General features: G+C 53.4%; 234 protein-coding genes, 1 tRNA gene and 1 riboswitch (2 of these 236 cut by a window edge). Of the genes, 30 read left to right on the forward strand and 205 right to left on the reverse strand.

Features of this window, described 5'->3' with window-relative positions; translation table 11 throughout:
• The 93 genes from F556_RS0101975 to sucC form a co-directional block, all read right to left on the reverse strand.
• On the reverse strand, positions 1-3 hold the start of the coding sequence (locus F556_RS0101975) for a stage V sporulation protein S (protein WP_020615207.1). Its footprint begins 258 nt before the window's first position; 3 of the gene's 261 nt are visible here — the first part of the coding sequence; its start codon is at positions 1-3; its stop codon lies beyond the left edge, outside the window.
• 165 nt (positions 4-168) lie between these two features.
• On the reverse strand, positions 169-966 hold the full coding sequence (locus F556_RS0101980; RefSeq protein ID WP_020615208.1) for a TIGR00282 family metallophosphoesterase: 798 nt from the start codon (positions 964-966) through the stop codon (positions 169-171).
• 132 nt (positions 967-1,098) lie between these two features.
• Complete coding sequence (gene rny / locus F556_RS0101985; protein ID WP_020615209.1) at positions 1,099-2,643, reverse strand: ribonuclease Y; 1,545 nt, start codon at positions 2,641-2,643, stop codon at positions 1,099-1,101.
• 176 nt (positions 2,644-2,819) lie between these two features.
• A complete protein-coding gene (locus F556_RS0101990; protein ID WP_020615210.1) occupies positions 2,820-3,524 on the reverse strand; it encodes a RecX family transcriptional regulator in 705 nt (234 codons plus the stop codon).
• Between the two features lie 63 nt (positions 3,525-3,587).
• The gene (recA, locus tag F556_RS0101995) at positions 3,588-4,664 is read right to left on the reverse strand and encodes a recombinase RecA (RefSeq protein WP_245583001.1); all 1,077 of its coding nucleotides are present in this window, start codon (positions 4,662-4,664) and stop codon (positions 3,588-3,590) included.
• 245 nt (positions 4,665-4,909) lie between these two features.
• Entirely contained in the window at positions 4,910-6,205 is a 1,296-nt protein-coding gene (locus F556_RS0102000; protein ID WP_020615212.1) for a competence/damage-inducible protein A, read from the reverse strand.
• An 83-nt stretch (positions 6,206-6,288) separates the two neighbouring features.
• A complete protein-coding gene (pgsA, locus tag F556_RS0102005; protein ID WP_020615213.1) occupies positions 6,289-6,867 on the reverse strand; it encodes a CDP-diacylglycerol--glycerol-3-phosphate 3-phosphatidyltransferase in 579 nt (192 codons plus the stop codon).
• Positions 6,864-8,192 (reverse strand): 30S ribosomal protein S12 methylthiotransferase RimO, encoded by a 1,329-nt coding sequence (rimO, locus tag F556_RS0102010; protein WP_020615214.1) that lies wholly within the window; start codon positions 8,190-8,192, stop codon positions 6,864-6,866. Before rimO ends, pgsA begins: the two co-directional genes overlap by 4 nt.
• Before the next feature lie 101 nt (positions 8,193-8,293).
• Complete coding sequence (locus tag F556_RS0102015; RefSeq protein ID WP_020615215.1) at positions 8,294-8,785, reverse strand: YajQ family cyclic di-GMP-binding protein; 492 nt, start codon at positions 8,783-8,785, stop codon at positions 8,294-8,296.
• Between the two features lie 98 nt (positions 8,786-8,883).
• Entirely contained in the window at positions 8,884-9,813 is a 930-nt protein-coding gene (locus F556_RS33105) for a helix-turn-helix domain-containing protein (protein WP_020615216.1), read from the reverse strand.
• Between the two features lie 15 nt (positions 9,814-9,828).
• Positions 9,829-10,593, reverse strand: coding sequence for a DUF3388 domain-containing protein (locus F556_RS0102025; protein ID WP_020615217.1), 765 nt, complete (start codon positions 10,591-10,593; stop codon positions 9,829-9,831).
• Between the two features lie 159 nt (positions 10,594-10,752).
• On the reverse strand, positions 10,753-11,004 hold the full coding sequence (locus F556_RS0102030; protein ID WP_020615218.1) for a DUF3243 domain-containing protein: 252 nt from the start codon (positions 11,002-11,004) through the stop codon (positions 10,753-10,755).
• A gap of 125 nt (positions 11,005-11,129) precedes the next feature.
• Positions 11,130-11,858 (reverse strand): elongation factor P 5-aminopentanone reductase, encoded by a 729-nt coding sequence (gene ymfI, locus F556_RS0102035; RefSeq protein ID WP_020615219.1) that lies wholly within the window; start codon positions 11,856-11,858, stop codon positions 11,130-11,132.
• A 14-nt stretch (positions 11,859-11,872) separates the two neighbouring features.
• A complete protein-coding gene (yfmH, locus tag F556_RS0102040) occupies positions 11,873-13,159 on the reverse strand; it encodes an EF-P 5-aminopentanol modification-associated protein YfmH (RefSeq protein ID WP_020615220.1) in 1,287 nt (428 codons plus the stop codon).
• Positions 13,156-14,442, reverse strand: coding sequence for an EF-P 5-aminopentanol modification-associated protein YfmF (gene yfmF / locus F556_RS0102045; RefSeq protein ID WP_020615221.1), 1,287 nt, complete (start codon positions 14,440-14,442; stop codon positions 13,156-13,158). Before yfmF ends, yfmH begins: the two co-directional genes overlap by 4 nt.
• A 157-nt stretch (positions 14,443-14,599) precedes the next feature.
• Positions 14,600-15,394: a spore cortex-lytic enzyme gene (sleB, locus tag F556_RS0102050; protein WP_020615222.1), complete on the reverse strand. Its 795-nt coding sequence runs from the start codon at positions 15,392-15,394 to the stop codon at positions 14,600-14,602.
• A 103-nt stretch (positions 15,395-15,497) separates the two neighbouring features.
• Positions 15,498-18,068, reverse strand: a complete 2,571-nt coding sequence (locus F556_RS0102055; RefSeq protein ID WP_020615223.1) for an FtsK/SpoIIIE family DNA translocase — start codon at positions 18,066-18,068, stop codon at positions 15,498-15,500.
• Positions 18,069-18,155: 87 nt separating this feature from the next.
• Positions 18,156-18,392, reverse strand: coding sequence for a YlzJ-like family protein (locus F556_RS0102060; RefSeq protein WP_020615224.1), 237 nt, complete (start codon positions 18,390-18,392; stop codon positions 18,156-18,158).
• Complete coding sequence (locus tag F556_RS0102065) at positions 18,389-19,084, reverse strand: ClpP family protease (RefSeq protein ID WP_245583025.1); 696 nt, start codon at positions 19,082-19,084, stop codon at positions 18,389-18,391. Before F556_RS0102065 ends, F556_RS0102060 begins: the two co-directional genes overlap by 4 nt.
• A 351-nt stretch (positions 19,085-19,435) precedes the next feature.
• On the reverse strand, positions 19,436-21,115 hold the full coding sequence (locus F556_RS0102075) for a ribonuclease J (protein ID WP_020615227.1): 1,680 nt from the start codon (positions 21,113-21,115) through the stop codon (positions 19,436-19,438).
• Between the two features lie 231 nt (positions 21,116-21,346).
• A complete protein-coding gene (gene dapA / locus F556_RS0102080) occupies positions 21,347-22,219 on the reverse strand; it encodes a 4-hydroxy-tetrahydrodipicolinate synthase (RefSeq protein ID WP_020615228.1) in 873 nt (290 codons plus the stop codon).
• A 94-nt stretch (positions 22,220-22,313) separates the two neighbouring features.
• Positions 22,314-23,519: an aspartate kinase gene (gene dapG / locus F556_RS0102085; RefSeq protein WP_020615229.1), complete on the reverse strand. Its 1,206-nt coding sequence runs from the start codon at positions 23,517-23,519 to the stop codon at positions 22,314-22,316.
• A 16-nt stretch (positions 23,520-23,535) separates the two neighbouring features.
• Positions 23,536-24,135 (reverse strand): dipicolinate synthase subunit B, encoded by a 600-nt coding sequence (locus F556_RS0102090; protein ID WP_020615230.1) that lies wholly within the window; start codon positions 24,133-24,135, stop codon positions 23,536-23,538.
• Positions 24,132-25,031: a dipicolinate synthase subunit DpsA gene (dpsA, locus tag F556_RS0102095; RefSeq protein WP_020615231.1), complete on the reverse strand. Its 900-nt coding sequence runs from the start codon at positions 25,029-25,031 to the stop codon at positions 24,132-24,134. The genes F556_RS0102090 and dpsA overlap by 4 nt, the downstream gene beginning before the upstream one ends.
• Positions 25,032-25,179: 148 nt before the next feature.
• Positions 25,180-25,623: a dUTP diphosphatase gene (gene dut, locus F556_RS0102100; RefSeq protein WP_020615232.1), complete on the reverse strand. Its 444-nt coding sequence runs from the start codon at positions 25,621-25,623 to the stop codon at positions 25,180-25,182.
• Complete coding sequence (locus F556_RS0102105; RefSeq protein WP_020615233.1) at positions 25,604-26,869, reverse strand: M16 family metallopeptidase; 1,266 nt, start codon at positions 26,867-26,869, stop codon at positions 25,604-25,606. The genes dut and F556_RS0102105 overlap by 20 nt, the downstream gene beginning before the upstream one ends.
• A 43-nt stretch (positions 26,870-26,912) precedes the next feature.
• A complete protein-coding gene (locus F556_RS0102110; protein WP_020615234.1) occupies positions 26,913-27,890 on the reverse strand; it encodes a polysaccharide deacetylase family protein in 978 nt (325 codons plus the stop codon).
• A 165-nt stretch (positions 27,891-28,055) separates the two neighbouring features.
• Positions 28,056-30,161: a polyribonucleotide nucleotidyltransferase gene (gene pnp, locus F556_RS0102115; protein WP_020615235.1), complete on the reverse strand. Its 2,106-nt coding sequence runs from the start codon at positions 30,159-30,161 to the stop codon at positions 28,056-28,058.
• A gap of 172 nt (positions 30,162-30,333) precedes the next feature.
• Complete coding sequence (rpsO, locus tag F556_RS0102120; protein ID WP_020615236.1) at positions 30,334-30,603, reverse strand: 30S ribosomal protein S15; 270 nt, start codon at positions 30,601-30,603, stop codon at positions 30,334-30,336.
• A gap of 139 nt (positions 30,604-30,742) precedes the next feature.
• Positions 30,743-31,696, reverse strand: a complete 954-nt coding sequence (locus F556_RS0102125) for a bifunctional riboflavin kinase/FAD synthetase (protein WP_020615237.1) — start codon at positions 31,694-31,696, stop codon at positions 30,743-30,745.
• A gap of 41 nt (positions 31,697-31,737) precedes the next feature.
• On the reverse strand, positions 31,738-32,640 hold the full coding sequence (gene truB / locus F556_RS0102130; protein ID WP_020615238.1) for a tRNA pseudouridine(55) synthase TruB: 903 nt from the start codon (positions 32,638-32,640) through the stop codon (positions 31,738-31,740).
• A 1-nt stretch (position 32,641) separates the two neighbouring features.
• Complete coding sequence (locus F556_RS0102135) at positions 32,642-33,634, reverse strand: DHH family phosphoesterase (protein WP_020615239.1); 993 nt, start codon at positions 33,632-33,634, stop codon at positions 32,642-32,644.
• A complete protein-coding gene (gene rbfA, locus F556_RS0102140; RefSeq protein ID WP_020615240.1) occupies positions 33,631-33,987 on the reverse strand; it encodes a 30S ribosome-binding factor RbfA in 357 nt (118 codons plus the stop codon). The genes F556_RS0102135 and rbfA overlap by 4 nt, the downstream gene beginning before the upstream one ends.
• A 7-nt stretch (positions 33,988-33,994) precedes the next feature.
• Complete coding sequence (gene infB / locus F556_RS0102145) at positions 33,995-36,691, reverse strand: translation initiation factor IF-2 (protein ID WP_020615241.1); 2,697 nt, start codon at positions 36,689-36,691, stop codon at positions 33,995-33,997.
• On the reverse strand, positions 36,684-37,013 hold the full coding sequence (locus F556_RS0102150) for a L7Ae/L30e/S12e/Gadd45 family ribosomal protein (protein ID WP_020615242.1): 330 nt from the start codon (positions 37,011-37,013) through the stop codon (positions 36,684-36,686). Before F556_RS0102150 ends, infB begins: the two co-directional genes overlap by 8 nt.
• Complete coding sequence (rnpM, locus tag F556_RS0102155) at positions 37,000-37,311, reverse strand: RNase P modulator RnpM (protein WP_020615243.1); 312 nt, start codon at positions 37,309-37,311, stop codon at positions 37,000-37,002. Before rnpM ends, F556_RS0102150 begins: the two co-directional genes overlap by 14 nt.
• Before the next feature lie 53 nt (positions 37,312-37,364).
• The gene (gene nusA, locus F556_RS0102160) at positions 37,365-38,462 is read right to left on the reverse strand and encodes a transcription termination factor NusA (protein ID WP_020615244.1); all 1,098 of its coding nucleotides are present in this window, start codon (positions 38,460-38,462) and stop codon (positions 37,365-37,367) included.
• 27 nt (positions 38,463-38,489) lie between these two features.
• Positions 38,490-38,951, reverse strand: a complete 462-nt coding sequence (gene rimP / locus F556_RS0102165; RefSeq protein ID WP_020615245.1) for a ribosome maturation factor RimP — start codon at positions 38,949-38,951, stop codon at positions 38,490-38,492.
• Positions 38,952-39,117: 166 nt separating this feature from the next.
• Positions 39,118-43,428, reverse strand: coding sequence for a PolC-type DNA polymerase III (locus F556_RS0102170; protein ID WP_020615246.1), 4,311 nt, complete (start codon positions 43,426-43,428; stop codon positions 39,118-39,120).
• A 198-nt stretch (positions 43,429-43,626) separates the two neighbouring features.
• A complete protein-coding gene (proS, locus tag F556_RS0102175) occupies positions 43,627-45,075 on the reverse strand; it encodes a proline--tRNA ligase (protein WP_020615247.1) in 1,449 nt (482 codons plus the stop codon).
• Positions 45,076-45,161: 86 nt separating this feature from the next.
• Positions 45,162-46,436 carry an RIP metalloprotease RseP gene (gene rseP / locus F556_RS0102180; protein WP_020615248.1) on the reverse strand — a complete coding sequence of 425 codons (1,275 nt, stop codon included), beginning with the start codon at positions 46,434-46,436 and terminating at the stop codon, positions 45,162-45,164.
• A 73-nt stretch (positions 46,437-46,509) separates the two neighbouring features.
• On the reverse strand, positions 46,510-47,652 hold the full coding sequence (locus tag F556_RS0102185; RefSeq protein ID WP_020615249.1) for a 1-deoxy-D-xylulose-5-phosphate reductoisomerase: 1,143 nt from the start codon (positions 47,650-47,652) through the stop codon (positions 46,510-46,512).
• 42 nt (positions 47,653-47,694) lie between these two features.
• A complete protein-coding gene (locus F556_RS0102190; RefSeq protein WP_026297053.1) occupies positions 47,695-48,483 on the reverse strand; it encodes a phosphatidate cytidylyltransferase in 789 nt (262 codons plus the stop codon).
• A 23-nt stretch (positions 48,484-48,506) separates the two neighbouring features.
• Positions 48,507-49,271, reverse strand: a complete 765-nt coding sequence (locus F556_RS0102195; RefSeq protein ID WP_020615251.1) for an undecaprenyl pyrophosphate synthase — start codon at positions 49,269-49,271, stop codon at positions 48,507-48,509.
• Between the two features lie 118 nt (positions 49,272-49,389).
• Complete coding sequence (gene frr / locus F556_RS0102200; RefSeq protein ID WP_020615252.1) at positions 49,390-49,944, reverse strand: ribosome recycling factor; 555 nt, start codon at positions 49,942-49,944, stop codon at positions 49,390-49,392.
• A 1-nt stretch (position 49,945) separates the two neighbouring features.
• Positions 49,946-50,674: a UMP kinase gene (gene pyrH / locus F556_RS0102205; protein WP_020615253.1), complete on the reverse strand. Its 729-nt coding sequence runs from the start codon at positions 50,672-50,674 to the stop codon at positions 49,946-49,948.
• A gap of 81 nt (positions 50,675-50,755) precedes the next feature.
• A complete protein-coding gene (gene tsf, locus F556_RS0102210; RefSeq protein WP_020615254.1) occupies positions 50,756-51,406 on the reverse strand; it encodes a translation elongation factor Ts in 651 nt (216 codons plus the stop codon).
• A gap of 147 nt (positions 51,407-51,553) precedes the next feature.
• A complete protein-coding gene (rpsB, locus tag F556_RS0102215; RefSeq protein WP_020615255.1) occupies positions 51,554-52,252 on the reverse strand; it encodes a 30S ribosomal protein S2 in 699 nt (232 codons plus the stop codon).
• A gap of 194 nt (positions 52,253-52,446) precedes the next feature.
• The gene (locus F556_RS0102220) at positions 52,447-52,950 is read right to left on the reverse strand and encodes a hypothetical protein (protein WP_020615256.1); all 504 of its coding nucleotides are present in this window, start codon (positions 52,948-52,950) and stop codon (positions 52,447-52,449) included.
• Entirely contained in the window at positions 52,943-53,500 is a 558-nt protein-coding gene (locus F556_RS0102225; protein WP_157272585.1) for a hypothetical protein, read from the reverse strand. Before F556_RS0102225 ends, F556_RS0102220 begins: the two co-directional genes overlap by 8 nt.
• Before the next feature lie 6 nt (positions 53,501-53,506).
• The gene (locus F556_RS0102230; protein WP_026297054.1) at positions 53,507-53,821 is read right to left on the reverse strand and encodes a hypothetical protein; all 315 of its coding nucleotides are present in this window, start codon (positions 53,819-53,821) and stop codon (positions 53,507-53,509) included.
• A gap of 32 nt (positions 53,822-53,853) precedes the next feature.
• The gene (locus F556_RS0102235) at positions 53,854-55,266 is read right to left on the reverse strand and encodes a flagellar assembly protein A (RefSeq protein WP_020615259.1); all 1,413 of its coding nucleotides are present in this window, start codon (positions 55,264-55,266) and stop codon (positions 53,854-53,856) included.
• A gap of 14 nt (positions 55,267-55,280) precedes the next feature.
• Entirely contained in the window at positions 55,281-56,072 is a 792-nt protein-coding gene (locus F556_RS0102240; protein WP_020615260.1) for a FliA/WhiG family RNA polymerase sigma factor, read from the reverse strand.
• Between the two features lie 85 nt (positions 56,073-56,157).
• A complete protein-coding gene (locus tag F556_RS0102245) occupies positions 56,158-56,598 on the reverse strand; it encodes a hypothetical protein (protein WP_020615261.1) in 441 nt (146 codons plus the stop codon).
• 2 nt (positions 56,599-56,600) lie between these two features.
• Positions 56,601-57,098: a chemotaxis protein CheD gene (locus F556_RS0102250; protein WP_020615262.1), complete on the reverse strand. Its 498-nt coding sequence runs from the start codon at positions 57,096-57,098 to the stop codon at positions 56,601-56,603.
• On the reverse strand, positions 57,095-57,715 hold the full coding sequence (locus F556_RS0102255) for a chemotaxis protein CheC (protein WP_026297056.1): 621 nt from the start codon (positions 57,713-57,715) through the stop codon (positions 57,095-57,097). Before F556_RS0102255 ends, F556_RS0102250 begins: the two co-directional genes overlap by 4 nt.
• 3 nt (positions 57,716-57,718) lie before the next feature.
• Positions 57,719-58,180: a chemotaxis protein CheW gene (locus F556_RS0102260; RefSeq protein WP_020615264.1), complete on the reverse strand. Its 462-nt coding sequence runs from the start codon at positions 58,178-58,180 to the stop codon at positions 57,719-57,721.
• A 12-nt stretch (positions 58,181-58,192) separates the two neighbouring features.
• Positions 58,193-60,238, reverse strand: a complete 2,046-nt coding sequence (locus F556_RS0102265) for a chemotaxis protein CheA (RefSeq protein ID WP_020615265.1) — start codon at positions 60,236-60,238, stop codon at positions 58,193-58,195.
• A 54-nt stretch (positions 60,239-60,292) separates the two neighbouring features.
• On the reverse strand, positions 60,293-61,471 hold the full coding sequence (locus F556_RS0102270) for a protein-glutamate methylesterase/protein-glutamine glutaminase (RefSeq protein ID WP_020615266.1): 1,179 nt from the start codon (positions 61,469-61,471) through the stop codon (positions 60,293-60,295).
• A gap of 30 nt (positions 61,472-61,501) precedes the next feature.
• A complete protein-coding gene (locus tag F556_RS0102275; protein WP_020615267.1) occupies positions 61,502-62,383 on the reverse strand; it encodes a MinD/ParA family protein in 882 nt (293 codons plus the stop codon).
• Complete coding sequence (flhF, locus tag F556_RS0102280; protein WP_020615268.1) at positions 62,376-63,668, reverse strand: flagellar biosynthesis GTPase FlhF; 1,293 nt, start codon at positions 63,666-63,668, stop codon at positions 62,376-62,378. Before flhF ends, F556_RS0102275 begins: the two co-directional genes overlap by 8 nt.
• Positions 63,665-65,698 (reverse strand): flagellar biosynthesis protein FlhA, encoded by a 2,034-nt coding sequence (gene flhA / locus F556_RS0102285; RefSeq protein WP_020615269.1) that lies wholly within the window; start codon positions 65,696-65,698, stop codon positions 63,665-63,667. Before flhA ends, flhF begins: the two co-directional genes overlap by 4 nt.
• A gap of 33 nt (positions 65,699-65,731) precedes the next feature.
• The gene (gene flhB / locus F556_RS0102290) at positions 65,732-66,823 is read right to left on the reverse strand and encodes a flagellar biosynthesis protein FlhB (RefSeq protein ID WP_020615270.1); all 1,092 of its coding nucleotides are present in this window, start codon (positions 66,821-66,823) and stop codon (positions 65,732-65,734) included.
• Between the two features lie 10 nt (positions 66,824-66,833).
• Entirely contained in the window at positions 66,834-67,625 is a 792-nt protein-coding gene (fliR, locus tag F556_RS0102295) for a flagellar biosynthetic protein FliR (protein ID WP_020615271.1), read from the reverse strand.
• An 11-nt stretch (positions 67,626-67,636) separates the two neighbouring features.
• Positions 67,637-67,906, reverse strand: a complete 270-nt coding sequence (fliQ, locus tag F556_RS0102300) for a flagellar biosynthesis protein FliQ (protein ID WP_020615272.1) — start codon at positions 67,904-67,906, stop codon at positions 67,637-67,639.
• A gap of 27 nt (positions 67,907-67,933) precedes the next feature.
• Entirely contained in the window at positions 67,934-68,686 is a 753-nt protein-coding gene (gene fliP / locus F556_RS0102305) for a flagellar type III secretion system pore protein FliP (RefSeq protein ID WP_020615273.1), read from the reverse strand.
• Positions 68,683-69,345, reverse strand: coding sequence for a flagellar biosynthetic protein FliO (locus F556_RS0102310; protein WP_169447539.1), 663 nt, complete (start codon positions 69,343-69,345; stop codon positions 68,683-68,685). Before F556_RS0102310 ends, fliP begins: the two co-directional genes overlap by 4 nt.
• Complete coding sequence (locus F556_RS0102315; protein ID WP_020615275.1) at positions 69,314-69,679, reverse strand: response regulator; 366 nt, start codon at positions 69,677-69,679, stop codon at positions 69,314-69,316. The genes F556_RS0102310 and F556_RS0102315 overlap by 32 nt, the downstream gene beginning before the upstream one ends.
• A gap of 21 nt (positions 69,680-69,700) precedes the next feature.
• Positions 69,701-70,963 carry a flagellar motor switch phosphatase FliY gene (gene fliY, locus F556_RS0102320; protein ID WP_020615276.1) on the reverse strand — a complete coding sequence of 421 codons (1,263 nt, stop codon included), beginning with the start codon at positions 70,961-70,963 and terminating at the stop codon, positions 69,701-69,703.
• Positions 70,953-71,954 (reverse strand): flagellar motor switch protein FliM, encoded by a 1,002-nt coding sequence (fliM, locus tag F556_RS0102325; protein ID WP_020615277.1) that lies wholly within the window; start codon positions 71,952-71,954, stop codon positions 70,953-70,955. The genes fliY and fliM overlap by 11 nt, the downstream gene beginning before the upstream one ends.
• A 63-nt stretch (positions 71,955-72,017) precedes the next feature.
• The gene (locus F556_RS0102330; RefSeq protein WP_020615278.1) at positions 72,018-72,500 is read right to left on the reverse strand and encodes a flagellar basal body-associated FliL family protein; all 483 of its coding nucleotides are present in this window, start codon (positions 72,498-72,500) and stop codon (positions 72,018-72,020) included.
• A gap of 5 nt (positions 72,501-72,505) precedes the next feature.
• Positions 72,506-72,724 (reverse strand): flagellar FlbD family protein, encoded by a 219-nt coding sequence (locus F556_RS0102335; RefSeq protein ID WP_020615279.1) that lies wholly within the window; start codon positions 72,722-72,724, stop codon positions 72,506-72,508.
• 79 nt (positions 72,725-72,803) lie between these two features.
• Positions 72,804-73,625, reverse strand: a complete 822-nt coding sequence (gene flgG / locus F556_RS0102340) for a flagellar basal body rod protein FlgG (protein ID WP_020615280.1) — start codon at positions 73,623-73,625, stop codon at positions 72,804-72,806.
• Between the two features lie 105 nt (positions 73,626-73,730).
• Positions 73,731-74,102, reverse strand: coding sequence for a TIGR02530 family flagellar biosynthesis protein (locus F556_RS0102345; RefSeq protein ID WP_020615281.1), 372 nt, complete (start codon positions 74,100-74,102; stop codon positions 73,731-73,733).
• Positions 74,095-74,571, reverse strand: a complete 477-nt coding sequence (flgD, locus tag F556_RS0102350; RefSeq protein WP_342663281.1) for a flagellar hook assembly protein FlgD — start codon at positions 74,569-74,571, stop codon at positions 74,095-74,097. The genes F556_RS0102345 and flgD overlap by 8 nt, the downstream gene beginning before the upstream one ends.
• 7 nt (positions 74,572-74,578) lie before the next feature.
• Entirely contained in the window at positions 74,579-75,928 is a 1,350-nt protein-coding gene (locus F556_RS0102355; protein ID WP_020615283.1) for a flagellar hook-length control protein FliK, read from the reverse strand.
• 47 nt (positions 75,929-75,975) lie between these two features.
• A complete protein-coding gene (locus F556_RS0102360; RefSeq protein ID WP_020615284.1) occupies positions 75,976-76,884 on the reverse strand; it encodes a MotE family protein in 909 nt (302 codons plus the stop codon).
• A gap of 46 nt (positions 76,885-76,930) precedes the next feature.
• Positions 76,931-77,380 (reverse strand): flagellar export protein FliJ, encoded by a 450-nt coding sequence (fliJ, locus tag F556_RS0102365; RefSeq protein WP_020615285.1) that lies wholly within the window; start codon positions 77,378-77,380, stop codon positions 76,931-76,933.
• Positions 77,381-77,386: 6 nt separating this feature from the next.
• On the reverse strand, positions 77,387-78,715 hold the full coding sequence (gene fliI, locus F556_RS0102370; RefSeq protein WP_020615286.1) for a flagellar protein export ATPase FliI: 1,329 nt from the start codon (positions 78,713-78,715) through the stop codon (positions 77,387-77,389).
• On the reverse strand, positions 78,693-79,529 hold the full coding sequence (locus F556_RS0102375) for a FliH/SctL family protein (protein WP_020615287.1): 837 nt from the start codon (positions 79,527-79,529) through the stop codon (positions 78,693-78,695). Before F556_RS0102375 ends, fliI begins: the two co-directional genes overlap by 23 nt.
• Positions 79,522-80,535: a flagellar motor switch protein FliG gene (fliG, locus tag F556_RS0102380; protein ID WP_020615288.1), complete on the reverse strand. Its 1,014-nt coding sequence runs from the start codon at positions 80,533-80,535 to the stop codon at positions 79,522-79,524. The genes F556_RS0102375 and fliG overlap by 8 nt, the downstream gene beginning before the upstream one ends.
• 11 nt (positions 80,536-80,546) lie before the next feature.
• Entirely contained in the window at positions 80,547-82,133 is a 1,587-nt protein-coding gene (fliF, locus tag F556_RS0102385) for a flagellar basal-body MS-ring/collar protein FliF (RefSeq protein ID WP_026297058.1), read from the reverse strand.
• 33 nt (positions 82,134-82,166) lie between these two features.
• Positions 82,167-82,472 (reverse strand): flagellar hook-basal body complex protein FliE, encoded by a 306-nt coding sequence (gene fliE / locus F556_RS0102390; RefSeq protein WP_020615290.1) that lies wholly within the window; start codon positions 82,470-82,472, stop codon positions 82,167-82,169.
• A 23-nt stretch (positions 82,473-82,495) separates the two neighbouring features.
• A complete protein-coding gene (gene flgC, locus F556_RS0102395; RefSeq protein WP_020615291.1) occupies positions 82,496-82,948 on the reverse strand; it encodes a flagellar basal body rod protein FlgC in 453 nt (150 codons plus the stop codon).
• Between the two features lie 3 nt (positions 82,949-82,951).
• A complete protein-coding gene (flgB, locus tag F556_RS0102400) occupies positions 82,952-83,365 on the reverse strand; it encodes a flagellar basal body rod protein FlgB (RefSeq protein ID WP_020615292.1) in 414 nt (137 codons plus the stop codon).
• Positions 83,366-83,752: 387 nt separating this feature from the next.
• Positions 83,753-84,520 carry a GTP-sensing pleiotropic transcriptional regulator CodY gene (gene codY, locus F556_RS0102410; protein WP_020615294.1) on the reverse strand — a complete coding sequence of 256 codons (768 nt, stop codon included), beginning with the start codon at positions 84,518-84,520 and terminating at the stop codon, positions 83,753-83,755.
• 227 nt (positions 84,521-84,747) lie between these two features.
• The gene (gene hslU, locus F556_RS0102415; protein ID WP_020615295.1) at positions 84,748-86,145 is read right to left on the reverse strand and encodes an ATP-dependent protease ATPase subunit HslU; all 1,398 of its coding nucleotides are present in this window, start codon (positions 86,143-86,145) and stop codon (positions 84,748-84,750) included.
• 61 nt (positions 86,146-86,206) lie between these two features.
• Positions 86,207-86,749, reverse strand: a complete 543-nt coding sequence (gene hslV, locus F556_RS0102420; protein WP_020615296.1) for an ATP-dependent protease subunit HslV — start codon at positions 86,747-86,749, stop codon at positions 86,207-86,209.
• Positions 86,750-86,762: 13 nt separating this feature from the next.
• Entirely contained in the window at positions 86,763-88,079 is a 1,317-nt protein-coding gene (gene trmFO, locus F556_RS0102425; protein WP_020615297.1) for an FADH(2)-oxidizing methylenetetrahydrofolate--tRNA-(uracil(54)-C(5))-methyltransferase TrmFO, read from the reverse strand.
• A gap of 43 nt (positions 88,080-88,122) precedes the next feature.
• A complete protein-coding gene (topA, locus tag F556_RS0102430; protein WP_020615298.1) occupies positions 88,123-90,216 on the reverse strand; it encodes a type I DNA topoisomerase in 2,094 nt (697 codons plus the stop codon).
• Positions 90,217-90,245: 29 nt separating this feature from the next.
• Positions 90,246-91,313 carry a DNA-processing protein DprA gene (gene dprA, locus F556_RS0102435; protein ID WP_040715724.1) on the reverse strand — a complete coding sequence of 356 codons (1,068 nt, stop codon included), beginning with the start codon at positions 91,311-91,313 and terminating at the stop codon, positions 90,246-90,248.
• Positions 91,314-91,531: 218 nt separating this feature from the next.
• Positions 91,532-92,467: a succinate--CoA ligase subunit alpha gene (sucD, locus tag F556_RS0102440; protein WP_020615300.1), complete on the reverse strand. Its 936-nt coding sequence runs from the start codon at positions 92,465-92,467 to the stop codon at positions 91,532-91,534.
• A 45-nt stretch (positions 92,468-92,512) separates the two neighbouring features.
• On the reverse strand, positions 92,513-93,673 hold the full coding sequence (gene sucC, locus F556_RS0102445; protein ID WP_020615301.1) for an ADP-forming succinate--CoA ligase subunit beta: 1,161 nt from the start codon (positions 93,671-93,673) through the stop codon (positions 92,513-92,515).
• A gap of 263 nt (positions 93,674-93,936) precedes the next feature.
• Between sucC and F556_RS0102450 the strand changes: the two genes are divergently transcribed.
• Both F556_RS0102450 and F556_RS0102455 read left to right on the forward strand, forming a co-directional pair.
• Positions 93,937-94,659, forward strand: a complete 723-nt coding sequence (locus tag F556_RS0102450; RefSeq protein WP_020615302.1) for an anthrax toxin lethal factor-related metalloendopeptidase — start codon at positions 93,937-93,939, stop codon at positions 94,657-94,659.
• A gap of 126 nt (positions 94,660-94,785) precedes the next feature.
• On the forward strand, positions 94,786-96,336 hold the full coding sequence (locus F556_RS0102455; protein ID WP_020615303.1) for a YifB family Mg chelatase-like AAA ATPase: 1,551 nt from the start codon (positions 94,786-94,788) through the stop codon (positions 96,334-96,336).
• A 36-nt stretch (positions 96,337-96,372) separates the two neighbouring features.
• Here F556_RS0102455 and F556_RS0102460 read toward each other — a convergent pair whose 3' ends face one another.
• From F556_RS0102460 to F556_RS0102595, 27 genes are all read right to left on the reverse strand, one after another.
• Positions 96,373-97,731: an FtsW/RodA/SpoVE family cell cycle protein gene (locus F556_RS0102460; protein WP_020615304.1), complete on the reverse strand. Its 1,359-nt coding sequence runs from the start codon at positions 97,729-97,731 to the stop codon at positions 96,373-96,375.
• Positions 97,728-98,060 (reverse strand): PadR family transcriptional regulator, encoded by a 333-nt coding sequence (locus F556_RS0102465; RefSeq protein ID WP_020615305.1) that lies wholly within the window; start codon positions 98,058-98,060, stop codon positions 97,728-97,730. The genes F556_RS0102460 and F556_RS0102465 overlap by 4 nt, the downstream gene beginning before the upstream one ends.
• Before the next feature lie 531 nt (positions 98,061-98,591).
• On the reverse strand, positions 98,592-98,960 hold the full coding sequence (locus F556_RS0102475; protein ID WP_020615307.1) for a YraN family protein: 369 nt from the start codon (positions 98,958-98,960) through the stop codon (positions 98,592-98,594).
• A gap of 4 nt (positions 98,961-98,964) precedes the next feature.
• Positions 98,965-99,267, reverse strand: a complete 303-nt coding sequence (locus F556_RS0102480; RefSeq protein WP_020615308.1) for an EscU/YscU/HrcU family type III secretion system export apparatus switch protein — start codon at positions 99,265-99,267, stop codon at positions 98,965-98,967.
• Positions 99,264-101,195, reverse strand: coding sequence for a hypothetical protein (locus tag F556_RS33110; protein ID WP_063824344.1), 1,932 nt, complete (start codon positions 101,193-101,195; stop codon positions 99,264-99,266). The genes F556_RS0102480 and F556_RS33110 overlap by 4 nt, the downstream gene beginning before the upstream one ends.
• Before the next feature lie 185 nt (positions 101,196-101,380).
• Complete coding sequence (locus F556_RS33115; protein WP_020615310.1) at positions 101,381-102,001, reverse strand: ribonuclease HII; 621 nt, start codon at positions 101,999-102,001, stop codon at positions 101,381-101,383.
• Positions 101,994-102,866 carry a ribosome biogenesis GTPase YlqF gene (gene ylqF / locus F556_RS0102495; protein WP_020615311.1) on the reverse strand — a complete coding sequence of 291 codons (873 nt, stop codon included), beginning with the start codon at positions 102,864-102,866 and terminating at the stop codon, positions 101,994-101,996. Before ylqF ends, F556_RS33115 begins: the two co-directional genes overlap by 8 nt.
• A gap of 7 nt (positions 102,867-102,873) precedes the next feature.
• Complete coding sequence (gene lepB / locus F556_RS0102500; RefSeq protein WP_020615312.1) at positions 102,874-103,557, reverse strand: signal peptidase I; 684 nt, start codon at positions 103,555-103,557, stop codon at positions 102,874-102,876.
• A 95-nt stretch (positions 103,558-103,652) separates the two neighbouring features.
• Positions 103,653-103,994 carry a 50S ribosomal protein L19 gene (gene rplS, locus F556_RS0102505; protein WP_020615313.1) on the reverse strand — a complete coding sequence of 114 codons (342 nt, stop codon included), beginning with the start codon at positions 103,992-103,994 and terminating at the stop codon, positions 103,653-103,655.
• Between the two features lie 192 nt (positions 103,995-104,186).
• On the reverse strand, positions 104,187-104,930 hold the full coding sequence (gene trmD, locus F556_RS0102510; RefSeq protein WP_020615314.1) for a tRNA (guanosine(37)-N1)-methyltransferase TrmD: 744 nt from the start codon (positions 104,928-104,930) through the stop codon (positions 104,187-104,189).
• 2 nt (positions 104,931-104,932) lie between these two features.
• Positions 104,933-105,451, reverse strand: a complete 519-nt coding sequence (gene rimM / locus F556_RS0102515) for a ribosome maturation factor RimM (RefSeq protein WP_020615315.1) — start codon at positions 105,449-105,451, stop codon at positions 104,933-104,935.
• A 104-nt stretch (positions 105,452-105,555) separates the two neighbouring features.
• Positions 105,556-105,786 (reverse strand): KH domain-containing protein, encoded by a 231-nt coding sequence (locus tag F556_RS0102520; protein WP_020615316.1) that lies wholly within the window; start codon positions 105,784-105,786, stop codon positions 105,556-105,558.
• Between the two features lie 73 nt (positions 105,787-105,859).
• Positions 105,860-106,132, reverse strand: coding sequence for a 30S ribosomal protein S16 (rpsP, locus tag F556_RS0102525; RefSeq protein ID WP_020615317.1), 273 nt, complete (start codon positions 106,130-106,132; stop codon positions 105,860-105,862).
• Between the two features lie 301 nt (positions 106,133-106,433).
• Positions 106,434-107,810, reverse strand: coding sequence for a signal recognition particle protein (gene ffh / locus F556_RS0102530; protein WP_020615318.1), 1,377 nt, complete (start codon positions 107,808-107,810; stop codon positions 106,434-106,436).
• A 32-nt stretch (positions 107,811-107,842) separates the two neighbouring features.
• Positions 107,843-108,241: a YlxM family DNA-binding protein gene (gene ylxM / locus F556_RS0102535; RefSeq protein WP_020615319.1), complete on the reverse strand. Its 399-nt coding sequence runs from the start codon at positions 108,239-108,241 to the stop codon at positions 107,843-107,845.
• A 72-nt stretch (positions 108,242-108,313) separates the two neighbouring features.
• A complete protein-coding gene (gene ftsY / locus F556_RS0102540) occupies positions 108,314-109,309 on the reverse strand; it encodes a signal recognition particle-docking protein FtsY (protein WP_020615320.1) in 996 nt (331 codons plus the stop codon).
• A gap of 77 nt (positions 109,310-109,386) precedes the next feature.
• Complete coding sequence (gene smc / locus F556_RS0102545) at positions 109,387-112,962, reverse strand: chromosome segregation protein SMC (protein WP_020615321.1); 3,576 nt, start codon at positions 112,960-112,962, stop codon at positions 109,387-109,389.
• A gap of 144 nt (positions 112,963-113,106) precedes the next feature.
• Positions 113,107-113,811, reverse strand: a complete 705-nt coding sequence (gene rnc, locus F556_RS0102550) for a ribonuclease III (RefSeq protein WP_020615322.1) — start codon at positions 113,809-113,811, stop codon at positions 113,107-113,109.
• Positions 113,801-115,042 carry a beta-ketoacyl-ACP synthase II gene (gene fabF, locus F556_RS0102555; protein WP_026297061.1) on the reverse strand — a complete coding sequence of 414 codons (1,242 nt, stop codon included), beginning with the start codon at positions 115,040-115,042 and terminating at the stop codon, positions 113,801-113,803. Before fabF ends, rnc begins: the two co-directional genes overlap by 11 nt.
• Before the next feature lie 211 nt (positions 115,043-115,253).
• Positions 115,254-115,487, reverse strand: coding sequence for an acyl carrier protein (gene acpP / locus F556_RS0102560; RefSeq protein WP_020615324.1), 234 nt, complete (start codon positions 115,485-115,487; stop codon positions 115,254-115,256).
• Between the two features lie 92 nt (positions 115,488-115,579).
• Positions 115,580-116,332: a 3-oxoacyl-[acyl-carrier-protein] reductase gene (fabG, locus tag F556_RS0102565; RefSeq protein WP_020615325.1), complete on the reverse strand. Its 753-nt coding sequence runs from the start codon at positions 116,330-116,332 to the stop codon at positions 115,580-115,582.
• A 20-nt stretch (positions 116,333-116,352) separates the two neighbouring features.
• Complete coding sequence (gene fabD / locus F556_RS0102570; protein WP_020615326.1) at positions 116,353-117,282, reverse strand: ACP S-malonyltransferase; 930 nt, start codon at positions 117,280-117,282, stop codon at positions 116,353-116,355.
• A 23-nt stretch (positions 117,283-117,305) separates the two neighbouring features.
• The gene (locus F556_RS0102575; protein ID WP_020615327.1) at positions 117,306-118,292 is read right to left on the reverse strand and encodes a beta-ketoacyl-ACP synthase III; all 987 of its coding nucleotides are present in this window, start codon (positions 118,290-118,292) and stop codon (positions 117,306-117,308) included.
• A 4-nt stretch (positions 118,293-118,296) separates the two neighbouring features.
• Positions 118,297-119,289 (reverse strand): phosphate acyltransferase PlsX, encoded by a 993-nt coding sequence (gene plsX, locus F556_RS0102580; protein WP_026297062.1) that lies wholly within the window; start codon positions 119,287-119,289, stop codon positions 118,297-118,299.
• A 16-nt stretch (positions 119,290-119,305) separates the two neighbouring features.
• Positions 119,306-119,863, reverse strand: coding sequence for a transcription factor FapR (gene fapR, locus F556_RS0102585; RefSeq protein WP_026297063.1), 558 nt, complete (start codon positions 119,861-119,863; stop codon positions 119,306-119,308).
• A 207-nt stretch (positions 119,864-120,070) separates the two neighbouring features.
• Positions 120,071-120,244 carry a 50S ribosomal protein L32 gene (gene rpmF, locus F556_RS0102590; protein WP_020615330.1) on the reverse strand — a complete coding sequence of 58 codons (174 nt, stop codon included), beginning with the start codon at positions 120,242-120,244 and terminating at the stop codon, positions 120,071-120,073.
• Positions 120,245-120,287: 43 nt separating this feature from the next.
• Complete coding sequence (locus F556_RS0102595; protein ID WP_020615331.1) at positions 120,288-120,794, reverse strand: YceD family protein; 507 nt, start codon at positions 120,792-120,794, stop codon at positions 120,288-120,290.
• Between the two features lie 141 nt (positions 120,795-120,935).
• Between F556_RS0102595 and F556_RS0102600 the strand changes: the two genes are divergently transcribed.
• Positions 120,936-122,177 carry a nucleotidyltransferase gene (locus tag F556_RS0102600; protein ID WP_020615332.1) on the forward strand — a complete coding sequence of 414 codons (1,242 nt, stop codon included), beginning with the start codon at positions 120,936-120,938 and terminating at the stop codon, positions 122,175-122,177.
• Positions 122,178-122,182: 5 nt separating this feature from the next.
• On the opposite strand, the gene F556_RS0102605 is transcribed toward F556_RS0102600, so the two are convergent.
• On the reverse strand, positions 122,183-123,214 hold the full coding sequence (locus F556_RS0102605; protein ID WP_020615333.1) for a YlbL family protein: 1,032 nt from the start codon (positions 123,212-123,214) through the stop codon (positions 122,183-122,185).
• Between the two features lie 97 nt (positions 123,215-123,311).
• On the opposite strand from F556_RS0102605, the gene F556_RS33120 reads away from it, so the two are divergent.
• Positions 123,312-124,493, forward strand: a complete 1,182-nt coding sequence (locus F556_RS33120) for a nucleoside recognition domain-containing protein (RefSeq protein ID WP_020615334.1) — start codon at positions 123,312-123,314, stop codon at positions 124,491-124,493.
• On the opposite strand, the gene coaD is transcribed toward F556_RS33120, so the two are convergent.
• The 3 genes from coaD to F556_RS0102625 all read right to left on the reverse strand — a co-directional run bounded on the left by coaD (position 124,472) and on the right by F556_RS0102625 (position 126,517).
• Positions 124,472-124,996, reverse strand: a complete 525-nt coding sequence (coaD, locus tag F556_RS0102615) for a pantetheine-phosphate adenylyltransferase (RefSeq protein WP_020615335.1) — start codon at positions 124,994-124,996, stop codon at positions 124,472-124,474. The genes F556_RS33120 and coaD overlap by 22 nt on opposite strands.
• Positions 124,974-125,576: a 16S rRNA (guanine(966)-N(2))-methyltransferase RsmD gene (gene rsmD, locus F556_RS0102620; RefSeq protein WP_020615336.1), complete on the reverse strand. Its 603-nt coding sequence runs from the start codon at positions 125,574-125,576 to the stop codon at positions 124,974-124,976. The genes coaD and rsmD overlap by 23 nt, the downstream gene beginning before the upstream one ends.
• A 338-nt stretch (positions 125,577-125,914) precedes the next feature.
• The gene (locus tag F556_RS0102625) at positions 125,915-126,517 is read right to left on the reverse strand and encodes a YitT family protein (RefSeq protein ID WP_020615337.1); all 603 of its coding nucleotides are present in this window, start codon (positions 126,515-126,517) and stop codon (positions 125,915-125,917) included.
• Between the two features lie 76 nt (positions 126,518-126,593).
• Between F556_RS0102625 and F556_RS0102630 the strand changes: the two genes are divergently transcribed.
• Both F556_RS0102630 and F556_RS37565 read left to right on the forward strand, forming a co-directional pair.
• Complete coding sequence (locus tag F556_RS0102630; protein WP_020615338.1) at positions 126,594-126,908, forward strand: hypothetical protein; 315 nt, start codon at positions 126,594-126,596, stop codon at positions 126,906-126,908.
• Between the two features lie 58 nt (positions 126,909-126,966).
• Positions 126,967-127,137, forward strand: a complete 171-nt coding sequence (locus F556_RS37565; RefSeq protein ID WP_020615339.1) for a hypothetical protein — start codon at positions 126,967-126,969, stop codon at positions 127,135-127,137.
• A gap of 84 nt (positions 127,138-127,221) precedes the next feature.
• Here F556_RS37565 and F556_RS39020 read toward each other — a convergent pair whose 3' ends face one another.
• The 8 genes from F556_RS39020 to F556_RS0102675 form a co-directional block, all read right to left on the reverse strand.
• On the reverse strand, positions 127,222-127,350 hold the full coding sequence (locus tag F556_RS39020) for a hypothetical protein (RefSeq protein ID WP_020615340.1): 129 nt from the start codon (positions 127,348-127,350) through the stop codon (positions 127,222-127,224).
• An 84-nt stretch (positions 127,351-127,434) separates the two neighbouring features.
• Positions 127,435-128,241: a TatD family hydrolase gene (locus tag F556_RS0102645; protein ID WP_020615341.1), complete on the reverse strand. Its 807-nt coding sequence runs from the start codon at positions 128,239-128,241 to the stop codon at positions 127,435-127,437.
• A 1-nt stretch (position 128,242) separates the two neighbouring features.
• Positions 128,243-129,034: an ABC transporter ATP-binding protein gene (locus tag F556_RS33125; RefSeq protein WP_020615342.1), complete on the reverse strand. Its 792-nt coding sequence runs from the start codon at positions 129,032-129,034 to the stop codon at positions 128,243-128,245.
• Position 129,035: 1 nt separating this feature from the next.
• Positions 129,036-129,800 (reverse strand): ABC transporter permease, encoded by a 765-nt coding sequence (locus F556_RS0102655; protein ID WP_020615343.1) that lies wholly within the window; start codon positions 129,798-129,800, stop codon positions 129,036-129,038.
• Complete coding sequence (locus tag F556_RS0102660) at positions 129,790-130,092, reverse strand: thiamine-binding protein (RefSeq protein WP_020615344.1); 303 nt, start codon at positions 130,090-130,092, stop codon at positions 129,790-129,792. Before F556_RS0102660 ends, F556_RS0102655 begins: the two co-directional genes overlap by 11 nt.
• Before the next feature lie 28 nt (positions 130,093-130,120).
• Positions 130,121-131,128 carry an ABC transporter substrate-binding protein gene (locus F556_RS0102665; protein WP_020615345.1) on the reverse strand — a complete coding sequence of 336 codons (1,008 nt, stop codon included), beginning with the start codon at positions 131,126-131,128 and terminating at the stop codon, positions 130,121-130,123.
• A gap of 137 nt (positions 131,129-131,265) precedes the next feature.
• Positions 131,266-131,375, reverse strand: a riboswitch (TPP riboswitch).
• A gap of 65 nt (positions 131,376-131,440) precedes the next feature.
• Entirely contained in the window at positions 131,441-131,839 is a 399-nt protein-coding gene (locus tag F556_RS0102670; RefSeq protein ID WP_020615346.1) for a YhjD family protein, read from the reverse strand.
• A gap of 116 nt (positions 131,840-131,955) precedes the next feature.
• Entirely contained in the window at positions 131,956-133,242 is a 1,287-nt protein-coding gene (locus tag F556_RS0102675) for a DUF2515 family protein (RefSeq protein WP_020615347.1), read from the reverse strand.
• A gap of 158 nt (positions 133,243-133,400) precedes the next feature.
• On the opposite strand from F556_RS0102675, the gene F556_RS0102680 reads away from it, so the two are divergent.
• Positions 133,401-134,069 carry an SOS response-associated peptidase gene (locus F556_RS0102680; protein WP_020615348.1) on the forward strand — a complete coding sequence of 223 codons (669 nt, stop codon included), beginning with the start codon at positions 133,401-133,403 and terminating at the stop codon, positions 134,067-134,069.
• A 201-nt stretch (positions 134,070-134,270) separates the two neighbouring features.
• On the opposite strand, the gene F556_RS0102685 is transcribed toward F556_RS0102680, so the two are convergent.
• The 5 genes from F556_RS0102685 to F556_RS0102705 all read right to left on the reverse strand — a co-directional run bounded on the left by F556_RS0102685 (position 134,271) and on the right by F556_RS0102705 (position 139,798).
• On the reverse strand, positions 134,271-134,558 hold the full coding sequence (locus F556_RS0102685) for a stage VI sporulation protein F (protein ID WP_020615350.1): 288 nt from the start codon (positions 134,556-134,558) through the stop codon (positions 134,271-134,273).
• Between the two features lie 98 nt (positions 134,559-134,656).
• Complete coding sequence (gene recG / locus F556_RS0102690) at positions 134,657-136,705, reverse strand: ATP-dependent DNA helicase RecG (RefSeq protein ID WP_020615351.1); 2,049 nt, start codon at positions 136,703-136,705, stop codon at positions 134,657-134,659.
• Positions 136,706-136,714: 9 nt separating this feature from the next.
• Positions 136,715-137,572, reverse strand: a complete 858-nt coding sequence (locus F556_RS0102695) for a DegV family protein (RefSeq protein ID WP_020615352.1) — start codon at positions 137,570-137,572, stop codon at positions 136,715-136,717.
• Between the two features lie 38 nt (positions 137,573-137,610).
• On the reverse strand, positions 137,611-139,389 hold the full coding sequence (locus tag F556_RS0102700; protein ID WP_020615353.1) for a DAK2 domain-containing protein: 1,779 nt from the start codon (positions 139,387-139,389) through the stop codon (positions 137,611-137,613).
• Between the two features lie 52 nt (positions 139,390-139,441).
• Positions 139,442-139,798, reverse strand: coding sequence for an Asp23/Gls24 family envelope stress response protein (locus tag F556_RS0102705; RefSeq protein WP_020615354.1), 357 nt, complete (start codon positions 139,796-139,798; stop codon positions 139,442-139,444).
• A gap of 258 nt (positions 139,799-140,056) precedes the next feature.
• Between F556_RS0102705 and rpmB the strand changes: the two genes are divergently transcribed.
• Positions 140,057-140,245 carry a 50S ribosomal protein L28 gene (gene rpmB / locus F556_RS0102710; RefSeq protein WP_020615355.1) on the forward strand — a complete coding sequence of 63 codons (189 nt, stop codon included), beginning with the start codon at positions 140,057-140,059 and terminating at the stop codon, positions 140,243-140,245.
• 145 nt (positions 140,246-140,390) lie between these two features.
• On the opposite strand, the gene spoVM is transcribed toward rpmB, so the two are convergent.
• From spoVM to F556_RS0102800, 18 genes are all read right to left on the reverse strand, one after another.
• A complete protein-coding gene (gene spoVM, locus F556_RS33130; protein ID WP_020615356.1) occupies positions 140,391-140,471 on the reverse strand; it encodes a stage V sporulation protein SpoVM in 81 nt (26 codons plus the stop codon).
• Between the two features lie 159 nt (positions 140,472-140,630).
• On the reverse strand, positions 140,631-140,906 hold the full coding sequence (locus F556_RS0102720; RefSeq protein WP_020615357.1) for a hypothetical protein: 276 nt from the start codon (positions 140,904-140,906) through the stop codon (positions 140,631-140,633).
• A complete protein-coding gene (gene rpe, locus F556_RS0102725) occupies positions 140,903-141,562 on the reverse strand; it encodes a ribulose-phosphate 3-epimerase (protein ID WP_020615358.1) in 660 nt (219 codons plus the stop codon). The genes F556_RS0102720 and rpe overlap by 4 nt, the downstream gene beginning before the upstream one ends.
• Positions 141,563-141,565: 3 nt before the next feature.
• Positions 141,566-142,489: a ribosome small subunit-dependent GTPase A gene (gene rsgA / locus F556_RS0102730; protein ID WP_020615359.1), complete on the reverse strand. Its 924-nt coding sequence runs from the start codon at positions 142,487-142,489 to the stop codon at positions 141,566-141,568.
• Positions 142,479-144,644, reverse strand: coding sequence for a Stk1 family PASTA domain-containing Ser/Thr kinase (gene pknB, locus F556_RS0102735; RefSeq protein ID WP_020615360.1), 2,166 nt, complete (start codon positions 144,642-144,644; stop codon positions 142,479-142,481). The genes rsgA and pknB overlap by 11 nt, the downstream gene beginning before the upstream one ends.
• Positions 144,645-144,652: 8 nt before the next feature.
• Positions 144,653-145,411: a Stp1/IreP family PP2C-type Ser/Thr phosphatase gene (locus F556_RS0102740; RefSeq protein WP_020615361.1), complete on the reverse strand. Its 759-nt coding sequence runs from the start codon at positions 145,409-145,411 to the stop codon at positions 144,653-144,655.
• A 6-nt stretch (positions 145,412-145,417) separates the two neighbouring features.
• A complete protein-coding gene (gene rlmN, locus F556_RS0102745; protein WP_020615362.1) occupies positions 145,418-146,464 on the reverse strand; it encodes a dual-specificity RNA methyltransferase RlmN in 1,047 nt (348 codons plus the stop codon).
• 107 nt (positions 146,465-146,571) lie between these two features.
• Positions 146,572-147,954: a 16S rRNA (cytosine(967)-C(5))-methyltransferase RsmB gene (rsmB, locus tag F556_RS0102750; RefSeq protein ID WP_020615363.1), complete on the reverse strand. Its 1,383-nt coding sequence runs from the start codon at positions 147,952-147,954 to the stop codon at positions 146,572-146,574.
• Positions 147,951-148,898: a methionyl-tRNA formyltransferase gene (gene fmt / locus F556_RS0102755; RefSeq protein ID WP_020615364.1), complete on the reverse strand. Its 948-nt coding sequence runs from the start codon at positions 148,896-148,898 to the stop codon at positions 147,951-147,953. Before fmt ends, rsmB begins: the two co-directional genes overlap by 4 nt.
• Positions 148,895-149,389, reverse strand: a complete 495-nt coding sequence (gene def / locus F556_RS0102760; protein ID WP_020615365.1) for a peptide deformylase — start codon at positions 149,387-149,389, stop codon at positions 148,895-148,897. Before def ends, fmt begins: the two co-directional genes overlap by 4 nt.
• Positions 149,390-149,458: 69 nt before the next feature.
• On the reverse strand, positions 149,459-151,966 hold the full coding sequence (gene priA / locus F556_RS0102765) for a primosomal protein N' (protein WP_020615366.1): 2,508 nt from the start codon (positions 151,964-151,966) through the stop codon (positions 149,459-149,461).
• Positions 151,963-153,180 carry a bifunctional phosphopantothenoylcysteine decarboxylase/phosphopantothenate--cysteine ligase CoaBC gene (gene coaBC / locus F556_RS0102770; protein ID WP_020615367.1) on the reverse strand — a complete coding sequence of 406 codons (1,218 nt, stop codon included), beginning with the start codon at positions 153,178-153,180 and terminating at the stop codon, positions 151,963-151,965. The genes priA and coaBC overlap by 4 nt, the downstream gene beginning before the upstream one ends.
• Before the next feature lie 78 nt (positions 153,181-153,258).
• A complete protein-coding gene (gene rpoZ, locus F556_RS0102775) occupies positions 153,259-153,468 on the reverse strand; it encodes a DNA-directed RNA polymerase subunit omega (protein ID WP_020615368.1) in 210 nt (69 codons plus the stop codon).
• A gap of 7 nt (positions 153,469-153,475) precedes the next feature.
• The gene (gmk, locus tag F556_RS0102780; protein ID WP_020615369.1) at positions 153,476-154,099 is read right to left on the reverse strand and encodes a guanylate kinase; all 624 of its coding nucleotides are present in this window, start codon (positions 154,097-154,099) and stop codon (positions 153,476-153,478) included.
• 21 nt (positions 154,100-154,120) lie between these two features.
• A complete protein-coding gene (remA, locus tag F556_RS0102785) occupies positions 154,121-154,381 on the reverse strand; it encodes an extracellular matrix/biofilm regulator RemA (protein ID WP_020615370.1) in 261 nt (86 codons plus the stop codon).
• Positions 154,382-154,634: 253 nt separating this feature from the next.
• Positions 154,635-156,521, reverse strand: coding sequence for a bifunctional homocysteine S-methyltransferase/methylenetetrahydrofolate reductase (locus tag F556_RS0102790; RefSeq protein ID WP_020615371.1), 1,887 nt, complete (start codon positions 156,519-156,521; stop codon positions 154,635-154,637).
• A gap of 112 nt (positions 156,522-156,633) precedes the next feature.
• On the reverse strand, positions 156,634-157,464 hold the full coding sequence (gene dapF / locus F556_RS0102795) for a diaminopimelate epimerase (RefSeq protein ID WP_020615372.1): 831 nt from the start codon (positions 157,462-157,464) through the stop codon (positions 156,634-156,636).
• A 90-nt stretch (positions 157,465-157,554) separates the two neighbouring features.
• Positions 157,555-160,338 (reverse strand): calcium-translocating P-type ATPase, SERCA-type, encoded by a 2,784-nt coding sequence (locus tag F556_RS0102800; protein WP_020615373.1) that lies wholly within the window; start codon positions 160,336-160,338, stop codon positions 157,555-157,557.
• Positions 160,339-160,498: 160 nt separating this feature from the next.
• Here F556_RS0102800 and F556_RS0102805 point away from each other — a divergent pair, with 160 nt between their 5' ends.
• Positions 160,499-162,259 (forward strand): Rqc2 family fibronectin-binding protein, encoded by a 1,761-nt coding sequence (locus F556_RS0102805; protein ID WP_020615374.1) that lies wholly within the window; start codon positions 160,499-160,501, stop codon positions 162,257-162,259.
• 6 nt (positions 162,260-162,265) lie between these two features.
• Here F556_RS0102805 and F556_RS0102810 read toward each other — a convergent pair whose 3' ends face one another.
• From F556_RS0102810 to F556_RS0102850, 9 genes are all read right to left on the reverse strand, one after another.
• Positions 162,266-163,234 carry a MerR family transcriptional regulator gene (locus F556_RS0102810; protein ID WP_020615375.1) on the reverse strand — a complete coding sequence of 323 codons (969 nt, stop codon included), beginning with the start codon at positions 163,232-163,234 and terminating at the stop codon, positions 162,266-162,268.
• Positions 163,231-164,082: a PHP domain-containing protein gene (locus tag F556_RS0102815; RefSeq protein ID WP_020615376.1), complete on the reverse strand. Its 852-nt coding sequence runs from the start codon at positions 164,080-164,082 to the stop codon at positions 163,231-163,233. The genes F556_RS0102810 and F556_RS0102815 overlap by 4 nt, the downstream gene beginning before the upstream one ends.
• Entirely contained in the window at positions 164,073-164,984 is a 912-nt protein-coding gene (locus tag F556_RS0102820) for a selenium metabolism-associated LysR family transcriptional regulator (RefSeq protein ID WP_020615377.1), read from the reverse strand. Before F556_RS0102820 ends, F556_RS0102815 begins: the two co-directional genes overlap by 10 nt.
• A 157-nt stretch (positions 164,985-165,141) precedes the next feature.
• Positions 165,142-165,579: a hypothetical protein gene (locus F556_RS0102825; RefSeq protein ID WP_020615378.1), complete on the reverse strand. Its 438-nt coding sequence runs from the start codon at positions 165,577-165,579 to the stop codon at positions 165,142-165,144.
• Positions 165,580-165,688: 109 nt separating this feature from the next.
• Positions 165,689-165,952, reverse strand: coding sequence for a YlbG family protein (locus tag F556_RS0102830; RefSeq protein WP_020615379.1), 264 nt, complete (start codon positions 165,950-165,952; stop codon positions 165,689-165,691).
• Positions 165,953-166,010: 58 nt separating this feature from the next.
• Positions 166,011-166,505: a YlbF/YmcA family competence regulator gene (locus F556_RS0102835; RefSeq protein ID WP_020615380.1), complete on the reverse strand. Its 495-nt coding sequence runs from the start codon at positions 166,503-166,505 to the stop codon at positions 166,011-166,013.
• Positions 166,506-166,588: 83 nt separating this feature from the next.
• Positions 166,589-168,313 carry a hypothetical protein gene (locus F556_RS0102840; RefSeq protein WP_020615381.1) on the reverse strand — a complete coding sequence of 575 codons (1,725 nt, stop codon included), beginning with the start codon at positions 168,311-168,313 and terminating at the stop codon, positions 166,589-166,591.
• Positions 168,310-170,028 (reverse strand): DNA repair helicase XPB, encoded by a 1,719-nt coding sequence (locus F556_RS0102845; RefSeq protein ID WP_020615382.1) that lies wholly within the window; start codon positions 170,026-170,028, stop codon positions 168,310-168,312. The genes F556_RS0102840 and F556_RS0102845 overlap by 4 nt, the downstream gene beginning before the upstream one ends.
• 127 nt (positions 170,029-170,155) lie before the next feature.
• Entirely contained in the window at positions 170,156-171,346 is a 1,191-nt protein-coding gene (locus tag F556_RS0102850; RefSeq protein WP_020615383.1) for a M20 metallopeptidase family protein, read from the reverse strand.
• Positions 171,347-171,559: 213 nt separating this feature from the next.
• On the opposite strand from F556_RS0102850, the gene F556_RS0102855 reads away from it, so the two are divergent.
• Entirely contained in the window at positions 171,560-171,904 is a 345-nt protein-coding gene (locus F556_RS0102855; protein WP_020615384.1) for a YugN family protein, read from the forward strand.
• 28 nt (positions 171,905-171,932) lie between these two features.
• Positions 171,933-173,162, forward strand: coding sequence for a putative lipid II flippase FtsW (gene ftsW, locus F556_RS33135; RefSeq protein ID WP_020615385.1), 1,230 nt, complete (start codon positions 171,933-171,935; stop codon positions 173,160-173,162).
• Between the two features lie 78 nt (positions 173,163-173,240).
• On the opposite strand, the gene F556_RS0102865 is transcribed toward ftsW, so the two are convergent.
• Positions 173,241-173,618, reverse strand: a complete 378-nt coding sequence (locus F556_RS0102865) for an Asp23/Gls24 family envelope stress response protein (RefSeq protein ID WP_020615386.1) — start codon at positions 173,616-173,618, stop codon at positions 173,241-173,243.
• 179 nt (positions 173,619-173,797) lie between these two features.
• On the opposite strand from F556_RS0102865, the gene cax reads away from it, so the two are divergent.
• Entirely contained in the window at positions 173,798-174,856 is a 1,059-nt protein-coding gene (cax, locus tag F556_RS0102870; RefSeq protein WP_020615387.1) for a calcium/proton exchanger, read from the forward strand.
• A 51-nt stretch (positions 174,857-174,907) separates the two neighbouring features.
• Here cax and F556_RS0102875 read toward each other — a convergent pair whose 3' ends face one another.
• The 4 genes from F556_RS0102875 to F556_RS0102890 form a co-directional block, all read right to left on the reverse strand.
• Positions 174,908-175,195 (reverse strand): Fpa/YlaN family protein, encoded by a 288-nt coding sequence (locus tag F556_RS0102875; protein ID WP_020615388.1) that lies wholly within the window; start codon positions 175,193-175,195, stop codon positions 174,908-174,910.
• A 144-nt stretch (positions 175,196-175,339) separates the two neighbouring features.
• Positions 175,340-175,582 carry an HPr family phosphocarrier protein gene (locus F556_RS0102880; RefSeq protein WP_020615389.1) on the reverse strand — a complete coding sequence of 81 codons (243 nt, stop codon included), beginning with the start codon at positions 175,580-175,582 and terminating at the stop codon, positions 175,340-175,342.
• 122 nt (positions 175,583-175,704) lie between these two features.
• On the reverse strand, positions 175,705-176,820 hold the full coding sequence (locus tag F556_RS0102885; protein ID WP_020615390.1) for an aminopeptidase: 1,116 nt from the start codon (positions 176,818-176,820) through the stop codon (positions 175,705-175,707).
• Positions 176,821-176,965: 145 nt separating this feature from the next.
• On the reverse strand, positions 176,966-178,927 hold the full coding sequence (locus F556_RS0102890) for a sensor domain-containing diguanylate cyclase (protein WP_020615391.1): 1,962 nt from the start codon (positions 178,925-178,927) through the stop codon (positions 176,966-176,968).
• Positions 178,928-179,366: 439 nt separating this feature from the next.
• Between F556_RS0102890 and rpsD the strand changes: the two genes are divergently transcribed.
• Positions 179,367-179,966 carry a 30S ribosomal protein S4 gene (gene rpsD, locus F556_RS0102895; RefSeq protein WP_020615392.1) on the forward strand — a complete coding sequence of 200 codons (600 nt, stop codon included), beginning with the start codon at positions 179,367-179,369 and terminating at the stop codon, positions 179,964-179,966.
• Positions 179,967-180,169: 203 nt separating this feature from the next.
• Here the strand turns inward: rpsD and F556_RS0102900 are convergent, their stop codons facing one another.
• Both F556_RS0102900 and F556_RS0102905 read right to left on the reverse strand, forming a co-directional pair.
• Positions 180,170-181,729, reverse strand: coding sequence for a flotillin lipid rafts scaffold protein FloT (locus F556_RS0102900; protein ID WP_020615393.1), 1,560 nt, complete (start codon positions 181,727-181,729; stop codon positions 180,170-180,172).
• 49 nt (positions 181,730-181,778) lie between these two features.
• The gene (locus F556_RS0102905) at positions 181,779-182,309 is read right to left on the reverse strand and encodes an NfeD family membrane protein (protein WP_020615394.1); all 531 of its coding nucleotides are present in this window, start codon (positions 182,307-182,309) and stop codon (positions 181,779-181,781) included.
• A 340-nt stretch (positions 182,310-182,649) separates the two neighbouring features.
• On the opposite strand from F556_RS0102905, the gene F556_RS0102910 reads away from it, so the two are divergent.
• Positions 182,650-185,793, forward strand: a complete 3,144-nt coding sequence (locus F556_RS0102910) for a transglycosylase domain-containing protein (RefSeq protein WP_020615395.1) — start codon at positions 182,650-182,652, stop codon at positions 185,791-185,793.
• A 69-nt stretch (positions 185,794-185,862) separates the two neighbouring features.
• Here the strand turns inward: F556_RS0102910 and acsA are convergent, their stop codons facing one another.
• Complete coding sequence (gene acsA, locus F556_RS0102915; RefSeq protein ID WP_020615396.1) at positions 185,863-187,590, reverse strand: acetate--CoA ligase; 1,728 nt, start codon at positions 187,588-187,590, stop codon at positions 185,863-185,865.
• A gap of 207 nt (positions 187,591-187,797) precedes the next feature.
• Here acsA and F556_RS0102920 point away from each other — a divergent pair, with 207 nt between their 5' ends.
• Positions 187,798-188,430: a GNAT family N-acetyltransferase gene (locus F556_RS0102920; RefSeq protein ID WP_020615397.1), complete on the forward strand. Its 633-nt coding sequence runs from the start codon at positions 187,798-187,800 to the stop codon at positions 188,428-188,430.
• Positions 188,431-188,482: 52 nt separating this feature from the next.
• Positions 188,483-189,664: an acetoin utilization protein AcuC gene (locus F556_RS0102925; protein ID WP_020615398.1), complete on the forward strand. Its 1,182-nt coding sequence runs from the start codon at positions 188,483-188,485 to the stop codon at positions 189,662-189,664.
• 78 nt (positions 189,665-189,742) lie between these two features.
• Here F556_RS0102925 and F556_RS0102930 read toward each other — a convergent pair whose 3' ends face one another.
• The 4 genes from F556_RS0102930 to F556_RS0102945 form a co-directional block, all read right to left on the reverse strand.
• Positions 189,743-190,432, reverse strand: coding sequence for a 5'-methylthioadenosine/adenosylhomocysteine nucleosidase (locus F556_RS0102930; RefSeq protein WP_020615399.1), 690 nt, complete (start codon positions 190,430-190,432; stop codon positions 189,743-189,745).
• Positions 190,433-190,605: 173 nt separating this feature from the next.
• The gene (gene ccpA, locus F556_RS0102935; RefSeq protein ID WP_020615400.1) at positions 190,606-191,610 is read right to left on the reverse strand and encodes a catabolite control protein A; all 1,005 of its coding nucleotides are present in this window, start codon (positions 191,608-191,610) and stop codon (positions 190,606-190,608) included.
• A gap of 214 nt (positions 191,611-191,824) precedes the next feature.
• On the reverse strand, positions 191,825-192,238 hold the full coding sequence (locus tag F556_RS0102940) for a hypothetical protein (protein ID WP_020615401.1): 414 nt from the start codon (positions 192,236-192,238) through the stop codon (positions 191,825-191,827).
• Between the two features lie 106 nt (positions 192,239-192,344).
• A complete protein-coding gene (locus tag F556_RS0102945; protein ID WP_020615402.1) occupies positions 192,345-192,770 on the reverse strand; it encodes a VanZ family protein in 426 nt (141 codons plus the stop codon).
• A 63-nt stretch (positions 192,771-192,833) separates the two neighbouring features.
• Here F556_RS0102945 and F556_RS0102950 point away from each other — a divergent pair, with 63 nt between their 5' ends.
• Positions 192,834-193,358, forward strand: coding sequence for a type 1 glutamine amidotransferase domain-containing protein (locus F556_RS0102950; protein ID WP_020615403.1), 525 nt, complete (start codon positions 192,834-192,836; stop codon positions 193,356-193,358).
• Here the strand turns inward: F556_RS0102950 and ptsP are convergent.
• The 6 genes from ptsP to F556_RS33140 form a co-directional block, all read right to left on the reverse strand.
• Positions 193,355-195,124, reverse strand: coding sequence for a phosphoenolpyruvate--protein phosphotransferase (ptsP, locus tag F556_RS0102955; protein ID WP_040715758.1), 1,770 nt, complete (start codon positions 195,122-195,124; stop codon positions 193,355-193,357). The genes F556_RS0102950 and ptsP overlap by 4 nt on opposite strands.
• Before the next feature lie 2 nt (positions 195,125-195,126).
• Positions 195,127-197,007, reverse strand: a complete 1,881-nt coding sequence (locus tag F556_RS0102960) for a glucose PTS transporter subunit IIA (RefSeq protein WP_026297071.1) — start codon at positions 197,005-197,007, stop codon at positions 195,127-195,129.
• A gap of 128 nt (positions 197,008-197,135) precedes the next feature.
• On the reverse strand, positions 197,136-197,798 hold the full coding sequence (locus F556_RS0102965; protein ID WP_020615406.1) for a hypothetical protein: 663 nt from the start codon (positions 197,796-197,798) through the stop codon (positions 197,136-197,138).
• A gap of 85 nt (positions 197,799-197,883) precedes the next feature.
• Positions 197,884-198,330, reverse strand: coding sequence for a CoA-binding protein (locus F556_RS0102970; protein WP_020615407.1), 447 nt, complete (start codon positions 198,328-198,330; stop codon positions 197,884-197,886).
• A gap of 27 nt (positions 198,331-198,357) precedes the next feature.
• Positions 198,358-199,653 carry a 3-phosphoshikimate 1-carboxyvinyltransferase gene (gene aroA, locus F556_RS0102975; protein WP_020615408.1) on the reverse strand — a complete coding sequence of 432 codons (1,296 nt, stop codon included), beginning with the start codon at positions 199,651-199,653 and terminating at the stop codon, positions 198,358-198,360.
• Between the two features lie 18 nt (positions 199,654-199,671).
• Positions 199,672-200,232, reverse strand: coding sequence for a shikimate kinase (locus F556_RS33140; RefSeq protein WP_020615409.1), 561 nt, complete (start codon positions 200,230-200,232; stop codon positions 199,672-199,674).
• Positions 200,233-200,405: 173 nt separating this feature from the next.
• Here F556_RS33140 and F556_RS33145 point away from each other — a divergent pair, with 173 nt between their 5' ends.
• Positions 200,406-200,744, forward strand: a complete 339-nt coding sequence (locus tag F556_RS33145; protein WP_020615410.1) for a hypothetical protein — start codon at positions 200,406-200,408, stop codon at positions 200,742-200,744.
• Here F556_RS33145 and gndA read toward each other — a convergent pair.
• Both gndA and F556_RS0102995 read right to left on the reverse strand, forming a co-directional pair.
• Positions 200,728-202,137 (reverse strand): NADP-dependent phosphogluconate dehydrogenase, encoded by a 1,410-nt coding sequence (gene gndA, locus F556_RS0102990; RefSeq protein WP_020615411.1) that lies wholly within the window; start codon positions 202,135-202,137, stop codon positions 200,728-200,730. The genes F556_RS33145 and gndA overlap by 17 nt on opposite strands.
• A 283-nt stretch (positions 202,138-202,420) precedes the next feature.
• A complete protein-coding gene (locus F556_RS0102995) occupies positions 202,421-203,017 on the reverse strand; it encodes a hypothetical protein (RefSeq protein WP_020615412.1) in 597 nt (198 codons plus the stop codon).
• A 382-nt stretch (positions 203,018-203,399) separates the two neighbouring features.
• Here F556_RS0102995 and F556_RS0103000 point away from each other — a divergent pair, with 382 nt between their 5' ends.
• Positions 203,400-204,041, forward strand: a complete 642-nt coding sequence (locus tag F556_RS0103000) for a YktB family protein (RefSeq protein WP_020615413.1) — start codon at positions 203,400-203,402, stop codon at positions 204,039-204,041.
• A gap of 1,408 nt (positions 204,042-205,449) precedes the next feature.
• On the opposite strand, the gene F556_RS0103005 is transcribed toward F556_RS0103000, so the two are convergent.
• Positions 205,450-206,634, reverse strand: a complete 1,185-nt coding sequence (locus F556_RS0103005; protein ID WP_020615414.1) for a tetracycline resistance MFS efflux pump — start codon at positions 206,632-206,634, stop codon at positions 205,450-205,452.
• A gap of 171 nt (positions 206,635-206,805) precedes the next feature.
• Between F556_RS0103005 and F556_RS0103010 the strand changes: the two genes are divergently transcribed.
• Positions 206,806-208,275: an aminotransferase class I/II-fold pyridoxal phosphate-dependent enzyme gene (locus tag F556_RS0103010; protein ID WP_020615415.1), complete on the forward strand. Its 1,470-nt coding sequence runs from the start codon at positions 206,806-206,808 to the stop codon at positions 208,273-208,275.
• 61 nt (positions 208,276-208,336) lie between these two features.
• Here F556_RS0103010 and F556_RS0103015 read toward each other — a convergent pair whose 3' ends face one another.
• From F556_RS0103015 to F556_RS36975, 3 genes are all read right to left on the reverse strand, one after another.
• The gene (locus F556_RS0103015; protein ID WP_020615416.1) at positions 208,337-208,636 is read right to left on the reverse strand and encodes a DUF1292 domain-containing protein; all 300 of its coding nucleotides are present in this window, start codon (positions 208,634-208,636) and stop codon (positions 208,337-208,339) included.
• A 120-nt stretch (positions 208,637-208,756) separates the two neighbouring features.
• On the reverse strand, positions 208,757-209,320 hold the full coding sequence (locus F556_RS0103020; RefSeq protein ID WP_020615417.1) for a stalk domain-containing protein: 564 nt from the start codon (positions 209,318-209,320) through the stop codon (positions 208,757-208,759).
• Positions 209,321-209,472: 152 nt separating this feature from the next.
• Positions 209,473-209,673 carry a hypothetical protein gene (locus F556_RS36975; RefSeq protein WP_245583004.1) on the reverse strand — a complete coding sequence of 67 codons (201 nt, stop codon included), beginning with the start codon at positions 209,671-209,673 and terminating at the stop codon, positions 209,473-209,475.
• 167 nt (positions 209,674-209,840) lie between these two features.
• Between F556_RS36975 and F556_RS0103025 the strand changes: the two genes are divergently transcribed.
• The gene (locus F556_RS0103025) at positions 209,841-210,593 is read left to right on the forward strand and encodes an MBL fold metallo-hydrolase (protein WP_020615418.1); all 753 of its coding nucleotides are present in this window, start codon (positions 209,841-209,843) and stop codon (positions 210,591-210,593) included.
• A gap of 105 nt (positions 210,594-210,698) precedes the next feature.
• Here the strand turns inward: F556_RS0103025 and F556_RS0103030 are convergent, their stop codons facing one another.
• Together F556_RS0103030 and F556_RS0103035 are read right to left on the reverse strand one after the other, a co-directional pair.
• Positions 210,699-210,959, reverse strand: a complete 261-nt coding sequence (locus tag F556_RS0103030; protein ID WP_020615419.1) for a DUF3892 domain-containing protein — start codon at positions 210,957-210,959, stop codon at positions 210,699-210,701.
• 115 nt (positions 210,960-211,074) lie between these two features.
• Positions 211,075-211,296, reverse strand: a complete 222-nt coding sequence (locus F556_RS0103035; protein WP_020615420.1) for a hypothetical protein — start codon at positions 211,294-211,296, stop codon at positions 211,075-211,077.
• Between the two features lie 163 nt (positions 211,297-211,459).
• On the opposite strand from F556_RS0103035, the gene F556_RS0103045 reads away from it, so the two are divergent.
• The 4 genes from F556_RS0103045 to F556_RS0103060 all read left to right on the forward strand — a co-directional run bounded on the left by F556_RS0103045 (position 211,460) and on the right by F556_RS0103060 (position 213,588).
• Positions 211,460-211,765, forward strand: a complete 306-nt coding sequence (locus F556_RS0103045; RefSeq protein WP_020615422.1) for a hypothetical protein — start codon at positions 211,460-211,462, stop codon at positions 211,763-211,765.
• A gap of 313 nt (positions 211,766-212,078) precedes the next feature.
• A complete protein-coding gene (locus F556_RS0103050) occupies positions 212,079-212,456 on the forward strand; it encodes a nuclear transport factor 2 family protein (RefSeq protein WP_020615423.1) in 378 nt (125 codons plus the stop codon).
• Positions 212,457-212,584: 128 nt separating this feature from the next.
• Positions 212,585-212,845 (forward strand): hypothetical protein, encoded by a 261-nt coding sequence (locus tag F556_RS0103055; RefSeq protein WP_020615424.1) that lies wholly within the window; start codon positions 212,585-212,587, stop codon positions 212,843-212,845.
• A 263-nt stretch (positions 212,846-213,108) separates the two neighbouring features.
• Positions 213,109-213,588, forward strand: coding sequence for a PLAT/LH2 domain-containing protein (locus tag F556_RS0103060; RefSeq protein WP_020615425.1), 480 nt, complete (start codon positions 213,109-213,111; stop codon positions 213,586-213,588).
• Positions 213,589-213,878: 290 nt separating this feature from the next.
• Here F556_RS0103060 and F556_RS0103065 read toward each other — a convergent pair.
• From F556_RS0103065 to F556_RS0103095, 6 genes are all read right to left on the reverse strand, one after another.
• Positions 213,879-213,951, reverse strand: a tRNA-Val gene (locus tag F556_RS0103065).
• 713 nt (positions 213,952-214,664) lie between these two features.
• On the reverse strand, positions 214,665-214,826 hold the full coding sequence (locus tag F556_RS38260) for a hypothetical protein (protein ID WP_020615427.1): 162 nt from the start codon (positions 214,824-214,826) through the stop codon (positions 214,665-214,667).
• Between the two features lie 92 nt (positions 214,827-214,918).
• Positions 214,919-215,254, reverse strand: a complete 336-nt coding sequence (locus F556_RS0103080; protein ID WP_020615428.1) for a YolD-like family protein — start codon at positions 215,252-215,254, stop codon at positions 214,919-214,921.
• Positions 215,251-216,519, reverse strand: coding sequence for a DNA polymerase IV (locus tag F556_RS0103085; RefSeq protein ID WP_020615429.1), 1,269 nt, complete (start codon positions 216,517-216,519; stop codon positions 215,251-215,253). Before F556_RS0103085 ends, F556_RS0103080 begins: the two co-directional genes overlap by 4 nt.
• Complete coding sequence (locus F556_RS33150; RefSeq protein ID WP_020615430.1) at positions 216,509-216,757, reverse strand: hypothetical protein; 249 nt, start codon at positions 216,755-216,757, stop codon at positions 216,509-216,511. Before F556_RS33150 ends, F556_RS0103085 begins: the two co-directional genes overlap by 11 nt.
• A 161-nt stretch (positions 216,758-216,918) precedes the next feature.
• Positions 216,919-217,215: a hypothetical protein gene (locus tag F556_RS0103095; RefSeq protein WP_020615431.1), complete on the reverse strand. Its 297-nt coding sequence runs from the start codon at positions 217,213-217,215 to the stop codon at positions 216,919-216,921.
• 193 nt (positions 217,216-217,408) lie between these two features.
• On the opposite strand from F556_RS0103095, the gene F556_RS37575 reads away from it, so the two are divergent.
• The 4 genes from F556_RS37575 to F556_RS0103115 all read left to right on the forward strand — a co-directional run bounded on the left by F556_RS37575 (position 217,409) and on the right by F556_RS0103115 (position 219,949).
• On the forward strand, positions 217,409-217,576 hold the full coding sequence (locus tag F556_RS37575; RefSeq protein WP_020615432.1) for a hypothetical protein: 168 nt from the start codon (positions 217,409-217,411) through the stop codon (positions 217,574-217,576).
• 66 nt (positions 217,577-217,642) lie between these two features.
• A complete protein-coding gene (locus tag F556_RS0103105; RefSeq protein WP_020615433.1) occupies positions 217,643-217,981 on the forward strand; it encodes a L,D-transpeptidase in 339 nt (112 codons plus the stop codon).
• A gap of 175 nt (positions 217,982-218,156) precedes the next feature.
• Positions 218,157-219,116 carry an S-layer homology domain-containing protein gene (locus tag F556_RS0103110; RefSeq protein WP_020615434.1) on the forward strand — a complete coding sequence of 320 codons (960 nt, stop codon included), beginning with the start codon at positions 218,157-218,159 and terminating at the stop codon, positions 219,114-219,116.
• A 140-nt stretch (positions 219,117-219,256) separates the two neighbouring features.
• On the forward strand, positions 219,257-219,949 hold the full coding sequence (locus F556_RS0103115) for a PspA/IM30 family protein (protein WP_020615435.1): 693 nt from the start codon (positions 219,257-219,259) through the stop codon (positions 219,947-219,949).
• 91 nt (positions 219,950-220,040) lie between these two features.
• Here the strand turns inward: F556_RS0103115 and F556_RS0103120 are convergent, their stop codons facing one another.
• The gene (locus F556_RS0103120) at positions 220,041-220,778 is read right to left on the reverse strand and encodes a uracil-DNA glycosylase (protein ID WP_020615436.1); all 738 of its coding nucleotides are present in this window, start codon (positions 220,776-220,778) and stop codon (positions 220,041-220,043) included.
• 162 nt (positions 220,779-220,940) lie between these two features.
• On the opposite strand from F556_RS0103120, the gene F556_RS0103125 reads away from it, so the two are divergent.
• Complete coding sequence (locus F556_RS0103125; RefSeq protein WP_020615437.1) at positions 220,941-221,201, forward strand: hypothetical protein; 261 nt, start codon at positions 220,941-220,943, stop codon at positions 221,199-221,201.
• A gap of 112 nt (positions 221,202-221,313) precedes the next feature.
• Here F556_RS0103125 and F556_RS0103135 read toward each other — a convergent pair whose 3' ends face one another.
• The 8 genes in view from F556_RS0103135 to F556_RS0103170 are tightly spaced (at most 42 nt apart) and all read right to left on the reverse strand, a layout consistent with a single transcriptional unit that may run on beyond the window.
• Positions 221,314-222,309 (reverse strand): glycoside hydrolase family 113, encoded by a 996-nt coding sequence (locus tag F556_RS0103135; RefSeq protein WP_020615439.1) that lies wholly within the window; start codon positions 222,307-222,309, stop codon positions 221,314-221,316.
• Positions 222,310-222,351: 42 nt separating this feature from the next.
• A complete protein-coding gene (locus F556_RS0103140; protein ID WP_020615440.1) occupies positions 222,352-223,356 on the reverse strand; it encodes a carbohydrate ABC transporter permease in 1,005 nt (334 codons plus the stop codon).
• Positions 223,357-223,375: 19 nt separating this feature from the next.
• Entirely contained in the window at positions 223,376-224,278 is a 903-nt protein-coding gene (locus F556_RS0103145; protein ID WP_020615441.1) for a carbohydrate ABC transporter permease, read from the reverse strand.
• Positions 224,275-226,848 (reverse strand): DUF5696 domain-containing protein, encoded by a 2,574-nt coding sequence (locus tag F556_RS0103150; protein WP_020615442.1) that lies wholly within the window; start codon positions 226,846-226,848, stop codon positions 224,275-224,277. The genes F556_RS0103145 and F556_RS0103150 overlap by 4 nt, the downstream gene beginning before the upstream one ends.
• Positions 226,849-226,862: 14 nt before the next feature.
• Entirely contained in the window at positions 226,863-227,483 is a 621-nt protein-coding gene (locus F556_RS0103155; protein ID WP_020615443.1) for a Yip1 family protein, read from the reverse strand.
• Positions 227,464-228,927, reverse strand: a complete 1,464-nt coding sequence (locus tag F556_RS0103160; RefSeq protein WP_020615444.1) for an NHL repeat-containing protein — start codon at positions 228,925-228,927, stop codon at positions 227,464-227,466. The genes F556_RS0103155 and F556_RS0103160 overlap by 20 nt, the downstream gene beginning before the upstream one ends.
• Before the next feature lie 13 nt (positions 228,928-228,940).
• On the reverse strand, positions 228,941-229,816 hold the full coding sequence (locus F556_RS0103165; protein ID WP_020615445.1) for a carbohydrate ABC transporter permease: 876 nt from the start codon (positions 229,814-229,816) through the stop codon (positions 228,941-228,943).
• A protein-coding gene (locus tag F556_RS0103170; protein WP_020615446.1) for a carbohydrate ABC transporter permease crosses the window boundary here: on the reverse strand, positions 229,813-230,686 show its 3' portion. The gene runs 98 nt beyond the window's last position; the window shows 874 of its 972 coding nt (coding positions 99-972); the start codon falls outside the window, past its right edge; the stop codon is at positions 229,813-229,815. The genes F556_RS0103165 and F556_RS0103170 overlap by 4 nt, the downstream gene beginning before the upstream one ends.

Raw genomic sequence — 230,686 nt, forward strand, 5'->3', positions numbered from 1 at the left:
CATGAATGGTTACCTCCTCGGGAATGATGAAAAATCCACTACTAATACCTATTCGAGAGAGGTGAAAAAATTCCTTCTTTTCAAGCCTTGACTTTACAAACGATTCTGATTTATTTGAATATTTATAATTTCGGTTCAATTGTTCCACAAAAAAACTGGCGATGGCAGCTAAGCCATCAGCCAGTCTTCCTCAATCCAACGAATTTTCTGGATGGAACGTGCGCTCCCCGTCGTCTCATCAATATCAACGACGATGGCATGAAAATGCCACTTGCCCTCATCTACTGTGAACCGTGCCGGCATACCAGTCAAGAACCGGTATTCCACGGCTTGTCTCTGCATGCCCAGGACGCCTTCCTTGGAGCCTACCATTCCGACATCGGTAATGTATGCTGTCTCTTGGGGAAGCAGTTGATCATCATTGGTCTGGACATGCGTATGGGTACCGAGGACGATTGAAGCTCGCCCGTCAAGATACCAGCCCATGGCCAGCTTTTCCGAAGTTGCTTCGGCATGGAAATCCACCAGTACAGGACGTTTTTTACGATCTCCATACTCTTCCAGCAGACGGTCGGCTGTACGGAATGGACAATCAATGGGCGGCAGGAAGGTTCGGCCTTGAAGATTCATAATCGTCAGTTCCTTACCGGCTGCTTTGATAACCGCTGCCCCGTATCCCGGCGCCTCCGGTGCATAGTTGGCAGGGCGAACCATGCGTTCCTCATCATCGATCCATTCAAAGATGTCTTTGTTATCCCAGGTGTGATTGCCCATCGTAATGCCATGGATCCCCCAGCTGAAAAACTCTTTGGCGATGCTTGCCGTGATTCCGCGGCCCGCTGCCGAATTCTCGCCATTGGCGATAATAATATGCGGCTGATACTTACTCTTGAGTGCAGGCAGTACCTGTTTGACCGCTTGACGGCCCACTTGACCAACGATGTCACCGATAAACAATACCTTCATCTTATAACATACCCTCGTTTCGTTGCTGTGCAGCCTCTATAACCCGGCTAAGCCGACCATCTGGCTTTTGCAGAAAATATAGAAAAGTGGCTGACCAGCAGCCACTTTTCGTTGCCTCCCCGTAGGGGGAGTTTATTTGGCGTATTCGACCGCCCGTGTCTCTCGGATAACCGTAACCTTGATATGACCCGGGTAGTCGAGCTCGCTCTCGATCTTCTTCGTAATATCACGCGCCAATCGGAACGACTCGGCATCGTCGATTTTTTCCGGCTGCACCATAACCCGTACTTCGCGGCCGGCTTGAATCGCATAACACTTCTCTACGCCGTCAAACGATTCAGAGATTGCCTCCAGCTTCTCCAACCGTTTAATATACGTTTCCAGTGTTTCTCTGCGTGCTCCTGGACGTGCAGCGGACAATGCGTCTGCCGCGCCGACGAGCATCGCGATAACGGAGGTTGCTTCGCAATCGCCGTGATGGGATGCGATACTGTTGATAACGACCGGATGCTCTTTGTATTTCTTGGCGAGCTCCACGCCGATCTCCACATGAGAACCTTCCACTTCGTGGTCTAGCGCCTTGCCAATATCGTGCAGCAGGCCCGCACGCTTGGCCAGTGTAATATCTTCTCCCAGCTCTGCTGCCATTAAACCTGTCAAATATGCGACTTCCATCGAATGCTTCAACACGTTTTGACCATAGCTTGTACGATATTTGAGACGTCCTAGGATCTTGATCAGATCCGGATGCAAGCCATGCACGCCAACCTCAAAGGTTGCTTGCTCGCCGTATTCGCGGATACGCTCGTCCACTTCACGACGCGACTTGTCGACCATTTCCTCGATCCGTGCCGGATGAATTCTGCCATCGGCCACGAGCTTCTCCAGCGACGTCCGCGCAATCTCGCGGCGAATCGGGTCAAAGCCGGACAGGATAACAGCTTCCGGTGTATCATCGATAATCAAGTCAATACCGGTAAGTGTCTCAAGTGCTCGGATATTACGGCCTTCGCGGCCAATGATCCGGCCCTTCATCTCCTCATTCGGCAAGGAGACTACGGATACTGTCGTTTCTGCTACATGATCTGCAGCACAACGCTGGATCGCAAGCGAGATAATATCCCGCGCTTTTTTGTCTGCTTCTTCTTTGGCTTGCTGTTCGATGTCTTTGATCAGCTGCGCCGTTTCATGCCTTACCTCTTGTTCTACATTAGAGAGAATGATCTGCTTGGCATCTTCCATAGTCAGATTGGAGATTCTCTCAAGTTCGGATACTTGCTGCTTGTAGATCGAATCAATCTGCTGCTGCGTTTCTTCGATTCGTTTCTCCTTGTTGGACACTTGCTCTTCTTTGCGTTCCAGCGCTTCTATCTTCTTATCCAGTGACTCCTCTTTCTGCAGAAGTCTTCTTTCCAGACGCTGATTTTCGTTACGGCGATCCCGGATATCCTTTTCTGCTTCGGAACGGAGCTTGTGGACTTCGTCTTTTGCTTCGAGGACCGTTTCTTTCTTTTGCGCCTCCGCTTCTTTCTTCGCATTTTCTACGATTTGAACGGCGGCTTGTTCAGCGCTTGAAATCTTGGCCTCGGCAATCGACTTTCGAATAAAATAACCACCCAGAAACCCTAAGAATGCCGTGCCAACAGCGAGTAGAATCGTGAGCCAGATATTATCCATCTCTCTCACCTCCTCGTTGCGCACATCAAGGCAACCGCCCGGATATTTAGTTTTTTTAGCCGGCTTCCATACCGTTCATCAACAAACTAGGTAAAAATAAGTTTTTGAACCCGATTTTGGGAGGAAAATCGTTTCAAATTGGGAGGAATACAAGTTCATTTTAGCTTTTGATAAATTCAATTGTCAAGCATTTGACTGTCATCGTCCTCGATTACTTCCTGTGTAACGTTCGTCATTGCTTGCTTGACGATGGGATGAGGGTAGCCGCGCCTGAGCAGAAACATCATCAGTTTGCGCTTGCGTTCGCGATCCTCCCCCTTCAGGTATGGCCATTTCTTGGCTGCTACCCGAACAGCCGCTTGCAGCTCGGCCTCTTCATCAAGACTATCGACCGCAGCAGCCGCTACCCTTTTAGCGACGCCTCGCTGAATCAACTCCTGCTTGATGCGGCGGCTGCCCTTGTTCTGCAGCCGCAGCCGTGTCCCGGCAAATCGCATGGCGTAGTCTTGATCATCGATGAAATGGTCATTTTCCAGCCGCTCCACGACTTGAGCAATCAGTTCGGGTTGTACTTCCTTGCGGAGCAGATATCGTTCGATTTCCTTGGCCGTTCTCGCCCTTGCTCCCAGATACGCTACGGCGAGCATATAAGCCTGATGACGCTCACTTGCCACCTGGACATCCTCTATCGCCGCCTCACTCAATACAGTGCCCTTGAGCAGCTTGTAGCGGACTACGATATCCTCATGCAGGGTGAGCGCTGCGTCCTCCGCATGATCCAGGTAGATCAGGTAATATCCGCGCTTGCGGAGGACCTGCTCCACAGACGTGATGGTCCCTCCTTCAATCGGTAGATTCGAATGCTCCTGCTCGTCTGTCACCGTATCCCTCCTTCCTATAACAAAGCAGGCGCCTTGTAACAAGGCGCCTGCTGCCGGTTAATATTAAACGAGTTCGAACTCTTCGTCTTCGTCTTCTTCCTGACCAGCAGCCAGGGAGGACGTGGCGACAGCTGTAGTGGACAGATTGCTCGCTTGACGCACCTCGCGTTCAATCACATCGGATACATCTGGGTGATCCTTCAGGTACTGCTTGGCGTTCTCGCGGCCTTGGCCCAGGCGCTCGCCGTTGTAAGAGAACCAGGCGCCGCTCTTCTGAACGATGTCCATTTCGACCCCGATATCGACAAGGCTGCCTTCCTTGGAGATGCCTTCACCATACATAATATCGATCTCCGCTTGCTTGAACGGTGGGGCTACCTTGTTCTTGACGACCTTGATCCGTGTACGGTTACCGACCATATCGTTACCCTGCTTCAGCGTTTCGATACGACGAACCTCAAGACGTACGCTGGAGTAGAATTTCAATGCGCGGCCACCCGGTGTAACCTCAGGATTGCCGAACATGACGCCAACCTTCTCACGAAGCTGGTTGATAAAGATTGCAATGGTCTTGGACTTGCTGATCGAGCCCGACAGCTTGCGGAGTGCCTGGGACATCAGACGGGCTTGGAGGCCGACGTGCGAATCCCCCATCTCGCCCTCGATCTCTGCCTTCGGTACGAGAGCCGCTACGGAGTCAATGACAATGATGTCAACCGCACCGCTACGTACGAGCGCCTCTGCGATCTCAAGAGCCTGCTCCCCGGTATCCGGCTGGGATAGCAGCAGTTCATCAATATTAACGCCAAGCTTGCTAGCATACAGCGGATCCAGCGCGTGCTCCGCGTCGATGAAGGCGGCTTGTCCACCGATTTTCTGAACCTCAGCGATTGCGTGGAGCGCAACCGTCGTCTTACCGGAGGATTCCGGTCCATAGACCTCGATGACCCGACCTCTCGGCAAACCCCCGATCCCCAAAGCTATATCTAAAGCCAGCGACCCGCTCGGTACGATTTCAACCTGCATGCCGGCATTTTCGCCTAATTTCATAATGGAGCCTTTGCCGAATTGTTTCTCAATCTGGCGCAATGCCATGTCAAGTGCTGCGCGACGGTCTGACAATACACTCACATCCTTCATAAGTTATAGAAGCTTGATCACTTTCTTATAAACTAATGATACCTTGTTTTTCATGCCTTGCCAAGCATTTTTTCGAACATACATTCGTTTTTTTTCGCAGAGGGCGATACACTGCCTTACTAAACAGGATGAGAATCATCATGCCCCAAACACAAAAAACCGCAGCAAAGTAGTCTTCGCCACGGTTCTTCCGTTAACTGGTTCCTATTATACGTCAGCGCTTAACACTTGGCAAGCCCTGTTCGTTACTGGGATTGGTTGGTACCATTCAGAGGCATCCCTGTGCGTCCAGCGTTCTCGTTAAGCTGCTGCCAGAGACGATAGAATGCCGCCTTGACTGCCCGCAGCCGGATGACGCCTCGGTTGCCACGCAGTTGCAGCGTATGCACCTCCGTGGGCTTGCCTAGCTGTGCGATACCGACATAGACAAGCCCCACAGGCTTGCCTTCGCATTCAGCAGGACCGGCAACCCCCGTGATCGACACGCCAAAATCGGTCTCGGACCGTTCCCGGATCCGCTCAGCCATCATCGCGGCCGTTGACTCACTTACTGCGCCAGGCGCACCTGCACCCTCCAACTGCGTCATCGGGATACCAAGCAATCGATGCTTCATCTCATTCGTATAGGTGACCACCCCGCCCTTGAATTCACTGCTGCTGCCAGGAATGCTGGTGATTGCCTGAGCCAGCAGTCCGCCGCTGCAGCTCTCTGCCGCAGCAAGCGTGCGCATTGAATTCCGCAGGAGCCGGATGACCGCTTCTTCAATCGGAATGTCATCTTGAGCATACATGAACTGTCCCAGGCGCTCACTGATTTGAGCAACTGTTACATCAATCCGTTCATGTGCTTCGGCAGCATTCTTCGCCTTGGTGGAGATACGAAGGGCAACCTCGCCTTCTTTGGCATACGGGGCAATGGTTGGATCCGACTGCCCTTCAATGAGATCGATGATTGCCGCCTCCAGGCTGGATTCACCGATTCCTGCGAATCTGAGCTGTCTGCTGAACAGCGGCATTTCTTCTCCCATCAGACTACGCAGCCAGGCTGTTGCCGGCCCATCAAACATCGGCTTCATCTCGCGAGGAGGTCCGGGCAGCAGGATATAATGGGTTCCGTCCTCGGTTATAGCATTACCCACAGCAAGCCCGGTTTCATTGGCTAACGGGTCGGATCCCTCAATCATTAACGCCTGACGGCGGTTGCTCTCGACCATTTCAGTACCTCTGCTGGAGAATAGCTCCTCGATCTTGGCCATGGACGGCTCATGTATGTGAAGTGCTCTGCCGAGATCTGCGGCAAGCGCATCCTTGGTCAGATCATCCTGGGTAGGGCCCAGGCCGCCTGTGAACAAGATCAGATCAGCTCGTCCTCGAGCCGTATGAATGGCCTGGGTCAGACGCGTTGTATTGTCACCGACTACTGTTTGAAAATATACATCGATGCCCAAATCAGCCAGTCCCTTGGACAAATACTGAGCATTTGTATTGACAATTTGACCCAGCAACAATTCTGTTCCAACCGCAATGATCTCTGCCTTCATCGATAACAGTCCTCCCTATGATACCTTTCAAATAAGGACATCATCCCATGAAGGGATGATGTCCTGTCCGGCAAACCTGTAATTCATTCGGATACGGGGATTAAATCTTTATTTTTGATGAAATAATCAACGCCCGAATATAATGTAATGAGAGCCGCCAGCCAGCTGGAAATGAGATCAAAGCGGACATCAATAAACGCGAATGGAAAATTGTTAAGCAGCAGTGCAATAATCATCGTAATCTGCACACCGGTTTTCCATTTCCCCCAGTTGCTCGCGGCAACGACCTTGCCATCCAGGAGTGCAACCTGACGCAGACCAGTTACAGCAAACTCACGGCTGATGATTATAATGGCAATGACTGCATCCAGCTTGTTCATCTGGACGAGCGAGATCAGCACGGCTGCTACGAGCAGCTTATCTGCGAGCGGATCAAGCAGCTTGCCCAGATTGGTGACTTGCTTGTTCTTGCGGGCAATGTATCCATCAAGCCCATCTGTACTCGCTGCAATGATAAAGATCAATGCAGCGATGATCTGATTGTAGGTAATCTGAAAATCTCCAAAAACGATCGGTTCAATATCCAGTCTGACCAACAGAAAAAAGACGATGATCGGCACCAGGAAAATTCTCGCCAATGTGATGCGATTGGCCAGATTCATGCAATTCCCTCCCCGGAAAGATCGAACTCGTAAGCATGCGTAACTCTGACCTTCTGTATCTCTCCGATAGCTGTGTTAGCCTTAGAAATAAACACTTCTCCGTCAATCTCCGGCGCATCGTACTGTGAACGCCCGATGTAGACATCGCTGCGACCGTCGTACCGCTCGACCAGGACATCAATTTCACGACCAATATACTTGCTGCCATTGTCCTTAGACACTTCCCGTTGAATTTCCATCAACGTATTGGCGCGCCATTCCTTCACATCATCCGGAACATGGTCCGGTAACCGGACGGCTGGTGTATCCTCTTCACTCGAATACGTGAACACCCCGAGCCGGTCAAATTTAACTTCACGGACAAAATCGCAGAGACGCTCAAAATCTTCATCTGTCTCGCCCGGGAAACCAACGATGATTGATGTGCGCAGCGCAGCTTCCGGCATACGTTTGCGGATCTTGGCAACCAACTCCCTTACATCGCGCTGGCGACCCGGTCTGCGCATCCGCTTAAGGATGCGGTCCTCGCTATGCTGGAGCGGCATGTCAATATAGTTGCAGATCTTCGGATTGGTCGCCATCGTCTCCAGCAGCTCATCTGTGAAAAAGCCAGGATACGCATAGTGCAGACGCACCCATACGATACCAGGCACCTCGCTTACCCGGTTTAACAGCTCCGGCAGCATAAATCGGTCATAAAGATCCGTACCGTAATTGGTAGAATCCTGAGCGATGAGGCTGACCTCTTTGACGCCCTGGCTTGCAAGCAAGCGGACTTCCTCAACGACCGATTCAATCGAACGGCTGCGGAACTTGCCGCGCATAATTGGAATGCTGCAGAAGGTACATGCATTGTCGCAGCCTTCGGCGATTTTTACAAAAGCAGTATATCTCGGTGTAGCTACCTTGCGTGGCAGTGCCTGTTCATAATTGAACACCGGATTGCCCACATAGACAGGACGCTTGCCGCGCAACGCCTCATCGACAATACCATTAATATTGTGAAAATCACCAGTTCCGACGATACCGTCGATCTCCGGCATTTCCTCCATCAGCTGTTGCTTATAACGCTGGGTAAGACAACCGGATACAATAAGCGCCTTCAGGCGGCCGGTTTGCTTCAGTTCAGCCATATCCAGAATCGTGTTGACGGACTCTTCCTTGGCGGCATCGATGAACCCGCAGGTGTTGACAATGATAACAGTCGCATCGTCCGCCTGCTCTACCAGCTCGAATCCGCGCTGATCAATGAGACCTGACATAATCTCGGAATCGACCAGGTTTTTTTCACATCCGAGCGTTACTACTTTTACACGTTCAGTCATGTTCAGAAACTCCTCCAACTCAGTGCCTCAAACTATTTTATCAAGTATAAACGATCTTGCTTGGCGGTGTCAAAAGAGTTGCAGCTCTGCCAGTCGTCCCGTTATTTATAATTGACGAATTGCAAATCCACCGTCAGATCGGCTCCACGAAGCAATTGAATGACCGACTGCAGGTCGTCTCTGCTTTTACCGGTTACACGAATCTGGTCCCCTTGAATTTGCGATTTGACTTTGAGTTTGGCGTCCCGAATCAGAATGTTGATCTTCTTGGCGTTCTCCTGATCAATACCCGATTTTAGCTTGATCCGCTGTCTTACCGTGCTCCCAGAAGCTGGCTCCACTTTTCCGTAATCCAGATTTTTAATTGGTACACCCCGCTTGATCATTTTCGAAAGTAATATATCAAGCACGCCTTTCAGTTTGAACTCATCATCTGAAGCAACAACGAGTTCACCATTATCCATTTCAATGCTGCTCTTGCTGCCTTTAAAATCAAAGCGGGTACTAATCTCACGTTCCGCCTGCTGAATGGCATTGGACATCTCCTGCATATCAACCTTGGATACAATATCAAATGAACTTTCTGAAGCCATAAAATTCACTCCTTAATTTGTTTTGAGCCCTCATATCGTCTTCTCAGCAAAAGACATCCTTGCTCGTAAACCCAAGGATGTCTTTGGCATGACTGCAATTATTGCGCACCCTCGTTGGTCGAAGGAGAATCAACGGGAGTGATAAAGTAACGCTTATCTGTTCCGGCCTCACCGCCGTTATACAGTACCTCACCATTGACTTTAATTTCAACACTTGGTGCAAAACCTAAACGGATGTAGACTGGTTCTGACAGTTCAAACGTTCGAGTTGTATTGGATAGGGTCTCAAATACCAGGCGCTCTTCGGTTTTTTCATTGCGGAACTCCACCCAACTTTCCCCATCTACAATAATCTCGTACGTATTTATACCGATTGGCGAAATCTCATAATTCGCGGTTCTGCTGGTGATATCGCCAACAGGCGTTAACGTCCCTTCACCAGAAGTCGGCTGTTCCGGCTCTTCTTCCTCGTTGCCGTCATTGCCAGGCGTCGGGTCTGTAACAGGAGGCTGTTCTCCCTCTGTCTCGCCACCGTCATTGCCAGGTGCATCAGTGCCCCCCGGTTGCTCTTCATTGTCCGTAGGGGTATCTGTCGCATCCGTCAAATTCGTCTCGTCTACAACCCGCGGAGGATCATTGGGGTTGTTAATGACGAACATGTATACAATAACGGCAATCAATGCCAGGAAACACCACAGCAGAAGGCCAAAGCCCCACTTGCTCCAGCGGTCCGAGGCCCTTGCCGAGGCGCGTCGCGGTTTCATCATCGGTTCCGCCGCAGGCTCAGTCGGCAATGCCGGCACTTCATTCTGATGCTGTTGCAAAAGCTCGTCCGCATCCAATCCAACTGCTTCTGCATAGTTCTTAATAAATGCCCGGGCGTAAAAAGAGCCAGGCAATACATTATAGTCGCCTGCTTCAATAGCCTCGAGATAGCGCACCCGGATTTTGGTCATTTCTTGTACATCGTCCAGGGTATAGCCTTTCTTCTGACGGGCTTCCTTCAGCAGTACGCCCAATTCTGACATATCTTCACCCCCTTGCTAAAATTCATTGAGATCATTTGTGAAGGTCTCGTACGATATTTCTTCATCTGGTGTACTACGGAGTTCAATAATACAATCATAAATGCTATGGTCATAATGCGATTCCTTGACAAAAATATCAGGATGCTCAATGACCTTGGTGGAAGGCATCGCCATAATTTCTTGCAGCAAACTGTAGTGCTTTTCATTGGAGCGGACCGTACTGACGATACCGTCTATAATGAAGATATTCCCCGGATCCATCTCTTCCTCGGATAGCTGACTGCGAACCGTCTGCCGCAGCATGGTTGAGGAAACAAAGGCCCAGCGCTTGCTTGCACATACACTGCCTGCAATAATCGACTCCGTCTTGCCCACTCGCGGCATCCCGCGAAGACCAATCACCTGGTTGCCTTCCCGCTTAAAAATCTCGCCCAGAAAATCAACCAATAATCCTAACTCATCCCTTGTGAAACGAAACGTTTTTTTGTCATCCGAATCCCGTTCAATATATCGACCATGCCTCACGGCTAGAATATCAACCAGCTTGGGTGGACGCAATGCATTAATCGTAATATTGTCCACTTTTTTTAGCATTTTACCGAGCAGTTCAATTTTCTCGTCATCGTCGGTTTGCAGCAGCATGCCGCGCGTTCGATTCTCGACACCATTAATCGTAATGATATTGACTTCAAGCATCCCCAGAAGAGATGCAATATCGCCGAGCAGTCCGGGACGGTTCTTATGTATCTTGTACTCCATGTACCATTGTTTGTATTCCATAGTTCTCCTTCCCATGCTGTACGGACTTGTATAAAAGGTTCAAAAAATATAATTCTACAATTTTCGTCAAACTCCTGCAACTGTATTTAAGTGCAGGCTCAAAAAGATCGGTTTTCAGAACAGAAAGGCCCCCAAAAGGAGGCCAGTCTGCAAAGCCTATTACGAGTTCTGGACAAGCTTAACCATGAGACGCGCGATAGTCTTACGCTCGTTCTCATCGCCGACATCCCAAATCTCTTTCAGCGCACGCTGCTCGTCGTTTTTTGGATCCACACGTTCGTCCAAAAAGCTGCCGATTTCGTATGCCAGATTTGAGATTGCTTCTTCACTTAACCCGATTTTCTTGGCCTGCTCCACCCGATCCGCCAAAAAGTGCTTCCACGTATCAAAGTTGTTCAGGACAGTTGACATATCTCTTCGCCTCCTGTAGTGGTTGAAGAAAAGGATGTACAACAGTCCTATTGTTTGCTGCTGTCCTGTTAATTATTCGACGTTAACGGAACGGCAGAAGTTTCATGTTTTGTGTAATCTTCTATTCAGGTCACCCAGCCGCCATTGGGACTGATGACTTGCCCTGTAATATATCCGGACTCCGGCAAAGCCAAAAAATACACAAGGGAGGCAATTTCATCAGGCTGTGCAAGCCTTCCGACTGGAATTTCCTCTGCTAGCGCGGCCTGCTCCTGCTCGTCCAGATGCTGATTCATCGCCGTGTCTACAGCCCCAGGCGCAACCGCATTGACGGTCACACCAGAGGGCGCCAGTTCCTTGGCCAGAGCTTTGGTAAAAGCATTCATTCCGCCCTTGGTTGTGGAATATAACACCTCACAGGAGGCTCCAGACAACCCCCACACCGAAGAAACATTAATAATGCGGCCGAATCTGCGGTTGATCATGGGCCCCATGAACAATTGTGTACAGAGGTACATGCCTCTTAAATTAACCGCCATGACATCATCCCAAACCTCATCAGTCACATCTGCCAACATCCCATAATGGGCGATGCCTGCATTGTTGACGACGATGTCCGGACTCATGCCGTTGTCCTCGAGCTTCTCTTTCATCCGGATCAGTTGCTCGCGTGAGCGAAGGTCCGCGCTGGCCGTCATGACCTGTCCGCCAAGCCGCATGCATTGACGGGCCGTTTCATTGGCAGCCTCATGAGAATGATTATAATGAATGACCACATTCATCCCCTCGGTGGCGAAGCGCCGGGCAATGGCGGCTCCAATTCCCCGGCTTCCACCTGTTACGAGAACGGTCATGTCACTTAATGGCTTCACGAGGTTGGCCTGTCTACGATGGATACGGCCATTTGATCCCAATTGAAATGGTCGCGCATTCGTTCATTCACTTGCTCCAGTGACACGGATTCATAGAGCGGAAGCAAGTCAAACAGATCGCTGCCGCGGAATTTGTATCGGGTAAACTCATTGGCGATCGCTTCAGGAGAGTTCAGCATCCGCAGATAGCTGCCAATACGCTTACGGCGAATGCGTTCAAAATCTTCTGCGTTTAGCCCTTCTTCAAGTGCTGCCTCCAGTGAAGAACGGATTGCCGACAGCAGGGCTTCGGGGTCCTTGGTATCTCCCCCAATCAGCGAGAAACCGTAACTACCGCTGCTATTGTACTCATAACCGAATGAATCGGAGATGAGATCATCATCGTAAAGCTGTTGATAGAGCCGCGAACTCGGACCTAGCAGAGCCTCCAGCATCAATTTGCTGCTGACCTCTTTCTCTAATAGCTCTTTGCTATCAGCTGGCAGAACAGTCTCTTTGAACCCGAACAGCACCTTCGGCAAGCTTACAGCCAACTCACTGCGCTTAACTTCCAGCTTGACTTGTTCCGGTTCTGTTTCTACGGTACGTGTTATGTTAGGCGACTCGCCAAACGTTTTCCCTTCCTGGTTGCGCCGCACCAGCTCCATTATTTCATCCGGGTTTACACCACCAACGACGAAGAGGAGCATATTCGAAGGGTGATAGAAGGTACGGTAACACTGATACAGACTTTCTTTGGTAATTCTCCGGATTGACTCGACTGAACCCGCAATATCAATGTGAACCGGATGCTTATGGTAGAGTGCATCAATAAGCCCAGTGTACACGCGCCAGTCCGGGTTATCCTTATACATGTTAATCTCCTGCTCAATAATGCCTTTTTCCTTCTCTACATTTTCATCCGTAAAGTAAGGATTCTGAACAAAATCAAGCAGCGTCGTCAGGTTCGCTGGTATTTGCTCGGTTGCGGAGAACAAATAGGCGGTCCGGTCAAAGCTGGTGAACGCGTTGGCCGATGCTCCCTGCGAAGCAAACGTGGCAAATATATCGCCGTGCGGCTCCTCAAACATTTTGTGCTCCAGAAAATGCGCAATGCCATCTTCAACCCGAACCGGCTGTTCTCCATCGAGGGCAAAGGTATTGTCTACCGAGCCAAACCGGGTGGTAAATGTCGCGTAGGTCTTTTGGAAGCCCTTCTTGGGCAGAATGTATACCGACAGCCCATTCGGCAACACCTCATGATACAGCGTTTCCTGCACAAGCGGATAATTTAGCGTCTTCATGCCTGCTGCGCCTCCTTTCCGCGCAAGAAATAGATCGTGTCCAGTTCAACCTTCTCTGCTACACGCACAATGTCTTCCACACCGGCAGACTCGATCGAAGTAATCAACTCATCTGCGGTACGCGTCTTGCCTGAGAGAATAGCATTAAAATCGAAAGCAATCATCTCAAACGCAGAATCTTGCATTTCACGCAGCTGATTGCCAATCATGGCACGGGTCTGACTCAGCTCCAGCTCCGTTATTTGTCCTGCACGCATACTTTCCAACTGCTCCAGAATAATCTTCTTGGCCTGATCAAAGTTGGCGACTTCGATTCCAGATTGAATCGTGCAGATGCCCTTGTGACCATCCAGCCTGGATGCAGCGTAATAAGCTAAGCTGGCTTTTTCTCGAACATTCAGGAAGAGCTTGGAATGCGGATAACCGCCCAATATTCCGTTATACATTAATAGCGCAGGGTAGCCATCGTCTGCATAGCCAATATTGGTACGCAGACCCATGTTGAGCTTGCCCTGGCTGACATCTAGCGTCTCTGTAACCGTCCTCGGCTCGTTAACGGGCTGCGAGATCTCCGGCTTGGTGTAAGCAGTGCCGTCGCCTGGCGGCAATCGAAACGTCTTGGATGCCAGCTGCTGTACTTCCTCCAGGCTGGTATCACCAGCTACATATAGATCTAGCTCAGCCTGACCCAGCCAGCTCTCATATGCTGTATATAAAGAGGATGGCGTAATCTCTGGCAAATCTTCCAAACGGCCAAGCGCATGTAGGCGATAAGGCTCGTTGCGGCACATCTCGGCAAGACACCGTTCCGCGGCATAACGAATCTTATCGTTAATAATGGCTTCCAGGCGTTTTTGGAGAGTCACCTTCTCAGCTGCTACGTATTTACTTCGGAACACGCTCGATTCCAGTGCCGGATCGGTAACGACCTCGCCCAACAGCTGCAGAGCAGCCGCGAGCAATGATGTGCTCGAAGAGACGAATTGGTCGTTAATGACATCCAGACGAAACTGTACAATCTGCGAGTCGCCCCGCTTATAAATATCAAATCCAAACCCTGCCCCATATAGATTATCCAGCCGCTCCCGAAAAGCCAGCGTCTCGGGGGTGGATTGTGTCCCTCTTCTCAGAACAAAGGGGGTCAGAGCCGTATTCGTAACCGTAGATTCAGCAAGCGGGATGCCTGCATACAAAGATATGGCAAAGGTCTTGAAGCGCTTGGTAGGCATGACATGAAGCCGCATGCGACCGGTTTGCGACCGTTCAAAGGGAGTTGCCGTCACGATAGTCATTGCTCCTTCCATCTGTGCGTCCAATTCTAATCATATATATCACCGTAATGTATTCGATCTTTGTGAACTCTATACCATTCTAACCCATTGGAAATGGAAGAAGCAACCCGCGCTCCTGACAACGGAGCGGGGTTGCCTCCGCTTGCATTTACATACAGAAAATATGTTTGCCGATCGTCATAACCTGGGGTCTGGACCAGATCCATTTGGACGTTGCAGTCACCGGGTTAAAGTAATATGTGCACCCTTTTGTAGGATCCCATCCCTTAACTGCAGCCTCTACGGCTTGACGTGCCCTGTCATTTGGTTCCAGCCAGATCTGGCCGTCAGCTACGGCGGTGAACGCCAGTGGTTCGAAAATGACACCGGAGACGGAATCTGGGAAGTTCTCATCCCTTACCCGGTTTAGAATGACAGCAGCAACCGCCACTTGTCCTTCATACGGTTCGCCGCGTGCTTCGCCGTATACGGCATTAGCCATCAGCTTCAAATCATTTTCGGACAATCCGAGACGACTGGACTGGGCGAGGTTGCTGCCGCTGCCTCCGCCCGAATTTGACCCGCCACCGCTGCCACTTCCGCCCCCTGATGAACCGCCAGGCACTTCATCTGCACCGGGACGCCAATCCTTGGTGGCTTCCCACAGTTTCAACTTCGTTTTGGCTCCGACAACCCCGTCGGACTTCAGACCGAATTTCCATTGAAACCAGGTGACTGCGTTTTGCGTTTTGGGTCCGAATTGACCATCGACCTTGCCGTCATAGTAGCCAAGCTTCTTGAGTCGACCCTGCAGCTCGTAGACATCCTTGTGCATGGAGCCTTGCTTGAGTATGGCGTTGCTGAATGTTTCGGTAGAAGAGCCGTGTTCCTGCTTGCTGATGGCAAAGGAGCCGAACAACAGACAGACAATTACGGCAGTTGCAATGACTAATCGGGTTTTCATACGTTGGATCAAGCCTTTCTGTGCGTAATGAGACATCATCATGCGAGAAGTTGCTTGACCCTAGTATGAGGTATTGACTGTTCTTCTATGCACACTTCTCCAATCAAGAAGTGATTTTCCCGCTTTGGAACTGTTCTGGCGACATGAGCACCTCACGGGGCTTACTGCCTTCGTAAGGGCCGACAATGCCCTTGGCCTCCATTGTATCAATCAGCCTTGCCGCGCGAGTGTATCCGACTCTCATCCGGCGCTGCAGCAGCGATACGGATGCTTGCTTGGCCTCGACTACTATTGTCACGGCTTGATCGTAGAGCTCATCAAGCTCTTCGTTATCATCCTCACTGATCTCCTCAACCTCCGGCACCAGATCCTCAGCATACTCTGCTTCCGCTTGACCCCGGGAGTAGGTGACAATGCTTTCCACCTCTTGATCGGACAGGAAGGCTCCCTGCACACGAATCGGTTTGGACATGCCTACCGGGAGGAAGAGCATATCTCCCCTGCCGAGCAGCTTCTCCGCGCCAACCATATCAAGAATGGTCCGCGAATCCACTTGCGAGGAAACACCAAACGCGATCCGGGATGGGATGTTAGCCTTAATCAAACCTGTTATGACATCGACGGAAGGCCGCTGAGTCGCAATAATAAGGTGGATGCCCGATGCACGTGCCATCTGCGCCAAGCGGCAGATCGCGTCCTCCACATCATTGGCGGCAATCATCATCAAGTCTGCCAGCTCATCCACAATAACGACGATATACGGAAGCACGGCCGCCGGATTATCGGCCATCAGTGTGTTATAACCTTCGATATTACGCGTTCCGGTCTTGGAGAAGAGTTCATAACGTTTCTCCATCTCGACAACGATCTTCTTCAATGCCAGAGATGCTCTTCTGGGATCAGTTACGACAGGAGCCAACAAATGTGGGATGCCATTATACACATTGAGCTCTACCATCTTAGGGTCAATCATCAGGAAGCGGACCTCATCCGGCTTCGCTTTGTACAGAATGCTCGTGATAATTCCGTTAATACACACGGATTTACCTGAACCCGTAGCTCCCGCCACCAGCAAATGGGGCATTCTGGCCAGATCACCCACAATCGGTGTGCCAGCGATATCCCGGCCGAACACGATCGACATCTTGGATGCTGCTCGCTGGAAGGCAGGTGTCTCCATGACCTCTCGCATCGTGACGACGGAAACTTCCGTATTCGGCACTTCAATCCCGATCGCAGACTTTCCGGGAATCGGGGCTTCCATACGTATATCCTTGGCAGCCAGCGCCAAGGCGATATCATCCGTCAAGCCAACAATTCGGCTTACCTTGACACCGGTGGCCGGCTGCACTTCATAGCGGGTAACAGCGGGTCCCCTTACCACATCAAGCACATTAGCTTTTACGCCAAAGCTCTCTAGAGTCGCCTCCAGCTTGCGTCTGGATTCCTGCGCGCCTTCGGGACCTGACTTGCCATGACCATTCGGTCTGGCCAACAGCGACAACGGGGGCAGTCGGTAGGGCTTGACCGTCGATGTAATTACAGCGGCCGCTCCTTCTGCTGCGCCCTCTGGAATATTGCCGGTGGTTTCGCCTTCAGCGGCTTCACCCGATACCTCGGCTATCGCTGCCCCATCAAGCTCCTCTGGTGATTCAGCCAGGTTATCATCGACAGGGACAAGCGCTTCCGGCCACGGGGCTTCCTCCCCAACTGGCAATTCGGGATGCGTCTCAGGCTCTGCCTGCCAAGGGGCAGCATCTGCAGATTCTGACTTCTCCCCAGCCATTGCATCATCCGGCTGCCAGCCCAGCGACTCTTCCTCTTCCTCCGCGGCTTGTCGTCCAGCTGGCGGTCGTGTAGCGGCTTCCGGTTCCTTGCGCAGCTTGTCTGCATAATCCTGCAGCCAGCTAAAAAACGCAGGTTTTTTCTTGGGCTCTGCAGGTAGCTCCGGTGCTGATTCATCCTGCTGCGTGACATATGGATCATAAGTGTCGTCTTCGTAATCATCTGGCTCATTATGTACAACGGGTGGTTGCGATTGCCGCTTTCCTGCCTTTGACGGTCGTTTGACTCGTTTGAATTTGAGACGCAGCAGGGTTATCAATCGACCTAGCTTGCTGCTAATGGTCTGAATCAGCTCAACATACGACTTGCCGGTAATTAGCATGACCGAGATTGCGAACATGACGATCAGTACAAATCGGGCACCTATATTACCGAACAGCCAGAACAGAATTGAGTATTGAACGGCTCCCGCATAACCGCCACTGATGGCCTTGCTCATCATTGGTGTCTCTGGTAGTTCGCTCGCTGTCAGGAGCTCCCCGCGGATATCACCGCCGAGGGTCTGAAGAATGGTTCCGGCGGTTAATATCGTTGCGTCTTGAATGCCTGCAAATTTGGCGTTAATCTCGGCAATGGAGCTCATTAACGTTAGCGCCAGAACGAATAACAGGATACCGCTCTTGCGCGGCGACCAGCCGCTGGGCCATGCCCTTTTGACCATAACCGTAAGTCCAACATAAATGCCGACAAGTGCCAGCACAAAATAAAACTTGCCCAAAAACAATCCGAACAGCTTGGAGAGAGAGCGGCCAACGACCGCTTCTCCCGATAAGGCTATTACAGATATGGTAATCAGCAAGATTCCGTACACTTCATATTTTAAGGTCATGCCAACTGATTTTTTTCTTCGTTTACGCTTTGCCAAAATGGTCACCTCTCGATAACCCATTATAGCATAGCTCGACTCAGGTTCCTATCACGGAGCAACGCTGCCGGAAGGCTGTTGAAGCATGATTAAGCTTCCAGGTGTCAGGCCGGGATCAAGATAATGATACAAGCTGCAATCTACCAGCCGCACGATTCGCCCAATCCCCGGAGAAACCGGCTCCACCTGCATTCGAATGCCTTGATGATCGATTTCCAAAGGGGCTTCCCGTTCCCGGTCCCACCCTTCCAGCACGATGTCAAGCGGGACGCTGGTATACAAAATCATTGTATCACCGCCCCCGCCTGCATCCGCCTTTCTTCGATTCTGCGATTCAATTCGCGGAGTGCCGCCCCTACACCGCCAACGGCATCGATTAGGCCATACGTCACGGCATCTGGACCAATGACAGTTGTCCCAATGTCACGGGTCAATTCACCCGTTTTAAACATCAGCTCTTTAAACTTTTGTTCTGTAATTCGGGAATGAGACATCACAAAACGAACGACACGCTCCTGCATTTTCTCCAGGTATTCAAAGGTTTGTGGAACGCCAATTACCAACCCGTTCAGTCGGATGGGATGAATCGTCATGGTCGCCGTTTCCGCGATGAACGACATATTGCCGGCAACGGCTATGGGCACCCCAATCGAATGTCCCCCACCTAACACAATGGTTACCGATGGTTTGGAGAGCGAAGCGATCATCTCGGCAATCGCAAGTCCAGCTTCCACATCCCCGCCAACCGTGTTCAGAACGATCAAAACGCCTTCGATTTTCGGATTTTGCTCTGCTGCCACCAATTGAGGAATGAGATGCTCGTATTTGGTGGTTTTGTTTTGCGGTGGCAATACTAGATGACCTTCAACCTGTCCGATAATCGTCATACAGAAGATATTGGATTCAAGTACCGGTACTGTCGTTTGCCCCAGCTGCTGAATTGTATCCACAACTGGGTTTCTTGGTTTATCTATCGGCATCGTGGGATCGGGTTGAGGTTGCGGTTGCTCCTGGTTCATGTAATTGCCCGTCTGCATCATGTCTTCTGCCTCCTGATCGGAATTACTGGCCACGTCCGGACTGATCCTGCTTGTTTCCTGGCCCGCGTCGCGCTACAGCTTGTCATAGTATGGGTTGCGATGAAGCTTTTATACTGAAACAAGGTGAAACGGCTACGCCGTCCTTTGGCGGCGTTGTCAGTTTCATTCCAGTGAAATGTAAGCCAAGTAAATGAGAAATCATACACTTTCTTATATTTTAAACGCAAAAACGCCATTGATGGCTCCTGGAGAAAGAGCACATCAATGGCCAGTGGCTAGGTCGTGTGAACATTAAACTTCCATTATAATAGGCAGGATCATAGGACGACGGCGTGTTTGCTCATACAAGAAGCGGCCCAATGCGTCCTTCACATTGGTCTTGAGCGACGCCCATTCATTCACCTTGTCGTTCATTAGCTTATTCAAGGTAGAAGTAACGATGCGGTTAGCTTCATCGAGCAATCCTTCGGATTCCCGAACGTAGACGAATCCGCGGGAGATGATGTCCGGTCCGGACAAAATCTTGCCGTCCTGCTTGCTCAGTGTTACAACGACAACAAGAATACCATCTTGCGACAGCAGCTTGCGGTCCCGCAAGACTATGTTGCCGACGTCACCAACACCGAGTCCGTCGATCAAAATGTTACCGGCGGGTACTTTGTTTCCTTTGCGGGCTTTGCCGCCTTGGAACTCCACCGTGTCACCATTGTCAACGAGGAAGATGTTCTCACGCTCCATGCCGATTGCCTCTGCCAGCAAAGCATGCTGACGAAGCATACGATATTCGCCGTGAATCGGAATGAAATATTTCGGTTTGATCAGATTGAGCATCAGTTTAAGCTCTTCCTGGCTACCATGACCCGATACGTGAACACCGGATACGGAACCTGGTCCATAGATAACATTCGCGCCGAGGCGGAACAACTCGTCCACTGTACGGCCGACGTATTTTTCATTTCCTGGAATTGGAGTGGCCGCAATAATAACGGTGTCTCCCGGCAGGATGTCAATCTTGCGGTGCGTGGAACGCGCCATTCTAGTCAGTGCAGACATCGGTTCGCCCTGGCTGCCTGTTGAGAGAACAACAACACGGTCTGCCGCAAGACGATTGACCTCGTCCGGCTCAATCAGCATGCCTTCCGGAATGTTAAGGTAACCCAGCTCGGAAGCAATGCTTACAACATTGACCATGCTGCGTCCGATAACAGCCAGCTTGCGCTTGGTCGACATCGCTGCATTAATGACCTGTTGAATCCGGTGGACATTGGATGCAAATGTCGCTACGATCACCCGTTGGGTGGACTTGCGGAAGATATCTTCGAACTCATTGCCGATATTGCTCTCCGACGGCGTAAAGCCTGGACGCTCCGCATTCGTACTATCCGACAAAAGTGCAAGTACGCCACGGCTGCCGATTGCAGCCATCCGCTGAAGATCAGCATACTGATCGTTAACAGGCGTGTGATCGAACTTGAAGTCACCGGTGTGAACAACGATACCTTCAGGTGTGTCAAGGCAGACCCCTACCGAATCAGGGATACTGTGGTTCGTACGGAAGAATGTCGCTTTGATCGAGCCGAGCTCAACTTCAGAGTCCGCGTTGATCAGAATACGCTTGGTCTCACCCAACAGACCCGCTTCCTTCAACTTGCCCTCAATCAGACCGATTGTCAGCTTCGTGGCATAAACCGGAACATTCAGGTTCTTCAACACATAAGGCAATCCACCAATATGGTCTTCGTGACCATGCGTAATGAGAATGCCTCTCACCTTATCGCGATTTTCTTTGAGATAGGTAATATCCGGGATGACGATATCGATCCCCAGCATGTCCTCCTCTGGAAACTTCAACCCCGAATCTACGATTACGATGTCGCCTCCATACTGAATGACATACATATTTTTGCCGATCTCACCTACTCCGCCCAATGCAAAGATCAGCAGCTTATCTTGATTATTCTTTTTTGACACGTCTATCTTTACCTCCTATGTTCGTGTAACGCTTCTCCAAACGTTCGTGATTTATTTTTCAAAAAATTGCCGCACCCAGTCACTTGAAATCCATTATACATGATGTTTTTATTAAAACACAAGTCAATCCGCTTTCATGTCAGCAGAACATACATGTACTGGCATTGAAAGCACAAGTAGAGCCGGTGCTGGTTGCACCGGCTCCTTGGTTGCAAGTCATATAGGGCTGGATTACAGCAGCTTGCGCAAAAATTCGGCTTCTTGATCGGTAACGTCAACCAGCGGCAATCTGACACCGCCAACATGCATCCCGCTAAGGCCAAGAATAAACTTGATCGCTACCGGATTTGGAACCGGATGCGGTGCTTCAAAGATGCCTTTGAACATCGGATGATACTGACCATGAAGTCTCGCAGCTTCTTTTACATTACCTTGCAGATACGAATCAATCATCCGCTTCATTTGTGGACCGATCACATGGCTCGCCACACTAACGATTCCATGACCGCCAATGGCAAGCACAGGCAATGTCATGCTGTCATCCCCGCCATAAACAAGGAAGCCCTCGGGAGCAGCGCTAATAATATGCGTCAACTGATCCAGAGAAGCACATTCCTTGGTCGCCACGACATTCTCTATATGTGCCAGACGCAGTGTTGTGGCCGCACTGAGGTTAGCTCCCGTGCGTCCAGGTACGTTGTAAAGCATCACAGGCAGCTTGGTCGACTGCGCAATGGATTTGAAATGCTGGTACAAGCCTTCCTGGCTTGGGCGGTTATAGTAAGGAACAACCAACAGAATCCCATCTACGCCAGCCTCTTCAGCCGCCTGTGTCAGATGGATGGAGTGAGCAGTGTTGTTGCTCCCCGTGCCAGCAATGATCTTGCAACGCCCGTCTGCATGCTTAACTGCATAGCGAAAAAGCTCCAGCTTCTCGTCGTCAGTCAATGTCGGGGATTCACCGGTAGTCCCGGAGACGACTAAGCTCTCGCTCTTCTGTTCTTCTATCAAGTAATCAATCAATCGTCCCGTCGTGTCCCAATCAATCTGACCATCCACATCAAACGGGGTGACCATTGCAGTCACTAATCTCCCAAAATCCATCCTGAATCCTCCTAAGGTCATAGCTCAAAGATAAGAATTTATCGATTTGCGTAGAATTTTCGTTATCTTATATTTATACCATTAAACAAGGGGTCTATGGAAGATGAAGTTCAAACTTTGCGTGAAGTGCGCGCAAAGCCGGTACCATATCTTCTTCGCGGACCAGTACCCAAATCGTTGAATTTGAATCTGCAGATTGAAGAATGGTGATCCCGCTAAGGGTGAGCGCTTCAACGATCGACGCCATAATCCCCGGCACACCATTCATGCCACCGCCGATGACCGAGACCTTTGCACAGCTGTGTACCGCCTGCGGATCATAACCAATGCCGCGAAGCAAAGCCAAGGCTTGGGCTGCATCACTATCGAATACAGTATACACTGCACCACTTGGCGTCACATTAATAAAATCCACGCTGATGCCGTGTTTGGCCATGGCCTGGAAAACCTGCAGCTGCATATCGCTCTCCTGGTCTCTGGCCTGCACAGACAGCTGTGTAATTCCGCCCACATGGGCAATACCGGTCACGTGACGGTCCTGTACCGCTGCTGAAGCTTGCAATGGTCCACTGACAAGCGTCCCCTCGTCCTCCGAGAACGTTGAACGCACACGCAATGGCAAGTTAGCCTGAGCTGCAATTTCCACCGCACGCGGGTGAATGACTTTGGCGCCTTGCCGGGCCATATTGCACATCTCCGCATACCCGACATGGGTTAACGGACGGGCATTCTCCACAAAGCGGGGATCAGCTGTCAGGATGCCGCTGACATCCGTATAGATATCTGCTCTGACAGCCTGGAGAGCCGCACCTAAGGCAGTTGCCGAGGTGTCGCTACCACCGCGTCCAAGCGTTGTCCACTCGCCTGTATCGGTTCTTCCCTGAAACCCTGCAACAATAACCACCTTGCCCTGTTGTAAATGCTTCAGAACGGCTGCCGTCTGCATATCGATAATCTTTGCCTGGCCGTAATGATGATCGGTAACAATACCAGCCTGCCCCCCCGTCAGCACAGTCGATTCGATTCCTTGCCCCTGCAGCAGACTGCACAGTGTTACAGCCGAGATGATCTCACCACAGCAGAGCAGCATATCCCGCTCTCGCGCTGTTAATTGACCCGACTCTCCTGTCAAAGCAAGCAAGGAATCGGTCGCGTAGGGATCCCCGCTCCTGCCCATAGCAGAAACGACAACAACAAGGTCATGTTGCTGCCGTTCCCTGTCGATATGGCGGACTACATGACCCCGTGCCTCCGGGGTCGATACGGAAGTGCCGCCAAATTTTTGCACGAGAATTCCCATCCGCATCGCCCCCCGGTCAGCTTCCATAATTGAAGCGTTCAATCACCATGGGTTGCAGCTGCCGTCCAGCGAGCGCCGCCTCACACGCCTCCATCACCAGCTCCATTCTGGCCACAAGAGAATTGGGCTTCTGCTCGGGATTATCCTGCCCGAACGGAACAAAGAAAATATTCTTGGCCACCAGAAGCTTAGCAATGTTAGCTGCATTAAGACCCAATCCATCATTCGTCGAGATGGCCAATACGACCGGACGGCCGTTACGCATCTGAGACTTGGCTGCCATCAATACAGCACTGTCCGTCATCGCATTGGCGAGCTTGCTGGTGGTATTGCCAGTACAAGGCGCAATAACGAGTACATCGAGCAGCTTCGAGGGTCCCAGCGGTTCAGCCTGAACAATCGTCGAGATAATCTCGTTGCCTGTAATGCCCTTCAACTGCCGCTGCCATTCCTCCGACGTGCCGAATCTGGTGTCCGTTGTCATAATGGTTGAAGTCACAATCGGCACCACTTGTGCACCTGCATCTATAAAACGTTGAATTTGCGGCATAACCTCCGCAAACGTACAATGTGACCCGGATAGTGCATAGCCGACCGTTTTGCCTTGCCAGTTCATCGTCCATCCCCCCGCAATTGTAAATCGTCCTGAATTAACCGACTCAAGCAATCCGCCATGATGCGTCCTGCTGTTCTGGGAGCGACGATTCCGGGGAGACCGGGCGCGAGTATCGCCTTGATTCCACGCCTCTCGGCGAAGCGGAAATCAGTACCGCCCGGCTTCGAAGCCAGGTCGATAATAACGGCGCGCGAAGGCAATTTCGCGATCATTTGCGCTGTGACTATCATAGTCGGAATTGTATTAAAAATCAAGTCGGGATTGCTCATGTGAAGCTCCAGATCAGCCGTATAAAAAGGCCGGAAACCCATCTCGTGCGCCCGCGCAAAATCAGCCTCGGCCAAGACGCCGGCCTTGACTCTGGCCCCCAGGCCCTGTAGTGTTCTTGCCAATGTAAGTCCTGTGCGACCCAAACCAAGCACCAGACATTCCGCACCGTGAATCGTAATATCCGTATTCTGAATCGCCAGCATCACTGCCCCTTCAGCCGTCGGAATTGAATTATAGATCGCTACATCATCCCGATCAAGCAGTTCTACCAACCTGATATTGTGGCTGTCACACAGCTGTCTTAAATACGGTTTTGCCATGCCGGTGTATACTGTACTGTGCTTGGGCAGTCTGGCGATGTGCGTGTCCTGAAGCTTGAGCTTCTCGCTGCTGAATACCGCTGTGATGAAGCCATCATCGTCCGTCCCTACAGCTGGAAGCACCACCACATCAGCATTCTCGAACAGTGATTCATCATATGAGGCATGTACGGCACCATCCAGCTGTGTATGCAGTCCGTCAAAGCCTACCAGAGTCACTGCCGCATCCAGCTCGCTCAGCTTGTGGATGATTTCCAGTGCTCTCGCATCTCCTCCCAGCAGCAGGATCTGCGTACCTGTCAGCATGCCAGCTCCACTCCTTTCCTGCACCAGTCATACGCTATCTTATGCTTAAGCCCAGGAGGGGGTGAAGAAATTAATCTTCCAAAGTGAAGCAGCCCTCCGTATGCACGAAAAAGCCTTGCGCATATGCGCAAGGCCAGAGAAGATTATATTAGGTACCGGTATGACCGAAGCCGCCTGCGCCACGCACAGTGTCCGGCAGTTCATCGGTTTCCTCCAGAAGGATATCCGGAACCACCTGGAAGACCATCTGGGCAATTCGCTCGCCTCGGGTAATCGTAAACGGTTCTTGACCAATGTTAATGAGCAATACCTTAACCTCACCCCGATAATCCGCATCGATGGTGCCTGGTGAGTTCAGGCAGGTAATCCCATGCTTGTAAGCCAGCCCGCTTCGTGGACGGATCTGTGCTTCCAGCGTGATTGGCATCGCCATTGCAAAGCCTGTGGGCACTAGCCGACGTTCGCCAGGTGCCAGAATGAGCGGCTCCTCAACTGCAGCATGCAAGTCAAAGCCGCTTGCAGCCGCAGACATTTTGACTGGCAGTTGAATATCCTCATTGCCTGGAAGCCGCTTAAGTTGAACTGGATACAAAATAATTCCTCCCTACATGTTGAGCCGCTTTGTCATTAGTGCCTACCATAGCAACGGCAAACGGCTCTGCGAGCATATGTCTGGTCACTTCCTGTATAGTTTCCATTGACACTTCATCAATTTTCTCTAGCATTTCATCAAGTGTATAGTGCCTGCCCAGCATAAGCTCATTTTTGCCGTTCCGGTTCATACGGCTGCTGGTGCTCTCCAAGGATAAAATCAGACTTCCCTTCAACTGCTCCTTGCCGCGATGCAGTTCAGCTTCAGTCAAGCCTTGCGCCGACACCTCACCGAGCAGCTCCAAAGTCAGGTCCAGCACATCTTTGGTCTGTTTCGGCGCCGTTCCGGCATAAATCGTATACAGCCCGCTATCGGCATACGACGTATGATACGAATAAACGGAGTAGGCCAGTCCGCGCTTCTCCCGAATTTCCTGAAACAGGCGCGAACTCATTCCGCCGCCTATAGCATTGTTAAGTAGAATCATGGCATACAGCCGCGGATCATTAATCGAGCAACCTTGGAAGGACAAACAAATATGGTTTTGCTCCGTTTTTTTCTTATGGAATAAATATTCCCCTTTAAATACCGGTGGCTGCAGCACTGCACTGGTCCCGCGAGCATTAAATCGGCCAAAATATTTCTCCAGCAAGCTTAAAACAGCCTCGGGTTCGACGTTTCCGGCCACACTGATCACCGTGTTATCGATACGGTAATGACTGTTCATGAACGTACGAAGGGTATCGGCGTTCATAGCCATCAGTCTGCTCTCATCACCCAGAATCGAATACGCCAGGGGATGGTTTCCGTAGCTTGCACGCGAAGCCTCATCATGCACTTTATCGTCAGGCGTGTCTTCGTACATCGAAATTTCTTCTAAAATAACATTTTTCTCTTTGGCGAGTTCACCCTCGTCGAATTCCGATTCGAAAAACATGTCTGCCAGAGCATCGACTGCGATCGGCAGATGCTGATCCAATACTTTTGCATAATAGCAGGTATATTCCTTGGATGTAAAAGCATTCACGTTACCGCCGATGCCGTCAAAGACGTCTGCAATATCCTTAGCCGTGCGCTGTTTCGTGCCTTTGAAGAGCATATGCTCAATAAAATGCGAGATGCCGCTATTCTCGGGTGTTTCGTTGCGGGAGCCCGTCTTGACCCAGATACCGAAGGAGACAGACCGGCAGGTCGGAATGCTCTCGACGATAACCCGAAGCCCGTTGCTCAAGGTGTATTTCTTCAAAATAGGTTACCCTCCTAAAATCAATGATTTTACTATATCAGAATTATGACGGTCGCTCAACCGGCGCGATCCGCTTGGTCGACAACAGCTCGCTCACGGTACCGAGCGCCAGCGACTTGTTCTTGATTGCAGCAATCATTCCCGGCAGCGCCTCACTGGAGGAGGCGGTCGGATGCATCAGAATTAATGCACCAGGTTCGAGCCGCAGCGAAATTTTGCGAATGATCCACTCCGGGGCAGGCTTCTTCCAGTCTACCGTATCCAGCGTCCATAACACCGTACCCAACCCTTGCTCTGCTGCCAGCTCCACGGTCTGCTGATTATAATCTCCTGACGGCGGGGCAAACCAGCGGTTCTGAACGCCAAGCTGATCCTTCAGCAGCTGCTCGGTACGGGTAATCTGACGCAGCGCAGAAGACCGATCAAGTTGACTCATATTGGGATGTGAATACGCATGGTTGGACATTTCATGTCCCTGCGACTGAATTTGTTTGGCAATGTCCGCATGCTTGCTCAGCCAGGAACCATCCAGGAAGAACGTCGCTTTAACCCCTTCATCAGCCAGAACTTTAAGCATCGGTTCAATATATTCATTGCCCCAAGCTACATTGATCATCAATGCTACCATTGGCTTCAGCGGATTTCCCTTATAGATGGGATGCGGCCCCAAGTCCGCCAGCTTGGTCTTCGGTTCGATTTCTCGAAACACGTACTGAATCTCGCCACCTGTCCAGGCCTGTCGATTCAGTTCATACGTCTTGTCGGTATCAACTTCAAACCCATTGTAGCCGGGAATTAACTTCCACACCCGATCCACCCGTGGCTCCACCGGTGCGATCCGCTTGCTTGCCGCTGTCTCTCGGATACGCTGCATTAGCTCATCCTCAGCACCTGCTGTCGTCTGCTGGATGCGGTTTTCTTTAACTGCTGCGATGTAGTGGGCCACGCTATTGTCACTATTAAGCCAGATGAACAAAACGAGAGCCGTCACCAGTATGGTCATCCATTTTGTACGACGCATGCCATCCCCACCCTTCTTGTACACTTCAATCATATGATTGCAGGTAAGGGATTATGAAGCGTTTGTCCTACGGCATTTCTCGCGTATAAATGAAAAAAGAGTCAGACAGAATCTGGCTCTTATCAATAGACTATGGTTTGATCGGATTCGTACTTCGGATTCGTACTAATTAGAAGAAACTTGCGTTTGAGCGGCGAGCACAGCTTTGCGGGACAGGTTAACCCGGCCTTGCTGATCAATTTCGGTGACTTTGACCGTAATCTGATCGCCAACCTTCACGACATCTTCGGTTTTGGCTACACGTTCTGCCGCCAATTGAGAGATGTGGACCAGTCCTTCTTTGCCTGGCAGAATCTCAACGAACGCTCCGAACTTCTCGACGCGCTTGACGGTTCCAACATAAATTTCTCCTACAACAACTTCCTTGACGATACCTTCGATAATCTGCTTGGCCTTCTGGTTCATTTCTTCGTTGGAGGAAGCAATGAATACCGTACCGTCCTGCTCGATATCGATTTTAACTCCCGTTTCTTCAATAATTTTGTTGATGATCTTGCCTCCGGCTCCGATAACATCACGGATTTTGTCCGGATTGATCGACAAGATGAGGATCTTCGGAGCATACGGCGACAGGCTCTTACGTGGCTGCTGCATGACCTCGAGCATCTTGTCCAAGATAAACATACGGCCATGGCGTGCTTGCTCCAGCGCTTGATTCAGAATCGACCGGTCAATTCCAGCAATCTTGATATCCATCTGGATCGCTGTAACGCCTTCCGCTGTACCTGCAACCTTGAAATCCATATCGCCAAGATGGTCTTCCATTCCCTGAATATCCGTCAGAATCGAGAAGTCATCTCCATCCTTGATCAGACCCATCGCCACACCTGCTACAGGTGCTTTAATTGGTACACCAGCATCCATCATGGCAAGCGTACTTGCACAGATACTAGCCTGTGAAGACGAGCCGTTAGACTCCAGCACCTCGGATACGAGGCGAATGGTGTAAGGGAAATCTTTTTCGGACGGGATTACCTTCGCGAGCGCGCGCTCACCCAGTGCACCATGTCCAATTTCGCGGCGGCCTGGCGCACGCAGCATTCTGGCTTCCCCAACGCTGAATGGCGGGAAATTGTAATGATGCATGAACCGTTTGGTTTCCTCGAGGGAAATACCGTCCAGGATTTGTACATCGCCTAGCGCACCAAGCGTACAGATACTCAATGCCTGAGTTTGACCACGCGTAAATAAACCGGATCCGTGCGTTCTAGGCAACTGAGCTACATCGCACTCAATCGGACGAATTTCGTCAAGTTTGCGCCCATCAGGGCGGACCTTGTCCACCGTAATCAAGCGGCGCACTTCTTCTTTGACGATATCATGCAGCACTTCCTTAACATCAGATAAGTGCTCAGGTGTTTCGGCATAAATCTCCTCAAAATGTGCGACAGCTTCATCTTCAATCCCATCGATCGCATCCTGACGAGCATGCTTCTCCTGAATCCGAATCGCTTCAACCAGACGATCTTGCGCATAGGCGCGCACGGCTTCATTAACGTCACTATTCACCGCATGGAGGACAACCTCCATCTTCGGTTTTCCAGCCTTCTCAACCAACTGCTCCTGTACGGCAACGATTTTCTTGATCTCGTCATGACCGAACATGATCGCTTCCAGCATCACGTCCTCGGACACTTCATTGGCTTCGGCCTCGACCATCATGATTGCGTCCTTCGTACCAGCTACGACGACATAGATATCGCTTTTTTCTTCTTGTTCAATCGTCGGGTTAATAATGAACTGTCCGTCAATCCGTGCAACAACTACGCCACCGATTGGTCCGTCAAACGGTACATCGGAGATGGCAAGCGCTGCTGACGTTCCGATCATCGCTGCAATGCTTGGTGAACAATCCTGATCCACACTCATGACCAGATCGAGGATTTGTACGTCATTGCGGAACCCTTCCGGGAACAAGGGACGAATTGGACGGTCGATCAAGCGGCTCGCAAGAATCGCTTTTTCGCTCGGACGCCCTTCGCGCTTAATGAACCCGCCAGGGATTTTGCCTACGGCGTATAACCGTTCTTCATAATTTACCGTTAACGGAAAGAAATCTAGTTTCTTTGGCTCAGATGAAGCTGTAACTGTACACAACACGACAGTATCGCCGTAGCGTACAGTCACCGCAGCATTGGCTTGCTTGGCCAAACGCCCGGTTTCCAGCACCAGTCGTCTGCCGCCGAGCTGCATTTCTACGCTTTGTAACATGTTATCCCTCCTGTCTTCTTCTGTTCAATTCGACAATGCCCGGCTCAACTCCTGCACCAGACAAGTTTATGTACATCTCATAAATGAGAACATGCTATAAAAAGCAACCAAGTGGCGGCCGTTCGCTACGGAACAAGCTGTCCACCCGGTTGCTTCTGGACTCACAAATCGATTAACGACGAAGGCCAAGCTTCTCGATCAGTGCGCTGTAACGTCTAACATCCTTGTTCTTCAAGTATGCCAGCAATTTACGGCGTTGACCTACCATCTTAAGCAAACCACGACGGGAGTGATGATCCTTCTTGTGTGTCCGCAGATGATCAGTCAGATTCACGATGTTCTCAGTCAAAATCGCAACTTGCACCTCCGGAGAACCGGTATCGGTAGCATGAGTCTTGTGCGTGTCAATGAGTTCATTCTTACGCTCTTGTGTGATAGCCATTCTCTTCACCTCCTAAATAATAATCGCCTATGGCCTCGAAACCGCCGGTGAAGTCGAGTATCCAAGCCATGGTTCGGATGCGTAGTGTAACCGCAACCTGAATCAGTATAGCACAGCAGCCTACGGAAGTAAACCCGGCCTACAGGGAGACCAGGCCAAGCAGTTGGCGAGCCGTATTGGCATCCGTTGCAATCTGGGCGATCAGCTCATCGACCGATCCGAACTTGCGCTCTTCCCGGATGAAATGACAAAATGAAACCTGCAATTCCTTACCATAGAGATCCCCACTGTAATCAAACAGATGCACTTCTGCCGTTGGCGCTCCACCCGGTGCGTTGAAGGTAGGCTTGAAGCCAAGGTTCATTACACCAGCAAAGGTGGTCTCTCCACTCGTTGCTCTGACTGCATATACGCCCAACCTTGGCAAGACATAGGGGTGGACCAAGTGGACATTGGCAGTGGGAAAACCAATCGTGCGCCCCCTGCCATCACCTGTCTGGACAATACCCGAAAAACGATACGGGCGTCCGAGCAGCGATTCCGCATGGTCTACAGCACCCAAGGCCAATTCTTTACGGATGAGCGTGCTGCTGACTTTCTCATCATTCTGATGGAAAGGAGAAACAATCTCCACTTCCATTCTGCCTTTACCAAGCTCCCGAAGGGTTTCAGCCTTGCCTTCTCCGCGATGCCCAAAGGAGAAGTCAAAGCCGACAACGGCTCGTTGCACCTGCAACGGGACGAGCACCTCTTCCACAAATCGGACAGGCTCTACAGCTGCGAAGGTCAGATCAAAGCGGAACACGTAGGCAACCTCAACGCCAAGCGAAGCAAACAGGGCCATTTTGTCATCAAGAGGAGTTAAATAAGTCAGATAGGGCTCCTCTTGGGACAATACTTCTCTCGGATGCGGATGGAATGTCATAATCGATGGACACAGGCCATCGGCACGAGCCGCCTCTACTGCCTTTTGGATCACCTGCTGGTGTCCTCTGTGCACACCATCAAAATGTCCGATTGCAAGAGTTTGAGGCAAAGCGCAATTCTCCAGCTGCTGATCAGTTAACGGATAGCTTAATTCGATTATTTTCACTTCGGCTACACCTGCATTTCTTTCATAAACTTAAGGAAGCGTCAAGAAAACACCTTGACGGGACAAATCAGTCCGCGGGCAGCATCTGCCCGATAAATTCCTAAAAACGCATCGGTTTCATCGTACAATCGAACCAGCTGACCGTCCGTTGGTTCGGCCGATAAAGCAGGCCACTGGAGTTTCTGTCCTTTTAATGCGCGCTCCGCCGAGCGTGCATCCACTACCAGCCGCTGCATATTCGTTAACCCCTGGTCAGGGCTGAGTAGATGCTCTGACAATACGCCCTGCTCATGCAATTCGCGAATCTGTTCCATCGTCAGGCAATCGGCTTCACCAAAGCCTGCCGATTGGGTGCGCCTCAGCTCCGCCATCGCGGCAGGCACGCCTAGCGCTTTGCCAATGTCAACGCACAGCGTACGGATGTACGTCCCTTTGGAACAAGTTACAGAGAACGAGAAGCGCGGACGATCGAGCTCTAGTGACATCGAGAGCAGCTCCAGCTCATAGATGGTGACTTGACGCTTTTTACGCTCGACCACCTTGCCTTCGCGTGCCAACTCATACAGCCGGCGACCCTCTACACGAACCGCTGAATACATCGGCGGCACTTGCTCAATCTCACCGACAAAGGAACGCAGCACCTGCCTGATTGCCTCTTCATTTACGGAGATATGATCTGCAGTCTCGATAACTTCCCCTGTCAAATCTTCTGTATCTGTGGCGACCCCAAGCTCCAAAACCGCTTCGTATGCTTTGGGGCGCTCTTGCAAATATTCAACTACACGCGTAGCCCGTCCTATGCACAGTGGCAACACGCCTGTGACTTCAGGATCTAACGTACCGGCATGACCAATTCGTTTGATACGCAGCATGCCTCTGACTTTTGCTACCACATCATGTGATGTCCAGCCTGCGGGCTTCCACACGGCCAATATTCCATCCATACTATCCTAATGCCCTCCTGACAGACTCCACCACCATACTGATGACGTCCGGCACCTGGCCTTCAATCCGGCAGCCCGCTGCCCGGACATGTCCGCCGCCACCAAACGTCTGAGCAACAGCAGCTACATTGGCCTTGCCAGCGGAACGAAAACTGACTTTCGTATGACCGTCTTCCGTGCCCTTGTACAAGATACCAACTTCGACGCCTTCTACATTAAGCGCATAGTTGACCAAGCCCTCCAGATCTTCACCGGTTGCGCCGGTATCAGCCAAATCTGCGGGTTCGATGAACAACCAACTGATACGACCATCATCCGTGAAGGACAATCGGGAAAGAGCCCGCTGTAAAAGCCGTAGCTGTGGCATGGTCATCTTCTCGAGCAGATGATCAGCTAGCTGATTGCCGCTCACACCGATACGCAGCAGTTCCGAAGCGATCTCCATCACATGGGGTGTGGTGTTGGAGTAACGGAACCCACCGGTATCCGTGAGCAGACCTGTATATACTGCGGTAGCAGCCTCCAGATCGAGCTCAATTCCTTGATGTGCAATCAGATCATACAAGATTTCAACCGTTGCTGCAGCATCAGGACGGATCAGATTGACGGTGCCAAAAGCATCGTTGGTTGGGTGGTGGTCAATATTAAGCAGCTGCGCATCTTCCGCGAATGATTGGCTAACGATGCCGATCCTTCGGAAATCCGCGCAGTCGATTGAGATAATATGAGTAAAGGAGCGGTCCAGGGGATGCTCCTTCACACAGGTAATACTATCTGCCAAGGTTAAGTAGGAAAGCCGGGACGGAACTGCCCCTTCATTGACGAGCACCGCCCGCTTACCCAAACGCCCCAGCAACCAGCCAATCAGAACGGTCGAGCTGATCGCGTCGCCATCTGGCTGGACATGCGAGACGACCAAAAAGTCGTCTCTGCTTGCCATGAACGAGTAAGCCTCCTCGAGCTGCCGCACATAGGCTGCTGCATGCTCTGTCATCGGCTTTCCTTCCCTTGGTTGAGCTGGTCTAGCAAGGATTCAATGTGACTGCCGTATTCAATACTGCTGTCAAACTTGAAGATAAGGTCCGGCGTATGCCGGAACCGAATCCGTTTGCCGAGCTCCGAACGGAGGAAGCCTTTGCCTCTGGCCAATGCCTTCAGCGTTTCTTCCTTTTGTTCTTCGCTGCCGAGGACACTGAGATAGACGCGTGCTTGCGACAGATCTCCTGTAACCTCTACCCCAGTTACCGTAATAAACCCGATACGTGGATCCTTCAGCTCCGATTGAATCAGCTGACTAAGCTCTTTTTTGATTTGTTCTCCGACACGCTCCACTCGGATTTTGGCCATTAGCGGCTCACCTCTCTACGGTTTCCATAATAAAGGCTTCGATGACGTCGCCTTCCTTGAGATCATTGTACCCATCCAATGTAATCCCGCACTCATAGCCTTGCGCAACCTCTTTGGCGTCATCCTTGAAACGCTTGAGCGATTCCAGCTTGCCTTCGTAGATCACGATACCACCGCGGACAACACGTGCCTCCGCATTGCGTGCCATCTTGCCGGAAGTAACCATACAGCCTGCAATAGTGCCCACTTTGCTGACTTTGAACAGGTTACGTACTTCCGCATGTCCGATGACCGCTTCTTTGTAGATCGGATCCAGCATGCCTTTCATAGCTTGCTCAATCTCGTCGATGACATTATAAATAATCCGGTGCAGGCGAATATCTACTTTTTCTTGGTCTGCAGCAATTTTAGCCTGCGGCTCCGGACGAACGTTAAAGCCGATAACGATCGCATTGGAAGCTGTCGCGAGGATAATATCGGATTCTGTGATAGCACCGACGCCACTGTGAATGATCTTGACACGAACGCCTTCGATATCGATCTTCTCCAGAGAGCCTTTGAGTGCCTCGAACGAACCCTGCATGTCAGCCTTGATGATGACATACAGATCCTTGATCTCGCCTTCCTTGATATGCTGATACAGATCATCGAGTGTAACGCGTGTATTCGAGCCCAGCTCGGATTGACGATGCTTGATTGCACGACGGTCCGCAATTGCGCGGGCCTTGCGCTCGTCTTCGAAGACGAGGAACGGATCGCCAGCCTGTGGCACCTCGGTCAGACCCGTAATTTCTACAGGTGTAGATGGACCGGCTTCCTTCATTCTGCGGCCTTTGTCGTTGACCATTGCACGAATACGGCCGAAGCAGTTGCCTGCCACATACGCGTCGCCAACCTTCAACGTGCCATGCTGAACCAGGATACGGGCAACTGGCCCTTTTCCTTTATCCAGCTCTGCTTCCAGAACCGTACCGCGTGCGCGTTTGTTCGGATTGGCTTTGTAGTCATTAACCTCAGCTACAAGCAGGATCATCTCCAGCAATCCTTCCAAATTGATGCGCTGCTTGGCGGAAAGCTCAACAAAAATGGTGTCGCCGCCCCACTCTTCTGGAACGAGCTCATACTCCGTCATTGCCTGCTTGATTTTCTCCGGATTAGCGCCCTCTTTGTCAATCTTATTGACAGCGACAATAATCGGAACGCCTGCGGCTTTGGCATGGTTGATGGCTTCAACCGTCTGCGGCATGACACCATCATCAGCTGCAACAACGAGAATGGTGATATCTGTTACCTGAGCACCACGCGCACGCATCGTTGTAAACGCTTCGTGGCCCGGTGTATCGAGGAAAGTAATTTTCTTTTGGTTGACTTCAACCTGATAAGCGCCGATATGCTGAGTAATGCCTCCGGCTTCGCCGCCGGTTACATTGGTATGACGGATCGCATCCAGCAATGTTGTCTTACCGTGGTCGACGTGACCCATAATCGTCACGACTGGCGGACGCCATTCCAGATCTGCATCGTCGTCAACCTCTTCCAAGGTTTCAAACTGATCTTCTTCAACTGGAATCTTGACTTCCACTTCAACCTTGAACTCTTCGGCTACCAGATGAATCGCATCCAGCTCCAACTCTTGGTTGATGGTTGCCATGACACCCAAGAAGAGCAGTTTTTTGATCACTTCAGACGCATCTTTGTGCAGGAGCTTAGCCAGCTCACCGACGGTCATATTACCGCGAACGATAATTTTCTTCGGCGTGTTGTCGATTTTTTCACGACGTTCCTGCTGCTGATTGTTGCGACCGCGATTGTTTTTGCCACCGCGACCGCCGCGGAAGTTGCCCCCACGGTTGTCGTCGAATCTGCGTTGTCCACCGCCACCGCCGCCACCTGGGCGGGAAGGTTTGCGGGAATCTCCGCCTGGACGGCCGCCAGCCTGGCCCGTGCCACCGCCACCTGGACGACTCTGACCTGCTGGACGATTATTGTCAAAACGGCCACCGCCTGCAGCCGGACGCCCGGCTCCACCTGACGGGGCACTGCCTTGACGATTACCGCCTTGGCCACCCTGACTGCCTTGTGCAGGACGTTGCCCGCCTTGGCCGCCACCTTGACCCTGACGGTTGCCTTGACCTTGACCACCCTGGCCGCCTGGACGACTGCCGCCTTGGGCTGGGCGTGACTGACCGCCCTGGCCACCTTGGCCGCTTGGGCGTTGTTGCTGTCCTGTACGTTGTCCGCCTTGCGGACGTTGCTGGTTGCTCCCTCCACTTGCGCCTTGTTGGCGTGGGGAAGCATTACCTTGACCTTGTCCGGCTTGACTTCTCGGCTGATTGGAATTGCTGTTTGGTTGGTTTTTCGATTCAGTACTATTCATAGGCTCCTGTCGTTCCATCGGTTTATTTTTGTTGCTTTGCGGTTGTACTGCCTGGGACGATTGGCGATTGCCAGCCGGCTTGGAAACTTGTGATGCTGCAGACACGCTTGCGCTTCCTTCTTGGGCGCGCTTGGCTGCGGCGTTGGATTTGATATTATGGAAGAACCCTTCTACCTTGTTCACCATTTCGTTCTCCATAACGCTCATGTGGTTGTTGACCGGCAAGTCCAGACGTTTCAGAATCGTGATGATTTCTTTGCTGCTCATATTGAGCGATTTTGCATATTCATACACGCGCAGTTTATCCTTGTTGTCTTGTTTAGTCAATATACTCCACCTCCGCTAGATCACTCAGTTGATTTCGTATCATCTTCGCAAATCCCTGGTCGGTGACGGCGATCAGCACTCTTGCTTCTTTGCCGATGGCCCCGCCAATCAAGACCCGATCGTAAGCTTCTGCAATCGCAACTCCGTAGGAGGCGCACTTGTCGCGGAACTTCTTCTTCGTGTTGTCGGAGGCGTCGCCGGCGACGAGAACAAGGCAGGCTTTCCCTGCGCGGATAGCCTTGAGGACGGTATCTTCACCGGTGATGAGCTTGCCTGCCCTCATCGCCATGCCAAGCGCGGACAATCCTTTATCCTTCGTCATCGGATTGCTCCCCTCTGGCAAGGAACTCATCTTGCACGCCAAGAAAGTCCTGCTCAAGCTGCTCATAGATCTCAGCTGCTACCGGCTGCTTGAGTGCCCGTTCGAAAGCTTTGCTCTTCTGGGCAAGCCTGAAGCAGCTGACTTTCCCGCACAGATAAGCACCGCGACCTGCCTTTTTACCAGTCAGATCGATCAGGATTTCCTCCGTTGGCGTACGTACAATGCGAATGAGTTCCTTTTTTGGCATCATTTCCTGACAGGCAATACATTTTCGAAGCGGTATTTTTCTAGGCTTCATCTCACACTACCCCCTGGCCTATCGGTAATTCCCGTGAGCCTTTAGCGATCGGATTAATCGATTGAGACTGAATCCTGATGCATCGTTCCCGATTGCGTTTTGGGGCGACCGTATTCTTCCTCGGCCTGCGTCTCACTCTTAATATCGATTTTCCATCCGGTCAGCTTGGCTGCGAGCCGTGCATTTTGACCCTTGATACCGATCGCCAGCGACAGCTGGTAATCAGGCACAATAACACGGGCCATTTTTTCCTGCTCGAATACAATAACCTCCACGACTTTGGAAGGACTAAGCGCGTTAGCGACGTACTCCTCCACACTGTCCGACCAGCGAACGATGTCGATCTTCTCGCCTTTCAGCTCGGTTACGATCGTCTGTACACGCATGCCTTTGGGACCTACGCAAGATCCAACCGGATCGACTTCCTCATTGCGTGAATGTACGGCAATCTTGGAACGGAATCCGGCTTCGCGCGCGACGGAGCGAATTTCAACCACGCCGTCATAGATCTCCGGAACCTCCAGCTCAAAGAGACGTTTCAACAAGCCCGGATGGGAACGCGACATAATAATCTGCGGTCCCTTGGTCGTGTTCTCCACTTTGGTAATGAAGGACTTGACGCGGTCGCCGTGCTTGAATTTGTCAGTCGGCATCAGTTCAGTCAGCGGCAACACTGCTTCCACCTTGCCCAGATCAATGAAAAGGTTGCGCGTATCCTGTCGCTGGACGATCCCGTTTACAATATCTTCCTCTTTGTCGATAAAGGCATTGTAAATGAGACCCCGCTCCGCTTCGCGGATGCGCTGAGTGACGACCTGCTTGGCCGTTTGGGCGGCAATCCGTCCAAAATCGCGAGGCGTTACTTCAATCTCGGCGATATCGTCCAGCGAATAGTGCGGGTTGACCTCGCGGGCGGCTTCCACGGAAATCTCCAAGCGAGAATCCAGCACATCGTCCACGACCGTCTTGCGCGCATATACCTTGATGACACCGGTAAACCGGTTGATGTCCACTCGTACATTCTGGGCGCTGTTGAAGTTGCGCTTGTAACTGGAGATCAAGGCCGCTTCAATAGCTTCCAGCAAGACGTCCTTGTTAATCCCTTTATCCCGTTCGATCTCCGACAGGGCTTCAATAAAATCCATGCTCATCTGAAATGAGTTCCTCCTTGTGGACAATTAGAAAACGATAGCCAGGCGAGCGCTCGCCACCTTGGCATAGGGTATTTCAATTTGCTTCTTGCCGATTTCGACAACCATCTGTTCCCCGTCAAAGGACAGCAGTTTGCCTTCAAATTCCTTGAGCTTGCCGATCGGCTCGTAAGTCGTGACGAATACATGCTTGCCGACTGACTTGTGCACGTCTTCAGCCTTCTTCAGCGGACGCTCGGCGCCGGGCGAGGAAACCTCCAAAAAATAAGCGTCCTTGATCGGATCATCCTTATCCAGCTGCTCGCTTATATATTCACTGATAACCCCGCATTCATCGATGTCGATGCCGCCTTCTTTGTCGACAAAGATGCGGAGAAACCAATTACTGCCTTCCTTGACATACTCAATATCGACCAGCTCGAAACCCCCGGATTCTAGATACGGGGCAACCATGGACTCGATAACGGTTTTTATGTTGGCTCTGCTCAAACGTTGTAACCTCCCGGTTGTCATTCCGAAATTGGTGTGGACAAAAGGTAAAGAGTGGGTTGCCCCACTCTTTGCGCGAATACCGATATCATCAGGATTACCAGAAAAATTATACCATAATCATGGGAGAGTGACAAGAGGAGCAAGCGATCAGGCCTTGTCTGCCTTAGAACAACGACAGTTGATTGGACTCTGGCAAGCCGCGGAAGCAGCCCATCGTCCCCAGCACTTCAACAATCGTTTTGCCGACTTTTGCCTTCTGTTGGAAGTCCTCTATGGAGAGGAACTCGCCATGATCGCGCGCGCCTGCAATGTTGCGGGCTGCATTCTCACCGATTCCCCCAATAGCCGAGAATGGAGGAATTAATGAATCACCGTCAACCAGGAAGCGAGTGGCATCCGATTGGTACAGATCAACCGGTTTGAAGGAGAAGCCTCGTGCCGTCATTTCAAGCGCCATTTCCAGAATCGAGATCATTGCTTTTTCCTTGGGCAGTGCCTGGAAGCCCTTTGCTTCAATCTCTATCAGCTTGCGTTTAATGGCATCATAGCCTTGGCATAGCAGTTCCAAGTCAAAGTCCTCTGCGCGTACCGAGAAATAAGTCGCGTAGAAAGCAATCGGATAATACAGCTTGAAAAAGGCTGTCCGCACAGCTGAGATAACATAAGCAGCGGCATGCGCCTTCGGGAACATGTACTCGATCTTCAGACAGGAATCGATGTACCATTTTGGCACCTTGCAAGCCTTCATTTCTTCGATCCATTCCGGCGTCAGGCCTTTACCCTTACGGACGCTTTCCGTAATTTTGAAGGCTAGCGAAGCATCCATGCCCGCTTTATAAATGAGGTAGAGCATGATGTCATCACGACAGCCAATAACCGTCTTAATCGTACAAGTATTGTTTTTGATCAGCTCTTGCGCATTGCCCAGCCACACGCCCGTTCCATGGGAAAGACCCGAGATTTGCAATAAGTCGGCAAAGGTTGAGGGCTGCGTCTCTTCCAGCATCTGCCGGACAAACTTGGTTCCCATCTCCGGCACGCCGTACGTCGCAACCGGGGATTTGATCTGCTCAGGCAGAACACCAAGCGCGTCTGTCGAGTTGAAGAGGCTCATGACCTTAGGATCATTCATCGGAATCGTTGTTGGATCGACGCCCGTCAAATCCTGCAGCATCCGCATCATAGTCGGGTCATCGTGGCCGAGGATATCAAGCTTGAGCAGATTCGCGTCAAAGGCGTGATAATCAAAATGTGTCGTCTTCCACTCGGCACTGGTATCGTCGGCCGGATACTGAACTGGCGTGATGTCCTCAACTTCCATATAGTCGGGCACAACTACAATACCGCCTGGATGCTGACCGGTACTGCGTTTCACGCCGGTACATCCGCTGGCCAGCCGGCTCAGCTCGGCGCCACGCCATTTTTTATCGAGGTGCTCTTCATATTTCTTCGCAAATCCATATGCCGTTTTCTCGGCTACGGTACCGATTGTGCCTGCTCGAAATACGCATTTCTCGCTGAACAGCACCTTCGTATAGTTATGCGCATGCGGCTGATATTCGCCCGAGAAATTGAGATCGATATCGGGAACTTTATCGCCTTTGAAACCAAGGAAGGTCTCAAAGGGAATATCCTGTCCCTCGCCCTTCATCGGTTTGTTGCACTTGGGACACAGCTTGTCCGGGAGATCGAAACCACTCGGGATGCTGCCATCGAGAAACCATTCACTATGCTTGCACTCGCTGTTGCGGCACATATAGTGTGCGGGGAGCGGGTTAACTTCGGAGATCCCCAGAAACGTTGCGACAACAGAAGATCCAACCGATCCCCTGGATCCAACCAGATACCCGTCTTCATTGGATTTCTTAACCAACCGCTCAGAAATCAGGTAGTTGGCGGAGAACCCGTAATTGATAATGGGCTTGAGCTCTTTCTCCAACCGCTCTACCACAACTTCCGGCAGAGGTTCGCCATAAAACGATTTGGCTGTATTATAGCAGGTATTGCGGATTTCTTCCTCCGCTCCCTCGATAATCGGCGTATATAGCTCGCTTGGGAACATGTCAAACGGTTCGAAGCGCTCGTTCAGCGCCAAGGTATTTTCCACGACAACCTCAAACGCCTTTTTCTCTCCGAGGAACGCGAACTCCGCCAGCATCTCATCGGTGGTACGGAAATGGGCGTCCGGCTTGTTCTGATCTTTCAACGGACTGAAGCCAGTAATGCCATGAATCGTAATGTCGCGGAACATCTTGTCCTTCGGGTTCAGATAATGAACATTGCCGGTCGCAATGACCGGTTTCTCAAGCTTCTCCCCGATCTCCACTACACGTCTTAGCGCCTGCTCCAGTTCGGCACGGCTTCCAACCAGGCCCTTGTCCACCAAATGCATGTAAAAAGTAATCGGCTGAATCTCCAGCACATCATAAAACCGTGCCACGTCCTCGGCTTCTTCGACCGACTTGTTCAATACCGTTTCAAAGAACTCGCCTTTCTCACAGCCGGAAATGACCAGCAGCCCTTCCCGCATATTGACAAGCTTGCTCTTTGGAATGGTAGCGACCCGTTTGAAATGCTCTGTATGGGATAAGGAAATTAATTTGAACAAGTTCTTCTTGCCCGCTGCATTCAAGGCAAAAATCAAGCAATGAAACGGTCTGGCGTTGGAAAGATCCAAACCCACATAATCATTGAGCTGATGCAGTCCGGTAATATTCCGTTCCGATGCATCCTTAATCAGACCGTACAACACACCGCCGAGCGCTACGGAGTCGTCAACCGCCCGGTGATGATTATCCAGACTGATCTTGTACTTGTCCGATAACGTATTGAGTCGGTGGTTTTTCATAGATGGATGCAGGAATCGCGCCAGCTCCAGCGTATCCAGCACAGGATTGGCGATCTCCGGAAGGCCCAGATTTTTGCAAGAGGCCTGCAGGAACCCAATATCAAACCGCGCGTTATGAGCAACCAGCACAGCATCCCCAATAAATGTGATAAACTCCCGCAGCATCGGCTCAAGCTCCGGCGCGTCCTTTACCATATCGTCATTGATATTAGTCAACTGCTGGATATGATATGGGATCTTCTCATGCGGATTAATAAAGGTTGAAAACCGGTCAATCTCCTTGCCATCCTGCATCTTCACGCCGGCCAGCTCTATGATCCGGTTATTGATAACAGATAAACCCGTTGTCTCGATATCAAAGACGACATAGACAGCACTCTCCAGCGATTCCTCGCGTGGCTCAAGCACCATAGGGACGGCATCGTTTACCACGTTGGCTTCTACCCCGAACAGCACCTTGACGCCATGCTTTTTTGCGGCCTTAACGGCGTCAGGATAACACTGCACATTGCTGTGATCGGTCACCGCAATAGCGGGATGCCCCCAGCGCGCCGCGGTTTTTACATAGGCGTCAATCGGCGTGACTGCATCCATGGTGCTCATCGTCGTGTGCAGATGGAACTCCACCCGTTTGTGCTCGGACTTGTCCATGCGCTCGGCGGGTGCCTTCACTTCATGAAGGTCGTTAGGCATCATCACCAGCTCAGGCTCCTGCATAAACCGATCGTATTCCACACGTCCGCGCGCCTTGACCCATTTGCCGTTGGCAAGCTGGCTCAATACTTTGACGTCTTCCTTCGTTTTGGCAAACATCTTCATCGCGATCGAATCAGAGAAGTCGGTCAAGTTAAAGGTGAACAAGGTACTGCCGTTGCGCAGCTCCTTGCGGTCAAGGCCAAAGACAGTTCCTTGCACCGTAATTTTCTTCTCTTCTTCAATGACCTGCATGATCGGTACAGGTGGTTCCTTGATATCGTAACCGACCACCAGGCGGACATCGCCTTCGTCCTCTTGCGGCATTTCTTCTTCTGGGCCAGCTGCCATCATCTGCTCGATAATGTCTCGCTCTTCCTGCTCCAACCGCTGTCGGAACAGCTCCTGGTCCTCAGTCTTGCGCTCCCCCACAACCATCTTTAAGCGGCCGGAACGGCTAAAATGCCGTTCGAAAAACCGTACGGCTTCCTCGTCCAGCTTTTTCTTGCGGGCCATCTCCAGAGCGGTCTCGTTCTGAAGCGTCACAGTCAACAAATCACCCTCGCTGGTCGTATCCGCTTTGCCGAGCCAGCCATTTACGGATGGGAGCTCCTGCTGTGCCCACTGTACGAAAAATGGCCAATACTCGGCCATGATGTCTCCAGTCGCAATGGCATCGTCAAATTGCATGACAAATCGGGTGTCCGCAATGTGACTGAACTTGTCTTTTACCTTTTGTGTAAAGCCTGACCAAGCCTCTGGAGGCACCAAGGACGTTTTGCTTAGGCAAAACGTCCACTGGCGGTTATTGGGACTGACCAGCACTTGCTCAATCTGGCCGTCCTTGAAATAGGTTTCGATGAACGCCTCCGTCAGCCCGGCCTGTTGCATGAGCAGCACAAACCGTTGACGCTTTGCTTGTGAAATGTTCATTCCCCCCTTAAATGTCTCTTAAGAGACAACCTACTATAGGACGCTGCGAGGAGAGGGGACTTCCGATCGCTGTTGTCCACGTATTTCATGATTTAAGCCGCATTAGCGGGTGAAATTCGTGGACAAAGGCGAACGCTCCGCTTCTCCAGCCTCCCTCTCCTCTCCACTTCCGTAAGGTTGTGCAAAAGAGACTTTTACTTAATAAGCCCTGGCGAAGACGACAGTGTCTGTCGCTGCATCGCCGCAGACCAGGCAAGTGCTCTTGCGCTGACGCGGTTCGAATGGAATGTTGCGGCTTGTGGCGCCCGTCTCTTCCTTGACTTGACGTTCGCAAGCGTCCGACCCACACCAGCCGGCTTCTACGAAGCCCCGCTTCGCTTCCATGAAGGTCTTCATTTCGTCGAGCGTATCGACCGCTTTGAAATTCTCTTCCCGGAAGTTCAATGCCCGCTCGAACATTTCCTGATGGATCTGTTCCAGCATCCGGCCGACTTCCTCGACCAGTTGATCTTGGGCAATAATGCGCTTCTCCCCGCTGATGCGCGAGACAAGCACAATTTGACCATTCTCCATATCACGTGGTCCGAGTTCAATCCGCAGCGGAATGCCGCGCATTTCGTACTCGTTGAATTTCCAGCCCGGCGATACATCCGAGCGGTCGTCGACACGTACGCGTACGCCAGCTTTTTTGAGTTCAGCATACAGCTCGTCCACTCTCGCAATGACTGCATCCCTCGTCTTGGCTGGACCAATGGGAATCATGACCGCTTGGGTTGGCGCCACTTTTGGCGGGAGAGCGAGTCCACGGTCATCGCCATGCACCATAATCATCGCACCGATCAGACGCGTGCTGACGCCCCACGAGGTGGTATGTGCATGCTGCAGATTGTTCTCGCGGTCCAGGAACTTGATGTCAAACGCAACGGCGAACTTGGTTCCAAGGTAATGAGACGTTCCCGCTTGTACGGCTTTACCATCCTTCATCATCGCTTCGATGGAGAACGTATCCACTGCACCTGCAAAGCGCTCCGACGGCGTCTTTTGTCCCACAATGACCGGGATCGCCAGGAAGCCCTCTACAAAATCACGGTAGATTTCCAGCATCTGCATGGTCTCGGCACGAGCGTCCTTCTCATCCTCATGAGCGGTATGGCCTTCCTGCCACAGAAATTCGCTTGTCCGCAAGAATGGCAGGGTCCGCTTTTCCCAACGGACCACGTTCGCCCACTGATTGATCAGTAAAGGCAGGTCTCGATAGGATTGGATCCACTTGGCATACATATGACCGAACATGGTCTCTGAAGTAGGCCGGATGGCCAGCCGCTCTTCAAGCTTCTCACCTGCTGCTTCCGTTACCCAAGGCAGTTCCGGATTAAATCCCTCGACATGTTCCTTTTCCTTCTGAAAGAAGCTCTCAGGAATGAAGATCGGAAAGTAAGCATTGCGATGTCCGGTTTCCTTGAAACGGCTGTCCAGCTCGCGTTGAATGTTCTCCCACAGCTCATAGCCCTCGGGACGAAACACAATGCAGCCGCGGACAGGCGAGTAGTCCATCAGCTCGGCTTTTTTAATGACGTCGATGTACCATCTGGAAAAATCCTCGCCTTGCGGGGTAATTTCCGTTACAAACTGTTTGTCTTTTGCCATAAGGACCTCCACCATTGTAATAACAGTACACGTTCAAGAAGGTCGCACTTCAAGAACAGCCTGTAAAAAGACAGGGGAAAGCGATGCTATCCCCTGACCAATCTCAAAATATCATTATAGGTTACCGCGAGCATGAGCAGCATCAACATGGCAAACCCGATGAAATGCACCATACTTTCGCGGTTCGGATCAACCGGACGTCCACGGATGGCTTCGAAGCCGATGAAGATCAACCGGCTGCCATCGAGTGCGGGGAATGGCAACAGATTGAATATGCCAAGGTATAGACTCAGAATTGCGGTCCACGAAATCAACTGAGTGATCCCTTGCTGCGCAATCTGTCCGGTAACCTCAGCTGTCCTAACAGGTCCGCCGAGATCATCGAGAACGAAATCACCCAGCACCAGCTTCTTCAGTCCCTCTAATATGACCTCCGTCATATTAACCATGGCATTGCCTGCGTACTTTACCGTTTCGATGGCTGAAGCCGATCGCATCGGGAATGACGGCGCAATGCCTACCTTGCCCTCACCCGCGTCCGGATCCATCATCGGTGTAATCTCCAGTTCGACAGGTTGCCCTTCACGGATGACCGTCCACTGCATTGGCTTGTCGGCCGACTCTCCGATCATTCGGATCATCTCTTGGTAATTACCGCCGATGGCAACGCCATTAATTGTCTGGATCTCGTCGCCCACTTGCAAGTTGGCACTTGCTGCCGGGCGGCCTTCGACGATTTGGCCGATCATGACCTTATCCGGATTCTCTACAGGAATTCCTGACATCTGGATATAGATCATGAACAACACAAAAGCCAGCACAAAGTTCATGAACGGACCCGCAAAGATTGCAAGCGCACGCTGACCGACCGTTTTGCTGCCGAATTGACGATCGAGCGGAGCAATCTGCGTATCCCGGCCTTTACTAATCATAAAGGCTTGCGGATGTACCTTATACGACTCGGTTTCGCCCTCAACATCCAATGTAACCTTTAGATCCTTCTCCAGATCTATGGTGACCACTTCACCGCGCACAACATTGGTCCGCTCATCCAGGCGATCCAAATAAATACGCGTGACCTGGTCGCCCTCCACACGCACGGCAATCGTCTGGCCGGGCTGGACTTCGACGATCTCGGGATCTTCCCCAGCCATGCGGACAAAACCGCCGGCAGGAATAAGCCTGAGCGTATAACGTGTCTCGCCTTTCTTTACGGAGAACAGCTTCGGTCCGAAGCCGATCGCAAACTCCCTTACGAGAATCCCCGCACGCTTGGCGAAGAAGAAATGCCCCCATTCGTGAATGGACACAATAACAAAAAACACAAGCACAACCAATAGGACGGTCTGCACCATTTCCACCTTGTAAAGCCTCCTGTTCGTAATGGCCTGTACCTAGATTATCATTATTCTCCTGAAGGTTACAAGAGAACCATTAGATGCAGTCGGCAGCGATGCGTCTTGCCCAGCGATCCGTCTCTTCAATGGCTTCCAGATCAGGCAGCTGTTGCGCCTCATGGCGGTCCAGCACAATCTCAATTGTGCGCTCAATATCCAAAAACGTAATCTGGCCGTCCAAGAACCGCGCAACAGCTACTTCGTTGGCTGCATTGAACACAGTAGGCGCAGATCCGCCAGCTCTGCCGCATTCGAACGCCATGCGTAAGCATGGGAAGCGCTCATAGTCCATCTCTCGAAAATGAAGTTTGCCAAGCTCAGCCAGGTTAAAAGGCTTCGTCGGAGTCGCCACCCGCTCAGGATAGGTCAGCGCATATTGAATGGGCACGCGCATATCCGGCCATCCCATTTGTGCAATAATGCTGTAATCTGCAAATTCAACGTAGGAGTGGATAATACTCTCCGGGTGAATAATCACATCGATTTGGTCGTACGGCATATCGAATAGCCAATGAGCTTCGATAACTTCTAGCCCTTTGTTCACCATAGTAGCCGAGTCAATCGTGATCTTCGCTCCCATCGACCAATTCGGGTGACTCAGCGCTTGCTCGACAGTAACGCCCTCCAGCTCGCTACGAGTACGATCCCGAAACGATCCGCCGGAAGCGGTGATGACCAGCTTATTAACGGTTTTGAGCGACTCGCCATTCAGACATTGAAAGATTGCCGAATGCTCACTATCAACTGGAAGAATGCGGACGCCTCGATCGGACGCCAGCTTCATAACCAGATGACCAGCGGTAACCAGCGTTTCTTTGTTGGCCAGTCCGATTGTCTTGCCTGCTTCAATAGCAGCCAGCGTCGACCGCAGCCCACGACTTCCCACCAGCGCGGTTACGACATAATCGGAAGCGGAGTCAGCTGCCAGCTCAATTAACGATTCCTCGCCATAGAGCACCTTTGTACCGGAAGGGAGCATGGGAGCGGCTTGCTCTGCAGCTTCCTTGGAGGCCAGTGACACAGCACGCGGGCGAAAGCGGTTGGCTTGCTCTACCAGCAGCTCCACATTAGAGCCGGCTGCCAGCGCATCGACCTGGAACAATTCCGGGTGACTGGCAATCACGTCCAATGTTTGGGTGCCGATGGAGCCTGTGGATCCCAAGATCGTAATGTTCTTCATAGTGCCCCCTATGTCTACTTTTGCTCGGTCTTGTCGATAGCGCTACAACAAGCCTGTCAGCGTCAGGATCGGAAAGACAATAATCCAGCTGTCGCACCGGTCCAATACGCCGCCGTGACCCGGCAGCACATTTCCTGTATCCTTGATTCCCTTCACTCGCTTGTAGGCCGATTGAATCAGATCACCAAACTGTCCGGCTACCGCGGCAACCAAACCGATCACCAACGCCCTGCCCATGCCGATCCATTCTGGAGCCAGCAATGAACATACCAGCGCAACCAGAACAGCCAGCAGGATGCCACCGATTGCACCTTCAATCGTTTTATTGGGACTGATCGCCGGCCATAGCTTGTGCTTGCCGATAGCTCGTCCAGTGAAATACGCACCGATATCGGAAGCCCAAATACAGCCAAAAGCGAGAGCGGTGTAAAACAGGCCATGCGGCTCGATCCATCTTACTGTAATCATAGCAGAGAAACCCAGCCCTATGTATAAGCTCCCAAGCAATAACAAGGCTGCCTGGTCAATAGCTATTCGGTTGCGGGTAACGACCGTGACGCTGAGCAATATGAACATCAGCAGCCACAGCGTAAGCAGCGGGTCCGGCCCCTGCCATCCGACTTGGGCCCAAGGAAATACCAGCAGCAACAATCCGGCACAGCCAATCAGCGAAGCCGGATGATGCCAGGAATACCCGATCATCCGAGTGAACTCCGCATAACCAATCACGGCCAGCAGCACGATCATTCCTGTATAAGCCCAGCCGCCGAGCAGGGCAAATCCGACAAACAAGGCGCCGGCGATGACGCCTGTCATGATTCGTTGTTTCAACGTTCAGTTCACTCCAATAAGGCTTATACGCCCCCATATCGGCGGGCGCGCCGCTGGTATTCTCGAATCGCGTCGTAAAAATGCTCGTCCGTGAACTCCGGCCAATATACATCGGTAAACCACAGCTCGCTGTACGCCAGCTGCCATAGCATAAAATTGCTGATTCTTAATTCACCACTGGTGCGGATCAGCAAATCCGGATCAGGCAAATCACTAGAAAGCAGGCGGCTGCCAATGTCAGATTCATCTATGGCCTCGGGATCAAGACGGCCATCCCGGACGTCAGCCGCAACCTGGCGCATGGCATCAACCATTTCTTTGCGGCTCCCGTAATTAAGGGCAAAATTAAGGACAAGTCCTGTATTTTCAGCGGTTTTTGTGATGGCTTCTTCCACGGCGTCCAAGGTGTAATCTGGCAAGCTCTCCCGATAGCCCATCATCTTGACTTGCACATTATTTTTAATCAAATCATCCAACTCGATGGATAGGAATTCTTGCGGCAGCTTCATCAGAAAATCCACTTCCGCTTTGGGACGCTTCCAGTTCTCTGTCGAGAAGGCATACAACGTCAGATACCGGATCCCCAGCCGGTCCGCAGCCATGGTAATCCGTTTGACGGCTTTCATGCCGGAGTGGTGCCCCGCCATCCGAGGGAGTCCACGCTCCTTCGCCCAGCGCCCGTTGCCATCCATTATAATTGCCACATGCTGAGGCACATTGTCCGCTTTGAGAGCAGCTTCTACGGGTTTGGCAGGTTTGACAAACCAGCTCTTCACTCGTTCCATCATGTTTCTTTCCTCCCCACTGGGACGTGAGACCATTACCTTGTGAACCCACACATTAAGCGGGCTATACGCTTAAAATTACAACAAACCCCACCTGTCGGAGGGGCGGGCGGTACAAGTATTACACTTCCATGATTTCTTTCTCTTTGGCAGCCAGCAGTTTGTCAACTTCCGCAACGAAGTGGTCGGTCGATTTTTGGATGTCTGCCTGATGTCCACGCGACTCATCCTCAGAAATCTCCGATTTTTCCAGCTTCTTAATATCGTCATTGGCATCGCGGCGGATATTGCGGATCGCCACTTTGGATTCTTCGCCGATTTTTCTCATGGTCTTGACTAGATCTGCCCGACGTTCTTCCGTCAGCATGGGGATGCTGAGACGAATGATGCTGCCGTCATTGGATGGCGTCAAACCCAGGTCTGATTTTTGAATCGCCTTTTCGATTGCTCCCAGCGAGGTTTTGTCCCACGGCTGGATCAAGAGCGTTCTGGCATCCGGCGTATTCACATTAGCCAGTTGGTTAACCGGGGTCATGGTTCCATAATATTCAACCTGCACCCGATCGAGAAGAGCAGGCGTTGCGCGCCCTGCACGGAGTGTAGCCAGCTCGCGCTTTAACGACCCAATGGCTTTGTCCATTCTCTCTTCTGCATTCGATTTAATCGACTGTGGCATATTAGTTCACGCTCCCTTTTACAATGGTGCCGATCTTTTCCCCAAGCACGACACGCTTGATATTGCCGCTCTCGGTGATCGAGAATACGACTAGCGGAATGTTATTATCCATACAGAGAGAGGTTGATGTCGAGTCCATTACGCCCAGATTGCGGTTGAGAACGTCCAGGTATGTCAATTGCTCGAACAATTCGGCCGTTTCATCCTTGAACGGGTCAGCGGAATACACGCCGTTCACCTTGTTCTTGGCCATCAGGATGACCTCCGCCTCAATCTCTGCCGCGCGCAGCGCAGCAGTCGTGTCTGTCGAGAAGAAAGGATTACCTGTACCGGCAGCAAAGATAACAACCCGGCCCTTCTCCAAATGACGGATGGCCCGTCTTCTGATATAGGGCTCAGCAATCTGCTGCATGGCAATCGAAGTCTGCACACGGGTAGGTACATCAATCTGCTCCAAGGCATCCTGTAGAGCAAGAGAATTCATCACCGTAGCGAGCATACCCATATAGTCGGCTGTTGCACGATCGATCCCCTTTGCAGTTCCAGCAATGCCGCGCCAGATGTTTCCGCCGCCGACAACAATCGCGACTTCCACGTTCATGTCCACGACTTCTTTTACCTGTTCCGCGATCGAAGCAATCATATTGGCCTCGATGCCATAGCCATTCTGGCCAGACAGTGATTCACCGCTCACTTTTAACACAATACGTTTGTATACGGGCTGTTCCACGCTATAACCTCCATCTTGCACCTTGCTCAGCGCATAATAAGTTGGCGGGGCGGACGAGCCGCCCCGCCAATTGCGTTCGGTTTACAGTTTTGCTTGTGACATAACTTCTTCAACGAAGTTATCTTGTTTTTTCTCCAGACCTTCACCCAGCTCGAAGCGAGCAAAGCGACGAATCGAGATGTTCTCACCGATCGTGCTGATTTTTTCATTCAACAGCGTGGAGATCGTTTTATCAGGGTCTTTGATGAAGGCTTGCTCCATCAGACAGTTTTCTTCATAATACTTGCTGATGCGGCCGTCGACCATTTTGTCTACGATATGCGCAGGTTTGCCTTCGTTCAGTGCTTGAGCTTTCAGAATCTCGCGCTCTTTCTCGAGTTCTTCAGCAGGCACTTCTTCACGACGTACAAACTTCGGATTGACAGCAGCGATTTGCATCGCGATGTCCTTCACGAAAGCACGGAATTGATCGGTTTTTGCTACGAAGTCAGTCTCACAGTTCACTTCGACCAGCACGCCTACACGGCCGCCGCCATGGATATAAGACTCAACCAAACCTTCTGTAGCCACCCGACCAGCTTTGTTAGCTGCAGCGGACAAACCTTTTTCTCTCAACAATTCAGCTGCTTTTTGAATATCGCCGCCTGTTTCGTCCAGCGCTTTTTTGCAATCCAGCATTCCCGCGCCTGTTCTTTCACGCAATTCTTTTACCGCACTAGCACTAACTGCCATTAGAAAAACCCTCCTGTAAATGAGTAGAATATGTAGCTAGGTTTAAAACATCTAGTTTCCAAAAAAAGGGCGGTGAGAGGTTATACACCTTCTGACCACCCTTCTCTTCATTGTGCTGTATAAAGAGGTTACCCTCATTGAATTCGACTATGCAGTCGTTTGCTCGCCTTGGTTGGCTTCTACAATCGCGTCTGCCATCTTCGAAGTCAGCAATTTAACAGCGCGGATCGCGTCGTCATTGCCCGGGATGACATAATCGATTTCGTCCGGATCGCAGTTCGTATCAACGATACCTACGATAGGGATACCCAGTTTGCGGGCTTCGGCAACGGCGATGCGCTCTTTACGCGGGTCGATAATGAACAGCGCGCTTGGCAGGCCTCTCATGCCTTTGATACCGCCCAGGAATTTGTCCAGACGCTCTTTCTCTTTGCGGAGAATGATAACTTCTTTCTTAGGAAGCACTTCAAACGTGCCGTCCTCTTCCCACTTTTCCAGCTGCTTCAGACGGTCGATACGCTTTTGGATCGTCTGGTAGTTGGTCAGTGTGCCACCGAGCCAACGCTGGTTAATGTAGAAGTTGCCGCAACGCTCAGCTTCTTCTTTAACGGAGTCCTGTGCTTGTTTCTTCGTGCCGACAAACAGGATGCTGCCGCCTTCTTCTGCGATCGAGCGAACAAAGTTGTACGCTTCCTCGACTTTCTTGACCGTTTTTTGCAGGTCAATGATGTAGATACCGTTTCTTTCTGTGAAAATATAACGATCCATTTTAGGGTTCCAACGACGTGTCTGGTGACCAAAGTGAACCCCAGCCTCAAGCAGCTGTTTCATGGAGATAACCGCCATTTTCACAACACCTCCTGTACATGGTTTTATTTGTGTCCTCCGCCTATCGCATCTTCTGACAAGACTCGCGCGTATTCGGCAAGCACCCTTGGCAAAATTGACAAGCGTGTGTTTTTAACACCGTCAATTACTATACCATAACTGCCAATCCTGTGCAACTGCTGATCCGTTCGAAAACGCGTTGACGCCGTGGTTTACTCCAGTGTGATCGGAGGTCCCGTAATAATGCGGAGCACTTCTTCTTCATCCGGCAGCCCTTCGAAATAAAAGGTCCCGCGTCGGATCTTGCCGCCCTCTTCTTTCATCTTCGTAATAAATTGCAGCCGGTTGTCAATGAGGCCGTAATCCTCCAGCATACCCGCAGCCGTCTGGAGCGTGGTCCCGCTCTTGATCCGCACAACACGATGCAGCTGACTGAAATCCTCGGGAGCCGGCTCGGGACGCTCCTCCGGTTCTGGCTCAGCGGCTGCTTGCGCTGCCAATTCAGCCTGTACGCGCTCTGCTTCAGCCGCCAGCATCCCTTGCAGCTCTTCGTCAGTGATGAAGGCTCCATCCTCCGGAGCCGAGGCAGATGAGTTGTTCTCAAAATCCATCAACCGGGTCTCCCCTTCTGCAGCGGCCTGCATAAGCACCAGGAGTAGACAGCCCAGGATGATGCCCGTCCCAAGTCCAAGCATATAGGAGCGATTCTTAAACACGATGACGCTCCTCCTGTCTGGACAACTGCAAGATCAGCTGTACTTCCCCTTTGTTCAATCCCTCTTTGCGGGCAATCGCCTCAATGGACTTCCCTTGTTCATGCATGCGGAACAACTCGGGGTATCTCTCCCTGATCCTGGGCTCGGCAGCATCGTCCGACGTCTCCTGAACCGGGACAATCGGCAGCTCCTGGGCAGGGGCAGCTTGCCGCCATTGCGATTGCAGGGCCAGCAAGCGATCTTCCCAGCGGGCGTGCTGTCCGGCAAGCTGCTGCTCGAGCGAAGAGCTGCGTGCCTCCAGTTCAGCAATCCGATGATCCCTGGCCGCAGCGGCTTCCTGCCACTCCTTCTGAGCCTTGGTCACAACGGCTACCAATTCCTGATGATCCGTCTCTGAGGAAGCCATGAACTGGTCCAACGCTTGCTCCACAAGCTGCGCACTATTGCCAGCGGGTTCTGCTTTTCTGCGAGGGATCAGCATTCCCATAACCACTATAAATGCCCCGACAAGCACGACGTAGTGCCAGATCTCCATCTCCATGTAATTCACCTGCCGTTATAAGCTAATATCGATGTGATGACCTTTAAACGGATGCGGCGCCGGCGTCTCCGGCGCCGCCTCTGCTTTTTCCTCGTTTGGTTGCTGGTCTTGCTTGCCTCTGGCTTGACCCTGCTGGTCGTCTCTGATGGCAGTTTCAACCGTCTCTTCGACCTCGCTGCTCTTTTGTCTGAGCTGCTCAGTCGTTTTTAGGGACTCATCGGCAAGCTTCTGCTGCTCAATCATGGGACGATTCATCATCTGACTCTGCAATCCTCCGGCTTCGGGCGTTCTCGGTATCGATATTTGCAGATCAAGTGAACGGTAAGTCATGGACGCTTCCCCCGTTTCAGATGGTATAGAAGCTAATGATACGGCAACATGACGATATCCCCGTCCGCGTAACGAAACGATACGCGCTGCGAGGGATCCTTTACAAAGCGGGTATAATGCCCAATGACAATCTTGGTGCCGCCGTAAACGACATTGATGGCATCGACCCGGGCTTTATCGGTCTCTTCCAACGTTTTTTCCAGTTCCAGAATCTGATCCTTAAGGCTGAGCTGCTCCTCCATGGCTTGCCGCTTGGTGGCCGTTAGCTTTGTCCGCATGGCCAGCTTCTCTGGCGACAACTTGCCAAGGGCGGCCAGTTGATCCAGCATGACAAGCGCTTTGTCCGTTTTGTCGAGGTTGCCTGCACAGACTCGTAGTTGCTGGCGCAAATCCGTCAATCCCTGACGGAGCTCGGGCCGCAGCCCCACCTCAATGACAGTAGCCGTTGACATCGTATTGCCAATGGTGCGGGCTGTCACACGTTCACCAGCCTGTGCCATGCCGCCAACCAACAAGGCCTTGGCACCGGAGCAGATAATATCCCGCCCTGCCCGGATGTGCGAGTGCATGATGCTCTGAGAGACCAGTACATCCTCACCCGCTATGACATTGCCGTCCTGGACGAACGACATTTTGACGTTGCGGCCGGCTTTGACGTACCCTTTGTTGCCAGCCAGAATACCGCCTGTGATTTCGATAGAGCCGTCTGTCTCCAGCTCTGCCCCCTCGACCCCTCCAACTACACGGATGTCCCCAGCCGCCTTGACGCGAAATCCGCTTAACACATTGCCGCGAATGACGACTGTACCCACAAAATCGATATTACCGATTTTATAATCGACATCCCCATTTACCTCATAGACGGGGAACACGTTGATTTTGTCTCGTTCTGTCCGCGTGACAAGCCCTTCGATTGCTGCATACAGCGTCATTTCATCCGGACCAAGGACCACGTTTTTACCGATCTTGAAACGTGCCTCCTTGCCATCTTTGCCGAACAGCATTTCACCAGTCACTGCCGTCCCTGGAATGGCAGCAGTCGCTGGAATCTTACGGGCAATAACTTGTCCGCGTTTGACGTTCTGGAGCTGATTAACCTCGCGAAAATCGACTTTGCCGTCATCCTGCTCCTTGGGCCTGGCATGGCTGTGGTCCAAATCATAAGCAAGCTCGATTCTGCCGTCTTCTCCGTTCTGTGGAGCGGTACCGGCTGCAACGAGACATTTCTTGCCCTGAAACGCTGCCAGACTCGCGGTAATCTGAGCCAGCTGGGGCAAGTCAAAACCGTGAACAATGCCATGTGACCTAAGCCACTGTTCCAGCTCCTGCAAAGTACAGACTGCCCCGTCATCGATGCGATGAACGTGTACATAAGCGGATAATTTGTCCTGGGAGATCTCAACTCCTAGATAAGCCTCAAGACCCTGCTCACCGGCCTTTACCATCAGCGCCATCCCTCCTAATGCTCCATCAATTGGTTTTTGATCTTGCCCATTGCCCCGCGCAAGCGGAGAATCGCCTTCGAATGAAGCTGTGAGATTCGTGAGGGAGAAAGCGACATGACTTCGGCTATTTCGCTTAAAGACAACTCCTCGTAATAAAATAATGAGATGACGATACGCTCTTTTTCAGTGAGTCGTTCAATCCCCTTTACGATTGAATCCTTCATATATTGTTCATGCACCTTGTAATCGGGGTTTTTAGCCTTCTCGTCGACCAGCAGCGACAAGCGCGTCTCCGCATCTTCCTCGCGAATCGGGTCTTCAAGCGAGCAGACGGTTGTTACCGCGATGTCCTGCAGCATATGCACAAACTCTTTTTCGCTTACTTGCAAATAACTGCTGATTTCAGCATCACTGACGGAGCGCAGGTAGTGCTGTTCCAGGTGCTGATAAGCTTCTTCTATTTTTTTCGCTTTCTCACGAACCGAACGCGGGACCCAGTCGCCTTGTCGCAAACCGTCAATCATCGCGCCCCTGATCCGCCAGGATGCGTAGGTTTCGAATTGTAAGCCCCGCTCATAATCAAATTTCTCAATGGCGTCGATCAAACCCATGACACCATTGCTGGCGAGGTCGTCTTTGGATACATTTTTAGGCAAGCCGATGGCCATCCGATTCGTCACATAATCTACCAAGGGAAGATACTGCTCAATCAGCTGTTTTTTGGCTTCCAAATCCTTCTCTTTCTTAAATCTTTGCCACACGTCAATATTGGATAAATGCGGCGGTTTCGGTTTCGGTTCATTCATCGTCTCACCCTCCTGAAGCCTTTCCGGAGATAAGCTTGTCATTGTATGGACGATACCCGTAATTTCGGTTTACGCAAGCTCGTCGTCAATCCTCTTCCTGGTCCTTGAGCTTGCGCAGCGCCTCAGCCAATTGTTCGGGATCCTGCTGCTTCGATACAAGCTTGGGCGGTGACAGGGGCCGAAACGGCTCCGGTGGTTGCTCCTGCTCCGGCAATTCTGTCCCGGGGGCGCTCTCATTCATCTGGTCTCTGAGCAAACGGTTCAAATCTTCTGCATCATCAGGCGTCGCCATATCCAGCACCGTTCCCCGGTCTTCTACGCCGTCCGCTTCATCCGAAGCGGGCGGCGGACCTACAATCAAGCCCAGTACCAGACGAAGAACATAAGCCAGGATAAAAAATGCAATGGCAGCATAGAGTCCCCGGAGCATGGTGACGCCCAGTCCGTTCACGCCGCTGGAGAACACTACGGTTAAAAGAGTGCCAAACCCTGCAAATACGATATTCCAACGAATCGAGCCAATCACACTTACAACTCCTTTGCGCCGTATTGCACACTCCGGATCGCCAGGATGCCGCTGCGGCAATCCAGCTCAATCGTTCTTCCATAGTTGCCCCCAGTATCTTCGCCGATGATGGGAATGGCGAAGGGCAGGAGAGCAAGCTTACAGGATTCCACATTGCGCGGTCCGATTCGCATCGTGTCCGATTGGCCGGCAAACACAAACATCTGGGCGCCCCCGGCCATCTTGGCTACCAATCGGTTCGCAGACGCGCCGGCAAGCACCATCCGCCGGATCAGCTCGGGAACAGCGGTGTCTGCATATTTAGCCAGATTCAGATTAGACTCGCGGGCAATGGCGGAGGTCGGAAGCATGATATGTGCCAACCCGGCCAATCTCGCCTTCGGATCATATAGTGTGAGACCAACACATGAGCCCAGCCCTGTCGTGCGGATGACCTCATCCTCCGAGGCGGTGCCAAGATCAGCCATGCCGACTTTGACCAGCTTCTGTTCGATCGTCATTCGCTCGGCACGCCCAATGCTCGGAAAATCTTCTCGAACGAATCCGGGTCAGGAATGAGGAAAAAATGCCCCTCCATGGACTCTTCTCCTTCGAGAAATGCCGTATCGATCAGCAGTGCACTATCGCCCATCTGACCGTGCTGCAATAAGCCAAAGCTGAGAATAGCACCAGCCATGTCCACTGCAATGGACGGTACGGTCGGGACCATAGACAATCTGGTGAAATCGGCCAAGGAGGACAGGTAGGACCCCGCAAGAATATTGCCGATCTCCGACAGCGCAGAATACTCCATCTCGGTGTAGTGATCCTCACTGGCAACTTTGATGGACAATAAATTATTCAGCATGGTTTTGGCGGATTTCTGTTCAATAATGAAGAACATATTGCCGGGCGCGTCGCCGTCTACCCTGAGAAAAACGGCGACCACCACTTGCTCTGAGCCACCGACACGCTCTGCAATTTCATCAAACTGAATCAAATTTACCCTTGGAACGGTCATGTCAATCGGCTTGTCCAGAAGTCGGGAGAGGGCAGTGGCAGCATTGCCTGCACCAATATTGCCTACTTCCTTGAGCACGTCCAGCTTGAAGTCATGGAACCCATCAAACATACTCACGGACTATTCCTCAAGATGCTCGAGCCGAATAATCTCGCTCTTGTTCAACACTTCGGAAAGGTTCAGCATCACCAGGAGCCTGCCTTCGCCAAGCTTGGCCACCCCGCGAAGATACTTGGCTTTGATGCCTCCAACCACCTCAGGAGGCGTATCAATCGTATCCGAATCAATATCAATGACATCATTGGCTGCATCGACGATAAATCCAACCTCCAGATTGTTGACAGCAACAATAATAATTCGGGAATTCTCGGTAGCTTCCGTCTCACCCAGGCCGAAGCGGCCCCGCAGATCAATAACCGGAATGACGACACCTCTAAGATTGATAACACCTTTGATGAAATCCACTGTTTTTGGCACCCGTGTGATCGGCATCATTCGCTCGATTGTCCGAACCTTGTCCACCTCGATGCCGTACTCCTCGGTCGAGAGTGCAAACACGATGACCTTCAATTCCTCGCCCATATGCTATCCCTCCTATTTAATAAGTGCGTTCGGATCAATGATCAGAGCAACTTGTCCATCACCCAGAATGGTAGCGCCGGAGACCGCTTCAATCCCGGTCAAATAGCCGCCAAGCGATTTCAAGACAATTTCACTTTGACCGATAAAGTCATCTACCACGACAGCGGCCCACTTATCGCCCTTGCGAATAATAACAACCTCTGATTCTTCTTCCTGCTCTTCAGAGAAATCTGGTGATTGCAGAATTGTGCTGAGTGACAGAATCGGAATAATGGCTCCCCGGAATTCAATCATCCGGTTCCCGTGAATGTTGCGAATGACATCACGCTTGATGATCGCCGTCTCCACAATCGAGGACAACGGAATGGCGTATTTCTCGGATCCGAGCTTGATAAGCATCGCTGATATAATCGATAGTGTGAGCGGCAGCTGGATGGAGAAGGTCGTCCCCTTGCCCAGAGTGGAATTCACACTGACGTGACCGCCAAGCGAAGAAATCTTCGATTTCACCACATCGAGCCCGACTCCGCGACCAGATATATCCGAGATCTTATCTGCCGTACTGAATCCTGGAGCAAACAAGAGCATATACACCTCTTCGTTGCTTAAGCTTTCAGCCTGATCAGCAGAGATCACGCCGTTCTTGATCGCGATCTTTAACACCGTATCACGGTTGATGCCTTTGCCATCATCTTCAATTTCAATAAAGACGTGGTTGCCGCTGTGATAAGCACGAAGATGTACCGTTCCGACTTCAGGCTTGCCAGCTGCGAGTCGGTCCGCCACTTGCTCAACGCCATGATCGAGCGAGTTGCGGATTAGATGTACCAGCGGATCGCCGATTTCATCAATGACCGTGCGGTCCAGCTCCGTATCGGCACCGGCAATCACCAGATCAATTTTCTTGTCCAGTGACTTGGCCAGATCGCGCACCATACGAGGGAATCGGTTAAAGACCGAATCGACGGGAACCATTCTGAGCTTCAGCACGATATTCTGGAGATCACCGCTGACACGAGCCATATGCTCTACCGTTTCAATCAGATCATTGCGCCGGATCTCCCCTGCCAGCTGCTCCAGACGAACTCTATCGATCAACAGTTCGCTGAACAGGTTCATCAACGTATCCAGTCTCTCAATATCAACGCGAATCGTTCGACTGACGGCAGGCGGCGCTGCCGTGGCTGACGAAGCGGTCTGGGCACGGGCAGCAGCTATTTGTCCCTCTGCCTCTTGCGTTCGCTCAGCGTCCTGAACTGCAGGTGGAGCTTCAGGCACGGACGGTTTGGCCAGCATGGAGAGCGACTCAGCATCCAACAGGGTTACAGCAGCCATATCAATCTCAGAAACCGTCTCGATTTGCTGTTTTAATGAATCCGCCGGAAGCTGTGAGATATAGAACACGACAAACTCGCGGTCGAATTTCTCCTGCTCCAGCTGTTCTACTGATGGATCAGATTTGATCACTTCGCCATTGCGTTCCAGGACGTCAAACACCATATAAGCCCTGGCGGCTTTTAGCACACAGTCCTCGCGAACAGTAACGGCGATATGATATACATTATGGCCGCTATCCATGGACTGCTGCATAATGGACGTCTGGAACTCATCGAGCGCCATGCCTCCACCAGAGGCTTCTGATCCGCCAGAGGTCGCCTGGGCTTCGGGTTTGCCATAGTCACCTTTGACAATCGCTTGCAGCGATTGCACGATGGCGCTGACATCCGCTTTTCCCGTGCCTCCGCCGACAATATCCTGAACCATGGCTTCCAGAGCATCTAAGCTTTTGAACAACGTATCAAAAATAAAGCTGTCCATTTTCAGCTTGCTGTTGCGCACCAGGTCGAGCACATTTTCCATTTCGTGCGTGAGCGAAGCCAGATCTTCAAAGCCCATCGTGGCTGACATTCCCTTGAGTGTGTGGGCGGAACGAAAAATAACCTGCACGATACTGAGGTCCTCCGGCTCGTTCTCGAGTCGGAGCAAGTTCTCATTGAGTGATTGCAAATGATCGTTAGATTCGTCGATAAACATCGACAGGTACGCATTCATATCCATTCCTGAGCACCTCCTGCTTGGATGATCTTGCTATTAGCTTAGGGCACTGACCACTCAGTTCACGATACGGGTCAAATGTCCGGCAATCTGCGGCAGTGGCAACACGGCTGTCACGCCTCCGCGTTCAATAGCGGAACGGGGCATCCCGTATACTACACAGGTTTCTTCCGCCTCAGCGACGGCAGTAGCTGCTCCGCTGTCCAGCAGCTTTTTCATGCCGCTGGCTCCGTCACTCCCCATGCCGGTCATCAGCACAGCGTGCCGCTTCAACTCGTTACGGTGAATCAGGGATTCGAACAAGGTATCCACTGATGGCCGGTGACCATGTCTTGGTTCTGCTTCATGCAAATGTATGTAATAACCGCTGCGATCCTTGGCAAGCTCCATATGAAAGCCTCCAGGGGCAATATAGACCATGCCTGCCTTCACCCTGCTGCCCTGCTCCGCTTCGATGACCTGAACTTCACTGAACGAATCCAGCCGCTCGGCAAGCGAGCGTGTAAAGCGTGGCGGCATATGCTGAACCACAAGAACAGGTGCTGCATAACCGGCCGGCAGCGAGCTGATGACCTCGTGCAGCGCCCGGGGACCACCTGTCGAAGTCCCTATTGCAACCACGTGATCAAATATGGCAGAGGTCGGCTTGACTGCCTGCTTTCTAGAATTTCCTGCCAATGTTGGTTCCTCATCAGAGGGCGGAAGCGGATTCGGCGGCACGGCAGCGACTGGAGGAAGGTCACGCTTCACTCGGTTCGGCTTCGCTACGGGTGGTGCTGCCTGTTGGACGGGCCTGCGTTGCGACAGCCCGTCTGACAATCGATTGTTCTTCGGTTTGAAGGAGACTGCCGCCTTTAATTTATCCTGCAGTTGTTGAGCGACCTTCCAAATACTTGTTGAGCCATCGCCGGAAGGCTTGCGGATGAAGTCAAACGCACCGAGCTGCAGCGCCTTTATCGTCTCAGACGTATTGTCTTCGCTGATACCCGCAAGCATAATAATCGGTGTTGGCTGGATCGCCATAATACGTCTGAGCGCGTCCAAACCGTTCATTTCCGGCATTTCCAGATCCATCGTGATGACATCAGGCTTCCAGAGTCTGGCCGCTTCCACGGCCTCCGAGCCCGTCTTGGCCGTAGCAACGACCGCAAAATCGCGATTGCGAACAATCAAGTCCGTAATAATCTTGCGCATAAATGGCGAGTCATCAACGACTAGCACGCGAAAAGGAGTCACGGCTGGGCTCCCTCCATTCTTTCCAAAGGATTAGATTTTGCGACTGAACATGCGAAGTAAAAATCCTTTGACACCGCCCATTTCTACCGGTTCGGCGACTGAAGCCCCTGCTCCGTGTATAAAATCGCGGGCAATCTGAGCAATCGCTCTTGAGGCTGAGCCATCTGGAGCGGCGATTGTAAACGGGACTTGCTTCTTGACCGCCTTTGGTACCAGACTGTCATCGGGCACAATTCCCAGCATGGGAATGTCGGTTTGGAGAAACTGCCTGGCCACCAGACCGATTTTGTCCGCGGTGTGCTTGCCCTCTTTGCGATCCACGGCCCGGTTCACGACGAGTTTGAATGCTGCCTGTTCCCCCATCGCGTGAACCATCTTGATTAAGGCATAAGCGTCCGTAATCGAAGTAGGCTCCGGCGTAGTGACGACGATTGTTTCCTGGGCTGCAGTAATGAAACGTACCGTTTCTTTGGATAGTCCCGCGCCCGTATCGAAGAGAATGACGTCATAATGACCGTGAAGCTTGCCGATCTGCTCGCTAAAATAATCCAGCTGTTCTTGATCAAGATCGAGCAGATCCCGAAATCCGGATCCACCGGCGATGTATTCCAGGCCTTGCGGACCTTCCTGAACAATTTCCCAGATCGTCTTCTCCCGCTTCAACAGATGATACAGGCTGTATGAGGAATTCCGACCCATCAATACATCAATATTCGCCATGCCAATATCGGCATCGAACACTAACACCCGCTGTCCCATCTGCTGAAGCGCAAGGGCAAAGTTAAGGCTGAAGTTCGATTTGCCTACCCCGCCTTTGCCGCTGGTTACCGTGACGATCCGCGTCGGCCGCTGTCCGGCGGCCTCCCCCTGCACAAGAACCATATTGCGCAGTGTTTGGGCCTGGTCATTCATCGGGAATCTCCCCCAATAGCTGTTCTACAAAGTTGTCAATTCTGAATGGCTCGATGTCATCCGGAACGGTCTGACCATGAGCGATAAACGCGGACTTGTAACGATAGGACAACATGACGTTAAGAATGGCGCCGAAGGTGTCTGTTTCATCCCGCTTGGTAAAGATCACCCGGTCCACGCCAAATGTGGCAAACTGTTCAGCCACAGCGGCCATATCCCGGGATTTGCCGGTCAGGCTGAGCACCAGATACGTCAAGCAGCCTTCCCCCGCCTGCAACAAGCTGTTCACTTCGGAAACATATAGCGTGTTGCGGAAGTTTCTCCCCGCGGTATCGACCATAATGAGATCCCGTTCATTCAGCTGTGCGAATGCTTTGCTGAGCTCGGAGGGCGAGAACACAACCTCCATCGGCACATTCAGGATGTTGGCATACGTGCGGAGCTGGTCGACAGCAGCGATCCGGTAGGTATCGGAGGTAATGAATCCGACTTTTCTCTTGTTCCTCAATGTCTGGTGTGCGGCGAGTTTGGCAATCGTTGTTGTTTTGCCAACTCCGGTAGGTCCGACAAACTGGATGATCTTGATCCTGTCATTAATCTCCTGATCGGCGAGCGGAGCCAGCCAGGTCTGGAGCACTCTGGAGGCAATCATCCAGACATCTCTGGAAGAGGCCTGTGCAGTGTAAGCTTCATCTTGCTGAATCTCGGCCATGAGCTGCTCGCTCCACGCGTCAGTGACTTCCTGCTCCTGTAGTCTGGCTTGCAGCTTGTGGAGCGAAGGTGGCATCTGACTCACCGCCTGATGCTTGGACCATTGCGTGACGAGCTGTTTCATCTCACGGATCTCTTCCATTAATACATGCTGATCAGCCGAGGGCGCTGCCGGTTCCTTGGGCAGCTGTATCTCTTGTAGAATCGGACGATCGGCCTGCGGCTGCGGAATCGATGCCAGTGGTTGATCTTCAACCCGAGGCGGCTGCACAACCGGCGCTTCAGCTTCCCGTTTGGGAGCCGCTCTCGGAGCCGTTCCCCCGTAAGCCTGAGCAGCTGCCTGCTTGGAAGCTGTTGGTTTAGCGGCGGGACGAGCTGGTTTGGGGGAAGGTGCTGGCGCTGTCTCACTCTCGACCGCAGCGATAACTTCCATTTTTTTCTTGCGAAACATCCCCATAAACCCGCCGACATAGATTTCCTTGGTCCCGAGAATGACGGCGTCCTTCCCGAGTTCATTGCGTATCGCTGGTAGTGCCTCTGGTACGGTGTTCACAATATATCGTTTTACTCTCATAGATTCACCACCCCGACGCTCTGTACTTCTACGCTCGGCTCAAGCTCACTGTACGACAATACCGGTATGTCCTGCATCGTCCGTTCAATAATCTGCCTCAAATACATCCGGATGGTAGGCGAGGCGAGCACGATCGGTTGTTGTCCGGATTGTATTTGCCGGGTTACCTGTTCGTTAAGCTTACTGTAAATTTGTTGAGAGGAAACTGGGTCAAGCGCCAGATAGCTTCCCTGCTCCGACTGCTGAACCGACTCGGCAATCTTTTTCTCCAACGATGGGCCTACTGTAATCACTCGGAGTGCATCCCCAACCGAAGAATATTGATTGGTAATCTGACGCGATAAGGCCTGTCTGGCGTACTCGGTCAGAATGTCTGGATCCTTGGTGTAATTGCCGTGATCGGCCAGACTCTCAAATATGGTGACCAAATCCCGGATCGAGATTTTTTCCTTCAACAATTTCACCAGTACCTTCTGAATATCGCCAATCGAGAGTACAGACGGAATCAGTTCCTCGACAAGGGCCGGATACGATTCCCGTAAATTGTCCACCAGCGCCTTCGTCTCCTGACGTCCAAGCAGCTCATGAGCATGTTTCTTAATAATTTCCGTCAAGTGTGTGGCAACTACAGATGGCGGATCTACAACGGTATAGCCTGACAATTCCGCCCGTTCCTTGGTTACTTCGTCAATCCATAATGCCGGCAGTCCGAATGCTGGCTCCTTGGTTTCAATTCCGATGATGGAATCATCGTCGAATCCAGGACTCATGGCCAGGTAGTGACCAAGCAGGAGCTCGCCCTTGGCTACGGTATTACCTTTGACTTTTATGACGTATTCGTTGGGTCTCAGCTGAATATTGTCCCGGATGCGGATGACGGGAACAACGACCCCCAGCTCCAACGCACACTGCCTGCGAATCATAATGATCCGGTCCAACAAATCGCCGCCTTGCTGGGTATCGGCCAGCGGAATCAGACCATAGCCGAATTCAAATTCAATCGGATCCACTTGCAGCAAGCTGATGACACTTTCGGGACTGCGTACCTCTTCGATCTGCTGCTCCTCCTCCATCAGCTCCTCCTCCATCTGGCGTTTGTCCAGATTTCCGGACATCTTCCAGCCCGCAAAAGCGAGAATAGCTGCCAGTGGCAAAGTTGCCAGAGGGCCGATCGGAGTCATGATGCCCAACATGGTGATCGTACCGGCAACAATATAGAGCAGTTTCGGATAACGCATGACCTGGGCACTCAGATCGTAAGCAAGATTTCCTTCGGATGCCGCACGGGTAACAATCAGACCGGCTGCAGTGGAGATCAGCAGCGCCGGGATCTGGCTGACAAGCCCATCACCGATAGTCATGATGGAATACTTCTCAAGCGATTCGCCGAATGCCATGCCGTGAATCATCATACCAATTACGAAGCCGCCCAGAAGGTTAATAAACATAATGATAATGGAGGCGATGGCATCGCCTTTGACAAACTTGGACGCCCCGTCCATAGCACCATAGAAATCTGCTTCACGCTCGATTTTCTGACGGCGCTCCCGAGCCTGGGTTTCGTTAATTAGGCCGGCATTAAGGTCGGCATCGATACTCATCTGCTTGCCGGGCATTGCATCGAGCGTGAACCGGGCGGCGACCTCGGCCACACGCTCCGAGCCTTTCGTAATGACGATAAATTGGACGACTACGAGGATCAGGAAGACGATAAATCCGACGGCGACCTGACCTCCAGCGACGAAATTACCAAAGGTTTCAACTACTCTACCCCCGTTGGCTTCCGCCAAGATATTGCGCGTGGTCGAAACGGTTAGCGCGAGCCGGAAGAGTGTTGTAATCAACAGGATTGCCGGGAAGATCGAGAATTCCAACGCACTCTGCGTATTCATGGCTATTAGCAGAATCATCAATGCTGCCGATATATTGATTATGAGCAGCACATCCAGCAAATGTACGTTGACCGGAATAACCATCATCAGAACGATCCCGATAATACCGATCAGAATGGCCAGATCTTTGATCTTCATCTCCTTGTCCTCCTCCCCTTGTTGATAAAGGCGCTACTTGGACTTGCGTTTAAGCTTGTATACATATGCCAACACTTCGGCCACAGCCTGGAACAGGTCTGCGGGCACCGCATCTCCGATTTCGGTGCGATGATAGAGCGCTCTGGCCAATGGCTTGTTTTCCATGGTTACAATTCCGTGCTCACGTGCAACTTCTTTGATCCGCTGAGCGACAAAATCCATCCCCTTGGCAATGACAACCGGTGCTTCCATATCGCCAGAATCGTACTTCAGTGCGATGGCGAAGTGCGTAGGGTTGGTGATGATGACATCAGCTTTGGGTACCTCTTGCATCATTCTTTGCATGGCCATCCGGCGCTGCTTCTCCCGGATGCGGCCTTTAATAATTGGATTACCTTCGGTCTTTTTATACTCATCCTTGATGTCCTGCTTGGACATCCGCAGACTTTTCTCAAAATCGTATCGCTGATAGATATAGTCCAGAATGGCCAAAGCGACCAGCATACCGCCGATCTTTAAACCCAAGGACAAGGTCAGAGAAGCGGCGAAGGCAAAAATGGCATCTACCGAGACCTGTGACAATCGCAAAATATTTTCCAGTTCGCCCCAGAGCGTGGTGTAAACCAGGACGCCGATGATCGTCATCTTGAGTACGCTTTTGAGAAACTCAACGACCGAGCGCATGGAAAAGATTTTTTTGAAGCCTTCGATTGGATTGATCTTGGAGAACTTCATCTTCAGCGGATCTCCAGTAAGCAGGAAGCCGATCTGCGCGAAGTTGCCGGCCAGTGCGATAACAATGACAATCAGGAACAATGGCGCCAGCAGCACGAGGCCGTTCAAGATTAATCCCGAAAACAACGGCATCACGTTTTGCGGGGTGATCTGCATCGTCAACTGATTCTCCAGCACATTGCCGACCATGCCAAGCAATCGTTCTTTATAATAACCTCCTAACATGACGAAGCTGAGTACAGTAAGCAACAGGATTAACGCTGCCGGGATTTCCATACTTTTGGCAACCTGACCCTTTTTCCGTGACTCTTGTTTCTTTTTGGGGGTGGCCTTTTCTGTCTTTTCCTGCGAGAACAGCTGCAGATCCAGCTGCAAGCGATAAGTTCTCATGTTGTGCCCCCTAAGCATCCGGAGTGCTACTAAGCAGATTAAGCAGCTGCTCCATCGCTCTGAACATCTCCTCGAATATAATACCGAACAACGTGACAATGCCTGGCATCAGCATTGCCAAGAGTAAAAACCCGACCAGAATCTTCAGCGGAATACCGATGACAAATACATTGAACTGAGGCGCCGTGCGGGCAAGAAAGCCCAAGCCTACATCCGTTAGAAACATCGCTACTACTAGCGGTGCGGACATCTGCAGCGACAACAGGAAGGTATATGCAAACGTCTCTATTAGAAACGTACTGACATTGCCTTGACTGATCCGGACGAACAGCTCGTTTCCGAGCGGAATCCATTCGTAACTCTGCATGATAGCCATTAGCAGGTAATGATGACCGTTCATCGACAGAAAAACCAGAATCAACAGCATGAATTTAAAATTGCCAAGCATCGGAGTTGAAACGCCTGTCATAGGATCAATGACATTGGCCATCCCGAATCCCATCTGTAAATCAATGAAGCTGCCGGCCGTTTGTACAATGGTAAAAAACAGATACGCTACAAAACCAAGCAGCAGTCCAATCAATACTTCACGAATGATCGTGAGAACGTACCCTGCATCCAGGATCGGTGACTGCTCCATGCCTACCGCCAAAAACACCATCAGGGAGACAAAAAATCCGAGCCCTATCTTGGCGGCTGCCGGTACGCTGCGAGTTGAAAAGATCGGCGCTACGACGAAAAATGAGGTAATTCGACAAAAAATCAGCAAAAAAATAGGAAATGCTTGTAGGAAGAGATCCATCGATCCACAGCCTATCCGATATAATTGTGCAGGTTGTTCAGAAGATTAAAAGTGAAATCGACCAGCACATTCAAAATCCAGGGACCAAACAACAGCACAGCAAGCAAAACGGCCACAATCTTCGGCACAAACGCCAGCGTCTGCTCCTGAATCTGTGTTGTCGCCTGAAATACACTGACGATCAGGCCGACCGCCAAACCGAGGATAAGCATCGGAGCGGCTGCTTTCAGTACGGTATATACGGCTTGGCCCGCGAGACCGACGATAAAATCCGGACTCATGATGCGCTCCCTCCTGAAGGTCTGAATTTAGGGACTGTAGCTTAGCAGCATAGACCTGACAATCAGATACCAGCCGTCAACAAGTACAAACAGCAAGATCTTGAACGGCAGCGAGATCATGATCGGCGGCAACATCATCATCCCCATCGCCATCAATACGCTGGCAACAACCATATCAATGATAAGGAACGGGATGAAGATCATAAAGCCCATCTGAAAAGCAGTCTTCAATTCGCTGAGCACGTAGGCGGGTATTAAAACGGTAATCGGGATATCCTCAAAGCTGGAAGGTCTTTCTGTTCCGGTATAATTCAGAAACAGCAGCAGATCCTTCTCGCGAGTATGAGTAACCATAAATTCCTTCATTGGAACGGCCGCCTGCTCCAGAGCTTCCGTCTGGGTCACCTCGCCATTCAGGTAAGGCTGCAGCGCAACCTCATTCACCTGCGATAGCGTTGGTGCCATAATGAATAACGTTAGGAACAGTGCCAGTCCGATCAACACCTGATTGGGCGGCATCTGCTGTGTACCTAGCGACGTCCGGACAAAACCCAGTACGATGACGACCCGTGTAAAGCTGGTCATCATCAGGAGTATGGCCGGAGCGACACTGAGCACGGTCAAGAGTAGCAGGATCGACAACGCTGAGGTTCCAGGCTGCCCGTCTCCGTCCCCGATCTGGATGCTGATATCGGGTAACGGCTCGGCAAAGATCAGAGAAGGATGTACGAGCGCTAGCAACAGCAGGGCAACAGTGGTGTACAGCAGCTTGATTTTCATTCCTCGAACCGATCCTTTTGCTTAGAGTCATCCAGCAGCGTTCTTACTTGCTGCTTGCGCTCGGCCTGCCGTTGCAGCTTCTCATCCAGAACATCCTGGAAAGAAGCTTGCGACTGCCATAGCTCCTCGCCAGGCTGTGGCTGATCTGCGCGTCCGCGCAGACGGTTAAACAGACCGGTGAGTGTGGCCGAGCCAAGAGGCGAGGGTTGCTCCAGTGCAGCAAGCAACGCATCCACCTCTTCTGGGTCCTCCACCTTGTCGAGCAGCGAGATGTCATCCCCGACGCCAAGTATGTATACTTTTCCGCCGAGCTCGACCACCTGAAGGGACTTGTTCATTCCCAGTCCCACTCCACCAAGCGTACGCATGGCACGGTTAATGCCGAAACTGCGGCTTCGCTGGGATAAAAACTTCACAAAAAGAATAATTAAACCGATAACTATTAACAGGGATACAATGACCCATATCAGACTACCTGCCATGCTGGTATCCGAGATAAGCTCGGCGGGCATCTCCTCGCCTCCGCCATTGGAGGCAAGAGCCGCAGCAGGAACAGGCTGCAAGACGGTCCAGGCTCCGCCCATCCATACGCCGGTAAGAAGCGCCGGTCTGTGCATCGGTTGCGGTCTACCCGCCCAACGTCTTCTTGATCGCTTCAATAACCCGATCCGCCTGGAATGGCTTAACGATAAAGTCTTTGGCTCCCGCCTGGATGGCATCGATGACCATAGCTTGCTGACCCATCGCAGAACACATAATTACTTTTGCGTTGCCGTCCATCTTTTTAATCTCTTTAAGAGCCGAAATGCCATCCATCTCCGGCATCGTGATATCCATTGTAATCAGGTCAGGTTTCAATTCCTTGTATTTCTCCACCGCCTGTGCGCCGTCTTGTGCTTCACCGACGACCTCGTAGCCGTTTTTCGACAGAATGTCCCGTATCATCATTCTCATAAATGCTGCGTCGTCTACGATCAAAATGCGGTTTGCCATCGTTCTTCTTCCTCCCAGATGTTATTGTAATTTTTGAATGCGATCCCACTGGCTGACGATATCCGTAACCCGTACTCCAAAATTCTCATCGATAACAACGACCTCCCCTTTGGCAATCAGCTTGTTATTGACAAGAATATCCACCGGTTCACCGGCCAGTTTGTCCAGCTCAATGATGGATCCTTGGGACAGCTCAAGAATGTCCTTGATTTGCTTCCGTGTCCTTCCTAATTCTACCGTTACTTTAAGAGGAATGTCGAGCAATAAATTTAGATTCGTCTCGTCGGCCTGTGTATAAGACGGACCTTGGAAATTGGCGAATTGCACCGGCTGAACATTGGTGTTGCGATTCAATCCTCCACCATAAGTGTTAGGGCCCTGAGGAGGCATCTGCGGCGCACCATAAGCTGGCTGCGCATCCGGGTAGTAGGACGGCGCTGGCTCCTGATACTGCGGCATTTGCGGCATCTGTGGCGCCGATGCTGCTGGTGACGCAGGCGGAGCTTGCGGTGCCACAGGAGGCGAGTAAGCTGGCTCAGCAGGGGCTGCAGGTTCGCTATAGGCAGGAGCTGGGACTTCCTCGGTCATCCCGCTTGCACCCATCAGCGTCGATACCATTTCTTTGGCAAAAGAGACGGGCAACAGCTGCATGATCGTTGAATCAATCAGTTCGCCGATTTTCAAATTAAATGAAATTTTGACAAACACATCAACGGGCGGCAGATTGTTGACGCCCTCTCCGCTGTTCACATCAAGGATATCAATGCCGGGCGGCGAGATATTGACAAACCGGTTGAAAATGGTAGACATCGACGTCGCCGAAGAACCCATCATTTGATTCATCGCTTCCTGGACAGCGCTGATATGAATCTCGTTCAGCTCTTCTATGGATACTTCTCCCTCGCCACCGAGCATAAGATCAGCGATGACCTGCGCATCGCGCGTCTTGATGACCAGGGAGTTGATCCCCTGGAATCCATCCACGTAGTGAACATGAACTGCAACATGCGGTTTTGGAAATTCAGTGTCCAGATCTTCTCGCTTAATAATCGATACTTTCGGGGTTGTAATGTCGACTTTTTTGCCCAACAGTGTCGAGAGTGCAGTTGCTGCGCTGCCAAAGGTGATGTTCCCGATCTCACCAAGCGCATCCTGCTCGATCTCGCTGATGTATGCCTCCGTCTCCGACGATGTCTCGACTAGCTGAGACTCATCCGACTCGCCTGCAGACTGGCGCAGCAGCGCATCGATTTCTTCCTGGGACAAATAATCCTTACTCGTCATAGTCTTCTTCCACTCCTTCGCTGACGATCTCGTCAATCTGCACAGCCAGTCTGTCCTTGATGGAGCCCGGACTGCCGATGAACTTCAGTTTCTCTCCGACCTTGATATGCAGCCCCTCATCCACATGCTTCTTCAGCGATATGACATCGCCGACCGCGAGTCCAAGAAATTCCTGGATGGACAGAGACGACGTGCCAAGCTCAGCGACAACAGGCAGCTTCGCCTTATTCACGCGTGCCTCAAGCATCTCCACCTCTTCGGGCGCTCTGGCTTTTTTCTGGGAAACAAACCAGTGGTGGACCGAGAGTCTGGACATAATTGGCTCAATGACGACATGCGGAATACAAAGATTGATCATGCCAGTCGTTTCACCGATCTTGGTGCTGAGCGAGATGAGTGCAATCGTTTCGTTGGGAGAGACGATCTGCATGAACTGCGGATTGGTCTCCAGTGCCTCCAGACGCGGGGACAGATCAATGATCGTCTTCCAGGCCTCCTGCAAACTCTCAAATGCCCTGCTGAAGATGCGTTCCATAACCATAGTCTCGATCTCGGTGAGCGCCGTTATTTTGGATGGTGCAGAGCCTTGGCCGCCCAGCAGCCGGTCCAGCATGGCAAATGCAACGTTCGGATGCACCTCAAGCACCATCCTGCCTTCCAGCGGCTCCGCTTCAAAAATGTTCAATATCGTCATCTTCGGGATCGATCGAATAAACTCATCGTATGGCAGCTGTTCAACCTGAACGACATTGATCTGGACGAAGGTACGCAGCTGGGCAGAGAAGTAGGTTGTCAAAAACCTGGCATAGTTCTCATGTATCCTTGTCAAGCTGCGGATATGATCCTTGGAGAAGCGAACGGCGCGTTTGAAGTCGTAGGCTCGGATCTTCTTTTGCGTTTCCTCTTTTTTGAGCTCCTCCGCATCCATTTCGCCGGAAGAGAGAGCCGCCAGAAGCGCATCTATTTCATTCTGCGATAAGACATCAACCATTTTCTCTCCTCCTCTCCGTTAGAAGATGGCGTTGCATGTCGTAATGTTTTTTCAAATGACCCATTACAGGCGTTGTATGATCGAGTCGGTGATTTCAACCTTGGTCAGCTTGCCGCCTTCAGGCAGGATCGGGTTAATCATGTTGAGCAAGCGTGTCGCCAGCTCATCCTTGCCTTTGGAGCCTTGCATCTCTTCAGCTGTCATATCAGCCAACGTGCGGACAATGATGGGTTTGATCTCAATTTCCTTAATCTTGTCGAAATCTTCTTTTGTTTTCTTGGAATCCAGCTGAAAGGCAAAGCTCATCACAGCGATGACATCCATCTCCGACAGGTTGGTCTTGACGCCCGTAATCTCGGAGCTCACCTCTACCCGCTTGTCGGCGCTGAGCTGATTCGGTTTAACGTCCTGAACGCTGTTCAACGCTTGCTCTGTTGGGTTGGCTGAGGTTGGATTCAAAAATTGGTTGTACAAAAATACGGCGACGATCGCGATCAGCGTGATCGACAACAAAATGGTAATTAACCAGGGCAACATTTTTTTCATCGCGTCTACTCCTCCGTTGGATTGCTCTTTATTGAAGCTGCACTTACGCCTATGGTCCGGAGGTAGGTCTGTATCTGCCCAATCACCTGTTCGGCACTCTCGAGCACCAGAAACTTCTTGCCGGTCGTCAGCGTGATGAGCGTATCCGGCACTTCCTCTACGATCTCGATCAGGAGCGCATTGACGGTCAGCTTGGAGTGGTTCAGACGCGTTACAGTTATCATGATCTTCCCCCTGTGGATCAGGAGAGGCGGTCAAGCCGCCTCGTCCCGGGCATAGTATGGATAAGCGAAACTGCCTCGATTAGCGTTTAAGATTGACGACTTCCTGCAGCACCTCATCCGAAGTCGTAATGATCCGCGAGTTAGCCTGGAAACCGCGCTGTGCAACGATCATTTCCGTAAATTCGCTCGTCAGATCGACGTTGGACATCTCCAGCTGGCCGGCGACGATAGCGCCAGTACCAGCTTCCAAATCGTTGGCGCCAACAATCTCTACCTCTCCGCCCTCAATGGCATTTGGAGTCGCGCGATAAAGATTACCTCCGATTTTCTCCAAACCACCTGGGTTAGTGACACGAACCAGTCCAATTGCAATACCTGTTGGTTCACTTGTACCGTCGATATTCACCGCGATGATTTGACCGTCTTGTGCAATCGAGAAGGCTGTTACTTCTTCATCCAGCACAATGGGTTCACCGTCAGCACTCATGACTAGCAACCCATCCCCGTTGACAAGCTGACGTGCTGCATCAAGGCGGAAATTGCCAGCCCGCGACAGATAAGGCTGCTCTTGATCGGCGTTGGCCATCAAGGCAAAAAATCCATCTCCATCAATACGAAGGTCAGTTGGCTCATTGGTCGTCATTGCGCTACCTGGCGAGTGTAGAGTGTCTATTGCAGAAATCGTTACGCCCAGACCTACCTGCTTGGCATTGACACCACCCGTTTCACCTTCAACAGGCGCGGTTACGCCAGCAACGGTCTGACTGAGAATATCCTTGAACATCACTCGACCTGCTTTAAAGCCTACAGTATTAACATTGGCAATATTGTTGCCGATGACGTCCAGCTTGGTTTGAAAACCGCGCATACCGGACACACCGGAGTACATTGATCTCAACATAAGGAATCTTCCTCCTAAGGAATGATTAATGGTTGTACTGCTTAACGGACTGCTTCAATCGGTCCACAGTCCCGGGCCCCCTGCAATAGGTCCAGCCCTTGCTCTTTAGGATATGACAACCGCACTATCAATCTGTGTGAATACATTGTGCTGCATCGACTGTCCAGACATTGCTGTAACAACGGTTCTGCTCGGTACATTGACGATCATCGCCAAATCCTGCATGACTACCAACGAGTCCTTGGCCCCTTTGGCTTCCGCCTGATCGATAGCAGACTTAATGCTTTCGAGCTGCTCCGGCTTTAAGGTGATCCCGCGCTGCTTCATTCGTAATTCGGCATGATGACTGAACCTGAGCTCTGTTTCATCCAATAGCTGTTTGAAGCCGCCAGGATTCGTTCCGCTGCGTGCAGCCGGTTTGACACCAAGTGGGGCCTGCGATGGAAACAATTGACCTATTCTCACGGGATCATGCATCCTGTTCATCCCCCTCACCGGAGCCAGCGCTGGCAACTGTGATAGCAAGAATATTGTCAACTGGCACGAACCAGTCACTGACCTGAGCATACTGAATGCCGTCTTTCATAACGATCGCGTGGACTTCGCCACTGTAGCGGACGCTCTGCCCTTGCTGGTCGAATTCGCTCCATTCAATGGTCTTGCCGATCATACTGGAGGCCGTCCCCATATTGTGACGCAGTGAAGTCATTTCCTTCGACATATTCATCATTTGCTCTACCGAAGAAAATTGCGCCATCTGGGCGATAAAATCCCGATCCTGCATCGGTTGCATCGGATCCTGGTATTTCAATTGCGTAATCAGGATCTTGAGAAAATCATCCTTGCCGAGCGTATCATCCTTCGGTTTGGTCAAGGAGACATTATTCTTACTATAATGAGGCCATATGTTCTTGGTGGATATGATATCTGCCACTTGCTGCTTCACCCCCGTCCTATGCCGTTACGTTAATCGCATTGCCATAGCCCAAATCTTGCTCCACTGCTTCCTGGATCAGCTCATCTTCAAAGCTGTCCTCGGCAGCTCCTGCCTGTGGGGACTTGTGCTGCTGCGAAGACTGCTGTTCACCAGAGCCTTGATGTCTCTGCTCCTGGAACATTTGCTGCGCTTGTTCATTCTGCGTAACCTGGAGTCTGTCAACCTGAAGTCCCTGCTGCTGCAAAGCTTGGCGCAGCTGGTTCATCCCATTCTCCAGCAACTCTCTTGCCATCCCGTGCTCCGCAGTAAACATCGCTGTCAGCTGTCCGCCAACAATCGTAATCTTGATGTCTACTTGACCCAAATGCTCTGGGAAGAGTGAAATGCGAGCCTCGGACATCCCATTGACTGTCGTCACATCAAATTGCTTCAAAATCATGCCGCTTATGGTATCCGGGAATTGTTGAACCGGTACCGGCTGAGCTACAAGCGGCCTCACTTGAGGCTGCCATTTGGCATGGTCTTGAATGGTACCTACCGGCACGGCTTGCGTAGGGTCTGCTTTGACTGTAAGCTCTGGAAGCTCCGGGTCAACGTTCAGCTCTCCTTGTGAAGAAGTCCAGGCTGCTTGAGGCGAAGCCAGTTGACTCAAACGCTGCAAATGGGAACCGGCATGAATCACGGTGGTTGGCTGCAGTTGTTGCTGCACTTGCTCCCGTGTTGCAACATTAGGCGTACCCGTCTGGAGCAGCTCAGGTCCTTCGTTCTTTACAAGCAATTGCTTAAGCGTGGCCAGCTGAGGCTCCACTGCAGTACGAAACCATTGTCGAGCGGACTGATCATCGCCTTGATCGAGGCGGTTTGCTACAGCAGACAGAACCGCCTGCAGTCGATCGCCCAAAATCATATCCGACGTCTGACGTAAAGACTCCTGGTTTGCTTCCCCGCTTCCCTCTGCTGATGCCTGTGTCTGAGGCTGAGCCTGCGCCATCATTCCCATAGCAATAAGGATCGCATTTAGCTGCTCAATGACCGCTTCGTACTGCTGCTTCTCCTCTGGTCCGAGTCCGGCTGCCTGGTCTTCAGTGATTGTGGATAGCTGTTTGATCAACTGCTCCAGGTCTCCTGCCTCACCTTCCAGAGCTGGCATTTGCCATTGCCCGACTCCGAGCTGTGAAGCCACTGCAGTCTGCGTTAACATGCCAGTATCCGAAGGTTGATGGGCAGGAACCGCGCTGCCTAACGTATACACCAATACCTGGGCGAAGCCTTCAGCATTGGCTGTGCTTTGTCCCACACTCGTACCTGCTGCACCAGCAGCATCAACCGGCATTGCAGGGGTTGATGGGATTACACCCATATTCATTATTTTTCACCTCCCTTCATTAAATAAGGTGTTAACTAGAGTGTTGCTTAACCCGGCATCAGCTTGGCGACCAGCTGCGCAGTAATTTCCTTGTTCTGTGACGACATCTCGGCAACAATAGAGGAACGTGCTCCACTATTGACCGCATTCAGAATCCGCAACACCTTGCTCGGACTCAGATCCGCCATCTTCAGCAGCAGTTCGGCTGCGCGTGCCGGCTCCATCGAGGAAAACGTTGCACTAAGCTGTGCCTCGTCCAACTGGGTAGTGGGCGTACTTGTCTGGGTCGACTGCTGTTCCAATCTCGCCTGCAAAGCGGCAATCTGCTGATCCTTCGCGGGGATCGCATCCTTCATCAGGGCTGTAGCATCTGCTGCAGCACGGGGGTTCATTTTTTCCATGATCCGCACCCGATCTTCCGGCCGCATGGCTCCGAGAATCAGTACCGTTTCTTCCATCGTCATACTTTGGAGAATCGGTGCAGCTTTGCTTGGTGTCATCTGAGCATACATCGAAGCCAGACTTTTAATGTTGCTCGTGTAGGCCTCATCATCCAACTGCTGCTCTTCACCCGCACGTTTCAATTGATCCACTTCGCGTTGCAGGTTATCTGCCAGTTCCTCTGCCCTTGCTGCGCTGGCGGAGAGCTCTGTAAGTTCCGCCTCTTTGGAGAGAAGCAAAGACTCCAGCTCACTGATCCGATCTGTTTGCCCCGCTTGTTCTTTCTCCGCCTTTTCCGATTCGGCCGCGATTTCCTCCTCCGTTTGGGGCGGGCTAGGCAGCAGTGATCCGACAAGTGGAATGTCGCTTCCCATCGCCAATACTTTATTACGCAGATCATCGTTGAATACTATTACCAATGCGCCAAGCAGCAGTACGGTGAACAGGATAGGGACAATAAAGAACAAAAAACGTTCCCATCCGCTGTACCCCTTCTCAGCTTCCAATTCGGTCACTCTAACCCCTCCTCGGGAAATCCGGAACGTCCGCTGGTGCAGCTACTCAAGAATGGGCCGGCGTTACATACCGTACCGAAGCCATCTCATCCAGCTCATTCTGTTCCCGGAGCAGCAGCTCCTGTCTGAAACGAAAGGCTGACTTTTCCTTCGCTTTGAGCCACACTTTCTCGTCCATCATCTTATCAGTCAGTTTGGTCTGGCTGATCTCCACGTCACGCTGGGCGCTGCGGACATCTTGAATTTTGCGCTCGATGCATTCGTCTAGAAAACGAATATAATCCTGGCTGATTCTCAGCTCAGAGAGCGAGATGACTTGCGAGGCGGAATGCAGCATCGCTTCTTGATGTTGCGCTTTTTCCCTTCTCAGCTCGTCGAGCGTTTTTTCTTCATCCTGCAGCTTGCCAAGTGCCGTAGACAGAATCCATTCGGCCTGCGTCTTTTCACTTGATTTGAGATCGACGATTTTCTGATACGGATAATTAAATTTTGCCATTTACGCTCAGCTCCTGTAAAAATCGGTCATTAGCCGCTGGATCGTCTCGTCCAGCCCGACTTTTTCGGTCGTCTTCTGCCTTGTAAATTGATTGATTTGGTCAATGTATTCAATAGCTCTGTCAATCTCCCGGTTAGAGCCCGACTGATAAGCTCCAATGTTGATCAAATCCTCTGAGTCCCGATAGACCGCCAGCAGCCGCTTCAGCTCGTTAGCCGCATCCTGGTGGTCTTCCGTGACAATCTCCTTCATAACCCGGCTTACGGACTGAAGAACATCGATCGCCGGGTAGTGCCCCTTGTGCGCTATCGCCCGGCTGAGCACGATATGACCGTCAAGAATGCCCCGTACCGCATCGGCAATCGGCTCATTCATATCGTCGCCGTCTACCAATACCGTATAAAATGCGGTAATCGAACCACTGGGACCAGTTCCCGCACGTTCCAGCAGCTTCGGCAACGCTGCGAATACGGAAGGTGTATACCCCCGGGTTGCCGGCGGCTCCCCAATCGCAAGACCGACCTCTCGGAGCGCCATAGCGTAACGGGTAACGGAGTCCATCATCAGCATCACATTCAAGCCGCGGTCCCGAAAGTATTCGGCGATGGATGTCGCGATCAGCGCTCCCTTCATCCGAATCAGTGCTGGCTGATCCGATGTGGCGACAATCACCACAGAGCGAGCCAGCCCTTCGGGGCCTAGGTCCTTCTCCATGAATTCCAGTACCTCACGGCCGCGTTCGCCGATCAGGGCGATCACATTGACATCAGCCGATGTATTGCGGGCAATCATGCCCAGCAGCGTACTCTTGCCTACCCCGGATCCGGCAAAGATTCCGACCCGCTGCCCCCTCCCGACTGTCAGCAGCCCGTCGATTGCCCGGACACCGATACTGAGAGGATCCTGCACGCGAGGCCGCATCAGCGGGTTCCCGGGCAAGTTCGTGGTGGAGTAGTGCGGCATCCGCTTGGGGAGCATGGAACCATCCAGTGGCTGTCCCAGCCCGTCCAATACTTTGCCTAACAGCTCCGATCCGACTTGGACAGTCAGCGGCTTGCCTGTACCTACCACATCACAACCGGGACCTATCGATTGCAGATCGCCTAGCGGCATCAGAATTACTTTGTTCTCCCGAAACCCGACGACCTCAGCCTTGATAGGCTTGGCGGATTTGGCCGGATAGATAAGGCAAACATCGCCTACACTTGCATCCGGACCTTCCGATTCCACCGTCAGACCAATGACCTGAGTTACCTTGCCATTCACCCGGACAGGATCGATCGTACGCAGTTGCTCGGTGTATCTAGAGATATCAAAGGCCTGCCGCATCATCATCCTCCGTCTCCTCGCTATGCAGGGCGAGCTGCGACAGCTCCCGCTTGATTTCTTCCAGCTGAGTATCGATCCTCGCATCGATGCTGCCGAAGGAAGAGCGGATTACGCAGCCTTTGTCCTTGACTGATGCGTCTGGCAGTATTCTGAGCTCAGCCTGGGAATCGATGACTAGCGCCAGCTCTTCCCTAGCAGCCTGTACGAAGGCCAGTTGTCCGGGGGAGACACAGAGCGTGATTACGCCCTGCTCCCGCCGTCTGGACAGCGACTTACGGATCAGTTGCAGAGCCAGCTCAGGAGAATTTTCCAGTTGATGACCGATTACCTTCTCGGCAATGGCACAGCTGAGCTCCACGACGAATGGCTCCGCCTCTTGGATAATGGATTCTCTCATTTTGTAGGCATGCTCGAGCATCTGGTTGGCTTCGGCCATGATACCCTGCCACTGCGCCTCAATATCAGCCTTGGCTTGCTCGTAGCCTTCCTGATAGCCTTGCTCGGCTCCAGATTGTCTTGCTTCCTCAATAACTTGCGCGTCTGAGCTGCGCCGCCCCTCCCACCACTGCTCGATGGTTTCCTGGGCCTCAGCCAGCTGTTGTTCCGCTGTCTCGGCACTCTGGCGGATTCGCTCTTCTGCGAAGTCTTCGGCATCACTGATAATTTGATCCCGGAGCGAGAGGGTCTCCGCATCCGGTCCTGCAGCCGTCTGTGCCTCCTGGACGGGAGGCTGGTACAGTGCTGCGTAGCGGTCTTCCCACTGGAGCCGCTTCAGCTCCTCCAAGGGAATGACATGCGTGGATTTAATCAAATTAGACAATGATATCATCTCCTCCACCACGGGCGATAATGATCTCGCCGGATTCCTCAAGTCTGCGGATTGTAGCTACGATACGGGTCTGCGCCTCTTCCACATCACGCAGTCTGACCGGTCCCATAAACTCCATCTCTTCCTTGAACGTTTCCGACATCCGCTTCGACATGTTGCGGAAGATGGCATCCCGCACTTCCTCGCTGGCCACCTTGAGCGCCAATTGCAAATCGGCATTCTCGATGTCGCGAATAATCCGCTGAATCGAGCGATTGTCGATATTGACAATGTCCTCGAAAACGAACATCCGTTTTTTGATTTCTTCCGCCAGCTCGGGATCCTGAATCTCTAGTGAATCGAGGATGGTGCGCTCCGTTCCACGGTCGACCCCATTTAATATTTGAACAATTGATTCAATACCCCCCGCAGTGGTGTAATCTTGAGTAACGGTTGCGGAAAGCTTCTGTTCCAGAATCCGTTCTACCTGGGAGATCACTTCAGGCGATGTACTATCCATCAAAGCGATTCTTCGTGCCACATCCGCTTGTTTGTCCTGAGGCAATGAGGACAGGATGGCGGAGGACTGCTCGGATTGTAAGTACGACAGCACCAGCGCAATCGTCTGTGAATTCTCATTTTGAATGAAGTTCAAAATCTGGCTCGGATCAGCCTTTCTTGCAAAGTCAAACGGCCTTACCTGCAGGGTGGCTGTCAGACGATTAATAACATCAAGCGCTTTTTGCTCGCCAAGCGCTTTTTCCAGAATCGTCTTCGCATAGGCGATACCGCCTTGGGAGATATATTCCTGCGCCATACATATTTGATGAAATTCACCTAATATCGTTTCTTTATCGAGGCTGTCAACCTTGCGCACATTGGCAATCTCGAGGGTCAGTTGCTCAATCTCGTCTTCCCGCAAATGCTTGAAGATCTGGGCAGAGACTTCCGGTCCCAGCGTGATTAGCAAAATGGCTGCCTTTTGGCGTCCGGTCAAGCCTTGCATTTGTTTGGCCATTATACTCACCTCTATTCGTCTACTAGCCAAGTACGGAGCAGGTTGACGAATTCATCCGGCTTGCGTTTGGCCAGTTGCTCCAGTTGCTTGCGAACCTGACTTTCGTTGCCCACATTTTCCAGGTCAATCGTCGGATACTCAACTTGCGCTGCTTCGAGCAACTCTTCTTGTTCTTCTTCCTCTTCTGCCAAGGCGCGGTTGCGTCTGCGGGCTGCAATCATGTAAGCCGCACCGCCGACCAGAGCCAGAGCCAACACACCCAGACCAATCATCCATGCAGTAGACAGGCCTGAAGATCCAGCATCCTCCTCGGGACTCACAAAAGGCTGAGCGAAGATCGATACTTTCTGTGCCATCAGATTCATATCGTCTACGTTCTGACCAGAATCCCGAAGCTGAGCAACTACAATTGAAGTTAAATAACGATTTAGTTCATTACGACTCTCTTCGGCAATGGTATCCGTCGCCAAACCGACACTAATCGACAAATCTTTCACCTGATAAGGAGCCGACACGATCTGATTCGTCACCCGGCTGACCTCGTAGTTGGTCGTACGGGAGGAATCCTCCGAGCTCATTGTTTCAGAACCATCTGCGGCTTGATACCCAGGCACATCCGTTTCTCCTGTACCGACTACACCACCGGAATTTCCGCTGCTACCCGTGGAGGAAGAGTTAGTCTCTGCCTGCGAAATAATGATGCCGTTGTTGTTATTGTCCGGTAGTGGCACAACCAGCGATTCGGTTGAATTCTTCTGATCAAAGTTAAGGCTGCTGATGATGCTGACATTCACTCGGTCGCCACCGTAGATCCGACCCAGATAGCTCTGAATGGTCTTTCTCAACTCGCCTTCAAATTTACGTTGAATTTGGAATTGAGCATCTACCGGCTGGGTAGCAAGACCGCTGCCAGCGGATAATTCACTGGGGAACAACTCGCCTTCTTCACTGGTGATCGTAATATCTTCCACACTGAGATTGCGTACCGCTGTCTTGACGAGATTGAAGTATCCGTCAACTTCCGCCTGCGAAGGCGTATGACCCAGTTTGAACTGCATATTGATGGAGGCCGAAGCGCGCTCTGGTTCGCCTGGTGTCATGAAGACCGTATCCTCCGGCAAGTTGACGAGCACCCGAGAGCTCTGTACACCCTTCATCCCGTTAAGCAAGCGCTGAATCTCGCCATTTAATGCATTCCGATACATCACATTAAATTCATTATCTGTCCGCCCAAAGGTGGAGGAGCTGTTGCCAAACGACTCAAAGCCGATCGAACCATTCTGGATAAGCCCTTGTGAACCGATGTCCACTCTCACCTTGGATGCGACTGCGCTAGGTACGAGAATGCTGGAGCCGCCAGGGCCGAGCTGATACAGAATGTTGTTGCCTTCAAGGTATTCCGTGATCGCGGCTGTGTCGGCTGCGTCCAGATCCTGAAAGACCGTTTCATATTCAGTCCGGGAAAACAGATACGTGAGCACAATGACCGACAATATCAAAAGCGCGACGGCAACGCCCAACATGATTTTTTGTTTCCCAGTAAAATTCATCCAATACCCGGCTACCCGCTCTCGATATTGGGCGATCCTCTCATTCACGATTTCACCTCTCTTTGCATTAGCTAAGCTGGATTACAACTGAATCCTCATCATTTCCTGATACGCTTCGATTACTTTGTTACGTACTTGGGAAGTCAGTTGCAACGTGAGATGCGCCTGATTAGCGACGACCATGACGTCCGATACATCGGCCTGTCCGATGATGAACTGATCGGTTACGGTATGTACCCCTTTCTCTTGTGCGGCAACGCCATCGATAGCTTGCTTCAGGTACTGACCAAAGTCCTGGGTCGTCTGAGCCGGTGTTGCCTTAGATTGTAGGATTTGAGGCTGTACGGTGCCCGATTGAATCGGATTTAACAATTGGTTGCCTATCATCTATGTGTTCCTCCCTGCTGGTATTAGGCTCTGCCGATTTCAAGCGCCTTAGTAAACATGGCTTTGGTCGCGTTCAAGGCTGTGACATTCGCTTCATAGGAACGGGTCGCCGAGATCATGTCAACCATTTCTTTTAGCACATCAACATTAGGTAATTTGACATATCCTTGCTCATCTGCATCGGGATGGCTGGGATTATAGACCAGTTTGGGCGGTGTCCGGTCTTCCATGACCCGGGTCACCTTTACACCTCCGGATTGGTTGGCTCCGGAGAGTTCCTTGCCGAGCACATCCGCGAATTTGGGCTGAAGCGGCTCCATAACCGCCATCTTCCGGGTGTACGGTTCGAATTGCCCGTTGACCAAACGTCCTCTGGTTGTCTCCGCATTGGCGATATTCGAAGAAATGATATCCATCCGAAAACGTTGAGCCGTAAGCGCCGAGCTACTGGCATCAAATCCGTTCGTCAGCTTCATCCGTTAAACCCTCCCTTCAATTGCGGTACGCATCATTTTGACATCATGGTTCATTTGGCTGACTAGCAGATTGTAGCGCAATTGATTTTTAGCCAGCAAAGACATTTCCCGATCGATGTCAACATTATTGACATTGTTATTCATGGCCGTGGATTTATCCGTCAGTACCTGTGTTTGCACAGTATGAGCGGTTTGTCCGAGTTGGAGATGTTTCTCATGGGTCCTTCTTACCGGCAATCCGTTATGTTGCGGTTGATTCATGGCTTGCTCCAGCAAATCCTCGAATACCACCTCGGACCGTTTGAAAAAAGGTGTGTCGGCATTGGCAACATTATTTGAAATGACGCTCTGCCGGAGCTCGGCCGCCTTGATCGCTTGTTGCAATCTGTCGAATGCTGCGCCGTTCAACACTTTCAAATGTCGAACCCCCTTACTTTTCATAATGCAGTAACTTAAGTATTCAACAACTTCTACTTCTTTCCTTCTTTCATCGACAAATCTTTATTAAAATAATGAGAAATCTTTGTCGATCCTTGCCACATAGATAATATTCCATAATTCCCAATTATATAACAATGAGAAAAAAGCCCTATCTTTTTTCTCAGATAGGGCGTTCAAGGGTATAAATACCTGTTTTTTTATGACAATTTGCATAATGACTAAAAAAATAATGATGATTATCGCAAAACAATCATCATTAGGTGTCGCCAAGCCCCATGGGCTATTTTCCTAAAACCATTGTAAAAATTCGGGTTTTCATCTACTGATAACGCTATCTTGTATGAGAGATGGATGAGGATGCTCTCATATTTTCATTTTGTCCAATTCATGGATCAGCTGTTCATTCAAAATCTTGATATACGTGCCTTTCATACCAAGCGAACGGCTCTCGATAACACCAGCGCTTTCAAGCTTGCGAAGCGCATTCACAATCACCGAGCGGGTGATACCGACACGGTCCGCAACCTTTGAAGCTACCAAGAGCCCTTCGCGGCTGCCGAGCTCCTCAAAAATATGCTCCACGGCTTCCAGCTCGCTAAATGATAACGAATTGACCGCAACCGATACGACGGCCCGGCTCCTTGCTTCGAGCTCTACTTCTTCTGCCCGCTCTCGCAAAATTTCCATGCCAATAATGGTCGAGCCATACTCGGCCAAGATGAGATCATCATCGTCGAATTCCTCCGTCTGACGAGCCAGGACAACTGTAGCCAGACGATCCCCGCCTCCCTGAATCGGAATGATCGTCAGCATCCCCTTCATCTGTACATCCGGGATCGATAGACTGAGCCGCTCGTCTGGCGTTACATTCGTCACGGTCTCCTGTACCTGCAGCAGCTGCTCATTGCTCTCGTCAGGGAAACGAAGCTCAACTGTCGATGCTCTGAGCTTCTCATGCTCCCATACCCCTACTGCAGCGCTGCCGAGAATTTTGCCGCGGCGGCTTACCACGAAGACGTCTGCCTGAATCGTGGAGCAGAGGACCTCCGCCATTTCTCTAAAGTTAAGCGCCTTACCGGCCGCTCGCTGCAGCAGCCGGTTCAGCGTTCTTGTTTTTGCAAGTAAAGTCATGCCTTGGCCTCCCAATATCTTTGCACTTCAAGTAAAACACTTGTAAAAGAGGTTGTTCAAAAAGTCCGCTTTTGATCACGAAGTGACTCATGATGCAATTTCGGCTTCGAATCTTGAGGACATTCGAAACTTCCGGTGCTCACGTAGCTTCCAGCTACGCTCCGCTCCTCATTTCCTTCCTGTCATCAACCTTCTCGGTGCTGAAAACCGAACTTTTTGAACTCTAATTATAGGATATATTGACTCAAATCTTTGTTTTGCGCAATATCGCCCACCTTGTCGCGGACGTATTCCGGCGTGATCACCATCTCTTCGAGATTTAGATCAGGCGCCTCGAAAGAGAGATCCTCCAATAGTTTCTCGAGGATGGTATGCAAACGGCGGGCACCGATATTTTCCGTATTCCGGTTGACATCTGCAGCGATCGAAGCAATTTCCCGAATAGCAGCATCTGAGAATTCGACCGAAATCCCTTCCGTCTCCAGAAGTGCGGTATACTGCTTGGTCAAGGCATTCTTCGGCTCGGTCAGAATACTTACAAAATCATCTAGGGACAAACTGCTAAGCTCGACGCGAATCGGAAATCGCCCCTGCAGCTCCGGGATCAGATCGGCCGGTTTGGCCACATGGAATGCACCAGCCGCAACGAAGAGCACATAGTCGGTGCGAATTGGGCCGTATTTGGTCATCACGGTTGAGCCTTCGACAATCGGCAAAATATCGCGCTGCACGCCTTCCCTGGAAACATCAGGACCGGAACCACGGTTAGGTGCTGCAATTTTATCAATCTCGTCAATGAAGATGATGCCAGATTGCTCCGCCCGTGTTATCGATTCCTGAATGACGTCATCCATATCGATCAACTTTTGCGCTTCCTGCTGCGTTAATACGACTCGAGCATCCTTAACAGCCAGCTTCCGCTTCTTCATGCGTTTGGGCATAAACTGTCCGAACATTTCCTGCATATTCATGCCCATGCCTTCATTACCTTGACCGGCCAGCATATCGAGCATATTCGGTGCATTATCCTCTACCTCAATCTCGACAATGTCCTGCTCCATTTCACCAGCCGCAAGCCGTTCCTTAACTTTTTTGCGACGGTCCAGAATGGAGGTGTCGGTTTCGGCTGGCTCTTCGGCTTCCTGGGATTGCTGGTTGCCAAAAATCATCTCGAATGGATTGCGCTGAGGTTTCGATTTGGTTGCCGACGGCACCAGCAGTTCCACCAGCCGCTCATTCGCTTGCTGCTCCGCTTTGTCTTTCACTTGCTCTGTTTTCTCCACTTTGACCATGCGAATCGCCGTTTCCACCAAGTCGCGAACCATCGATTCCACGTCACGTCCGACGTAACCGACTTCTGTGAACTTGGTTGCTTCAACTTTTACAAATGGAGCATGCACCAGCTTGGCTAAACGACGGGCAATTTCCGTCTTGCCGACACCGGTCGGTCCGATCATGAGAATGTTCTTGGGCACGATCTCATCACGGATCGCTTCATCCAGACGACTCCGTCTGTAGCGGTTGCGAAGGGCGATAGCAACCGAACGCTTCGCTTGCTTTTGTCCGACAATATACTTATCCAATTCCGCGACGATCTGGCGCGGTGTCATTGATCCGTTGCTCATCTCGTGATCCCTCCATCTTCTACATAACGTCTTCGCCTTCTCTGGCGCGTCTGAACGTCTCTTAGAGCTCTTCGACGATGATATTGCGGTTGGTAAACACACAGATGTCTGCAGCGATTTCAAGCGCAGAGCGAGCCATCTCAGAAGCCTCCAGCTGTGTCGCGTGGCGTTTGAGCGCCCGTGCAGCAGACATAGCAAAGCTGCCGCCGGAACCGATGGCCAGCACCTCGTCGTCCGGCTCGATAATTTCACCGTTGCCGGAGACGAGCAGCATGCCGGTCGCGTCCATCACAATCATCATGGCCTCCAGCTTGCGCAGCACCCGGTCAGAGCGCCATTCCTTCGCCAGTTCAACAGCTGCGCGCTGCAGGTTGCCATGATGCTCCTCCAGCTTGCCTTCAAACTTCTCGAAGAGCGTAATCGCATCAGCCACAGAGCCAGCAAAGCCAGCGACAACCTGGCCCCGATAGAGACGACGCACTTTCTTCGCTGTTCCCTTCATGACCATGCTGTTGCCGAACGTCACCTGTCCGTCCCCTGCAATTGCACCTTTTCCTCCATGTCTGACTGCACAGATCGTGGTCGCATGAAATTGCATCTCCACCCGGTTAACCCCCTTACAGATTGGCTTCCTTGTATTGCGCGAGTGCATCCAATGCGCGGTTAGCGATTTGCTCGTTCTTTTCCTTCTTGTTGCGAATCCGTTGTCCCAGCGGCGGGAAGAGTCCGAAATTCGCATTCATCGGTTGAAAATGCTTGAAGTCTGCCGTTGTAATATACTCAGCCATACTGCCCAACGCCGTCTCCGGCGGCAGCACCAGCGGGTCCAAACCGCGCGCCAGTCGCCCGGCATTGATTCCGGCCAGCAGACCGGAGGCTGCAGATTCGACGTAGCCTTCTACTCCTGTCATTTGTCCGGCAAAAAACAACGTCTCTCTGTTCTTGAACTGATAAGTCGGCTTAAGCAACCGGGGAGAATTAATAAAAGTATTGCGATGCATGACCCCGTAGCGTACAAACTCCGCCTGCTCCAGGCCAGGAATGAGCGACAATACCCGCTTTTGTTCGCCCCATTTAAGATGCGTCTGAAAGCCGACCAGATTGTAAAGCGTACCTGCCGCGTTATCCTGACGCAGCTGGACAACAGCATGAGGCAGCTTGCCTGTATGCGGATTTATGAGCCCAACTGGCTTCATCGGCCCGAACAGCAGCGTTTGCTTGCCGCGCTTTGCAATGACCTCAATAGGCATGCAGCCTTCAAAATAAATCTCTTTCTCAAATTCCTTGAGTGCCGCTGTCTCCGCTTCTACCAATGCCTCGTAGAACCGTTCAAACTCTTCTTCGGTCATCGGGCAGTTCAGATAAGCTGCTTCTCCCTTGTCGTATCGGGAGGCGAGATATACCTTGCTCATATCGAGCGAGTCCTTCTCTACGATCGGCGCAGCCGCATCGTAGAAATAGAAATACTCCTCGCCCATCAGCTGTTTGATCTGCTCTGATAGATCAGGCGAGGTTAAGGGTCCGGTAGCGATAACGACAATCCCCTCTGTAGGAATCTCCGTCAGTTCTTCTGTCCGGACGTCAATCAGCGGGTGATCATGCAAGGCACTCGTAACGGCCCCAGAGAAGCCCTCACGGTCCACAGCGAGTGCTCCCCCTGCTGGTACCGCATGCTTGTCGGCACTGCTCAGAATGAGCGATTCCAGCCGTCTCATTTCTTCCTTCAGCACGCCTACAGCATTAGCTAGCCCGTTAGCCCGCAAGCTGTTGCTGCAGACAAGCTCAGCGAATTTATCCGTATGATGCGCCGGCGTCCGTTTGACGGGGCGCATTTCGTATAATGTAACGGGGACGCCTTGGGAAGCGATCTGCCAAGCGGCTTCGCTTCCCGCCAGGCCGGCGCCCACGACAGTTACATGGTTGCTTTCAGTCAATGCATTTCCCTGCTTTCATTAATAATTGATTACCTTACTTGCATCAAGCTTGTTCCTGATCCTCCGGAAGCTCCTCTGTATGATCACAGGAGGTACATTTGAGCTTGCCGCCGCTGCGGTTTCGCTTCTCGACCATCGGTGACGCACAGGACGGACAAGGCTTGCTGCTTGGTTTATCCCATGAGACATAATCGCATTCCGGGTAGCGGTCACAGCCATAGAAGATTCTACCCTTCTTGCTTCGCCGCTCGATCACTTTGCCCTCTTTACATTGGGGACAAGCGACGCCGATTTCTTTGATGATCGGCTTGGTGTTACGACAATCAGGGAAACCGGAGCAGGCCAGGAATTTGCCGAAGCGCCCCATCTTGTACACCAGATGGCGACCGCACTTCTCACAGATTTCATCTGAAACCTCATCCTGGATCTCGATTTCCTTCATTTCTTCCTCAGCAACCTCCAAGCGCTTCTCGAAGGAAGTGTAGAAAGAAGCCAGAACCTTGACCCAATCTTCACTGCCTTCTTCCACATGGTCAAGATCGCCTTCCATATGGGCCGTAAATTCAGCATCTAGGATTTCAGGGAAGAACTCCTCCATCAGTTGAATGACGAGGTCGCCAAGCTCCGTAGGGACGAATTTCTTCTCTTCAATCGCTACATATCCGCGCTTCTGGATCGTCTCCAATGTCGGCGCATACGTACTCGGACGGCCGATTCCCAATTCCTCCAGCGTCCGCACCAGCCTGGCCTCCGTGTAGCGGGGCGGCGGCTGGGTAAAGTGCTGCTTGGGTTCAATTTCTTCCTGTTCGGCTTTATCGCCTGCAGCAAGCGGTGGCAAGAACTTGTCTTCTTCCGTTGTGCCATCATCATTGCCCTCGACGTAAACCTTCATAAAGCCAGGGAACTTCAGCTTCGAACCGGTAGCACGGAAGACAACCGAACCGCTGAGTAAATCTACTGTCATTGTATCGAGCACCGCTGAAGCCATCTGACTGGCCAAGAAGCGTTCCCAGACGAGTTTATAGAGACGGAATTGGTCTCTTGAGAGGAAAGGCTTCATCTCGTCAGGCTCACGCAGTGGTGAAGTGGGACGGATCGCCTCATGCGCATCCTGGGCACTTGCATTCTTCTTGGTATAGACGCGAGGCTGCTCCGGTACATAGTCCGCACCATATTTGTCCGTGATGTATGTCTTGGCTTCTTCTTGAGCTAGAGGCGAGAGGCGGGTAGAATCGGTACGCATATACGTAATCAGACCGACCGTGCCCTCTTTACCTAAGTCCACCCCTTCATACAGCTGCTGAGCAACCGACATGGTTTTGGCTGCACGGTATCCGAGCTTGCGCGCTGCTTCCTGTTGGAGCGAGCTTGTAATGAAAGGGGGCGCCGGATTGCGTTGACGCTCTTTCTCTCTGACTTCGGCAACCTCGAACTCATCGGCCTTCATTGCATTGAGCACTTCCTGCATTTCTGCCTCGCTGCCAAGCTCGCGCTTCTCGCCGCCAATGGAATGATATTTCGCTTCAAAGGCTGCTTTGCCATGCTTCAGCTTGGCAGTGATTGACCAGTACTCTTCTGGTACAAAAGCGTCGATTTCATTCTCCCTATCGATGATCAGCTTCACGGACACCGACTGAACGCGTCCAGCCGAGAGCCCCTTTTTCACTTTCTTCCATAATAGGGGACTGATCTTGTAGCCAACCAGCCGGTCCAGAATCCGACGAGCTTGCTGGGCATTGACCAAGTCCATATTGATTTTGCGGGGGGTTTTAAAAGCATCCTTCACGGCCTGCTTCGTAATTTCGTTAAACACGACCCGGCAGTTCTCTGTCTCGTCCAACTCCAGGTAATGAGCCAGATGCCATGCGATTGCCTCGCCTTCGCGATCCGGGTCAGCCGCGAGATAGACGCGTTTGACTTTTTTGCTGGCATCCTTCAATTCTTTGAGGATGCTTCCTTTGCCGCGAATCGTTATATATTTCGGATGGAAGTGATTTTCAACTTCGACGCCGATCTGGCTTTTCGGCAAATCGCGAATATGACCCATGGAGGCTTTAACAATATATTTGCTGCCGAGATATTTACCGATCGTTTTTGCTTTTGCCGGTGATTCGACAATGACTAATGAATCCGCCATCAAGCGTCCTCCTCTCTCCTAATCGCCTTCTACAAGGCACAGTAAATGGAACCGGGATGTTGCTCAATCTTACGTTTTATAGTTAAATTTATCAGAACTGCGTGCAAATGTCCAAAAGACATCCCTGTCTTGGCATGCAAGACGTCTGCCGTAGCGGGTTCATCTTGGAGCAGTTCATAAATTCTGCTCTCCTCCGCAGTCAATGTTGGAGGCTGCGGTCCGGGAGCAGGTGAGGGCTTAAATGCTGACGTCTCCATCAGACGGACAGCAAGCTCTGCCAATATATCATCCACGCTAAGCGTCAGCTTGGCCTTCAGATCGCGAATATATTCATTGGTGCCTGTGCTTTTGGGAGAATTGGCAGGGCCGGGCAGCGCGAATACTTCCCTCCCCATATCCAGTGCCTGATCAGCCGTAATAAGGGAGCCGCTGCGGGATGCCGCCTCGATAACTAGCGTGCCGAGCGACAGGCCGGCAATGATCCGATTGCGAACCGGAAACATTCCTGGATGGCAAGCTGTCCCCACGGGATACTCAGAGAGAACAAGCCCCTCCTGCGCAATCCGGTGCTGCAGGGATGAATGCTCGCGGGGATAAGCGATATCCAATGGCGTCCCGAGTACAGCGATCGTACCGCCGGGTTCTTGAAGCGCGGCTTCATGTGCGCAGCGATCGATCCCGCGGGCCAGTCCGCTGACGATGGAGAGGCCCCTGGCAGCCAACTGGGAGGACAGCTCGCGAGCCATGTGCCTGCCGTAAGCTGTCGGGACACGGGTTCCGACGACAGCCAGCATGGGCCCTTCGAGCAGTTCTATGCGACCTTTAGCGTACAGGACCCAGGGCGGCTGTGGAATGTGACGGAGCCATCTTGGATAATCATCATCCAGCCACGTGATGACCCGGACGCCTAATCTTCGATAATGATCAGCCCGCTCTTCTGCAAACGCCGGGGACAGCGTTCGGGCCAATGCCTGTGATTGCGCCGACTTAATCCCCAACTGCTTCCAATTCGCTTCGCTGTAAGATACGCAATCCATAACGGATGCTTGCATCGCTTTGGCGATGGTGTGCCATCCGATCCCTTGTATTTCATGCATTGCAAACAAGGCTTGCCTTTCATTCCATGCGGAAACATTCATTCGGACACGACCTCTCCGTCTGCTTGCATCCTTTTCCTATTTTGCTTGACAACGTTGCAGAATGCAAGCGACCTGTAAGTTATTATTGAAAGAACAGGAGTTCATAATAAAAAAAAGCAGCCTTCCAAACCCCTCGAGGGGTATTGAAAGGCTGCTTGCCTTCATTAATCGTTAGATTATGCTTGGCGAGTGATACATTTCTCCAGCAAACCGCGCTCTTCAAGAACGCTAACGAGCGTAGAGCCCATTTCGGAAGGTGTCGGCGAAACCTTGATGCCGCATGCTTCCAAAGTGGAAATTTTCTCGGCTGCGGTGCCTTTGCCGCCAGAAATGATGGCGCCAGCATGTCCCATCCGCTTGCCTGGAGGCGCTGTTGCGCCGCCGATGAAGCCAACAACCGGCTTCGTCATATTAGCTTTTACCCACTCGGCCGCTTCTTCCTCAGCCGTACCGCCGATTTCGCCGATCATGATGACGGCGTACGTATCAGGGTCGTCATTGAAGCGACTGAGAATGTCGATAAATTCGGAGCCTTTGACCGGGTCCCCGCCAATACCGACAGCAGAGGACTGGCCAATTCCACGCGTACTCAGCTGATGAACAGCTTCGTAGGTCAAGGTACCGCTGCGCGATACTACGCCAACATGACCTTTGACGTGGATATAACCCGGCATAATGCCGATTTTGCACTCATCCGGAGTAATAACGCCTGGGCAGTTAGGTCCAATCAGGACGGTATCGCGTCCTTCCATGTAACGCTTAACCTTCACCATATCGAGTACAGGAATACCCTCTGTAATGCAGATCGCCAGATCCATGCCTGCGTCCACGGCTTCCATGATGGCATCTGCAGCGAACGGAGGCGGTACATAGATAACTGAAGCGGTTGCGCCTGTAGCTGCCTTAGCTTCTGCTACGGTGTTAAATACCGGCAGCGATACAACCTCGCCGTTCTCCAGAGTAATCTCAACATTTGTTCCGCCTTTGCCCGGTGTAACGCCACCGACCATTTGCGTTCCGTAATCAAGCGCACCTTTGGCATGGAACAATCCGGTTGCGCCGGTAATGCCTTGCGTTATGACTTTTGTATTCTTATCAACCAAAATGCTCATCGAAGGCTCACATCCCCTAAATGAATTCTTATGCTGACGTGCAATTTACTTAACGAGGGCTACAATTTTCTGCGCGCCGTCTGCCATGGAATCGGCCGCTACGATATTGAGTCCCGATTCATTCAGAATTTTCTTGCCAAGCTCTACGTTGGTACCTTCCAGGCGAACGACGAGCGGCCGGTCAAGCTCGATTTGCTTAGCCGCTTCCACGACACCATTGGCGATAACGTCACAACGCATGATGCCGCCGAAGATATTAACGAAGATACCTTTTACTTTTTCATCCGACAGGATGATTTTGAAGGCTTCTGTAACTTTCTCAGTGGTCGCGCCGCCCCCTACGTCGAGGAAGTTGGCCGGGTCGCCACCATAATATTTGATAATGTCCATTGTAGCCATAGCCAGACCTGCGCCGTTAACCATGCAACCGATGTTGCCATCAAGCGCGATGTAGCTGAGGTCGAACTTGGACGCTTCGATTTCTTTTTCATCCTCTTCTTCGAGGTCGCGCAATGCAACAATATCCTTATGACGATAGAGTGCATTGGAATCGAAATTGAGCTTGGCATCAAGCGCAATAACGTTGCCATCGCCTGTCACGACGAGCGGATTGATCTCTGCAATGGAGCAGTCTTTTTCCACGAATGCGGTGTACAGCGCAATCATGAACTTGACCGCTTTGTTGACGAGTTCAGTAGGAATGTTGATCGAATAAGCCAGCTTGCGCGCTTGGTAAGGCTGCAGGCCAACGGCCGGGTCAACGATCTCCTTGAAGATCTTCTCCGGGCTGTGCTCAGCCACTTCTTCGATCTCGGTGCCGCCCTCTTCGGAAGCCATCATGACAACCGCGCCGCTGGCACGATCGACAACTACACCGACATAGTATTCTTTCTTGATGTCGCAGCCTTCCTCAATCAGCAAGCGCTTGACTTCTTTACCTTCCGGACCAGTCTGATGCGTGACCAGAACTTTGCCCAGAATTTCGCTCGCATATGCACGCACCTCGTCCAGACCTTTGGCAACCTTAACGCCACCGGCCTTTCCGCGTCCACCTGCATGAATTTGCGCCTTAACCACAACAACCGGTGTTCCCAGTGCTTCGGCAGCTTCTACCGCTTCATCGACGGTGAAAGCCACTTTGCCACTCGGTACCACGACACCGTATTGCTTCAGGACTTCTTTGCCTTGATACTCATGGATATTCATTCACGAAATCCTCCTATCCGAAGCTGGATCCTATTGATATGTACACAAACCTTAATTATTGTATCACTTTTCGTTCCAGCTTTCCTTAGTTTTCAACAAGAAAGGTCAGTTTTTTTTGATATCGTATTCATATCATTTTGAGAACGGTTGCAGAAAACGTCATCAAATTGGCTTTTTTCTGCTCCTTTTTTCCTATTGTGCTCCTTCTTCCGTCATCTTACACTGGGATTGATTTTATATTCATTCGAGCAAGGTGGAGTACGTTGATTAAGGTAAAATGGAGCGGTGCGCTGCGGGTATGCGCCATTGGAATTGCGCTGGCATCGGCTGTGGTGTCGGGTTTTGCAGAACGAGATGACAACAAAGAGATGGCCGCAGAAGCTGGCATACATCATGCCATGCTGCAGCAGCAGTTATTCTCCCTGCCTGCCGGCGCTTATGACGCGCCGACAGCCAGCCATATGACCGAGCGAATACTGAGGATTCCGCCTGCGATGCTGGAGACATTGATTAAGCGCGGCGTGCAAATTCGGCTCATTAATGGCAGGCTGACGGACGAACCGGAGATGCATCTGCTGCGGGGCAAGTCGCCACGCGGCTGGGAGAGCAGCGGCATCACCTGGGATGATGTTCCTGGCGTGGGCGGCAAACCGGTGATCGTTCGGATCGGATACAGCCATACAGGCATGGGACACGGTTCAGCCAATCTGGAGCTGCATGAGACGTTTCATGCGATTGACTCGTACGTGCTGGATAACATCTCATCTTCGCGGGTGTTTCGGGCTGTTTTTGAGGAGGAAGCCCATCTGTTATTTGGCGGCAAGCAGTACGAGGAGCTGTATCCGGAGGAGTACTTCGCTGAAGCCTCCTGCCTGTTGTTCGTCTCACCCGATACCCGGGCGCTGGTAGCTGCCAAGGCTCCCGAGACCTACCGCTTTCTGAATATACTCTACCGCGGCTATGATTATCTGTCGACTCTGGATTAACCAGATTCGCGCAGGGCACCCAATTCGCCAGTTGACAGCAGCAAGTGCTGTGGGATACGATATTTGCATATTAATGGGAACGTAAGGAAGCACCTTCATCCGATATCTGATGGGGGTGCTTTGTCTATGTATACGAGGCTGTGCAGCGCAAGCGTGCTGGGTGTCGATGGGTTGATGATCGAGGTGGAAGTCGATATTACGAGCGGGCTGCCGCAGGTGGCCATTGTCGGCTTGCCGGATCCAGCGGTCCGCGAGTCGGTCGAACGGGTACGGGCCGCAATCAAAAACTGCGGATGCCGATTTCCGCTAGAGCGCATCACAATCAATCTGGCGCCAGCCGATCTCCGCAAAATGGGCACCGCCTATGACCTGGCCATTGCGATCGGTATCCTGGCTGCCAGCGGGCAGCTGCCGACCGACAGATTCGAGAGCCTGCTCATTGTGGGCGAGCTGTCGCTAAGTGGCCAGATCCGTGCGGTACCGGGAGTGCTGGCGATCGTCGAGGAAGCCAGGCGGCGCGGGATTGAGCAGATGCTACTGCCAGCAGGCAATGCGGCGGAAGCGTCGCTAATCAGCGGGCTGACCCTGCACCCGGTGTCACACCTGCAGGAGCTGGTGCAACTGGCTGAGGGGGATGCCAGCCTGCCCACTTATGATTACGATAGAGCCCGGACCGCTTCGGCTGGCGAACTTGGTCTGTCTTCTATTGATCGGAGAGGCGACTACAGCGAAGTGCTGGGACAGCAGCAAGCCAAGCGTGCCCTCATGGCCGCAGCTGCTGGCCGCCATAATATTCTGCTGCTAGGGCCGCCGGGAACCGGCAAAACGATGCTCATTCGTCGGTTGCCCGGCATCCTCCCCCCTCTCAATGAGCAAGAGGCGCTTGAGGTGACCAAAATCCGCAGCGTTACCGGTCAATTCGACTCTGCCATGGGGAGTCTGGTGCGGGAGCGGCCGTTCCGTGCACCGCATCATACGATTTCTGCTGGCGGCCTGATTGGCGGAGGTTCCATCCCGAAGCCTGGCGAGGTTACGATGGCTCACCACGGCGTACTATTTCTTGATGAATTACCAGAGTTCTCGCGCAGCGTACTGGAGGTGCTTCGGCAGCCGCTGGAGGAACGCAGTGTCACGATCGCGCGAACGCGGGCTGTGCTGCGCTTCCCTGCCCACCTCATGCTGGCTGCGTCCATGAATCCCTGCCACTGCGGTTATCATGGCGACTTGCTGCATCCAGAACGCTGCACCTGTTCCCCGCAGAAAATCGCTGCCTATCGCACCAAAATTTCCGGTCCGCTGCTCGATCGCATCGATTTGCAAGTGGAAGTGCCCCGGACCGCCGAAACGGGGGGACACCAGCCTGGCCTCAGCTCCGCTCAGATGCAGGAGCACGTCCTGGTTGCGCGTGAACGCCAAAACGCCCGTCGCAAGCAGACGGGCGTAAACTGGAACTGTGAGTTGGAAGGTAGCGCACTCCGCCAAGCTACCCTGCTGGATCATGATGCCTCAGCCCTCTTGTCGGATGCCTATCAGGCGCTGGGTCTGAGCATGCGTTCCCATGACCGTATTCTGAAGCTCGCACGCACGATCGCTGATCTGCAGGATACCGAGACGATTAAGGTTGAGCATCTCGCGGAAGCGATCCAATACCGGTGTCTGGACCGGGAGATGGGGTGAGCAGAGATGATCGCCTGCGACTGCAATGCATGAGGGCTACCTTGCCAGTGTATGACTGGCTCCATAATGAGGACTTCGCTGCTGCTTAGCAACGCTAAGCACCAGTCCAAATACCATCATGTGCAGGAGCAGCGAGCTCCCTCCGTAGCTTACAAAAGGCATGGAAATTCCGACAAAAGGCGCCCACCCCAGTGTCATCAGGATAGACCAGACAAACTGCAGTGCCACAACCGAGACGAGGCTGTAAATCAATCGTTTGCCAAATGGCTCGCGTACCTTGCTGCCGATCTTCAGCATCGCAACAATAAAGGACAACACTAACACTGCAAATCCGATTCCGGTAAGCCAGCCATAGGTATGAACCATGAGAGTGAACATGCCCTCGCTGTGCAGATACGGCAATTGTTGTTCGAAAGCGACTGGCCCGTTGCCTAACCAACCTGCCTGTTGCATGTAGGATTTGAACAAGATTACCAGGTAGTCTCCCCCTTGTTCATAAGTTTTTAAAAAGGAAAACCAGCGCCATAGTGTGTAAGGTTGAGTGATTGCGACGTACAGACCTGCGAGGCTAAGAATGGCTGCATAGGTGATAGGCTGCCAAATGTTCTTACGAGTGAGCCATACCTGAACAAAAAAAGTAACTAAATAGAGTGCCAGCATACTCAATGTATTGGTGGACATGAATAGCAAGATAGGTACAAGCATTCTGCTCATAAGTTGATAGCACGTTAGCTTCAAGGTCCACTCGCGGGCTGGAGTCATCGTGGCATTAGATATAATGAACAGAAAAAGTGCCAGCATCATTGCATTAAAGCTGCCAAACTGAAAGTATAAATACGCCTTTGAGCCGTTCACGGGACCTGCAAACATCATCAAGAATGAAATACTCACTGCAGCTCCATACATTATCCAGCCCTTACGAAGCAGTATACGGTAATCAAAAAACCACAGCGCTCCAGCGACTATCATGCCCAGCAAGGCGAAAACGACTTGGTTACTGAACATATCCGTGTTGGCGAACGACATGTCCATCCGCAAATCTAATATGTACATAAAGAACAATCCTACACTGAGCAAAGCTGTCAGAAGCCCGACCAATCCCCACGCAATGACCGGCTTATGCACTTGATTCAGCTGTCTCCCTATGTCCCGAGGGTCGCCCATGCGCTCAACGGCGATGCGTTCCGCTTCCGCTTGACCGATGCCTTCGGAGACTAATTCGTCTACAATTTCATTCAGATGTCCCTCCAGCTCCCGCCGCACCTCTCGGTGTGCAGGCTTGGAGCGAATCTGATCGCAGACCGTTTGCAGGAAGAATGTCGACGATTCATGATGTTCGTTGGTGAGTTCCGAAGCGTCTTGCGCTGGTCTCCGCCTGCCAATCCACCCCTTCATATGGTTCCCTCCCCGACAACCCGTTCCACTGCAACTCTGAAGGTCTGCCATTCCTGCTTCTTTTCGTGTAGCCCCTTTAAACCTTTTTCGGTAATCCGGTAATATTTGCGCTTGCGTCCGTGCTGCTGAGACCAGTACGATTCAACCCACTCCTCAGCTTCCATGGCGTGCAACAGAGGATATAGCGTACCTTCCTTCAAAGCAAATACGCCTTCCGACCTTTTTTCAATTTCCTTGACGAGCTCGTAGCCATACATCTCACTTCGCTCCAGCTGCGACAGGATAAGAATCGCCGTGCTGCCTTTCAATAACTCCTTGCTAATCTTCATTGATTCTTCCTTTCTCACCGTAATCAGGCGCAGATTCCTATGTATCGAATAACTATGCATCGTAAATCTATGTATTATAGTAACAGACTTCCCTCCCATGATCAAGGTTTGTGTGAGAGGTTTCCCGCACTGTTCCTAGAGAAAATCCCGTCCGCAGCACGCCCTTGGCCTAACGGCCACCACAGCACCTATTTTAACGAAAAATAAAGCATTCCCTAGCTAACGGCCACCAGCGCAGCTATTTGGACAAAAAGAGGCTCCAAGCAGAGGAAAAAGCTTGAATAAGTGCACTCCTGGCCGTTAGAATCACAAACCTTCGGTTTAGCCTACAATAGGTCCACTGGTGGCCGTTACAGCCGGCGAGCTGTTCAACGGATAAGGGATGCAGAAGCTTCACCCAAGGTGAAACATTATCAATTCAAAAAGCCACCCGGCGGCGGGCGGCAACTGGCGCATGGAAGGCGCAACAACATCATTTTTTAGAGGTTGTTCCAAAACCTTCTTGAACATGCACTTTAAGATACTGATTGTTCAAAATGCTTCCTCGTAATGACGGAGCTCGAGCACCTTGCCTTCACGATCCAGCAGAACCGTGATGACGTCGAAGCGGACCCGGCGTTCCTGCAGTCGCCTGCCGTACAAATATACCTGAGCGGTGCTGCGCAGCTGACGCTGTTTGCGGAAATCTACGGATTCGGCAGCCGTACCGAAGCGTCCACCCTCTCGGCGTGTTCGAACCTCTATGATAACAAGCGGTGCATCGTCCTGAGGAGGCTCCGCTACAATATCCAGTTCTCCCGACTTGCATCGCCAGTTCAACTCGCGCAGCTGCCAACCGAGGCCTTCCACATGCGCACGGGCTGCCGATTCGCCAAGCTTGCCGACCGCCAGGCGTGACATGGGCTTAGAAGTCATCCCAATCCCCCGCTTTCTGGTCTGAACGGTAAATAAAGCTGAGCACCTCGGCCACTAGCGTATACAGCTCAGGCGGGATCTCCTGTTCGATATCCAGCTGTGACAACACCTCAACTAGTGAAGCATCCTCTTGGATCGGCACGCCGTGCTCACTGGCTTTGGCGACGATTTTGTCTGCCAGTAACCCTCTGCCCTTAGCGACCAATACCGGACTCGCCTGCTGCTCGGGATCATACTTGAGTGCGACAGCCTGCTTCGGCTCCTGTACCCCTTTATCTCTCTGTTGCTTCATGCGCGAAAATCCACCCCCCGGTATGGCTTGGCCGCAAACGACGAACCGCCGGGCAGTTGTTCACTGCCTGCCAGCGTCCCCTTCTTGGTCTGCGCGGCATCTCGGGCAGCCGGATCGGGAAGCGGCGTGCTGCGCAGGGTCAATAATTGATAACCGCTGCGTCCCAGCGCTTCCGAGACCTCGCCGCGCGAGGCTTCCAGCATAGGGGCAATGGCCGGATGATCATTCCAGATCGTCAGACTGACGATCTTGTCGACCACGTGCACATCCACCAGCGTGTCGCCGAGCCGCTTCATTTGCAAGTCGAACAGGAGCCGGCAGTTGCTGGCATCGATTTCGCCCTTGCGGCCCCGCCGGGTCTGGATGTGGACGGATGCCGTCTGGCTGCCGTCCTGTCCATGCAGCGGGACGAAGATCGACAGGTGCGACATGACCGCGCCGCCCCGCTCTGCCGATAGCAGCAGCTGCTGTCCCGTAATCTGCTGCAACAGCTGCTGCGCCGCCTCGCGCAAGGCTGGCGGCGCATCCTCCCGGGCCGCGAGCTGCAGCAGCGCGCCCTTGAGCGACTCCTGCGTCGCAGCCGGCCGTCCGGCCTCGGCTGCGGGGCTATCGGCGCCCACCGGGCCGCCCAGCGGCAGGCCCGGCGCGCGCTCCGCCAGCACCGCCGCGCGTTCGGCGAGCGGCTGCGGCGGCGCCTCAGCGGGACGGGCGGCGGCTGCCTGCCCGTCCGCGCCCGGGGTTGCCGGGGGCGGTGCTCCCCCGGCAGAGCCTGCGGCCCCGGGGGCAGCGCCCGGGGCCGGACGCATCAACAGCTGGCGCTCGTGATCCACGCCGAGCCAGCGCAGCATGTCCCCGACCCAGCCACTGGCGCCGGTCGGGGCGGGGCCTGGCGCCGCACCCGCAGGGCCGGCGCCGCCAGCTTGCGGGGCAGCAGCAGGCGCAGCTGCCCCTTGCGAGGTCCCGCCAGGGGAACTCGCTTGCGCGCTCGCGCCTGGCGGCGTAGCGGATGCGGGCGGCATGGCCGCCGCCGAACTGCCGCCCGGCGCGCCAGTGCCCTGACCACCAACAGCGCTCGGTGCTGTCTGAGCCGCCTGCCCCTGGGTAGCCGCGGCCCCAGTGCCTGCCCCTTGCGGAGCAGTAGCACTTGCCTGCAATGGCACACCGTTTGAGCCAGGAGCGCCGGTACCTGCACCTGCCGCTGCGTTTCCGCCAGCAGATGCCGATGCCGCACCCCCCGGCTCTGCTGTCATGCGCAACAGGGCGGTGCCCTCCTGCAGCAGCGCTAATACGCGGCCCGCTGCCTGCTGTGCTCCTGTAGCGGATGCCTCACTTGCTCCGTTACCCAGGAAAGCACGCAGCTGGCTTTGCATGCCCTCCAGCAGCTCGTGAGCCGGCCGGCCGAACATGGCTTGCTGCAAGGCCGCCACGGTGGACGCCGTTACGGGTAACCCCCGCTTGAACGCAAGAGCCGCTGCCTGCATCCACTGCTCCGGGTTCGCCCCCTTGGGCATCCCTGCCGCCGCCTGTGTGAAGGTAGCCGAGAGCTCCCGATTCAGCGGAAACCCCTCGCGTTTCATGTCCAGCATGAGCTGCTGCGCCCATGGCTTGTCCGGCAACCCAAGCCCACGCACCAGATCGCGCAATGCCGCCTCCGGCATCGCAGCACTGGCGGGGTCAACAGGTCGCAGCACCACCATCCCGCCGCTGGCTTCCGGCTGAACCTGCAGCATGGTAGCCTGGCCTGGTTGCAATGGCAGCTCCAGCTTGGCACGTACCTGGTTGCCGTTGATCTGGACCATGGCTTCGTCGCCCTCCAGCAGACTGACGACGACGCCCCGTACCACTTGACCCGGCTTCAACTCCAGCGTACGGCTATCCCCGCCCTGCAGCTCGCCCAGCAAGCCCCGCATCATCTGACTGATATTCACATCCTGTTCCTCGCTTTCCTCATCCTGCCGCCCCGATAGGTGCGTGCAGCACCCTGTTGCCCAGTCGTCTCTGTAGTGGTCTTATAGCCTATATATCGACAAACTGCCTCGAATCTGTTAATGCCGAACAGGCCAAACCGCAATGGGGTTTGGCCTGTTCTTGTATAGGAATATGAAGGCTAAGGCTAGAATAGCTCTTGCTGCTCAGTTAGCAGCTTGGTCAAAAACGAACGCCGATGCAGCGGGCTCGGTCCAAACGTCAGGATCTGCTCCCGATGAAATTTGGTAGCATACCCTTTATGTATGGCAATTCCGTATTCCGGGTAGAGCTGGTTCCATTCGCCCTTGCAGAGTCGGTCCCTTGTCACCTTGGCAATGATCGAAGCTGCAGCGATGGATTGGCTGACCGCATCCCCATGAATGATGGCCATCTGAGGCTGCGGGCAATCCACTTTCTCAGCATCAATCAGCAGATAGTCCGGGACGACACCGGCAGTCTCCAATCCGTGTACGGCCTGCTTCATCGCCAGCCGAGCCGCCTGCTTGATATTGATCCGGTCAATCGTTGCGCTGTCCACATGCGCCACCGACCAGGCAACAGCCTGGTCAATGATCACATCGTACAAGTGCTCGCGCTTCTTCTCGGACAATTTCTTGGAGTCGTCAACGCCTTCCAGTACCAGCCCTTCCGGGAGCACGACTGCCGCGGCAACCACGTCGCCGAACAGGCAGCCCCGGCCAACCTCGTCGACACCCGCGATTCGCTCATGTCCTTCACGCCAGAGCCGTGTTTCGTACTCAAGCATAGAATTCAGGCTCCTCCAGCGTAATCCGTCCCAGCTTGCCAGCTCGCAGCTCGCGGAGAATGATGCCGGAAGCTTTTTCGAGATCGACACGCCCCCCGCCCATGAGACAGCCGCGCTTGCGTCCGATATCTTCCATTACACGCACGATTTCCTGGTTGTTCTCGGGATCGGAAGGCGGCTCATCAATGCCGAAACGCTCTTCCAACGCATCCCAATACCGAACCACCAGCTCACGCACGGCAAAATATGCGACATCCTCAACATTTAACACCTGCTCACGGATCGCGCCGGTCATCGCCAGACGATAGCCGACCAGCTCATCCTCGAACTTGGGCCAGAGGATACCTGGCGTGTCGAGCAATTCCATCTCTTTGCCAACTTTGATCCATTGCTGACCTTTGGTGACGCCAGGGCGATCACCGGTTTCAGCAATGTTACGGCCAGCCAGCCGGTTGATGAGCGTCGATTTGCCGACATTCGGGATGCCGACAATAAGCGCCCGCAGCGCACGCGGATTCATACCTTTGCTGCGCATGCGGTCAATCTTCTCCTGCAGAATTTCTTGCACTCTGCCAGGGATATCCCCAACTCTCGTGCCCGTCGATGAATCGACGGCAATACATGCGTGTCCTCGTTCGCCAAAAAAAGAAATCCACTGGTCGGTTGCCCGTGGATCTGCCAAATCGGCTTTATTGAGCACAATGAGACGAGGCTTGTCCAAGAGGATCTCATCGATCATCGGATTTCGGCTCGACATCGGAATTCGGGCGTCCAGCAGCTCGATAACAATATCGATCAGCTTGAGCTTCTCCTGAATTTGACGCCGGGCCCTGGTCATATGCCCCGGGAACCATTGGATGGTCATTAGCTAGTCACCTCATTGTTCCATTATCTACGATCTTGATCTGATTCCATGGCCAGAAGATAACATCCGCTCGGCCAACGATTTCATCCATCGAGACGAAGCCGATGGAGCGGCTGTCACGACTGTTGCCACGGTTGTCGCCAAAGGCCAGAATCATATTCTCCGGCACGGTATCACTGGTGACACGGCTGTTCGGAAAGTTGTCTTCGGTGTTGTACAGCCGGCCCTCGCTCTGAGCCTGAGCAATCGCTTCTGTCAAATACGGCTCCTCAACCAGCTCATCATTGATGTACAGGCTGTCGCCTTCCAGCCGAACCTTATCCCCTGGCACACCAATCACGCGCTTGATAAAATCGCGGTTTTCTTCAGGAACATGGAACACAACAACCTCGCCACGATGAGGGGTACGAATATCGTACAAAATCTTATTGACGATCACCCGTTCACCCGATTCAAAACTGGGCTGCATGGAGGATCCGTCTACGATAAACGGAGAAAACAGGAAGGTGCGAATGACGAATACCAGAATCCCGGCGATCGCCAGGGCTTTAATCCACTCCACAATTTCCTTTTTGGCTTTGGGCGGCTTCGTCTGGTTTGGTGCTGTTACCTCTCCTGCTGTCTGCTCCGTCTCCCTGCCTGTAGGCGCTGGTTCTTGCCGGTTCAGCTCTTCGTCTTTGTTATGATTCATAGCTACGCCTACCTTTACTCAACATATGTAATTTAGGTTTACCTATAGAAAAAAAACGAAAAGGGACTTGTTTGCGCAAGCCCCCTTGTCGTTCATTAGCGAATTTCTTTAATTCTGGCTGCTTTACCGCGCAGTTCGCGCAGGTAGTACAGCTTGGCGCGACGGACTTTACCGCGACGTGCCACTTCGATTTTATCGATTTTCGGCGAGTTGACCGGGAATGTTCTCTCCACACCAACACCGTACGAAATTTTGCGCACTGTAAAAGTCTCGCTGATGCCACCGCCACGACGTTTAATTACAACGCCTTCGAAAAGCTGAATCCGCTCGCGGGATCCCTCAATAACTTTTACGTGTACTTTCAGCGTGTCACCAGGACGAAAGCTAGGAATGTCTTTCCGAAGCTGTTCTTGCGTGATAGCTTGTAAAATATTCATAAGTCGAATTCCCTCCTTCCATCATAGACGTTCTTGTAAGCTCGCCAGCTCCTTGGGAACCTGGGTCATGACCGACAGAGGACCGTCCGACTATTACAGACAACATTTGAAATTTTACCATATCCGCATCCAAAACACAACTAGCAATCTCAAGTTCGCTTTCCTGACGATTCAGACAGCGTCAGGCTCCTGCTAGGCGCGCTCCTCTGCCTGACGGATCGCAGCCAACAGCTCACGCTCCTTGGGTGTCAGCTCGATCTGCTCCAGCAGCTCGGGCCGCCTGGCCAGCGTCCGCAACAGCGATTGCTCGCGACGCCAGCTGTCGATACGAGCGTGATGTCCGGACATCAACACCTCCGGGACATCCCACCCGCGAAAACTCACCGGACGGGTATAGTGGGGGTACTCCAGCAGTCCCGTGCTGAATGAATCTGTCACTGCCGAAGATTCATTGCCCAGCACGCCGGGCAGCAGACGGACGACGCTGTCGATGACAACCATAGCAGGCAACTCCCCGCCAGTCAGGACATAATCGCCGATCGACAGCTCATCCGTCACCAGATGCTCCCGAATCCGCTCGTCATACCCCTCATAATGGCCACAAATAAAGATCAGATGCTTTTCCTTGGCAAGCTCCTCCGCTTTTGATTGCCTGAAGGGCTCCCCCTGCGGACACATCAGAATAACACGCGGCTTGGCTTCTTCATGAGGCGGAATAGCTTCTACAGCAGAGAAGATCGGTTCAGCCTTGAGCACCATACCGCCACCGCCACCATAAGGATAGTCATCAACCGTATTGTGCTTATTATTAGCGTAATCACGGAAATTGACCGCATTCAGCTGGACAATCCCCTTCTCCCGGGCTTTACCGAGAATACTGGCGCCAAAAACCCCCTCCAGCATTTCCGGGAACAGTGTCAACACATCGACCCGCATGACTAGATCAACCCTTCCAGCAGTCTGACCGTCACCAGCTTGTCCGAGACATCGACATTAATCAGCACTTCATCAATGACCGGCAGCAGCAGTTGCTTGCCTTTGGGACGTTCGACGACCCAGACATCGTTGGCGCCCGGGCTCAAAATTTCAGTAATTTCGCCCAGTTCCTCTCCGTCCTCGGTCACGACACGGCAGCCGACGATCTCATGGTAGTAGTATTCATCTTCTTCCAAATCGACAACATCCGTCTTGGCTACCTTGACCAACCAGCCTTTGTACTGCTCTACCTCATTAATATGCTCGATGCCCTTCCACTTGACGATGAACATCCCTTTGTGCTCACGCGCACTCTGCACCGTAAGCTGCACGTTTCGGGAGTTGTCGGGTGCATGAACAGCAAGCTTGCTGCCCGGGGCAAAACGGACATCCGGAAAATCGGTCTGGGAGAGAATTTTCACTTCTCCACGTAATCCGTGCGTGTTCACGAGCTTGCCGACATTCAGCCATTCGATTGTCATCCCGGTCCCTCCCTTTTTATGTACTTGCACATCTAAGCCCAAATATCCTTACAATTTGGAAAAAGGCTAGGAATGTCTCCTAACCCCCTTGCAACTATGTGATGTTACGAAACGATGTCAACAACGACGCGCTTGGATGACTTCACGGCCGCTGAGGCGACCACCGTTCGCAGCGCTTTGGCAATCCGGCCCTGCTTGCCGATGACTTTCCCTACATCCTCAGGATGCACGGAAAGTGCATACACGAAGCCGCGATCATCTTCCTTGACCTCGATTCGCACATCATCCGGATGATCCACCAAAGCCCTAGCAATGACAAGAATCAATTCTTCCATGTCTAGGCCCCCACAGGTAAGAGGTTGTTCAAAAGGTGCTAATTACGCCCCTTTTGAACACGCTCATTAAGGATTATTTCTGTTGCTTGAGCTCATGAAGCTTGGTCATAACACCAGCTTTGCTCAGGAGGTTGCGTACAGTATCAGAAGCTTGCGCTCCAGTTTGCAACCATTTCAACGCTTTCTCTTCATCGATGTTCACTTGAGCCGGCTCTGCTACCGGATTGTAAGTACCGATTTCCTCGATAAAACGACCGTCACGCGGCGAACGGGAATCGGATACGACGACACGGTAAAACGGCGATTTATGTGCACCAATACGTTTCAGACGAATACGAACTGCCATGGGAATTTCACCTCCTTCAAAGAATTACCCACAAAGACATTCCCCACAAAGTGAAGCGAATGCTTCGAAGCATAATCAGATACTTTGCGGGGGCCCCGTTTTAAGGACCTTATCACGAGCTTCAAATCAAAGTTTAAAAGTGCGGTTTTCAGCACCGAGAAGGTTGAAGGCAGGAGGAACTGAGGAGCGGAGCGTAGGTAAACCTACGTGAGCACCGGAAGTTCCGACTGCATTCAATATTCGATGTCGAACCCGCTTCCTTGTACAACTTCGTGATCAAAAGCGAGCTTTTAAACAACCTTTAAAATGGGAATTTCATGTTTTTGCCGCCTAGAAGTCCTTTGAGGCCTTTCTTCCCACCCTTAGGACCTTTCGGTCCCATCATCGACGAGAATTGCTTCATCATCTTGCGCATATCGTCGAACTGCTTGATAAGACGGTTCACATCGGCTACGGATGTGCCGCTGCCTGCCGCGATCCGCTTGCGACGGCTGTGGTTCATGATCTCCGGCTTGACCTTCTCTTCCTTGGTCATGGACTGGACGATCGCTTCAACCCGGCCAATCTGACGCTCATCGACCTTGATGTCCTTGAGGCCCTTCATCTTGTTCATGCCGGGCATCATCTCCAGCAATTGATCAAGCGGTCCCATCTGGCGCACTTGCGCCATCTGCTCCAGGAAATCATCGAAGGTAAACTCCGCGTTGCGCATCTTGCGCTCCATCTCGGCAGCCTTCTCGGCGTCAATATTGGTTTGTGCCTTCTCAATCAGAGAGAGCATGTCGCCCATACCGAGAATCCGTGAAGCCATCCGTTCCGGGTGGAACGGCTCCAATGAGTCGATCTTCTCGCCCATTGCTGCAAATTTGATCGGACAGCCAGTGACTGCCTTGACCGACAAGGCCGCACCACCGCGGGTATCACCGTCGAGCTTGGTCAGTACAACACCGGTCAGCTCCAACTGCTTGTGGAAGCTCTCGGCTACATTGACTGCATCCTGACCTGTCATGGCATCGATGACGAGCAGCACTTCATCCGGTTTGACCGCCTCATGAATCTGCTTGAGCTCATCCATCAGCGCCTCATCGATATGCAGGCGACCCGCTGTATCAAAGATGACATAGTCGTTGCCGTTTTCCTTGGCATGCTGCAAGCCGGCTTTGGCAATATGAACTGGGTTCTCCTTGTCTCCCATAGAGAAGACAGGAGCCTGAATCTGTTCACCAAGCACTTGAAGCTGTTTGATGGCGGCTGGACGGTAGATATCACAGGCGACCAAGAGCGGCTTGTGGTTGCCCTTCTGGAGCAATTTGGCCAGCTTACCCGTCGTCGTTGTTTTACCTGCGCCCTGCAAGCCCGCCATCATAATAACGGTCGGCGGTCGGTTGGCCTTGGCCAGCTTGCTCTGCGTACCGCCCATGAGCTCGGTCATTTCTTTGTTGACGATGTCGATAATGACCATGCCCGGCGTGAAGCTTTTCATCACTTCTTGGCCGATTGCTTTCTCCTTCACCTTGCCGATGAAGTCCTTGACGACCTTGAAGTTAACGTCGGCCTCCAGCAGCGCCAAGCGCACTTCGCGCATTGCCTCATTGACATCGTCCTCGGATACCTTGCCCTTGCCCTTCAGCTTGCTGAACACATTCTGAAGTCGTGCGGATAATCCTTCAAACGCCATTGCCGTCACCTCCCGTTAACATTGATCTTCATCTATTCACTCGTCTGCCGCTCCTGCAGCAGAGCAGCCAGTTGGCTGCCGCTGCCTTCCGGGAGCGTGCCGATCGCCTCCGCCAACCTGGCGAGCCATTCCTGCTCGCGCTGGTAACTGGCCATCAGGCCAAGCTTGGTCTCATACCCTTCAAGCGCGCCTTCGGCCCGCTTGACATGCTCATAGACGGCTTGTCTGCTGATATCGAATTCGGCGGCAATCTCCCCGAGTGAGAAATCATCGTGATAATAATATTTTAGAAACGTCTGTTGCTTCTCAGTCAGCAACGGTTCGTAGAAATCAAACAACAGGTTGATGCGATTCGTCTTTGCAAGGGCGCCCGGTTCAGTAGTCACTGCCAGCCCCTCCCCGTTCCGTTCTCGGATCATGATGTAAAGCATTAATGCTTGACACCCTGACAACGATATTTATTCTACCTCATCCTTCACCTGTGTGTCAAGCACAGAACCTTGTCAGTTCGTTTCGGCTTCCGTTTCCTTTTGAATCAGCCCGGCGAAAAGGGCGTGTACGAATTGCTCTGAATCAAATTGCTGCAGATCGCCCATCTTTTCGCCCAGGCCTACAAACTTCACCGGCAGGTTAAGCTCATTACGGATAGCGATTACGATGCCGCCCTTCGCGGTACCGTCCAGCTTGGTGAGCACCAGACCGGTGACACCGCTTTTTTCTCCGAACAGCTTGGCCTGGCTCATCGCGTTCTGGCCCGTGGTCGCATCCAGTACAAGCAGCACCTCATGCGGCGCGCTTGGCACCTCCCGCTGGATGACACGGAAGATCTTGTTGAGCTCCTCCATGAGATTGTTCTTGTTCTGCAGGCGTCCTGCCGTATCACAGAGCAGCACATCGACGCCCCGCTGCTTGGCTGCCTTGACGGCATCGAACATGACCGCCGCCGGATCAGCGCCGGAATGCTGCTTGATCACGTCGACCCCGACCCGCTGTCCCCATACCTCCAGCTGCTCAATCGCGCCAGCCCGGAACGTATCGCCTGCTGCCAGCATGACGCTTTTGCCCTCGCTCTTGAAGCGATGCGCCAGCTTGCCGATTGAGGTTGTCTTGCCAACACCGTTGACACCGACGAACAGAATGACTGTCATGCCACTCTCGGCCATTTTCAGACGCGGATCCTCTTGGCCGCGCAGCATCTCCACGAGCTTTTCAGAGAGTACTGGCTGCAATTCCGCCGCATCTTCGATCTTGCGTTTTTTTACTTCCTTGCGCAGCTCGTCGATCAGCTCCATCACTGTGTTCACGCCAACGTCGGCACCGATGAGGATTTCCTCCAGCTCCTCGAAAAATTCCTCATCGATTTTTTTGCGGCGAGTGATGAGTTCCTCCACTTTCTCAACGAAGGCCGTACGGGTCTTGGTCAGACCCTCCTTGAACACCGTGGTGACCGCTTCTGTCTTGCTGGAGATGCTTTCCTTCAGCCGTTTAAAAAAGCTCATTTCTCTACTTCCTTCCTCATCTGTCGCTTTCGACCCCGCTTCCGAGGCGTACTTTATCTATTCACACAGCAGTCAGGCTAAGCGGATACCGCTTCCTCATCCTCAAGCCGGACGGATACCAGCTTGGACACGCCGCCTTCCTCCATCGTAACGCCATACAATACATCTGCTTCTTCCATTGTCCCCTTGCGGTGCGTGACGACAATGAATTGCGTCAGCCCGGAGAACTCTCGCAAATACTGTGCAAAACGGGCAACATTGGCCTCATCGAGCGCTGCCTCCACCTCATCCAGTACGCAGAATGGTACTGGCTTGACCTGGAGGATGGCGAACAACAGGGCAATGGCAGTGAGCGCTCGCTCACCACCGGAGAGCAGCTGCAGGTTCTGCAGCTTTTTGCCTGGCGGCTGAGCGACGATATCGATCCCGGTGTCCAAGACACGCTCCGGTTCGACCAGCACCAGATCGGCACGGCCGCCGCCGAACAGCTTGGAGAATACGACGCTGAAATGGCTGCGGATCGCATCGAATGCGGTACGGAACCGCCGTCCCATCTCTTCTTCCATCTCGCGAATGACCTCATAGAGCGTTGTCTTCGCTTCAATCAGGTCCGTCTTCTGCTCGTTCAGGAATTCGTACCGTTCCCGAACCCGCTCATACTCGTCGATTGCACCAAGATTCACCTCTCCCAGAGAAGTGATGCTCCGCTTGAGCTCGCGCACTTCTTGCTGGGCGGCCGGCACATCCTCTGGTACAGGATAGCGCTCTTTGGCCAGCTCGAAGCTCAGTTCATGTTCCTCGCTGAGCTTGCGCAGCAGGTTGTCCAGCTCGACGTCGAGTCGGTTCGCAGCAATCTCGGTTTGCCGCATCTGCTCCTCGACCTGGCGCAGCTGTACGCGCTGCTCCTTGGTTTCACTCTCCCCCTGCTCCAGCTGGCGCAGCAATTCGGCACGGGCAGACCGCTTGAAATCGGTTTGCTCTGCACACTCCTGCTTCTTCAGCCGGTAATGGTTGAGATTCTCCGTCTGCCGAACTGTCTCGTTCTGATGCCGAATCTGCTCTTCATCCTGATTCGTCAGCAGTCCGCGCACAGCAGACAGCTCTTGCTTGGCCCGGGTAATATCACCACGAATTCGCGTCGCCTGATCTTCGAACGAATGCTTCTCCTGTTCGGTTTTGGCAACCCGAATTTTCATGTCGGTCAATTGGCCCTGCAGCTGCTCCTTGGCAGATTCGCTCGCTTTGCGCTGCGCCTCGGCCTGTCGGATGGCTTCCTGCACGCGAGCTTCTTCGCGCGTCTGCTCTTCCAGTCGCAACCGCGCCTGATCTGCCGCTGCCGTCAAATCCTGCTGTTCGCTGGCATGACCCTGCAGATCCTGTGTGAACAATTGCTTCTGTTCCTCCAGGTGTCTGCTTTCGTGCTCCAGTTGCTGCTGTTCGGCACGGAGCTGCTGTTCTTCAATGCGGCATTGCTCGCTGCGACTGCGTAGCTCTTCCAGGTTCTGATTGCGGATGGAAAGCTCCTTGCGGATATCGTCCTGCTTATCCTTTAGCTTCACCAGTTGCTCGGCTGTCTCGCGGATATCCCGGTCCAATTGCTCAATTTGCCGGCTCCGACCGAGCAGGTTGGCGCCTTTTTTCTGCAGACTGCCGCCCGTCATGGAGCCGCCCGCATTGACTACGTCCCCTTCCAGGGTAACTACGCGGAATCGGTAGCCGCAGCGCGATGCAATCCGGTTCGCTTGTTCCAGGTTCTCCGCGATCAGCACGTTGCCGAGCAGGTTCTGGATAATCGACCGGTAACGGTCGTCACAGTTTACCAATTCGGCAGCCACGCCCACGAAGCCTTCGAGTGATTCAATCATGCGCTTGTCCTGCTCAGGGACGTGTCTGCCCCGGATAACATCAAGTGGCAGGAACGTCGCACGGCCCAGCTGACGCTGCTTCAGAAAATGAATGGCCGTTCGCGCCGAACGCTCGTCGGCCATGACGACATGCTGGAGTGCACCGCCAAGTGCTGTTTCCACAGCGGTTTCCAAACGTTCTGGCACCGTCATCAGCTCAGCTACCGCGCCATGCACGCCTTCCAAACCATTTTGGCTGCGTCTGGCAGCCTTCAGCACCTCACGGACGCCATGCATGAAGCCGTCAAGATCCTGCTGCATTTCTTTCATCGTATCGCGCCTGGAGGTCAGGGCATCCTGCTTTTGCTCCCACTTGCGAGCCGTGCTCTGAGCTTCCTCCAGCAATTTTTGCAGCGCCTGCAGTCGTTCGCTCTCACCGATATACTTGCTGCGCAGGCTATCCAGCTCGTTCAGCGTGCTTTGGAGCTTACGCTCCAGCTCCTTGCGGCGTCCGGTCAGCTTGGCCTGCTGCTCCTGCCACTTGATCTCCTCGCCGCCAAGCCGTTCGACCCGCCGCTGCACCGCTTCTTGCTGCTGCTCAGCGTAACGGATCTCATTGCGGAGCTGAGCCATCCCGCTCAGTACCTCCAGCAATTCGCCCTTCAGCGTCTCTTCTGCGGTACTGCCTGCTTCACCCGCTACGCCGGCGAGCGTCGCTTCCTCGGCATTTAACTGCTCGCGCAGGCCAGTCAACGCCTGGTCCAGCTCGGCCGCCTTGGCCCGTAGCGACGCCTCTTCCGAGGTAAGGCCTGCAATGCGCGCCTCGTGGGCAACAGCGGACTCTTCCAGTTGTCCTTTATTCTGCTCAAGATTCCGCTTGCGTTCCTTCAGGACTTCGCCGTACCCCTCGCACTTCTCATACTCCTCGCTGTAATGCAGCATCGACTCATGCAGTCGTTCCAGCGCTTCCTCTAGCTCTCTTAGCTGCTGGCGTTCTTTTTCCAGATGAGCGTCGTGCTTGTTGACCACCGAGGAGAGTGCGAGCTGTTCTTCCTGGAGTTTTTTCAGCTTCTCCGCTGCTTCGTTCCATGATTGGTGGACATGCTCAATTTGGTGGACGTAGAGAGAGATCTCTTTGACCTTGAGCTCCTCCCGCAGCGCTTTGTAACGAATGGCTTTTTCTGATTGCTCGCGCAGCGGTTCGACCTGGTCCTCCAGCTCCGTTACCAGATCATGAATGCGGAGCAGGTTCTGTTCGGTGTCGTCCAGCTTCTTTTGTGCCTCGCGCTTGCGAGATTTGTATTTTACGATGCCCGACGCTTCTTCGAAAATTCCACGCCGATCCTCAGACCGGGTGCTCAGAATTTCCTCGATCCGGCCCTGCCCGATAATCGAGTACGCTTCCTTGCCGATCCCCGTATCCATGAAGAGCTCGGTAATATCCTTCAAGCGACAAGCTTGCTTATTAATAAGATATTCACTGTCGCCGCTGCGGTGTACCCGCCGGGTAACGGTGACCTCGGTAAACTCCAGGGGCAGCGCCTGGTCGGTATTGTCCAGCGTCAGCGAAACCTCGCCATAGCCGACGGGCTTGCGGGCATCACTGCCGGCGAAGATGACATCCTCCATCTTGCCGCCGCGCAGACTTTTAGCCGATTGCTCGCCCAGCACCCAACGGATGCTGTCCGAGATATTACTTTTCCCGCTGCCATTGGGTCCAACAACCGCCGTGATGCCGGGAACGAACTCCAGCTCAGTCCGGTCAGCGAACGATTTGAACCCTGCTAATTCTATACGTTTCAGGAACATAGTCGTACCTTCACCTCATCAGCTATTGTATCACAACCGGGCAGCGCCCGACATAACCAATCCCCCTCCGCAATTCTCCCCCAGAATGAAAGAAGACCCCGGCTTGCACCGGGACCTTCCCTTGATTAAAATGAACGAGCTGACTCAGGATGAACCTGCAGATGTCAACCGCTCCCACGCTTCAGAAGCCGCCTGTTGCTCCGCTTCCTTCTTGGTGCGACCACTGCCGCTGCCCCATCGCTCCTGACCGACATGCACCTCGACGACGAATTCCCGGTCATGAGCCGGCCCCCGCTCCTCGAGCACCCGGTATTCCACACTGCCGAGTGCCTGATGTTGGGCATGCTCCTGCAATTTGGACTTGAAGTCCTTCACCAGCATCGGTCCATCGTTCTCGATGTGTGGAAACACCCGGGAGCTCAAAAAGTCACGAACCCGTTCCAAGCCCTGATCCAGATACAGCGCCCCCACAAATGACTCGAACAAGTCAGCCAGCAGTGCCGGCCGGTTGCGGCCGCCAAGCTGCTCCTCACCACGTCCCAGCAATACGTGCTCACCAAAATCCAGCAGCTCTGCAAATCGGGCGAGCGAAGGTTCGCATACAATGGAAGCGCGCATCCGTGTCAACTCGCCTTCCGGTCGCTTCGGGTAAGTACCGTACAGATACTCGGAGACCAGGAGCTGGAGCACGGCATCGCCCAAAAACTCCAATCGTTCATTGTCCTTGGCCGTGCCGTGCTTGTGCTCATTGACATAAGAGGTATGAGTGAAAGCCTGCTTCAGCAATCCCGTTCGCTCAAAGGTCAGTTGAAGCTTTTGCTGAAGCTGCTGAAAATGATCATGCTTCATACTTCTTCATCACAATAGTCGCATTATGTCCGCCAAATCCGAACGAGTTAGACATGGCCACCCGCACATCCGCCTGACGCGGAGTATTCGGCACATAGTCCAAATCGCACTCGGGATCCTGATCTTCCAGATTAATGGTCGGAGGAATGATACCGTTACTGAGCGTGAGCCCCAGTATGACTGCCTCAACGCCGCCCGCGGCGCCCAGCAGGTGCCCGGTCATCGATTTGGTCGAGCTCACCGCCAGCTTGTAGGCATGCTCGCCAAAGGCGCGCTTCACTGCTGTCGTCTCTGAACGATCGCCTACTGGTGTAGATGTGCCGTGCGCATTGATATAATCAACCGCGTCCGGCCCCAGCTCGGCATCCTTGAGCGCACGGGTCATACAGCGAGCTGCGCCATCAGGATCAGGCTCTGTCATATGATGCGCGTCGCCGCTCATGCCGTACCCGATAATCTCGCCGTAGATGCGCGCTCCACGCTGCTGCGCATGCTCCAGCGACTCAATGATGAGTACGCCTGCTCCTTCTCCCATAACAAAACCATCGCGTCCGGTATCGAACGGCCGGCTTGCCTTGGCAGGCTCGTCATTACGCGTGGACATCGCCCGCATCGAGCAGAAACCTGCCATGCCTGTCGGACGAATGGTCGCTTCAGCGCCGCCGCAGATCATGACATCGGCTTCTCCGCGCTGGATCAGCTTGTAGGAATCGCCAATCGAATGTGTGCCTGTTGCGCAGGCGGTAACCGCCGTACTGTTTGGCCCTTTGGCGCCAGTGCTCATGGACACTTGTCCAGATCCCATATTGGCAATCATCATCGGAATGAAGAACGGGCTAACGCGTTTTGGACCTTTTTCCAGCAGCACATTGTGCTGGTCTTCCCATGTACCCAGACCACCGATACCGGAGCCGATCATCACCCCGATCCGCTCGGCATCGACATTACTGCCGATCTCGATGCCTGCATCGCGAATCGCGGATTGGCTGGCAACAACAGCGAATTGGACAAAACGGTCCATGCGGCGCGCTTCCTTGCGGTCAATTCCAAAATCCTCTGGATTGAAGTTCTTGATCTCGGCTGCGATGCGCGTCGGGTAATCGGAGAAGTCGAACGCTTCGATCTCCGATACGCCTGACTTGCCTTCCAGCAGATTGCCCCAGAACGTGTCCAGTTCATGACCCAGCGAAGTCATGACGCCCATGCCGGTCACTACTACTCTCTGCTTCACAATATCACCCCTAATTTGCTTTTGAGCACGAAGTTGGTTCTGAGAAGTAAATTCGACATCGAATCTTGCCAATCTTGTGAACGCTCACTAAAACAATATATTTATATTATAAAAGGCTTTCAGCCTCGCATTCTCTTGTTCGAGTGTGAATCTCACTTGCTGTATAGATGGAGAGAAGTCCCGCTGTATGGCTGGCGGGACTCTTGTAACCTTACGTATGAGATTGTATGTAATTCACTACTTCTCCCACAGTGGTGATCTTCTCTGCATCTTCATCAGAGATCTCCAGGTCGAACTCATCTTCAAGTTCCATGACCAATTCTACAACATCGAGAGAATCAGCGCCTAGGTCATCCTTAAAAGATGCTTCCAGTGCTACTTCAGCTTCGTCAACGCCAAGGCGGTCAACGACGATGCGTTTTACGCGATCAAATACGTCGGACATCCAAGTCACCTCCTCTTTGGTATTATACGAGAATTAAAGATAAAATGCCATACGGGCGAGAAAGGAATCTCGCAGCGGACAAAAATGGGTGGTTAACCCATGTACATGCCTCCGTCGACATGTACGGTTTGGCCGGTCATATACGCTGCTGCATCGGAGGCCAGAAAGCGCACTGCGCTGGCAATATCTTCGGGCCGGCCAAGCCTGGCCAGCGGAATCTGCCCGCCCAGCTGCTCCCGCATCTCTGCAGGCAGCTTGTCCGTCATCTCCGTCTCAATGAAGCCCGGAGCAATACAATTGACCGTAATGCCGCGGGAGGCCAGCTCGCGCGCCGAAGATTTGGTAAGGCCGATAACGCCAGCCTTGGCCGCAACATAATTCGCCTGACCCGGGTTACCCAGTGCTCCGACGACGGATGAGATATTAATAATCCGGCCTGAGCGCTGCTTCATCATCGGGCGCGTGACAGCCTTGATGCCGTTGAAGACACCTTTAAGGTTGGTCTCGATGACCTGGTCAAATTCTTCTTCCTTCATCCGCATGATCAGATTATCACGCGTGATGCCAGCGTTATTGACCAGTATGTCCAAAGAACCAAAGGCTTCAATCACTTGCTTGACCATTGCATCAAACTCATCGGGCTTGCCAACGTTCGCCTTGATTGTAATGGCCCGTCTGCCCAGCGCCTCGACCGCCTGCGCAGTCTCTGCTGCTGCAGCCTCGCCGCCCGCATAGTTGACCGCCACGTCGGCGCCCGCTTCAGCCAACGCCACGGCGATGGCACGACCAATCCCGCGGGAGCCGCCTGTCACCAGTGCCGTTTTGCCTTCCAAGCCTGCAAACATTGCAGCACCTCCTCTATGTCCTAATTCGTTGTAAATGATTCGATCGCCGCAGCGGTATTGATACTGACTACGCGAGCAGATTTATCGATTTTGCGAATTAAACCTGCAAGCACAGTGCCTGAGCCAATCTCGATAAAGGTATCGACGCCCGACTCCAGCATGTAACGGATGCTATCCTCCCATAGGACGGGAGAGACAACTTGCTCCGCCAGCAGGCGGCGAATCGTTTCTGCATCCGTTACCGGCGCAGCTGTCACATTGGCGATGACGGGTACTGTCGCGTCAGAGAGCTCCAGACCTGCCAGCACGTCACCAAGCTGCGCTGCCGCAGGCTTCATCAGCGAAGAGTGGAACGGCCCGCTGACCTCAAGCGGGATGGCCCGCTTGGCGCCAGCTTCTTTGCACCGCTGCACAACCGCAGATACCCCTGCAGCCGTTCCCGAGACGACAATCTGTCCCGGACAGTTCACGTTCGCCAGCTCCACACTGCCGCTCTCGCGGCTTACAGTCTCACATAGCTCGGCCAGCGCTGCCCGCTCTGCTCCCAGAACCGCAGCCATGGCCCCTTCTCCGCTTGGCACGGCCTGCTCCATGAACTCACCCCGGGCGCGAACTGTGCGGAGCGCATCCTCGTAAGCAATGACTCCAGCGGCCACGAGCGCGCTGTACTCACCCAGGCTGTGCCCGGCTACATAATCGGGCTGAATGCCATGGCGCTTGAACGCCTCAAGAAGGGCAACGCTGACAGCCAGCAACGCAGGCTGCGTATTGGCTGTCTGCTTCAGCTGCTCCTCCGGTCCCTCAAATATTAACTCGCTTAAGGAAAAGCCAAGCGCCTCGTCGGCACGGGTAATAGCGTGCCGGGAGGCTTCGATTGTATCATACGCGTCTTTCCCCATACCGACTGCTTGCGCACCCTGGCCGGGAAAGACAAATGCGATTTTGCCCATTGCTGTTCCTCCTCCTGCTGTGCTTACCAAGTCAGAACCGATGCGCCCCAAGTCAGGCCGCCCCCGAATCCGACCATCACGATCGTGTCGCCTTCCTTGATCCGGCCCGATTCTACGGCTTCCGCCAGCGCAATCGGAATCGAGCCTGCCGACACGTTACCATATTTGTCGAGGTTGATCATACATTTGTCCTCTGGCAGCTGCAGCCGGTTCAGCGCAGACTGGATGATTCGGATGTTGGCTTGATGCGGAACCAGAAGATCAATGTCTTCCTTGCCCATCCCGGCCTTGCGAAGAGCCTCCTCCGCCGCATTCCCCATGATGCGAACAGCGAACTTGAATACTTCACTACCAGCCATCTGAATGAAATGCTGGCGCTCCCCGATGCTCTGCTCGGTAGCAGGCACGCGCGAGCCGCCGCCACACACCTTGAGTAAATCGCCGCCTGCACCATCAGCACCGAGTTCGAACGCACGGAACCCTCTGCCCTCCGCTACTGGGCCAAGAACGACAGCTCCCGCTCCGTCGCCGAACAGGATGCAGGTGTTGCGGTCGGTGAAATCGGTAATTCGCGACAGGCATTCTGCGCCGACAACCAGCACATGACGATACATGCCTGAAGCAATCATGCTGGAGGCTGTTGCCAGCCCGTAGATAAAGCCTGAGCAAGCAGCCGACAGATCAAAAGCAGCGGCTCGCGATGCTCCCAGTTTATCCTGGAGGATGCATGCCGTCGAAGGGAAGAACATATCTGGGGTAATTGTGGCGACGATGATGAGATCGAGCTCTTCTGCCGAGATACCGGCTGCCCGAAGCGCCGAGACCGATGCCTCGTAGGCCAAGTCGGACGTGGCTTGATCAGGAGCTGCCAAGCGCCGCTCCCGGATCCCTGTCCGGCTCACAATCCATTCGTCATTGGTCTCCACCATCTGCTCAAGCTCCTGGTTGGTGAGGACCCGCTCAGGAACATACTTGCCTGTGCCTAAAATGCCTACTGGTTGAAGATTCATTGCTTCACTCTCGCTTCCCGCTTATTTCCGAGGTGATCGCCTGGATCAGACGTCCCTCCACTGCGGCTCTCGCCTGCCGCACGGCGTTTTTGACGGCGACGGCGTCTGATGAGCCGTGGCTCTTCAGGACAAGTCCGTTCACCCCAAGCAGCGGTGCGGCACCGTGCTCCTTGTAATCCATTTTTCGTCTGAAATCGCGCAGACCCGGCAGCATGATCATCGCTGCCAGCTTCGTCAACAGGTTCTTGCTGAACTGCTCTTTCAGGACGCCAAAAACCGTGCCAGCCGTACCCTCCATCGCCTTCAACAAGATGTTGCCGACAAAGCCGTCGCAGACTAACACGTCGCACCCTCTTGTCAGAACATCGCGTGCCTCCACGTTACCCACAAAGTCGATCGGGGCAGCAGCCAAAAGATCGTACGCCGCCTTGGTCAACTCATTGCCTTTCTTCTCTTCCGTGCCGACATTGAGCAGGCCGACGCGTGGCTTTGCCAGGCCGTGCACCTTTTGACGGTAGATGCTGCCCATCAAGCCGTACTGCAGCAGGTGCTCCGGCTTCGCATCCATGTTGGCCCCGAGGTCAAGCGCCAGCAAACCGACATTGTCCAGCGTCGGCATCATAGGCGCCAGCGCCGGTCGCTCGATGCCATCGATTCGGCCCAAAATCAGCAGCCCGGTTGCCATCAGTGCTCCGGTATTGCCTGCCGAAATCATCGCATCCGCTTCACCTTCACGAACCAGCGTGCCGGCAACGACCATGGAGGAGCCTTTTTTGCGACGTACAGCGCGTACCGGCTCTTCATCCGGTCCAATCACATCGTCAGCATGACGAACCTCAAGGGTGGCCGGCGCTGAACCAAGCAGTGGCCGTATCTTGGCTTCATCTCCGACTAGCACGATCGTAGCGTCCGGCCACGCCTCAGCCGCCTCGATCGCTCCTTTAACTACTGCGTCCGGGGCGTGGTCTCCCCCCATCGCATCGATTGCGATCCGTATGGTCATCCCCCTCCTTCTACTCGCCTTTTGAACGGAACACAACAAAATGCCCCTGGAAGACCATTTCTTCCCCGACATATGTAATCACTTCAACCTTGGCCTTGCTGCCCTCGCCGGGCCCCGACCGCACATACGCCTTGGCGATGCACTTTTCATGCAGTTTGATGGAACGGATAAACCGCAAATCCGCCGAGGCGGTTAGAGCGATTTCATCGTCAATGACGGCGACGGCCAGCGAGTTGGCCTGGGCGAAGATATGATGTCCTCTTGCAATGCCCGTGCGCGAAAACACGTGCTCCTCGCGAATCTCAAAAATGGATATCCCGCTTTTGTCCAGCTGCAGGTCAATGATGTCACCAATAATTTCGTGCATGGGTAGCGACCGTACAGGATCGTACGAGCGCTCTGCCATCAGCTTGATCCGCTCCCGCAGCTCGGGAATGCCAAGCTCCAGCCGGTCCAGGCGGATGGTCTGGATGCTGACCTTGAGCCGTCGATTCAGTTCTCTGTCCGTCATAAACGGATTGTCCTCAATGAGCCTGGCCAGCTGCTGCTGCCGCTCACGCTTGGGCAGACGTTCGATAGCCCGCACCACCTTAATCATCTAGTATCAGATCATATTATCACCAGGTACTAATCCAGTATAAAGAAAAACCTGGCGGGAAGCAACGGGCTCACAGTCCCACGAGCACTTCCGGAAGTGTCTGTTCCAGGGCCCGTATGGCGTATCTTGTCAAAAAAAATAGCACCTCACCATAGATGAAGTACTACTTATTCAATCCTATTGCTTGATGATCTCTCTCGATTTGTAGGTTCCGCACACTTTGCACACGCGATGAGCCAGCTTCAGCTCTCCGCATTGGTCGCATTTGACCATGCCCGGCACAACAAGCTTAAAGTGTGTGCGGCGCTTGTCGCGGCGAGTTTTGGATGTTCTTCTTTGTGGTACTGCCATCTATCCCACCTCCTTCACAGAAATCAGACGCTTGCAGCGCCTGTCAGTCCTTAAACAAGTCCTTCAAAGCCGCCATCCGCGGATCGATCCGATCATTGGAGCAGCTGCAGGCAATCTCGTTACGGTTGACTCCGCACTGTGGGCACAGCCCTTTGCATGTGTCGCTGCAGAGCGGCACAAAAGGCAAGTGCAACAGTAAAGACTCTTCCAAATAAGGAATCAAATCCACCTTGTCCTCTTCGGCAACAATCACATCTTCCTCCGGCGGAACCGCAGACTCAGAAGTCGCCAGCTTGAATCGCTCGGAAAAAGGAAACTCCACATGCTCATGCGCCGGCTCTAGGCAACGGGAACAGGCAAAGGATGCATCCAGTGACATTTCGCCTTCCACCCGGACCACACGCGCCTCGGGCGTTGCCGTCAGGCGAACCGCCAGCGGTCCGGCCTCCAGCACATCCCTGCGGCCTTTCATCAGGTCAGTCACATCCAGGGTGGTGTTGAGCGGCGTAGGCACTCCCTTAGAAAGTACCTCTTGAATTCGTAAAATCATCTCTGATCACTCCAAACAAACAAAATTTATTATATCGATCCCTGATGGCCTTTGTCAACAATTTCATCAGATTTGTAGGTTTCCCTCATCTTTCATGCTATATTGAAGAAAATCGTACAAACCGGAGGGAGGACTGTTCTCGTGAACACAGTCGGGCTCGTCGTCGAATATAATCCGTTTCATAACGGTCATCTCTATCATGTGCAGCAATCGGTCAAACAAACAAAGGCCGACGCTGTAGTCGCCGTGATGAGCGGTCATTTCCTGCAGCGCGGGGAGCCGGCTCTGCTCGACAAGTGGGCACGGGCAGAGATGGCCCTTGCCGGCGGCTGTGACCTGGTGATCGAACTGCCGGTCGCCTACGCTACGCAGCCTGCCGAATGGTTCGCCTACGGAGCCGTGTCGCTGCTGGAGGCGACCGGCGTCGTGGACACGCTCTGCTTTGGCAGCGAGAGCGGGGCATTGGAGGCGCTGGAGCCAGCTGCACGGCTGCTGTTCGACGAGCCGCCGCAATTCCAGGACCTGCTGCGGCTTCATCTCGAGCAGGGTCACAGTTATCCGTCAGCCTATGCTGCGGCTGCAACTACCTATATGGAAGAGCTCGGTTACGGCGCTGACACCCGTCCCGACCTTTCCAGTCCCAACAATTCGCTGGGTCTTCATTATCTCATGGCGCTCCTGCGGATCGGCAGCTCCATCCGGCCCCATACCATTCTTCGGGAGGCGGCCGGTTATCATCAGAGCGAGATCACCGATAGCCGGATCGCCAGTGCTACCGCAATCCGGCAGCGCTTGAGCGAGGGAGAACCCCTCGCGGCTATCGCCCCTTATGTCCCTGCCACCACGCTGCGGATTCTGGAGCGGGAATGGTCCGCCGGAAGAGCTCCTGTCAGCTGGCAGAGCTTCACACCGCAGCTCCTTCACACGCTCGCTACATCAACAGCGGAGCGTCTTGCCGGACTGCACGGGATGACCGAGGGTCTCCAGCATCGCCTGCTCCAGGCACTGCCCGGCCTTGCCGAAGCCGGCTTTGAATCACTCCTGGCAGCCCTGAAGACCAAACGGTACACAAGGACCAAGCTGCAACGCGTTCTGTTATCCGTACTGCTCGGCCACGAGCATGGCGAACTGCAGCCGGACCGTTTGCGGACAGGCGTGCAGTATATAAGAGTACTAGGCTTCAGCTCTACGGGTCAAGCGCTGTTGGCACAGATGCGCAAGCAGGCCAAGCTGCCGATTATACTTAGTGCAGCCCGGCCCCCTGCGGAGCTGCCGTACCTCGGGCTCGATACCCGTGCTTCCGCCGCTTACGCCTTGGCCCAGCAGCAGCCAAGCGGCAAGGGCATGTACCGCGATTATTTCCTGCCGCCCATCCGTAGCTAATTGGGTTATGCCTCCTGTTGAAGTGCCTTGATGGCTTCGTCCAGTGTCGATACGGCAATCACCTTCATCTTGCTGCCGATCCGCCGCGCCTTGGCGGCGGCTTCTTCGGCGTTCTGGCTGGGAGCCAGGAACAGCTCGGTCCCCATGGCTTCTGCAGCTGTAATCTTCAGCGAGATCCCGCCGATCGGCCCAACTCTCCCTTGCGGATCAATCGTACCCGTTCCAGCGATCCGCCGTCCGCCGCTGGTATCTCCCGGTGTAAGATCATCGTAAATCTGCAGGGCGAAGATCAGCCCCGCGGACGGACCGCCGATCTCCCCTGCATCGATGCTCACTACCATCGCAGGATCCTCAGGTGTCAGCATGCGCAGCTCAGCCAATTGCAGCCCCCCCAGCGCCTGAGGAAGTCCTTGTGGATCGGAGGCTTCGAGTGTCTGTAGCAGCGTCGTCGACACCTCTTCCTCGCGCCCTTCGCGCAGCACAGTCCATTGCAGCGTATCGCCAGTGGAACGTTGCATCAAGAGCACAGCCAAGGCTGACGCATCCTTGAATTGCATGGCGTCGAGCGCCAACAGTTGATCGCCTGGCCGAAGACCACCTCCTGCTGACTGCGGGACATCCGTCACTACAAGTCTATCCGGTTCAATTGTATAGGGAATTTCGGCAGCGCGATATGCCGCCTCGATTGCATTGCTTTGGGATTGCTGCATCACATAGCTTAGACGCGCAGCATATTCCGTCTGGCTTTTGTCCCCGATAATATCCCGTTTGTTGTACAGCAGCATATCCGAGTCCCACATCGACTGCAGCGACATCCAATAATTAGCCGAGGTCATCCGAATCGTCGTTAGCATGAAGACCCCCTCGGCTTGCGTGTCCTCCGATGCCGTCTGCACCATGGGGCCAACCGGTGTTACTAGGCCGGGGGTGTATACCGCATAGGGCGTGGGCAGGTAGAGCAGACAGATCATTACGATCGCAGCCGCCAGAGCGGGCCGCAGGATCGCACCGCCCCGCGGCCGTTGCTGTGCATTCATGAGGAGCCTCCTTCCCAACCGTCCGAGTGGTCTATGTGCAGGCTTGTTCGCGTACTATGATAATGTCCATACTATGCTTGTCTTGGAGGTTACCGGTATGCTGCGAACCATTTTATATGCTATCTCTTCGCTGGCGCTCGTCGCGATTGTCGTTCGTATGCCCGAGACCGCCCTCCAAGCCGCGCTCCAAGGCATCGCCCTCTGGTGGGGCATCGTCTTTCCAGGTCTCTTGCCTTTCTTTGTCCTGGCCGAGCTCCTGCGCGCCTTCGGGGTACTTCATGCCCTAAGTGTGCTGCTGGATGCTCCGATGCGGCGCTTGCTCGGCTGGCCAGGGGGCGCGGCCTGGGCCATTGCGATCGGCTGGACGGCCGGATATTCAGCAGGCGCAGAGGCGACAGCAGCGCTGCGAATGGAGCAGCGGATTAGCCGACGACAGGGCCAATGGCTGCTTGCCTTCTCCCATATGCCAAGCCCGATGCTAATCCTCATCGTCATCGGGGCAGGGTTTCTTCACCAACCGTCGCTGGGTATCCTCATTGCGCTAGCCGTGTGGCTCTCCGCTCTACTCGGATTAGTGCTGCTCCGACTTGTGCGCCGCCCCGCTCCAGAGCCGGAGGATAGAACACACACGCATCCTCCGACAGGCTTGCTCCGCGCTGCCGTAATAGCCATGCTGGAAGGTCACAGAAGCGATGGCCGAAGTCTCGGCCAGGTTCTGGGGGAAGCCGTAACTGGCAGCATCCAAAAGCTGATGACCATCGGTGGTCTGATCATCATGGGCTCTCTGGCTTCCCGACTGTTGCAGCTGGCTCTGCCGCCTGCTTTATCTCCACTTGCTTTTTCCGGCCTGTTCGACAGTCATCTCGGCACCTACGCGCTTAGTGAAGCAATGACGAGCTATTCCACGCCGCTGATTCTTGGTGCCATCGCAGCCACCTTGTGCTGGGGCGGCTGGAGCTCACTCCTGCAAGCCCGCAGCGCCTGTGCCGGCACCGACCTGAGATTTGGCCCGTTTCTGCTGGCTCGAATCGGTCATGCCTTGCTGGCCTTTGGCGTCATCCTGGCGTTATGGGAGCCCTATAATCGCTGGCTCAGCCCCGCCGTCTGGTCCCCAAGCGGCGCCGATGCCTGGCAACCACCACTTGAGCTGCGTCTTGGCGACCTGCCAAGCCTATGGTCTTATGTACCGGGCGCGATGGTCGGCTGGGGTGTATTGTGGAGTTTCCTTCTGTTAGGATCATTCCTCTATTGGGTCACTCAGCGACGGTCCCCGGCCTGAGCGCGATCGCGGAACCGCTGGGTCAGCGCCTGTTCGACATGCCGAGGCACGAGATCCTTGACATCTCCCTCGAACTGGGCGATTTCTTTGACAATGCTGGAGCTAAGATACGAATACTTCGGATTGGTCGTCATGAAGATCGTCTCGATTTCATCATCGAGATGACGGTTGGTGGAAGCGAGCTGCAGCTCATATTCGAAGTCGGTAACGGAGCGAATTCCCCGGACAATGACGCGCGCATCGCGGGACCGCATGTAGCGCACCAGCAGATCACGGAAGCTGTCGATTTCCACATTTTTCAGATCACTGGTAGCTTCTCGCAGCAGCTCTTTGCGCTCATCCACGGAAAACATCGGATTTTTGCTCGTATTGTTTAGTACGGCGACAATCAGCTTGTCAAACTGTTTGGCTGCGCGATGAATAATGTCCAAATGGCCTAGGGTCACGGGATCAAAGCTCCCGGGGTACACGGCAATTCTCTCAATCGGGGCTTGGGGCTTCATCTGCTGTTCCTCCTGTAGGGTCTTCGCCCTCTGCGTAATCATAGACTGTAACGGCTGTATCGCCATATAGGGCCTGCCGGCGCAACCGGAAGTCCCCAACTGTATCGCTATAGGCATGCCGCGCATCGTGCTCCACGACGATAACAGCGCCAGGGGCAAGGAGCCCGCGGTCCGCCATTTCTCGCATCAGCTTGTCGGCTTCCTTCATCTTATAGGGTGGATCGAGAAAGACCAGCTCGAATTGCATCCCTCGCTTCTCTAACAGCTTGATTGCCCGACTGGCCTCGTTTTTATAAATTTCGGCACGGCTCGACATTCCCGCTGCTTCGATATTTCTACGTACAACCTCAATACTCTGGCGATCCAAGTCGATAAAGACGGCCCGCGCCATGCCGCGGCTGAGCGCCTCAATGCCGAGACCACCTGTGCCTGCGAACAGATCTAACGCTTGACCGCCTTCGAAGTAGGGACCTATCATACTAAATATGGCTTCTTTGACCTTGTCCGTAGTCGGTCTGGTATTGACCCCCGGGACCGCTTTCAGCGGGCGGCCTTTGGCTTCGCCTGCGATTACTCTCACCTTGTTGCCGCTCCTTCCATACAGCTGCTTGTCTGATTTGCTTTAGCTATCGTACCATAATTTGCTGCCATTGCAAGCAGAATGCCTGCTTGAAGCCGGTTCTACCCGAACTTTTTGGGGACATCCATGTATAAGTCTGTCCAGACCTGGCTATCCTTACAATATCGGTGTCGTGAGATGCCGTAAGCAAACCGCGGAGCAAGCTTACGTTTCCCCATAAGCTCTTCGTCCGGTTTCTCCTCTCCCATTGAAAGAGGCCCTCGCAAGGGGGCCTCGATTTTTTGTGTGCAATTTCCAATCGTTTCAAATGTGGAGTGGGCGGGTACAAATAGAGTAAACTACGCAACTCTCGTTCTATTGGAAAATCTGATTGTACAGAGGCTTGTGGTTACACCTCCGCAACCAATCGTAATTACAGATAACGGGAATGTGTCACCTTGCAGCAATATGCCGCCTATGCTAATGACAAGACCGTCGATCAAAGCGATAAGAACGCCGACATTCAGTCCGGCTCGCTTGGCTAACATGTGGGCCAGCAGATCCGTACCGCCGGTGCTCGTCTTGTAACGCAACATGATGCCGAGCCCTAGTCCAATCAGCATGCCGCCTATCGCGGACCGAGCAAGCGGAGTCCATTCCACGTAGTATAGAAACACATATTGATAAGATTCCATCCGATCAATCATATAGCTGGAGAAGATCATGCCGAACATGCTGTTATATACCATGGGCCGGCTATAGAACCATGCAGCTATAAAAATGGGAATACTGCATACGATAATGATAAGGCCTATTTTGAGACGGAATAGATAATTGATGATCAGCGCTATGCCAATTACGCCTCCGTCTAGCACTTGAAGTGGAACCAGGAATAAATTGATGCCTGCCGCAATCAGAAAGCTTCCCGCCACTACGGCTAACGTCTTTTTCAGGAAAGACACGGACAACAGCTCCTTGCACTGGCATGTCTGATTATATGCTTGTACGCCTAATTTTAAGACAGGAGAGTGAGTTTAGATGAATGTGTCCTTCGTGAAAGTATTTGATAAGTATGAATTGGCTGTCATTGAACACAACAATAGCAAGTACGAGGTGCGGGTGCTGCTTCGCAACTTGCCGGTCAGCTTTCCGATTTGCGATGCCGACAAGTACGATGACGCGCATGAGAAGGCTAACCGTTTCCTGGATATGTACGAGGCGGCCAAACAGTATAACTTTCAGGCAGGGAGCGGCGGTATGACCAATGAAGAAGGCCATCTGGTGAGCTATGACGATCTGTTTATTACCCCGCCGGATCAGTTTTCCTCCGTCTTCGAAGGCAAGCTTCAATAAAAATGCAACGCAGCGACTCCTCCTCACGTACTAAGGAGTTGGAATGGAGGTGTCCTGCATGAAATTGAATCCGATTGGCCTTTCGCTATTCTCGACCATCCTGATGATCGCAGGGTTCATCCTGTATATGACCGAAACTGGCAACCTGGGCATCCCCCTGCTGATCATCGGCTTGTTCGTAAGTGTTGTCAGTGTCGTCATCCGCTGGAATCAGGCCAGACGGGGTTGACCCGTCAATTTATCACACCAAGGCATATGGAAAAGCCGCGCCTCTGACTTGCAGAAGCGCGGCTTTTTCTATGGGATTACTGAATTACAGCAAGAACGTGCGCGAAATAATGACGAGCAAGATGAACAAAACCAGGATGGCACCTGTGTTTGTAAATGCTCCGCCTACGCCTCCGCCACACGGACCGCAACCGGCACCAGCAACATAGCTCATCTGTACGACCACCTTTCAGTAGGAATAACCTATCTTATGAAGGTACGTACCCATTGGATTGGACGAATAACTATATTTTTTCGTTTAGATCCCGTAAAAGCTCCGCAGGTTGTCCCTGGTCCGGGTTGCGGCCTCCGTTTCCCCGATTCCCTTCAACCGCGCAATATGACGCACGACATCAGCCGTCATGCCTGGGCACGTAGCTTGTCCGGTATACGGACCTTCAAACGGCCACGGTCCATCCGTCTCCGTCATCATCAGCTCAAGCGGATACCGTGTCACGAGCGATTGAATCTCTGGCTCGTAGGCGACATCCGGCGTAACCGACAGGTAGTAGCCGGACGCCATCATTCGGTTAATCGTCTGTGGCGGTCCTTTAAACCAATGAAAATGAGCCTTCTCCACCTGGTGCTTCTCGAGCAGGTCGCATACCGTCTCCGCATCCTCGTACACCGCATGGAGGGCGATCGGCCGTTTCAGCTCGCCAGCTAAGCCGATGAACGACTCCAACAACTCGATATAGGGCTTGAGCGATAACGTCTCGCCTGCGGCAGCTGCGCTGGTGCGTTTATAATAAGGCAGGCCCACTTCACCAATGGCAAAGCGTTCACCGTCCGCTGCACGCTGCCGTATCCAGGATAACAGTGCCGCATGAGCTTTGCGATCAGGAATCACTTGTTCCGGGTGGTAGCCATAAACAGGCAAGATCCGCCCAGGATACCGCAAGCTCAGTTCCCGGTTAATCTTGCTGGATGCCAGGTCCATCGATACCGCAACGATAGCCTCCACCCCATCAGCCCATGCTTGCTCCAGCATGGCTGTGCGCGTGGCTGCCGGGTACAAATCGACATGCAAGTGAGCATCCGATAATCGGTGATGCCATTCCGTCATCCTATGAGCTCCTCTCATCTTCTACACTCAACACGCTGTTGCTGCTCAGCAGCTCGTACAACTCTTGCTTCCAGCGGTTGAATTGTGGATCTGTCCACAAATCGCTGGACCTGGGCCGAGCAAAGGGAACCTCCACTTCCCGGATGACCGTCGCGGGAGAGGCCGAGATGACAAGAATCCGATCCGAGAGCAGTAAAGCCTCCTCAATACTATGAGTCACCATCAGCACCGACCGCCGGTTGGCCTCCCAGATGGAGAGCAGCCACTGCTGCATCTGGAGACGTGTCAGCGCATCCAATGCACCGAATGGCTCATCCAGACACATCAAGTCTCGCGGGGCCAACAGAGCCCGCAGAAACGACACTCGCTGCTGCATGCCGCCGGATAGCGTATGCGGATAGCTGGATTCGTAGCCCGCCAGTCCAATACGAGGCAGCCACTCCATGCTCTGACGGCGCGCTTCCTCTGCAGGCACCCCTGCGATCGACAGCGCCAGCACAATATTATCAGTGATCGTGCGCCAGGGCATGAGGGCGGCTTGCTGGGGCATGTATGCGATATGCCCCCGTTCGCCGGTGACTGCCCGGCCGCCAATCCGGATCTCGCCGCTATCCGGCTTCTCCAGGCCACCAATCAGCTGAAACAAGGTCGTCTTGCCGCTTCCCGAAGGACCGATCAGCGAGACAAACTCCCCCTCGCGGACCGTTACCTCCATTCCGCCCAGCACCTGCAGCGTCTTCTTGCCGCTGCCAAACGATTTGGTCACGCCTCGAACTTCCAATGCAGGGTGCATGCTACTTGCCCTCCTTTCGCGGCTGCCAGCGGGTAAACCAGCGTTCGATAGCAACGATTATGCCGAACACGATCAGACTAAGCAAAACGATGATGGCTACGCCAGCGAACACCCGCGTCACTAGAAATCCGCTGTAGGACAGCTTGATAAAATACCCGATGCCACGGCTCGCGCCCAGCCATTCTGCCACGATGACGCCAGTGATGCTATAAGCCGCTGCGATCTTGAGTCCCGAGAACAAATAAGGAACGGCTCCCGGCAGCTCCAAATCGCGAAAGATGCGCCACTTGCCGGCACCGATCATCGCCAGGTAATCCGCCAAGCGGGGATCTCGCTGACTCAGCCCGCTGAGCATGGCGACGGCAATCGGGAAGAAGCACACCAGGATTATCAGGACAAGCTTGGGCAACAGCCCCAAGCCAAGCCAGATCATGAGCAGCGGGTACAGTACGATTGTCGGAATGTTCTGGGACAGGACAAGCAGCGGATAGAGTGCGGCCCGGGCCCCTGGAATCAAGTGCAGCAGCGCCGCGACCAGCATGCCAGTCGCGGCGCCCGCGGCGAATCCGATAATCGCCAGTTGGGCGGTCGCCCATGTATGCTCCATCAGCCGCGGCCCGATCGTCCATGCTTCGCGCACAATTTCGACCGGACCAGGCAGCTTCCAAGACTCCAGCTCGAATAGCCAGACCGCTCCCTGCCAGATTAGGAGCAGCAAGAAAAGGACCGCGAGCGGCGGTCCCGCGAAGCGGAGCTTATCGCCCACCGGGGTAATTCTCCAGCAGACGATCCATCGATGCGCCATCCTGCGGATTGTGATACAGCTTGATTTGGGAGATCACAGATGGACAGCCCAGCTCCGTCATCGCTTCATTCATTCGTTTGACCAGGTCCAGCAGCTCCGCCAGCTCGCCTTCAATGGTTGTCTCCAGTGGCCCTACCCGATAAGGCAAGCCTGAGGCTTTGATGACATCGATCGCCCGGTCGACATAACTGTAGAGCTCTCCACCCTCCGGCGTGCGGGGAAGAATCTGAATACTAAGCAATGTTGTAGCCATCTGGGATGCACGTCCTCTCTAGTACCGGTTATTCCGGCAAGAATTCATTCGTAAACGCAGCTTCGGTATCAATACGTCCCTCGAGCACACCGTGGTCGGCCATCCATTCCATATAGTTCAGCCATACCTCGGGCTTCTGCTCTCCCCAGCGGTCAGCATCCTCCTGGTAGCGGGGGCTGAGCCAGATCTGACTGGCGCGCACCAGCTCTTCGTTCAGGTCAGGTTCGGCCGCAATCAACAGCTCGGCCGCTTCCTCCGGCTGATCTATGGCATAACGATACCCCTCCGAAGTCGCAGCTATAAAGGCACGCACCACCTCTGGACGCTCCGCAATCATCTGCTCATTGGTTGCCAGCACAGGTGTATAATAATCCAGCGCCTCACTGTAATCCTTCACATAGAGCATGTCGATTTCTTCGCCTCGCAGCTCAGCCTCTACGCCTGTCCACGCATAATAGATCCAGGCAAAATCAATATCCTGCGCAGTAGCCGTGAAGAAATCGGCGCTGCTGTTGATGAACTCGACCTTGTTCACGTCAGCTCCCGCTTCCTGCATAAGGGCAGCTATAACCGCTTCCTCGACCGGATTGCCCCAGCCGCCGTAGCGCATGCCCTCAAAGTCGGCAGGTGACTGGATATTCTTCGCTACCGGCGCCGCGAAGCCCGAGGTATTGTGCTGAATGACCGCCGCGATAGAGACAATCGGCACGTCCTGCACTCTTGCCTGGGTAATCGCTTCTTGATAACTGACGCCAAATTCGGCACCACCGCTCGCAATCAACTGGTCGGCGCCTGTCTCTGGCGGAGAAATAATCTCTACTTCCAATCCATACTCCTCATAGAATCCCTTATCACGGGCCACATACAGCCCGGTATGGTTGGTGTTAGGTGTCCAATCCAGTACGACCTTGACTTTCGTCAGATCCTCTCCTGCTCCGGACTCCCCGCTTTCTTGCTGTGCATTGCCTCCACAGCCTGTCACTAGAATCGTGGCTGCCAGGATGGCTGTCCCCCATTTGATGCGGTTCCTCTTCATTCTCTCTGTTCCCCTCTCATGCCCAACCGTCATACGTGTCTGACTCTGAGAAACACTTAGATAACAAAAAAACGTCCCCTTGCCGGAGGACGTCATGCGATATACCGTCCTCTGTCCCGCTTACAGGCGGAAACAGCAGTGACGGTATCATCCGTTCCTACGCTGGCATTATCCAGATCAGGTCAAGGGTCGGTATCTGCTTGCGGGATACCCTCTCAGCCGGCTTCACCAGCTCCCCGAAATCGTATGCGGTTGTGATCTGTCTCTATTATAGCAAAGCTTCGTTCAAAAAGACATCGGTTAATCTGCTGTTCACGGCTGGAAGATCTCCCGCACATATCTGCCGATGCGCTGGCTGATTTCCCTGCGGGCCAGATCACGCATCAGCCCGAACCGGTCCTCGTAGCCTCGGCAGATGAAACGGTAGTACAACACGCCGTCAATCTGTTCGTCTTCAAACACCTTGATTTGTCGTTGGCGCAGTTCTTTCCTTGCCCGGGCAAGGTCAATATGGATCCGGTTCATCAATACCTGCGAAGCTGCAACGTAAAGGCGGCGGATCGCATATCCGGATTGCTCCACCTCGCGGGCGTTGCGGTCGACGATCGTGAGCAGCATCGGCAGCAGCACGGAATCGCGGATTATCCGCAGCTCTTCAGCAGAAGGAGAAATCGAGCCGGTCGGCACAGCTTCTTGCAGCTTACGGTTCATAGTACGCATCTCCTGTACAGGAATGTATGTTCGCTATACATTATACTACGAATATACGTTCCCTATGCAAGCACAATTTGTACCATCTGCTCGAGATGGCGACTAAGCGTTAATCATCAGTCTCTGCGACCCGGCAAGGTATGGGTATCTTCACCGGCAAGTACAGCAAGCTCCAGCTTGTCTAGCGCAAAACCGTACTCATTAGTAATGACAAATGACCTCGGCAGCGGAAGCCGCTCCAGGTACCCCGCCAAGTCCTGAGGGTCTGCCTGCATCAGCCAGTCACCCGGCTCGGGCGGACGTCCCGGCTGGTCTGCCCAGGCCTGGCCGAGCTCAGGGCTGTACAGCCTATCAGCCCCCTCCAGCAGCCGCAGCGCATGCAGCCGCTCGCGGAACGGTCCGTGTGCTTGTGCCCCCGCTTCGGGGCTGAACAGCTCTCCCGCATAATCGGCACGAGAGCCGGTGTGCGGATGATGGCAGACATACCCCGAGACACCGTCGAACACTTCTGGAATTCGATAAAGGATCGCATACAACCGCTTGCCGAACGCGATTCGTTCCTGAAGACTTGTGAAATCCTCCAGTACCAGCCCGACATACACGGTCCCCTGGCCGTTTGCCTGATAAGGAAAGATGACCTGGTTGAACTGCAGCGGTGACTGCAGCTTGAAGTATAGCGCCTCGAGAACATGCTCACGGTACCATGGATGCTGGACAACCCGCTCTTCAATATAATGCTGCTCGTTCACGATCAGCGCCATGCTCAACATCGCGGATTCCCGGCTGGCATAGAACCGCGACCATACCGGCTGCATGAAGCGTGATACGCCCAGAGCAGGCAGCAGCCGCGACAAATCCTCCCCCGTCGCCAGTCCAGCCTCATAGAGCAGCAGCTGTGGATACGCATCGCCAAAGATAAGAAAATTGGCGCGTTCCAGCATCTGGAACGTCTGGCGCCGCTGCTCCCCACTCAGCAAGCGTGAGATCAGCTCGCCCTGAAGATCGGTCATGTTCCACCCCCCGTTGCGGGAGACCATATGCGCCAGCAGAGACCAGTGCACTTCCGGATGACGGCGGTAAAAGGAAAGATACGCCGCTGTACGCGTTACATTGTTGCGGTTCTCCCGTTCTGTTCGCTGGCGAATGTCTGACAGCAGGGCGCGCTCGGCAGCCTTGAGCTCAAGCTCTGGCCTATAAGTCTTGCTGCCGAGGGACTGCCACGCGTCTGCCAGGTGACCCAAGGACTGCTTATCCGGGAGCTGGAGCCTTTGTGCCGTCCGTCTAAGCCGGGCCGAGAGCCACCACCCCGCCCGCTTGCCGCTCCAGTAGCGATACAGCTCCCGAGGCCATCTGGCCACTTTGTTCCACCAGGAACCAGGGGCCCCCTTTTGTGCCGATGTCATGCCAGTTCCTCCGTTCTTATCGATCCTCTTCCCCATTATCTGCCGATTTGCAGGTGTCCATTCCCGGGAGCGATTGATACCCGCTGGAGATCGGTCTATACTGTAGACAACAGCGGAGGGACAACCTCCGGAATCCAGCCTGAAAGGAGTCTATGCTGATGTGCGGTCGGTATACGATTACCCTGTCGCTAGAAGAGCTGATGCTGTTTTATCATATTGCGGAGAGCCGCATCCCCCACTACCGCCCGCGCTACAACCTGGGACCGGGTCAGGGCATTCCGGCCATCGTTCACGACGGCACGGGCAACCGGCTCGGCGAGCTTTCCTGGGGATTGACACCTTCGTGGATGACAACCCCTTCGGCCAAGCCGATCATTAATGCCAGGGCTGAGTCTGTCCACGAAAAACCGGCCTTTCGGGAGCTGGTGGCGACTAACCGTTGTCTGATTCCGGCAGATGGCTTCTATGAATGGCAAAGCCAGAGTGACGGCACCAAGCAGCCGATGCGTATCGTGCGCAAGGACCGCCGCCCCTTCGGCATGGCTGCCCTCTTCGAGACGAGAGTGAACGAACAGGGCAAACGCATGAGCAGCTGTGTCATTCTGACAACAGCCGCCAACGCCGTGATGGCACCCATCCATCACCGGATGCCGGTCATCCTGGAGGCGCAGGAGGCTGAGCACTGGCTGGATCGGACAGTGAATCATCCACAGCAGGTGCTGTCGCTGCTCCGTCCTTGTTCAGACGAATGGCTGGAAGCTTATCCGGTCGAACGACGCGTCGGCCAGACCAAGAACGATGATCCGGCTTGCATAGAACCGATTTAAGACTTCGAACAAGAACAACTTACATGTTAGATAGGTCCTCCAAGTATTGTGACTTTCCTTCGGATCTGTAGAGGAAGAAAAGTGCCTTACAGCCGGCGGATGGCTGTTTTACGGACCGGCAGAGGAAGCTAAACCACCACAAAAAAGCCAGCCTGAATTGGGCTGGCTCTTTGCTTTTACCGGCGTGACATCGGCCGGTCATTACCGAAACATGCTCCACAGCTTGAGCAAATGGAGCGTATTGTTCGGGTCGATTTTTTGTGCAAGGACAAAGGCGATAATCTGTTCTTCCTGCGTCTCGGTTAACGGTTCATTCAGGATCTGAGAAATGGAACGCACGAGCTTTCTCACTTTTACGCGATCCCGCAGGTCCGTCTTGGTAACATTCGTCAAATGCTGTTTGACTTTTTCCTTGACGACCGGATTTTTCATTTTTGCCTTGACCCGTGCGACCAGCTCCGGGCGAATTCCGTACTTTTGATAACTCAACCACAACACCTCCATGAGCGCCCCGAGGGCATATCACCTCAGTATATGCGGCTGCCCTGCTGATGTTGCCCGATTATCCGGGCACAGGCTTGGCCTTATCAATCCAGTCGTTCACTCTCGAGGATCTGGTCCTGCTGAAGCCGCTCACGCAGTCTGGCAAATTGCGGCGCCTCCCAGAAGTCTGCCCTGCTAACCAGCTCGGAGGCATCGTCTCTGGCAGTCTCCAACACACCGTAATCGCTAACCATGTCCGCCAGTCGGAATTCGGGCAGTCCACTCTGCTTGGTACCGAAGAAGTCCCCCGGTCCTCTGAGGTCCAGATCGCGCCGGGCTACCTCGAAGCCATCATCCGTCTCCGTCATTACTTTCATCCGCTCCTGCCCCGTCTCGGATTTGGGGTCTGCCACGAGCACGCAATACGACTGATGGTCGCTGCGTCCGACCCTCCCCCGGAGCTGATGAAGCTGAGAGAGGCCAAACCGCTCGGCATCCATAATAATCATCAAACTCGCGTTGGGCACATCAACCCCAACCTCGATAACCGTAGTGGAGACCAAGACATGCGTTTCGCCCGCGCTATAAGCAGTCATCGTCTGCTCCTTCTCCGCTGCCGTCATTCTGCCATGCAAGAGATCCACGCGCAGATCGGGGAAGGCCTGCTGCATTTGAATATGAAGATCAATGGCATTTTGCACATCGAGCTTCTCCGACTCTTCAATCAGCGGACAAATGACATATGCCTGACGCCCGGCCGCCACTTCGCGACGGATGAAGCCCAGTATCCGGTCCATCATTTCATGCTTGACCCAATAGGTTTTGATGGGCTTGCGGCCTTTGGGTCGCTCCCGGATCGTGGAGATGTCCATATCGCCAAAAGCGGTGATGGCAAGCGTGCGGGGGATCGGCGTAGCGGTCATCGTCAGCACATCAGGCTGCATCCCCTTGCGGCGCAAGATACTCCGTTGATTCACCCCAAAGCGGTGCTGCTCATCAATAACGACAAGCCCGAGCTCCCGGAAATCAACCCCGTCCTGGATCAGTGCATGTGTCCCGATCAGGATATCAATAACCCCCATCTGAAGCCCGGCCAGCACATCGCGCCGCTTGCGCTCCTTCATCCCGCCTGTGAGCGCGTCGACCTGCAGGCCGAACGGTTCAAAAAGCCGCTGCAGCGAGCGAGTGTGCTGCTCGGCGAGAATCTCGGTCGGCACCATCAGCGCTCCCTGGTAACCGGACTTGACTGCAGCATACAGGGCGATTGCCGCCACGACGGTCTTGCCTGAACCGACATCTCCCTGCAACAGCCGATTCATGCTGTAGGGCTGACGCATATCATGCACAATTTCATTGATGACCTTCTTCTGTGCATCCGTCAGCTCAAATGGCAGGCTCTGTGCCAGCTCCAGCACGGTCCCGTTGTCAATCACATGCGCCACACCGTCCTGACGCTCCCTGTTGACGGATCGAAATGCGTGCAGCTTTAACTGAAACAGAAAAAGCTCCTCATACACGAGCCGTTTGCGGGCTGCACGGCCCTCTTCACTATCCTCGGGATGATGGATGCGCATGATCGCCTCGCGGCGTGGCATTAAGCTGTGACGGTCCAGGAGAACACCGGGCAGCACCTCTTCGATCATCGCCCCATACTGCACCAGGGCTTGGGCAATCGTCTTGCGTATCCACTTCTGGGTAATCGAGCCCCCTACCGAATACACGGGTTGCAGCGTGCCAGTCCGGCCCGATTCCTTGTCCGCGAACTCCGAATCCGTAACCGTCAGGTGCATTCGGCCCTGATCCCACTTGCCCGTCACAATCAGCTCGCGGCCGGTCGTCAGCTGATCCTTTAGAAATTGCCGATTGAACCAGACACAGGTGACAAGCCACTGATCCACTGTGACCTTGCAGGTAAGCCTCGATTTCGTGCGTCCATAGCGCTGCAGCACAGGTACACCCGTCACTGTCCCCTGAATTGTAATGCGCTCGCCATGCTTGACCTCTGTAAGATTGCGTATGCGGTAATCCTCGTAACGAAACGGATAGTATTCCAGCAAATCCATCGCCGAGTGAATGCCAAAGGCGTGAAGCTCTTGTTCTTTCTGAGCGCTCACGCCTTTGATTTGTCTAAGTGGTATCCGTTCTGCTGCCATAATGGCTGATCACACCCTAAACATAAAGATTGCAGCTGCCCCCGGCCCAACATGCGTACCGATAACAGAACCCAGCGTCGTATAATCGACATGCTGCACATTAAAATGCGCTTGTGCCAGCTCGCTGAGATCTGTAGCCGCAGCTTTGTGCTTGGAATATGCCATCATAATACCGACCGGTTCGTTGCCGAAATCCGATTTGAGCAAATCAATCATCCGCTGCATGGCTTTACGCTGACCACGCACCTTATCTACCGCAGCCACAATGCCATCGCGATCCACAGTCAAAATAGGCTTGATATTCAAAATGGAGCCAATCAGCGCCGAGGCCTTACCGATTCTGCCACCTTTTTGTAAATATTCCAGCGTATCTACCAGGAAATAAAGCTTCATATTATCTCGCAGCCATTCCATCCGCACGAGAATTTCCTCTTTGCTCTTGCCTTCACGCGCCATTCGCGCCGCTTCGACCACCCGCATGCCGAAGCCAAAGCTGGCAGACTTGGAATCTATGACGGTAATGTCCGTCTCCTCTTCAATTAACGACTCGGCCAACACTGCGGATTGATACGTACCGCTCATCTCCGAGGACAAATGAAAGGAAAGAATCTGCGCACCAGGCGTTTCCTTCAGAATCTCCTGGTACACTTCCATAAAATCATTAGGTGAAGGCTGCGAGGTCGTTGGCAGCTGGGAAGAAGACTCCAGCTTGCTGTAGAACTCGTCAGTTCCGATCGTCGTGGCGTCCAGATAGACCTCCTGGCCGAAATGAACCTTCAGCGGTACCATGACGATGCCAAGCTCCTCACGAACCTCCTGTGGGATATCCGATGTACTGTCTGTCACAATCCGGATGGTCGTGCTCATCTGAACCGCCTCCTCTAAAATACTCTCATCTAGTGCTGCTACTCAACTGCAAACAAATAGGGATACAGGGGCTGTCCGCCGCTATGCACTTCCAGCTCTACCTCAGGGTGCGCGCTCTGGATCCAAGCCGACAGCTCAGCTGTCACTTGTTCTTCCGCCTGTTCACCGGTCAAGACAGTGACCAGCTCGCCGCCCTCTCCGATCATCAGGTCCAACAGTTCCTGGCACGTCTGGAGCAGCTGCTCATTCGTTGCAACGATTTCTTTCTCCCGAATGCCGATAAAATGGCCCTGCCGGATCTGTAATCCGTCAATAACAGAGTCCCGCACCGCATGCGTAACCTGGCCCGATTGTACCTGTTCGGCTGCCTGCTGCATGAACGAAGCATTGCGCTCCGGTGCTTCGTGATCCTTAAACGCAAGCAGCGCTGCCAAGCCCTGGGGAATCGTCTTGGTCGTAATGACCGTTACCTGACGTTCGCTCAGTTCAGCTGCCTGTTGGGCAGTAAGAATAATATTGCCGTTGTTCGGGAGCAAGAAAATGTGCTCTGCCGGCAAAGCCTCCATCGCTTGCACGAAATCCTCCGTGCTCGGATTCATCGTCTGGCCGCCGCTCAATACGACATCGACACTGTTGTCCAAGAAAATATCGGAGATGCCTTCCCCAATCGCCACGGCAATGATTCCGTAAGGAGCCAGCTCATGAACATCAGCCGGGGGCTCACTCGCTGCCGGAGCACCGCTGAGCAGCTCAGGCAGCGCATCCGCCAGATGCTGCTCGTCCGCCAGAATTGGCGCCTGCGAAGCCGGCACAGCTGCCTCGCGTTCGTCGAATACAGTTCCGTCATGAATCAGCTCGCGATGCTGATCGCGCATATTGAGAATGTGGATATCCGACAGCTCGCCGTAAGGCAGCGCCAGATTCAGCACATCGCCTGGCTTGCGTGAATGGACGTGCACTTTGATAATATCGTCATCGGCAATGACAACGATCGAATCGCCGTCCTTGGCAAGTGCTGCCTGAAACGCCGCTTCATCAAAGCGTCGGCCGGCTCCTCCACCAAGCTGACGATTAATAAAAAACTCCATGTCGTACAAAAACTCAATCCCATCTGTATTCAGCCGGGATTGCGCCGAACCGGAAGCCACAGCTGCTGCTGAAGCAGCAAAGGATGGTCGGGAAGCAGCCGTCGGTTGAACAGGCGGACGGACAGTATCAAACGATTCTTCGCCGCCTTCCGCGTCCTGCAAGGCAGCCAGGAAACCTTCATAAATATACACCAGACCCTGGCCGCCGGAGTCAACGACTCCGACCTGCTTCAACACAGGGAGCAGGTCCGGCGTCCGTTCCAGCGCCTCCTGCGCCTTGGCATGCACTTCTTGCATCAGTTCCGTAATATCACGAATACGTCTGGCTTGCTGGGTTGCATGCTTGGCTGCCTCCTTGGCCACGGTCAGAATTGTTCCTTCGACAGGCTTGACCACTGCTTTATAGGCCAGGTTAACCCCATGCTGCAGGGCTTCGGCGAACTGCATGCTGTTCATCTGATCCAGCGTGGCCGCCCCGCGGGCAAACCCCCGGAACAACTGCGACAAGATGACACCCGAATTGCCGCGGGCTCCCATTAGCAGCCCTTTGGACAAGACCTCAGAGGCCTTCGCCAGCGATTCGGATGGCTTGGCCAGCAGTTCCTGCCGGCCTGCAGTCATCGTGAGATTCATATTGGTTCCGGTATCGCCATCCGGCACCGGAAAAACATTCAAGGCGTTGACATGCTCCGCATGACGCTGCAAGCAATCCGCACCCCGATTAACCATTCTAGTGAAATCATTTCCGTCTATTAAGCGCTTACTCAACGGAGTCCCCTCCCTACCGAGATACGCGTACGCCCTGGACAAAAATATGGACAAAGTCGACTTGGATACCTACCACGTCATTGAGCACATATTTGACTTTTGACTGAATGTTATGCGCTACCTCCGATATTTTTGTTCCGTAGCTTACGATGATGTATAAGTCTATGTGCAACAATTCATTCTCTTGGCGAACCTCTACGCCGCGCGACAGATTCTCCCGCCCGATCAATTCGGCGATGCCATCCTTGAGCTGCTTGCGAGAGGCCATGCCGACCAGTCCATAACATTCCATAGCCGCCGAACCGGCTATAAGCGAGACGACTTCATTGGTGATATGCACGTTGCCGAGTTCAGTCTTGAGCTGAGGCATGGAACACACTCCCTTCCATTATGTATCGCGGACTAATCCTCATTGTACTATAAAAAAAACTGATATTGAAGCCTTAAAGCACGTTCTTCTCCACTTTTCTAATTATTGCTCAATTTTTCGCCACCTATCCTATTAGGTAACCTCTTCCGGGCTTCTTTAAGCGAATGCAGGTGAGTTGCATGACGGGGGTAGATTTAACAACCTGATTATGGTATGATATTTTAGTGTTTGTTTTTTTCGTTGAAGGAGGTGTATCGCATGTCCCGCAAATGTGTTATTACTGGCAAAAGCCCAGGCTCCGGTAACCATAAGTCTCACGCCAACAACAAAAACCGCCGCACTTGGGGCGTTAACGTTCAGAAGGTTCGCATTCTCGTTGACGGCAAACCGAAGCGTGTGTACGTCAGTGCTCGCGCACTGAAATCCGGCAAACTGACTCGCGTCTAGTTCCGCCAAGGCATTTCAAAAAGCACCTGACCCCGTTCAGGTGCTTTTCTCGTTTTCTTGCCCCGCTCTCCCCCCAACAAAGACGGGACTTGTATGCCGCCCGGACTTCATTTTATCTGATCCTTCGACAGCGGGTGGGCCGGGATCAGCTTTTTTGGAAGGTGTTCAGGATTGCTTTGACGAATCCACCCAAAAACTTCGGTAATCTGATCGTGTAGAATTTCATGCTCCATCCCTCCTCAGCCTCGCTTGTCGAATAGCTTTGCGTTGTGTCCTGACCAAAAAAAATGGCTACACGAGAAAAGCGATTCTCATGTAACCATAGTATGCGTCCGCAAGCCGTCCTATTCCAAAGACGGGCGCGGGCAAGACGGCGCTGTCCTCGCTAGCCTGCCTCCGGCAGCACCAGCTTGCCTTGGGCAAACAACACCATTGTAATAATGATGGTAATCAGGAAATAAAAGAATACCGACAGCGCGATAAACCAAATGCGCGAGCCCAGCGTCTCAAAATCCCGAAAGAAGCGAATCCCCAAAAATAAAGCGCCTAACGAGAAAGCAAATCGGAACAACCCGTCAATGAGCGCAAACAACGCCAGCAGAAGCCCGCAGACAAAGGCATACGCCGTGATGAAAAACGCCTGCTTGAACCCACCGTTCATCGCTCACCCTCAGGCCGGAGTGCCCGGATTGCAGCTGCGCGATCGCTCTCGCTGAAGACCGCATTCCCTGCGACGAGCACGTCGGCGCCAGCCGCGCGTACCAGCCCAGCTGTCTCAGCATTGATGCCGCCATCCACCTGAATCAGCGTATCTGCCTTGCCTTGGTCTTTAAGCATCTGACGCAGCTGGCGCAGCTTGACCAATGAGCCCGGGATGAACGCTTGTCCCCCAAACCCCGGGTTAACCGTCATAATCAGGACGAGATCCAGATCTGGCAACATGTGCTCAAGGGTCGACAGCGATGTCGCGGGATTCAACGCCACACCGGCGGGAAGGCCCAAATCCTTGATCATATGAATCACCCGATGCAAATGCACGCAGGCCTCGGCATGAACCGTGATTCGGTCAGCGCCGGCTTTGGCGAAGGCTTCGATGAGTCTCTCGGGGTGCTCCGTCATCAGGTGGACGTCAAAGGTCAGCTTGCTGTGCGGCCGAACCGCTTCGACCACCAGAGGACCGAATGTCAGATTGGGGACGAAATGTCCATCCATAATATCGATATGTATCCAGTCAGCGCCGCCGCGTTCCACATCCGCGATATCTTCCGCTAATTTGGCAAAGTCCGCCGACAGGATCGAGGGTGCAATAATGGACATGGTCTAATACCTCCGCTTTTTATCTTTCATCTCCGCCAGGAAGAGCAGATAATGCTCATGACGGCTCGGACTGATCTCACCGTGCTCAAGCGCCTCCAGAACGGCACAGGACGGCTCATGCGTATGTGTACAGCCACGGAACTTGCAATCGCCCGCGCGCTCCCGGAACTCAGGGAAGCAGGTGGAGAGCTCCTCGATGCCGAGCTCCTGAAAATCCAGCTGACTGAACCCAGGCGTATCGGCTACATAGCCGCCGCCCGCAATCCGGATCAGTTCGACGTGGCGTGTCGTATGCTTGCCGCGTCCCAGCTTGTTGCTGATTGCCGCTGTATTCAGCTCCAATCCGGGTACGATGCTATTGAGCAGTGACGACTTGCCGACGCCCGACTGTCCGGCGAACACGCTTAGATGCCCTGCCAGGCGAGCCTCCAGCTCTGTCGTACCTTCCCGAAGAAGCGAGCTGGTATTATAGATCTCATAACCAATGGACCGGTAAATCTGCTCAATCTGCCCCATCACGTCTGCCCCATCCTGATCCTCTGCAGCAAGATCGAGCTTGCTCAGGCAGATAATCGGCTGCAAGCCAGCGTGCTCGATGTGTGCCAGAAACTTGTCCAGCAGTTGAAGATTCAGTGCTGGCTCCGTTATGGAGAAGACCAGCACGGCCAGCTCGACATTCGCAACAGGAGGTCGCAGCAGCTCCGAGTGGCGGGGAAGGATGCGGTTGACCGCCCCTTCCCCGTTATCGGTCTCTTCATAAGCCACAAGATCGCCTACTAGCGGGGACTCGCCCCGCTTCTTAAAGATGCCACGAGCACGGCACTGAATCATCCCATCGCCTGCTGCGTCAGTCTCGGGCCTTACGTAATAGTAGCCACTAAGCGCTTTGACAATTCGGCCTATCAGCTCTGGCTCTTTATTGCTCATCCTGGTCGCCATCCTCTCCGTCGCCGTTCTCTTCCACAGCTGGAGGCGGGTCCTCCGGTGTACCGATAACTGGTGGTGTTTCTTCGACTGGCGGCGGCTCCTCCACTGGCGGCGGCTCGACAACCGGAGGCGGATTGCTCTCGATCGGTTCTGCTACAGCCGTGCCCGAACGGGCGGCATCGTAGGTGACATGATACGTACGGATGAAGATCTCATCGCGGTAGACCGATACCAGCGCTTCCGTTCGCGGATCGAGTACGAGCTTCACCGGGAAGTTCTGCATGCTGTTGATCCGGCGTTTACCGAAATCTTGGTTATCCCCGCGTGCGTCAGAGAACTCAATACGAATCTCGCTCGTACCGTTCACCTCGGTTGGCGAGATCGGAATATTGAACGTATACTCCAGTGCATCCTCCGGCAGACCGGAGCTGACCGACAGGGTCACCTCGGCGCCACGTGTGACAGAGTCACCAGGGTTGTAAGGGAACTGCTCCAATACTTCCCCTTGTGGCTTGTAGCTCGGTTTGGAAGTAATGCCGGTATCCGTGTTGATCACGAGTCCCTTTTGACGGATTTCATTGACGGCCTCACTCTGTGACTTGCCGATTAGCGATGGCATATCGAACGGCTGCGGCCCCTTGCTCACTTCAAAAGAAACGGTAACCTCTGCAGGATTAAACTCCTCGCCGGCAGTCAGAGATTGGCTGACGACGATACCGGCCTCAACCTCCTCGGAGAACACTTCGTCCATCGTGATACGCTCCCCATCAACGCCAAGGGCAATCAGGCTGGCTCGTGCACTTTCATACGATTGGTCCACAAAATTTTCCATCAGTTCCATATCCGGTCCACTGCTGACGACCAGTTCAATGATGGAGCCAACCTTGACACGCATGCCCTCCTTGGACTGTCTAAGAACGATACCAGGTTCGACATCAGGATTTTCCTCATAGGTCACCGGTCTCGCGACCTGCAAGCCACTTTCCTCCAGCATGGCTTCCGCCCGCTCCTGTATTTCGTTGACAACGTAAGGAACCTCTACCTCTTCCGTATCCAGCTTGTTGACTAAATAGAAGAAGCCGACCAGCAGCAAAGCGATAATAAGCAGTGTAACGCCGATGGTCACCACCGGCTTGACCCATTTTTTCTTGGCGGGCTTCTCCGACTGACGTGGCTCTCGCGACTCCAGCGGCTGTTCACCGTGTCGCGTCTGCATCATATCCGTCTTCATCGTCGAGGTCGGCACGGCAGCCGTCTCCATGCCCGGCCGAATGGCCGGCATGACACGAGTCACCTCGGCGTCATCCGCGAATTCCAGCTTGTCTTCATGCATCCTCTCCGGGAGCAGACAGCTATCCAGGTCCTCGATCATTTCTTCAGCCGAAGCATAGCGCTCGTCCGGATTTTTACGCATCGAGCGTAAAATGACATTTTCGAGACTTTGCGGGATATGCGGATTCACTTTACGAGGTTCCTCGAAGTTCTCCTGCAAATGCTTCAGCGCTACACTGATCGGGCTTTCACCCAAAAACGGCAGACGGCCTGTCAGCATTTGATAGAGCACGATGCCAAGTGAATACAAATCCGATTTCTCTCCCGCATTCACGCCTTTGGCATGCTCAGGTGAAAAATAGTGCACAGACCCGACCACCGAGCCCGTCTGGGTAATCGTGGATGAGGTGACGGCTCGGGCGATCCCGAAGTCGGTTACCTTCACCCGGTTGTTCTTACCAATCAAAATGTTATGCGGTTTAATATCACGATGAATAATCTGGTTATGATGCGCGTGTTCAAGCGCATCACAGATTTGCAATGCGATGTGCACGGCTTCCTGGGCCTGCAGTGGCGCGCGCTCCAGAATAATTTCATTCAGATTATGACCTTCTACGTATTCCATAACAATATAATGCGTCTCATCTTCCTGTCCCACATCATAGATGCTGACGACATTCGGATGAGAGAGCGATGCGGCAGATTGTGCTTCGCGGCGGAAGCGCCGGATGAATTCTTCGTCATTGACAAATTGCTGGCGCAGCACCTTAACGGCTACATGCCGGTTCAGCAGAACATCATGTGCTTTGTACACCAGCGCCATGCCGCCGCCGCCGATCTGTTCCAGAATCTCGTAACGTCCGCCTAGCTCGTGTCCGATCATGTTCTCTGTCACCCCTCTTGCCCCGTACCGGTCTTGCTCTGCAGCAGCACAACGGTAATATTGTCATCTCCGCCCGCCTGCAGGGCCAGCTCGACCAGCCGATCCGCCTTTGCATCGAGATCCAGGTCCGGTGCGAGCACCGTCTCAAGCATGTGGGCATCATCGATCATATTGCTCAACCCGTCGCTGCAGAGCAACAGAATATCACCTGGCTGCCAGTCGATCGTCAATAGATCAACCTCCACCTGACTGTCGGTGCCGAGTGCACGCGTCAGTACATTGCGGCGCGGATGGTTGGCTGCTTCCTCCGCGCTAATCTGGCCGCTCTTGGCAAGCTCATTGACGAGCGTATGATCTTCTGTGATCTGCTTCATCTGCTCGCCGCGAATATGATACGCGCGGCTGTCGCCGATATGTCCGATCACGCCAAGCTTATCCTGAATGAGCGCCGCCACGACGGTTGTCCCCATATTATGATATTGCTCATTCTGGGAGGCGATGCCGTATACGACCTCATTGGCTTGCAAAATCGCCTGGCGGATAAGCAGCTCGGCTTCGGCGCCGCTGAGCACGCCGGTCACGCTAGCCTGGGTCGCCTCGCGAAAGGCCTCAACGGCGAGCTCACTCGCTACATCGCCTGCCTGATGACCGCCCATGCCGTCCGCGACAATAGCCAGCGCATGGCCTGGCCTGCCGCTGACTGCCCAGGATTGATCTTCATTGACGGTCCGGATCCGTCCGATATCACTGCGGTTTGCCGTTATCAATCGCGTTCACCTCGTCTGAGACTCCATATGTTTGGCTCGCAGCTGCCCACAGGCTGCTGCGATATCATGCCCTTGTTCCCTACGGATTGTCACATTGATATTCTTGCGTTCCAGAATACGCTGGAACTCGAAGATGTCTTCCCGCGGCGTACGTACATATTTGCGCTCTGGCACATGGTTGACTGGAATCAGGTTCACGTGGCAGAGCAAGCCCTGCAGCACGTCTCCCAGCTCTTCTGCATGCTCCGGTTGGTCGTTGACGCCGCCAATCAATGCATATTCGAATGTCAAGCGACGGCCCGTCTTGGCCACATAATACCGGCATGCCTCCATCACGTCGGCAAATGGAAAACGACGGTTGACCGGCATCAGCTTGGAACGCAGCGCATCATTGGGCGCATGAATTGAAATTGCGAGATTGATCTGCGTGTTCTCCTCAGCAAACTTGTACATACTCGGCACAATCCCGCTGGTAGACACGGTAATATGCCGCTGCCCGATGTTGAGTCCCTTCTCATGAATCATCAGACGCAAGAAGGTCATGGTCGCCTCGTAATTCTCGAATGGCTCACCGGAACCCATAATAACAATACTGGAAACCCGTTCATTGGTTTCATCCAGCATTTGCTGCGCCTTGACGACCTGTGCAACAATCTCGCCCGCAGTCAGGTTGCGCTTGAGACCGCCCAGCGTCGAAGCACAGAACGTACAGCCGATCCGGCAGCCCACCTGAGTCGTTACACAGATACTGTTGCCATAATTGTGGCGCATGATGACCGTTTCGATCGCATGATCGTCATGCAGCCCGAACAGAAACTTCACCGTGCCGTCCTTGGACTCGAAGCGTGTAATTTCACTCAGCGTTACAAAAGCAAACTCCTCTTCGAGCTTGCTCCGCAGTGGCAGTGGCAGGTTACTCATCTCTTCAAAGGAGCTAACCCGCTTCACATACAGCCAATCAAACAATTGCGCGCCCCGAAAAGCTGGCTCGCCTTGCTCCTTCATCCAGTCTTGCAACTGCTCGAGTGTGTAGTCATATATAATTGGTTTCATCGATATCACAACCTGTTTCGCTAAAATTGGTCTGCGTAAGACCATCATTTTATTCTACCACAAACCCCCTGGCCGGGCCACAGCGCCCTGCAGCGCGTCACAGCGCCTCAGGAGCGCTTGCGTAAAACCGAAATGAAAAATCCATCGGTCCCAAAGTGTTGGGGCAGCAGCTGCAACCGGCCGTCGAAGTCGCCACCGACCGCACCGCCTTGACGCAGCCGGCCCAGCAGCTTCGGCGCCCACTCTGCATCCAGCTCAAAGTCCGGATGCTGTGCCAAAAAGCGGTCGATTTGCTCGTTGTTCTCCGCTGGTTCGACCGTACATGTACTGTACACGAGCCGGCCGCCTGGGCGCAGCAGGGGAGCTGCCGCATCCAGCAGCCGGGCTTGGACATCTGTAACCGAGCGGATGTCCGCTTCTTCCTTGGACCACTTGATTTCCGGCTTGCGCCGGATGACGCCCAGGCCTGAGCAAGGCGCATCCAGCAGGATCAGATCCAGCGAACCCTCCGCCAGTTGCTCGCTGAGCTCCGCCGCATCCCCCGTCATCGTACGGATGCTCTGCAAGCCGAGACGCTCCGCCTGGGCATCAATGAGTTGACGCTTGTGCGGATGCAAGTCATTAGCCCAGACTACACCGTTATCGCCCATGCGTTCGGCGAGATGTGTCGTCTTGCCCCCAGGAGCGGCGCAGCAATCCAGTACCTGCATGCCGCCCGCAGGCGCTGCAGCTTCCGCGACGAGCATGGAGCTCTCATCCTGAACAGTCCACCACCCGTTGCGGAATCCGATCGTATCTGCCAGATTGCCTCCCCGGGTCACGACGATGCCGTCCGCTGCAAGTGGAGAAGGCACCGCTTCGTAGCCCTCCTCTTGGAGCAGCGCCAATACATCTTCCCGACTCTTGCGGCCGCTGTTCACCCGAATACTGGCATGGGGCGGTTCATTGTTGGCGCTGCACATGGCTTCGGTCTGCTCCTCACCGTAAGCCGAGATCCAGCGCCGCACAAGCCAGAGCGGGTGGGAATGGGCAAGCGAAATCCGTTCATCCGCCGGCAGTGAGGCAGGAAGCGCCAGCTTGTCTTCGCTCCGCTGCAAGCTGCGCAGCACGCCATTGACCATACCGGAGATGCCCCGGTGGCCCCGCTGCTTGGCCAGTTCAACCGCTTCATGAACTGCTGCATGGGGCGGGACTCGCGTCAGATAGACTAATTGATAGGCACTCATTCGAAGCAATTGCAGCACCCATGGCGTTAGCTTACCGAGTCCTTTGGCTACAAAACGCGCTAGCACATGATCCAACGTATTCATCCGCTGGATCGTCCCGTAGACCAGCTCAGTCGCCAAGCCCGCATCGGCACGTGAGAGCTCCGCCTCCTGCAAAGCGCGATTCAGCTGAAGGTTGCTGTACGCCTTCTTCTCAGCAACTTTGACCAGCGTATCCAAGGCGACGGAACGTGCAGTCGCGGCGTGGCGGCGCTTGTCCGTCATTGCGGCTCACCGCCAAACCGGGTACCTGCCGGCAAGCGTGCGCCTTGCAGCCAGGCTTCAGCATCCATTGCCTTTTTGCCAGCAGGCTGGATCGTCAGAAGACGAAGTGCGCCATCCCCTGTCTGAACGAGCAGGCTGCCGCTTGCTCCCGGCAGAACCGTCCCCGGCGCTGCTGCCGAGTCATCGCTCTGCGGCTCCGGCTTGCAGGCCCACACCTTAAAGACTTCGCCATTTAGATAAGTGAAGGCGCCAGCCATCGGTGCCAGCCCCCTTACCTGGTTATACAGCTCGCGAGCAGATCGGTTCCAATCCAGACGCTCGTCCTCGCGGTTCAAGTTGGGCGCATAGGTGGCTTCCTCATGGTTTTGAGGCGTTGCGCTGGCTGTGCCGTCCACAATAGAGGGCAGCGTTTGCGCCAGCAACTGGGCGCCTGCCTCACTGAGCTTGGCGAACAGATCGCCAGACGTATCCGAATCCAGAATCGGCACCTCGACACGGCTGATCATATCTCCTGTATCCAAGCCTTCCGCCATATACATGATCGTTACACCGGTGACGGCTTCTCCATTAATGATGGCCCGCTGGATCGGCGCGCCTCCGCGATAGCGGGGAAGCAAGGAGCCGTGGACATTAATACAGCCCAAGCGAGGGAGCTCCAGCACCTCCTTGGGCAGTATTTGTCCATAAGCGGCCGTAACGATCAAATCCGGCTGTAGCGCGGCCAGCGCTTCCACAGCCTCCGGACTGCGCATACGCGCGGGCTGCAGCACCTGCAGTCCGCGCGCCAGAGCCGCCTCTTTGACCGGCGGCGGCGTCAATGTCCGTTTTCTGCCCTTCGGCTTGTCCGGCTGCGTCACAACGGCTGCCACCTCATAGCCGTTGTCAAGCAGCGTATTCAAGGAGGCCACGGCAAAATCGGGCGTACCCATAAATACAATTCTCATGCCTCCCGCTCCTTTTTGGGCGGTACTTGCGACACGTCGTATACCTTCACTGCCAGATCAGTAAACAACACGCCGTTGAGGTGGTCCACTTCATGCTGAAAAGCACGGGCCTGGAACTCTTTTGCATCAATGGTCATGGGATTGCCGTGACGGTCTTGCCCCCGCAGCTTGACACGCAGCGACCGTTTGACGTCGCCATTAAGTCCTGGGATACTCAGGCAGCCCTCGGGCCCCATTTGCTCCCCTTCCCGCTCCATAATCTCCGGATTAACCATCTCGATCAGACCGCCATCCTCTTCGCCGGTATCCACGATGATCACCCGCTTCTGAATGCCGATCTGCGGTGCAGCCAGTCCGACCCCCTCGGCGTGATACATCGTATCGGCCATGTCGTCCAGCAGCTTGTGGAGATTACTATTGAATTTGGTGACGGTTTTGGCCTGCTCCCGCAGTACCGGATCTGGATCTTTCACAATGAAACGAATAGCCATGGCTGCTTCCTGCCTTTGCGTTGAATTTGTTATCTACCCTATGAATCTATAGGCTGTTTCATGAATGAATTACATGATAACTTGTGGATCTACATCAATGCTGAACAAAACCTTGTCTTTGGTGCCTTCCTGAAAAGGCGCCAATGCGGCTTGCAGCAGAGCGGCGGCGTCAACGCCCCCACGATATTTTATCATACATTGGAAACGGTAGCGATCCTTGAGCCTTGGAATTGGTGAAGCGACCGGGCCAAGAATTTCCACTGCCTGCTCCTTGCTGCTGTCCAGCGACGCCAGCACGCCCGCTTGTTCCGCTTGGGCGCGTAACGCTTCGGCCAGCTGCTCTCCGGTAGCTGCCAAGAGCGGCAGCTGCTCATGGGAGAGTGTCACCAGAATCAGCCGGCAGAATGGCGGATACCCCATGAAGCGCCGGTGGCGCAGCTCCTCCACCGCGAAGGAATCATAGTCATGCTGCTGGGCCATGCGAACTGAATAGTGATCCGGCGTATAGCTCTGCACCACAACTTCGCCTGGCAGATGATGCCTACCCGCCCGCCCTGCAACTTGGGTCAATAGCTGGAACGTCTTCTCGGCTGCCCGAAAATCCGGCAGGTGCAGCGATGAATCAGCTGCAATGACCCCAACTAGCGTCACGAATGGGAAGTCCAGGCCTTTGGCAACCATCTGTGTACCAAGCAGCACATCAGCCTGTCGGTCGCCAAACAGCTTCAGCCATTTCTCATGCGAGCCCTTCTCTGTCGTCGTATCTACATCCATCCGAATAACCCGGATGCCAGGGAACAGCTTGGCCAGCTCCTCCTCTACCCGCTGCGTGCCGGTGCCGAAGAAACGAATATGCTCACTCTCGCAAGAAGGACAGGCCGTCGGCGAGGGTTCAGCATGACCGCAATAATGACAGCGGAGCATCCTTGTCTTCTGGTGATAGGTCAACGAAATGTCGCAATGCGGACATCCCGCCGTATAGCCGCAGGAGCGGCACATGACAAACGTCGAATAGCCGCGCCGGTTCAGCAGCAGTACGGACTGCTCCCCCCGCTCCAAACGCTCGGCAAGCGCCGCGTGCAGGCGCCGGCTGAACATGGAGCGGTTCCCTTCCTGCAGCTCCTCCCGCATATCCACGACCTCTACCGGGGGGAGTGGCCGGCCGCCAACGCGTTCAGGCAGCGGCAAGTGAGCTGCTGACTGGACTGCGCTGTCCGCCGCGCCTTCCTGGGAGCGACGGGCCGCCATGTAGCTCTCCAGTGAAGGCGTTGCCGAGCCCAGTACGACAGCCGCCCCATGTTGGCGAGCCCGTCGCACCGCGACATCACGAGCGTGGTATTTGGGACTCTCCTCCTGCTTGTAGGAGGACTCATGCTCCTCATCGATAATAATCAGGCCAATCGATTCAAAAGGGGCAAAAATCGCTGATCGGGCGCCAATCGCCACCTTCACCTGGCGATGCCGGATCTTGCGCCATTCATCATATCGTTCGCCTTGCGACAACCGGCTATGAAGAACAGCCACCTCATCACCGAACCTCCCCTTGAACCGTTCCACCATCTGAGGAGTCAGCGAGATTTCAGGCACCAGGACAATCGCCTGCCGCCCGCCAGCAATACAGCCGGCGATGGCCTGCATGTAGACTTCTGTCTTGCCGCTTCCCGTCACCCCCTGCAGCAGGAAGACGCGGGAGGCGCGTTCACTGACCGCTGCCGCAATCGGTGCCAGAACGCCCTGTTGCCCCTCAGTCAACGGCAGCGGCTGGGATCTTACGAAGTCCCGGCCAGCATAGGGATCACGCTGCTGTTCAACCTCTCGCAGCTCGATCAGCCCTTTGTCTGCAAGCGCCTTGACACTGCTCGCCGAACCGCCTGCACCCGCCAGCAGTGCCTGCATAGGCATCGGTCCCGTCTGCTCCATGATCCGCTGAAGCAGCTCCCGCTGCTTGGCCGCTCGTGCCGGCAGCTCCGCCAGCGCCTGTTCGGCCGCCTCACGATCCGCTGGAGGGAAAACCGTCAGCACGGTGCGTACGGACAGTCTGTCTTTCACTTTTACATCTTCAATAAGCGCCCCGCTTTGCAGCGCCATCCGAATTTCATGGCTGTGGGCCGGGAACCTCTGTTGCAGAGCCGTTAGCTTGATATTGCCCTGTTTGCGTACTGTCTCCAACAGTTCTTCCGGCAGTTCAGCCGACCACAGTCCTTCTGACATATTCCGCTGTTCGCCTAGCCGGACATAACGTTCGGCCTTGCCCTTCAAGGCAGACGGAATCATCGCTTGGAGCGCCACAGTCCACGTACAGCAATACTTGATGCTGATCCAGCGGGCCAATTCGATAAGATCCGGCGATAGCGGCGGAATCGGGTCCAGCAGCTCGGCGATATCCTTCAGCCGGTTGCCGGATACCTCCGCATCCTCAGTCAACTCCACAACGAAGCCTTGCAGGGTCCGGCCCCCAAATGGGACCCCCACCCGGCTGCCAACTCCGATCCAGCCGCTGATCTCCCCGGGCACACGATAGTCAAATGGACGGTCCGTCTGACGGCTTGGCACGTCGACGATGACGCGTGCGATCAAGAGGCATCGCCCCCGCTTGAACTCATGCGCTGAGCGACCAGCGCCATCAGACGTACAGCCACCTCACGCTTGGAGAGCAGCGGCCAGGATACCGCCAGTCCGTCTTTGTCAAAGACACTGACAATATTCGTATCGCCGTGGAAGCCTGCGCCTTCGGCGCTCACATCATTGGCAACCAGCAGGTCACAGCGTTTACGCTCCAGCTTGTCCATCGCATACTGCGCAAGAGATTCCGTCTCAGCCGCGAAACCGACCAAAAACTGGCCTTGCTTCCGCTCACCCAGCACCTTCAAAATGTCCTCCGTCTTCTCCAGTTCAAGCGTCATCAGGTCGCGTCCGGTTTTCTTCAGCTTCTCCGAGTGCTTTACGACAGGGCGGTAGTCAGCTACCGCGGCTGCCTTGATCACCAGATCCGCCTCATCATAACGCGCCAGCACAGCTTCCAGCATATCTGCTGCAGATTCGGCCCGAACCACGGTAACGCCCGTTGGCGGCTCGGCCATCGACCGGGCGGCAATGACGGTAACGTCCGCCCCCATATCCCTTGCCGCTGCCGCAATTTCAAAGCCCATTTTGCCGGAGGAATCATTGGTCAAATACCGCACAGGGTCGATCCGCTCGACTGTGCCTCCAGCTGTGATGAGTACCCGTTTGCCCGCCAGTTGGCGCTGCTGATTGAAATACGACTGAACGGCCAACACGATTTCTTCCGGCTCCGCGAGCCGCCCTTTGCCCACATAGCCACAAGCAAGCTGGCCGCTGCCTGGTTCAATGAAGCGAGCGCCGCGGGAGGCCAGCAGCTCCAGATTGTGCCGGACAGCAGGGTGTTCATACATATGGACATTCATCGCGGGAGCAATCAGCAGGGGGGCAGTCGATGCCAGCACCGTCGTGCTCAGCATATCGTCGGCCATGCCATAGGCCAGCTTGGCCAGCATGTTGGCCGTAGCCGGTGCAACAAGAATCAAGTCGGCGTGATCGGCAAGATCAATATGAGAGACCACAGCGGGATCTTGCTCAGCGAAGGTATCGGTGAAGACGGCGTGTCTTGATAACACCTGCAGGGTCAGCGGTGTGACGAACTTGGTGGCGGATTCTGTCATGATGACTCGAACCTCTGCTCCGGCCTGCACCAGCTTGCTGCATAGCGCCGCCGCTTTGAAGGCGGCGATGCCGCCGGTAATGCCGAGCAGAATGCGTTTGCCTGTTAGCATCGCTTAGAATCATCCTTTCTTCCAAGAAGTTGAACTGCAAAAAAATAACAACCACGCGGGTTGTTACTGGAAGGTAAACTAGGATTTGATGCTGGGATCGGAGATGACCTGAACATGATCGTTGTAAATCTCCTCAAGGGCTACGCCGACATGCTTGTGCGAGCGTGGGCCTTTCAGCTCCGACTTCTCGCCATCACGCAGTGCCCGGGCGCGTCTGGATGCGGCCACGACCAGCGAATATTTGCTGTCTACTTTTTTGACCATTTCGTCAATGGACGGATATAACATTAGCTTCTCACCTCATACTTTCTCTAATGGCTTCTGTACCTTGAACTGGCACAGAACAATTACGGTCGATCCGGCAGTGCTCAGCGGTTACGATGCTCTGGATGCGGCTGCAGGCCGCTTCAATCTGATCATTGGTTACAGCATAATGATAATGCTGCATCAGATTCATCTCTTCCACCGCCACGTTCATCCGATGATCAATCAGATCATCAGTCTCGGTGCCTCTTCCCGTGATACGCTGTTTCAGCTCATCAAGGGATGGTGGCGTCAGGAAAATAAATACGCCCTCCGGAAACTTCTCTTTGACCTTAAGCGCACCCTGAACCTCGATCTCCAGGATGATATCCTTGCCCGAAGCAAGCGTCTTCTCCACGAAGTCCCGCGGCGTACCGTAGTAATTGCCTACATATTCAGCATATTCCAACAGCGCGTCGCGGGCGATCATATCCTGAAACTGCTCGCGGGTACGGAAAAAGTAATTGATCCCGTCCATCTCACCCTCCCGGGGTGCTCGGGTGGTGGCGGATACCGAGTAGATCAACTCAGGCATCCGGTGGCGGAGCACCGAACATACGGTGCCCTTGCCAACGCCTGAAGGTCCTGACAATACGATCAATAGTCCTTTTTTCATGATACTCCCCATCTGTTCGTCCTATTCGTCGTGGTCGTCATCCTTCGTGGATAGTCTGTGTGCCACGGTCTCCGGCTGCACTGCCGAGAGGATGACGTGGTCACTGTCCGTGATGATGACGGCACGCGTGCGGCGACCGTAAGTTGCGTCAATCAGCATGTGACGGTCGCGCGCTTCCTGGATAATCCGCTTGATCGGCGCCGACTCCGGGCTGACGATCGAAATAATGCGGTTCGCTGATACAATGTTTCCAAAACCGATATTAATGAGTTTAATAGCCATGACAGGGTTCCCTCCGGTCTTCCTTGTGCATTCGCTCGCTAGAATCGATATAGTGCTGAATTCGACCTAATTGAACTCGCATGTTCCAAAAGAGGTCTTAGAGCAACGGGCATAATGATGACTGGACTGCTACTCAGTGTTGACGAAAAAAAATGGACGCATACGTTCACGGCTTGGCCATCAATGACCTTATTCTAATTCATTTTCAGAACGGGAACAAGTGAAAATGCGGAAAATCCCCCAAAATGACGGGTTATCCTCGCAAAATCTCCTGCTGACGTCCTGTTTTGGCCCATACGTACTCGGTAAGCTCTGCGGTCATCTGATAGAACATAAACGGAGTCATCAGATAGATACCGTTGAAGTGTGGAAGCGCGCTGTCGAGCAGCTCCTTGGCGATGCGCACGCCCTCTGCGCGGCCTTCCTCGCCTTCAAGGCCGTGCATGCGCTCGCGCACCTCGTCGGAGAGCTGGATCCCCGGCACCTCATTGTGCAGGTATTCGGCATTGCGGCCACTCGCCAGTGGCATCACTCCCACGAATACAGGAACAGACAGATGCTTGGTGGCTTCGGCCATCGCCTCGATCAGACGCGAATCATAGACAGGCTGAGTCATAATATAATCCGCGCCGGAGCTGATTTTTTTCTCCAGCCGCTGAACCGCTTTATCGAGATGCTTCACATTGGGGTTGAAGGCCGCCCCGACTACGAAATCAGCCCGCTGCTTGAGCGGCTTGCCGGAGAATGCAACACCTTCATTAAGCTGTTTGATCATCCGGATCATCTCAAAGGAGGTCAGGTCATAAACCGAGCTGGAGCCAGGCAGATCGCCAAATTTAGCCGGATCGCCAGTCACCGCCAGCACATGGTCAATGCCAAGCGCATCCAGCCCCATCATATGAGACTGCGTCCCGATCAGATTGCGGTCGCGGCACGCAATATGCACAAGCGGACGGATGCCTGCTCTCTCCTGCAGCAGGGAAGCGAGAGCGATATTACTCATTCTTGTAACAGCCAACGAATTATCAGCCATTGTCAGCGCATCAGCACGCGCTGCCTTCAACGCTTCGGCGCCGGCCATGAATTTGCGGATATCAAGATCCCGCGGCGGGTCGAGCTCCACGATGACGGTGTGCCGCTCACGCACCAGATCAACCAGGCTTGGCGATTTGGTCTGCGGCTCCTGAACCGAGATGGCGTTTGTCGCTCCTGATTTGACTGGAAGGACTGCCTCTGGATTCGACTCCAGACTGGACAGCTCGTCCAGCTTCGGCTCGTAGCCTGCAAGTGCGCGACTAATGGCAGCACTGTGCTCCGGTGTCGTTCCACAGCATCCGCCGATCAGTCTGGCACCGCGGTCGGCGAACTTTTGGGCCATATCGCCAAAATACTCCGGTGTGGCCGTGTACGTGTACTGGCCGTCCACATAGTCCGGAATCCCGGCGTTAGGGAATACCGAGAGAGGCACGCCAAGATTCCCCTTCACCGTATCGAGCGCGCGCAGAATACCGACCGGACCGCTGCGGCAATTCAGGCCCACGACGTCAGCTCCGGCAGCCTCCAGCCGCGAGAACGCCTCCAGAAGAGTTACGCCATCCTTGGTTCGGCCTACATCCTCAACCGAGAGCTGGCAGATAACGGGAATATCGCTTACCTCGCGCGCCAGCGAGAGAACCAGCAGCAGCTCTTCAAGATCAAAGAAGGTCTCCATCATCAAACCGTCCACGCCTTCACTAAGCAAAGCTTCAACCTGTGATGAAAAAGCCTTGCGCAGCTCCGAGGTACGGATGGTTTTGCGCTGACCGGTGCGTATCGAGCCAATCGAGCCTACAACGTAGGCGTCTGCACCGACAGCTTCCTTGGCAAGTTGGACGCCAGCACGGTTCAAGCGCTCGACTTCGCCTTCGAGTCCATACTTGGACAATTTCTCGTAGTTGGCCGAGAACGTATTCGTCTCAATCAGACGGGCTCCGGCTTCATAATATGCCCGGTGCACATTCCGGATCACGTCCGGACGCAGAGTATTAAATTCTTCAAATGATACTCCGACAGGAAAACCGAGTTGGTACAAGTAGGTCCCCATCGCTCCATCGCCAGTGATCAGCGTGTTCTTCATGGCCTCCCGCAAATCAGGTTTCATCGGCCTCTCCCACCCCTTGTTTCTAAATAGTAGATACAGAACCTTTCATTCAAGTCGAAAAGCAGTGCTAGGATAGCAGCTGCTTTTCGGGTCGGCTATTCAAATGTCAGCCCTATACCGTCCCACGGTAGACTTCGGCTGCCGGGCCAGTCATGTACACGTGATTGTCCGCTTCGTTCCATTCAATGAGCAAGTCGCCGCCCTTGAGAGAAACGGTTGCCGTGCGGTCAGTCGCACCATTTAACACGGAAGCCACCACAGTTGCGCAAGCGCCCGTGCCGCAAGCCAGCGTCGGGCCTGCCCCGCGCTCCCACACGCGCATGTCTGCCTGTTCACGCGAATTCACGGTTACGAATTCAACGTTGATTTTGCGGGGAAACAGCGGGTGTGTCTCCAGCTTCGGACCCCATTGCGACAGGTCGAATGACTTGGCATCATCGACATAGATTACGCAATGCGGGTTGCCCATCGATACAGCGGTGAACCGGAAGGTGGTGCCGTCCACCTCAATCGGATGATCGACAATGGTTTCGGCATCGATGGTCGTTGGCACCTGCAGCCCTGCAAGTACAGGCTCGCCCATGTCTACCCGGACGCTGACAGCTTTGCCGTTTTCAATCGTCAGCTGTACATGCTGGACGCCTGCACCCAGTGTTTCTATTGTAATCTGATCCTTGTCGGTCAGACCGTTATCATATACATATTTGGCCACGCAGCGGATGGCGTTGCCGCACTGCTCGGCTTCCGAACCATCGGAATTGATAATACGCATCCGGAAATCGGCTTGCTCCGAAGGCAGGATATAGACCAAACCATCCGCCCCAATACCAAAATACCGATTGCACAGCTCGGTTGCTAATTGTGGCGCCTGCTCAGGCAACGATTGTTCCCCGGCCACGACGATAAAGTCATTGCCCAGGCCATGCATTTTTGTAAATTCCATGCTCTATTGCACTCCTTCAGGTTCCTGGCTAATAGTAGTTTTCCTATTAGCATAATACAAACCTGAAGGAAACGCCATGCTTTTTTGCCGTTACCTTGCTGCTGTACGTGGTCCTCCAAGCGGGGTACGGGTCGGGGCCTTCTTCTTTGACGAGCCCACGACACTGCCGATCCCCATCAGGAAGGTCGGAATTCCGGCTGCTACAAAAACAAGACACCATTGTCTAAAATCAAGTGGCACTGTTTTGAATATCGGCTGCAGCGCTTCAATATATAGAACCCCCAGCATAAGCAGCAACGAGGACAGGACAGCCAGTACCAGATAACGGTTCTGCAGCGGATTGCGATGGAAGATCGAGCGCGAGCTGCGGCAGTCGAATACATGAATCAGCTGCGCCATGACGAGAGTTGCAAAGGCTACCGTCTGCGCTTCTACCAGATTGCCCGGGTTTTGGCGCAAGGTAATCCAGAACGCTCCCAGGGTACAAATGCCGATCAGGAAGCCACGGCTAATAATTTTCCAGCCGAGCCGCCGGGCAAAAATATTTTCCTTGGCCGGACGAGGCTTCTGCTTCATCAGGTCCTTCTCGGCCTGGTCCACGCCAAGCGCCATGGCCGGGAGGCCATCGGTGACGAGATTGACCCAGAGTATCTGAATCGGCACCAGCGGGAGCGGCAGGCCAGCCATCATCGCCAGGAACATCGTCATGATCTCACCGACATTGGAAGCGAGCAGATACCGGATGAACTTGCGGATATTCTCATAGATGCCCCGGCCTTCCTCGATTGCCGAAACGATCGTGGCAAAATTGTCATCGCTCAGTACCAGAGCCGACGCTTCCTTGGACACGTCCGTCCCGGTGATCCCCATCGCGATGCCGATGTCCGACGCTTTGATGGCTGGCGCATCGTTGACACCATCGCCTGTCATTGCGACGACATGCCCCTGCCGCTGAAGGGATTTAACGATACGCAGCTTGTGCTCAGGTGAGACCCTCGCATAGACATAGATATTGTCCACTTCGCGGTCCAGTTGTTCGTCGCTCATGGCAGCCAGCTGCCGACCGTTCACCGCCACACCGCCACGCGGCATGATCCCCAGTTGCCCGGCGATCGCCTCGGCTGTCGTTTGATGATCGCCTGTAATCATGACCGTCTTGATTCCAGCCTGGCGGCAGGTAGCAATCGCATCGCGCACTTCCCGGCGCGGCGGATCGATCATGCCGCTCAGTCCGACAAAGACAAGCTGCTGCTCCGCTTCCGACTCGCTCTCACAAGTGGTACTGCCCCGCACATCCCGGTAAGCCATGCCAAGGACCCGCAATGCGGAAGCGGCCATTTGCTCGGCAGCCGCGGCGATCTTATTGCGAAGTGTCGGTGTCAGCGGGATCACATTCCCGTCCCACAGCACGTACGAGCATTGCTCGAGGAGCACGTCCGAGGCGCCTTTGACACAGACCAGCCGGCCGCCCTGATGCGATACTAGCACCGACATCCGTTTGCGCTCAGAGTCGAACGGGAACTCCCGCTCCCGCTTGTACAGACCTTCAAGCGTCTTGGCCGACAATCCCATCTTGGCAGCGAGCACGGCGAGTGCGCCTTCTGTAGGATCACCCTTGATCAGCCATTCGCCCTCTGCCGCTTCTTGTCCCTTGCCCTTTCGTCCGCCCTCTGATTCAGGCTCCTGCTTATATAAGACCGAGTTATTGCACAGCGCCGCCACTTGCAGCAACCGACGCAGCCCCTGGTCTTGCTTCAGATCAACATGACCGCCTTGTTCGATAATTTCACCTGACGGCTCATACCCTTCACCGGTAACCTCCAGTTCTCGCCCGCTCAGCCATAATCGGGTTACGGTCATCTTGTTCTGGGTCAGTGTGCCCGTCTTGTCAGAGCAAATGACCGAGGCGCAACCAAGGGTTTCTACTGACGGCAGCTTCCTGACTATTGCCTTGCGTTTGATCATGCGCTGGACGCCCAGGGCAAGCGCGATGGTGACAATGGCTGGCAGTCCCTCGGGAATCGCAGCAACTGCCAGGCTAACGCCTGCCAGGAACATACCATACGTCGGTTGACCATGCAGAATCCCTGCAATGACGACCATGACTGTCAAGCCGACTGCAACGGCGATCAGAATTTTGCCGAGCTGCTCCAGGCGGTGCTGCAGCGGCGTTTCCATCGTTTCCGTCTGCTGGATCAGATCCGCGATCGTCCCCATTTCGGTCTGCATGCCCGTTCGCACCACAATGCCTTTGGCTGTTCCCCGAGTAACCATAGTGCCCATGAAGCCCAGATTACGCTGGTCACCGAGCGGCAGCTCAGCCTCGCGAATCGGCAATGCGGTCTTGCCTACCGGTACAGATTCTCCAGTCAACGCCGACTCCTCGGCATAGAAGCTGTTAGCCTCCATCAGACGTATATCAGCAGGCACCCGGTCGCCCGGCTCCAGAAGCACCAAATCGCCTGGCACGAGCTCGCTGGCAGGGATTGTGATCACCTCACCGTCCCGTATGACACTTGCATTAGGGGCGGATAGCGCCTTAAGTGCGCGCAGCGAACGTTCCGCCCGGAACTCCTGAACGAACCCGAGAATACCATTGATGACAATAATCGCTATGATCGTTACCGCATCCAGATATTCGCCGAGCAGGGCGGATACCAGTGTTGCACCGACCAGAACGAGCACCATAAAATCCTTGAATTGATTGAGCAACAGGGTAATCGGCGATATCCGCTTTCCCTCGGACAACTCGTTGCGACCATGCTGCTCCAGCCGCTCCGCCACGGCCTCGGACGTAAGGCCGCGGACAGGGTCGCAGCCGATGCTTCGAGCAATGTCCTCTGCATCCATCTGATGCCACTTTTTCTCTTCCATGCGCGTTTGTCTCCCTCCCGCTTCATCCTGCCATCCTTGCGGACAGCCCTTCTTGGCCTAATGTATTCGGACAAACCGTAATTTATCACAGGCAGGGCTTAAGTTTTTCGGACAACTATGGCATTATAAAAGCATTGCAATTAAAAAGGAGAATATAGTCATGGCACTAGATGGTATTGTAACGCGCGCGATTGCGGCAGAGCTGCAAGGCTGCGTCGGCGCCCGCATTCATAAAATACACCAGCCTTCCCCTCGCGATCTCGTATTGCAGATTCGTGGCAACGGCGCTCAAGGGAAACTGCTGTTATCCGCGAACCCAACCTATCCCCGGGTGCATTGGACCCAGCAGACGTATACCAACCCGAAGGAAGCGCCGATGTTCTGCATGCTGCTTCGCAAATATTGCGAGGGAGGCATTATTGAACAGGTCAAACAAGTAGACAATGAGCGGATTCTCCACCTGACGATCCGCAGACGCGATGAACTGGGTGATATCATGCTGCGGACGCTCGTCATTGAACTGATGGGCCGGCACAGCAACATCATGCTGATCGATCAAGACAGCGGCCTCATCCATGACGGAATTCATCATGTAACCCCCGCCATCAGCAGTTACCGTACCGTAATGCCCGGGTCGGCCTACATGCCGCCGCCGGATCAGCGCAAGGCCAACCCTCTGCTGGTCACTTCGGCGGATTCACTGGTCACTCTCCTTGCGGGCGCAGACCATGAGCCTCAGCTACAGCTGCAGCAGCGTATTGTGGACGTGTTCAGCGGCGTCAGCCCGTTGCTCGCTCGCGAGCTCGTGTATCGCAGCGGCCTCGATACCGAGGTGGAAGCTGACGCTATCGCAACGCGGCTGTGGCCGGTGTTCGACAGCATGATGGAGGACTTCCGGGAGCACCGTTATGCACCCGTCATAACAGAGGACAGCCGGGGACGCTCCCAGTTCGCCGTTACGGCGCTCACGCATTTGGGTGATAGCAGCACGACTACTTTTGAAAATGTAAGCAGCTGTCTGGAAGCCTACTATGGCGGCAAGGCCCAGCGGGATACGGTCAAGCAACGGGTGTCCGATCTGCTGCGGTTTCTATCCAACGAGAAGAGCAAGAATGTCAAGAAGCTGGAGAAGCTGGCGGACACAATTGAAGAGGCTAAGGACGCGGACAAATACCGCGTGTTGGGCGAGCTCATTACGACTTACATGCATCAGATTAAAAAAGGCGACGAATTCGCCGAGGTCGTCAATTACTATGATGAAGCAGGCGGCGAAGTCAAGATTCAATTGGACCCGCAGCTATCTCCGTCAGAGAATGCGCAGCGCTATTTCAAACGTTACAACAAATCCAAAAACAGTCTGAGTATGGCCACCGGTCAAATGGAGTCCGCGCGGGAGGAAATACACTACCTCGAATCGCTGCTGCAGCAGTTGGACAGCGCCTCGCTGGCTGATATTGAGGAGATTCGAGAAGAGCTGATCGAGCAGCAATATCTCCGGGACCGCAGCAAGCGCGGCCAGAAAAAGAAGAAGCCGACTCGTCCTGCGCTCCTGTCCTATACTTCTTCTGAGGGGATAAGTATTCTGGTAGGCAAAAATAACACACAAAACGAGTATCTTACCAACCGGCTTGCTTCCTCATCGGATACCTGGCTCCACACCAAGGACATCCCCGGATCGCATGTGGTCATCCGGAGCACAAGCTTTGGCGAGCCTACGCTGGAGGAAGCCGCGATGCTTGCCGCGCACTATAGCCAAGCCCGGGCCTCCAGCCAGGTGCCTGTGGATTACACACTGATTCGTCATGTACGCAAGCCTAACGGCGCCAAGCCGGGCTACGTCATCTATGAACAACAAAAAACGTTGTTCGTCACACCGGACGAACAACGTCTGCAAACCCTGCCTGTTACTACGGTCACTTAATAACTGTTAGCGTGCATTCTGCACCTGCAGCAAAAGCTCATGCACATATTTCATTGCCCGTTTGCCGTCGCCAGCCACCAAGTGTACGGACCGGCTGCCGGGCAGCAGTCTTGTTTGCCGCACGCCCGCCCCGCCAACAAACACCATCGTGGCGGGCGATTCAGCGGCGATTCTTCGATCCAACTCCTGCAAGAACGGCTCTGCTTGCTTCAGGCGGCCTTCGGAAGAGAAGCTGAAGGTAAAACCAGCCGGCCTCAAGTCGCCAAGGCAATCAAAGATGCCTTTCTCCGCCGGCGAAGCACCGAGATAAACAACCCGGTACCCCAGCTGCCTTGCAAAAAAACCGATAAACAAGATCCCCAGCTCATGACGCTCTCCCGGCCCGCAAGCCGTCACCAGAAGCGGTTGTCCCGGTTCAGGCCGAAACAAGCTGCAGAGCGCCAAAATATTGTCCCGGATAAAATGACTGCCAAAGTGCTCCTGGTACTCTGAAATCTCATGGCTCTCCCAGCGGTCGCCAAGCTCAACAAGAACAGGTTCCAGAATATTCATCAGCACATGCTCCACCGGATAGGACTGAATCCAGCGCTCATACAGCGCTCGTGCTTGCTCAAGATCGATCTGTTCAATCGCAGCAAGCATTTCCCGAATCGGCTCTTTCCAGGTCTCAGGAGATCCCGAGTAGGTGGGAACCGCTCCGAGTTCCAGCCCTTCCGCTGCTGCTGACGCCCCTTGCTCGGGATGCGATTTGTCGCGTTCCCTCTCCATGACAGCCATGCCAATGGGTACGCCTTCATCTACCTGTTTTTTGAGCCATCTCAAGGTGTCTATGTCGTGCTTGCTGTAGGCACGGTATCCATTAGGGAGGCGTTGCGGGCTGACAGCCTGATACCGCTCTTCCCATTTGCGGATTAACTGTGTGGACAGCTCCGTCTGTGCAGCCACTTCCTTGATGGTGTAGACTCGCTCCGTCATGGCCCGCGCCTCCTCGCCCGTCCGAGCTGAGCGGCTACCTCTGCATCAACGGTGCGTGAACCGATCTCGCCATGGAATACAACACCGCGGCGTTCGCCATGAAAGTCAGAGCCTCCGGTCATGATTAACCCGTGTCGCTCAGCCAATAAACGGTATGCCGACTCTTGCTCTGGAGAATGATCCGGATGACTCGTCTCTATGCCATCCAGCCCAGCCTGTATCAACGGTTCGATCAGACGGTCATCGCCGTACAGTCCTGGGTGCGCCAGTACACAGATTCCACCAGCTTCCCGAATCCATTCCATCGCCTCCAGCGGTGTAACCTTGGGCACCGCGACATACGCCGCAGCACCTCCCGCCAAATAACGGTCGAAGGCTTCTGCCATCGAGTCAACATACCCTTTCTCCATTAGAACTGCTGCGATATGCGGACGTCCAACAGTTTCATCGCTCCCCGTCTTGCCCGCCGTCTGAAGTACTTCTGCCATAGACACACTCAAGCCCAATTCCCGCAGTCTGGCTACAATGCGCTCATTGCGCAGCGTACGACCTTCGCGCAATCCGCTGAGACGCTCCTGCCACCGGGTCTGCCGCCAATCCGGATAATAGCCCAGCATATGGATGTCCTGTCCGTCCAAGCTCGTGCTGATCTCGACACCGGGAACGACTGTCATACCGATGCGCTGTCCCTCCTGAAGCGCTTCTTCTATACCGGCCATCGTGTCATGATCTGTGATCGCTACTGCCGCAAGTCCCGCCTTATGGGCACGCTGGACAACAGCTGCCGGTGCCAGCAGTCCATCCGATGCAGTCGTATGCGTATGCAGATCAGCCCGGTTCATAGCCATTGCTGAAGATCCCTCTCCCGCAAAAATGCGAGGAAAGTTACGGCTGAAATCGGCAGGAGGGCTGACTTCAGGTAGATGGAATAAAATTGTCTTTTGAACTGAATATCCGCAAGGGGAATGGTCCGGATCAGCCCCAGTGACACTTCATGCTTCACCGAAGAGCTGGATAGGAACGAGACACCCAAACCAGCCTCGACGGCAGATTTTACGGCGCCCGTGCTTCCGAGCTCCATTACAATCTTCAGGGTAGCCGGATCAATGTCGCGGCGTCTGAGCTGCTCTTCCATGACCAGCCGGGTCCCGGATCCCTGCTCCCGCAGGACGACAGGGTAGTCGAGGACATCCTGAATCGAGACTTCCGAAGCAGAGGCCAACGGATGAGAGCTCGCCACGACCAGCTTCAGCTCGTCGCTCATAACCGCCTCCATATGCATATCCGGATGATTAATCGGTGCCTCAATCAAGCCGAAATTCAATTGGTGATTGACAATCTCCTCCATAATCTGGGCAGTATTCATGACTTTCATACTAATCCCGATATGAGGGTATTCCTGGCCAAAAGGCCCCAGCAGGCGGGGCAATATATACTCGCCAATTGTCAGTGAGGAGCCAAGCTGGAGCCGTCCCTTGAGTTGCTTGGTGAATTTGGACATGGATGCATCCGTCTCCCGGATCAACTCAATGCTCCGCTGGGCGTAAGGCATAAGCGCGCTTCCGGCTTCTGTCAACTCGATTCGTTTGGTCGAGCGGTGCAGCAGTTTGGTCCCAAAATAATCCTCCAGCGATTGGACTTGCATCGTCACGGCAGGCTGAGTCATATGGAGCGCCTGAGCAGCGGCGGAGAAGCTGCCCCGCTCGGCGACGGTATAGAATATATGCAGTTGATGAAAATTGAGAGCCATAAGACGTCATCCTTTCTGTCTGTTATTATATCAAAGGTTGTACAAAGCCGCGACAAGTAAAAAAAGTCCGGCAATCGCGCTTAACGTAGTGGAAAATCACAAAAAAACACGCCTCTCTTCAAAGGCGTGCCCACTAACATGAAGATGGGTTTCCGATTTACTTGCGTTTGCGGCTATTCTTAATCAGCGTCATTCGTCTGGAATGTCTGAGCCAGGAATAGTAGGATTTCAAATCGCGAAGCTCAATCGTTTCGGACATCCGACCCAGGAACGTGACGACAATCATTTTATGGAGCGGGTTGCCCAAAAGATCAGTCTCGCGCTCCAACTTGGCAAACTCCGCCACAAAAACTAAATCGTCATCGATCAGATAGACATCCTCTTCGTTTCGGTAATACGATTCAATCCTGCCTTGTTTCAAACATTCCCAGATAAAGCCTGCAATGTCCTCAAAGCCGGTCTTCTCGCTTTCTACCCGGTCCGCCCAACGGATCTTCGCATGATTCGTGATGACGACATCTGCCACTTTCTTATCACCGAGCACGACATGAAATGATTCATATGTATTCCATCTTTCGGTTGTTTTGTCTTTCATCTCGAATCCACTCCCCCTTGTGAAACAGACTGCACACCAGGTATATATACCTACTCATCCTACCATAGTCAGGGTCAAATTAATAGGAGATAAGACCCATTATTTAGGGCTAAATCGAATAAAACCTTGTTTTGTCTTCCATATCGGAATTGTATTCCGTCTTCAGCTCGTTTCGATACGAGCGTTCTATCCTTTTGACGAATGGGAGACGCTGGATGTTGCGGATCGTATCTTCTGCTCGTACTGCATCTACATACATAACGACATAATGCAGCTTGCGCGACATGTAATAGACCGATCCATATTTGTCCAGCGTTCTCGCCGCCTTCAGATCGCTGACCCACACGATGTAACCTGTTCGTTCGGAGAACATAGTCTCCCTCCCTTCGGTTGTGATAGACCGGCGCTATGCAAGCGCCGGTCCCAATAATCTAACCGCAGCCGCCACTTCCGCAGGAGCATGAACCGCCGCTTCCGCAGCCGCCTCCTGAGCTGGCACGCTCGTTGCCCGGCACTTTGATCGTGTCGGACACCGCGCCTGCGATCACCTGAGCCATCTCATACAAGAGGTCATCGACCTCCTGCTCTGCCTGCTTGAACCGGGCCACATCCGGTAATTCATCCAGCTTAGCCTCAATGAGCTTCACCTTGTCCCGCGCTTCATGATAGTCGGGATGAAACCGACCAAAGCGCTCACACTCAGCAAACAGCTCCTTGGCTTTGCGGAATTGAACGACCAGCGCCTGTGCTTCCTCATTCTCGGCGACAGCCGATTTCCAGTATAGATAATCGGCCACCGGGGCCGACACATTGACCATATCTCCCAGCTCATAGGCTTTCAACAATAAAGCGCCCATGTCGAGTGAAGTCCCGTAATTCGTCTCCGAATCACTTGCTGCAGACTTCTGCTGTTCTACTGTAAGCATCCATCCACTCCTCCTCCTCGTAGCAATGATGCTACTTCTCTATCATACCATGAAATGCTACAAAAAGTAGAGCGCTTTATTGCTTATCTCGGGTCAGGCAGAAGAAGTTTCATCTCCTGCCACGCATCCGGTGGAAGCTGTACATGCTCGGGTTCTGATCTTCCGGCCCCGCGCACTCTTCCTGACACCATCCAAGCGCCATCAAGCTCTTGCACCTCATCTGGAATCAGAACGGTCAGTTCAGCTTGTCTGTTCAACTGCAGCGGTAGCTGACAATGCACAGCAGCCTCGATCATCTCACGCGCGGTGGAGGGATGGTAGCTGCGCATCGCTGCTGACCAGGCGATTGGCAGCCGTGGAAGCTCAGGCAGCAAGCGGGAGAGACTCGGTTTGTCGCATGGCTCCAGGAAATCTGGAGACGCTGCTGCCCTATTCCGATCTGAATGACTGTTCTGAGACGCCCTAGCCCTGTCAAGCTGTGGAGATTCCTTCTCTACCAGCCAGTCGCTTGCCCATTGCTGCAGTAGCTCGGCAAACGCAGGCTCCAGCATACCGCCTGCCGCCTCTCTCAGGTCAGCTAGCAACGTATCCACAGTCAAGCCTCGTCTATATGCACCAATGAGCGAATCAGACGTTACCTTGTACTGCGTAAACAGGTCATGACTGACACGATCGGCGGACATTTCCAGCAGCCATCTAACCTGCAGCGGAGTTTCTCGGGTCACAATCAGCTCCCCGCTGAGCTGAATCCGAAGCGGCTCGGCAGGCCGCGCCTGCGCATGGAGCAGACGATAGGCGCCTCTACCGTCAACTGTATGACCTTGCTCCATCCAGCCAAGGCCTGTCAGCCGATCCAGCAGATCCTGACAGCTTGACGCCGCCTGATGTCTAGCTTGGTAGCCAGCGGCCTTATACACCCATTCCTCGAGCTCCTGCGTTAGAAACCACACACCGGCAGGCTGTTCGGCAAGCACCGCTGCGGGGTACGATCTCCCGTCCTCTGCCGCCAGATAGTCAGAGAGCACAAGGTCTGCCAGTGCCGCTTCACAGGCATGCGGAGCCTGGTCCAGCCAAGCCTGCCAACACTGCTCGTGAAAGATATACCCCTCCTCCCCCTCCGACAGCCAGCCCTGCATCAGGCTGAGATCCAGCAACCAGGCAACCCGCGGAGGATAACTGTCGGTGGACAGGCCGCCTAGCAGAGGCAATCCTCTTGCAGCCGCTTCCGGAAGCTGGAGCTGGCTTTCCAGACGTTGCAGCACACGTTTGGGCAATGTCCTGCTGCGTGTCCATGAAAAACCAAGTCGTACCAGCGCAGCCATCGTATGGAGGAGTTCGCAGCATAGCCCGCCCTCGATCCGCTCTGCCGGCAATCGCTTGACAGGATCAGACGCTGGAAGGGGCTCCAGGTCGGCAGGATAAAATTCTCGCAGCCAGAGCCTAAATGTATCTTCCGGAAGCAGGTAAGCCTGCTCCCCCCAGCCGATCTTCATACACCATACAATCCCGCAGCTGTGCAAGAACTCCAGGCCATAACGGAGTTCTGTGCCTGACCAGAGACCGCTCGAGGCCTCGCGCATGAGCTGCTCCAGTCCAAAACGACCCACCCCGAAACGACTGACAATCAGTTTCAATACATCCTGCGCCTCCAGCGGCAGCTCTGCTCGGGCAGTCGCGAGTACTTCCGCCTGAGTCTGCGCCTGGAGCCACGTCATTCCCTGCCGCCGTGCTCCGTTCCAGACCGGGTCCTCAATCAGTTGATCCATCACATGTGGCGGGATGCATGCCGTGATTTCGCTTAACTTCATGAGCCTGTCCCCCGGCTTGTTCCCGAAGCCGATAGCGCTCGCTCGTCCGGCCAACGCTTCAACTGGTACCGGTAACCTTGTTCAATCATAAATAACTGGCGGCGCAGGGCAAACTCGGTCTCTTTTGTATCTGCTGTCACGATACTATAGAACCAGGCCCGGTTGTCCTCCCGCTTCGGTCGCAGGATTCTGCCGATTCGCTGGGCCTCTTCCTGGCGGGATCCGAAGCTCCCCGAGATCTGGACAGCGACGGCGGCATCGGGGAGATCAACGGCAAAATTGGCCACTTTGGACACAATCAGTGTTCTGACCTCCCCTCGTTTAAATGCTGCAAATAGCCGTTCCCGCTCTTCATTCGGGGTCTTGCCCGTAATGAGCGGGGCCCGCAGACGCTCGGCAGCAGCGCTGAGCTGGTCAAGGTACTGACCAATCACCAGCTTCGGTTTATCGCCGTGGCGGCCCAGCAATTGCTCCATCACAGCTAGCTTGGCCGGATTCTCACTGGCGATACGGAGCCGCTCTCTCGCACCGGCCTGCCTGTATGTTGTGTCCTGAGAGGTACAGAGAGGGACACGCACCTCGCAGCATGAGAGCTCTGCCAGGGCGCCGCGTGCTTCCAGCGTCCGCCAGGGTAGTTCATAGCGTTTGGGGCCAATGAGCGAGAAGACATCCTCGGCACAGCCATCCTCCCGCACCAGCGTTGCCGTCAGACCCAGACGCCTGGTTGCCTGCAGCCCTGCGGTCAGCCGAAATACCGGAGCCGGCAGCAGATGCACCTCATCATAAATAATCAACCCCCAGTCCCGCTCGCGGAACAATCGCATGTGCGGATAATCCGTCTTGCCGGACGTCCGGTGCGTCATCATCTGGTACGTCGCGACTGTTACCGGCCTGACCTGCCGCTCGCGGCCGACATACAAACCGATGTCCTGCTCACCCAAGGTGGTCTTGTCGAGCAGCTCACGCTGCCACTGACTCACTGAGGTTGCATTGGAAGTGAGAATCAAGGTCGCACACTCCAATCGAGCCAGAGCGGCAATCCCAACAATGGTCTTGCCTGCGCCACACGGCAGCACCAGGACCCCGCTCCCCCCCTGGATGCTGCCGTCCTGAACGAACAACTCTACTGCCTGCTTCTGATAATCACGCAGCGTAAATTCCATCCCCGACAGGCCATGCTTTCTTAATTCAAGCGGCAAAGACTCACCCGCATGATAGCCTGCCTGGTCCAGCACCGGATAACCCAATCGGAGCAGCTCCTGCTTCAATCGCCCCCGCTGTGCACCATCCACCACCCAGGGGCCTTGCTCTGTGACCGCTGACTTGAACAGAGACCCCAGACTGTCTTGCAGCGCTTGTCGCAGCGGCTCGTCTGTTTCACCAGCAAGTAGCAGCTGCTCTCCGTCTCTAACCAACTGCAGCTTGCCATAACGATTGATCCACGCTTGCAAATCCGTCTCAACCGCCGCCGGCAATTCATACTTGCTGAAGGTCGCCAGGCGTTCCATAATCTGTCCGCCCTCTTGCCCGGCAGAGAGCGCATTCCAGACGGATAGCGGAGTGATACGATAGGTGTGCAGCTCGCCGGGGCGCTTGATGAGCTCCGCAAATGCAGCCAGCGCATGTGCAGCCTCCTCTGCCCCGGGCAGCCGGGTGTCAAGCAACACCGTGCCGTCCGCTTGGACGATCAGCGGTCTATGGTCTTGGATATCCATGATTATTCCCCCTGACTGTATGAACGATGACAGTTCCATCCATCGCAACTACTAGTCAGTATGAAAAAAAAACGGCTGATTTATGCCGTTTTTTGGATTCTCGCGTATGAAGTTTTTCTTATTAGACCTATACTACGGGATACGCTGCATAATCTTCTGCCAGGGCGGTCATTAGCCTCGCCGAAACGAGCATTGCCCGCTCATCCAGATCAAACCTTGGATGATGGTGAGCATAATGGGCCTCTAGCTCCGGGTTACCTGCACCCACAAAGATAAAGCATCCCGGCTTATGATGCAGATAATAAGCAAAATCCTCGGCTGCCATTACCATGGACGAAGTTTCTACTGCCTGGCTCCCCAGCAATTCCTCCCCTACCCGATAAAATCGCCGGGTCTCTGCAGCATCGTTGACAACAGGAGGATAGCCCATCCTGTAATCCAATGTGCTGGTAGCGCCATAGAGGTCACAAACCTGACGGACCATGGCCACAATCCGTTCGTGAATGTCCTCACGCACCTTCGGATCGAAGGTCCGCACCGTGCCTTTGAGCAGCGCATGCCCGGCAATAATATTATTGGTGTGACCCGCCTGGAACGTGCCAATGGTCACGACAGCAGGATGGAGCGGATTGACTTGACGGCTGACGATGGTCTGAAGAGCGGTGACCAGCGCACTGCCTACCACGATGGCATCGACCGTATCATGCGGCAGGCCGCCGTGCCCCCCTTTGCCAGTAATCTCGATCGTAAATTCGTCTGCAGCCGCCATCAGGGCGCCTTCCCTCGATGCGACTTGCCCGTAACGCAGTGGAGTCCACAAATGGACACCATAAACCGCATCCACCCCATCCATTGCTCCGTGCTCAATCAACGGCAGCGCTCCTCCCGGAGAAATTTCTTCTGAAGCCTGGAACAATAGCCTCCGCTTCCCGCTCAGCTGCTTGCGCTGCTGCATGTAATAGCTTGCGATCCCGAGCATTGTCGCTGTATGCGCATCATGACCGCACGCATGCATGACGCCTGGAACCTGCGAAGCATACTCCACTTGCTTCTGATCCTGAATGGCGAGTGCGTCGATGTCCGCACGCAGGGCCACCGTCGGTCCTTCGGATTCACCCTCAATGGTCACCATCAGGCCGTATCCGCCGAGCCCAGTCTGCACATCGCAGCCCATATCCTGCAAGACGCCAGCAATGAAAGCGGAGGTTTCTTTTTCTTTATATGAAATTTCCGGAAAACGATGCAGATGCCTGCGCCACTCCACCATTTGTGGATAGAGCTGCTGCAGCGCCTGATCCCTGTGATTGCTTGCGCTCATATGCGTACCTCCTCGTATCCTTGCGTCTTCATGTCATCTATTCTACCAGAAAAAGCAAATCAAGCGAAGGCATCCAGCAAAACGTTGAATGCGTGATGTTCGTAAAACGTTCACTTTTTGTCCGTAGCGCACTAAGTGTGCATGCTTGCACTGGCAAAGGAAACATACTATCATGAATAGAGACTATGGTTAGGCACTTGAAGGAGGATATCCATGATTATTGAGAATACAGGCTTGAATGGCATGACAAGCGAATTGGCGCATTTGGACGACTCGGCAGAGCGTCTGGGCTTCGTCCGCTGGCAATGGGAATATTACCGCGCTACATATGATCTGAAGCTCGAGGATCGTGCAGGCAAAGCGGAATACTTCTTGCGGATTAATACACGTGCCGTCGAAGGCAAATTGGAATCGCCCTATGCTGTACTGGCAGTGGAGTCGATCTATATCGGACGGGCCACCTTCCCACACGGTATGGAATACGAATCTCCCGTGCCGCAGCCGATTCTCAATACGGCCACCCAGCGACTCCAAGATTTGAAGAAGTTACTTTCTTAAGTGAGAGTAACAGCTTGACTCCATACGTATGAACAAAGCGCAGACCGGTCCAAAGGGCAGACCGGATTTTCTGCTACTCATTATGACATTTGTGCTAGTCGGCTTTGGGCTGGTGATGGTCTTCAGCGCCAGCTCCAATATCGCTGTTATTGACAGACGCTATAATTTTGATGCGCTGTACTTCACGAAACGGCAGATTGTCTGGGTAGGGCTCGGTACCATTGCGATGCTATTCCTGATGAATATCCGTTATCAGTTTTTCAAAAAGGGATTTATCCTTTATTTTATCCCCGTGCTTATTATGCTTGCACTTGTGCCTTTCATCGGCGACTTGCGCAACGGAGCGCGAAGCTGGTTCGGTGTCGGCTCGCTCGGTATTCAACCTACGGAATTCGCCAAGCTGGCGTTAATTTTGTATATGGGACGATTGATTACGAAAAAGGGAGAGAAGTTTCGCGACTTCAAGCGCGGCTTGCTGCCTGTCATGATTGTCGTGGGGATTATCTGCGGTCTGATCATGCTGCAGCCGGATATGGGGGCAGCAATTATCCTGGCTGCCTGTGCGGCGGTTATTATTATTGCAGGCGGATCTAATTTAAAGCAGGTGTTTTTCTCCGGGGCAGTGGTTTCAATAGTTGTAGGCCTGTTCATCAGTCTCGCTTACATGATTAACCCACAAGCCTGGGAATACCGGATCGCCCGTTTCACGTCGTTCATGGACCCCTTTCATGATCCGCAGGGTGACAGCTGGCAGCTCGTGCATTCACTCTATGCGCTCGGCCACGGCGGATTCGCCGGGGTTGGGCTGGGCAACGGCGTTCAGAAGCTGCATTATCTGCCGCTGGCTTACAACGATTTTATCTTTGCTGTCATTGGCGAAGAGCTCGGGTTTCTTGGCAGCGCACTGTTCCTGCTGTTCTTTCTGTTCTTCTTGTGGCGCGGCCTGATCGTCGCCCTCCGCTGCCCGGATGTATATGGTACAGTTGTCGGCGTCGGTATCATCAGTCTGATCGCAATCCAAGCGGTTATCAATATCGGTGGTGTTATCGGTGCCATGCCTATCACGGGCGTGACCCTGCCATTCATAAGCTATGGCGGCTCATCCATGCTCGTCACCCTGGCTTCCATGGGCATTCTGCTCAGCATCTCAAGGGAAGCGAACCGGCCGGCCCAGACCAAGCCCTCCAGGTTCGCCAGGCAACCACTTCATCCCCAGACTACCCAGCAGCGTGGAGGCTTCACTCCCAAAAACGTATAGGCTACAATAAAAACAAACGCCCAGGTAAGCAGCTTGTCTGCTTCCTGGGCGTTCTTGTGTTTTCTATTCCATTTGCTACTATTTCAAACGCTGAATGTCCTCCAATTCTTCTTCCCTGAAGGCCACTCCTTCCACCTTGACATTGATCTCAACTACACTGAGTCCTGTCATATTGCTTACCGCTTCGTGCACGTTCAACTGGAGTTGGCGGCACACCTCTTGGATCGGAATCCCGTACTGTACGATAACCCGCAAATCTACAGCTGCTTCCAGTTGCCCAACTTCGACCGAAATGCCCTTTTGTACATTTTTACCGCTAAGTCTCTTGGCCAATCCTTCGGAGATCCCGCCCGACATTGCAGCAATTCCTGGCGTTTCGAGTGCTGCGAGTCCGGCGATCGTCGCGACTACATCATCAGAGATACGAATAATACCGGTTTGAAGGTCTTCGGTCATTTGGTTCACTCCTCTTGTCATTCCATCCTATAGCTTCATTGTACTGGAACGCTGCCCCGGAAAGCAAGCTGACCTGCCTATAGATTGGTTAAAATTTACACATGAAAGATGATGTCGATTTGCTGACATGTATTACCTTGTCATGGGTCATACTAGAGGCAGAACAGGAGTGTTTGCCCATGAGACGCAAGATCTTCTTTGCAGCCCTGGCCACAGCCTTTGCCTTGAGCGCTGCAGCCCATTATCTGCATTGGAACATGACGATGCAATTTGCTATATCGGCAATTGCTATTCTCTTCGTAGCCGGTTTTCTCGGACAAGCTACAGAGAGTGTTGCCCATTATGCGGGGCAGCGCCTAGGCGGATTTCTGAATGCGACCTTCGGCAATGCAGCCGAGCTGATCATTGCGCTCTTCCTCGTCAAGGAAGGGTTGTTCGATATGGTCAAAGCGAGCCTTACCGGCGCGATCATAGGCAATCTTCTGCTGGTGCTCGGACTGAGCTTGTTGCTGGGCGGAATCAAATATAAGCAGCAGCACTACAACGTTGAAGTCGCGGGACATAATGCCACGTTAATGATCATGGCGGTTATCGGTCTTTTTGTACCGGCCGTCTTTGTAACCTCTGAGCAATTTTCATTGCAAAAGGACCAACAATTAAGTCTGGCGGTCGCTGCTATTCTGCTGGTTTCGTACCTGCTATGGCTCGTATTCTCCATGATTACACACAAGGATCTCCTAGCGGACGAGCAGGACCCCTCCGGGCATCATGAGTCCCCCGTTTGGTCCAAACGCACATCCATCCTCTTCCTTGTTCTGGCTACTGTTATGGTTGCGTTCGTCAGTGAATGGCTGGTCGGCACTCTGGATGCCTTCGCGGCACGCTTTGGACTATCCGAGCTGTTTATCGGTGCTTTTGTGATCGCCATTATCGGCAACGCTGCAGAGCACAGCGCGGCAGTCATGCTCGCCATGAAGAACAAGATCGGTGCAGCCGTTGAGATCGCGATTGGCAGCAGTCTGCAAATCGCCTTGTTCGTTGCTCCTGTTCTCATTTTCGCCAGCTGGATGTTCGGCCACACGATGGATATCATCTTTACCCCCATCGAGCTCACCGCGATTGCGGTGTCGGTGTTCATCGCCACGTCTATCTCCCGGGATGGGTCAACCAACTGGTACGAAGGCGTCTTGCTTTTGATGGTTTATAGTATTTTGGGCATCGCCTTCTATCTGGTATAACAAAAGAAAATATAGCAAAATGGCAAAAAAAAGAGCAGTCTCCAAGGGAGACTACTCTTTGACATTCAATGCCTCGTACAGCTGTGCCAGATTGCGCTCAAGCTTGCTTAATATCTGCTTACCTGTGGATTCAGGGACTAATCCGGCACGCACTGCGAAGTCAACCTCACGAGAGAAACCGTACATCTGTGTATCGAGAACTTCCTCGTACAACGGACATTTCCGAGTCGTCAGATTCTCCATCTGCACCTCGATCAGCTTCTCAATTTTGTTGGCATCCTCCTGCAGAAGAAGAAGCGCCTTATGATGCAATTGCTCCATAACATCCGATGAAGACATGGTACTCCCCCTTGTGCGTGTCTTTCGCCGTCATTTATACCTTTTATATTAGACGAAATCGCCGCAATACACAAGGACAAAACATCAAAAACGCCTGACTCTGAGCAGAGCAGGCGCTTTTGGTTCCGATATTCATTATCGCAATTAGTCTTGTACAATAGCAATGTTAAGGTTGTGCTTGGCAAATACCTCGGCCATTGCTGCCTTGGCCTCATCGGCATCCGGACCATGAACATGCAGTTCATAGGAATGGCCACTGACCAGTGTCGTGAATAATCCGAGGATACTCTTCACGTCGATGTATTTGTTTTCGGCTTGAAGCACAATGGAAGACCGGAAACGGTTAGCGGTTTGTGAAATGTCTACGATTGCTGCGTTGTTAGACATGAAAATCCCTCCAAATATCAGTCTGGTAAACCTTACATTCATCATACTTGCAATTCCAGGTTCCAGCAAGAGTCATTTTGCACAAAGTTCTTTAGAGAAGTTGCCTAATCTTGCAGGTCAATTCATTTCAAATGCTCGGGATTCAGACCTTCGAGCTCCGGCGTTACGAATCGGCCATCCTTGCGAATTAACACGCCGTCAAAATAAACCTCGCCGCCGCCATATTCCGGACGCTGAATCTGCACCAGATCCCAATGCACGGATGAACGATTTCCGTTATCCGTTTCTTCATAAGCCTGGCCGGGTGTAAAATGAAGACTCCCTGCAATCTTCTCATCAAAGAGCGTGTCCTTCATCGGATGCAGGATATAGGGATTGAAGCCGAGCGAAAATTCGCCTATGTACCTGGCCCCTTCATCGCTGCTGAGAAGCTCGTTGATCCGCTTGGAATCATTGCACGTGGCCTCGACAATCTTGCCTTGGGAGAAGGTGAAGCTCACTTCCTCGTACGTAAAGCCGCCATAGACACTGGGCGTATTGTAAGTAATCCGCCCTTCCACAGAGTCGCGTACCGGAGCAGTGAACACCTCGCCATCCGGAATATTGCGGTGCCCGGAGCACTTCTTGGCCCCAATCCCCTGAATCGAGAAGCTGAGGTCCGTTCCTGGCGCTACGATCCGGACTTGATCGGTAGCGGCCATCAGGTCGCGCAGCGGATCCATAGCCGCATCCATCTTGGCATAATCCAGATTACATACATCAAAGTAAAAATCCTCGAACGCTTCGGTGCTCTTGCCAGCCAGCTGGGCCATCGAATCATTGGGATAGCGCAATACCACCCATTTCGTATGCTTCACCCGCTGTTCCAAATGGACAGGCTTGCGATAAAGCTGGTCATACCACTGCATTTTCTCGGGAGGCACATCCGCCAGCTCATTGACATTACCACCGGACCGGATGGCGATGTAGCCCTGCATTCGCTTCATCCGCTGCAGATCCAGCTCAGCCCACAGCTCGATCTGCTCCCGGCTCGCATGGATGAGCTGCGACCGCAGCACGGAGCGCTCGCTGGTCTCTACGAACGGTCGTCCGTCACGAGCGGCAACTTGCTCGATCAGGCATTTCAGCAGCTCATGCTCCGATCCACTCATCTCGATGAGCACATTGTCGCCCGGCTGAACCTCGATAGAATAGCCTGCCAGATTCTCTGCCAGCCTCACCAATCTGGGATCTCTCATGCTCCAGTGCCTCCTTGCTTGGATTGCTTGCGCTTACATCGTATCATGTTTCTCTATGATTTGCACATCGATCACCAAAAACCGCCCTGGACCATTACAGCGTTCCAGGGCGGTTGCGCGATGCTATATAAGCTCCTATATAAACTTAACCCACACTAATACAGTTTCTGCCGTTATGCTTGGCTTCGTACATCGCCATATCGGCCCGGTAGAATAACGATTCGACACTGATCTTCTCATCCTCGAACGTCCATTCCGAGACGCCGCAGGAGATCGTTACCTTCGGGTGAGTCTCGGCCGCCACCTGCTCAAGTATCCGCTCTGCGATGCGGCAGGCTTGTGCCGTATTGACCTTGGGCAGATATACCGCCAGCTCCTCGCCGCCCCACCGGGCAGCAATATCGCTGTCGCGGATACAGGAACGGATGATGTCACTGACCTGCTTGAGAATCTTGTCTCCAACCTGATGCCCGTATGTGTCGTTGATCCGCTTGAAGTGGTCAATGTCGACCAGTATGAGCGAGCCGTAAGGATCCTTGCGCTGGCGTTGCTGGATCTGTTCATTCAGGTAATGCCTTACCCGCAGCCCGGTGAGATTATCCGTGATGACCATATGTCTCACCTCCGCATGCAGAGACGCATTAGTAATCGCCAGGCCGATATGGGTGGACAGCACTTGCAGCAGCTTGTAGTTGTCGTAGGAGAAATAGTTGGAGCTGCTGTGCGAGACTAGGATGACTCCAACCACTTCCGTGCCTACGACAATCGGCGCTGCAATGAGTGACCGCGAACCGGTCAGCTCCATGAGACGCGAAGCAACCGGATGCGTCGCATGGTAATCCGATATGATCAAGGGTTCTTTGGTCTCATAGACGACGCTGGTAAACCCGTAATCCGACGGAAACTTCTCATTGGCGAGCACGGGGTAATTACAAGACATGACGACGAATTGCTCTGTTTCCTTGTCCTTCTGCAGAAGACAGCAATAGTCGGCATGGAATATGTCGATCAGCTCAGTCGTGGCAAACTGGAATATTTCCTTGGGACGCAACGACTGATTAAGACGCTTCGTTAGTTCATTAATAAGCTGCAGTTCGTTAATTAGCAGATTGGACTGCTCGTACAGCTTGGCATTCTCAAAGGCAGTGCCTGCCGTATCTGCAAGCATCGTGAGCGCCGGGAGCTCGGCAATATCCGAGTATCCCTGTTCCGTTGCCAGCAGCAGTACACCGTAGACAGCTTGCTTGCCGCGAATCGGTACGGCTACGCAGAACCCTTCGCCTCTGGCCTCCGTGACAGGTTGTCCCTCCATAAAAGCCCGCGCACAGAGATCGTCAGACCCATGTCGGAATAACAAAGGCTTCACTCGGGTATCTACATGCACATAGTCCTGAGAGAGGAATAAGTCTACGTGATATTGGGCGTATAGCGTCTCTACCGTCTGAATAATCTCATGCAGGACCGATGTCACATCAATCTGATCATGCAGCCGCTTGGCTGCTGAGAACAGGGCCTCGCGGCTGCTCATCTCCTTGCGGATTTTCTCCTGATAAAGGAACAAGTCCTCCATGAAAAAACGGTCGCAGCGATGATAAAAGCAAGCCCGATAATGGAGGGCTGTTGCCTGGAGCGTCTCCGGACTTGGTGCCTGGGAGCCGCGCTTGCTGACATAGCCGAGCATACCCAGCCGCTCGTTGCCAGATTTGTCGTATATGGAGACGACAGTGATCTGACACGTGTGATTGTCATCTGTCGGATGGAACACGCCGTCCGTCAGCAGTTGTCTCGGCAAGGCGTCAGCAACAGCAGCCAATAGCAGCGCGAGTACAGCTTCGTTCTCTTCGGCAAGCCCCTGTTCGAGCTCACCGCTTGCAGCAAGCCGCCGTCCCTCATGGTCCATCAGAACAATTAACGCTCCTCTGTGAGCAGGGAGCGTATTCGTTTCCAGTATCCATTGGTTGAAGCTATCGATCAGCAGCGGAGCAAGATACGGCACATCGGCTGCAGAGATATGATGGCCTGAGAGCCACTGCTCCAGCTCCTCCATCCTGCCATGCCGACTACCGAACTGCACGATCGTATCCGCGGGGCGGATTTCGTTAATCATAACGCTGCACCTCCGTCCCTCTATCTTCTCGGCACAATCGCTGCCGATGATGGTACCGACCAAGCTGGCCGATTGGTCTGCAAACTAGCGAATCTATTCTCATCATACTCGATTTTCGTGAACATTGCACTAGTTTAGCAACCAAAAACAAGGACTTTCGATTCATTTTTACTAATTCTGAATGAATCATTACCCGTTAATCAAAAAGGAACTCCTTCACTCGTATCTGCCTGCTTGACAAAAGTAGGCGGAATGGATAAAATTTATTGATGAATATAGGGAGTACGGTTTTGTGTCACCCTCAGGGAGGTCTCTCGCTGTCAGGCCAGCGGCTGAAGTGCTTGTCAGGATGCAGTGCTATCACTGGATCATAGAGAACATCCGGCGAAACAATAGACCCATTTTCAAAAATTCCATTTGAAGAAGGAGCTACCACCGCATGTCACGTTATACTGGACCTAAATTCAAACTAAGCCGTCGTCTCGGCATCGCCCTTGGCGGCAACAGTAAAGAACTGAAACGCCCATTCCCTCCTGGACAGCATGGCCCAGGCCAACGCAAGAAGCTGAGCGGCTACGGCATTCAGTTGCAAGAGAAGCAAAAACTCCGTCATATGTACGGTTTGAACGAAAAGCAATTCCGCAACCTGTTTGACAAAGCAAACAAAATTAAAGGTATTGCCGGTGAGAACTTCATGTTCCTGCTGGAGAGCCGTCTGGACAACCTGGTTTACCGTCTTGGCCTGTCCAACACTCGTGCAGGTGCACGCCAGCTCGTTGCTCACGGTCACGTGACAGTCAACGGCAAAAAAGTAGACATTCCGTCTTACACTGTATCGATTGGCGATGTAATTGGTCTGCGTGAGCGCAGCCGTGGTTTGAAAGCAATTAAAGAAGCGTTGGAAGGCCGTCATCACCTGCCTAACTACGTTGAGTTCAACGACAACGCTATGGAAGGCAAGTACATCCGTCTGCCAGAGCGCGCTGAACTGTCGCAAGAAATTGACGAAAAGCAAATCGTCGAATTCTACAGCCGCTAATTGCAGCTGACTGGACCGAGCATGGGATATCCTGTGCTCGGTTTTTTTTGTTTCTTTTCCTTAGGCGGCTCTAACGGCTACCTGCGCACTTATTTCAGCGAAAATGAGCTATCAGAGGCTTCGAGAGAGATAAATCAACAAAACGGCTGGTCCGCTTGGCGGGCCAGCCGTTCTCAATGAGTGCGATAAGTTGATGTTAAGGCTTAGGCGCCTTCCTCTTGCTCATCTGTTTCTGCATCTACAACAGAGGTGCGCTCTGCGGGCAGATTTTTCTTGGACTTGGGCTTGCTGGTTTCGCCGCCGTCCAGCGACGGTACAGCCTTCGAGGTAAAGCCTTTGATGAGCTCTTCCACGTCGATGCCGGAAACATTCTTGAGCATCTCAGGTGCGGTTGCCATCAGCGAGGTAACATAGTTGCTCACTCTCGCTGCACCTTCGCCGTTGCCAGTGTCAACAACCGTCAGTTTGTCAATGCCTTTGATCGGCTCAGCCACTCGGCCTGCCAGCTCAGGCAGCATTTTGACAATAATATCGAGGACGGCTGCTTCGCCGAATTTCTCGAACGCCTCGGCCAGTTTTTCTTTGGCTTCCGCCTCCGCCAGACCACGAGCCCGAATAACCTCGGCATCCGCATTACCTTTGGCGCGTTCGGCATCAGCCACGGCCAGACCGTCGAGACGTTTCTGCTCAGCGCTTGCCTTCGCTTCGGTTTCAATCCGGTACTGCACAGCATCAGCTTCGCGCATCCGTCTTGCTTTGTCCGCTTCAGCCGCTTGTTCAACCGCGTAACGGTCGGCGTCCGCTTTTTTCTTCACTTCAGCATCGTATTGCTTCTCGCGCCGCAGAATTTCCTTGGCTTCGAGATCGATTTCCCGCTCCTTACGAACGAGCTCTACCTTCATCATCTCTTCGACAACGCTCTGCTTGGCGCGCGCTTCCTGAATAGCATAGGCCTGGTCGGCACCCGCCTTGGCAGTATCCTGCTCTTGTTTAAAGGAAGCGACCTTCAATTCTTTATCCTTCGTCGCCTCAGCGATATGTGTGTCGCGCAGCAACTCGGCTTTTTGGCCTTCTTCCTCCGCTCTTGCCTTCTGAATCCGCGAATCGCGGATGGCTTCGGCTTCGGCAATATCGGCGTCGCGCTTAACGATTGCAATCCGCGGCTTACCGAGTGCGTCGAGATAACCATGCTTGTCGCGCAGGTCTTTGATCGTAAAGGAGACGATCTGCAGACCCATCTTCTTCAGATCCTTCGCTGCGTTGCCCTGTACCTCCTGGGCGAAGCGGTCGCGGTTCCGGTATACCTCTTCCACCGTCATCGTACCGAGAATCGCCCGCAGGTGACCTTCAAGCACTTCCTGGGCCTCACTCTTCAATTCTTCGGTTGGCTTACCCATGAATTGCTCGGCCGCGGTTGCCACGTCCTCTGTCGTACCGCCCACCTTAATAATAGCTACGCCATCGGCCATAACCGGAACACCTTGCTCGGTATACACCTCTGGGGTTGATACATCCAGCTTGTGAGACAGCAGCGACAAGAACTCAGCCTTCTGGAAGACCGGCAGGATAAACGCGCCGCCGCCGCGGACGATCTTGATCCGGCGTCCCGAGTCATCAACCAGCGTATGCTTGGAACCCAGGAACGAACCCGTGACCACCATTGCCTCATCAGGACTTACGGTTTTAAACCGTGCCCAGAAGGCAAGCCCCAGTACGACGATGACACCCACGACAATTGCAGGTATTACTAAATAATCTGGCATTTCATTTCTCCTCTCTGTTTATCTGACTACAATCTTAAGAATGACAACGCTATAGATCTAGCTTGGATACGTATAGCGTATGGTCACGCACCTCGACCACGACAACCTTGCTGCCGGAAGGAATGGGCTCGCCGTCATGGCTGGCGGCGATCTGGTTGGTTACGCCTGCCGATCCTACCCGCACCAGCACTTCCCCATACCCCGTGGCCGGGATGGGAACGAGCACCTCAGCGATCTTGCCGGAGAGCTCCTGAAACGAGAAGCCTGTAGAGTTCTCACTGTTCTGCATCGGCTTCACATAGAGGAAATACACACTGATCCCAATCATCACTGCAGACAGCAGCGCAATCAACACAATCGCCCACGCGCCGATCGCCGTGTATCGGGTCAGTAGCAATCCCGCGCCGCCAAACGCGGTAATCCCCCCAACCAGAGTCATGGGTTGCAGCCAGGACATACTCTCCATCGACAAGAAATCCAGTACGCCATCTAGCGCCTCGCTCAATATATCGCCAAAAATGACGCTAATCAAGGCATACAGGATACCGCCGGCGAGACAAGCGATAAATAAACCTTCCATTGCCCTCCCTCCTTTCATTTCGTCCATATTCTGTCATGCTTACAGAGGTTGTTCAAAAAGTCCCGTTTTTCCTTTTTGAACTGACACTTACAGGAATACATACGTCAAAATTGTGAACGACGTTTCATTTTTCTGTAGCGACAGGCTTTCCAAAGGCTGACAGAGGCTGCTTGCGTAGATATACCATAGTTGACAGGCTGCGTCAATGACACTCAGGTCACCAAACCTGGTAAACCCGCGTCTTTCGATCCAATTTTTACTTATTTGGCCCCGGATTATGCTCACTTTTGGCGATTTGTGCTATACTAAGACTGTTATATTGGAGGAGGAGTACATAGCTATGACTGAAGAGCAGAAGAGTGCGCCCCCACGGACTAGCGGCTGGCGCACGTTCGGGCTGGTTACTTTTATTACCGTTAAATGGCTTATCATCTTCGGCCTGATCATCGGTCTGTTTGCGGGAGGCGCCGTGACCGGGTATGTGGCCTCGTTGGTTTCCGACGAACCGGTGCGGCCACTGGCGGAGATTGAAGAAAAAATAAATGAAAATGACATTACTGGCTTTGTCTACTTCAATGATGACAGTATGCCGGTGGGTCAGCTGCGGACTGAAGAAGACCGCCGCTTGGTCACGATGGAGGAAATTCCGCCGGTAGTGATTGATGCCGTGCTGGCCATTGAGGATAACAACTTTAATGAACACTATGGTGTCGACATCAACGGCCTAGGCCGTGCAGTGAAGCAGAAGCTGCTCAACGAAGATATTCAGACAGGCGGCAGTACGTTGACTCAGCAGCTGGCGAGACGCGTTTTTTTGAGCCTTGACGTAACCGACAGCCGCAAGTTTAAAGAAATCTTCCTTTCCTTACGTATGGAACGGTATTTGACCAAAACCGAAATCTTAACTGCGTACTTGAACAAGGTGCCGTTCGGTAAAGGGGCTAGTGGCTACAATCTGTTCGGTATCAAAGCCGCAGCCAAAGGCGTATTTGATATCACTGATTTAAACAAGCTCAATACAGCTCAGGCAGCTTATCTGGCGGGTCTACCGCAGCGGCCGACCGCTTACTCCGCATTTAATAGCCGGGGCGAGTTTAATGAAGAAGGCTTCGGGTACGCGATGGACCGCCAGCAGCTGGTGCTCCGCCGGATGATGGATACAGGCCGCATCACGCAAGAGGAATATAATGAAGCGATTGCCTTCGACATCCGCATGACAATGGCGAAGCCCAACAAAAAAGCCTATGCCACGTATCCGTACCTCATGCTTGAAGCGGAGCGTCAAGCTGCCGAAATCCTGCTCTTGCAAGACGAGCCGACACTGACCAAGGCGGATTTGCAAAAATCAGAGCATGCCGGCCGCGTCGAGGAGTACCGTCAGAAGCTGCTTCGCGGTGGCTATCATATTTATACAACCATCGACAAACGGATCTATAATATGATGCGCGAGATCGGGAACAACGCCGACAACTTCGTTGATACGGAGGAGAAAGGCATCCAGCAGGTAGCGGCTATCATGATTGATCATAAAACCGGAGCTATTGTGAGTATGCTGGAGGGTCGGGATTTTAATCTGGAGCAGATGAACCATGCCACCCAGATGACACGTCAGCCAGGCTCGACGATGAAGACCCTTGGCGCATATCTGCCTGCGCTGGAGAGTGGTAAGATCCAGCCTGGTGGCGTCGTGGACGATGCACCGATGGTACTGCCCGATGCACAGAAAGGGTTCCATATTCCGATGAACTCCAACAATCGGTTTTATGGCTTGGTCACCGCCCGTGAGGCCTTGGACCGGTCGCTTAACCTCCCTGCGCTCAAGCTGTTCCTGGAGGATGTAACGATTCCTGAAGCATGGGATTTTACCCGCAAGCTGGGCATCACGACTTTGCAGCCGAGCGATGAGCATGCCCAGACGGGTGTAATCGGCGGCCTCAGCGTCGGGGTGACTGTAGAAGAGTTGACCAACGCCTACGGTTCCATCCCTAACCAAGGATTGTTCAATGATGCCTACATGATTCGCAAAATTACCGATGCCCATGGCAACCTGGTTTACAAGCACGAGTTGCAGCCGGAGCGAGTCTTCTCCGAGCAGACGGCGTTCCTGATGACCGATATGCTGCGCACGACTATTGCAAATGGCCGCGGCACAGGACATGATATTACATCGCGCTTTAACAAATACGGTACCATTCCGGTCGCCGGCAAGACGGGTTCGACGCAAGGCTACGGCGATGTCTGGTTTGTCGGCTACACGCCGGACTTGACGATGGGGGTCTGGTCGGGATACAAGAGCGCTAATCACAAGCTGACGGGCGAGAATCGCAAGAGCGCCCGTCATATCTGGACAGAGATCATGAATCAGGTGACTGAAGCCAGACCGGAGCTCTTCCCCACGCAGGAGTTCATCCAACCTGATGGTGTGGTCAAAGCAACTGTCTCCAGTGTAAGCGGCAAGGTGCCTTCCTCCCTGACACGTCAGTTCGGAAGACTCGTCACCGACTGGTTCAACGAGGAATACCTGCCTACCGAGCCGGAAGACGCTCTGGTCAAAATGGCGTTCATCACCTACAACGGTGTGAATTACATTGCGCATGACACAACACCTTCGGATTTCATCTTTGAGGAAATTGTCATCAAGCGCAAGAAGCCGCTGGGCGAACTGATGAAAGAGATTGCCGATGCGCAGAGCAAGATGCCTGCCAGCAGCCGGCGTCCACTGAGTGCGTATTTGCCTCCTGATTCATCGATGGATGCACCATCAGAGCTTGACCCGCGGGTAGATGACGGCAGGGCGCCATCACCGCCATCCAGCGTCAGAGCCAATGCGAACGGCTCAGGCAATGTAACCATTACGTTCCAGCCTAGTCCTGAGCGAGACGTTGTAGGCTACCGGCTGTACCGCAAGACGGGTGGAGGCTCGTTCCAGAAAACTGGCAGCTCTCTGCTTGCCGGCGGCTCCAATAGCTTCACCAGCAGCGTTTCGTTCACGAACAACTATGAGTTCTATGTTACTGCTGTCGATGTTGCCGGCAACGAATCGTCGCCTAGCCTGATTGCGGGTACAAGCGGCAACATCATCCCGCCTCCTGGCACAAGCAGCGGCGGGTCGGGTAATGGCAACAACAATCCCGAACCCGAGACGCCTGCAGTGACGCCGGTGACCCCACCGGGATCGGAGACCACGCCTCCACCTGCTGAACAGGAGCCAGGTCTGAGTACCCCGGATGCACCGTCCGGCATCCGGGTGCAGACAACAGATATAGGCGTCTTGATGACATGGAGCGCCAATCCGGTCGGCCAGCAGATCGTTCACTACAATGTGTATTATAGTGAAACGGGATCCGGCACCTTTTCCAAAATCGGTGCTTCGGCCGATCCTCGATTCGAGTATGTGTCTCCTATCCGCTCCGGCTGGTTCCGAGTTACTGCCGTGAATGAAAAAGGAGAGTCCCTGTTCTCCGGAGCAGTTGAATTGAAATAATCAGAAGAAACACGAAAGCCCGGCCCCGCAGCTACTGCTGCAGGGCCGGGCTTTTTATCGGGATAGCGGTTAGTCCTCAATCGTCGAGAGGTCACCTGTCGGCAGGTTAAGCTCCCATGCCTTGAGCACACGACGCATAATCTTGCCGCTGCGCGTCTTCGGCAGCTTGTCGCGGAATTCAATCTCGCGCGGCGCGGCATGCGCCGAGAGTCCTTCCTTCACGAACGTGTAGATCTGCTGCTTGAGCTCCTCTGTCGCCTCATAGCCTTCGCGTAGTGCGACAAACGCCTTGATGATCTCACCGCGCATCGGATCCGGTTTGCCGATAACACCAGCCTCCGCGATCGCCGGATGCTCGACCAGCTTACTCTCCACTTCGAAGGGTCCCACCCGCTCGCCAGCGGTGTTAATGACATCATCAATGCGGCCCTGGAACCAGAAGTACCCTTCTTCGTCCTGATAAGCCGAATCGCCAGACACATACCAGCCCGACAAGCGGAAATATTCCTCGTATTTGGGCTGGTTGTTCCAAATCTTGCGCATCATGGACGGCCATGGTGTCCGAATCGCGAGATTGCCCATCCGGTTCGGCGGGAGCTCTCGCCCACTGTCGTCGATGATGGCGGCTGTCACGCCTGGGACAGGTTTGCCCATCGACCCGGGCTTGATATCCATCGAAGGATAGTTACAGATGAGCTGCCCCCCCGTCTCGGTCATCCACCAGGTGTCATGAATCCGCTGACCATAGACTTTCATCCCCCAGCGCACGACCTCGGGATTCAGAGGCTCGCCGACACTGAGCACATGACGCAAGGAAGACAGATCAAATTGACGCACCAGATCATCGCCCGCCCCCATCAGCATGCGGAAGGCCGTTGGCGCACTGTACCATACGGTAACGCCATATTTCTGAATGGTGCCATACCAGTCTTCCGGACTGAATCGTCCGCCACGGATGACATTGGTAGCACCGACCAGCCAAGGAGCGAAGATGCCATAGGAAGTGCCTGTGACCCAACCAGGATCTGCCGTACACCAATAGATATCGTCCGTCTTCAGATCCAATACAAAATTAGCTGTCATCCGATGCTGGAGCATGGCGTTCTGCACATGGAAGACACCCTTAGGCTTGCCTGTCGAGCCAGAAGTATAATGAATGATGAGTCCGTCTTCACGATCCAGCCATTCAATCTGCGCCTCCGAGGAAGCTTCGGACATCGCTGCCGCGTAGTCTACAATTCCCTCGCCTGCTGGTACCTCTTCGCCCACAACGATCGTATGCGCGAGTGACGGCAGTTCGTCACGTGCGATGCGTCCAATCAAAGACGGCGTCGTGACGATAGCCACAGCTTCGCTGTCGAGCAGGCGATCCTTCACAGCTGTCTCCATAAACGCCTCGAACAATGGGCCGACGACAGCGCCTACCTTAAGAATGCCCAGCAGACAGAAATAAAGCTCAGGTGTGCGCGGCATAAAAATGAATACGCGCTCTCCCTTGCCTATTCCCAGTCCCCGCAGCACGTTGGCGAACTTGTCGGATTGCTCCTTCAGCTGAGCGAACGTGTACTGTTCATCGCGAGACTTGTCACTGTAATACAGCGCAACTTTATCTCCTCGGCCTTCGACGACATGGCGATCAATTGCCTCATAGGCCATATTGACTTTACCGGTATCATGCCAGGAAAATTGCTGCTCCAGCGCTTCCAGACTAAAGCTGGCCCTGGCTTCTTCATAGCTTCCCATATTACTGTTCGTTGCTGTCGCTTTGATGCGTTCCTGCTGCTCATTTTGCTCCATTGTTCAATCCTCCTCAAGGTACCCTATCCCTGTGAATATTAGAATACGCTTACAAATGATAGTTAAGGTCAAAAAGTTTCAAAAAATCGTCATTTGTTATTATAGCACATTTTAATAGCGGCGCACATGGGTTTTCAAGTCGCTGCTTTTTTGTTATAAGTGAAGAAGAAACTCTGCGGCTGAACAGGCCGGAAAGGAGGAATGGCTTTGGAGCATCGCAAGATTATACACCGCCACACCTTCATGAACGGAGAAGAAGAGCTGGTTGTCGAAGGTCCTGTCGAGCCGGAACGCTTGGCCACATGGGACATGCATCCCGATCTGGACGCCTTCCGCAGACCCCGTGAGCAGCACGAAGCGCTGGTCGAGATAGCTGAACTACCGGAGGGCAGAATTATTGTCGCCCGCAGCGGCAGCCTCATTGTCGGTTACGTCACGTTTCATTATCCCGACGAGATGGAGCGCTGGTCGGAAGCGGCAATGGAAGATCTAGTTGAGCTAGGTGCCGTGGAGGTAGCTAATGCCTATCGTGCGCTCGGACTTGGCAAGCGGATGATCCGCACCGCCTTCGAAGGGGAACAACTGGAGAATATGATTGTCTATACGACTGAATATTACTGGCACTGGGATCTGGAGAGCAGCGGCCTGAACGTATGGGATTACCGCAAAATGATGGAGCAGTTGATGAAATCCGTTGATATGGTCTGGTTCGCGACCGACGACCCGGAGATTTGTTCTCATCCTGCTAACTGCCTTATGGTTCGCATAGGCAAGGAAGTCCCGTTGGCATCCGTAGAAGCTTTTGATCGCGTCCGCTTCCGCCAGCGGTTTATGTATTAGAAGATTGCGGCCCAATAAGTGGCTGATCTATAGATAAGGAGGACGCCAAGCGATGAAAACGGCCAATGCCGTACTTGTGCATCACCCGGACGCGATGCGCTACCGGTTCAATGATCACCATCCGTTTAATCCTGTGCGGCTGGAGCTGACGATCGATCTTTTGAGAGCGTCTTCAGCCCTGCAAGACCAGCAGATCGTACTCCCTGCCCCGGCGGATGATGAGCTGCTGAGTTTGCTCCATCGGCCTGATTATATTGATGCTGTTCGACAGCTCAGCGTCCCGGAACCGCAGCAGCGCTGGTACAGTCAAGCCCAACAGTATGGGCTGCAGACGGAGGATACCCCGTGTTTTCCTGGGATGCATGAGGCTGCCGCCTGTATTGCGGGAGGATCCGTACACGCCGCTGAGTTGATTATGCAGGGCCGCACGCAGCATGCCTTCCATATGGCCGGAGGACTGCATCATGCGTTCCCAGATCGGGGAGCAGGCTTCTGTGTCTATAATGATGCGGCGATCGCCATCGCCTGGCTACGGCGCCAGTATAATGCTCGCGTGCTCTACATCGATACAGACGTCCATCACGGAGACGGGGTCCAGTGGGCATTCTATAATGACCCCGAGGTATGTACGTACTCCATTCACGAGACCGGCAAGTTCCTATTCCCGGGAACCGGTTATGTCCATGAACGCGGCAATGCGGAAGGTTTCGGCGCCTGCTTTAATTTGCCTGTAGAGCCTTATACAGAGGACGAGTCCTGGCTGGAGTGCTTTGGCCAGAGCATTGAGCGGGTAGCCGCCGCCTTCAAGCCGGATATTATTATCAGTCAGCATGGTTGTGACGCCCATGCGCTCGATCCGCTGTCCCACGTCCATTGCAGTATGCGCATCTACCGGGAGATGCCCGCAGCTATTCACCGCCTTGCCCATCAGGTTGCCGGCGGCCGCTGGCTGGCTGTTGGCGGGGGCGGATACGATATCTGGCGGGTTGTGCCACGGGCGTGGGCGCTCGTCTGGCTGGAGATGACGGACCATCCCTTGCGGGATGAAATCGCAGCAGCAGGCTGGACGACCAGACTCCCCGACGCCTGGCGTTCACGCTGGCAGCCCGAGAGTCCTGACAGCCTTCCGGAGACCTGGCTGGACGATACATCGGACTGGACACCGATGCCCCGTCGTTCTATCATCACGGAGCAGAACCGCGCAACGATGCAGATTGCGATCCAGGACCTATAGCCGGATGCCATCTCACGGCTGAGAGCCCCATTGCCTGTAACGGCAATGGGGCTCTGCTTGTCGCCAGCGAGAGCTGCCTTAGAGGCGCTCCACCATGTCTTCAATGATGCGGAAGGAATTGTCGGCCGCCTGCACGGTGAACTCTGGAAAATTCACATGAGCGGAGCCATCCGCTTTGTCGGATATCGAACGAATGACCACGTACGGAATTCCGTTCATCGCGCACACCTGCGCCAGCGCTGCCCCCTCCATTTCCGTGCAGACGCCACCCATCTCTTCATGCAGCTCCTTAACGGTCTCGCGACTGGCAATGAATTGATCGCCGGAGAGCACTTTTCCCTTGCGGTAGCGACCTGGAAACAGCTTGGCTCCCGCTGCTTCAGCAATGCTCACAAGCTGTTCATCAGCCTGAAAATCCGATTGTTCCTGAAACGGAATGACGCCTCTTGCGAAACCAAGCGGGCGTACATCCATATCATGCTGCAACGCACTGGTCGAGATGACGATGTCCCCGATTTCCAATTCTGGATCCAAGGCGCCCGCCACTCCGGTGAACAGTACGCAATCTACGCCTTGATCGATTAGTACTTGCGTACATACCGCGGCATTGACCTTGCCCACTCCCGATTTGCCATAGACGATGGTCTTCCCTCCAAGCTGCCCTTCATGCAGTTGAATGCCTGCTTTTTCAATGGTACGTTCTTGTTTCACTGCTTTATGCAGCAGCTCGATCTCTTCGTTCATGGCACCGATAATTCCGATCTTCACTTGCCTTCCTCCTGTTCATTATACACCCTATAAATTTGAAAAAGCTCCCGAAGGAGCTTTGCCGTTTCTGATCACGAAGTAACGCAGGGAGCTGATTCGACATCGAATCTTGCGTTCACCCTCGAAGTCCGGTGCTCATGTAGGTTTCCCTACACTCCGCTCCTCCTGCACCTTTAGACCTGGGCGACCGATTGACGATTGATCAACTCATGCTGGAGAATAACCCGCGGGTCCTCAACGGCTTCCTTCTTCATCAGCTTGGTCAACAAACGCATGGATACAGCGCCGATGTCATACATAGGCTGGGCCACCGTCGTCAACTGTGGACGTACCATCGATGCCATCCGGCTGTTGTCTACGCTAATGACCGAGATGTCTTCCGGCACTTTAAGACCATAGTCTTGAATGCTATGGATGGCGCCAATCGCCATCTCGTCCGTTGCAGCGAATACGGCTGTCGGCTTCTGATCCATTTCCAAGAAATATTTCATGGCCTCAATCCCGGATTCGTAGCGGTAGTTCCCGACCCGAACCAGCGATTCGTCATAAGCCTGTCCCGCTTGTTCAAGCGCACGTTTGTAGCCCTGGAAGCGGGCATACCCATTGGCAGGATCCTGCAGCGTGCCGCTAATCATTGCGATGCTCTTGTGTCCTTGTGCAATCAGGGAACTGACGGCATCGAATGCTGCTGCCTCATGATCAATGTCTACCGACGGAATGGTTGCTTGCTCATCCGTGGTCGCACACAGAACAATCGGAACATTGGAGGACTTGAAGGCAATGATATGCTCTTCAGTTACGGCACCGCCCATAAACAGCAGCCCGTCCACTTGCTTCTCCAGCAATGTATTAATGACGCGAATTTCCTTGTCTTTCTTCTTATCCGCATTACAAAGAATGATATTGTAATGGTACATGTTGGCAATATCTTCAATGCCCCGCGCTACCTCTGCAAAAATCGCGTTGGAAATATCGGGGATAACGACGCCTACCGTAGTCGTCTTCTTGCTTGCCAGTCCGCGTGCAACGGCATTGGGACGATAGCCCAAACGCTCAATAGCTTCGAACACTTTCTTGCGGGTTTGCGGTTTGACGTTCGGGTTGTTGTTCACCACACGGGAGACCGTCGCCATGGACACGCCCGCTTCCCTTGCTACATCATAAATGGTTACAGTCACGTTCCTTCTCTCCATTTAGTTCATATTTTTGGTTCATAGACTGGTATTTAGGAAGAATGAATGCCATGTTGGCCGGACCTCGATTAAAATAATGATACGACAAAAAATTACTTTACGCAATGTTACCCGCCCCGTCAGGAACTAGGGGCTCAGGAACTGCAGGCATCGCTATTGACTTGACAATCGCCAGTATAAGTAGGAAGTGCAGCTAAACTTATGTAGACATCGTGCGTCGGCTGATTTGGGATAGCCGTTTTTCAACCTCGGCGATCCACTCATCATCGCCAAGCCTTTGGGCAAGCAGCAGTAAGTCCAGCAACTTGTTGATACGTTCGCCGATGAGCTTGTCCATCTCTTGCCTGCTTGGCCTTTTTTGTCTTGTATACAGCTCCATTATCAAATCTGCCCATTCATTCCACTCGTTAAACAGGAACGTCTGCTGCTCCGGCTTTGCGCCGAGTTGACCAATCAGTCCCGTAAGATCCGGCTTAACCTCCGGAAACACCTCGCTGCGGCTGCATGCATCACATGAGTAGACCGGCACATTGTCGATCTCCACCTTGCCCGAATAAATCACCGTCCGCAGCTTCATGGACATGGTCTCGCCACAAGGACAGCTTTTTTCCACAGCGGCCCACCCCTTTAAAGATTGATATACTCAACAATATTCGACCTCGTTCGCCGTATTTCCTGCTGGTTGCCCGCTGTAATTTTTTGTTACATCAACTTATGCCTTAGTTCCCTGCCAAACGCCGCCATTTACGCTTTATGTAGGGGATGCTTAGCGTCAGCATGGCCAGCAGTGCGCCGATTCCGTCGTTGCGTACGTCTTTGGCATCCGGGGTTCGGCCATCGACAAAGGACTGGTGATATTCATCGGAGACGCCGTACAAGACACACAGGAGAACGATGAGCGCCTTGATGCTCCAACGTTCAGCCTTCACTCCGAATGCGTAAGCCATGAGCAAGGCCAAGATATAATAAGAGACGAAATGTCCCCAATCAAAGCTGGTCATAAACGGAAAAAACTTTTGGAACCATGGCATCATTCCGCCCAACTGATCACCGGTACGGGAGGACAGCAAAAAAATAACGCCCATCCATATCAGCGCCGGAAGCCAACGGAGCCAGGGACGGCGTGCGTGATTGGTTTGCTTCATCTGATCTCCTTCGATACAATATGATAGAGTTTTACCCATACATCCCTATTAGGAGGTACGTCGATGTCTTTAACTGGAAAATCCGTGATTTGCTTGTTGGATGATGAGTTTGAAGATTTGGAATTATGGTATCCTGTCTATCGCGTTCGTGAGGAAGGCGCAACGGTATTGTTCGCCGGGCCGGAGAAAGGCAAGAAGCATATCGGCAAGTACGGTGTGCCCGCAGTTGCGGATCTCGCTTTTGACGAAGTGAACAGCAGCGATTACGATGGCATTCTCGTACCTGGCGGCTGGGCGCCGGACAAGCTGAGACGCTACCCGAAGGTGCTGGAGCTTGTGCAGGAAATGAACAAGGACGGCAAACCGATCGGACAAATCTGTCATGCCGGCTGGGTCCTGATCTCTGCCCGCATCCTGGAAGGACGCACAGTGACCTCTACACCAGGAATCCGGGATGATATGGAAAATGCCGGAGCCACCTGGCTGGACGAGGCCGTCGTCACCGACGGCAATCTCATCTCCTCGCGGCGTCCGCCAGACCTGCCGCCTTATGCCAAAGCCTTCGTAGACGCCCTCAAACAGCGCTAGGAGCCGTGCGGCTTGCAGACGGAGACCGGTTGCTCCACCGGAGTACCGGCTCCGCTTCTGAAGGCCTCCAGCTGCTCTCGCATCTCACCGCTGGTTCGACAGGCCAGGAGCCGATCCAGGAAGACGCGGCTGTCCGCTTGCCGGGTATTCAGCAACCGTTCCTTGACGTGCAGAAGTGCATGTGCGCTCATGCTGAGCTCGTCGACATCCAGCCCGAGCCAGATCGGCAAAGCCAGTGTATCCCCAGCCATCTCTCCGCATACTCCAACCGGAATGCCACGGCGCTTCGCCGCATCCACTGTCATCTTCAACATCCGCAGAACCGCTGGATGATAAGGCTCATACAAGTGAGCAATCTGGTCATTCATCCGGTCCACTGCAAGCACGAACTGCACCAAATCATTGGTACCGATACTGAAGAAATCCACCTCATCGGCCAACAGATCGGCAATCGCAACGGCTGCAGGCACCTCAATCATGACGCCAACTTCCAGCTGCGGGTTGAAAGGCAGTTCTTCCGCTTCGAGTTCACGCTTCGCCTCTTCCAGAACGGCCTTGGCCGCCCGTACCTCTTCGACAGAAGAGATGAGCGGGTACATCATCTTCACATGACCAAACCGACTGGCCCGCAGAATAGCTCGCACCTGGGTTTTGAACAGGTCCTTCCGATCAAGCGAGATGCGGATGGCCCGGTATCCAAGAAACGGATTTTCTTCTTCCGGAATGTTGAAATAGTCGAGCTGCTTGTCGCCGCCAATATCCAGGGTCCGAATGATGACCGTGTCTTCGCCAAGCTTTTCCGCTACACTGCGATATACCTCGTACTGCTCCTCCTCGCCAGGAAAGCTGAGACGGTCCATATACAGAAATTCCGTGCGGAACAGGCCGACGCCGAGCGCACCGACCGGGAGCGCCACCTCCAGCTCCTTAAGCGAGCTAATATTGGCTGCCAACTCCATGACTTTGCCATCGGGAGTTACCGAGCGAATGCCAGCAATCTGCTTGAGCTTGTTCTTGGCTTCGTACTGGGCTTCCTGCGCCCGCGAGAATTGCTCCATGACCTGATCTTCAGGATCCAGGATGACTTGACCACTCTGCCCGTCGATAACCATCATCTCTCCCGTCTGAATCGGCTCCGCCAGCTTGTTCTCAAGACCAACGACAAGCGGAATCCCCAGCGCCCGCGCCATGATGGCCGAATGTGAGGTCGTGCTGCCTGCCAGGGTCACAATGCCAAGCACATGCTTGGGGTTCAGGTGCGCCAGCTGGGATGGAGAGAGCTCCTTGGCCACTAGAATAAAGGGCTGAGTGTCGGTTGGCAGCTTAATCTCCGGAGCACCCAGCAGATGCTTGAGCAGACGGTTCCCGACATCCTTGATGTCCAGCGCACGCTCTTTCATATACTCGTCATCCAGCAGGTCGAACATCGTGACGAAGTGGTCGATGGCTTCCTTGACTGCCACTTCTGCTGCCTTATACTGGCGCTGAATGATACCCTGAACTTCATTCATGAATACAGGGTCGTCAAGGATGGCAATGTGTGCATCAAAGATGTGGGACTCTTCGGTTCCCACAACTTCGCGCAGCTCTCCCTTCATCTGTTCGATTTCATCCTTTGATGTCTTGATGCCTTCATAGAGACGATCGAATTCCTTGGCCAGATCAGCAACGTCGATCTTCTGCTCCGGCAGGTCCCATTCCCAGCCTGGCAGCACGAACGATTTGCCGATGGCGATGCCTGAGGATGCCCCGATACCTTGAATAATGGTCAATCTCCCCCACCCTTTCTCTCTTTAAGCACAACGGACATGACGGATGCCTGCCCCTTCTTGACGCCTTTGAATGGCGCATAGCTCCAGGATCTTACGATATCTGAATTGGTAATAACCATTGGCGTCGCAAGCGATTTACAGCCTTTGCGCACCTTCTGCAGATCAAATCGAATCAACAGCTGTCCAGCCTTCACCTTATCGCCTTCTTCAACGACAGCGGCAAATCCCTTGCCTCCCAGCTGCGAGGTGTCGATACCGATATGAAGCAGCACCTCCAGCCCTTCGGCTGTACGAATCCCGACGGCATGCATGGTCGGGTAGATATGAATCACAGTGCCATCTACGGGCGAGACCAGCTCGCCGCGATCCGGCATGAAGGCGACTCCCTTGCCTACCAGCTCATCAGCAAAAATCTGGTCTGGCACTTCGTCCAGCGGGATCATCTTGCCCTGCATCGGCGATGAGAAGGACACCTGTGTCAAATCGCGTCGCAGTGTCTTCATCATCTCTTCGCGGATCAGCTCGGAGTACGTACCGAAGACAACCTGGACATTGCCGCCGCCAAGACGGATAACCCCGGCAGCACCGAGATTGCGCAGCGCGTTAATGTCCAGCAGCCGGTCGTTGGTCAGCTTCAGCCGCAAGCGCGTTATACAGGCCTCCATCTGAACAATGTTTTCCTTGCCTCCGATGGCTTGCAGGATCAGGGGCGCCCGGTAAGGGATATCGCCAGCCCACTCATCCAGCTGCGAGCCTTCCTCGCGGCCGGGAGTCGGTATGCGGAAGCGCCAGATGGCCCAGCGGAACATAATATAATAGAGTACTCCAGCCACTACTCCGATCGGCAGCAGCAGCCATCCCCGCGTCGAGAGATGCATATTGATAATATATTCAATTGCTCCCCCCGAGAATGAGAAGCCATGCAGAATTCCAAGCTCATAGGTTAGCCACATGACGAGACCCGAGAGAATCGCATGCACAACGAACAAATACGGCGCCACAAATAAAAAGGCGAATTCAATTGGCTCCGTCACACCCGTGAGGAACGAGGCCAATGCTGCGGACATGAAGGTTTTGCGAACCTTGGGCTTCAAATCCTCCCTTGCCTCCTGGATAATCGCAAAGGCAATCGCCGGCAGGGCAAACATCATTGTCGGATACAATCCTGCCATGAAGACGCCAGCCGTCGGGTCGCCTGCGAAGAAACGCACCAGATCCCCATAAACCATCGTTCCGCTCTCCGTCTCATAGCCGCCTACCTGAAACCAGAAAACATGGCTAACCAGATAGTGTAAACCGAATACCGCAAGGATCCGGTGAACAAAACCAAACAGGAAAACGCCAAAGCCACCGGCAGAGGATACAATCTCGCCTAGCTGGTAGAGGCCCTCCTGAATAAACGGAGCAATACGGATCATCAGAATCGAAAAGATGACGGCCAGTGCACTTACAAAGAGAGGCACAAACCTGGGACCGCCAAAAAATTGGATGGATTCGGGCAGCCGAAATTCCTTGAACAGATCAAAGCTATACCCGGAAACAATGCCAATCAGCACACCAATCATAATGGTAGGCTGAATATTGAGATCGCTCATGGAGCCCGTAATTCCCGTATATATAAACATGCCCGCCAACGCTGCCATGCCTGCGGCTCCGGCATTATTGGTCAATCCCAGAGCGACGCCGACGGCAAACAGATAAGGCAAGAACAAAAACAGCATGTCGCCTGCAGTGCCCAGGTGTCCGCTCATCCCGGGAAGACCGATTGCCTCCCAGGGCAATTGCCCCAGACAGAGAAAAACAGCGGCGGCCGGCAGTACAATCATCGGCAGCATCAATGCACGTCCGAGCTGCTGCAGATTGCCCATTACATTCAGGTTCAGCGCCCCCTTTCTACCCTTGTCTCTTACTCGATGGTAAGCGTTCCCGGCAATTTTGTCAAAACAAAACGACGGACCCTCACGGGTCCGTCGGCGTATATGTCTACCCTTTATGCCAGCTCGTCCTAGAAACGGTTGTTGAAGCCTTGTTGGCCAGCTTGGTAACCCAGGTGGCTAATGACCGGACCTTGGTTTTGCTGAGCGTTTGTTGCTTGGTATACAGGGTTTTGCGGAGTATGAGCTTGAGCGTAACCTTGGTTTCCTTGGTAAGCCGATTGTTGCTGGCTGTTACCTGTAAAATGCTGCAGAACCGGGTTTTGTGTCTCAGCGCCAGCTTGGAAGCCAACATGAGAAATAACCGGTTGTTGTTGGTAGCTATTGTTTTGGAATTGCGATGGTTGGAACTGCGATTGTTGAGCTTGCGGTTGGAACTGCGAGCTCTGGCTGTACTGGTTTTGACCAGCTTGCAAGCCCAGGTGCGAAATCACCGGCTGATTTTGACTTTGGTTAGACAAGCCCAGATGGGAGATTACAGGCTGGCTTTGCGATTGCGAACCAGCATAACTGTTCGATTGGAACGATTGCGGCTGGTAGCCTTGTTGTTGCTGTTGGTTGTTGGCTTGGTAACCCAGGTGGCTGATTACTGGACCAGCATTTTGAGTTGGGATGTTGCCTTGGTAATGCGATTGTACAAATCCAGACGGTTGGTACTGGTTAGACTGTTGGTTGTTCGAGAATTGGTTGTTCGCTTGAAAACCCTGATATCCTTGTTGGTTCATTCCGTTCATGGTTGGTCCTCCTGTAGAAATCCAATAGTCTTTTCAGGGCTGAGCCCGAAAAAGCCTCTCTTAGTGTGGGAGAACTGAGCGGATTTTATCCAAGCTCCGGACTGGTTTTTCCTTGAGGCAGCAGCAACGAATCCTCTACCTTTATACAACGGTCCATCACGACCTCCAAACCGCCCGCCCGAGCGATCTGTGCCGCTTCCTCACTGTACACTCCAAGCTGAAGCCACAGCGCTTTTGCACCGATTCGGACCGCTTCCTCTGCAATTGGAGGCGTATGCTGGCTTCGGCGGAACACATTAACGATATCTACCGGTACAGGCACGTCTGCAAGCGAAGCATAACACGTCTCCCCCAGAATGGTTCCAGAGGCCGCCGGGTTTACCGGAATAATGCGATAGCCCTTGTGCTGCATCGCTTCCGATACCATATACGAGGTACGCTCCGGTTTATCGGACAAGCCGACAACGGCAATCGTCCCAGCTTGTTGGAGTATCGCCTTGATCTCTTCACGCGATGGATGTGTATAACCCATAGGTCACGTCCCCTTTGTCCCTCGAGTTTAGTCCACCCACTCCACCTGAGCGCCAAGCGCTTTGAGATGGTCAAAGTAGATGGGATAGGATTTGGCTACATGATGAGCGTCCTTGATACGCAATGGCCGTTCAGCTCTTAAGCCGACCACAGTCAGTGCCATAATGACACGATGGTCATAGTGGGCATCAATCTCTACGCCGCCTTCTACGCCTTCCGGCCGTCCATGGACGATAATCTCACTCTGGCGCTCTTCAACATTGGCGCCGGCTTTGCGAAGCTCGGCCAAATAATCGGTGATCCGGTCACATTCTTTGTAACGAAGGTTCTCCACATTATAGAAACGTGAAGTGCCTTCGGCAAAGACAGCAGCCGCTACCATGGCAAGTACCGCATCGGTAGCCATGTCGCCGTCAAACTCAACCGCTTTGAGCTTGCCGTTCCCCAGGACGTGTACCGTTCCATTCTGATGAGACAGCGGCACCTCCATCATGCGCAGCACGTCAACGATCGCCCGCTCACCTTGCTTGCTGTTTTCTTCCAGACGATGCAGTGTCACGTCGGAACGGGTAACTGCTGCCGCAGCCAATACAGCAGCCGAACCTGGATAATCGCCCTGGACCACATATTCCTTGGCCAGATAACGCTGATTGCCCTTCACTTTGTAGGACATCAGATCCTCGCTCGCTTCAATGACGATACCCGCCTGCTCCAGTACCTCCAACGTCTGCCCTACGACAACTTTGGATTTCAGGTCATGCAGCACTTCAATCTCACTATCTTCTGGTAGCAGCGGTGTCAAGAACAGGAGCGCGCTCAGGAACTGCGAACTTACATTGCCGGAAACTGTAATCTTCCCACCGCGCAATCCTCCGCCTTGAATGCGAATCGGCAACTTGCCAGACTGGTGCTCAATGCGTACGCCCAGTTGCTCAAGCGAGTCGATCAGGTCATCATGTGGGCGCTTGCCAAGCGAGTCAGGGTAACGGTTAATGAAGGTTATATCTTCGGACAGACTGGCAATTGCCATCAGAAACCGCAATACAGCGCCTGCGTTGCCTACGTCCAGTTCGGTCTTGGGTGTTGGGCGGGCACCAAAGCCTGTAATGACGATTTTCTCATCATCCTCTTCAACCGTTGCGCCCAGATCACGAATGCAGCGGCGCATGGCATCGCTGTCCTCGCTATGTGCGGGATAATAAATGGTACTGGTGCCCTCTGCCAATGCAGCGACCAGAAGATAACGAGTGGTATAGTTTTTGGAAGATAAAGCCTGCAGTTCACCTTGCAGCTTCGGTGTTGGTGTGACGATGACATCTTTCATGTTCAATTGTTCCCCTCTTTAATGATTTCCACGCGGACCACGACCGTCCGCAGGTTCAGGTGTCAGCCGCTGCCAGGCGGCGATGATTCGCTCCGCTACCTCTGCGACGCCAAGCCGTGACGTGTCGAGCTTCAGATCGGCAAAATCATAGGCATGCTTGCGTGTCTGCAGCAACTCGGTCACCCGGCCTCTCACATCACCCTTAAGCAATGGTCTTGACGTATCGGCATGCACACGGGCGATGATTCGTTCTGCATCTGCGGTGAGCGCCACGACCCAACCTCTCGCCTGCATCACCTGACGATTTTCTTCCCTTAAGACGGCCCCGCCACCAGTAGCGATAATCTGACGCTTCTCCCGAGCCATAAGCTCGCTTAGCACTTCGCTCTCAATCTCGCGAAATGCGGCTTCGCCTTGCTCGGCGAATAGCTCGGATATGGTGCGGCGTTCACGGCGCTCAATCGCCTCGTCAAGATCGACGCGCGCGAAGCCAAGTCGCTCGGCCAGCAAGCGGCTGACAGAGGACTTGCCGGTTCCCATAAATCCGACCAGGACGATCGAATGATACTGTCTGGACAATAATAACACCTCTTGTTCTGCCTTGTGCTGCCGCGCCACAGGCGCGACTGCGTTCAACCCTCATCATACCACAGCGTCAAAAGGACAGACAATCATCCTCATGCTTGTATAATTCGGCCATCTGATTCGTATGCATAGATAAGTCTATTATTCTAGTTATAGGAGTGTTGTCCATGCCTCACCCTGTATCCTCTGCCGAGCTCTGCGAACAACGACTCAATCAATTACTGCACCCGGCTAATCCACTCTGTCGATCCGATGTTGTCTGGACCTTGGAATGGCTCAAAAAAAAGGCAGCTGCGCTGGATGCAAGCATGCTTGACTCCAGCCAGCCACCTCTATTAAGAACCTTTCACTGCTTTGCCGAAGCTGCGATCCTGATCCTCCGCGGCAAGCCAAGCTGCCAGCAGGAGCTGGCTCGTCTTCGCGAGTTGCTCACCGAGGCGGTGCAGGGCATGCAGACGTTGGACCGGTCGCAGCATTCAACTGCCGAGCTTACGCCATCCAGTTGAAGTGGAACGAACCTTCTTTGTCCAAACGCTGGAACGTGTGAGCGCCGAAGTAATCGCGTTGAGCCTGCAGCAAGTTTGCTGGCAGACGCTCAGTGCGGTAGCTGTCGTAGTAGGCCAGCGCGCTTGCAAAAGCAGGTACCGGAATACCGGAAGCGACCGCTGTCGATACCACTTCACGCCATGCGCCCTGGTACGATTCGACGATTTCCTTGAAGTAGGAATCGAGCAGCAGGTTGCGCAGTTCTGGATCGCGATCGTACGCGTCTTTGATGTTCTGCAGGAAGCCGGCACGGATAATGCAGCCGCCACGGAAGATCATTGCGATGTCGCCGTAGCGCAGATCCCAGCCGTACTCGTCGGAAGCAGCGCGCATTTGCGCGAAGCCTTGAGCGTACGAACAGATTTTGCTCGCGTACAGTGCTTTGCGTACAGCTTCGATGAACGCTTGCTTGTCCCCTGTGAACTCTTGTGGGGCCGGACCCTGAAGCAGCTTGCTCGCTGCTACGCGCTCTTCCTTCATCGCGGAGAGGAAGCGGGAGAATACGGATTCGGTAATGATGGACAATGGCACGCCCAGATCCAGCGAGCTTTGGCTTGTCCATTTGCCGGTTCCTTTTTGGCCAGCGGAGTCCAAGATCACGTCAACCATCGGTTGGTTGGTTTCTGGATCGTATTTGGAGAAAATATCCGCCGTGATCTCGATCAGGTAGCTGTCGAGTTCGCCTTTATTCCAGTCTGTAAAGATCTCATGCAACTCTTGCGTGCTTACGCCCAGTACATTTTTCAGCAGATGGTACGCTTCGCAGATGAGCTGCATATCGCCGTATTCGATACCGTTATGAACCATTTTTACGTAATGGCCGGCACCGTCAGGTCCAATATAGGTACAGCAAGGATCGCCGTTAACTTTGGCTGAGATGGCTGTGAGGATCGGTTCAACCAGCTTGTAAGCTGATTCTTGACCGCCTGGCATGATTGAAGGGCCTTTCAGAGCGCCTTCTTCGCCGCCCGATACGCCGGTGCCGATGAAGCGGAAGCCTTTGGCTTCCAACTCTTTGCTGCGGCGCTGGGTATCCGGGAAATAAGCGTTGCCGCCGTCGATAATAATGTCGCCCTCATCGAGAAGCGGCACGAGCTGATCAATCGTAGCATCTGTTCCTTTGCCAGCTTGAACCATGATCAGGATTTTGCGCGGCGTTTCCAGCGATTGGACAAACTCTTCAATCGTGAAGGTTCCCACAAGGTTTTTGTCTGGGGCTTCCTTCAGAAGATCGTCCGTTTTTTCTCTGGAGCGGTTGTAGACCGACACCGTGAATCCTCTGCTCTCGATGTTAAGTGCCAGATTTTTCCCCATTACAGCCATTCCGATAACGCCAATTTGCTGTTTTGACATTGGTTTGGTTCCATCCCTTTTCTATATAGTATAGTGAACACCAGACTGCTTATGAAACGACACACAGTAATGCTATTTTACTCTTTTTATGGCCGGATGAAAACCGTTTATGATGAAATTTGATGCGAGCGCTTGGTTTTGCAGGCTTTTCGGTCGATTCGTGTCGGATCTGGAACAGGGGATTTCGAATAAATATCAAAAAAAGGATGCTTCCCGCGCTTAATCCGGGGAGCATCCTTATGTCTTGCTGAGCATAGCTGTGACACCCTTTCCTGACCGTTTATCAAAGCTCCAGCTGCAGCATCTCCGCCCGCAGGATGGCGAGCTTCTCCTTGCAGGCCTGGATCGCCTCCTCGGCTCCCGCTTCCAACGCTTCATGAAGGGACATTAACTCATAATCCAGTTCATAGCGAAGCACCGGTACCCGCTGCTCTGCCCGTTTGGACTGAAAAGCCTGGATCATTTCCTCTGTCGTAACGAACGGTTTGCGTTGGTAGATTATTTTGTGCTCCATCCCCGACACCTCCACCAGTCGTATAATTTCGCCAAACATAATATTCTCAATGACGATCTGACGGTCTCTAATCCGCTTGACGACAGCGTGCCCACGTGAATCATTGATTAGCTTCTCAATCAGAAGGGACAACTTCTCATCCTTGATGGTGTAGTCGCCAATAATTTTGAACCGGTTGCGTACCCGCTGGAATCTGAGCTTCACCAGCTTGCGACCGGTGCGAATGGAGATGAGCAGCATGTTCTCCGTCTCGCTCCAATAGAGAGAATAGCCTTCCTGGATCAAGTCCCGAATCAGATGCTGGATCTGCCGCCGGTCAAAGCGGAGCTCCAGGTTGCAGTATTCAACTTCATAGCTTTTATTCACGGCTATCCCTCCCCGGACCAATTGTTTAAATGTTCTGATAATTTGTTTCTAATCCTATCTTATACTTCAATATATGTTCTGGCAACTTGGTTTATTGACTAATTTTAAAAGCAACCTCTGTCAAGGGACAGGCGTCTACTTTAATTAACGCAAACCCCTGTCCAAAAGTTGCGAACAAGCCCGCCACAGCGCGATGTGTTCTGTGGTATAATCCTTAAAATGTCCCGAGTTTGCCTTCGGAAAACTTTAAGCCCATGCTTTCGAAGGAGTTTTCCTTCGGAAAACTTAAGCCCATGCTTCCGAAGTGAGTTTTCCTTCGGAAAACTTAAGCCCATGCTTCCGAAGTGAGTTTTCCTTCGGAAAACTTTAAGGAGGATTCAATTTGTCATCTAGTGCCCAAACTACATTTCCGGGCTTCGCGCCCGAAGATTTTGACGTATTCGCGATTCCCGGACTCGAGCCCCGGATGGAAGCGCTGATCGAGAGGGTCCGGCCCAAGCTGCATGAGCTTGGCCACCAACTCTCCCCTATGCTGTCGGTATTGTGCGGCGAAGAAATGTACCCCCACGTGGCCAAGCACGCCCGCCGGACCGTTCATCCGCCCAAGGACACCTGGGTCGCCTATGCCAACAACAAAAGAGGCTACAAAGCCCATCCGCATTTTCAAATTGGATTGTTTGAGTCGCACCTGTTTGTTCAGTTCGCACTTATCTACGAAGCGACTGGCAAGCTGACATTTGCCGACCAAGCCCTGAAACGGGTCAGTGAACTCCGCAAGCAGATCCCTGCTCACTTCACCTGGTCGGGCGACCATACGGAGCCCGGCGGGACGCTGCACAGCGACCTCAGTGCCAAAGAGCTGAAGGCGCTCCTGGAGCGGCTGAAGACAGTTAAGTCAGCAGAGCTGCTATGCGGCTTGGTTATCGATCGCGAAGACCCCTTGCTGCGGGACGGCGAACAGCTGCTATCCACCATTGAGCAGACCTTTACAACACTATTGCCGCTATACCGGCTGGTGCGTTAAGAAGTGAGATAGTATAGGTGTGGTGCTGACAGGTCTTGCTGCTCTAACTGTTGGCTACGCCGGAACCGGGTTTATCTGCATGCAAGAGGTACAGGGAGGTTCCCCTAATATGGAGTTAAATGGGCGGCTGCCGACCATCCCCAGGGCTGCTCACTTCCCCAACAAGGTGAACTGGCTACGTCGTCGTTTGACGGCGTGGCCATTTAACCAACAACTCTCGCACGCACACGGTCAGGCGAACCACCACACGCACCGGCCAGACGCTCCAACGAAAGTTTTTTGCCTTACAGCCCCCGCACGCACCTGGTCAGGCGCTCCAACGAAAGTTTCTTGCCTTACAGCACCCGCACCGCACATGGTCAGGCGCTCCAACGAAAGTTTTTTGCCTTACAGCACCCGCACGCACACGGTCAGGCGCTCCAACGAAAGTTTTTTGCCTTACAGCTCCCGCACGCACATGGTCAGGCGCTCCAACGAAAGTTTTTTGCCTTACAGCCCACGCACACACACGGTCAGGTGCTCCAACGAAAGTTTCTTGCCCTACAGCTCCCGCACCGCACATGGTCAGGCGCTCCAACGAAAGTTTTTTGCCTTACAGCTCCCGCACGCACACGGTCAGGCGCTCCAACGAAAGTTTTTTGCCTCACAGCTCCCGCACCGCACATGGTCAGGCGCTCCAACGAAAGTTTTTTGCCTTACAGCTCCCGCACGCACACGGTCAGGCGCTCCAACGAAAGTTTTTTGCCTCACAGCTCCCGCACCGCACATGGTCAGGCGCTCCAACGAAAGTTTTTTGCCTTACAGCCCACGCACACACCTGGTCAGGCGCTCCAACGAAAGTTTTGCCTTACAGCCCCCGCACGCACACGGCCAGGCGCTCCAACGAAAGTTTTGAATGTACATTGAAAAGTGGACACCCAGTAAAAGCAGCTTAAGACGGCTCTGAGGGGTACTGTAAGTATAGAAAATTTACTTAGAGTGGCCGAAGACCGCCCTAGTGGTGGTTGCAAGTACAGAATGTTTACTTAGAGCGGCTAAAGACAGCTTCGACGGGAGAGCAAGTATAAAAAATTTACTTAGCGCGGCTAAGGAAGGCTTCGACGGGGGACTGCAAGTATAAAAAGTTTACTTAGATCGGCTAAGGAAGGCTTCGAGGGGAGCTGCAAGTATGGAAGTTTACTTAGAGGCGACTACGGCACGGTGGTGGGTAGCGATCCAGCGAAAGTTTTGCCTTGCATCCACCGCACACATCCAGCCACGCGCTCCAACGAAACTTATTGCTCATCTCAATCTCGCTGCCGGGTACATCGATTACGTCTTGGGCAGTCATCTCATACCACAAAAAAACTCTTCCCGCCGCCTTTACTACGCGAGGGAAGAGTTTCTTATATCATGCGTTAATTTGGAACTATCTGTGCAGTGCTTCGCTGCCGGTGCGCTGACGATCCAGAGTAATGAACCGAACCAAGAGCAGCAACGCCCCCAGACATAGCAACCCGCCGACAACATAGGGCAGTTGCAGATTAATACCGAAGAGCAGTGCGCCACCCAGCGGTCCGATAATGCGGCCGAGGCTGTCCATGGACGAGCTGAGACCCGAGGCCACCCCTTGGCCTAAGGTTGTCTTCTGGGTAATCAAGGAAGTGACGCAGGGACGAATAAGCGCGTTGCCGATACCGAAAATCGACAGATACACCGTTGCCGTCCACAAGGAATGAGAGGTAAGCAGCAGCAAAAATCCGGAAGCAGAGAAAATCAGCCCGGCGACAATGAACTTGGGCTCGTCCCCTGGACGAATGTACCGTCTGACGACACCGCCCTGTACCAGAGCACCGACCAAGCCGCAGACGAAAAACATCATGCCGACCTGTCCCGGCGTCACCTCGAAGCGTTCCATGCCGAACAACTGCAGCGTCGCTTCCAGCCCCGCCAGTGACAACGCGACGAACAGCGCGAGCAGATACAAATAACGCAGCGAGCCCTGGAAGGCTGTCCAGCGTGAAGGCCGCGCCTCTGTGGCCTGACGCCGACGCTCCGGTGCCAGCGACTCCTTGAGCTGGCTCCAGGCGAGGAAGAACGTGAGGAGCGCCAGTCCCGAAGCTGCAAAAAATGGCGTTTCCAGCGATACCTGACTGAGTAACCCGCCGACGCCAGGACCAATGGTAAAGCCCAAACCAATGGACATGCCCACCAGCCCCATACCTTTGGTGCGCTCCTCCGGCGTGGTCACATCGGCCACATAAGCAACAATGACGGATGTCACCGCGCCGGAGAATAAGCCGCCCAGAACTCGGGATATGTACATCATTGTTAAATTGTGTGCACCCAGGCCGAAAATTAAAAAGCTAGCCGCAAATCCCAAAATCCCGATTAAAATAATGGGCCGGCGGCCGATCCGGTCCGAGAGCGCCCCCCATAACGGAGACATGACAAAAGACACAGCAGAGTAAATGGACAATAACAGTCCCGTATGCAAGGCTAACGCCTCAGAGTCAACCCGTTTGATCAACTCGGGCATGACCGGAATAATGATTCCGAAGCCGATAAAGGTCGTCATCAACGTGAGCATGACGATGGCTAATGGTTTGTTCATGATTATGCGTCCCTCCACCCGAATATCGTACCATAACCGCCAAACTCATGGATATGGACAAATGAAGAACAATCCCCGACCGCCAAACAAGGGACAAAGCTTGCATTCCCCGCCGTTTTTGCTATACTCATCCTAGTTTGTACCACTACACGAAAGGTGGGTGATGCCGCGATGGATCATAATCGCACCCCGCTGTTCACCGCACTGCGCCAGCATGCGCAGCAGAATCCTGTTCAATTTCATATTCCTGGCCATAAAAAAGGAGCCGGCAGTGATCCCGAATTTCGCGAGTTTATTGGCGATAATGCGCTCTCTATCGACTTGATTAATATTGCGCCATTGGATGACCTGCATCAGCCGACTGGCGTCATTGAGGAAGCGCAGCGGCTTGCAGCAGATGCTTTTGGCTCTGACTATACGTATTTTTCTGTACAAGGGACAAGCGGCGCCATCATGACGATGATTCTGACCGTCTGTGCCCCTGGCGACAAAATCATTGTCCCGCGCAACGTGCATAAGTCCATTATGTCGGCTATTATTTTTGCTGGCGCCCGGCCCGTCTTCATCTCACCAGCCCGGGATGCCAACCTGGGGATTGACCACGGCATTACGACCCGCTCTGTCCGGCGTGCGCTGGAGCGGCACCCAGACGCCAAGGCGGTTGTGGTGATCAATCCTACCTATTTTGGCGTGTGCGCCAATCTCAAGGAAATTGTTGATGTCGTCCACAGTTACGATATTCCCGTCCTGGTCGACGAGGCGCACGGCGTACTGATTCATTTTCATGAAGATCTGCCCATGTCTGCTATGCAAGCCGGAGCCGATATGGCAGCAACCAGCGTACACAAGCTAGGCGGCTCCATGACGCAGAGTTCCATTCTGAATGTACGCAAGGGTCGCATCAACCCGCAGCGCGTACAGACCATTATCAGTATGCTGACTACGACATCGACCTCTTACCTGCTGCTAGGTTCGCTGGATACATCCCGCCGCCATCTGGCACTGAACGGCAAGGCGCTTGCCTCAGAAGCCATTCGGTTGGCGACACACGCCCGCACAGAAATCAACAAGATTCCCGGACTCTATTGCATCGGTGAAGAAATTCTTGGGGACGAGGCTACGTACGACTATGATCCGACCAAGCTGACGATTCATGTGAGGCATCTGGGCGTGACCGGTTATGAAATCGAGAACTGGCTGCGCGATCATTACAATATTGAAATTGAACTGAGCGATATGTACAACATTCTCTGTCTCGTCACTCCTGGCGATAACGCCGAACCGATTGAGACTCTGTTGACCGCATTGCGTGATCTGTCTGGCCAGACTTATCAGAAACGCGAGGCACACGAGCTGATCGTCAAAATCCCGGAAATTCCTCAGCTCTCCCTGACCCCGCGCGACGCCTTCTACGCTGAGACAGAGGTCATTCCGTTCAAGGCGTCTGCAGGACGCATTATTGCCGAATTTATCTATGTCTATCCACCCGGCATTCCGATTCTGCTGCCTGGAGAGGTCATCTCACAGGAGAATATCGATTACATTGTCGAGCATGTTGAGGTGGGCCTGCCGGTCAAAGGTCCTGAGGATCGCAGCATTGAATTTGTAAAAGTGATTGTAGAGGAAACCGCGATTTTCTAAAGATACTTAACCGTATTAAAAACAGGCAGCCCAGAAGGGCTGCCTGTACGTGTTCACTCGCTTATGCTTCGCTCTCGGCACGGGCGATCTCTTCGTAGATCTTGGTAACCCGCTCCCACTCTGCATCGTCTTCGATTCCGACAAGGAAAGCTTCTTCCCCTTCTTCCTCGATCCGGAAGATAATTCCATCTGCTTCTGGATCATTACGATCCAGCAACACTGCATACACCTGCGATTCGGACTCGAAGGTGAATACCATGACCATCTCGCGTTCTACGCCCTCTTCATCGGTAACGACAAATACGTGCTCCTCGTGGTCGTGATCATGGTTGCAGTCCGGTCCATGCACGTGCTCGCTCATTGCAAACCCTCATTTCCATTCGTTATTCTTTCTACTTCCGTATCGTAACATGTTCGGCAAGGCGGGTCAAACGACTGCAAGCTTCCCGGAGGGTCATCCGAGAAGCATGCTGAAATACCGTTATTTGGAGACAATCGTCTTCTCTGAAACGACGGCCCACTCGCCCGATCCGGCTGGTTTCATATGAAACTTCACCGTGTATTTGCCCGCTGACTCAAAATGGTAGCGGATTTCCTTGGTTGGCAGCCAGAAATCCTCCCGTTGGCTCGTTACCTCTTCCTGGTGAATCAGCGTCTCCCTGCCCGCCGGATCACTGATCGTGACCTTGACGGCGCTTATGTCCATCTTCAGGCTGTCTACCTGTGCATGAACATGAAAGGTTGGCCTGCTGTTCCGTGCTACATTGCCAAAAATCGTCTTGTCCTGGAACAGGAACATGTGGACATTGGGCTTATATACCGTCACTCGCTTCGCGCTGTCATTCCATTCAACCAGGGATTGCAACGTGTTCGCAATTTGTCTCAGCGGCAGATAGGTCTTTCCTTCCATCAGCAGACCGGTCTCATCAAGCTCCGATCCATTCACAATGACCCGCACGCGCTGACTGGCCGAATCGGCAAACAGCATGGTCCCGCCCCACAGGGAAAGAACCAGCAGCAGGATCAGGATCTTTCTGGACTTCATTTCTATGTACCTCCATCCGTTGTTCAGGATGTAAGGTTATACTCAGGATTCTCATTAAAGTTGCGGCGGCTGCCCAAAATTCGCACCGCCGCTCCTTTTGTCGATCGATGTTGAACCTTGCGCTTGCCCGGGAAATTCCTGGTGGCATTTCCCTACGCCTTGGTCCGAGTCAACACACAGGGCACGCCTTTGCCTAACGATCCGGGCAGCTTCATATATTCCAGATAGCGGGTCCCTCTGGCGCAAGGGGTCGGACAGACGGCACATGAGTCCGAGAGAACAAGCTTCATCCGGTACTGGCTACGGTCGCTTGCGGGTAATTTCTTTCCTTTGGCAGCTTTTCCTTTGCTCACAAGCAACAGCTCCCTCATGCAAGTTGATTAAGACCTGCAATAGTGTATGAGGGCAAGTGCTTACCTGCTACTGCCAGGGGCTTGCCGAGCGTAATAATTCGGCTCTTTTATTTTCAGTATAAAAATGTTAAATTTTAAAAAACGGTGAATTCAGGGGGAACGATGGCTTGGACATTCAGATGATCGGTACAGGAAGCGCCTTTAGCAAACGTTACTATAATAATAACGCTCTTGTGTATACCGACGACTTCACGCTTTTGATCGATTGCGGAGTGACTGCGCCGACATCCCTGCATCAATTGGACAAGCCTTTATCGGAGATTGACGCCATTCTTATCACTCACATCCATGCCGATCATGTCGGCGGGCTGGAGGAGTTTGCATTTCGCATGAAGTTTCAGTATGACCGCAAACCTGTGCTCTACATTGCCGATACGCTGGTGCAACCAATCTGGGAAAATACGCTCAAGGGCGGTCTTGTTCAGAACGAATGGCAGCAGCTTGAGGATTTCTTCGAGGTGCGGCCGCTTCAGGCGGGCATTTCTACACAGCTTGCTGCCGGGCTGACCGTTGAATTAATGGAAACCCCTCATATCCTGGGCAAGCAAAGCTATTCCGTGTACATCAACGATCATTTCTTCTACAGCGCCGACATGCGGTTCAACCCGGACTTGCTCGCGTCGCTCGTTCAGGACAGGGGCTGCACTGTCATTTTCCATGATTGCCAGCTGCAGTCGCCAGGCGTCGTTCACGCCTCGCTGGAGGAGCTGCTGACGCTGCCGGAGTCTATTCAGGAACGAATCTGGCTCGTTCACTACGCTGACGATCGAGACGACTACATCGGCCGCACGGGCAAAATGCTATTTCTTGATCAGCATCAGGTGTATAGCATGTCTGAGCTGGTGCGGACAAACGGCTAGCAGTTGTGTGGCCATTTTTACAATTGGCGTTACGGCTATCTCTGGCAGCACCCTGCATAAGCAAAAAGACCACCCGGAGCTGGTGGTCTTTGGTATGACCCTTGTTTAAAACAAGGGCAGCTGATCAAGGTTATTGGTAGGGTCGCCGTCGGCATCGCCACGAATATACGTTTCGCCGTCCCGTCCCTTAAAGGCATTTACGCCAGCCAGTTGGCCTGCTTGAACCGCCTGCAGCGCTTCTTCGTAGGACAACACTCGGCCAGAGGCCGTTTTGAAAGCGGTCAGGTCACCGTCACCATTCTTTTGCACAGCCACGATTTGTTCGCGCTGCCCTTGTCCATTGGCATTATTCAAAAAGTTCTCCATTGTATAGCCTCCCTTATGCGGGTTGAAATCTGCCTTGACATTGCAAGAGCTTGCCGCTCTACGTAGTATGCCCTGGCTCTCCTCATTCATGCTCACACGCACATGGTTAACCCCATTAATCTTCTTCCAGCAGGCGTCCACCGCCGTATAGCCGATCTGGTCCCAGCTGCGGCCGCAGCTCGCCCGGTCCATATACATCACGAAGCACACGGTCCGCATTCGGATTTGGGTATACGTCCTCCAGGACCGATGCCGGCTCCGCTGCCCGTTCATCCATACACGAGCCAAGCCAGCTGATGATCAGCAGCATGGCTGTTAATCCTTTTGCCAGACGCATCTATTTGCACCTCCCAGCCGTTGTGGGTCCATCCCACACTACCTGCAGTATCGGCATCTGACCACTGTGCCAAACCATACCAGCCGCAAGAAATTCTGTTATAATGACGAGGTATTCGGCTACCGACATATAGAATAGATGACAAATCCAGGAGGGTCCATCCATGGAACTTGAACGACAGAGAAAAAGAAAGTCACGTCTCCTCCCGTTAGCTGTTGTAATTGTCGCTCTTATCGGTCTGATGATGTATTTTAAGCCAACAGAGGATGATTTCGTTCTGTATCTTATCGGTAACACAGAGGGCGAGTCTAGCTTGGTACAATTCGGGACAGAGGTGCTTACCGGGCCTTTAAAAGCTCTGACGACCAGCGAAGACTGGGTGGTTGCGAGGAAATTTACCATTGGCGCACTAGGTGAACAAGCCGTCTATTTGGGACTGCCAGGCAAATTCTTTTACAGGCTGGAGTAGCGGGAATTCACACCGACCCCGTCAGTAAGAATATAGTACAGTATGGGGAACGGCCTAACCTGAAACCCAACTCTGCTAGTTAAAGGATGATGACCTTGTCTAGTCAACAACCCAGCATGTCTGCTTCTAATTCAGAGGATATAGCGATCCTTAGCGCCGTCTTGCTTGTTGTTGGCGGGCTTATCGGCTTGGTGGCTTTGTCTGCTGCACAAGTTGAAGATTCAGTTGCTGCCACCAAGCACACGACGGATTTACGAGCTAAGCGGTGATGTGCTCTGAACTCCTCATTTATCACGAACGGAGATGAGATAAATTGACGAAAACGCCAACGCTAATTGACATTGCAGCAGCTTTTTCTAAAGGTCATTTCGAGGTAGCGTATCCTTTTTTTGCGGATCATATTGAATGGAATATTATAGGAGAGAACCGTTTTGCAGGGAAAGAAGCGGTCATGGCAAATTGTAAGCGGACAGCGAGTTACTTCGACTCGGTAACGACAGACTTTCAAATGAGCAATATTATCGCCGATCACAATCGGGTAGCCATCAACGGAACGGCTACTTTTACACGGGGTGACGAAAAACTAGCCTTCGTATCCGCTTGTGACGTGTATGAATTTAATGATAACCACGAGTTGCAGAGAATTGATTCGTATTGTATTACGCACAAAGACACCGATTCAAACGACTAAGCGCTATGTGGTCAAGTTACATACGAGCGTCAACTGCAGCTTCTCCGTCCTCCAAGTCCGATTTCCCGTCTTACCGGTTTAGTTCTACGCCTACTGCCACATACTATGGACAACTAGGAGGGATGTACATGGAAGCTGAAATCTTTTCAGGCAATAAGATATTTCGAATTGAGGGCGAGCAATTTCTAATTATGGACCAAGATGGAGCGCTTATTGATGCCGTGTCTCTTCTTGAAGTCCAAGGCCCCACCGCCTACAGCGAGGATTGGGATCATCTTTTCGTCCTCGTGGATGGCAGAGAGTTAGACCCTTTTCACTTTGGGAGCGGTCCGGATGTTGAAAGATTTGTGCGTGCTTTTCATGCGCAGCGACAGAAGATGCTTCATTAATTAATAGTTCTTCAGGGGGAGAAAGAATGGATTTTTTCATAGCTCTGGTGGGGTCATAGCATTTTTTGTTATGATCGGAGGGATCATCGTATGGGTCAAACGGAGATCATCCCACAGGAGCACTGGTGTTGCAAAGAAAATCAGCTGATCCAAACACTACATATGTACTGCCGACCCACTAAGGTCGGCTTTTAATTTTTCCAGAATTCTTTCTAAGTGCTCCGGAGATACTTTTTATGAAAAAACTCCAAGGAGGATGTAGCATGATTTTGTACACAGTCGCAGTTAAAACTTCAGATGAAGGTGGAGCTGGAACAAACGAGGACATTTACTTACGGCTTTTTGGACATCAAAAAGAAGTGGGGAATTGGTACGATGGGGATTGGTTTTTAGACTATGACGATATTGACGAGTTTGAAACTGGTCACCTCAATACATTCTATTGTCAGTCAGATTTATTTATTGGTGAAATAGAAAAAATTCTTATTTACGTAAGGTCACACGATGATGATTCCCCTGCTTGGAAACTTGATTACATTACAGTGAGCGCAGATATCGCAGGAGAGAAGAAAACGTGGAGATTCCCTGTGTACGATTGGGTAGGTATCCCAGGAAAAGATCCATCGAGACCAGATTTAAAGAACTATCTTACAGTAGGATACAATGGCGTTACTGATTCTCACGGAAATGCGGATTTCAAGCTGGCCACAGAATTGCCAATCAAGTCAGTAGTTCGGCTATAAACTAAAAACAAGCCCCCATCGATGAAAGTCCAGTAGGTGCTGTTTTATTGGTTTTCTCTCCGTATTTATGCCGTTATAAATGAGATTTGAACGCCTTTTACCCATATTTGCTTCTGTTTGGAGCCAAAAAGTAACCCCCCTAAACATTTTTCCATTTTTGCTTTAGTCGAATAAAGGGCACCAAATCGGCACCAGATGGACACTGTTCGCATAGTAGGCGAACATTATTTGAGTATAGAAAAAAACCGCAATCCCTTGCGTACCAAGGAGTTGCGGGTTTTTCTTATGTATGATCTGTAGTGGGCTCGAACCACTGACCCCCACCCTGTCAAGATGGTGCTCTCCCAGCTGAGCTAACAGATCGTGTTGGGGACAAGTAATAATATATCAATTTTCACATGAGGCGTCAACACTTTTTTAATATTTTTTTCAAGTAAAATGCTGTTCTATTCAAACGAGTGGCTTCGCGAACCCCCGCCTCATTCTAACGAAACCTCATAACGCTAAACGGCCCCATATTCCGTTCTCCTGGCTCTAACGAAACGGTATAAAGCTATTGGGCTCAACTTGGTTTGTTTTGGGTGAATGAATGTAGATTAGCGTTACTGTGTTTCGTTAGGTTGGAAAAGGGGCGGTTTTGTAGCAAATAGCGATACCCTGTATCGTTAGCCTAGCTTATGTACTCGTCGAGGCCGTCTGGCCTCCGAACCTGCATTTGTCCGCTTTCCGCATCATTTACGTCATTCTTCTCCACTTCCATCTGCCTACCTTCCCCACACCTGCATTGTCCACCTCCCCACTGTCTACTTAATACCCGCCCCTACCTCTGTCCTTCCTCCCTATTCACCGTCTGCGACCCTTTCCCGTCCCAGCCCTACCCTCCCACACATCACCTCGGTCCTTCCCCATACCCACTCACCATCTACTCGTCCCCGAGGCTCCACCATTACCTCTCCCCACCGATCACCGCCCGACCTAACCCCACCAGCCCCTTCCAACGAAAAAGTCTCCCGCAGCGAGGCTGCGGGAGACCGCTCTATTAGCAGGGACCTGTGGGATCCTGGCGGGGGTTCATCCTAGAAGATGCAAGCGCGAGCGATAATAACCAGCAGGATGAACAGGACCAGGATCGCGCCTGTGGATGTGAATGCTCCACCTACGCCGCAACCGCCATAGCCGCCTACGCCGCCTACGCCGCCGACACAACCGCCACCGCCGTATCCGCCTACTACATTCATGGGTGATTTCCTCCTTTAATTTGAGGTACATCATAACATATGGACCTCAGGCGCTTTTGGGTTGGGTGTTTGGCCCCCGTCTTGTGCCTAAATTAGGCGTCCAAGCTCTCCGCAGCTACCCCTTGCACATCCCGCAGCGCAAACCATTCCCCATCCACCATGAAGCGCTGCTGCAGCGTATCAATGCGCTCCACGATTCCAATCACTTCTGTCTGCTCATACGGGTGGAACATGGCGATACGCACCACTCGCCTTGCCTCAAGCGAGCTGCTCAGCAGCCGCTCCGCTTCCTCCAGCTCTTGCTCGTCGAGCTGCCGGCGTTCCCGGCGCTTCAGCTCCTGCCGCTTGCGGAGGTTGGACTCCTTGTGCTCCGGCAGCATCATCCGGCTCGACTCCCAGAGGCCATTGCCCTCCAGTTTCTTTCTCATTTGTAGTGTCCTCCAATCTTGGCGGCACGGTCCACGGCCTGACCGTTCCCGGCCAGTGAGACGGCCCTCAGGATAACGGAGTCGCCGAAGCGCGCCTTCAGTCTGTCAGTCGTACGCTCCAGCGCCCGCGACCGCTCCCGGCTCGGGTCCTCGAACAGACTGATCTGATATTCACTGTCATCGGTCAATCCGCTTAGACTGACGCCGACACGCCGGACCGGTCGCCCGTCCCAGTGCCTCTCCAGCAATTGCACAGCAGCATGGTAGATCTGGTTGGTGACATTGGTCGGATCCATCAGCTTGGCCTGCCGGCTGAAGCCGCTCATGTTCTCGTAGTCCGCTCCCAGACAGCTCACGGAAACCGTCTGCCCCATATATCCCATTCCCCGGCAGCGCTGGCACACGAGCTCTGTCAGCTCCAATACGATGACCTTGATCTCCTCCAGCAGCGCATAGTCGCGGGGCAGCGTCATCATATGACCTACCGACTTCGGTGCTACTTCATGCGTACCAGGAGTCACCGGACTGTTGTCTACCCCGTTGGCGATCCGCCAGTACAGCTCTGCATTGATGTCGGAATTCTTGCCGAAGCGCCGCCGCATCATCTCCTTTAGACGCGGTAGCGGGGTCCGAGCCAAGTCTCCAATGGTTGGCAGGCCCATCGCATGAAAATGCGCCGTCATCCGGCTGCCAGCCATGAAGAGCTGATGGATCGGCAGCTTCCACAGCGTCTCCGGCAGGTTGGCTACAGGGAGGCTGTAGATGCCACTGTCATTCTTCTTGGCATAATTGTCGCAGGCCATCTTGGCCAGCACCTTGGTCTCGCTGATGCCGAAGCGAGTATAGATTCCGGTCTCCATCAGCAACCGCTGCTGGATCTGGGAGGCCAATTCCTGCGGGGACCCGTACAGATGCAAGGAGCCCGTCACATCCATGAATTGCTCGTCGATCGAGTACGGCTCCACCATGTCGGTATAGCATTGGAAGATCTCGGTGATCATCTGCGATATCTCAATATACCGCTGCATTCGCGGCTTGATAACAACCAGCCCCGGACACTTGGCCAGGGCTTCGCCGAGCCGTTCTGCTGTCTTGACGCCCTGCTGCTTGGCAAGCGGGCAGGCAGCCAGGATGACACCGGAGCGGCGGGCGGGATCACCGGCAACGACGACGGGCTGATGCTGGAATTCCGGATGGGAGGCCTTCTCCACACTGGCATAAAAGGACTGGCAATCTGCCAGAAAAATAACCCGCTTATCCCGCATGGCCCGCACCCGCCACGCCCACCATCCCGAGCCGCACTCCAGCTCCCGCTGCCTGCACCTCTCGCGCAGCCAGAATGCCTGTGCGCAAAAAGACGCGCGGGGCCCGGGCTGTGTAGCAGTAGGCCTTCACCCGTTCCCCTTGCACGCCCTGCACCTGAATGCGGCGCTGGGAGATGGATCCCTTGCGGTCCAGATAAATAATCGTCATCTCACGTCCCACAGCAATATTGATCGGCATCGCGAACCCCTCCACTCAAGAACATCTGTTCTTAGTATATACCGAACATATATTCTTATTCCACAGGATTTATTTAGGAATCGGTGTCAGCTCCTCCCAGGGGCTTTGTATGTATAGCAAAGGACCGGCCACCGCGGCCGGTCCTTTGTAGCAAGGCATGATTATCTGCGTCTGCTGCTGCGGCTACTACGGCTGCCGCGGCTGCGGCCGGAACACCAAACATCTTTTACAGAACAAGTCGTGTAGTGCTGCGGTACCGGTACCACATGATGCTGGTTGATCATCTCCACAGGGTGGATGATTGGCTGAGCTTGCGGATGGAAAACGTTGTTGTAGATTTGAGTGGGCTCCGTTACGATTGGCGACAGCTGATTGTTCATCGGAGACATCTGGTTGTTCATCATCTGATTGTTAGCCGGCGACACTTGATTGTACCCGTAGGAATTGTTGCAAGACATGTGTCGGTCACACCTTTCATCTAGGGGGATTTGGAATTCTACCCCATTATATGACCAAACTGCTGATCCGACTGTACATGCGTCCCGCGTATATTCGCCTGTTCTTTGCAGACAGTTGTCCAAGAAGTCGCTTCTCGCCGACCCGCCGCTATGGTAAACTCATAAATAAATATGCAGACTGAGGTGCCTTTATATGAAGCAAAATCCCCTGCTCTATTCCGTACTTGGCTTGATGCTCCTGATCTTCGGCATTGTTGATTACCGCTTTCTGAACAAAACGCTTGGCATCATCCTGATGGTGAGCGGCCTGGGCCTTGGCATCTATGGACTCATTCACTATCGACGGGTCAAAAAATCCTAATGTCCAAACCGCTCCTCATCTTCCCACATAGGATACCTTACCTATGCATCGAATGAGGTGAGCGCTATGGCCAACTACCGGATTATCGTTGACCTGTCCGATCGGCGACTATATCTGCTTGACGGCAACACGGTGGTGCGCGGCTTTCCCGTCGCCATCGGCAAGATGCTGACGAAAACGCCGACCGGAGAGTTCAAGATCGTCAACAAGCAGCCCAATCCTGGCGGACCCTTCGGCGCCTATTGGATGGGTCTGTCGAAGCCCCATTACGGGATTCACGGCACCAATGATCCCGCCTCCATCGGCAGGGCTGTCTCTCACGGCTGTATCCGGATGTACAATGAGGATGTCGTCGAGCTGGCTGGCATCGTCCCCATTGAGACCCGGGTTACTATCCGGCCCTAAGCCCGCAGATCGCGGGCTTTTTTTGCGCGTCCCCGCCCTTTGAGCGTAAGAATCATCAAGTATTCGGGCATAATTTGCCAAGAGGACTGCAACCTTTCTGCTGGACCGGGCGTCTAGGAGTATAGACAAAGAGAGAGAATCTGTCGACTACTCTACTAACCGAGGTGAATGAATGATGAAAAAGAAACCCCTACTCTTACTGATTATGTCCATGATGCTCGTCTTCGCCCTGGGGCAGTCCGTCTGGGCCTTCTCGGATACCACGAGCGATCCGAACGCCGCCAAGATCGAGGAGCTGAAGCAGCGCGGTATCATTAGCGGCGAGAACGGCAAGTTCATCCCGCAAGGCAAGCTGAGCTATTCCGCTGCCGTATCCCTGCTCGTCAAAGGCTTCGATCTGAACCTGGACGGCATCAACTTTGTCAAAGAACCCAAAGCGAGCGACTACTTCACGAATGTAAATGACAATGCCTGGTACGCGGACGCGTTTATCATTGCTGGCGCCCTGGATCTGGGTCTGCCTCGCGACCTGCAACCAAATGGCGAAATTACACGTGAGCAATATGCACATGCCCTCATGCAAGCTGTGTACACGACTGGTGAGTATGCGTTTATTGAAATTTTTATCACGCATGCCGATGAAGCCGATGTCGATCCAGCTTATATGGACGCCGTTCAAAAAGTACTGATCAGCAAGTTCGCTGCTCTGGACTCGAACGAAAACTTCCATCCAAAAGCAGCCATCACGCGCAGTGATGCAGCCAGCTGGTTGCACGGAGCTATTGAGTTCGTAGAGTCTGTCGAGCCAATCGAGCCTATGCCGGAAGAGCCCTACAACTCGCCACTGGGCGACTTGAAGTTCGATGTAGAAGCTGTGAATGAAGACATTCAGCAAGTGACAGTAACTGCAACTGTACCTCATCCAGGCTATGGCCTGCGCATCGCTTCGATCACATTCAACGGAGAAGAAGCCGAGGTGCTGGTAGAGGCTACGTACCCGGACCCGGACATGATGTATCCACAAGTCATCACAGACGTGAGTGCCACGACTTATGTGAGCAGCGACTACAAAGTGGTACTGGCCGAAGTTCTGGAAACGATCAGCGGTGAAAACCCTGCCGTCCCCGCACAATAATTAACATTTCTTTTCCCGCGATCTCTTGCAGATCGCTTTTTTTTCGTATACGCTTGAAACTAAGCGACAATTTCTACGTATAACAATCTTACAAGACCACAAATACAAGTTCATCCAATATGAAGGAGGCTATTCAACTTATGTCCATATTCAAACGATTGCGTGACCTGACCCTGTCCAATGTCTATGCCTTGATCGAAAAAGCCGAGGATCCAATTAAAATGACGGATCAGTACATCCGTGACATGCAAGCAGATCTGGAAGATGCAGAGAAAGCAGTAGCGGCCCAAATCGCACTGGAGAAGCGCTTCAAGCAGCAATACGAAGAGCAAGCCGCCCTCGTCCAGCGCCGCACGGAGCAAGCTCACATGGCCGCTAAGGCACAAAATGTCGAACTGGCCCGCCGTGCCCTGGAAGAGAAAAATGCGGCTGAGCAGAAGATGAACGAGTTCAAAGCGAGCTACGATCAAAACAAAGCTGCGGCTGACAACCTGCGCGGCAAACTCGACGAGATGCGCAAGCAGCTTACCGAGATGAAAAATAAGCGTGAGACTCTGGTCGCTCGCTATAACGCCGCTAAGGCGCAAAAAGAAATCAACCGCGCCATGTCTGGCTTCGGCAGCGACACCGCCAGCGCAGGCCTGAAGCGAATGGAAGAGCGCATGCTGCAGATGGAAGCGCAAGCTGAAGCAAGCAATGAAATGCTCGGCAGCAAAGGTCCTTCGCTGGACGATGAATTCGCCGCGCTGGGCAAGGATCAGGCGGTCGAAGATGAGCTGGCTGCCCTGCTCAGACAATATGACAAGCCTTCCGATTCCGAAGAAGGCAAGTAATAGCTTAGTCGAATGCCATAGCAAACCCAACAAAAACCGCCTGCAGCTGCTGATACCCCGGTATCGGCCGCTCAGGCGGTTTTTTAACACTTTAGGACTCGCTACCAGCCGCCGTCTCCTGCTCACCTGCCAACGCTGGATCGGCTATAGCCGGGTCCGCCGGGATGCACCAGTTGATGGGCTCGCGGCCAATGGATCGGAGGAAGGCATTGGTACGCGAGAAGGGCCGACTGCCGAAGAAGCCGCGATGGGCGGCAAAGGGACTCGGGTGCGCAGTGGCAATGACATGGTGGCGCTGGCGATCGATGAAGGATGCCTTGTCCTGGGCATGCTTGCCCCACAGAATGAAGACAACCGGCTCCTCTCGCTCGTTCAGCGCGGCGATCACGCGGTCCGTAAACCGCTCCCAGCCGATGCCCTTGTGGGAATTGGCCGCGCCCCCCTGTACCGTGAGGACGGTATTAAGCAGCAGCACGCCCTGCTTGGCCCACGAAACAAGTGAGCCATGCGGTGGAATCGGGCACCCCTCATCGTCTGCCAGCTCCTTGTAGATGTTCTGCAGGGATGGCGGAGTACGGACCCCGGGCTGCACGGAGAAACTCAGTCCATGTGCCTGCTTGGGTCCATGATAGGGATCCTGGCCAAGAATGACGACCCGCGTATCGGCATAGGACGTAAAATGCAACGCATTAAAAATATCGTGCATTGGCGGATAAATCGTCTGTTGACGGTATTGGCCCGCCAGATAGGACCGCATTTCTTTGTAATAGGGCTGTTCCAACTCCGGCTGCAGCAGCTCGGCCCAGTCGTTGCGGAAGATTGTTGACATCATTTATGCTCCTTACTCTTGCAAGATTGAGATTTCTGTCACCTTCTAGTATAAATTAAGCGGCCATGGGGAACAATAAGTGGTGCACTCATATTGACACGTACCCGTAAAAAAGTTATGCTTACAAAGCATTTGCAAATCTATTTGTATAGGTGGGACACTATGTCTACAAAACTGGTGATTAAAGATATTGTAGCTTCTGACCGCAACGAGCAAACCGGACTGTATCAATATATTGCAACGCTCAGCAACAGTGCCAAGTGCCGTTTGTTCTTCAGCAAGAATCCGGACTGGAAGCTGATTGGTGTCAATCGTCTGCTGAACATTCCATGCCCAATTTGCCGCAAGGACTACTATTGCAACTGCATGAGCAACCACACCGCCGAGTTGGAGCGGCAAGTGCTTGAGAACAACCTTATTTAAAAAGAAACGCAGCATGGAGCCTATGGGGCTTCTTTTTTTTGCAATCGAATCTGTATACAATGGCAAATAGCCTGCCGAGCATCGCTCGACAGGCCATCCCTGCAGGCTCCAGCTAGCGTACCAGCGCCCGTCCTCCTGCTTCTCGCTTGTAATACGACTCCAGCACCGCTGCGGCTTTTTTGCCATAAATATCGAAGCCACGGTCGCTGCCAGCCTCCTCCAAGGGGTACAGCTGCACGCTCCAATCCCACCAGAAAAATCCGGCAAACCACGGTTCATCCCAGAAGGTCTGAAGCGCTGAAGCATAGAAGTTCGCCTGCTCGTCTTCATCCCTGGGCAGCTCCCGATGCTCAAAATCCCAAGGCATGGTGGCGCAGCCGCGTGCGCTCCGGCAGCCAACTTCCATGAAAATCACAGGCTTGCCGAACTTTGCCGCGAGTGCCGCCAGCTTGGGCTTCTGCACAGCCCACCGTGCCAGCATGGTCTCCAGACTGGCTTGCGGCTCATCAGCGACCGGGTAATACGCACTCGTCCCGATATAGTCCACGGCATCAAACCAGGCGATCCCTTCCTCCTTGCCATGATTAGCATTATACGTAATCGGCCCCGTGTAGATGGCGCGAACGCGGGCAATCAGCTCGCGCCACCGGGCTTCATGCTTCTCCGTCTTCACCATCTCACAGCCTACGCACAGCATCTCGCAGCCCAGCTCTTCGGCCAGCTCCGCGTAGTGGCACATAAAATCCGTATACGAGGCGAACCAGGCGTCCCACTGGTCCTCGCCGCTCTCGTCATCAGGAAAGCCAATGTAGGCACGCCATTGACCGTCCCTGGAGTTGACCACCGGCTTCAGGCACACCTTCAGTCCCATCGCCTTGGCCTGCTTGACCGCAAACGCGATATCCCGGTCCGTCATCGTATAGCCGTAGTCAAAAGAAATCGTCGTCGAATGAACATCCTCCTGGTACGTCCAAAAGGAAAGCGCGATCCAATCGCTGCCGGTCGCTGCCAGCTTGTGCAGAGAATCCACAGCATACGGCTGCCTGTACGACCCGCGCTTGGCTCCCCAACCATAGGTCATGCCTTTAAAAAACGGTCTTATCGTCATAGAAGGGCCTCCTATTCCATCCTGATTGACGGGTCTCGCAAGTTAGCCCACTACCCCCGTGCGTTCTACACTCTCTACAAAGTAGCGCTGTACGAACAGATACATAATAACCAGCGGTGCAATGGCGAGCAAAATACCGGTATCGACGATGAGCGCCACATGGTTCGGATCGACGCGCATGTCGGAGTTGCCGCCAAGTCCGAGCAGCGACGGCAAATACTGGTTGACATTGGCGGGTAACGAGGCCACATTGACGGACATCAGATCGCTGTTGCTCATGAACAGCGAGGTGTAGAAGGTGTCATTATACTGCCATACAAAAGCGAACAGCATGACGGTCATGATCGCCGGAATCGCATTCGGAAGCATGATGGTGAAGAAGGTGCGATAGGCACCCGCCCCGTCGATCAGTGCCGCCTCCTCAATTTCTTTGGGCATACCCCGGAAGAACTGATTGAAAATGTAAATGTACAGGCCCGACTTCAGGCCATTGGCCGTAGCCGAGGTGATCATGGACGGCCAGTACGTATTGAGCAGATTGACGCCATCCTTGCCCGTGAAGAGCGAGATCAGCCCCATCACATCAAAGCTTCGAAAATGAAGATACATCGGCACCATAAGCGTGTTCATCGGAATCAGAATCGTCAGGATGACGAGTCCGAAGAGCAACCGACTGCCGGGAAACGAAAACCGGGCAAATCCATAGCCTGCGAGTGCGCAGGATACAGCCTGCAAGAGGGTCATTACCGTGACGAAGAGCAGGGTATTGCCCAGCATGGGCCAATAATTAAGAATCGACATGGCATGCCGAATATTGTCCAGCGTGAAATGAATCGGCACCATAAAAATCGTCGGATTATAGATGTCTATCGGGTCTTTGAACGCAGTCGACAGACGCCTGAAGAGCGGCATCAATATAATGAAGGAAATGCCTGCGATCAAGATATACAGCACTAGCTTCCAGGCCCACTCCAGCGAGGTGTTGCGCGCCTTATTCAGCCGGTAGACGAACGCTTCGTCGCTCCTTAGCTTATCGATCCGTTCCATACGGCCCCCTCCTTCCTGCCTAGTTATAATAGAAGACTCTTCTGGAGACCAGAATGCCGATGACGATGAGCATAATGCCAACCACGCCGGTATAGAGCCAGGACATGGCCGCACTGAGTCCGAAATTCTGTGCCTGGAAGGCGGTCTCATAAATCTTGCGGGTGACCGGCGAGTCCGCGAACGAGTCGATAACCGTGTAGATGATGTTCGTCAGGATCAGCGGGCTGACCATCGGGAACGTAATCTTCCAGAACGATTCGTACGGCGTTGCCCCTTCCATCTTGGCCACCTCGTACATTGCCGGAGGCACCGATTGCAGCGCAGCCAGGAAAATCAGGATCTGCACGCCGGAGCTGCGGATGATTTCATAGATTCCCGTGACGCCGCTCACAATATAGTCGATGAACCAATCCGGAAAGCCGGCATTGTCCAGCATGAAGATCAGAGAGATCGAGTCAAAACCACTCTGTGCCTCGCCCAGCTCCTGAGCGACCTGCGAGCTGCCTGTCATGCTGATCAGACCAGCCGTCTCGGCCGCCGCGATCGCGCCAGAGGCCAGAATGACGGGCAGGAAGAAGACCGCCCGGGCCAGCCCCCGTCCTTTGAACTTCTGATTAAGCAGCACCGCCGAGAAGAGACTGAAGAACAGAATCATCGGTACGCTCCAGAGCATGTTCACAACCGACTCGGTCAAAATGCGGTTGAAGGTCGGATCGATGTAGAGCGCCTGCTTGAAATTCGTCCACGCCGTGAATTCCAGCTCATAGCCGCCGGGCGCAACATTCAGCTTGCTGAAGCTGAAGCGAGCGGATTGGATAAGCGGTGTCGCGAACAGGAACACGAAGCCGACCAGCCAGGGCAGGATAAAACTGAAGCCGACGAGCGCACGTTTTTGCACCAGCGTTAATCTGCGGAGGTTCATCCTCTCTCACCGCCTACTGTGAAGTCTTGGGCATCTATGCGGACGCCCTGAATGGTGACGGGCTGATCCGAATAGTTGATGTAGATCGAGACGCCATTCTCATACTGCATCTCTACGACGTCCTGCCCGTGCCGGATATGACGGTCCATCTTGACGGTGCGGAGAGCCGACAGCGTCTCATCCGCCTCGCGGTACTGCTCCAGCGCAATGTCATACCAGCCGTCAGCGGACGTGGAATACATCGAATCGTAGGCCGTGAATTTGAGCGTCGACGAAGGCTCCTGCGACCACAGGTAGTGCGGCGCGGCGCCAAGCTCCAGGGTCCGCAGCAGCTGCAGCCTTGCATCCTGCTCCTCCCGCAGGTTCATCGGCTCACCGGCATAGTCAGCATAACCATGGAGTACCATCTGATAGAACGGCACCTCTTCGTCCGTTATACCGAAACCACTGGTACCGGATGGGACATTGACGAAGCGGTCCGCATACCCCAGCGCATAGGCGTTGCCGCCAGTCAACAGCAGGTCCGGGTGCGCTGTCTTCAGCTTGTCGAGCTGTTCCGCGACGATTGTCTTGGCCGTCTCCCGGAAGACCGTCCGACTGGTCCGGTAATCGGCATGTACCTTGTCACCCAGATCGCGCAAGGCGAGCCCGTTGACACCGACATCGGCATAACTGTCAAGAAACTGGTCTACATAATAGGGGAGCTTGGCTGGCGACAGCAAGTAATAGGTGCCGAGCTCCGGATTCATCCGATGCAGCGCCCGGTCATAAGGAGCGCGCATGGCTTCCTCACGCGTGATGAACCGCGCAGCATCGGAAGACGGCGAGAACCGGCCATCGGTCTGATGCACATGCTGGAACGCGACATCCGGATACAGCTTGCCGCCGCCCGTCTCGAGCTTACCAGCCAACTCGCGCAGATCACTGCGTCCGCCCAGCTTGCCATCGATTTTGACCCGTGCCGGAATCTCATGATTCAACCCTTCGTTGAACCAGCCGAGATAGCGCATATGAATGGACTGCACCTGATCGGATTGCAGCCGGTCGACGACGGCCTCGGCCTGCTCAAACGTGGTCATCGACACCATCCCCTGATAAGGGACGCCGAGAATTGTCTTACGCTTGTCAATGGCGCCCAGTACACTGACGAACATCGGCAGCGCCTTCTCCTCGGTGAGTGGCGAGAGTACACCCTGCTCCTCCAACTGGCTCCGGTAATGTCGTGCGATGCCGGAATAGTCCGCCTCATCGCCCGATAAGAAATGATACCGAATCGTCAGGTCACCCGTGTACAGCTCCTCGGTCAGCAATTGAATCTCTTCAACCGTATTACTCTTGTACAGTTCCAGTACATCCTCACCGCGTACGGCGAAGCTGGCGAAATTCTGATTATAGCTGTTGTTACGACCAGCAATATCCGCCTGGATTGTCGCAATGGCGTCCCCCTGCTCAATGGCCGCATACCAAGCCGATTCACCGCTCTTGAGACCGAATACCGGCAGCCGCGCAGACTCCGAGATCTGACCGCGCCGGCGGATGTTGTCATTTTCATCCTGACCGTACACCCGCTGGGCATAGAGCTCCTGTGAGAGCTTGCCATTATTGAGATAGATCAGGCTGCCAGTACCGTCGGGAACCAGCATGTAGCCTTCTTCCTCAGGACCCGCTGCTCCGAAAAATCCTAACAAATTCAGCATCCGCAGCTTATAATCCGGATTCTCCTCAATTTCCCCCGCAGGAACCGTGACAACCAGCGCGTCGTCCTCCAGCCGTACATGCAGCGGAATGACAAAACGCGGACGATCTACGGCTCCGCTGCCGGCAATGCCGTTCGCCTCGTTATCCTCCTGCAGATCTTCCGGCGTATAGCCGGCCTCCTGGAATGCAGCGATCATCCGTTTCAGTACGAGATCGCGGGCAACGGCCGTATCGAGCCGCTCCAGCACCTCAGGATCATCTTTTTTCGCCAGGTAACGAGCCAGAATATATTTGCCTTGTGCCTCGTCCAGGTTCGAGAGAACCATCTCTTCCATGCGCGCTTTGCTGATGAATTTGGGCAGGGCGTCGATGCCCAGCTCTGCATCGCCCAGCGTATACGTGACCCGGAAGCCGCCCTCGATCCCCTCCGCTTCGAACTGACCTCTGGCAACACTCTCCTTGAAGTTGTTGAAGGTGGCAATCCGGCCCATCCGGTCACGGAAAGTAAGCGTGAATTGAGAGGACAACGTCTCTTTCTCGTAAGGCGTCGCAATGCTATCGCTTTCCCGGTCTGCCGGGTTGCTGTGCCAGAGGTCACCGGATCTCCGGTCCAGCACCGCAAATTCCGTTGTCTCCGGATGAAAATACAGCGCCAGCGCACCCGTCTCGGCAGCCAGCCGCATCCCGGCGAGCCGCGGCTCACCCGCACCTAGCGAGAGTTCCGTTGTCTGCACAGGCGCCTCGCCTGCCTGCGTATACGAAACGACATCTACGGCAGGGACACCCCGGTTCGCAAGATAGAGGATCAGGGCGCTTGCAGCGGCAACGAGGACGCACACCAGCACCACATAACGCTTGATTGATCGGTTCAATGATGGCGCCCCCTTTACACCCGAAAGATCAGCTCTCGGTAAATGTTATAGAAGAAATAGAAAATCTGACTGGCCATGCTGAAGATCAGCGTGCCTATAAACACAACGATTCCCATAGCGATCACTGTCATGACCAGCGTAATCACCGTCTTGGTAGCTGTATATTGATGGACCGTCATGATGCCGACGAACAGCAGATACCCTGTCCAGACGATGGCGATACTGGTCGCGAGATAATAGAAGGCGGCTTCTTCCATCGTGAGCATTCGACTGATAAACGTCATCGGCAAATTGATGAGCACGATCGGCAGCATCGCGTAAGCCGTGGCGATAACAATCTCCCGGAACTTGCCCTCGCCCTCCATCAGGGTCGTGATCGACCAATTGGCGATACAGAACAGCAAGAACGGTGCAACCGTATAGATTAAATCGTTCAAACTGTTCAAGTACCGGGGATCGTTGAAGTTGACCATGAACCCTGCAAATTGACGCTGCAGCACTGTGCTCAGCACCAGCATGGCGATAATGGCCGCCGCAATGCGCACCCTACCCTTACCGTCGTACTTCAGGTCCCAGTACCCGTCAAACGGATGGAAGATGACATGGAACGGAAATCTATAGTGCTCCGACTTCATGTGCTTTCCCCCTCGCTCTTACTTTTCTGTAGATGAGCCATGCGACTAAGGCGGCAATCAAAACGGCTGCCGTCGTCATGAAGGTGCCAAAGTGCTCCTGCATCACTTCACGCCGGTACCGCTTGAACGCCAGCGAGTAGTACTTGCGGTCCATGCCCAGTTTGAAGTATTCCATCGCTTCCTTGTTCTTGCGGTCCATCAGCAGCGACTTGCCGATGCCCAGGTACGCGAGATCGTAGTTGGCATTCATACGCAGTACATCTTCCCACAGCGCTACAGCCTCAGCATCATCACCCTGATACCGGTACTCGGTAGCCGCATGAACCGTACGTCCGAACAATGTGGGCGTAAAGACGATCAGCGCGCTCTTGCCCCGGTCCAGCACCAGCAGCTGTTCTCCGACCCGCTCAACTGCAGCCGGGATATTAAACAAGCCAAGCTGCGTGCCTTTGCCACCGAATGCGTAAAGCAACTGGCCCTCGTCGTTATAGGCGAACAGTCGTCCGCGGAACGAATCCATGGCGACATAAATCCCGCCGTCCAGCACCTTGATATCCGTCATCCGGGAAGGTCCCGAATTATTGCCGAACTGGCGGAACCGGATGTCACCCATGACCGGGTAATAGCCGAAGCGCTTCAAGACATCCTGTCCCGACGGGTTGAGCCGGCGAATCGGCGTCTGGGCATGCGTATCGATATTGGTCGCGTAGACGAACCCTTTGGTGTCGATATCCAAATTGGAGAATTCTGTCGGAATGAACAACTGCATGCGTGAGCGCTGCTCCCGGGTGGCAAGCATCCGCCAGATGCGGTCGGCGAAGGTCTGCCGCACACTGATGGTGCCGGAGTAACCGATAAACGAACCGTCCTCATCGAATTGCATCAGACCCTCGTACACGCCCCTGGCTACAACAAAGATCCGGCCTGCATCATCGACCGTCAGCTTCACTGGAAAGAACACGAAACCGGATGGCAGCACATCAGACTCAGGCGATTCCACCGTACGCAGCAGTTCTCCCTCTGGAGACAGCACGACGATCCGGTTATTATCAGTATCCGCAACGTAAATGGCATGATCGTCACTCACGAAGAGGCCTTGCGGATTGCGCAGCGCATCCTCGCGTCCTTCGTTCTCGAAGCCTGCAATCACCTCGGCACGTCCCCACTGACTGTCGGTCCGCAGGATGCGATTGTTGCCGCTGTCCAGAATATAAACCGTCCCATCCGAGGTGACGAACACATCGCCCGGATCCCGGAAGGCCCCAACCCCCAGATCCTGACCCGACACCTGGCGCTCCGGTACGAACGGTGCTGGCAAGGGCACGGAGTCACTGTAATAGTTGTAGGTATAAGCCTCATAAGGCGTCTCTGCATGCAAGGCTCCAAGCGGTACAGATGCGATGATCAGGGACAAGATGCCAAGGCTCAACAGAAGCTTTTTCAATCTGCGTCCCCCCTTAATCCTTCATGCCGGAAGTAGCCATCGTCTCGATGATCCGGCTCTGTGAGAATACAAACAGGGTAATCGGTACACTCATCAGGATGAGCGCAACTGCCGCACCAACCCCTGCCCGGGCGATACCCCCTTGAATAATCTGATTCGTAGCAAAGTGCAGCGTTTTCAATTCTTCACTATAGATGAATCCATTACCCTCGGTGCCCCATAGAATCTGGAACAGCAAGATCATCAATGTGAGCCAGGCCGGCTTGACATTAGGCATGACCACTTGCCAGAAAATCCTATATTCAGACGCCCCGTCAATTTTGGCTGCTTCGATAAGCGCATCCGGGATCTGCTCCATGAACTGCTTCATGAGATAGAGACCGAGCGGGAAGGCAAAGGCCGGAATGATGACCGCCCAGTAGGTGTCGATCAAACCGATCCAGGACATGATCATATAGTTCGGAATCGCCGTTACTTGGGGTGCAAACATAAGCGCCAGAACGACGGTTGTGAACAGGATATTCTTGCCCGGAAAGTTCATCTTGGCTAGCGGGTAGGCCGCCGCCGAAGCGAACAACACGTGACCGACAACACCCATGCCGGTAATGAACACGGTATTGAAAATGTAACGGGAGAACGGCACCCAGGAGTTGCCCAGCAAGGCGGTCAGATCCACGAAATTGTCCAGCGTCGGATTCCGTACAAACAAGGTAGGCGGAAACAGAAAAATTTCGTCGAGCGGCTTGAACGCCGCGTTGATCGCATAGACGAGCGGCAGAGCCATGAAAGCTCCGGTGACCGCCAGAAACAGGAACATGAGAATATTGCCGCCAAGCGAACGATTGACTTTTTTCTTCCGCATGCGGAAGGATAGATTTAACGCACTCATTGCCCCACCCTCCGAAGAAGTCGTTGAACGATCAGGTTGGTACCGACCATTAGCGCGAACAGCACAGTGGCGATGGCCGACGCGAAGCCCATCTCAAACCGGATCGTACCGAAGTCCATCAAATGCGTCACAATCGTTTCTGCCGCGTAGTTGACACTAGGGAATCCTGCCAGTTGAATGGACACCTCTGCCACAGCAAATGAGGTCGTCAACTGGATGACCGCGCCAAACATCAACTGCGGCCGCATGGATGGCAGTGTGATGTACCACAGCTCCTGCCAGCGGTTGCGAATTCCGTCCACTGCGCCTGCTTCGTACAGCGTTTTGTCTACGGTCTGCAGTCCGGCGATAAAAGCAAGGAAGCCAGTCCCCAGACTCAGCCACAGCTGTACGAGGATGATAATGCCCAGAATGTAGATCTCCGTCTTCAGCCATTGGATCGGCTCCAGCATGATGCCCCAGCGAATCAGGAAACCATTGGCGATTCCATATCGGTCGCCGGAGAAGATCATCTGCCAGATGAAGAAGATGTTGCCCGAGATGGAGGGCGCATAGAAAACCAGGGTCATGAACGCCCGAACTTTGGGCCGCATGTCGTTAATAATCCAGGCAAAGACAAAGCAAGCTACGTAACTAAGCGGTCCGGTAATCGCTGCGAACAGCAGCGTGTTCTTGACAGCAATCAGGAAGACATCGTCCTCCAGAAAGAGCCTGGAGTAATTCTGCCAGCCGATGAAGGTCGGCAGCTCCAGCATGTTGAAGTAGGTGAAGCTGATCAACAGCGACATGACGACCGGCAAGACGGTAAACAACGCGAACAAAATCATATAGGGAGCCATCAACACGTAAGCATGCTTATTTACGACAAAC

The sequence above is a fragment of the Paenibacillus daejeonensis DSM 15491 genome (assembly GCF_000378385.1).
GTDB classification, from domain to species: Bacteria; Bacillota; Bacilli; order Paenibacillales; family Paenibacillaceae; genus Paenibacillus_D; species Paenibacillus_D daejeonensis.

Excerpts from the sequence above, each read along its gene's own strand:
- F556_RS0102855 (WP_020615384.1), top strand. The coding sequence starts at position 171,560 with ATGATTATTGAGAATACAGGCTTGAATGGCATGACAAGCGAATTGGCG.
- lepB (WP_020615312.1), bottom strand. The coding sequence starts at position 103,557 with ATGAATCATAACAAAGACGAAGAGCTGAACCGGCAAGAACCAGCGCCT.
- F556_RS0102800 (WP_020615373.1), bottom strand. The coding sequence starts at position 160,338 with ATGGAAGAGAAAAAGTGGCATCAGATGGATGCAGAGGACATTGCTCGA.
- fliI (WP_020615286.1), bottom strand. The coding sequence starts at position 78,715 with ATGATGATGCGGCAGGCCTTTGATATCTCTAGATACACCGAGCAACTG.
- F556_RS0102480 (WP_020615308.1), bottom strand. The coding sequence starts at position 99,267 with ATGAAGCAACAGAGAGATAAAGGGGTACAGGAGCCGAAGCAGGCTGTC.
- rpsB (WP_020615255.1), bottom strand. The coding sequence starts at position 52,252 with ATGGCGGTTATCTCCATGAAACAGCTGCTTGAGGCTGGGGTTCACTTT.
- F556_RS37575 (WP_020615432.1), top strand. The coding sequence starts at position 217,409 with ATGAAGCAAAATCCCCTGCTCTATTCCGTACTTGGCTTGATGCTCCTG.
- F556_RS0103145 (WP_020615441.1), bottom strand. The coding sequence starts at position 224,278 with ATGAACCTCCGCAGATTAACGCTGGTGCAAAAACGTGCGCTCGTCGGC.
- F556_RS0102720 (WP_020615357.1), bottom strand. The coding sequence starts at position 140,906 with ATGAACGGTGGGTTCAAGCAGGCGTTTTTCATCACGGCGTATGCCTTT.
- F556_RS0102850 (WP_020615383.1), bottom strand. The coding sequence starts at position 171,346 with ATGAGCGCAAGCAATCACAGGGATCAGGCGCTGCAGCAGCTCTATCCA.
- remA (WP_020615370.1), bottom strand. The coding sequence starts at position 154,381 with ATGGCTATTAAACTCATTAATATCGGTTTTGGAAACATTGTATCAGCG.
- F556_RS0101980 (WP_020615208.1), bottom strand. The coding sequence starts at position 966 with ATGAAGGTATTGTTTATCGGTGACATCGTTGGTCAAGTGGGCCGTCAA.
- F556_RS0103165 (WP_020615445.1), bottom strand. The coding sequence starts at position 229,816 with ATGAGTGCGTTAAATCTATCCTTCCGCATGCGGAAGAAAAAAGTCAAT.
- F556_RS0103005 (WP_020615414.1), bottom strand. The coding sequence starts at position 206,634 with ATGAACAAACCATTAGCCATCGTCATGCTCACGTTGATGACGACCTTT.
- F556_RS0102805 (WP_020615374.1), top strand. The coding sequence starts at position 160,499 with ATGGCACTAGATGGTATTGTAACGCGCGCGATTGCGGCAGAGCTGCAA.
- F556_RS0102840 (WP_020615381.1), bottom strand. The coding sequence starts at position 168,313 with ATGAAGTTAAGCGAAATCACGGCATGCATCCCGCCACATGTGATGGAT.
- F556_RS0103095 (WP_020615431.1), bottom strand. The coding sequence starts at position 217,215 with ATGTCTTGCAACAATTCCTACGGGTACAATCAAGTGTCGCCGGCTAAC.
- proS (WP_020615247.1), bottom strand. The coding sequence starts at position 45,075 with ATGGCAAAAGACAAACAGTTTGTAACGGAAATTACCCCGCAAGGCGAG.
- F556_RS0102605 (WP_020615333.1), bottom strand. The coding sequence starts at position 123,214 with ATGAATGCACAGCAACGGCCGCGGGGCGGTGCGATCCTGCGGCCCGCT.
- F556_RS0102240 (WP_020615260.1), bottom strand. The coding sequence starts at position 56,072 with ATGAATGAACCGAAACCGAAACCGCCGCATTTATCCAATATTGACGTG.
- codY (WP_020615294.1), bottom strand. The coding sequence starts at position 84,520 with ATGACTTTACTTGCAAAAACAAGAACGCTGAACCGGCTGCTGCAGCGA.
- F556_RS0102315 (WP_020615275.1), bottom strand. The coding sequence starts at position 69,679 with ATGGCAAACCGCATTTTGATCGTAGACGACGCAGCATTTATGAGAATG.
- F556_RS0102695 (WP_020615352.1), bottom strand. The coding sequence starts at position 137,572 with ATGAGCACGACCATCCGGATTGTGACAGACAGTACATCGGATATCCCA.
- fliE (WP_020615290.1), bottom strand. The coding sequence starts at position 82,472 with ATGATAGGCAACCAATTGTTAAATCCGATTCAATCGGGCACCGTACAG.
- truB (WP_020615238.1), bottom strand. The coding sequence starts at position 32,640 with ATGGATGGAATATTGGCCGTGTGGAAGCCCGCAGGCTGGACATCACAT.
- fabD (WP_020615326.1), bottom strand. The coding sequence starts at position 117,282 with ATGGGCAAAATCGCATTTGTCTTTCCCGGCCAGGGTGCGCAAGCAGTC.
- F556_RS0102845 (WP_020615382.1), bottom strand. The coding sequence starts at position 170,028 with ATGGATATCCAAGACCATAGACCGCTGATCGTCCAAGCGGACGGCACG.
- fliY (WP_020615276.1), bottom strand. The coding sequence starts at position 70,963 with ATGACGAGTAAGGATTATTTGTCCCAGGAAGAAATCGATGCGCTGCTG.
- dapF (WP_020615372.1), bottom strand. The coding sequence starts at position 157,464 with ATGGAATTTACAAAAATGCATGGCCTGGGCAATGACTTTATCGTCGTG.
- F556_RS0103155 (WP_020615443.1), bottom strand. The coding sequence starts at position 227,483 with ATGAAGTCGGAGCACTATAGATTTCCGTTCCATGTCATCTTCCATCCG.
- F556_RS0102815 (WP_020615376.1), bottom strand. The coding sequence starts at position 164,082 with ATGGCTATGAACCGGGCTGATCTGCATACGCATACGACTGCATCGGAT.
- rpsO (WP_020615236.1), bottom strand. The coding sequence starts at position 30,603 with ATGGCTATCACACAAGAGCGTAAGAATGAACTCATTGACACGCACAAG.
- F556_RS0102455 (WP_020615303.1), top strand. The coding sequence starts at position 94,786 with ATGTATACGAGGCTGTGCAGCGCAAGCGTGCTGGGTGTCGATGGGTTG.
- F556_RS0102965 (WP_020615406.1), bottom strand. The coding sequence starts at position 197,798 with ATGAACGGAATGAACCAACAAGGATATCAGGGTTTTCAAGCGAACAAC.
- F556_RS0102970 (WP_020615407.1), bottom strand. The coding sequence starts at position 198,330 with ATGGGTTATACACATCCATCGCGTGAAGAGATCAAGGCGATACTCCAA.
- rlmN (WP_020615362.1), bottom strand. The coding sequence starts at position 146,464 with ATGAAACCAATTATATATGACTACACACTCGAGCAGTTGCAAGACTGG.
- topA (WP_020615298.1), bottom strand. The coding sequence starts at position 90,216 with ATGGCGGATTCATTAGTCATTGTCGAATCACCGGCAAAAGCAAAAACG.
- pgsA (WP_020615213.1), bottom strand. The coding sequence starts at position 6,867 with ATGAATCTGGCCAATCGCATCACATTGGCGAGAATTTTCCTGGTGCCG.
- rny (WP_020615209.1), bottom strand. The coding sequence starts at position 2,643 with ATGGATAATATCTGGCTCACGATTCTACTCGCTGTTGGCACGGCATTC.
- F556_RS0103080 (WP_020615428.1), bottom strand. The coding sequence starts at position 215,254 with ATGAGAAAGAAACTGGAGGGCAATGGCCTCTGGGAGTCGAGCCGGATG.
- F556_RS0103015 (WP_020615416.1), bottom strand. The coding sequence starts at position 208,636 with ATGAGCGAGCACGTGCATGGACCGGACTGCAACCATGATCACGACCAC.
- fliM (WP_020615277.1), bottom strand. The coding sequence starts at position 71,954 with ATGGTTGATGTCTTATCGCAGAATGAAATAGATGCGCTTCTGGCGGCT.
- yfmH (WP_020615220.1), bottom strand. The coding sequence starts at position 13,159 with ATGAAGACGCTAAATTATCCGCTTGTGCAGGAAACGCTGTATCATGAG.
- F556_RS33115 (WP_020615310.1), bottom strand. The coding sequence starts at position 102,001 with ATGCTTGAGTACGAAACACGGCTCTGGCGTGAAGGACATGAGCGAATC.
- sleB (WP_020615222.1), bottom strand. The coding sequence starts at position 15,394 with ATGAAAACCCGATTAGTCATTGCAACTGCCGTAATTGTCTGTCTGTTG.
- F556_RS33125 (WP_020615342.1), bottom strand. The coding sequence starts at position 129,034 with ATGCACCCTGCATTGGAAGTTCGAGGCGTGACCAAATCGTTTGGCAGC.
- flhF (WP_020615268.1), bottom strand. The coding sequence starts at position 63,668 with ATGAGAGTAAAACGATATATTGTGAACACCGTACCAGAGGCACTACCA.
- F556_RS0102185 (WP_020615249.1), bottom strand. The coding sequence starts at position 47,652 with ATGAAGAACATTACGATCTTGGGATCCACAGGCTCCATCGGCACCCAA.
- ftsW (WP_020615385.1), top strand. The coding sequence starts at position 171,933 with ATGAACAAAGCGCAGACCGGTCCAAAGGGCAGACCGGATTTTCTGCTA.
- flhA (WP_020615269.1), bottom strand. The coding sequence starts at position 65,698 with ATGAAGATCAAAGATCTGGCCATTCTGATCGGTATTATCGGGATCGTT.
- F556_RS0102645 (WP_020615341.1), bottom strand. The coding sequence starts at position 128,241 with ATGACGGAATGGCATCACCGATTATCGGATGCTCACTTGCATGTCGAT.
- F556_RS0102790 (WP_020615371.1), bottom strand. The coding sequence starts at position 156,521 with ATGAAACCTGATTTGCGGGAGGCCATGAAGAACACGCTGATCACTGGC.
- sucD (WP_020615300.1), bottom strand. The coding sequence starts at position 92,467 with ATGAGCATTTTGGTTGATAAGAATACAAAAGTCATAACGCAAGGCATT.
- F556_RS0102885 (WP_020615390.1), bottom strand. The coding sequence starts at position 176,820 with ATGAGAGATCCCAGATTGGTGAGGCTGGCAGAGAATCTGGCAGGCTAT.
- rpmB (WP_020615355.1), top strand. The coding sequence starts at position 140,057 with ATGTCCCGCAAATGTGTTATTACTGGCAAAAGCCCAGGCTCCGGTAAC.
- F556_RS0103055 (WP_020615424.1), top strand. The coding sequence starts at position 212,585 with ATGGAAGCTGAAATCTTTTCAGGCAATAAGATATTTCGAATTGAGGGC.
- flhB (WP_020615270.1), bottom strand. The coding sequence starts at position 66,823 with ATGAGAACTTATCGCTTGCAGCTGGATCTGCAGCTGTTCTCGCAGGAA.
- F556_RS0102665 (WP_020615345.1), bottom strand. The coding sequence starts at position 131,128 with ATGAAGAGGAACCGCATCAAATGGGGGACAGCCATCCTGGCAGCCACG.
- F556_RS33120 (WP_020615334.1), top strand. The coding sequence starts at position 123,312 with ATGCTGCGAACCATTTTATATGCTATCTCTTCGCTGGCGCTCGTCGCG.
- dpsA (WP_020615231.1), bottom strand. The coding sequence starts at position 25,031 with ATGCTGACAGGTACGCAGATCCTGCTGCTGGGAGGAGATGCGAGAGCA.
- F556_RS0102825 (WP_020615378.1), bottom strand. The coding sequence starts at position 165,579 with ATGAAAGACAAAACAACCGAAAGATGGAATACATATGAATCATTTCAT.
- F556_RS0102880 (WP_020615389.1), bottom strand. The coding sequence starts at position 175,582 with ATGTCTAACAACGCAGCAATCGTAGACATTTCACAAACCGCTAACCGT.
- F556_RS0102890 (WP_020615391.1), bottom strand. The coding sequence starts at position 178,927 with ATGATTAACGAAATCCGCCCCGCGGATACGATCGTGCAGTTCGGTAGT.
- acsA (WP_020615396.1), bottom strand. The coding sequence starts at position 187,590 with ATGGAGCAAAATGAGCAGCAGGAACGCATCAAAGCGACAGCAACGAAC.
- pknB (WP_020615360.1), bottom strand. The coding sequence starts at position 144,644 with ATGATCGGACACGAGCTAGGCGGACGTTACGAGATTCTGGAACAGATC.
- F556_RS0103060 (WP_020615425.1), top strand. The coding sequence starts at position 213,109 with ATGATTTTGTACACAGTCGCAGTTAAAACTTCAGATGAAGGTGGAGCT.
- F556_RS37565 (WP_020615339.1), top strand. The coding sequence starts at position 126,967 with ATGAAATTGAATCCGATTGGCCTTTCGCTATTCTCGACCATCCTGATG.
- F556_RS0102230 (WP_026297054.1), bottom strand. The coding sequence starts at position 53,821 with ATGACTTACCGTTCACTTGATCTGCAAATATCGATACCGAGAACGCCC.
- F556_RS0102820 (WP_020615377.1), bottom strand. The coding sequence starts at position 164,984 with ATGGCTCTCAATTTTCATCAACTGCATATATTCTATACCGTCGCCGAG.
- hslU (WP_020615295.1), bottom strand. The coding sequence starts at position 86,145 with ATGAGCAACGGATCAATGACACCGCGCCAGATCGTCGCGGAATTGGAT.
- F556_RS0102875 (WP_020615388.1), bottom strand. The coding sequence starts at position 175,195 with ATGTCTTCATCGGATGTTATGGAGCAATTGCATCATAAGGCGCTTCTT.
- F556_RS33145 (WP_020615410.1), top strand. The coding sequence starts at position 200,406 with ATGCCTCACCCTGTATCCTCTGCCGAGCTCTGCGAACAACGACTCAAT.
- F556_RS0102275 (WP_020615267.1), bottom strand. The coding sequence starts at position 62,383 with ATGAATGACCAGGCCCAAACACTGCGCAATATGGTTCTTGTGCAGGGG.
- rpsD (WP_020615392.1), top strand. The coding sequence starts at position 179,367 with ATGTCACGTTATACTGGACCTAAATTCAAACTAAGCCGTCGTCTCGGC.
- F556_RS0103020 (WP_020615417.1), bottom strand. The coding sequence starts at position 209,320 with ATGAAGTCCAGAAAGATCCTGATCCTGCTGCTGGTTCTTTCCCTGTGG.
- F556_RS0102265 (WP_020615265.1), bottom strand. The coding sequence starts at position 60,238 with ATGGATATGAATGCGTACCTGTCGATGTTTATCGACGAATCTAACGAT.
- spoVM (WP_020615356.1), bottom strand. The coding sequence starts at position 140,471 with ATGAAATTCTACACGATCAGATTACCGAAGTTTTTGGGTGGATTCGTC.
- F556_RS0102055 (WP_020615223.1), bottom strand. The coding sequence starts at position 18,068 with ATGACCTTAAAATATGAAGTGTACGGAATCTTGCTGATTACCATATCT.
- ylqF (WP_020615311.1), bottom strand. The coding sequence starts at position 102,866 with ATGACCATCCAATGGTTCCCGGGGCATATGACCAGGGCCCGGCGTCAA.
- F556_RS0102670 (WP_020615346.1), bottom strand. The coding sequence starts at position 131,839 with ATGAACCGTAAGCTGCAAGAAGCTGTGCCGACCGGCTCGATTTCTCCT.
- F556_RS0102250 (WP_020615262.1), bottom strand. The coding sequence starts at position 57,098 with ATGACGATCGAACAGAAGCTGGTCAAAGTCGGCATGGCTGATCTTGGC.
- F556_RS0102835 (WP_020615380.1), bottom strand. The coding sequence starts at position 166,505 with ATGCTTACAGTAGAACAGCAGAAGTCTGCAGCAAGTGATTCGGAGACG.
- recG (WP_020615351.1), bottom strand. The coding sequence starts at position 136,705 with ATGGCAGCAGAACGGATACCACTTAGACAAATCAAAGGCGTGAGCGCT.
- F556_RS0102345 (WP_020615281.1), bottom strand. The coding sequence starts at position 74,102 with ATGCATGATCCCGTGAGAATAGGTCAATTGTTTCCATCGCAGGCCCCA.
- F556_RS0102235 (WP_020615259.1), bottom strand. The coding sequence starts at position 55,266 with ATGGTAAAGGCCGGTGAGCAGGGTCTTGAGGCTTATCTAGGAGTTGAG.
- coaD (WP_020615335.1), bottom strand. The coding sequence starts at position 124,996 with ATGAAGCCCCAAGCCCCGATTGAGAGAATTGCCGTGTACCCCGGGAGC.
- rimO (WP_020615214.1), bottom strand. The coding sequence starts at position 8,192 with ATGACTGAACGTGTAAAAGTAGTAACGCTCGGATGTGAAAAAAACCTG.
- F556_RS0102355 (WP_020615283.1), bottom strand. The coding sequence starts at position 75,928 with ATGAATATGGGTGTAATCCCATCAACCCCTGCAATGCCGGTTGATGCT.
- F556_RS0103135 (WP_020615439.1), bottom strand. The coding sequence starts at position 222,309 with ATGACGATAAGACCGTTTTTTAAAGGCATGACCTATGGTTGGGGAGCC.
- F556_RS0102060 (WP_020615224.1), bottom strand. The coding sequence starts at position 18,392 with ATGATTTTGTATACCAGCGTCCCGCTTGACATCGTGCTGGAAGGGTGG.
- F556_RS39020 (WP_020615340.1), bottom strand. The coding sequence starts at position 127,350 with ATGAGCTATGTTGCTGGTGCCGGTTGCGGTCCGTGTGGCGGAGGCGTA.
- F556_RS0102910 (WP_020615395.1), top strand. The coding sequence starts at position 182,650 with ATGACTGAAGAGCAGAAGAGTGCGCCCCCACGGACTAGCGGCTGGCGC.
- F556_RS38260 (WP_020615427.1), bottom strand. The coding sequence starts at position 214,826 with ATGAATGTAGTAGGCGGATACGGCGGTGGCGGTTGTGTCGGCGGCGTA.
- rsgA (WP_020615359.1), bottom strand. The coding sequence starts at position 142,489 with ATGAGCAATAAAGAGCCAGAGCTGATAGGCCGAATTGTCAAAGCGCTT.
- F556_RS0102065 (WP_245583025.1), bottom strand. The coding sequence starts at position 19,084 with ATGCCGATAGATAAACCAAGAAACCCAGTTGTGGATACAATTCAGCAG.
- smc (WP_020615321.1), bottom strand. The coding sequence starts at position 112,962 with ATGTTCCTGAAACGTATAGAATTAGCAGGGTTCAAATCGTTCGCTGAC.
- F556_RS0102680 (WP_020615348.1), top strand. The coding sequence starts at position 133,401 with ATGTGCGGTCGGTATACGATTACCCTGTCGCTAGAAGAGCTGATGCTG.
- F556_RS0102675 (WP_020615347.1), bottom strand. The coding sequence starts at position 133,242 with ATGACATCGGCACAAAAGGGGGCCCCTGGTTCCTGGTGGAACAAAGTG.
- gndA (WP_020615411.1), bottom strand. The coding sequence starts at position 202,137 with ATGTCAAAACAGCAAATTGGCGTTATCGGAATGGCTGTAATGGGGAAA.
- acpP (WP_020615324.1), bottom strand. The coding sequence starts at position 115,487 with ATGTCCGACGTATTTGATCGCGTAAAACGCATCGTCGTTGACCGCCTT.
- gmk (WP_020615369.1), bottom strand. The coding sequence starts at position 154,099 with ATGAAAAAAGGACTATTGATCGTATTGTCAGGACCTTCAGGCGTTGGC.
- rpsP (WP_020615317.1), bottom strand. The coding sequence starts at position 106,132 with ATGGCAGTTCGTATTCGTCTGAAACGTATTGGTGCACATAAATCGCCG.
- dapG (WP_020615229.1), bottom strand. The coding sequence starts at position 23,519 with ATGGGAATTCTCGTGCAAAAATTTGGCGGCACTTCCGTATCGACCCCG.
- fliG (WP_020615288.1), bottom strand. The coding sequence starts at position 80,535 with ATGGCCAAACAAATGCAAGGCTTGACCGGACGCCAAAAGGCAGCCATT.
- nusA (WP_020615244.1), bottom strand. The coding sequence starts at position 38,462 with ATGAGCATGGATTTTATTGAAGCCCTGTCGGAGATCGAACGGGATAAA.
- F556_RS33150 (WP_020615430.1), bottom strand. The coding sequence starts at position 216,757 with ATGCCGATCAATATTGCTGTGGGACGTGAGATGACGATTATTTATCTG.
- sucC (WP_020615301.1), bottom strand. The coding sequence starts at position 93,673 with ATGAATATCCATGAGTATCAAGGCAAAGAAGTCCTGAAGCAATACGGT.
- trmD (WP_020615314.1), bottom strand. The coding sequence starts at position 104,930 with ATGCGGGTCGATGTGTTGACACTGTTCCCGGAAATGCTGGAGGGGGTT.
- F556_RS0102865 (WP_020615386.1), bottom strand. The coding sequence starts at position 173,618 with ATGACCGAAGACCTTCAAACCGGTATTATTCGTATCTCTGATGATGTA.
- F556_RS0102170 (WP_020615246.1), bottom strand. The coding sequence starts at position 43,428 with ATGAACATTTCACAAGCAAAGCGTCAACGGTTTGTGCTGCTCATGCAA.
- F556_RS0102000 (WP_020615212.1), bottom strand. The coding sequence starts at position 6,205 with ATGAAGGCAGAGATCATTGCGGTTGGAACAGAATTGTTGCTGGGTCAA.
- fabG (WP_020615325.1), bottom strand. The coding sequence starts at position 116,332 with ATGTTTGCAGGCTTGGAAGGCAAAACGGCACTGGTGACAGGCGGCTCC.
- rpoZ (WP_020615368.1), bottom strand. The coding sequence starts at position 153,468 with ATGTTATATCCGTCCATTGACGAAATGGTCAAAAAAGTAGACAGCAAA.
- ylxM (WP_020615319.1), bottom strand. The coding sequence starts at position 108,241 with ATGCTTTACATCATGATCCGAGAACGGAACGGGGAGGGGCTGGCAGTG.
- F556_RS0102950 (WP_020615403.1), top strand. The coding sequence starts at position 192,834 with ATGTCTTTAACTGGAAAATCCGTGATTTGCTTGTTGGATGATGAGTTT.
- recA (WP_245583001.1), bottom strand. The coding sequence starts at position 4,664 with ATGAAGGATGTGAGTGTATTGTCAGACCGTCGCGCAGCACTTGACATG.
- F556_RS0102810 (WP_020615375.1), bottom strand. The coding sequence starts at position 163,234 with ATGACGGAGCGAGTCTACACCATCAAGGAAGTGGCTGCACAGACGGAG.
- rimM (WP_020615315.1), bottom strand. The coding sequence starts at position 105,451 with ATGACAATCGAATGGCTGAATGTCGGCAAGCTCGTGAACACGCACGGA.
- dprA (WP_040715724.1), bottom strand. The coding sequence starts at position 91,313 with ATGCATGAAATACAAGGGATCGGATGGCACACCATCGCCAAAGCGATG.
- F556_RS0102150 (WP_020615242.1), bottom strand. The coding sequence starts at position 37,013 with ATGACGAAGGATAAAGGATTGTCCGCGCTTGGCATGGCGATGAGGGCA.
- F556_RS0102025 (WP_020615217.1), bottom strand. The coding sequence starts at position 10,593 with ATGGAATACAAACAATGGTACATGGAGTACAAGATACATAAGAACCGT.
- F556_RS0103035 (WP_020615420.1), bottom strand. The coding sequence starts at position 211,296 with ATGCGTCTGGCAAAAGGATTAACAGCCATGCTGCTGATCATCAGCTGG.
- F556_RS0102660 (WP_020615344.1), bottom strand. The coding sequence starts at position 130,092 with ATGGCTACAACATTGCTTAGTATTCAGATTCTTCCCCGCACGCCGGAG.
- F556_RS0103105 (WP_020615433.1), top strand. The coding sequence starts at position 217,643 with ATGGCCAACTACCGGATTATCGTTGACCTGTCCGATCGGCGACTATAT.
- tsf (WP_020615254.1), bottom strand. The coding sequence starts at position 51,406 with ATGGCAGTTAGTGCTAGTGCGGTAAAAGAATTGCGTGAAAGAACAGGC.
- F556_RS0102015 (WP_020615215.1), bottom strand. The coding sequence starts at position 8,785 with ATGGCTTCAGAAAGTTCATTTGATATTGTATCCAAGGTTGATATGCAG.
- F556_RS0102090 (WP_020615230.1), bottom strand. The coding sequence starts at position 24,135 with ATGAACTGGCAAGGCAAAACGGTCGGCTATGCACTATCCGGGTCACAT.
- F556_RS0102945 (WP_020615402.1), bottom strand. The coding sequence starts at position 192,770 with ATGAAGCAAACCAATCACGCACGCCGTCCCTGGCTCCGTTGGCTTCCG.
- F556_RS0103120 (WP_020615436.1), bottom strand. The coding sequence starts at position 220,778 with ATGTCAACAATCTTCCGCAACGACTGGGCCGAGCTGCTGCAGCCGGAG.
- rbfA (WP_020615240.1), bottom strand. The coding sequence starts at position 33,987 with ATGGCCAAAATCCGAGTGGAGCGTGTCGGAGAACAAATCAAAAAAGAG.
- rpmF (WP_020615330.1), bottom strand. The coding sequence starts at position 120,244 with ATGGCAGTACCACAAAGAAGAACATCCAAAACTCGCCGCGACAAGCGC.
- F556_RS0102575 (WP_020615327.1), bottom strand. The coding sequence starts at position 118,292 with ATGAATCTTCAACCAGTAGGCATTTTAGGCACAGGCAAGTATGTTCCT.
- fliJ (WP_020615285.1), bottom strand. The coding sequence starts at position 77,380 with ATGGCAAAATTTAATTATCCGTATCAGAAAATCGTCGATCTCAAATCA.
- F556_RS0102700 (WP_020615353.1), bottom strand. The coding sequence starts at position 139,389 with ATGGTTAATCGGGGTGCGGATTGCTTGCAGCGTCATGCGGAGCATGTC.
- F556_RS0102830 (WP_020615379.1), bottom strand. The coding sequence starts at position 165,952 with ATGTTCTCCGAACGAACAGGTTACATCGTGTGGGTCAGCGATCTGAAG.
- F556_RS0102900 (WP_020615393.1), bottom strand. The coding sequence starts at position 181,729 with ATGCCAGATTATTTAGTAATACCTGCAATTGTCGTGGGTGTCATCGTC.
- F556_RS0102905 (WP_020615394.1), bottom strand. The coding sequence starts at position 182,309 with ATGGAAGGTTTATTTATCGCTTGTCTCGCCGGCGGTATCCTGTATGCC.
- F556_RS0102335 (WP_020615279.1), bottom strand. The coding sequence starts at position 72,724 with ATGATAACTGTAACGCGTCTGAACCACTCCAAGCTGACCGTCAATGCG.
- rplS (WP_020615313.1), bottom strand. The coding sequence starts at position 103,994 with ATGAATATTTTACAAGCTATCACGCAAGAACAGCTTCGGAAAGACATT.
- ymfI (WP_020615219.1), bottom strand. The coding sequence starts at position 11,858 with ATGACCGTTCTCGTAACAGGTGGAAGCCGGGGAATTGGAGCCGCCATT.
- ffh (WP_020615318.1), bottom strand. The coding sequence starts at position 107,810 with ATGGCGTTTGAAGGATTATCCGCACGACTTCAGAATGTGTTCAGCAAG.
- F556_RS0102135 (WP_020615239.1), bottom strand. The coding sequence starts at position 33,634 with ATGACAGAGCATGCAGCAGCCTATGTGCGGCAGCTCGAGGAGGCTTAC.
- frr (WP_020615252.1), bottom strand. The coding sequence starts at position 49,944 with ATGCCACAGTCGATTAAATCGAATGCAGAAGAGAGAATGGACAAAGCC.
- ftsY (WP_020615320.1), bottom strand. The coding sequence starts at position 109,309 with ATGAGCTTTTTTAAACGGCTGAAGGAAAGCATCTCCAGCAAGACAGAA.
- F556_RS0102330 (WP_020615278.1), bottom strand. The coding sequence starts at position 72,500 with ATGAAAAAAATGTTGCCCTGGTTAATTACCATTTTGTTGTCGATCACG.
- def (WP_020615365.1), bottom strand. The coding sequence starts at position 149,389 with ATGGCTATTCGTTTCATTGTGAAAGATCCAGATCCGGTACTGCGGGAG.
- fmt (WP_020615364.1), bottom strand. The coding sequence starts at position 148,898 with ATGAGAATTGTATTTATGGGTACGCCCGATTTTGCCGTGGCCTCCTTG.
- F556_RS0102925 (WP_020615398.1), top strand. The coding sequence starts at position 188,483 with ATGAAAACGGCCAATGCCGTACTTGTGCATCACCCGGACGCGATGCGC.
- rsmB (WP_020615363.1), bottom strand. The coding sequence starts at position 147,954 with ATGACGGACAAGCGCCGCCACGCCGCGACTGCACGTTCCGTCGCCTTG.
- F556_RS0102630 (WP_020615338.1), top strand. The coding sequence starts at position 126,594 with ATGAATGTGTCCTTCGTGAAAGTATTTGATAAGTATGAATTGGCTGTC.
- F556_RS0102030 (WP_020615218.1), bottom strand. The coding sequence starts at position 11,004 with ATGTCAACTGTCCTGAACAACTTTGATACGTGGAAGCACTTTTTGGCG.
- flgG (WP_020615280.1), bottom strand. The coding sequence starts at position 73,625 with ATGTTGAGATCAATGTACTCCGGTGTGTCCGGTATGCGCGGTTTTCAA.
- rpe (WP_020615358.1), bottom strand. The coding sequence starts at position 141,562 with ATGTCCATTATTGCACCCTCGATCCTGTCGGCGGACTTTGCCAAATTA.
- F556_RS0102520 (WP_020615316.1), bottom strand. The coding sequence starts at position 105,786 with ATGGAAGAATTGATTCTTGTCATTGCTAGGGCTTTGGTGGATCATCCG.
- F556_RS0102195 (WP_020615251.1), bottom strand. The coding sequence starts at position 49,271 with ATGATGGAACGAGTGAAGAGCTGGTTTGTCAAACCTGCCAAACCCGTA.
- pnp (WP_020615235.1), bottom strand. The coding sequence starts at position 30,161 with ATGTTACAAAGCGTAGAAATGCAGCTCGGCGGCAGACGACTGGTGCTG.
- rnc (WP_020615322.1), bottom strand. The coding sequence starts at position 113,811 with ATGAAGCATGATCATTTTCAGCAGCTTCAGCAAAAGCTTCAACTGACC.
- F556_RS0103030 (WP_020615419.1), bottom strand. The coding sequence starts at position 210,959 with ATGGAGAACTTTTTGAATAATGCCAATGGACAAGGGCAGCGCGAACAA.
- F556_RS0102110 (WP_020615234.1), bottom strand. The coding sequence starts at position 27,890 with ATGCGTCGTACAAAATGGATGACCATACTGGTGACGGCTCTCGTTTTG.
- F556_RS0103140 (WP_020615440.1), bottom strand. The coding sequence starts at position 223,356 with ATGGAACGGATCGATAAGCTAAGGAGCGACGAAGCGTTCGTCTACCGG.
- F556_RS0103115 (WP_020615435.1), top strand. The coding sequence starts at position 219,257 with ATGTCCATATTCAAACGATTGCGTGACCTGACCCTGTCCAATGTCTAT.
- rnpM (WP_020615243.1), bottom strand. The coding sequence starts at position 37,311 with ATGAAGCCTAGAAAAATACCGCTTCGAAAATGTATTGCCTGTCAGGAA.
- aroA (WP_020615408.1), bottom strand. The coding sequence starts at position 199,653 with ATGAAAGATGTCATCGTCACACCAACACCGAAGCTGCAAGGTGAACTG.
- F556_RS0103110 (WP_020615434.1), top strand. The coding sequence starts at position 218,157 with ATGAAAAAGAAACCCCTACTCTTACTGATTATGTCCATGATGCTCGTC.
- coaBC (WP_020615367.1), bottom strand. The coding sequence starts at position 153,180 with ATGCTAACAGGCAAACGCATTCTGCTCGGCATTACCGGCGGCATCGCC.
- flgC (WP_020615291.1), bottom strand. The coding sequence starts at position 82,948 with ATGAAGCTGACGAACGGATTTGATGCCAGTAGCTCGGCGCTTACGGCT.
- dapA (WP_020615228.1), bottom strand. The coding sequence starts at position 22,219 with ATGGATTTTGGGAGATTAGTGACTGCAATGGTCACCCCGTTTGATGTG.
- F556_RS0102460 (WP_020615304.1), bottom strand. The coding sequence starts at position 97,731 with ATGAAGGGGTGGATTGGCAGGCGGAGACCAGCGCAAGACGCTTCGGAA.
- F556_RS0102465 (WP_020615305.1), bottom strand. The coding sequence starts at position 98,060 with ATGAAGATTAGCAAGGAGTTATTGAAAGGCAGCACGGCGATTCTTATC.
- F556_RS0102260 (WP_020615264.1), bottom strand. The coding sequence starts at position 58,180 with ATGGGCGAGGAATTGAAGGTCATCGTGTTTGCACTCTCGACCGAGGAG.
- F556_RS0103085 (WP_020615429.1), bottom strand. The coding sequence starts at position 216,519 with ATGCGGGATAAGCGGGTTATTTTTCTGGCAGATTGCCAGTCCTTTTAT.
- fliR (WP_020615271.1), bottom strand. The coding sequence starts at position 67,625 with ATGGATCTCTTCCTACAAGCATTTCCTATTTTTTTGCTGATTTTTTGT.
- F556_RS0103010 (WP_020615415.1), top strand. The coding sequence starts at position 206,806 with ATGGATCATAATCGCACCCCGCTGTTCACCGCACTGCGCCAGCATGCG.
- F556_RS0102705 (WP_020615354.1), bottom strand. The coding sequence starts at position 139,798 with ATGCCTCAGCTCAAGACTGAACTCGGCAACGTGCATATCACCAATGAA.
- F556_RS0103125 (WP_020615437.1), top strand. The coding sequence starts at position 220,941 with ATGTCTACAAAACTGGTGATTAAAGATATTGTAGCTTCTGACCGCAAC.
- cax (WP_020615387.1), top strand. The coding sequence starts at position 173,798 with ATGAGACGCAAGATCTTCTTTGCAGCCCTGGCCACAGCCTTTGCCTTG.
- F556_RS0102595 (WP_020615331.1), bottom strand. The coding sequence starts at position 120,794 with ATGATTTTACGAATTCAAGAGGTACTTTCTAAGGGAGTGCCTACGCCG.
- F556_RS0102475 (WP_020615307.1), bottom strand. The coding sequence starts at position 98,960 with ATGTCACGCCTGGCGGTCGGCAAGCTTGGCGAATCGGCAGCCCGTGCG.
- F556_RS33105 (WP_020615216.1), bottom strand. The coding sequence starts at position 9,813 with ATGTCAGAATTGGGCGTACTGCTGAAGGAAGCCCGTCAGAAGAAAGGC.
- fliQ (WP_020615272.1), bottom strand. The coding sequence starts at position 67,906 with ATGAGTCCGGATTTTATCGTCGGTCTCGCGGGCCAAGCCGTATATACC.
- fliP (WP_020615273.1), bottom strand. The coding sequence starts at position 68,686 with ATGAAAATCAAGCTGCTGTACACCACTGTTGCCCTGCTGTTGCTAGCG.
- F556_RS0103045 (WP_020615422.1), top strand. The coding sequence starts at position 211,460 with ATGGAACTTGAACGACAGAGAAAAAGAAAGTCACGTCTCCTCCCGTTA.